Consider the following 227651-nt stretch of genomic DNA (forward strand, 5'->3'; position numbering starts at 1 on the left):
TGGCCTCGGCCAGGTTGGTGTCGGGGAAGTCGGCGATGTCCTCGGCGAGGATCACATCGACGATGCCGGCCTCGTTGCGCTTGATGTTCAGCGCGGCGTCCAGGCTGGCGCGGTAACCGGTGACGACGACCTCGTCGACCTGGGTTCCGGGCTCGGCATCCTGGGCGGCAACCCCGCCGACGCCCAGACACAGCGCGATCGCCATGCCCGACCCACCGGCAAATAGATAACGACGAAGGGACTCACCCCGTTTTTGAGTGTGCATCATATGCCTCCTCCCAAGGACATACAGGACGCCGGAGGTGCCCCCCGGTCTATCTTTTATTGAGGCTCAATCCTGAACCTTGTTTTGACACCGGTGTCATGTCTAGATGCAGACGTGAATGACACCGGTATCAATGGCGAGCGTAACCCGATGATGATCGACATGGCAAGCCCCCTGTGGTGGTGGAAACCCGGAGCACGACGCGCGCGCCTGCCGGGCCTTGTGGCCGCCGGCCTGATCGCGGTTGCGGGCCTGGCAAGCCCGGTGGATCGGGCGATTGCCCAGGAAACCGCCGGCCAGACGCTCGCCTTTCGGGGAGCCGAAGGCGCCGGCCGGTTTGCCATCGGAGGACGCGGCGGGCGTGTGCTGCGGGTCACACATACCGGCGATTCGGGGCCGGGCAGCCTGCGCGAGGCGATCGAGGCTCGCGGCCCCCGGACCATCATCTTTGACACAGGCGGCGTGATCCGGCTGGAGACCCCGCTGGTCATCCGGCGGGGTCAGGTGACCCTGGCGGGGCAGACCGCGCCGGGCGGCGGAATCACCCTGATCGGCCAGCCGCTGGTGATCTCGGCGGACGATGTGATCGTGCGTCACATCCGTTCGCGACTGGGCGCCGAAGCGCTGGTCGAGGCCGATGCGGTCTCGGTCGAGCGCGGGCGTCGGATCATCCTCGACCATGTGTCGGCGTCATGGTCGGTGGACGAAACCCTGTCGGTCGCCAGCCGGTACAGTCCGGCCGAGCGAGGGGTCTATGACGTGACCGTCCAGAACTCGCTGATCGCGGAATCGCTGAATGCCTCGGCTCACGCCAAGGGCGAGCACGGCTATGGCTCGCTGGTGCGGGGCGGCTATGGCGCGCGCATCAGCTTCATCGACAATGTCTGGGCCAGCCACCGCGCCCGCATGCCCCGCCCCGGGAACTACAATCCGCCGTCGGTCGATCCGGAGGGGCCGTACATCGAGTTCCGCGGCAATGTCTTCTACAACTGGGGCGGATCGCACGCAGGCTACAATGCCGATACCGAAAGCCTGTCGACCTATGCCTTCGTCGGCAACGCCTATCTTCCCGGGCCGGACTCGGAGGGGCGCTGGGCCTTTGAGGACTCCGATCCGCTGGCGGTCGCGTGGTTCGAGGCCAACCGGATGGCGGGTGTGTTGCCCGAAGATCCGTGGAGTCTGGTGCGAAACGACGGAGGGCCGGGCACACGCCTGACGGTTCGACCGGACTGGGCCGGGGCGCCGCCTCTCGACCCCGACGCCCATGTGACGACGGTGCTGGCCACGGCAGGCGCCGACCTGCCCCGCGATGCGGTCGATGCGCGCGTCATCGCCGGGGTCGCGAACGGCAGTGGCCGGATCATCGACAGTCCGGCGGAGGTCGGCGGCCTGCATGACATTGATGCGGGAACGCCCTGGATCGATACGGATGGCGACGGCCTGCCCGACGACTGGGAGCGGGCGCACGGCTCGGACCCGCAGGACGGCGCAGACGGCGCGACCGACCCGGACGGGGACGGCTTCACCCTGCTGGAAGACTGGCTGAACGCCCTGGCGGAGGCGCGCTAGCGCGCCATCCAGCCGCCGTCGACCGTCAGGATGGTGCCGTGCACATAGGCGGCGGCGTCCGAGGCGAGGAAGACGGCCGCGCCCGCCAGATCGGACGGATCGCCCCAGCGGCCGGCGGGGATGCGGGCGAGGATGTCACGGTTGCGGCCCTCGTCCGCGCGCAGGGCCTCGGTGTTGTTGGTGGCGAAATAGCCCGGCGCGATGCCGTTGACGTTGATGCCCTGCGACGCCCACTCGCAGGCCAGCAGGCGGGTCAGGCCGGCCAAGCCACTCTTGGACGCGGTGTAGGAGGGCACGCGGATGCCGCCCTGGAAGCTGAGCATCGAGCAGATGTTGAGGATCTTGCCGCCCCGATTGCCGGCGACCCAGGTGCGGGCCACGGCCTGGCTGAGGAAGAAGGCGGTCTTGAGATTGGTGTCCATGACGGCGTCCCAGTCCTCTTCCGAGAAGTCGAGGCTGTCGGCGCGACGGATGATGCCCGCATTGTTGACCAGGATGTCGATGTCGCCGACGGCGGCGCGCGCCTGCTCGACCACCTCATTGATGGGGCCGGTCGTCGACAGGTCAGCGGGGATGGCATGCAGGGCCCGGCCGAGGGCGCCGACCTTTTCCGCCGTCCCGGTCGGGGCCGAACGCCCGACCGCCACAATGTCGGCGCCCGCCGCAGCGAGGCCGAGGGCGATGGCCTGACCCAGTCCCGTATTGGCGCCGGTGACAAGGGCGGTGCGGCCCGAGAGATCGAAGGAAGGGGTCATGTCAGCGAGCCTTGTATCTGGCGTTCAGGTACGGATTTGGGCGTCCGGGGCGTTGTCTGCACTGGTAACCGGTGTCATACTTCAATGTAAACCGTGGGATGGCGATGACGGCTCTGGTTGTCGCCGCGATCGGGGTCCGGGGCTCAGATGCCCTGCCTCCGCATCGGCCCTGACACATCCCGCGATCGCCCTCTCTCCCCGACGCTGACCCGCAAGGAATGCCATGAAAATCGCCCTCATCATCGAGAACAGCCAGGCCGCCAAGAGCGAGATCGTCCACTCGGCCCTGACCGCCGTGGCCGAGCCTCTGGGCCATGAGGTGTTCCACTATGGAATGTACGGCGCCGAGGACAAGGCGTCGCTGACCTATGTGATGAACGGCCTGCTGACCGGGATCCTGCTGAACTCGGGCGCGGCGGATTTCGTGGTCACGGGCTGCGGCACGGGCATGGGCTCAATGCTGGCCTGCAACGCCATGCCGGGCGTGTTCTGTGGACTGGTGATCGACCCGACCGACGCCTTCCTGTTCGGCCAGATCAATGATGGCAATGCCATCTCCATGCCCTATGCCAAGGGCTTTGGCTGGGCCGCCGAGCTGAACCTGCAGGACTGTTATCGCAAGCTGTTCGAGGGCGAGCGCGGGCTGGGCTATCCGAAGGAGCGGGCCCAGATCATGGCCACCAACCGCGGCATCCTGAAGGAGCTGAAGGCGGCCACCTGCAAGGACATGCTGACCGCGCTGAAGGCCGTCGACCAGGACCTGCTGAAGGCCGCCGTGGCCGGCGAGCGCTTCCAGGAATACTTCTTCGCCAACGCCACCGACGAAGGCATCCGCGACTACATCCGCAGCGTGATCGAGGGCTAGGCCCCTCAGGCCTCGGCCGTCGCCTCGCCCTTTGCCGGAGCCGGCAGGCGGTGGGCGCGACGGCGGGCGCGCCAGTAGCTGATGGGCATCACCAGGGTGCGCAGGGCCGAGAACATGAAGGCCAGCCCATAGATGCGGATGCCGACGAGGAAGGCATCGCCGCTGGGCGTAGCCGGGGTCAGCGGTTCGGCCAGGATGGCATCGGTCACCGGCTTGAGATTGTCCGGGCCGAGGAAGAACAGGAAATAGCCGATCGAGCCGGCGATGCCTTCGCGCAGGAAGATGTTGATGGCCTGGAGCGCGCCCAGCGGGCCGACCAGGGTCTCCTGCACGGCGACCGGGGCGAAGGCATAGCTGGTGCCCAGCAGGCCAAAGATGATCAGGAACATGACCAGCCGCGCCGCATAGGCGCCGGACAACAGGGCGACGGTCTGGCCGGGGCGCAGGCGCTGGATCAGGGAGGCGCGCTTGAGGTCCTCGTCATCGAAGGCGGGGATCAGGTCCGGGAAGGTGGTCGACAGGATCGACAGGAATTTCCCGATCAGGTCGGCCAGCACAATGGCCAGCACCAGCAGGAACAGCAGCGAGGCCGCGGAAGGCTCGCGGACCAGCAGATTGACGGTGCTGGAGACGCCCAGGGCGGCGACAATGGCCAGCAGCACGATCGACACGACCGAGCCCTCGATCGTCCGGCGGACAAGCTTGAGCAGTCCCAGCATGGTGGTCCCCTCCCCCTCTGGTTCAGCGAACCCTAGCACACGACCTGTGGCCGGACGGCCTCACCGGCGGGAGGGAAGCCGCCAGGTCAGGGCGCGACCGGCAGGTGTTCGGCGAGGAAGGTCTCCATCGCCTGCATGACGGCGACCTCCTCGCGGCGCTCCCAGTCGGCGTGACCGGCCTCCTCGAGGACCAGCAGTTCGACATCCGCGCCGGCGCGGCGAAGGGCGCGCTCCATGTCGCGCGACTGGGACACCGGCACGACGTCGTCGCGCTCACCGTGGATCAGCAGGACCGGCGTGGTCCAGCCCTCGACCAGACGCGCCGGCGACACGGCCTCGAGCGCCGCGCGGTCCTCACGCGGGTCACCGATGGACCGCACCCAGTATTCGTAGCGATCCGTGTCGTCCCCGGCCTCCCGGCGCTCCCAGTTCATCATGTCGACCAGATCCGACGGCCCCGCGATCGCGATGGCGCAGCGGTAAAGGTCGGGCCGGGTGGCAGGTCCCATCAGGGCGGCATATCCGCCATAGCTGGCCCCGACGATGCAGATGCGGTCCGGGTCGGCGAGGCCCTGATCGATAAGGTGCTGGACCGCGGCGGTGACATCGTCCTGCATCAGCCCGCCCCATTGCCGATAGCCGGCCTCGGCGAAATTGCGCCCCTGGCCGCTGGAGCCGCGGAAATTCGGCTGCAGCACCTGATAGCCCCGACTGGCAAAGAACTGCGCCCAGGTATCCCACTTGAGATGGTCGCTGGTCTCCGGCCCGCCATGGGGCATGACGATCAGCGGCGGCCGATCGCCGTCGTTGGTGCCCGGCGGCTGGGTCAGATAGGCCGTCAGGGCCAGCCCGTCGGTCGCGGCATAGTCGATCCGGCGCATCTGGCCGAGGCGGGCCTCGGGCAGGCCGGGGAACAGCGACCCGACCAGCTCCATCTTCAGGGCATTGAGATCAAAGAGATAATACTGACCGGCGTTTGAGGGAGAGCTGGCCCAGATCAGCCATTTGTCGCCCGCCTCGGACTGGGACACGACCGACGCACTGAAGCCCGCCCCGAAGAAGCGGCGGATGCCCGCCATGACCCGCTCCTGCTCCGGGTCGATGAAGTCGCACCGGTAGACATCGGCCCAGTAGCACCCCGCCGCCAGACCCGAGCCGTCCCCCTTCAGCACGATATCGGCCACGTCATAGGTGCCGTGCCGCCAGATGGCCGGGCCCATGGATCGAGTCGCAAAGTCGAAGACATGGACGCCATAGGTATCTTCGGCCGCGCCCTCCTCCGGCCGGACGGCGACATAGATCTGGGAGGGCTGATCCGTCGGGCCCAGGAATCTGAAACGCGGAAAGTCCCGGATGTCGTCGCGGTGCAGGCGGAAGGTCTCGGTCCAGCCGCCGTCGGCGTCACGCGCCTGCATGACCAGAACCCGCCCCCGGATGCCCCGGTACACAAGCCGCCCGACCACATCGCCCTGCTCGTCCGTCAGATAGCTGAGCACGCGCGGATCGCCTTCCACGACCAGGTCCGACTCGCCCGACCGGACATCGACCCGCGCGACGTTCAGGTCGCCCGAGGCATCCATATGGGTGATCAGGATGTGGTCCGGCTGGTCAGGCAGGATGTCGAGCAGGTCGCCCGGCCGGCCCGCACGGGCCAGCGGTCCCTCGAGGCGCCGGATGTCGCCCCCGTCGCGCGGAATGGCGAGCAGGGAGCGGCCATAGTTGGCGGTGCGGATCGCGCCATCGGCCTCGCCCCTGTAGCGGGTCACCTCCAGCCGGGTCACGCCCATGATCAGAAGGTCGTCGCCCTTCCATTCCACCCATTCGATGTAGACGCCGCCAAATCGCTCGCGGGCCTGGGACCCGAACAGGGCACTGGTTTCACCAGTGACCAGATCACGGACCGCCAGGTTGGCCGTGCTGTCATCCTGGGCGACATAGGCGAGGTAGCGACCCGACGGAGAGAGGCTGACATGGGCCAGGGCAGGCCGGCGCGCGAACTCCTCGACAGGCAGGACCTGAGCGGTCGCGGGAACGGCACCCGCCAGCACAGACAGCGCGGCAAACATGCCCCCCAGGACCGTGGCGATACGCGTCAGCAGATGTTTCATGACTTGCTCCCCCGCCCCTCCCATGCACCCGGGGCGCGCGGAGACTAACAACCGACGACCGGGAGTGGAACCTCTCAGCCGCCGGACAGGGGAGCGGTCGAGTCGCGGACGACCAGCGAGGGGCGGACCTCGGGCTGGGTCAGGGTGGCGGCGTCGAGGCCGCGGATCGAGGCGGTCAGCTTCTCGGCCGCCATGCGGCCCATGTCGCGGATCGGCAGGCGCACAGTCGTCAGGTTCGGCCAGACTCGCGAGGCCATGGGCAGGTCGTCGAACCCGCAGATCGACAGGTCGAACGGCACATCAAGGCCCGCGTCGCGCGCAGCCTTCATGACGCCGATCGCCATTTCGTCATTGCCCGCGAAGATGGCGGTCGGACGATCCGCCATGGCCAGCAGGTCGCGCGCGGCCTCGACCCCCGACTCGAAGGTATAGGCGCCGACGCGGGCATAGGCGGGATCCAGCGTCAGGCCGTGCTCGGCCAGCCCCTCGGCAAAGCCGCGGCCGCGCTCGTGCGACGAGCGGAAGCTGTCGGGGCCGGAGATGAAGGCGATGCGCCGGTGGCCGAGCGCCGCCAGATGGTGGGCCGCCTCGGCCGCACCCGTGCTGTCATTGGTCACGACCATGTGCCGGGGCTCGTCCAGCGACACCGAGGCGATGCGTACATAGGGGCACTCGGCCTCCTTGAGGATGGCGACGACCCGCTCGTCCTCGGAGACCGACGGCGGCATGACCACGCCGAACAGCTTTTGCCGGACGATGAAGCCCCGCACATCGGACAGGAAGGTCTCGCTGGCCCGGTTGCAGGGGTGGACCACCAGCTCGAGCCCCGAGCCGCGCACGGCGTCCAGCACGCCCTGCTGCATGTTGACGACATAGTTGGGGCTGGGGTTGTCGTAGATCATGCCGACCAGGAACGACCGGCGGAAGGCCAGCCCCCGGGCCTGGGGGTCGGGCGCGAAGCCCGACTCGGCGATGACCTTCTGGACCTTTTCGCGCGTCTCGGCCCGCAGCAGGGGCGAGTTGTTGATGACGCGCGAGACGGTCTTCTTCGATACCCCGGCCAGACGTGCCACGTCATTGATGGTCACGGGCTTGCCGCCGGGCCGCTTGCTATCCGTCACGGGTGGGATCCTGCCTGGGTGTTCGCTCCGTGATAGGCCAATTCGGCGCGGCCTGCATACCGGTGTTCAGGACACGGCTGTCGGGCGGGCTCAGGTGCCGCGGCGACGGGCCGGCCGGTCCAGCACATCGTCACGCTTGGGCGTCATGTCGTGCAGGTTCCAGTCGTCCGGATTGAACGGCTTGCGGGTCGGCTCGGTGACCTCGGGATAGCCGCCGACCTCGCTTTCGTTGTCGATGATCTCGCCCCGGCCCTCGGCCACCTCGGCGATCAGCAGGACGTCGCGCATGTCGCGGTCCCAGGGCCGGGCGCCGGCGGTCGACAGGACGGCGCGCTGGACGTCGACGGCGGGCATGGGATCGAGGCCGTCCCACCAGACGGGCGGACGCGAGACCTCGATGATGCGGGCGGGCGAGGTGGTGTAGCGACCGAACATGCGCAGCGGCTCGCCGACCTGGTCCACGGCGATGTTGTCGCGGCCGTAGTATTCGAGATCACCCGCACCGCCGATCATCAGGAAGGCCAGATGGTCGGTCGGTGTGGACGGACCGGCGCGCAGGACGTTGCCGATGGCGGTCATCTTGCCGACCTCGAACGGCACATCCCCCCACTCCTCGGGCGCGAGGTTGTAGTGGATGGCGCGCTGGCCCGGGTCGTAGATCAGATTGTTGAGGATGATGCCGTGGACGCCGCCCTTGAACAGCGGGCTGCGCTCATAGTTGTGGGCGTAGAGGTTGCCGACGATCAGCAGGCCGGTGACATTGTCGTGGATCAGCGAACCCTTGGAGTGCTCGCCCTTGGAGTGGCTGGCATAGGCCAGGCTCTCGCCCACGATATTGTTCGAGAAGGTGATGTTGTGGCTGGTGCCCGCACGCCATTCCTCAGGCGTCGAGCCGGTGAAGCGCGGGCCCGAGGCCGAGAGGTTCTCGTCGGTCGCCCAGGTCAGGCTGCAATGGTCGATGATGACGTTGTACGCGCCGACCGTGGAGATGCCGTCCTCGTCCCAGCCGCTCATCCAGCCCTGACCGGCCGAGCCGGGGCGGATGCGGAGATGCTGCACGATGACATCATGGGCGCTGATGTCGATGCCGCCGCGGATCAGGGTGATGCCCGGCGAGGGGGCCGTCTGGCCGGCGATGGTGATGAAGGGATTGCGAAGACGCAGGGTCTGCATCTCCAGGTCAATCACGCCGCCGACCTCGAAGACGACGATGCGCGGGCCCTCGGCCTCGATGGCCGCCCGGAGCGAGCCCGGACCCTCCTTGTTGAGGTTGGTCACGCGGATGATCTGGCCACCCCGTCCGCCGGGCGTGACGGAAGCCCAGCCGAGGGCGCCCGGGAAGGCCGGACCGGCATCCTGGGCCCGCGCCGGGGCCGGGCCGGACAGGCCGATTGTCACGACGGCGAGCAGGCCGAGGCAGGCGGTGATCAGAGACTGGCGACGGTTCATCGGCTTCCTTCCCGGTTCGGGAGTCATCTTTGCACGAACCCCCGGTCCGTCGTGACGCCCTTTGTCCCGATTCAAATTGACACCGGTTTCCTTCCTGCGCAATGTCAAAAGAAAACGGGAGGTCGCGTGCGCGTGTACCTATATAATTCAGTGACTTGCCTGCGTCTCTCGCCCGAGTCGACGTCATGACGGCCTCTGCCATGCCGGTGGCGCCGCCGCTGTCGGAACAGGGACGGATGATCGCGCGGGCCTTTGTCGAGGCGCGCCGTTCGGGCCGCGCCCTGCCGACCTATCCGGGCGAGCAGCCCGAGGGTCTGGACGCCGCCTACGCCATTCAGGATGCAGCCATCGCGCTGGTCCCCGACGCGATCGCCGGCTGGAAGCTGGGCCGCATCCCCCCGCCGCTGGATGCCCGGTTTGGCGCCGGGCGACTGGCCGGACCGATCTTTGCCGCCAATGTTCAGGCCGCCGGGGGCGTGGTCGAATTCCCGCTCATCGAGGGCGGCTTTGGCGCGGTCGAGGCCGAATACCTTCTCCTTATGGCCGAGACGCCGACCCTGCGCGACGGCTGGACTCCGGCCGAGGCCACCCGGCTGGTCAGCCAGGTGCGCGTCGGCGTCGAGATCGCCGGCAGCCCGTTTCCCGGCATCAATGACCATGGCCCGGCGGTCACGGCCTCGGACTTCGGCAACAATGCCGGGCTGATCCTGGGCGCCGAAGTCGACCGCGACTGGGCGGGGCAGCCCGATGCGCTGGCCGATCTGGTCTGCGAGATGCGGATCGACGGACAGACGGTCGGCACCGGCGGCACGACCAGTATTCCCGGCGGGCCGTTCGACTCCCTGGCCTTTCTGCTGAATGCGCTACACCGTCGGGGCCTCAGGCCAGAGGCGGGGCAGTGGATTTCGACCGGAGCGGCGACCGGGGTCCACCGGATCGTCGCCGGACAGTCGGCCGAGGCCGATTTCGGACCGCATGGCATCATCGCCTGTCGCGCGGTCCGCGCCGAAGGAGGTGCCGGATGATCCCCACACGCAGACGACTTCTGACGGGCGGACTGGCAGGCGCAGGGGCTGCAGCCCTGGCTGGCTGCGGGGGACGCGCCACAACCGGCGGCACCCGGCTTCTGCACGCGGCCGATGTGCATCCGGCCGACTATCCGACCGTCACCGCGGTCAAGTGGATGGGCGAGGAGCTGGGGCGCCTGACCGATGGACGGCTGGGAATCCGGAGCTTCCCGTCCGGGCAGCTGGGCAATGAGGACGATTCGATCGGCCTCGCCCGCTATCAGGCGATCGATATTTGCCGGGTGGCGGCGGCGGCGCTGAACAACGCCTTTCCCGAGACCAGCCTGCTGTGCCTGCCCTATGTGTTTCGCTCGGTCGAGCACATGAGGACCGTGGTCGATGGCGAGATCGGTACCCGCCTGCTGAATGTGTTCGAGGATCGCGGGCTGGTGGGCCTGGCCTATTACGACGCGGCGCCACGCAGCCTGTACAATGTGCGTCGTCCCGTATTCGAGCCGGACGACCTGAAGGGCCTGAAGATCCGGGCGCCGCAGTCCGACATCTTCCTCGACACGGTCCGCGCCATGGGCGCCAATCCGACGCCGCTGACGTTCGGGGCGGTCTTCTCGTCGCTGCAGACCCATCTGATCGACGGCGCCGAGAACAACTGGCCCAGCTATCAGTCCAGCCGCCAGTATGAGGTGGCGCGGTACTGGAGCGATACGAAGCACCTGTATTCGCCGGACGCCCTGCTGATCTCCAAGGCGTCGATGGACGCGCTCACGCCGGGGGACCGGGATCTGGTGCGCGATGTGGCCCGCCGGTCGGTTCCGCTGATGCGGGTCGAGTGGGACCGTCGCGAGGCCGAGGCGCGCGCCGCGGTCATTGAGGCCGGGACCCAGGTCAATGCCGTCGATACCGAGGCCTTTGCCCGCGCCGTTGAGCCCGTGAACGCGAAATACACCCGCGGCGCCGGTCTGGCGTCGCTCTACGAACAGATCACAGCGGCCGGCTGAACGGCCCCACATCCAACGGCTCCGGGGAGGAACCGATGACATCATCCGACGCGCCCCGAAAGGGCCTGCTGGACCATCTGTCCCGCATCGTGCTGGGACTGGCGGGGGCCGCCCTGCTGGCCATGGCGCTGATCCAGGCGTGGCAGGTCTTTGCCCGCTATGTGCTGAACGACTCCCCGGGCTGGACCGAGCCTGTGGCGCTGATCCTGATGAGTGTGGCGGTCATGTTCGGCGCCGCCGTGGGCGTGCGCTTCGAGACCCACTTCGCCTTCCAGACCCTGGCCCACGCCATGCCGGGACCGATCCGCGCGGGCCTCGCGACCCTGTCGCGTCTGATCGCGGCGGCGACCGGCCTGGGGCTGGCGACCATGGGCGGCTATCTGATGCTGGATGACTGGACCGTGCCGCTGGCCGGTGCCCCGCTGCCCTCGGGCCTGAAATTCCTGGGTCTGGCGCTGGGCGGCGTGCTGATCCTGATCTTTGCGCTGGAGCGCCTGTTCACCGGCGCCCCCAAGCCGGTCCGGGAGGACTGAACATGGAATTCATCATCCTGTTCGGGGTTCTGGCCCTGTTGCTGGTTCTGGGTGTCCCCGTCGCCTTCTGTCTGATGGGGGCAACGCTTGCGACCGTGCTCTATCTGGCGCTGCCGCCGATCGTGGTGTTCCAGCAGATGGGGTCGGACATGGCCTCGGTGGCCCTGCTGGCCATTCCGCTGTTCATCTTCACCGGCGAGCTGATGATGAAGGGGGGATTGTCCGACCGGATGATCGCGCTGGCCTCGTCGCTGGTCGGCCATGTGCGCGGCGGTCTGGGTCAGGTGACGGTGGTCGGCTCGACCCTGTTCGGCGGCGTGTCCGGCTCGGCCATCGCCGACGTCTCGGCCATCGGCGGTACCATGATCCCGCAGATGCAGAAGCGCGGCTATGAAAGCGACTATGCGGTCAATGTCACCATTTCGGCGGCGCTGGTCGCCCTGCTGGTCCCGCCCTCGCACAACATGATCCTGTATTCGGCCTCGGCCGGGGGCGGCGTGTCGATCTCGGACCTGTTCGCCGGCGGCATCGTTCCGGCCCTGATGCTGGCCGTCGCCCTGATGGTCACCGCCTACTGGGTCGCGCGCCGGCGGGGCTATGCGGCCGAGACCTTCCCGGGCTTCGGCACGGTGCTGACGCGGCTGATCGCGGCCATCCCGGGCCTGCTGCTGGTCGTCATCATCTTCGGCGGCATCCGGGCCGGCATCTTTACCGCCGTGGAGTCTGCCTCGATCGCCGTGGTCTACGCCATCGTCGTCACCGGTCTGGTCTATCGCCACATGCGCTGGGCGGCCTTCAAGCAGGCCTGCATCGGGGCGGCCCGAACTTCGGGCGCGGTGCTGTTCATCATCGGCTGTGCGGGGGCGTTCGGCTGGCTGATGGCCTTCCTGCAGGTGCCCAGCACCATGATCGAGGTGCTGAACGGCCTGACCGACAATCCGGTCATCATCATGCTGATGATCATCGGCTGCCTGCTGTTCCTGGGCACCTTCATGGACATGGCGCCGCTGATCATCATCGTCACGCCGATCTTCCTGCCGGTGGCCAAGGCGTTCGGGGTCGACCCCGTCCAGTTTGGCGTGATCCTGCTGCTGAGCTGCGGCATCGGCCTGATCACGCCGCCGGTCGGATCGGTGCTGTTCGTGGGCAGCGCCATCGCGAGGATTCCGATGACGCAATCGCTGCGGTCGATCTGGCCCTTCTACTTCGCCTGTGTGATTGTGCTGATGCTGGTGACCTTCATCCCGGCACTGTCACTGTGGCTGCCTTCGCTCATGAAATGACCTTGTTGCCCCATCTGAAGTCGCGGGACGGTGTCCGCTGGGACGCCGTGGCCCTGGGTGAGGTCATGCTTCGACTGGATCCCGGCGAGGGGCGTATCCGCACCGCCCGCCAGTTCCAGGTGTGGGAAGGCGGCGGCGAGTACAATGTGGCGCGCGGACTGGCGCGGACCTTCGGCCAGCGGACAGCGGTGGTGACCGCCCTGCCCCGCACCGATTTGGGGGCACTGGTCCATGAGCTGATCCAGACGGGTGGCGTGTCGGACTCGCACATCGTCTGGCGCGCGGGCGATCCGGTCGGACGCGAGAACCGGGTGGGGCTGAACTTCACCGAGCGGGGCTTTGGCCCCCGGGGCGCGCTGGGCGTGTCGGACCGGGCGCATTCGGCGACCTCGACGCTTGCGGCCGAAGATGTCGACTGGGACCATCTGTTCGGGACCGAGGGCGTGCGCTGGTTCCACACGGGCGGGATCTTCTCGGCCCTGTCCGCGACGACCGCCGAGACGGCGCTGGCGGCGGTCACGGCCGCGCGGCGCCACGGCACCGTGGTCAGCTATGACCTCAACTATCGCGCCAGCCTGTGGGCGGCCCATCCGGACCCGGACGCGGCCCGGCGCACCAACCGCGCCATTGCCGAACAGGTCGATGTGCTGATCGGCGACGAGTACAGCCTGGCCTCATGCCTCGGCATCGAGACGCCCGAGACCCGCAGCGACGCCTGTGATCCGCGTCCCATGGCGGCGGCGGCGGAACGGCTGGCCAAGGACCTGCCGAACCTGCGCCTGCTGGCCGGGCCGATGCGTGACCCGGTCACCGCCTCGATGAACCGCTGGGGCGCGGCGGCCTGGGCCGACGGCAAGCTGGTCACGCTGGACCCCGTGCCGGTCGACATTCTGGACCGGGTGGGCGGCGGGGATGGCTTCGTCTCGGGTCTGGCCTTTGGCCTGATGGACGGGCGCCCGTTGGAAGAGGCCCTGGCGCTGGGCCACGCCCACGGGGCGCTGGCCATGACCACCCCCGGCGACAACGCCATGACCTCGCTCGAGGAAGTCGAGGCCCTCGCCCGGGGCGGCAGCGCCGCCGCCCGCCGCTGATCACACCAGGATTTTCCGGCGACGCTGGAAACCGGCAGCCGCATGCTGTTGGATGCCCCCTCAGTGAGAGGTGATGCATGCACGAACCGGCGATCTATCCCGTCCCCGAGGAATGGGCCCGCACGGCCCATGTGAACCGGGCGCGCTACGAGAATGCGTGCAAGGCGGCGGAAACGGACCCGGACGGATTCTGGCGCGGGGTGGCCGGGCGGCTGGAATGGATGTCCTTCCCGAACCGGATCAAGGACGTCAGCTTCAACAAGGACGACTTCCATATCCGCTGGTTCGAGGACGGCGTCCTGAACGTCTCGGTCAACTGTATCGACCGGCACCTGCCCGAGCGGCGCGACGATGTCGCCATCCTCTGGGAAGGCGATGACCCGGCCGAGAGCGCGGCTATCACCTATGGCGAACTGCACAGCGCGGTCTGTCGTATGCGTAGAAAAAGTTGATCTTTTTCAGTGGGCTAGAGAACTCCGAACTTGAGGCGACTAATCCGCCGCTTTCATTGGCTCTCCCGGCATTGAGAAAGATACTGAGCGTTTTCATACTGGTAGGCAATCCGTGTGGATGCCGCAGTGGAGAATCTGCGCTCTCCGGTTTGGCGCGGGCATTTCCCTGCAAACAGGGAATCAAACAGGGAATTTCTCGGGGCACTCCGCCGCTGTCGCTCGAGCGGCTGGCTCACAACACTATAATTCTTGGGCTTTTCACGTGCAGCGCCCACCCGCCAGCGTCGCTAGCAGGGAATTTTTTCGAGCTTAACAGGGAATATTTTCGTCAGAGCAGGGAAACGTCGGTGCGTTTAGGGCGATCAAAGCCCAGCAGTCGCCGCTGGGCTTTCCAGGACAACGGCAAGGGACAGGCCTTCTGAAGACTGGTCACGGTGAGACCGACTGGCTGACGCCCCTCGACCAGTGCCTGTTTGAGATCCGGTGCAAGGAAACCGACCTCGATAACGTTCGAGACATGCTGAAGACTGAGCCCTTCGCGCGTCGCGATCGCTTCCATCGATTTCACGCGGCCGGTGGCCAGGTCCTGCATCCATCCGTGGGCGGTGCCCAAAAGTCTGATGATCGCTTGGTCCGGCGCGCGAGGGCCTGTCTCTACGAGCAGGGTCGAGAACCCTCGGTTGCCCTTGAGACGGACCGCCAGATTCAATTCGGTGTCTTTGTCCAACAGCCCGCAGGTGCCTTCAGCCCGAATCTGGATCGTCATGGCTGTGGGACTGATACGGATCCACTCGATCAGCTGCTCGATCGCCTCCCGGGCGGCCGCCGTCCGCCCTCCCTGGGCGTACGCAAGTCTCTCTATGAGTTCCGGGTTCTCGCTTCCACCCTTGGATTTCTGAACGGCAGTCAGGAACCGCACGACGGCCCCGACCACCGCCTTATTGACCTGTACTTCTGATAGTCTCCGCTCGCCCCCAGAGGTTTCGGAAAAGCAGTAGAAGCCCCCTTCCCTTGGCCGAAAACGTTGGGGTGCAGTGGTCATGGGAACACCATTTGGGGCCTGGATGAGGCCCTTCAGCAGGATTGGCGGCAGAGGCGGATGGTTCTTACGGAAGCGCTCTTCCAGTCTCTTCTTGATCGCCTGGGCCTCATCGAAGGTCTTCCTGTCGATGATGGCCTTGTGACGCCCTGGATAGAACGTCCCATTGTGCCGAATGAACCCCACATAGATGGGCTGGGTCAGAAGGACGCGAAGATCGCTGTGCGTGAAGGGACGGTCCGGTTGGGGATTGTCAGAACCCAAAGTCCGATTCCGCTTCATCACGCCCAGGCGTTTGCACTCATTGGCGAGAGGGACAATGTCGCGGATTTCGAGGAAGCGAGCGAAGAGGTAGCGCACCACTTCAGCTTCCTCCGGTACGACGATCAGTTTTCGAGCCTCGGTTCGATACCCGAACGGAACGAAGCCGCCGGTCCACATGCCTTTGGCCGCAGAGGCGGCCAGCTTGTCGCGGATCCGCTCTGCGGTGATCTCCCGTTCGAACTGAGCGAAGGAAAGGAGCACGTTCAGCATCAGCCGGCCCATGCTGTCGGCCGTGTTGAACGACTGTGTGACCGACACGAACGACACGCCGGCCTTGTCGAACAGCTCCGCCAGCTTGGAGAAGTCGAAGAGCGAACGGGTCAGCCGGTCAATCTTGTAGATGACGACCAGGTCCACCTTGCCTGCCGCGATGTCAGCGAGGAGCCGAGACAGGCCCGGACGTTCTGTGTCACCGCCTGAGAACCCATTGTCATCGTAGCGATCCGAGAGCACCGTCCAACCCTCATGCCGGTGGCTCAGCACATAGGCCTCACAGGCCTCGCGCTGTGCATCCAGGGTGGTGAACTCCTTCACCTCCGCCTCAGCTACCGAGCGTCGGGTGTAGATAGCGCACCTCATCTTGGAAGAGGCTTCCGTCGGCGCCGCAACTGTGGTGCGGAGAAGAACACCAAACCGTTCCAGCGGGTGCCAGTGATCTCCCGGGCAATGGCAGACAGGGACCGATAGTGCGTGCCCTTGTGAAGGAGGCCTTGCGCCGTCTCGACCACGACATGCTCCTCTCCTTTCCAGGTCCGGCGATAGACCACGGCTCCTCCTTGGGGGTCGCTCAACGCCGCACCCTCGCCAGAGGGAACAGGACTCTCGGTCTCTTCAGACTGGAACTTATAGGCGATGAGGCGTCGGAGCTTCGTGATGAGGAGCCGTGGAGGCTCCGATCGCCACCGCCGGCGCCAGAAGTACCTCAATGCCTCACGTTCTGCGGATTCCAGCGACTTGATGAACTTCTCGACATCGGGATCCTGAGACCATTGCGCCTCCAAGTCAGCTGGCTTGAGTGTCGCGGCAGGCACGTCTGGAACCCGAAGCTTGGCGCCCATGTCAGAGCCCCCTCGGGTACGGCGGCTCCTCCTCCCGGGTATCCGCTCTTCGGAGGCAGACCGCCATGGCAGCTGAGATCGCGGCCAGGTCCCTGCCAGCTGCCATCAGTCCCACGACAGTGCTCCAGGACGGTTCAGCTTCCACCCTGGCCGTCAGAGCGATGGCGTCTTCGACGATCACATCCGCGACGCGACATAGGTCCAACAGGGGCGAGCGAAGGTCTGGCATGGATGGGTCCCGTTCGATTGACGGGACGGACTGACGCTCGAACGCGGACGAAAGTCCACTCAAGTCTGGATGTCCAGGAAGGGGTTGGCCTCAGCCTGCGCAAAGGCTCAGCATGCGCTCTGAATTGTGCGTTATTCCCAGGGGTAGGCTGGCATGGGGCGCACTCTTGCTGTTGGATGCCGCGGCGTTGAGAGGTGATGCATGCACGAACCGGCGATCTATCCCGTCCCCGAGGAATGGGGCCGCACGGCCCATGTGAACCGGGCGCGCTATGAGAATGCGTGCAAGGCGGCGGAAACGGACCCGGAGGGATTCTGGCGCGGGGTGGCCGGGCGGCTGGAATGGATGTCCTTCCCGAACCGGATCAAGGACGTCAGCTTCAACAAGGACGACTTCCATATCCGCTGGTTCGAGGACGGCGTTCTGAACGTCTCGGTCAACTGTATCGACCGGCACCTGCCCGAGCGGCGCGACGACGTCGCCATCATCTGGGAAGGCGATGACCCGGCCGAGAGCGCCGCGATCACCTATGGCGAACTTCACGCCGCGGTCTGTCGGATGGCCAATGTGCTGAAGACCCATGGGGTGAAGCGCGGCGACCGGGTAACGCTGTACATGCCGATGATCCCCGAGGCCGCTTATGCCATGCTGGCCTGTACGCGGATCGGGGCGATCCATTCCGTCGTGTTCGGCGGCTTTTCGCCCGACAGCCTGGCCGGGCGGATCGAGGACTGCGGTTCGGACTTCGTCATCACCGCCGACGAAGGTCTGCGCGGCGGCAAGACCATTCCGCTGAAGGCCAATGTCGATGCGGCGCTGGAAAAGGTCAGCGTGCGCCATGTGCTGGTCGTGCGGCGCACGGGGGCGGACATCGACTGGGTCGACGGCCGCGACATCGACTATGGCCCCGAGGCTGCGGCCGCCGGCACCGAATGCATGCCCGAGCCCATGGGCGCCGAGGACCCATTGTTCATCCTCTATACCTCGGGCTCGACCGGCAAGCCGAAGGGGGTGCTGCACACCACCGGCGGCTATCTGCTGTGGGCGGCCTGGACCCACGAGCTGACCTTCGACTACCGCCCCGGGCAGGTGTTCTGGTGCACGGCCGATGTGGGCTGGGTCACGGGACACAGCTATCTGGTCTATGGGCCGCTGGCCAATGCGGCGACCACGGTGATGTTCGAGGGGGTGCCCAACTATCCGGACGCCAGCCGCTTCTGGCAGGTGGTCGACAAGCACCGGGTCGAGATCTTCTACACGGCACCGACGGCGCTGCGCGCCCTGATGCGCGAGGGCGACGGGCCGGTGAAGGCGACGTCGCGCGCGTCGCTGAGACTGCTGGGCACAGTGGGCGAGCCGATCAATCCCGAGGCCTGGCGCTGGTATCATGAGGTGGTCGGCGACGGCCGCTGCCCGATCGTCGACACCTGGTGGCAGACCGAGACCGGGGGGCATCTGATCACCCCCCTGCCCGGCGCGACGGACCTGAAGCCCGGGTCGGCGACCCTGCCCCTGCCCGGCATATCGTTGCAGGTGGTGGACGCCGAGGGCCATGAGCTGACGGGCGCAACCGAGGGCAATCTGTGCATCACCGACAGCTGGCCGGGCCAGATGCGCGGAGTATACGGCGACCATCAGCGGTTCTTTGACACCTATTTCGCGACCTATCCCGGGCGCTATTTCACCGGGGATGGATGTCGCCGGGACGAGGACGGCTATTACTGGATTACCGGCCGGGTCGACGACGTACTGAACGTCTCGGGTCACCGGATGGGGACCGCCGAGATCGAGAGCGCGCTGGTGCTGCATCCGGCCGTGGCCGAGGCCGCCGTGGTCGGCTATCCCCATGACATCAAGGGCCAGGGCATCTGGGCCTATGTGACGCTGACGGCGGGCGTGGAGCCGACCGAGGCGCTGAGGGCCGAGCTGGTGAAGCACGTCCGGGCCGAGATCGGGCCGATCGCCGCGCCCGATGTCATCCAGTGGGCCCCGGGCCTGCCCAAGACGCGCTCGGGCAAGATCATGCGGCGCATCCTGCGCAAGATCGCCGAGAATGAGTTGGGTTCGCTGGGCGACACCTCGACCCTGGCCGATCCCGGCGTGGTCGACGATCTGGTCAAGGGTCGGCACGCGTGACGTCAGGCCGGAACTATCCCGTCATCCTGTGCGGAGGCGCGGGGACGCGGCTGTGGCCCGCGTCGCGGCCGGACCGTCCCAAGCCGTTCCTGGACCTGACGGGGTCGCTGTCCCTTTTCCAGCTGGCGGTGCGGCGGGTGCTGCCTCTGATCGAGGAGGACGGTCGGCTGCTGGTCGTCGGCGGCGAGGCCCATGCGCACTTGATCACCGAACAGCTGTCGGCGCTGGGCGCCGAGGCCACCGTCCTGCTGGAGCCGGAAGGCCGGGATTCGGGCCCTGCCGTCGCCGCGGCCGCCGCCTGGGTCGAGGCGAACGACCCGAACGGGCGGGTGATGATCCTGGCCTCGGACCACCACATTCCCGACGAGGCCGGATACCGTCAGGCGCTGCTGACGGCGGCCGACGCCGCAGACGACGGGCGCGTCGTGACACTCGGGGTCGCCCCGACCCAGCCATCCTCGGCCTATGGCTATATTCGCGCGGAGGGCCCGGGCCTGTCGCCCGTCGCGCGCTTCATCGAGAAGCCGGACACCATGCAGGCGCAACAGCTGATCATGGAGGGCTGCCTGTGGAACAGCGGCGCCTTCATCGCCACGGCGCGGACGCTGAAGGCCGAGGTTTTGGACCACGCCCCGGATATCTGGCGCGCGGTGGAGGGGGCGGTGCCGGCCGAGGGCGGTCGGCTGGGCGACGGCTTCCTGTCGGCGCCGAGGCTGTCATTCGACTACGCCGTGATGGAGAAGACGGCGCGGGCTTCGGTCCTGCCGCTGTCGCTGGCCTGGTCTGATCTGGGCGCCTGGGATGCGGTGGCTGCGGTCAGCCAGGGCGAGGGCACGCCCCATCTGGCCCATGACAGCGCGGGATGCTGGGTGCGGGCACCGGACGGGGTGACGGTCGCGACGCTGGGCGTCTCGGGACTGGCGGTCATCGTCGAGCCGGATGCGGTACTGGTCTGCGACCTGTCTCGGGCTCAGGACGTAAAAAGGTTGCTGGCGCATGAGTGAAAATTCGATGCGAGTGCCTGAGATGGCAGGGCCCTCGCCAATCCTCTGGCTTATCGCGGTCCGTGCGCTTGCGCTGGTCGCGACGGCCTTCACCCTGTGGCTCGCGTTCAAGGTGCCAGGCGAAGAGGGGCGGCTTATCCCATGGGACAAGGCGGGGCATTTTCTGAGCTTCTATGTCCTGACCCTGCTGTTCTGTCTCTCCCTGCCGCGCACCCCGAAGGGGATTCTTATCCTTCTGATGCTCGCGGCAGGCGGTGCAATCGAAGTAGTACAGGGCATAGTGGGACGGGATGCCGACTGGAAAGACTGGGTCGCGGATGGGACCGGCATCGCTTTCGCGGTCCTGCCCGGGTGGTTCGAACTATTACGGCGAAGACTAATTGGTCCAGAACCGCCGTCTGGGTTGGGCGAAGAGGAATTCGCAGGAGACCAGCATGAAGCACGAACAGACGGCTGACCTGCCCTATCTGCGCAAGGTGGTCGGGGCCTCCATGGCCGGGACTGTGGTCGAGTGGTACGAATTCTTCCTCTATGCGACCGTCGCTACCCTGGTGTTCGGCGAGCTGTTCTTTCCCCAGACCGGCAATGAGCTGGACGGCATCATTGCCGCCTTTGCCACCTACGCCGTGGGCTTCATCGCCAGGCCGCTGGGAGGGGTGGTGTTCGGGCACATCGGGGACCGGATCGGGCGCAAGTCGCTATTGCAGTTCAGCCTGGTCCTGATCGGGGTTTCGACCTTCCTGATGGGCTGCCTGCCCGGTTTCGCCAGCATCGGCTACTGGGCGCCGGCCCTGTTGGTGCTGTTGCGCTTCATTCAGGGGTTTGCCCTCGGCGGGGAATGGGGCGGGGCCGTGCTGCTGGTGACCGAGCACAGCCCGAACCGCTCGCGCGCCTTCTGGGGCAGCTTTCCGCAGGCCGCGGTGCCGATCGGCAATCTGCTGGCCACAGTCGTGATCCTGGCGCTGTCGGCGACCCTCAGTGAAGAGGCCTTTACCGCCTGGGGCTGGCGGGTCGGCTTCTGGCTGTCGGTCGTGATCATCGCCATCGGCTACTACATCCGCACCCAGGTGTCGGACTCGCCGATCTTCAAGGCGGCGCAGGAGAAGGTCGAGGCCGAGCCCGAGACCCGCCATGGCCTGACCGAAGTGTTCCGAAACAACCCGCGCGGCCTGCTGACCGCCATGGGCCTGCGGTTCGGCGAGAACATCCTGTATTATATGGTGGTCACCTTCTCGATCACCTATCTGCACCACCGCGAGGTCAACACCACGCGGATCCTGGCCCTGCTGTTCCTAGCCCACATCGCCCATGTGGTGGTGATTCCGATCATCGGGCGGCTGGCCGATCGGCTGGGGCGCAAGCCGGTCTATGTCGCCGGCGCTGGGCTGGCGCTGCTGTGGCCGTTTATCGCCTTTCCGCTATTCGACACCGGCCAGACCGCGACCATCCTGCAGGCCATCGTGCTGGGCCTGATCGTCCACGGCATGATGTATGCCGCCCAGCCCGCCATCATGACCGAGATGTTCCCCACGCGGATGCGCTATTCCGGAGTGTCGCTGGGCTATCAGGTGACAGCCATCTTTGCGGGCTCCTGGGCGCCGATGGTCGGCACCTTCCTACTGCGCGAGACCGACAGCTGGGTGCCGATCGCCTGGTACATCGTGGGCGCCGCCGCGGTCAGCCTGCTCGCCGCCCTGATGATGCGCGAGACAAAGGGGGCGTCGCTGGCCGGGATCGACAGGGAGGATGCGCAGCGGTCGGCGGGCGCGAAGGCGGGCTAGGTGGTCGCGCTGGGCGTGGACGCTGACTCCGAAATCGCCGCACGAACAGCCTCACGCGCTTGCTCGACCGGTAGCCAGCCGCTGTCCTGCCAATGATCACGATCAACCTGAAGCGGATCAAAGAGGCTGGTTATCATTCCCTCCTTGCCCACGGCCCTAGCCGAAATTTCTAGCAGTGCACGCGGGACCGGCCATAGGCGAACACGCCGGTTCATCGCTTCACCCATGACAGTTATAAGGCCAGCCGTATCGAAATCTCCCGGGTCAGCCGGAATAAGACACCTGACCGGGACCCGGGCCACGATCACGTGCCTGAGGGCCGAAATTAGACTATCGATCGAGCAGAAACTCCGCTCTGCCTTGGCCTTGCCGAAAGGCAAGGGCAAGCCGGAGCAGACAAGTTTCGCCAGTAGCGGGAAATTTCCCTTGCACCCTGGACCATAGATCATTGGTGGCCGCAGGATTGTAACCTCCAGGGCCGAGCGCTTTGTAACATCCTTCAGGTATCTCTCTGCCGCCAGCTTCGACCGTCCGTAGGCCGAAACAGGATTGCAAGGTGATTCAGGAGACACAGGCGACGCCGACGTCTGCCCGTGCACCGCGATCGAGCTGACAAAGATGAACCGCTTGACCCGCGCCGCCATGGCCAGTTCGACAACCTCTGCGACCAGAGTTGCATTGGCTTGATGCATCTCGGCCTCGGTCGCCTTGCGATGCGCTATCGCCGAAAGGTGTACGAGGCAGTCAAGTCCCGAAAACTGGGTTGGATCCTTGGTCAGCACTTCGACCGGCGCACCGCCGACGACACCCGAACGCCGTCCGAATAGCCGTGGGGCGAAGCCCTCCGTCTGAAGGGAACTGGCAAGACGACTTCCGATATAGCCCGTTGCCCCGATGATGCCGACGCGTTCAAGGGCGGATGGCATCACCTTGCCCCTTTCCGGCTACTGTCATGAAAATCAGGGCGAAATAATCCCGAATGTTGGGGTTTCGGACCCAAATGGCATCCCCCTTGGCCAGATCGAGGGGGGTGGACATGTCGATACCATTGACCTGGGCGGGACCTGTCACTCCGGGGCGTATGTCAAACGCGTGCACCTTGCGTCGGGCTTCGATAAGTTCGACCTGGCTGGGCAGGCATGGACGAGGCCCAACCAGACTCATATCGCCCCAAAGGACATTCCATAGCTGAGGAAGCTCATCGAGCTTCAATCGTCTGAGTAACCGACCGAGCGCCGTGACATAGGTTGACGAGACTTCATGTGTTCCTGCCGTCGGAGCATTCTCGGCCATGGTGCGAAGCTTGTAGCAGACGAAGATTTTTTCGTGACGCCCTACCCGGTGCTGGCGGAAAATGGCCGGCCCCTTGGAATCCACACGAACCGCAATCGCGACAACGGCCAAAAGGGGCAATGTCAGAAGCCCCCCGAAAAATGCAGCCAGGACATCCAATACCCGAAGAATGGCCATCTGTGTAGCAGCCCATTCTGAGAGCTGAGTGTCGTCGTTCATTTCGGTTGGCTCCTCCATCAAAGATTGTACCTTTGGCGGAACCAGCCGACGAAGGCCGGGACGCCGACTCTGATCGGGGTTTCGGGCTTGTAGCCGGTCAGGCGCTCCAGTAGGTCGGGCGAGGCAGTGGTGTCGGGCACATCGCCGTCCTGCATGGGCAGGAACTGCTTGTCGGCCTGTTTACCCAGCGCCTTCTCGAGCTCGGCGATATAATCCATCAGCGGACTGGGCTTGCCCCCGCCGATGTTCACCAGCCGGAAGGGGGCCGCGTGGGACAGGGTGTCGCCCTCGACCGGCGGGGCCGTGCCCGGGACCACGTGGACCAGACGCACGATCGACTCGACTAGGTCGTCGACGAAGGTGAAGTCCCGTGACATCTGGCCCTCGCCGTAGACCTCGATAGGTTTGCCCTCGAGCATCAGCTTGGCGAATTTGAACAGGGCCATGTCGGGACGGCCCCAGGGGCCATAGACGGTGAAGAAGCGGAAGAAGGTCGTCGGCGTGCCGAACAGGTGCGCATAGGAGTGCCCCATCAGCTCCGTCGCGCCCTTGGTCGCCGCGTAGAGGGTCATGGGGTGCACTGCCTTGTCCGTCTCGCGGAACGGCATTTCGGTATTGGCGCCATAGGCCGAACTGGTCGAGGCGGCCAGCAGGTGCTTGACCGGATTGTGGCGCGCGCACTCCAGCACATTGAAGGTGCCGACCAGGTTCGAGGCCACATAAACCTCGGGGTGGTCGATGCTGTAGCGGACGCCGGCCTGGGCGGCCAGGTGGACCACCACCTCGGGCTTCGCCTTCGCCCAGACCGCATTCAGGGCCTCAGCATCCTCCAGAGCGACCCGCTCGACGCGGAAGCCCTCATAGCCCTCAAGAATGGCGTTGCGACCGTCCTTAAGGGTGACGTCGTAGTAGTCCGAGAAGTTGTCGACGCCGACGACCTCATGGCCGTCCTCCAGCAGGCGACGGGCCAGATGGAAGCCGATGAAGCCGGCCGTGCCCGTGATCAGGAACCTCATCAAAACAAGCTCGCTTAACGCTGAAAGAAACGGCGAGTGACGTCGGCTATGCGTTCAAGATCGGCGTCGGTCATATTCGAGCCGGAAGGAAAACACAGGCCCGTCCCAAACAGACGGCTCGAAACGGGCGTCTCCTCCGGATCATGTTGGTACAGCCTGTGACCGGTAAACACGGGCTGCTGATGCATGGGTTTCCACAAATGTCTGGCCTCAATCAAGTGGTCGGCGAACCACTTGATCAAGTCATCGACGCTTGCCCCCTTGTCGCTCGAGGCAACCGTTGCGCAACTGAGCCAGCGGTTGGAAAAACTCCATTCCGGTTCCGGCATCCATTCGATGGACTGAATGTCAGCCAGGGCACCGCGATAATAGTCATTGATCGCCCGACGACGAGCGATGCGATCCGACAGGACCTTCAGCTGACCCCGGCCCACTCCAGCCAGGATGTTGCTCATGCGGTAATTGTAACCGATTTCAACGTGTTGATAGTAGGGAACGGGCTCGCGAGCTTGCGAAGCAAGCATTCGCGCCTTGCGAATGAGCTCCGGGTCTCTTCCCACCAGCATACCACCGCCAGAGGTCGTGATGATTTTGTTGCCATTGAACGAAAAGGCGCCGAACGCGCCAAAAGTGCCGCTGGCCTTACCTTTGTAGGTGGCGCCCAGGGACTCGGCGGCATCCTCCAGAACCGGAACGCCGTATTCATCGGCCAGCGCCAGCAAAGGATCCATATCCGCACTCTGGCCATAGAGATTGACGATGATGATCGCCTTCGGAAGTGCACCCTCTGCTGCCGCTCCCTCGAGTGCGCGTTTGAGAGCGACAGGCGACATGTTCCAGCTGTCAGGCTCGCTGTCGATGAAGACCGGACGCGCGCCCTGATAAACGATCGGGCTTACGCTTGCGATGAAGGTGAAGTCAGACACAAAGACGGTATCGTCCCGCTCCACGCCCAACAATCGCAGACCAAGGTGGATGGCTGCTGTTCCTGACACCACCGCGCAAGCCTCTGGAACACCAACCAGGTCTGCGATTGCCTTCTCGAACGCATCGACATTGGGGCCGAGGGGAGCAATCCAATTCGTGCTGAAAGCCTCTAGGACGAACTCCATTTCCTCACTGCCGAGATGCGGCGTCGACAACAGGATGCGCTGGTCAAGCTCTCGACGCACGGCGACCTCTATGAGGCGTCCGCTGCCATCGACGACCGGCAGATGATCGATCTTGTACTGGTTCATGAGAGTCAGCATCTCGCTGAGCGTCATGGTCTCGGTTGCCGTGACCGACCGAATATCGGGCAAGGTATCGAGGCCCGCGTCAAACACCTGTCCCGCGATCATCAGGCGTCTCAGGTCGCCATCCGTTACGGTACGCAGAAACTGGCCATCGTCACCGATCAGGGCAACCATGCCGATGGCGGATCGATCGATCGCCCGCAGGGCATCGCCAATGGTATCCTTGCGGGTAACGGTGATGGGTTGGTGGGGCATTTCGACCTTTCGTCGCCGAATAGAGATCGGATCGTCGTACCAGCGCCGATCCTTACCGCGTTCATCCTTAGTAACTGAATTGCTTCTTTGTGGCTCTCGCCCCCAGGGACAGCTGAGTCAGGCAACCTGCAATCTGGTCTGCACAACCGCCCTGGTCGTAGAGGTTCTCGAACGGTCCGGTAAAAGCCAGAGCCGAGTCAATGGCTGCCCGGATTGCGTCCGGAGTGATCTCACAGTCGAAAACACTGGCGTTTCTTTCTCGCATCGCCTGACGGTCGCCAATGTTCACGGTCGGTGTCGCCAGAGACGCCGCCTCAATTATCCCCGACGACGAATTGCCAATCAGAAGGTCACTGCAAGCAAGAAGCGACAAATAGTCCCTGCGGGACAGGTGGGTGACCCAATGAAACCGCATTGGGTGGGCCGCATCTGGCTGGGCGTAACGCTTGCGGGCAGCCGCGTAGCAGTCACGGATAGACGCCGAGCCGGCATCAGAGTTCGGCGCAAACACGACGGCTCGCCCCGGAACCCGCGCTATCTGATCGATCAGGACTTCGGCCTGGGTTTCTGCTTGATCCAGATCCTGAACGACCGGGTGGAACAGCACCGATAGCAGTGGCCCCGCGCCGTCCAGTTTCAAGCGGTCGATCACAGAGCGATCAGGCGTGAAGGTGCGCAAGGCATCAAGCCCCGGCGCCCCCAGAAGAAATATGTTCTGCGGTCGCTCTCCCATGCGTATCAACCGGTCCCGGGCACCCGGAGTCGCGGGAATATGAAACTGGCTCAGACCGGTAATAGCCTGCCGCATAGGGTCATCGACCGTCCCCGAGCGTTCACCCCCGTGGAAATGCACGCACGGAATGCCCAGGAACAACGCCGCCCATGCGCCCGCCAGCATTTCGCCCCGGTCGCCCAGCAGCAACAGAAGGTCGGGTGACAGCTTGCGCAAGGACTCTGCGATGCTCTCCATCTGCCGGGCAACGCCAACGGCCATTTCGATACCGTCTTCACCCGTCATCGGCACCGAGGGAAGCAGCAGATGGGCAAAGCCGCTGTCGATGATTTCGCGCGCGGTGTAGCCGTGTTCGTCGGCAAGGTGCTGGCCGGTCACGAGCACCGTCAAATCCAGACCCGGGTCCGCATCGATGGCCCGCAGAACCTCTGTCATGAGGCCAAAGTCAGCCCGCGTTCCACTGAGGTAGGCGATCTTTCGCATAGTCGCCTACAGGTCCCCGGGTACGAATTCGCCCCGGGCAGGAATGTCCCGCGTCAGGGTGCGACCGACAAGGTGATCGTAGGCACTCGGAGCCAGTGACCCACTGGGGCGCAGGATCGCAATATCGGAGGCCGTCACAACTGTCCCCGCCGCCAGATCCCGACTGGCAAACAGGCCACGCCGGACAAGGTCAACCGCCTCCATTTCGCAGGGTTGCGGTGCCTTGACCCCATCCCCAAGCATCTTCTCGGCCCGGCGAATGTCCGTGATCATCGCGGCCAGTTCATCGGGCTCCAGCGAGGCGGCATGATCCGGCCCGGGCAAGGTGCGATCCGTCGTATAGTGTTTCTCATAGACGGTAGCCCCCAGAGCCACTGCCATCGGAGCCGCCATAACGGTCTCGGCATGATCCGAATAGCCGACCGGACAGGCGAAGGTCTCGGCCAGGGTCCGAATAGCCAGAAGATTCAGCTGGTCCATCGGCGTGGGATAGGCGCTGGTACAGTGCAGGATCGACAACCAATCGGCCAGGGGGGCAGTGAAGCCTTTGTCGGTACGCACCGCTGACAAGGCCTCGACCGCCTCACGGACTTCCTCCAGCGTCGCCATCCCGGTCGAAAGAATCAGCGGTAAGCCGTAGGCCGCAAGCTGACGCAGGAAGGGAATGTTGGTGACCTCGCCCGACGGGATCTTGATCCGCGAGATGCCGCACTGGATCAGGAAGTCAGCACTTTCGGGATCAAACGCCGTTGACATGAACTCGATTCCGCGACGGCCGGCGTGAGCGATGAGCCGGTGATGGGCGTCTTCGTCCAGCTCCAGCCGCTCAAGCAGACGGTACTGGTCCGTCTCTTCGGTTGTGAGGGCCTGATAGGCCACCGTGCGAGCCTTGGGAGTCACCGTGGCCGAAGCTTTGAAAGTCTGGAATTTGACGGCATCAGCTCCGGCATCCGCAGCGATATCGATCAACCGCTCGGCCAGGTCGATGTCGCCATTGTGGTTCACCCCCGCCTCAGCAATGAAAAAGACTGTCATCAATCGTCCCCTTGACTGGCGAGGCGGCGCGCCGGAGCGCCGACGTATGTGCCCGCCGTCCGAAGGTCGCGCCCGGCAAAGGCCAAAGCCCCCAAGGTGACGTCATCAGACAGTTCTATGCCTTGACGCACAACAGCATTGGACCCGATCCAGCAACGGGCCCCAATGCGTGCGCCACCCGCAACGACACTGCCAGGGCTCAAGTGGGCATAGTCGCCGACAATGACGTCATGCTCGACCACCGCGGACGTGTTCACGATACACCCGGTGCCGACGCGCGCCCGTGCGTTGACAACTGCACCAGCCAGAATGACGGTGCCCTCGCCAATGTCCGCCTCACGGCTGACTGTTGCTGCCGGATGTATGATGGTGGCCCCCCGGTATCCGCGCTGGCTGAGTTCACGCATGCGACGCTGGCGCACCGCATTGTTCCCGATCGCGACACACACCATCCACTCATCCGCCGGGCAGTCCGCAGTATCGCCCGGGTCCCCGACCTCGATCGGCAAGCCCAGCATGGTGTCACGCTCAGCGACAGCATCGAATATCCGGAGATGGCCCCCCGGCCACGCCACCCTGGCGGCATCGGCGACAACCGCCCCATGCCCCCCGGCCCCGATTATTGCGATGCGAGGATCGCTAGAAAACATTCCGGGACCTTTTCGACGAATATCGTGTATCACCTCACCCTTACGAGAAACGGCCCGTGACTGCCAAGTCGTTCATCGCTGCGGAAGGGGACTTTGAACCTTTGAAAACACTGGCGATCATACCCGCTCGTGGGGGATCAAAGCGTATACCCGGCAAGAACATCCGAGCCCTTCACGGGCGTCCCCTATTGGCCTGGACCGCTGACTTCGCACTCGAACTCGATCAGTTCAGCCGCGTCGTCGTGTCAACGGACGCGCCGGAGATACTTGAAGCAGGACGAAAGCTTGGTCTTTCGGACAACGGGCTGCGTCCAGACGCGCTTTCGCACGACACGGCAACGTCCATCGATGTCGTTCTGCACGAACTGGCCGAGGCCGAGGCCAGGGGGGAGCGGTATGACTGTGCCGCATTGTTGCAGCCGACGTCACCATTCCGGCGAAAGGAACGGTGGCTTGAAGCGTTCAGCTATATCACTGAGGGCAGTGCCGCTTCGGTCGTTTCGGTCGCGCACGCCCCCATGCCCCCGGAACATTGCTTTCGCCGAACAGTCGATGGCACGATGTCGGCCCTTTTTCCCGGCGGCCTCACACAACGAACGCAGGACTTGGAACCGGCCTATTGCGTGAACGGCGCACTCTACCTGGCAACTGTGACGGCGCTTCGATCAACGCGCAGCTTCTTTTCCGACCCCCTCAAGTCGGTTATCTGCACCGATCCCAGAGAAAACATCGATCTGGATACGGAACACGACTGGACGCAGGCCGAGACCTTGTTGGCCGCCGATGCGTGATGCCCGCGTCAACGTTGCCTCCGTACCTCTCGTGGTGCCGTTCGGAGTGTTAGATAGTCAGGAAGAGTGGCTGAGGGACTCCGAAGGCATGGTCACGAGCACCCCGGTATTCGCCGCCACAGGAATAGTCAGACGATGATCAAGCGGCGTCGCGCGCATACGGCTGGCCGTCCCTCGCGTCTGGAATCGACCCTGTTTTCGCTATCGAAAATTGTCGGCCTGGTCGTACGCCCGCTCGTACTTCTTTACTTCCTCAGAACTGGCAGCACGAGCCTGGCGCATGACTTTAGTCTCTTGCTGACCGCTACGGCATCCAGTTTTATCATTCTCAACAATCAAAACTTCCGACACGCGTATCAGTATTTTCTTGAACGTGGATCAGAAAATGGCGTTCGCGGCCTAGGAGGTCGCAGCATATTTTCCACTTATGTTTCTGGAACATTCACACATATTCTATGCTTCATTGCCGTTGCGGCAGCAGTTTTGTGGGTTTGGATTGGCCGCCTAGATCTATTTCTAATCGCTCTAGTACTAATAGTGATCGAGAAATATTTTGATGATGATCAACGTGTGCTTGTTTACAAGCGGAGGTACTATCAGTGGATTTTGAATTTTTCCCTTCGGGTCATCGTGCCTTCGCTTGCGTTGATCCTTGCCTATACGCTTTTCCGGGTCGAAAGCGCGAGCATATACGTCGCCGTCGCATTGCTGAGCGCTGGTTTCTATGTTGGCGTATTTCAGAGACAATTTGCCCGACTGAGCATCAAAAGCATTGCACACGATGTTCGTAAAGGCTGGCCTGAATTTTTCCGGAGCTATTTTATCCAATACCGGGAAGAATTATTTATCGCACAGATCTGGGCGTTTCTGACAGCCAACGTGATTATCGTCGACAGATTCTTTATAAATGCGACAAATCCACTGATGTTTTCAGAGTATATTTTCGCCATCAACGTTGCCAACACTGTGCAGGCGTTCCACAATCTGGGCTATGTGTCCTTCCGTCGGCCCGAACTGCTGAAGTCGTCAACGTCGGTCATCAAGGCCGAGTTTGCGCCTCTCAACTGGCTATTGCCACTCGCGCTGACCTCATTCGTGCTGGTGGGATGTCTGGCGGCGGATGCACTGGGATATCCGCTGTCGCAGCTCGACGCATCACTGCTGGTGGCCATCAGTCTGTTGTATTTTCTTCATGCCGTATCGCTTGTGGCCAAGGAGATGGCGTTTTGGCGGTTGAAGAGAAGTGTCCTCCTGGCACAGGAGTGCGTGGTTTTTCTCTTTCCAATCTCGGTCTACCTGCTCGGGTATACGGATCCGCTGATCATTGTGCTGGCGACCTGCGCGGGGGTCTTCATCCGCCTGGTCCTTCTCATTTTGCTGGCCCACCTTGCAAGCAAGCCAGGTAGCTCTCTGCGTATTTCACCCGTGGCGACGGCCCCATCCCGACCTTCGGGTCGCGAACGACAAAGTGCCAAGGCGCAGCGACCATAGCCCCTGGCAGGAGCGCATGGTAAGCTGACATCATGACCACGGACATCGTACGTTTCCTTGACGCTCCGGCTTGCGCGACACTCCGCGCGACTGTTGACCGCACGCTTGCAGCAAACGCAGTCAGCCTTTGGCGCGATGAGTGCGATTCCGATGTCCGCATCTATAACGCCGAACGGAAGGTTCCTGAGTTCCGCCCCCTGTTTGAGTCTATGTTGGCGCATTACACAGCCAAGCGCGGGACGGCTCCGAACCATGCCTTCCTGATGGTCAACCGGGTCACGCCCAAGCCAGGCAACCAGGGTTCTGGCAATGGCTGGCACCGGGATACCTGGATAAGCCAGCACAAGGTGTTTGTGTTTCTGTCAGATGTCGGTGAGGCCAACGGCCCCTTCGAGTACATACCCGGCTCCAACAGTCCGGTGGCCAAGGTGAGGGATGTGGTCCGCTACCGGCGTAGCTTGCGCGTTCCAGAGGACCATGTGCGTGGCCCCGGCACATTGCTGACGGTTACAGCGGGCGAAGGCGTGTTCTTTGACACGACAACCCTGCACAGAGGCAGCCCGATACGTGAAGGCGAGCGCTATGCAGCCACACTCTATGCCTTCGACGCACGCGGGAAGAAGCTGCAACGAAGTCGGGAACGCTTCGACGCCATGTAGCAGACTGATTCAGGCAGGTGGGGCCATCAGTACTTCGATTGCCTGTTTGGCGTCCCAACGCATGGCCTCGGGCGTGGAAGTCTGAGTGGCGTCAAAGCGTGCAAACCGCTGTCGCCACTGGGCATCGAAAAAATCGCCGAACCTGTCGAGTTCGGACAGGTCCCGATGGGTCCAGTCAGGCAGCACGCCCGCGGCCAGAAATCCGTAGGCGTCATACCCCAGGGTGTCCAAGCCGTCTCTGTAAAGCGTGGGGACACCGAAGTGCAGCAACTCCATGCCAATGCCACTGTTTGGAATGACCGCGAGATCGATGGCACTGGCAAATGCCTCGGCGCTCTGACCTGGCGTACCGGCTATGATGCGAGGCGGGTCGAGCAAGCCGTCTACCGACTGGTGACTGGCCGGATGACGGCGAAGCACAATGCCCTCGACGCCAGCGACCTTTTTCATCTGGTTGACCAACTTGGCCAAGGCCGCAGCATCCCACGATAGGGGCAGGCTAATTCCCACGGTTTTGATGGGTGCGCCCGGATCAATCGGCCGACCGCTTTCCCGATAGGGCGACAGCACGACCATCTTGTTTTTTGGGTACTCCAGCGCGGGATGGTTGTGCGCGGCCTGGCGGTAGATGTCACACGAGACGGCATCATACAAAAGCGCCAGATCTACGGGCAGCGGTAGAAACTCGGGCGCCACCGGCGCGTGCTGGCGGTATACCGTCCCGATGCCGTGGTGCCTCGCGGCAAAAATGACCGCCGTCGGAATCGGGGAATGGTCATTGGCAACAACGACCAGCCGGCAGGGCGCGTTGTCAAACTCCAGATCGTAGAAGGCAATCGCAGCGGTGCCCAACAGCAGTTGCAGGGACAAGAACGGGCCACGTCCGCGCGCTCGGGGCACGAGAGCACTTGCACGCCATATCCCTTTTAACGCGCCAGCTCGTCGAAATCGATGGCCTGGACTGGTGCGCCTTGCAGTTGCCCCGATACGACGATCCTCGCGGTGGGAAAGCAATGAGCGGACCTCCTCCAGCGCTCGCTTGTTGTTTTGGGTCTCACCGGAGAAGAAGACGTCTACATCCGATACTGGGCGCAGCCCCGGTAGGAACAGGTAAATCGCAACACCGGCCAGAAAAGCGGTCGTGCGATACCGAGTGAGAACATGAGCTACAGCATAGACAAACCAGTGAAGAACACGCCCCCGCGACAGGTCCCTGTGGAAGGCATCGTATTGGGCGCGACCAAAGAACCTGGCCAGTCTTTCGAAATAGGACTTGATCCACTCTGGCGCCGCGGTCGAGTTCGGTAGCGTGTTCTTTTGAGGCATCGTTTACGCCGAGTCACTTGCAAGTAGAAATCAACAGGGCGCAGTCAGCCACACCATGCTATTCACTGCCCCTCTCAGAGCCCCCTCCGTTCCCTCGAACGGCCACGATAATCTTCGATGAGAGCCTTAATCGCCCCCATCATGCCACGGGCCTGCGCCTGGCGATCAAACTTGGCGGCAAAAGCACCGCGCGACGCCGCCCGCATATCCTCCAGAGCTTGAGGGGTGTCGCTAAGGTGCGTCAATTTTTGAGCCAGCTCATCACCCGATGCATAGCTGAAGCCGGCCTTGGTTTCCTGCAGGATGTCGACCAGGCACCCCCGATCGAGCGAAGTGGCCACGGCAAGACCACCGCTCATGTACTCCGTCGATTTGTTAGGCAGGTTTTCGATGTAATTCCTGATGGGCAGATAGGGAGCCAAGCCAATGTGCGAGCGCTCCATAGCGGTCTGCAATTCCTTCGCAGGGGCCCAGCCCAGGTAGTGACTGTTGGGGCAAGCCGCGCAGTGCTCGGAAATCTGCTGTTCCAGCGCCCCGTGGCCAAAGAAGTAGAACCGGTGCCGCGAGCTGGAAGCCTCGAGTTGACGAGCGGCTTCGAAAATCGGCTTGAAGTCAAAGCTCTTCGATAGCGTCCCGAAGAATACGACGTTGATGTCTTCGGACAGGAACAGGCCTTTGGCGTCCCATTTACCGTGGGCCTCGGACAGCTCTGCCTGCGTTAACGCAACGGGTTCGTAGGCAATAGGAAAGGTCCGATCGTGCTCGCTGCGGATCCTTCCGGCACCTCTGCACCCCCATTCCACAAATCCATCAGTATTACCCCAAATCGCACTTGCCCCCGCGAGAGCCCGATTGACCCGTCGCCGCATACCCGATGCGGCGAGATCGGCCGCCGGTCGGAAGAGGGGCGGAGCCATGTCGACAAAAACGTCCGGATGCAAATCGCGGACGTCGATGATGACCGGAATGGCATGCTCGGCACCAAACCTGACGGACTCCAGCGCCAGGTCGACCGACGGCATGGACGCGATAATCACATCGGGTCGCTTTGATCGCTCCCGCGCAACCCTGGCGAAGTCCCTGGCGACCTTGGCGTCGCTCCGCAGTCGCTTCAGCGACTTGGAACTGGAGTACCCCTGATTTTCCAGGTACTGAACCCGATACCCCTTCCTAACAGTTAGCCGACTGGTCCCATGCCCCCGGACTGAGCTGCCATAATGATCAAAATCGCTGGTCCACCACTCAACTTCCCACCCTGCCTCAGCGAAGGCAGCCGCCATCAATCCCGTTCGCATGGGGCGCCGCCTCCCCCCATCATCGTGAGGGGTCGGCTCGGCACGCTGGGTCAGCCAGATTGAAACACTCCTGTCCATTCAGATCGCCACCGGTCGCGGTCGGACCGACCTTTCAGGAACTGATTGCCGTCGACGGAGCATAGAGATCACATAGCTGGCTCCCAGATACAGGGAAAGAAGCCGCGTGAACCCGTTGCTCAAAGGATTAACGGCATCCAGAAGGGCGTCGACGGACGTGCTCAGGAGGATAACCGATAGGCCGATGAACAGCCAGTTTTCCATCGTCACCCCCATGATCTTCCAGAACAAAGATATGATGAACCGCAATATGAACACGTAATAAAATATCGCCAGTCCGGCGCCCGGGAAGAAAAATAGCGATCCCAGCATAGACGGCGACGCGCCCACACGGTCCTTGTAGAAGTCAGCCAGAACGAAAAAATTCATGCGGGCAATCGACCCCATCTCCGGACGTTCCACGGACAGTCCAAACAACGAGCCTATCCGGAACCACATAACCGAAGTCACCTCGCGAATGGCTTCGCCCGCCAAGCCAAAGTTGAAGAAGTTCTCACTGACGTGCGTTGATAAGCTATACATATGAAAACTGTAACGCTGAAGAAAGGCCTGGAAAAAGGCGTCTCCATCGCTCATAATTTGTAGCGTTTCTTCAACACCGATCTTGTTTGATTTTCCGACGAAAAATATCAGGGCCACCAACAATGGTGCCGCTATGAGACTTAACTTCCCACTGAGCGAACCCGTAAATTTCATGCTGCGTCTGAAACTATAGGTCGCGCCGACGTAGGCGCAGAGCGCAATGATGATGTCAAAAGAACTCTGTACATTTACTCCAAAAGCTAGCGCTATAATAAGCAATACGAAGGCTCGAAATTTCACTTCAAAGCCTTCCTTTATCATTCTGTAATGAACAATTATCGATGTACCCATAACCGTCTTGCCAAGGACAAGTAGATATCCAAGAATTCCAACTTCAGACAGGGCGTCGCCAGTCTGCCTAAAACCGGACCCCAGCGTCAATGAAGACCACGCGCTGATCGCGAGGAACGACATTGCGAGGATCAATGTCGGACGCGGCGCAAATAGTAGGCCAGTAACCCCAACGGGGACGAGCCTAAGCTTGGCTCGTGGCGCCAACTGCGCAATCCAAAATATCAACCCAGATAAGAAAACATAAAGAATACCCCATGTATATTCAGGCCGAGGCCGAAAAACGTACTCGAGCGGATTTCCGAATAACTGGAAAAGCACGTAAGGTACGAAATAAAAAAGACAGCAGTAGGTCACGAACAACCTGAGTTCGAAGCGTCTCTGAAGCGAGGGCGGACGCAATAACAGTGCAGGACGTAAGTGGGACTGGTCCGCCGCATAAATGCTTGCACTGGTCGCCGCTGCCGATAACTCGCGCTTGGACCTGCTCATGGCCTCACCGCGCTCCTTCCTGCGATGGCTACTTTGGGGAGTGGCATAGCGTTCTCGGACGCCCCCGACAATGCCCCCTCAAGGACGATCATAGCCAAAGGTTCCAGCAAGCTCGCGCCGACCAAGGATAGATGATCGTCATCAAAATAGTAGGATCTGCCTGGAGTTCCTACAGGACATACGGATTCTAAACAGATGAAATCAGACACGTCGTAGTAAGAGATGTTGCGGTGCCTACGTTGCGACCTCGCGATTATAACATCAGCCGACTGTGTTTGTTGTAAATAATCAGTCCTTGAAATCGAACGATCAAGAATCGCATCTCGACCGTCACGGACCGCTGAGTAATAGATCGACTCCGGGGACTGGCGCTGCCGCGGCACCTGGCGTATAATATGCAACTCAATCCCACGGTCTAAGGCGTATTCAGCCGTCAGGTCGAGCGCATTTTCAAAGATGCGGCGATTGGCTTGCAGCGAGACAGCTGGCGAACCGTCGGCCTGCGAAAGAAGTTGTAACTTGCTCAGAGGCGCTGACGCCAGCTCGCCATCGCCGAGGTAAAGGTCCCAACGACCGACCAGAATGATTGTTTTTATCCCCAAGCGTTCTGCATCCGCATAAGCCCGCTTTACCAACGCTTGGCAGTTCCGGATTGTCTGGTCTCGACGGTCTGGGCGCAACCCCAGCAGAGGCGGGCATCCGGAGTATCCGACGAACAGACCGGATCGACCGAGCTTGCTCGCTGCATCGTCGAAGGCTGGCTTGAGGGATAGACCATGGCTATCGCCAATCAGCAGAAAGTCGGGCGGCGCGTTGGAGCCCCCCACGGGACAAAGATAGGCGTCGAGCTCTTCCGAGTTGGCTATGTCGAAGCAATTGTCATCCGGCTTGAGGCGGGCGAAACTCTCGTACACTGTAGGAGGTACACTGAACGGCAGGCGCACCCCCCCCAGGGACACGAGAGCCCCGTACGCGACCATTGCAATTCCCCCCACGGCCGCGAACGCATAAACCACGTTGCGGCTATATCCCCCGGCAGCAGCCGTCTTCCGGAAAGGGGCTTCGACATACCTCCAGCTAAGCCAGGCTAGCGGGACGCTCAGTATGACAGCCCCCATCATGCCAGCCGCAGTAACGTCCGGCCCACTGTGGATACGATAAAGCGCCAGCAGTGGCTGGTGCCATAGGTAAAGCGAGTAGCTGATGAGACCAACGGCCACCAAGGGGCTTGTTGCCAATAACTTTCCTGGATAGCGATCGCTACTTGCACACATAATGACGGCCGCCGCCCCCAGCACAGGCATGAGAGCATACATCGACGGGAACGGAGTAGCCTCAGAAAATAGGTAGACGGAAATCCCTATGGCGGCCAGTCCCAGCCAAGCGACAACATCACGAAGGCGTGGCGAGATTTGAGGAGCGCCTAATAAAGCTGCTATCGAGCCCGCCATAAGCTCCCATACACGGCTGGGAAGCAGGTAAAAATTGGCCGTGGGGGCCGACACAGACATTACTTGACTGAGTAGTAGACTGGCGAAAGATACTAGGGCCATAGCCATGACGAGGAAACCAGTGCGTCGGTTCGATTTCCACAAAATAAACAGCAAAAACGGAAAGACGATATAGAACTGCTCTTCTACTGCAAGACTCCATGTGTGCAGAAGAGGCTTTTCCTCTGCTGAGGCTTCAAAATAACCACTTTCAAGCCAAAAGAGAACATTAGACGCGAACAAAGAGAGGCCAACGAGGCTCTGGCCGTAGTCAACGAACTGATCGGGTGTCATGAGCGCGTAAGCACCTACCGACGTCGTGATCGCTACAGCGAATAGCGCCGGCAGAATTCGCCGAGCCCTGCGCTCATAGAAGTTTGCGATCGAGAAGCGTTTTTCGCGCAGGTCGTTCAGGAGGATACCAGTTATCAAATAACCGGAGATCACAAAGAATATGTCGACCCCAACATAGCCGCCACCAAAGCCCGCGACTTGTGCATGAAACAATAGCACCGGCAGTACAGCGACTGCGCGAAGGCCGTCGATATCGCGGCGGTGCTTCATGCCCGCCCGACCTGTACGTCACATGTTGGACCGCCCGGCGCAAGCTGGGCCATCGGCGCGCCCGTCATTACAAACGCCCGTCTGCCGCACCGACCGGCAGCGTCCATTTGACGTCGTATACGGCGCTACGACCAGCCTTGCCCAAGGCAGCAATCCCCGACTGGCCCATTTCCATAAACTGGCTATGCGCAACGGCGATGATAATGGTGTCGTAGACCCCTGCTTCCAAAGTCTCGACAGGGGCCTGGCCGTAGATGTCGGCAACTTCATCTGCCGATGCCCAGGGATCATGGATATCCACGGCGATGTTCAAATCGCTCAGCCCCTCGACAACGTCGATCACGCGCGAATTGCGAAGATCAGGGCAGTTTTCTTTGAACGTTAGCCCCAACACCAAAGCTCGAGCCCCAACCGGATTGATCCTCTTTCGAATCATGAGCTTGAGGACTTCATCAGCCACGTGGCGACCCATGCCATCATTGATGCGGCGGCCCGATAGGATGACTTGCGGATTGTAGCCGGCGGCTTCAGCCTTGTGGGTCAAATAATAGGGATCGACGCCAATGCAGTGCCCCCCCACCAAACCCGGACGGAACGGGAGAAAATTCCACTTTGTGCCCGCAGCTTCGAGCACCGCCTGGGTATCGATACCGAGGCGGTTGAAGATGATGGCCAACTCGTTGACCAGGGCGATATTCAGATCGCGCTGGGTATTCTCAATGACCTTCGCGGCCTCGGCGACCTTGATCGAAGAGGCCTTGTGCGTACCCGCCGTGACTACCGCGCGGTAAAGGCTGTCTACGAAGTCGGCGACCTCAGGCGTCGACCCGGACGTGACCTTCATGATGGTGGCCAGGCGATGTTGGCGATCACCGGGGTTGGCCCGCTCGGGGCTGTAGCCGGCGAAGAAATCCACGTTGAACGTGAGGCCCGAGATCCGCTCAAGCACCGGCACGCAGTCTTCCTCAGTCGCGCCCGGATAGACGGTCGATTCATAGATGACCACGTCGCCGCGCTTCAGGACCTTGCCGATCATCTCGCTGGCGCGAAGCAGCGCGGTCAGATCCGGTCGCTTGCTGTCGTCAATCGGCGTGGGCACGGTGACCACATAGACATTGCAGTCTGCCAGGCTGGCGGCGCCGCTTGAGAAGGACAGCTGGGTGGCCGCCTCCAATTCGTGGGGGTCAACCTCCAGTGTGCGATCCTGACCGCCCTGGAGTTCCTCAACGCGGCCTCTGCTGATGTCAAAGCCAACGGTCGGCCATCGACACCCAAATGCCACAGCAAGCGGCAGGCCAACATAGCCTAGCCCAAGCACGCCAATCCTAACCGACTCCAAGTTCATCACGAACTGCTCGCTTCTCTAGATATCGTGATGAGGCGAGGCTACGGCCTCATCCCGGCGAATGGTTCTGATGGTCTCCGCCACCAGCATCGTAACCTCGTGGCCGCACCCGCCTAGGGCCGCGGAGACCAGTGTTTGCAGACGTGCCGTATCGAGGCGACCGGCCCCCGCCCGCCCCATGACCTCAAGTATGCCATCGACGCAGGGACAAGGGTCTTCGCCCTCGTCAGAGAGGATTTCGGCGATCTTCTCGCCTTGCTTCAGGCCCGTGTACTCGATCTTGATGTCGACGTCCGGCACTTTACCGCTGAGCTCGATCATCTGGCGGGCTAGGTCGGCGATGCGGACGGGTTCGCCCATCTCCAGCAGAAATTTCGACGGTCCCTCATCGGGGCGAGCAGCCTTTACGGCCGTGCTGTGCAGAACTAGCTGGACGGCCTCGGGGATAGTCATGAAATAGCGGTTCACGTCGGGATGGGTCACAGTGACCGGTCCGCCCCGGGCGATCTGGTCGCGGAAGATCGGCACCACCGACCCTGCCGAGCCCAGCACATTGCCAAAGCGCACGGCCGACAGGCGCGTGTCGCTGTCGGGCACCAGCTCCAGCAAGGTCTCGGCGATCCGCTTGGTCGCGCCCATGACATTAGACGGGTCAACGGCCTTGTCGGTCGAGATCAGGACGAACTGCGCCGCCTTGGCCCCAGTCGCGGCGCGGATCACATTCCAGGTGCCCTGAACATTGGTCAGCACACCCTCGGCCGGGTTGTTCTCGACCAGGGCGACGTGTTTCAGGGCAGCGGCATGGAAGACGATGTCGGGGCATTCCTGATCGAATATCTCACGGATGCGGGCTTCGTCGCGCACATTGGCCAAGACAGCCCGGCGAGTCATGGCGGTTTTCACGCCACCCAGTTCCCGATCAATCTCGAACAACTGGAACTCGGAGTGATCCAGCAGGGTCAGGTGACCGCAGCCGAACTGAACCATCTGGCGCGCGATCTCCGATCCGATACTGCCGCCTGCCCCCGTCACCAGGATACGCTTGCCCCGGATCAGGTCCTCGACCGGGCCCGTCGGTAGGGAGATCGGCTGTCGGGGAAGAAACTCCTCGAGCGGGATTTCGGTAAGCAGGTCGGCTCGAGGACCCGGCGCGCCGACCTCGGTCAGGACGTGGGGCCGCAGGAGGGTATGACCGGCCTTTTTGAGCTCGCCGACGCGCTGGGGCGTCAAGCCAAAGCTGAGGACGGGGTCCTGCAGGAACAGAATGCCGGGCACCGGCTCGTCACGGCGGCGGAGGGAAACCTGCTGGTCCCGCCATGCATCGAGCGACAACATCGCCGGGACGCCCTGGAGCCTCATGCCGACTTCCGCGACGTCAGGGGTTACGATCCCCACGGGCTGATAAGGCTGGTCTGCATCGGCCTGCAAAAGGCGGATCTGGCGGTCGGCATCGGCCAGTGAGCCCACCAGTATGAGCGGCGTCCGGTTGGGCGATACCTTGCGCCACCAGGTGGGCAGAAGGTGATGGACGAGCTCGGACTCCTGCGGCAGACGCCAGAGCAGGCGAACGCCGACGAGGAACAGAACACTCAGGACGGCCGCGAGCGGAATGACCGAGCGGGGCAGTTGCACTCCCCGGTCGACCACGAAGATGACGAGCAGAAAGAAGGCCACCGTCAGGACGACGTTCCGGCCAAGGGCCACAACGTCCCGGACCGAGGCAAACCGCCAAGCGGTCCGCTCGGTCTGAAAGACGGCCTCAACGACCGCGCCAATCAGGGCGTAGAGCGCCGCCCAGCCGATGACGCGGATCGCGTCACCGCCCTCGAACCACCATTCGATGGGAACGGCTCGTCGCAGTTCATAGGCCATCAGGAAGGCGACAAACAGCGCCCCGATGTGGATCAGGTATTTTGCCGCCCAGGCCGTTGTCAGAGATGCGCGCATGCCAGCCTCATACGCCAACCCACTCAGGTTTATGTGACAAATTAACCTACCGAACCTGATTTGTTTGCGCCTCGAAAAAATGCGCCGCCTGCTGGCGGTGTGTTTTCGGGGCGGTGCTCGCGGTCCTGCTGCCCCAGCTTGTCCGACGGGTCCAGAAAAAAATCCGGGGTTTCAGCGGCGATGGTGGCGCAATCGGGGATTGGCGGCTATCAGATGCCGGTCGCATTCTGACACCCGTTCGGCATGCGGTCCGACCACCGGAAAGTTGTTCGCCATGCGCCTTGTTCTGCTGCTGATCTCGATCCTCGCCCTCGGCGCCTGCACCAGCTCCGGGGGACCGAAGGAAGGGTCGATCCCGACCGAGGCGCTCCTCGCGACCTCGGCCGCCGGCGCGACCACCTCGGGCGAATATCGCATCGGGGCGACCGACCTGCTCCGCATCAATGTCTTCCGTGTGCCCGACCTCTCCTTCGAGGAAATCCGGGTGGATGCATCCGGCGTGATCCAGATGCCGTTGATCGGCACCGTCCAAGCCGAGGGTTTGACGCCCGATGAACTCAGCGCATCCCTCGCCACTCGGCTGGGCGCGCAATATCTGCGCAATCCGCAGATCACAGTAACGGTCCTGGAAGCGGCGAGTCAGAAAATCACCGTAGACGGCGCAGTGACCCAGCCAGGCGTCTACGAAATGCAGGGCCGCACGACCCTGCTGCAGGCGGTAGCCATGGCGCGCGGGCCGGTCGCCGGCGCGGACCTAAAGAGTGTCGTGATTTTCCGAACGATCGACGGCCAGCGCCAGTTTGCCGTTTTCGACCTTGCGGCCATCCGTGCCGGCGAAGCACCGGATCCGGTTGTGCTGGGCGACGACGTGATCGTGGTCGATACCTCTTTCCTTAGTGACGTGATCCAACAGGTCGTCCGGGCCGCTCCTTCCCTCTACCTTTTCCGGACCATTTGACGGGATACGGAGGGGCCCATGGGCCTGCCTTCAGTTCAAAAGAGGGCTTGCTGCGCTGCGGTGATCGCTCTCATTGCGAGCGCCTTGAGCGCGTGTGGAACCGACGCCCCCCTCCCGGCCTCTGCCTACGGGGACGTCGTGCTCGACTCACCTTCCGCGCGACTCGCCGCAATGAACACCCTTGATGCGCGGGTGAATTCCGTCGGGTTCAGACTTTCGGCTGCCAACGCCGAGCTTTGTCCGAATACAGGCCCGATCACCGGGATGCTTCTCCATTCTGAGACCCAGTACGCAGATTATCTCAGGCCCTCGGCTCGAGCGGACTGGAATCTCGATGGAAATCTCCCGGGTGTGGCAGCCATTGCACCAGGTAGTCCCGCCGAAGCTGCCGGCCTTAAGGTCGGCGACATTCTGCTGTCCGTTGACGGCGAAAACTTTGCCGCTGGGAACAGCACTGATGCCTCCTTTGAGGGCTTAGCGGCAAACCTTGATCTCCTGGAGGCGGCGCTCTCGGATGGCTCAGCCTCGCTCCTCGTAAGACGGGGCGACGGGGTCGAAACTGTCCGCCTCCAAGCTGTGACGGGCTGTGCCTACCCCTTCCAGCTCGATCCTTCGGACGACTTCTACGCGCGAGCTGACGGAAAGCGCGTCTTCATAAGCTCTGCCATGGCGGCTCTAAGCCCCCTCGACGACGACCTCGCAGTCGTCCTCGGTCACGAGCTCGCCCACAATGTCCTAGACCACCGCGCCTTCTTCGATGAAGTGGGCGTGGCGCGCGACCTACTCGGCAACTGGGGCGTCGCCCCATGGGAGCTTGTAAAGGCCGAGCGGGATGCGGACCGGGTGGGACTCTATCTCCTTGCCCGAGCGGGTTACGATCCCCGGCGAGCTGCGCCGTTTTGGCGAATGCTGTCTGCGCGCCTACCTCACTTGAGGATGGCGCAGTGGGGACACCCCTCGGCTGGCGAGCGGATCTCAGCTGTTGAGCTGATCGCTGACGTGATCGTCGAGCAACAGGCTTCGGGCCGCCCTTTAATCCCCTAAAGCGGCTTACACCCCACAAGGCCGAGCCGCTGCTGGCTGACGCAAATACATCTTCGGCGTCAGTTGGTTGAATTCCAGTCTCGCCCCCCGTGTCGCGATACGGTATCAGCCCTTCAGAAGCGTCGGCGGGGCGGACGCGAAAAGTTTTCAGGATGTGATTATGGCCGAAGGTCGCGGATCGAGCGGGATGATGCAGCCGGACCCGTCTCTGCAAAACCAAGGGTACGATGGCCCGGATGGGTTTGGTGAGCCCGCCGAGCGGGAGGTCGAGCTGGACCTGGCCAAGTACTGGGCGATGCTGATGAAGCATCGCCTGCTGATCGCCGGCGCCGTCCTCGCTGCCCTGGTGATCGGGGTGGTGGTCACTTTGCTTACGCCCCCCACTTATACGGCCGAGGCCACGGTCCAGATCGACCGCGAAACGGCCCGGGTTCTCGACTCAGAAGAAGCCGCCCCCGTCGACCTGCGCTACTCAGTTGAGTTCTTTCAGACGCAGTATGGCCTGATCCGCAGCCGGTCCCTGGCCGAGCGCGTGATCGACAGCATGGGCCTCGCTAACTCCGACGACTTTATCGAACAGATGGGCGGCGAGTTTGAGGCTCGCGAGGGTGAGACCGCAGCCCAGCAAATGGCCCGTCGGCGCGAGATGGTGATCAATCTTATCGCCCGAGGGCTCGACGTCTCTTCCCAGCGCGACTCCCGCCTCGTCGAAATCACCTTCAGCAGCCCCAGCGCCGCCCTGTCGGCTCGCATGGCCAATGCGATCGCCGAGAATTACATCCAGTCCAATCTCGACCGAAAGTTTGACGCCTCCCTGTACGTGCGGGACTTTCTGGAAGACCGGATTGCCGAAACGAAGGCAAAGCTTGAGGAAACGGAGCGCCAGCTGGTCCAGTACGCTGAAGATCAGCAGATCATTCGCCTGGAAGACCCAAGCAACGCCGGCACGGGAGCGCAACGTTCGCTCGCGGCCAATAGTCTTTCCGCTCTCAACGAGGCCCTGTCTCAGGCCCGCGTCGAGCGGATCACGGCAGAGGAACGATGGCGCCAGGCACGCGGTGCGGCTTTGATGTCGATCCCGGAGGTTATAGCGAGCCCTGCCATCCAGGCGATGGTGGCGCAGCGCGTCCAGGTTGAGGCTGAATATCAGCAGAAATCCAGTGTGCTGCAGCCTGACTATCCTGAGATGGTGGAGCTGCAGAACCGCATCGATGAATTGAACGAGCAGATTCGCAGTCTCGCCGTATCCATTCGAGATGGAATCAGAGCCCAGTATGAGATCGCGCTCAACCAGGAGCGCGCCTTGCAAGGCCGGGTCAACGGGCTGAGCAGTGATGTGCTCGACCTCAGTGATCGCAGCGTGCAGTACAACATCTTGCTGCGCGAGCTGGATACGAGCCGCCAGCTCTACGACGGCCTTCTGCAGCGGTATAAGGAGGTTGGCGTCACCGGTGGGGTGACTGCCAACAACGTATCGCTGATCGACCGGGCGATTGCACCGAAGTCGCCGTCCAGCCCGAAGCTGCCCCTTAACCTGGCGCTCTCATTCGTGCTGGGCCTCGGGCTCGGAGTGGTTGCCGCTTTCCTGATTGAGGCTCTCGACGACTCGGTCACTACCCCTATGGACGTCGAGGAGAAGCTCGGTCTGGCCGGACTTGGCGCCATTCCGCTGCTCGACAAGGACAAGGATGCAGCGACAGCCCTCAGGGATGTCCGTTCCCCGTTCTCGGAGGCGTATTATTCGCTGCGGACGGCCCTGCAATTTACGACCTCTCACGGGGCGCCGCGGTCTCTTCTGCTGACCAGCGCGCGTCCTGGTGAGGGCAAGTCGACCACCGCCTTTGCCACGGCACTGAACCTCTCGCGGATTGGCAAGCGCGTACTGCTGGTCGATGGAGATCTGCGCAATCCCTCAATGCACCGCGTGCTCGAAATCGAGAACAGCCAGGGCATGAGCAATTTCCTCTCGGGGTCTGCCGAAATTGCGGGCGTGGTCCGCAAGACACCTTATGCCACGCTCGATTTTATTCCCTGCGGTCCCTTGCCGCCCAACCCGGCGGAGCTCTGGGCCGGCGATCGGGTTCAGGCCCTGCTCGATCAGGCCCTCGCAAGCTACGATCACGTAATCATCGACGGTCCGCCGGTGCTGGGCTTTGCGGATGCACCCATCCTTTCTTCGCAGGTGGAAGGCACCCTCTTTGTTCTTGAGTCGCGCAACACCGGTCGCAGGCAGGCCATTGGCGCCTTGCGCCGCCTGGCTATGGGCCGCGGTCGCGTGCTGGGCGCGGTACTGACCAAGTTCCAGGCCAGCAAGACACGCCACGATGGCTATGACTACAGCTACGACTATGATTATGGGGCGAGGTCAGCGTCCGAGGTCCCCGGACCGAAGGCGTGATGGCGGACGTTGACGACAAGACCGTTCGAACGAAGGCCTCTTCCGGTCCGGGCTGGATCGGAGGCGGCCTCGCAGTTGGCCTGATCTGGTTGGGGTGGCAAATCGCCCTTGTGCCAATGTCCGACCGTGCGCCCAGCGAGCACGCCGTCCGCCTTAACCCCGGGTCGGCTGCAGTGCTTGCGCGGGCCGCAGAGTCTGAATGGCAGGCTGGCCGGATGGACAATGCCGATGCCTTGGCGCGAATGGCGCTGGAACGAGCGCCCTTCACTCTGTCAGCCTTGAGGGTTGTTGGGCTGGTCGAAGGCGAGACGGGCGATCGGGCGCTCGCGGACGAGATCCTGACCCTGGCCGGCAACTGGAGCCTGCGCGACGACAGCTCCCATGGGTGGCTGATCGAGAACCGGCTGCGGCGGGGGGACTATGGCTCAGCTTTCGCCCATGCCGATACCCTGGCTCGCCGGCGAGCAACCTTGCAGCCGCAGATATTCGACCTCTTTGCGACTGCCGTGGAGTCCGACCCACGAGCCTTCCCTTTCCTGGCAGGAGAGCTGGCCGATGATCCGCCGTGGCGGACTGGCTTTTTGCGAAGCCTCTACCGTCGGGAGGGCGGTGTTAGCCTGGCAGCCCAAATTGCAATCTTGATGAAAGATAGCTCCGGGCGCTTCTCAGACGCGGAGCTGCAACAACTCTATCTTGCCCTCTACAGCGGCGGGCAGATCGACGCGCTTCGACAGGTCCGGGACGCGGTAGGTCGGCCCATGCCGCGCAGTGGCCTTGTCGACGGCAGCTTCCGGGAATCCGAGTCGATCCTGCCTTTCGGGTGGAAGCTGGGCGTAGGCGCCGGCTATTCGGTGGCCGCCTTGCCCGACGCTGGCCCCACCTCACAGGGTGCGGAAGAAGGCCCTTCGGGCGCCTTGCGCATTGCGCATAACGGGCAGAGCCGCGATGTGCTGGCAGAGCAGGCCTTGCTTCTCTCTCCCGGCCGCTATCGCCTTAAGGGGCTGTGGCGCTGGGAGCTGGGTCAAAGCGAAATGGTTTTCGCCTGGCAGGTGATCTGTGGGGCCTCCGGACCAGCTGTCGAGGACGTCCGCTTCCGTGCGCCGTCGCAATCAGCCCCAGGGGACGAAGCTTCCTGGCAATCCTTCGATCAGGAGTTCACAGTGCCGGAGACATCGTGTGCGAGCCAAACTATCCGGCTTGTCGGCGAGAACCCGGGGCGCAGGACAAACCTTATTATCTGGTTTGCGCAGCTAGAGATTGCGCCTCTGCCGTAACGGTGCCGATCCGCCACAGGGCTGTGAAGACTCATGATTATCCGCGCCATTGGGGATTTTTCGCTTGCCTCGTGCAACCGGGACGGTCTACAGACATTCTCACAGGAGCGGGGAAACCCGCGTAATGATTTTGTTCAAAGGGGATTTGCATGCGTAAGACCATCGCTGCTGCCTCGGTGGGCCTGCTGCTAATCGCAGGCCAAGCCGTTGCCGCCGGAAACAACAGCGCTGTTGAGCGCGTCGGCGACCGCGTTGGTGCGCGCGCTGAAGCCTCGAGCGAGTTCGCGGGTATTCCGCTGCCCGTCCTGCTGATCGGCACCGCGGTGCTCGTGGGCGTGATCTCGGTGGCTACCGACGACGACGCTCCGACCAGCCCGTAAGAGATTCAGGGCCGCTCAGTTTCGCGTGCGTTGGTGAGCGGTTTAGACCTCAAAAGAATAAGCCAGTGGGATGCCTTGGTCATAGCGACCGGTGTTCTGCTGGCTTTTTCTTTGTTTTTTGGGGGCGCCAGTCGCGAACATGTGGTGCCTCTGGCCGCCATCGAACTGGCATCTCTCCCGGCTCTCGGACTCGGCCTCTACCGGATGGGCAAGACTGGTGTCTGGAGACGCCATCGCCTCCTCCTCTCGATTGCTGGGCTGGCGGCTGTTCTTCCGCTTTTTCAGCTGATCCCCCTTCCCTTTGATATCTGGGCCAGCCTGCCCGGTCGGGACGAAGCGATTGTCGCCCTTGACCTGACAGGCGTTTCGCCCAGCTGGCTGCCTCTGTCGCTTACGCCCGACCTTACATGGCAGGCCTTTCTGGCAATCCTGCCCCCGGTCGCTCTGCTTGTGGCCTCACTGAGCGTGCCCCCTTCGATGCAAGCCCGGCTTATCTGGGCCGTTCTGGCGTTCGTGATCGTTTCCATCCTGCTCGGCGCTCTTCAGATCACGCTCAACAGCCGCGCTGTATATCCTTGGGAGACGACCAATTTCGGGGCGCTGGTGGGGTTTTTCGCCAATCGGAACCATATGGCGACGCTTTGCCTGGTCGCCATTCCTTTTGCCGCCGCGCTTGCCGGCCGGGGGCTCAACAGTCGAGATCCGAAGGCCGCGCTCCGGGTCTGGAGCGGAGGGTTGGTCATTGCGCTGATCCTTGTGTCCCTTGGGGCCATTCAGTCGCGGTTCGGGGTCCTCGCAGCCATCCCTGCCCTCATGGGAGGGCTCTTGATCGGCTGGATTTCATCCGGTCGCACCCGCCCCGGACCTCGGCTTCTGATGCTTTTTCTGGGCGGCGCCGTCGGCGTCGCGGTCGTCGGCTTTTTCGCGCTCGACCCGGTCCTCGACCGGTTCGCCGGCGACTCTGAGTTTGCCGGCCGATTTGATCGATGGCCCGTGGTTGCCCAGGCTGCGGACGACTTTCTGCCTCTGGGATCAGGTATCGGGTCGTTTGATGCTGTCTATCGCTCCTATGAGCCGGTGGAGACCCTGCAAGCCGCCTTTTTTAACCAGGCCCACAATGATTACCTCCAGCTTTGGCTGACCACCGGCTGGCTCGGCATTGGCCTGGTCATAGCCACCTTCGTCTGGTGGGGCCGCAGGGCGTGGGACGCCTGGCGGGCGGGGCCAAGTCTTCAGCGTGATCTACAGCGGGCTGCATCGGTTGCACTGCTGCTCATCGCCGCGCATTCGGCGGCCGACTATCCTCTACGCACCGAAACCATGGCCGTCATCTTCGCCTTGTGCTGCGCAATTCTCGATGGCGCAGCTCGTGCCGGCGCCGACCGGCCATCACGGCGACGGCGCGTAACGGAAACTGTCGCCTAATCAGGGCAGGCCGACGAGGAATCGGCTTTTGGTGGTCCGCAGCACATCTTTCCTGGTTGTCCCGCTTCTGGAGCAGGTGCCGCCTGGACACAATTCAGACCGAAAGCCCCCCTCGTGCCGCAGTTCGTCCGAGACAAGCTGCGCGCAGATTTTAAAGGCCAAACTTCGGGACTTGGAAGCGGTGGGCCGGATTCCTGGCCGCAGCACCGAGCCCGCGTCGATCAAGCCAACGCTTCAGCGGGTCAGCCAGGCGACGATCTGGTCTGCGGCCTCATCCGGTGTGCTCACGGTCGTGTCGATGCGGAGGTCCGGGGCCTCGGGCGCCTCGTACGGACTGTCGATGCCGGTGAAGTTCCGGAGCTGGCCCGCGCGGGCCTTGGCGTAGAGGCCTTTCACGTCGCGCGCCTCGGCGACCTCGAGGGGTGTGTCGACGAACACCTCAAGGAATTCGCCGTCGGCCATCATGGCGCGCACCATGGCGCGCTCGGCCCGGAAGGGGGAGATGAAGGCGGTCAGGACGATCAGGCCGGCATCGGTCATCAGGCGGGCGACCTCGCCCACCCGGCGGATGTTCTCGATGCGATCGGTCTCGGTAAAGCCGAGGTCCTTATTGAGGCCGTGCCGCACATTGTCGCCGTCCAGCAGGAAGGTGTGCAGGCCCAGGCTGAAGAGCTTCTTCTCGACCAGATTGGCGATGGTGGACTTGCCCGAGCCGGACAGACCGGTGAACCAGACGACGCGCGGCCGCTGGCCCTTCTGGACCGCGCGCATGTCCCGCGAGATGTCGAGCGCTTGCCAGTGAACATTCTGGGCCCGGCGCAGGGAGAAGTGCAGCATGCCGCCCGCGACCGTGGCGTGGGTCAGCTTGTCGATCAGGATGAAGCCACCCAGCGTGCGGCTGTCGGCATAGGGTTCGAAGACGATCGGCCGGTCGGTCGTGATCTCGGCCACGCCGATGGCATTCAGCTCCAGCGTGCGGGCCGCCAGATGGTCGAGCGTATTGACGTTGATCTCATACTTGGGCGGCTGGACGGTCACCGAAACCGTGCGCGTGCCCAGCTTCAGCCAGTAAGCCCGGCCGGGGAGCAGCGGCTCCTCGCCCATCCAGACCAGGGTGGCCTCGAACTGGTCGGCGACCTGGGGCGGGTGGGCCGCCGCCGCGATCACATCGCCGCGCGAGCAGTCGATCTCGTCCGCGAGGCACAGGGTGACGGACTGGCCGGCCGCCGCCTGCTCCAGATCGCCGTCGAGGGTCACGATGCGGCTGAGGGTCGAAGTCTTGCCGGACGGCAGGATGCGCACCGGATCGCCGGGGCGCACCACGCCCGAGGCGATCTGGCCCGCAAAACCGCGGAAGTCGAGGTTCGGGCGGTTGACCCACTGGACCGGCATGCGGAACGGCCGCGCCTGATCCGTGTCGGCACCAATGGGCACGCGCTCGAGGTGATCGATAAGGACCGGCCCCGTGAACCAGGGCGTGTTCGGCGAGGGGGCGGTGATGTTGTCGCCCCGGAATCCCGAGATCGGAATGGCCGTGACCTCGCCGATGCCGATGCGGTCGGCGAAGTCCCGATACTCGGCCACGATGCTGCTGAAGACAGTCCGGTCGTAGTCGACCAGATCCATCTTGTTGACCGCCAGCACGATGTTCCGGATGCCCAGCAGGTGCGCCAGATAGCTGTGCCGGCGGGTCTGGGTCAGCACACCCTTCCGCGCATCAATGAGGATGACGGCGAGGTCGGCGGTCGAGGCCCCCGTGACCATATTGCGGGTGTATTGTTCGTGGCCCGGCGTGTCGGCGACGATGAATTTGCGCCTTTCAGTCGCGAAGAAGCGATAGGCGACGTCGATGGTGATGCCCTGCTCGCGCTCGGCGGCGAGACCGTCGACCAGAAGGGCGAAATCCAGTGCTTCGCCCTGGGTGCCCACGCGGCGCGAGTCCGCCTCCAGCGCAGCCAGCTGGTCCTCGAAGATCATCTTCGAGTCGTAGAGCAGGCGACCGATCAGGGTGGACTTGCCGTCGTCGACGCTGCCGCAGGTGATGAAGCGCAGCATGGATTTGTGCCGGTGCTGCTCGAGCCAGGTTTCGATGTCCTGATCGATCAGGGCATCGGGCTGGTAGCCGGGGCCGGAAGAGGTCGGGCCGGGCATCAGAAATAGCCCTCCTGCTTCTTCTTCTCCATGGACCCGTCGCCGGCGTCCTTGTCGATGATCCGCCCCTGCCGCTCGCTGGTGGTGGTCAGCAACATCTCGCGGATGACCTCGGTCAGGGTCGCCGCCTCGCTCTCGACTGCGCCGGTGAGGGGATAGCAGCCGAGCGTCCGGAAGCGGATGGAGCGTTCGACCGGAGCCTCGCCGGGGGCCAGCGGAAAGCGGTCGTCGTCGACCATCAGGATCAGACCGTCGCGGATCACCGTGGGCCGGGGCGCGCTGAAGTACAGCGGCACCACCGGGATGGCGTTCAGCTGGATGTATTGCCAGATGTCGAGCTCGGTCCAGTTGGACAGGGGGAAGACTCGCAGGCTCTCGCCCCTCGCCTTCTGCGCATTGTAGAGCGACCACAGTTCCGGGCGCTGGCGCCTGGGGTCCCAGCCATGGCTGGCGGTGCGGAACGAGAAAATGCGCTCCTTGGCGCGGCTCTTTTCCTCATCGCGACGGGCGCCGCCGAAGGCGACGTCGAAGCCGTGCAGGTCGAGCGCCTGCTTCAGGCCCTCGGTCTTCCACATATCCGTATGCAGGGAGCCGTGATCGAACGGATTGATGCCCCGCGCCTCGGCCTCGGGGTTGCGGTGCACGATCAGCTGTATGCCGCTCTCGTCGGCCATGCGGTCGCGCAGGGCATACATGTCGCGGAACTTCCAGGTCGTGTCGACGTGCAGCAGGGGAAAGGGCGGCGGCGAGGGATAGAAGGCCTTGCGCGCCAGATGGAGCATGACGGCCGAGTCCTTGCCCACCGAATAGAGCATGACGGGCTTGCGCGCCTCGGCCACGACCTCGCGCAGGATGTGCAGGCTCTCGGCCTCCAGCCTCTCGAGGTGGGTCAGGGTCACAGTCAAATCTAGCCGCCGAAGATGGCGCCGAACTCGGCATTGGCGCGGTCGTAGTCGGGCGGACGGCCGATATCCAGCCAGTAGCCCTCGGCCCGATGCGGACGCACGGCCATGTCGGCCTCGATCAGGGTCTGGATCAGGGTCGGCATGTCATAGGCCTGGCCGGCGGGGATCCGCTCCAGCGCCGGGCGCGACAGCACATAGACCCCCGCATTGATGTTGAAGACCTGGCTGGGCTTTTCCTCGATGCCGCTGATGCGACCGTCGGCGGCGCGAATGACGCCGAAGGGCACCTGCATCTCATAGTCGCGGACCACCACGGTGGCGGCGGCGCCGTCGCGGATGTGGGCCTCCATCACCTGACCATAGTCCACGCGGGTCAGGACATCGCCGTTGGTAACCAGCACCGGCCCCTCGACCTCGGGCGGCAGGAGGGACAGGGCTCCGCAGGTACCCAGCGGCCGGTCCTCGCGCAGATAGCCGATGTCGAGCCCGCGATCCGACCCGTCACCGAAGTGGGCCTCGATCTGGTCGGCCATATAGTTCACCGACAGGAAGATCCGCCGGAACCCCTGAACCGCGAGGCCCGAGATGATGGTCTCGAGTATCGGCCGCGGCCCGACATTGAGCATGGGCTTGGGCGTGGTGCGGGTCAGCTCGGCCAGACGCTCGCCCCGGCCGCCCGCCATGATGACCACCGGCTGGGGCCGCTCCGGCACATCCAGCAGGTCGCCGACCGTCGACAGACCCGTCACCCGCCCATCTGCATCCACGCGGGGCAGCTGGCGCAGTTTGCGGGCCCGCAGCATGGTCAGGGCCGCGCCCTCGTCCAGACCGTCCGGGGCCACCACCGGCGTGGTGTGCACGAACGGTCGGCAGGCCTGCTCCAGAGCGGCACCATTGATCAGGGCCCGGCGCACATCGCCGTCCGACAGGGTACCGATCAGCACCCCGCCCTCATCCACGACCAGGGCGATGCCGACACCCGCCGCATCGATGGCCTTCAGCACCTGCCGCAACGGGGCGTGCGGGCCGACCAGGGTGCGTTGCCAGTGCTTCATGGCTCGATCGCCTCATCCGGCTGGTGGTCGCGGTTGGCGGGCTGGCCGTAGAGGGCAAAGGCCTGATGGGGCTCAAGGCCATCCGCCGGGCGCTTTGCCGTCAGCATGTCGGGCGTCAGCACCTCGCCAGCACGGATCGGTCGGGCGGCCACGACCGAGCGGCGCGCGACGATCCGGTTGGCCATCTCCTCGGGCGCCGGACCCTTTTCGGCACGGCCCAGCGCCTGTTCGACCTCGCGGATGGCCCGCACCATGGCAGCCAGTTCGTCCGGCTCCAGTGAGGCCGCGTGGTCGGGGCCCTGACGGTCGCGGCTGAGGGTGAAATGCTTCTCGATCATGACCGCCCCCCGCGCCACGGCGGCGACCGGGACGGTGATGCCCAGCGTATGGTCGGAATAGCCGACCGGCAGGCCGAATACCTCGGCCAGCGTATCCATGGCCTTCAGGTTGATGGCCGACAGGGGCGCCGGGTATTGGGTCGTGCAGTGGAGCAGCACCACTTTGCCATGAAGCGCCGCCCGCGCAGCGTCGGTATCGAAGGCGGCGAGCGCCGTGTCGAGATCCGGCGGCAGGTCGCTCCGCATCCGGCCCCAGGCGATCAGGGCCAGCGCCTGACGCACCTCATCCAGTGTTGCCATGCCGGTCGAGACCGCCAGCGGCGGGCCCACGCGGGCGGCAGCGATCAGCATCTCGCCCCAGGTCAGGTCGCCGGACGGAATCTTGATCCACGGCATGCCCAGTCCCGCGACCAGCGCCAGACTGTCCATGTCGAAAGCCGTCGACATGAAGGCGATACCGCGCGCCCGGCAACGCTCGACCAGAGCCGGGTGATCCTCAGGCTTCAGTTCCAGCCGCCGCACCATGTCCAGCTGCGTGCCGCCCTCGCCCGTATTGGTCACCTGATACTCGGCCTTGAGCGCGCGGGCGGTCAGGGCGGCTTCGGCGCGGAAGGTCTGGAATTTGACAGCGTCGGCCCCGGCTTCGGCGGCCACATCGATCATGGCGAGCGCATCCGCCAGCGAGCCGTCGTGGTTCACCCCCGCCTCGGCGATGATGAAGACCCGGTCAGCCACCAGGGACCTCAATGTCGATGAACCGCTTGTGCATCAGGGCTTCGCGCTCGGGCAGGGACGTCAGGACCGACAGGATGCGCGGGACAGTCTTTCCATCTCCATAAGGATTGAGCGCGCCGGACAGGTCAGCGGAGACAGCCTTCTCAAGCGCCGCGCGGATGGCCCCAGCCTCGCCGGGGCAGTGGAAGACGGTGTCCCCGGCCAGCCGCCCCTGCTGTCGCACACCGACGTCGACGGTCGGAATGCCGAGCGAGGGGGCCTCGGTCAGACCGCTGGAGGAATTGCCCACCACCACGCGACAGCGCGCCATCAGGGGCAGATAGGCGGCGCCGAGGGCGGCATGGACCGAGAGATTGGCCCGCCCTTTCGCCCAGGCGTCGAGCCGCCCGTTCAGCGCCTCATGGCCGGGGTCGGCGTTGGGCCGGGTGACCCAGAGCCGGGTCGAGGCCGGCTGCGCTTCCAGAGCCGCGAGCAGGGCCTCGAACTCGGCCAGCCCGCCATCCTCGAGCAAAGTGACCGGGTGGAAACAGACCAGCAAATTATCCGCAGCCAACGGAGAGCCCAGCAGGCGTTCCAGTTCCGCATCGGGAACGGATGCCGCGGCGGTCAAACTGTCCAGCGAGGGATTGCCGACCGTATGGATGCGCCAGTCTTCCTCGCCCAGCTGGCGCAGGCGGCGCGCGGCCCCGGCATGGGTGACCAGATGTACCTGAGCCAGTTTGCTGACCGCATGGCGGATGCCCTCGTCGATGGCGCCTTCGGTGACGTCGCCGCCGCCCAGATGGATCAGCGGCAAGCGTAGCAGCGTGGTGGCCTGGGCCACCGCCAGGATCTCGTAGCGGTCGCCGACGATCAGCACGGCATCAGGCTGCAGCCGCTCCAGCGCCTCGACCACGCCGGTCAGGACGGCGGCGGCCCCCCGGGCAGCAGCGGCGGCACCGTCGCCCTCAAGCGGCATCGGCACCAGGGCATCGGCCTCGATCAGGCCGTCGGCGTCCGAGCCGAATCGCGGGTCGGCATGGGTGCCGGTGAGGAGCAGCTGTCCCCGCGTGCGCGGATCGGCACGCAGGGCGTCGACGATGGGGCGGATCAGGCCATAGTCGGCCCGGCCGCTGCTCACCACACAGATGGTCACGCGTTCCGCCATGCGCCTGCTACAGTCTGCCTTGCCAGAGTCGGTCAGGGTGTCAGGGTAGCAGTCTTGTCCGATTCCCGGAGGGGAGCGCCATCCGATGAAGATTGCCATCTGCGGAACCGGCGGATTCAGCCGCGAAGTCGCGCCGTTGGCTTGGGAAATGGCCCGCGCCGCCGGTGCCCGCAGCCCCGATGCCGTCTGTTTCGTGCCCAAGGACGGCGAGGCGTACGAGCCGTCGGTCAACGGGCATCCCGTGATCCCGCTGGCCGATCTGCCCGAGGACTACGGCATCGTCGTCGCCATCGCCGAGGCGGCTATCCGGCGCCGGGTCGATGCGGAGATGCGGGCGCTGGGCCGGCCACTGGTGTCGCTGGTTGCCCCCACCGCCCTCAGGCGCGGGCCGTGCGAGATCGGCGAAGGGGCTCTGCTGTGCGACCACTCGATTCTGACCGCCGATGTGCGGATCGGCCGGCAGTTTCACGCCAACATCTATGCCTACGTCGCCCATGACTGTGTGATCGGCGACTTCGTGACGCTGGCGCCGCGCGTGTGCATCAACGGCAATACGGTGATCGAGGACGACGTCTATGTCGGGACGGGCGCGATCCTGCGGCAGGGTACGCCCGACAAGCCGCTTCGTATCGGCAAGGGGGCGGTGATCGGCATGGGGGCTGTGGTGACGAAGGACGTCGCGCCGGGCGAGACGGTTGTCGGCAATCCGGCGCGGCCGCTGGAGCGGCGCTAACCGCCTAGATGGCGTAGGTGCCGGGGCGGTAGCGGGCGAGGTTCGCGGGCTCGCGGAACCAGGCGATGGTGTCGTCCAGCCCGCGCGCAAAGCCATCCAGTCCGGCATGGGCCGGGCGCCAGCCCGTCAGGGCCTGAACCCGCGTGGTATCGGCAAACAGGCGTTCGACCTCGCTGGCGTCGGGACGCAGGCGCTCAGCCTCGCTGACGATCTCGATATCGACCCCCATCCGCTCGGCGATCAGGCGGGCCGTGTCGCCGATCGAGACCTCGAACCCGCTGCCCAGATTGGTGACCCCGCCGATGGCCGCGTCGCACTCGGCCACGGCAATAATGCCGGCCACGGTGTCGGACACATGGCTGAAGTCGCGCGTGGGGCTGAGCGCGCCCAGCTTCACCTGACGGGCACCGGCCGCCAGCTGGGTGATGACGGTCGGGATGACGGCACGGGCCGACTGGCGCGGGCCATAGGTGTTGAAGGGGCGCACGAGCGACACGGGCGTCCCGAAGGCGGCATGGAAGCTCAGCGCGATCTGGTCCGCGCCGATCTTGGACGCCGAATAGGGGGACTGGCCCTGCAGCGGATGGTCCTCGGTCATCGGCACGAAGCGGGCCGTGCCATAGACCTCGCTGGTCGAGGTGGGGACCACGCGCTCGATGCCCAGATCGCGGGCCGCCTGCACGATGTTCAGCGTGCCGGTGACATTGGTGTCCACATAGGCGCCGGGCGAATGATAGCTGTAGGGAATGGCGATCAGGGCGGCCAGATGCAGCACCACATCGCAGCCGGTCATGGCGGTCTTCACGCCGTAAGGATCGCGGACGTCGCCGGCGAACACGTCCAGAGCGTCCTGTATGTCGTCGGGTGACTGATCCAGCCAGCCCCGGTGCCCGAAGCTGTTGTACTGGACGAAGGCGCGCACGGTGTGACCGTCGCGAACCAGCCGCTCGACCAGATGCGAGCCGATGAAGCCGTCGGCGCCCGTCACCAGAATGCGTTTTCCGCTGAGGTTCATGAGCCGCTCGACCCCTGCTGTCCGGCCGCTGATTCGGCGCCCGGGTCCCAGCATGGCGCAAAGGGGACGGGATCAGAAGGCCTGCTCCCCGAGGTTGCATGGCCCTTTGTCACCCGCTTATATGCCCGCCACTTCAATGGTCTGGTCGTAGTACATGTGTCCCGTCTGCACCCGCCCCCGGGGGCTTCCCGTGCCTCCCGGATCTCGCGGATGAGCGTCGGCGATGCCTATCTGGCCTGGCTGAGGGACGATGCCCTGCCGCTGTGGAGCGAGCGAGGCGTGGATCGCCGGCAAGGCGGCTTCTTCGAAAAGTTGCAGGCGGGCGGCTCGCCCGATCCCCTGCCCCGGCGCGCCCGGGTGCTGGGGCGCCAGATCTATGTGTTTTCGCGCGCACCGCTGGTGGGCTGGGACGGTCCGGCGGCGGAGCTGGTGAATCACGGCCTGACCGCCCTGCCCGCCTTTCGGCGCGAGGATGGCTTGTTCCACTATCGGCTGGATGCGGCGGGTCAGCCGATGGACAGCCGACCCGACCTTTACGACCAGGCCTTCATCCTGTTCGGACTGGCCCACGCCCTTCCGCTGGCAACCGACCGGGCCGGAGTGATCGAGGTCGCCAACACCCTGCGTCAGGCGCTGGATGATCTCCGGGCCCATCCGCAAGGCGGTTACGATGAGGACCGGCCGGGCAGCGTTCCCCTGAAGGCCAATCCCCACATGCATTTGCTTGAGGCGGCCCTCGCCTGGGCGGCCGTCCTGCCCAAGAATGAGGCCGCGCCCTGGACCCGGATGGCCGAAGGTCTGGTGACGCTCGCGCTCGACCGGTTTGTCGATCCCGAGACCGGAGCGGTGCGCGAATATTATGATGCCGACTGGCGGGCCCTGCCGCCCGGCGACGAACCCCAGATCGAACCGGGCCACCAGTTCGAATGGGGCTGGCTGCTGACCCGCTGGGGGGTGGCCCAGGGCGATGCGCGGGCGCTGGACGCCGGACGGCGACTGGTCGATCTGGGCGAGGCGCACGGCATTGATGCGGCCCGTGGCGTGGCCTTCGGCGGCCTGACCCCCGCCCTCTCGCCCTGCGATCCCGTGGCGCGCCTGTGGCCCCAGACCGAGCGGATCAAGGCCTGGGTCCAGCGGCGGGACAGGGCGACCACGGAGTCCGAACGGTCCAACGCCGAACAGAGGCTGGAGGCCGCCCTTGCGGGTCTGATCCCCTATCTGCGCGTGGATCGTCCCGGCCTGTTCCACGACCGGATGAAGGCCGACGGCAGTTTTGTCGACGAGCCGGCCCCGGCCAGCAGCCTGTACCACCTGATGACGGCGGCCGAGGAACTGGCGGGCACGCGACCGGCAGATCAGCCCGCGACGGCGTGATGCTCGATCCCGGCCAGTGAGCCGGGCGGATTCACGGCGACCAGATCCTTCAGGAAGCCGTTCGGACTGAGCGTTCTGGCGTCGGGCACGTCCAGCCCCACCACCTCGGCGAGGTCGGCCACAAACGTGATGCAGTTCCGCTGGCGCAGATTGTAGGTGCCGCCCTCGGCGCTGGCCCAATAGTCGAAGCGGCTCCGCAACGTCTCATAGGTCTCATCGCTGATGACGACGCTGAGATAGGCGATCCCGTCCGCGATGTAGGCCGGCTCCGGGCGTTTCAGTATCCCCCGGTCGCTGAAGAACAGGAGCTGGGGCCCCGGCGATCGGGCCGTGAAGCCCACCGCATAGTCGACCGGCAGGCCGTTGCTCTCCAGCGTGCCATGAAGATGCACAAAGGCATGGGGAAACAGCAGCCAGCCGTTCTGCACCCGGTTTCCCTCATGCCCATAGAAGGTGACCGTCACGGCCGCATGGGCCGGCAGGGCGGGGACCAGCCCGGCAAGTACGAGCGCCAGTATAAGGGATCGAAAGCGGGTCGGCAGGGATGTCATCCTCCGACCCTGCCTGTTTGCGCGAGCTTCGAAAAGGCCCCCTGCTCTCACCGATTGCCCGGCCCGGGAAATCGGTCGATGGTCAGTTTTCCCCTTCAGGAGACCGGGAATGGAATGGTGGCGCGGCGCGGTCCTGTATCAGGTCTATCCGCGCAGCTTTCAGGACAGTGACGGCGACGGGGTCGGGGACCTGCAGGGTCTGATCCGGCGGCTGGATCACATCGCCGGGCTGGGCGTCGACGGCCTCTGGCTTTCGCCGGTGTTTGCCTCGCCGATGAAGGACTTCGGCTATGACGTCTCGGACTATTGCGCCATCGATCCGCTGTTCGGGACCATGGACGACTTCGACACCCTGGTCACCGAAGTCCACGCGCGCGGGCTGAAGCTGATCATCGATCAGGTCTATGCCCATACCTCGGACGCCCATGACTGGTTCCGCGCCAGCCGTCAGGACCGCGTCAATGACCGGGCCGACTGGTACGTCTGGGCCGATGCGAAGGCCGACGGGTCGCCGCCCAACAATTGGCAGTCAGTATTCGGGGGCCCTGCCTGGACCTGGGATGCGCGGCGCGGCCAGTATTACATGCACAATTTCCTGGGCAGCCAGCCGCAGCTGAATGTGCGCAACCCCGTCGTCCAGGATGCCCTGCTGGACGTCACGCGGTTCTGGCTGGATCGGGGGGTCGACGGCTTCCGCCTCGACGCGATCAACTTTGCCATCCACGACGCGGCCCTGACCGACAACCCGGCCGATCCCCGGCCCGGTCCACGCACCCGTCCGTTCGACTTCCAGCTCCACCTGTACAATCAGTCCCAGCCCGAGATTCCGGCCTTCCTCGAGCGCCTGCGGGATCTGGGGGAAAGCTACGGCGATCGGTTCTTCGTCGCCGAGGTCGTGGGCGATGCCGCCGAGGCGGAAATGCATGCCTTCACCCGGGGCGGCGACCGGCTGCACAGCGCCTATGGCTTCAACTATCTCTATGCCCGCGCCCTGACGGCCGAGCGGGTCGCCGAGACTACAGAGCGCTGGCCGGGTGCGGACGGCGAGGGCTGGCCCGCCTGGACCTTTTCCAACCACGACACGCCGCGGGTCGCCAGCCGCTGGGCCGGTACGCACGACACCGGCACGACGGCCCGGCTGGCCATGCTGCTGCTGATGACCCTGCGCGGGAATGTCTTCCTGTACCAGGGCGAGGAGCTGGGCCTGCCGCAGGCCGGGGTGCCGTTCGAACGGCTGGTGGACCCGGAGGCCATCGCCAACTGGCCTATGACGCTGGGCCGGGACGGCGCGCGCACCCCCATGCCATGGACCTCCGACGGTCCATGGGGCGGCTTTTCCGAGGTCGAGCCCTGGCTGCCCATGGATCCGCGCCACCTGGAACTGGCGGTCTCGACGCAAACCGGAGATGAGCACGCCATGCTGGCCCTGACCCGGCGTTTGATCGCACTGAGGAAGACAAGCCCGGCACTGGCCACCGGGCGGATGACCCTCGTTGAGGTCGACGGGCCGCGCCTCGTCTTCCGGCGGGAGGCGGACGGGCAGGCCCTGCTGTGCGTGTTCAATCTGGGCGATTCGCCGATCCAAATTTCCGTCCCCGACGGGGCAAGTCTGGTCGCCGGGGTGAATGGCGGCGAGGACGCTGCGGGGCAGTTGCCGGCCTGGTCGGGCCAGATCGTCGGCCTGTCGTCCTGACTGCGCATGAATGTCGGCACCGTGTCACATCCAGCCGCTAGAGGCCGGACATGCGCCGCGCCGTGCCGTTTTCCGCAGTCCTGCCATTTCGCACCCTGAGCCCGCGAAGGGGGGCCGAGATCGCCCTTGCGGTAGGGCTCGGTGTCGTGGTCGTGGCCGGTATCGTCGGCATGAGCCGCGGCGGCCACCCCGCTCAGGCCTCGGCCAGCGCCGCGCGGCCCCTGAGCGACCCTGCGGTCTTCGCCCGCTTCGATCCCTTCTTCCGGCAGGGAGACGCACCCGCGCTGCTGGACCTGACGGCTGAAGGCTGGCTGCTGTTCGGCACACGGACGGGGGCGCAGGGCACGGCCATCCTGCAGGGCCCGGACGGCACCCAGGCCGCCTATGGCATCGGCGACACAGTCGCGCCCGATCTGGTGCTCGCCTCGGTGGCACCCGACCATGTCCTGCTGAGCCGGGGCGGCCGCACCCTCCGCCTGGAGTTCAGTGACATCTCCATCCCCGCCCCCCCTCCTCCCCCGGAGGGCGTCACGTCCAATCTCTCGGGGGACGCCGCCATGGCCGCGGCCGAAATGGGTCTGACACCGCCCCCCGCGGACGCCTATGTCGCCGGTCTGCGCCCCCTGTCCCGGGACGGTCAGATCGAAGGCTATGTCTGGCGGCGCGGCGCGCAAATCCCGGCGCTGTCGGCGGCAGGGCTGCGCGAGGGCGATGTGGTGACGGCCGTGAACGGCGAGGCGCTCAGCCGGGATGAGCGGGTCCAGGAACTGGGCCAGACCCTGGGCACCGGCAGCCCCGTGACGCTCACCGTCCGGCGCGGAGACCAGACCCTGAATGTGACAATCAATCCGCCTTCGGAATAGATGACGCAAATTCTATACTTAAAGTATAATTGCTGTTTAGCACCATATTGATCTGATAACTGACTATCCGTCACATCGCATAACATTTGCGTCATGTTAATATTGCAATGACCGCCTAGAGGACTGGACCCGGGGTTGCCGGGTGCGTCACACGGGGTGCGGGTAACCCAGACATTCATTCCGAGGGGTTCCCCAATGCGTCTTTCCAAGATTCTGCTCGCCAGCGCGACTGCCCTGGCCCTGGCCTCGTGCGGTTCGGCCGAAGTGGCCTCGCCCGGCGAAGGTGACTTCGGCGGTGGCACCGGTGGCGGCACCGGCGGTGGCGGCACCGGCGGTGGTACCGGCGGCGCGGCTGCGGACTGCCCGACCGGCTTCGCCAATGTCGGCACCATCACGACCGGGGCGGGCGCGACCCTGCGCAACTGCCAGCTGCCGGCCCTGATCGTCGGCAATCTGGTCGTCGCCCAGCGCGCGGGTACCATCTATTCGGTCTCGGGCCGCACCGACGTCGGTCAGGACCGCGGCGCCGATCCGGCTGCTCCGATCGCCGGCGCCCAGCAGGGCATCCTGACCGTCGAGCCGGGCGTGACCATCTTCGGTTCGGGCGGCCTGGACTACATCGTCGTCAACCGCGGCTCGCAGATCTTCGCCGAAGGCACCTCGACCAGCCCGGTCGTCTTCACCAGCCGTCAGTCGGTTGAAGGCACCACCGGTGTCGACTCGATCGGCCAATGGGGTGGCCTGGTCATTCTCGGCCGCGCCCCGACCGCCGTCTGCCCGGCCGGCGTGACCCCGCCGAACGTGGGCTGCGTCGCCCAGGTCGAGGGCACCAACGCCTTCTACGGCGGCAACACCGGCGCCGATAACTCGGGCCGCCTGCGTTACTTCCGCCTGATGCACTCGGGCTTCCAGATCCTGCCCGGCAACGAGCTGAACGGCATCACCCTGGCCGGCGTCGGCTCGGGCACCACCCTGGAGTACATCCAGGTGCACAACAGCTCGGACGACGGCATCGAGCTGTTCGGCGGCACGGCCAATCTGAAATACGTCGTGCTGACCGGTAACGACGACGACTCGCTGGACACCGACACCGGCTGGCGCGGCGCCGTGCAGTTCGCCATCGTCCGTCAGGCTCCGACCCGTGGCGACCGCGGCTTCGAGTTCAGCTCGGCCGGTAACCAGGCCCTGTTCACCCGTCCGGTCATCTCGAACGCCACCATCATCGGCCGCACCGACGGCGCCGGCGGCGACGGCATCGTCCTGAACACCGGCCACGCCCTGCAGCTGTACAACTCGGTCGTGTCCAAGCCCTCGGGCACCTGCTTCGACCTGGACGACGCGGCCACCGTGACCAACGGGCCGACCTTCAACTCGGTCTATCTGTCGTGCGGCACCACCTTCCGCGCCGACGGCAACCAGGACGCGGCGACGTCGGGCATCTTCGGCACCGGCTCGAACAACAGCGCCGGCGGCACCACGCTGAACGGTGTGGTCAACGGCGCCAACGAGACCGCCGTCACCCCGACGCCGGTCAACGGCGTGAACGGCTTCCTGTCGAACACGACCTACATCGGCGCCGTCCGTGACTCGAGCGACACCTGGTACGCCGGCTGGACCTGCGGCATCGCCGCCGGCTCGACCTGCTGAGACCTGCGCCTGTCGGGGCGGCGGTTCTGACGCCGCCGCCCCGATTCGTCGTTTCCCGATATTTCCCATTCGAGGCGCTGATCATGAAGACGCTTTCCCTGACACTGAGCGGCCTGCTGCTCGCCAGCACGGCGCTGATCGCGCCCGGCGTGGCCCTGGCCCAGCAGCAGGACCCGGTTCCGGCCCAGTCCGACGCCCAGGACCCGCAATCCGAGGCCCAGGTCGACGAGATCGTCGTCCTCGGCCGCTATATCCCCGAGCCCCTGCGCGAGACCTCGGAGGTCGCCTCCTTCGTCACGCGCGAGGACCTGCAGCGTACCGGCGATGACGATGCCGCCGCAGCCCTGACCCGCGTCACCGGCCTGTCGGTCGTCGAAGGCCGCTTCGTCTATGTGCGCGGTCTGGGCGAGCGCTATTCCTCGGCCCTGCTGAACGGCTCGCCCCTGCCCAGTCCCGAGCCCCTGCAACGCGTGGTGCCGCTGGACCTGTTCCCCTCGTCCGTGCTGGACGGGGTGACGGTCCAGAAGACCTATTCGGCCAACTATCCGGGCGAGTTCGGTGGCGGCGTCATCGACCTGCAGACCATCACCGCCCCGCGCGAGCCCTTCCTGACCATCTCGGCCAGCATCGGCGGCAATCTGGAGACCACGGGCCGCGAGGGCTATATCTACTACGGCTCGCGCACCGACTTCACCGGCTTTGACGACGGCACGCGCGATGTGCCCGGGCTGCTGCGGGACGCGATCGCGACCGGCAACCGGGTCGCCACCGGCGCCAACTTCACCTCGGCCGAGATCCAGGCCATCGGGCGCGACTTCGTCAACGCCCCGCTGAACCTGCTTCAGACCCAGGACTACATCCAGCCGAACTTCGGCCTCGACATCGCGGGCGGTCGCTCGTGGGACGTGGGCGCGGGGCTGGAGCTGGGTCTGGTGTTTGTGGCCGGCTATGACAACAACTGGCGCACCCGGACCGGCATCCAGCAGGAAGGCCGCCTGGACGTCGATCAGCTGGTCGTCCAGACCAACTATGACTACGTCTCGACCGAGAACGACATCGGTCTGAACTTCCTCGGCGGTCTGAGCCTCGGCAACGAGAACAACCAGCTGAAGTGGACCAATCTGTACGTTCGCAATGTCACCAAGGAAGCCCGCACTCGCGAGGGCGTGGACTTTGCGGCGCCGGGCACCGGTGAGGTGCGCGACGACTATACCGAATGGTTCGAGCGCAGCCTGTTCACCAGCCAGCTGGCCGGCACGCATTGGCTGATGAATGGCGATCTGGAGCTGAGCTGGCGCGGGGCCTATGCCCGCACCGACCGCGACGCCCCGTATGAGAAGGTGATCCGCTATCGCCTGGACCCGGACGGCGTCTATCGCCACGACACCGAGGCCCAGCGCAACTCGACCAGCTTCTCGGAGCTCGAGGACGAGATCGTCAGCGGCGGTGCCGACTTCGCCTGGACCACAGCCCTGTCGTCGGTCCGCGACATGACCGTGCGTGGCGGCGTGGCCTACACCGACAACACCCGCAACGCCGAGCGTCGCGACTTCCGCTTCTATGCGCCCAACGGCCTGCCGCTGGACGTTCAGGACAGCCGCGTCGACTATCTGTTCTCGGACTTCAACCTCGGCCCGGCCCTGCTCGAGCTGCAGGAAATCACGCCCTCGGGCGGCGCGGCCGCCTATGAGGCCGGTCTGGAGACCCAGGCCGCCTATCTGCAGGTCGAGGCCGAGATCGTGCCGCTGGTCAGCGTTTCGGCCGGCGTCCGCTATGAGGACGCGACCCAGTTCGTGACCCCGATCGACCTGTTCGGTGGCGCCCTGGTGTTCCAGCCGACCGAACTGCAGAACAGCTACTGGCTGCCGTCGGCGACCCTGACCTGGAACTTCGCCGAGGACATGCAGCTGCGTCTGGGCGCGTCGAAGACCATCGGCCGTCCCCAGTTCCGCGAGCTGGCCCCGCAGCAGTATCTGGATCCCGACAACGACCGCCTGTTCTTCGGTAACCCCTATCTGGTGGATACCGAGCTGGTGAACCTGGACGCCCGCGTCGAGTGGTATTTCGCCCGCGGCCAGTATGTGACCGGCGGTGTCTTCTACAAGGACATCGAGAACCCGATCGAATCGACGATCAACGACATCGGCAGCGTCATCCAGCAGACCTATCTGAATGCGCCGAACGCCACGCTGATGGGCTTCGAGGTCGATGCCAAGAAGTACTGGGAGATGCCGGACTACAGCTGGTCCTTCATCGCCAACAAGCGCTGGCTGGTGCAGGCCAACTACACCTTCACCGACTCCGAGGTGAATGTAGACGCGGGCGACACCGTGCGCGTGCTGTCGGCCGGCGGGGCCGAGCGTCCGGCGTCGGACTACATCATCGACGGCAGCCGCATGCAGGGTCAGTCGGAACACCTGGCCAACCTGCAACTGGGCTGGGAAGACGACATGGCCCGCTCGCAGGCGACCATTCTGGTGACCTGGGTGTCCGAGCGCAGCTCGGCCCGCGGCCGCCCGGGCGAGCCCGACCTGATCCAGGAGCCGGGCGTGATGCTCGACTTCGTCTATCGCAAGGACTTCGAATGGGGCGGCCGCGACATGGGCCTCGCCATCGAGCTGCGGAACCTGCTGGACGAGGAATATCTGGAGTACCAGGAGCTGGGCAACCGCATCACCGCCAATGGCTATGACCTGGGCCAGAGCGGCTCGATCAGCCTGACGACCCGCTTCTGATCCTTCAGAAGTCTTCCTCCCCACGACTGCAAGGGCCGGCTCGCAAGCGCCGGCCCTTTTTCTTTGGGCGCTCCGACGGACGAGCTACGCATGCCCGGCTTGTGAAAGGCGCCGCACCCCAAGGGGTTACCGACGCCCGGCGATGACCTGCGCGCCCTGATCCAGAGACGCACCAAGATGTGCAGCCCTTTCAGCCACCGGAGGAAGCGAACCCTTTTCAGACCATTCAGACGGTTCAGACGGTCTTTTTCAGACGGCGGGCGGGTCTGAACATCGGCCTCACAAGCCAGACGAGGCCCCGGTTTCAGAAGATTCAGACCCTTCAGACGGTCTTTCTCAAGGCCGCGTGCGCACACCCTCGCGCCTGCCCTGCGCACAAGAGAAAGGGCGGCGCCCGATGGACGCCGCCCCCTGTCAGTCGTGTCGTGTGGGGTGAGCCCTACTCGACGGGATCGCCGTTGATGTCGACCACGCGGACCTCGCCCAGACCCAGCTCGCGGATCTTGGGTTCGATCGCCTCGCGGTCACCGACGACCACCCAGACGGTCGGACCGTCGCCCAGCACGTCCCGGGCCGCGGCCGAGACCGAGACGGGGGTGGTGGCGGCCAATCCGGCGGCGCTGCGGTCGTAGTAGTCATCCGGCAGGCCATAGACGACCATCTGCACCAGATCACCGGCCACCGAGCCATTGGTTTCCCAATCGCCGGCCATGCCCTGGATCAGGTTGGCCTTATGCGCCGCCAGTTCCTGTTCGGCGACCGGACGACCGTCGACGATGTCGGTCAGCTCGCGGTCGATCTCGACCAGGCTGTCGGCCGTGCGGTCGGCCTGCACACCCGTCGAGACGAGGAACAGACGCTCACCCGGCGTGCGGCGGATGCCCGAACCGGCGCCGTAGGACCAACCCTTGTCCTCGCGCAGGTTCATGTTGATCCGGCTGGTGAAGGCCCCGCCCAGCGCCGTGTTCATGGCGGTGATCGCGGGTTCGGTCTCGGGGTTCAGCGGATCGATCAGGCGACCGGCCATGATGATCGACTGGGGACCGGGCCGGTTGACGATCAGCACCTGCGGCTGGCTGTAGCTGGGCGGCGTGCCGACGCCCGCACGTTCGGGCAGCGGCGTCGAGGGCGCATCCCAGTCCGCGAAGGCGCGCTCCAGCTCGGGCACCAGTTCCGCCATGGTCGTGTCGCCGACGACCACCAGGGTGGCGTTGTCGGGACGGAACCAGGTGTCGTGGAAGGCCCGGGCGTCCGCCGGGGTCAGCGACTGGACCGTCGCCTCGGTGCCCGAGGTTGCGCGGCCATAGGGGCTGTTGTCGCCATAGAGGGCGTCGGCCAGAACCCGGTTGGCGATGGCACCCGGATTACGGTTCGACTGCTGGATGCCCGAGATCTGCTGGGTCCGGGCCCGCTGGAAGTCTTCCTCACGGAAAGCGGGGTTCATGACCACATCGGCGAACAGGGCCAGCGACGGCCGCAGGCGCGACTCGATGGCGGTCATGCTGACCACCGTATAGTCGACGGCCGAGTTGGCCCCGAGGGTGGCGCCCAGCAGCTGCTGGCGGTCGCTGATCTCGAGGGCATCGAGGGTCTCGGTGCCGTTGGTCATGACCGCAGGCGTCAGGACGGCCAGGCCGTTCTTGTCCGCCGTTTCGGCGGCAGCACCGGCGTTGACGATGAGGTTCATGCTGACGGTCGGCACGCCCGAACGGGGGGCCAGAACGACCTGCAGACCGTTGGACAGCGTCGCCCGCTCGAAGTCGGGGAAGCTGGCCATCGGCATTTCGCCAGCCTGCGGCATCTGCGAGCGATCAGCCCCCGTGGCCGCAGCCTGATAGTCCGGGAACGGCAGGACCTCGAGGCTGTAGGACCCGTCCGACAGCCATTCACGACCCGCAGCGACCAGATCGGCCGGACGGGCATCGAGGATGCGCTGGTAGCTGACGCGCCAGGCGGCGGGGTTGTCGTGGAAGACCTCGCCTTCGGCCAGCAGGTCGGACTTGCCGCCGAAGCCGCCGATCCGCTCCAGACCGCGCACATAGGCCGAACCGGTCGAGGTCCGGGCGCGCTCCAGCTCGATCGGGGTCGGGCCGTCCGCCAGCAGGCGGGCGAGTTCCTCGTCGATGATGGCCTCGATCTCGGCCAGGTCCTGGCCCGGCTTGGCCGTCGCGATGATCATGAACTGGCTGCCGATCTCGCCGTCCGAGACAAAGGCGCCGACATTGGTGGCGATCTGGTCATCGAACACCAGACGCTTGTACAGGCGAGAATTGCGGCCCGAGGTGAGCACCTGGGCCAGCAGGCCGAGGTGGTCGGTGTCGGCCTCGCCGGCCGGCGGCACGTTCCAGACCTTGTACAGGCGCGGCTCGCCCACGCGGTCATACATGACCTCGCGCTGCTCGCCTTCCATGCGCGAGATCATGCGAGCGGGCTGGGTGACCGGCGGTCCGGGCGGGATGTCGCCGAAGTAGTGCTGGACCTTGGCCAGCGCCTCTTCCGGCGTGATGTCGCCGGCCAGCACGATCACGGCATTGGCCGGGCCATAGTAGCTGCGGAACCAGTCCTGAACGTCGCTCAGTTCGGCGGCGTCGAGGTCGGCCATCTCGCCGATGACGGTGTGGCCGTAAGGGTGGTCGTCCGGATAGGTGGCGAAGGTGATGGCGTTCCAGGCGCGGCCATAGGGCTGGTTCTCGCCCTGGCGCTTCTCGTTCTGGACGACGCCGCGCTGCTCATCGAGGCGGGCCTGGTCGACCGCGCCCAGCAGGTGGCCCATGCGGTCGCTTTCCAGCCACAGCATGGCGTCGAGGCCGCTGGTCGGGACGTTCTGGAAGTAGTTGGTGCGGTCGTTGTTGGTCGTGCCGTTCTGGTCAGTGGCGCCCAGCAGTTCGGTCGCCTTGAAGAAGTCCGAGTTGAAGTTCTCCGACCCGTTGAACATCAGGTGCTCGAACAGGTGGGCGAAGCCCGAACGGCCTTCCGGCTCGTTCTTGGAGCCAACATGGTACCAGATGTTGACCGCGACGATCGGGGCCTTGTGGTCCTCGTGCACGATCAGGGTCAGGCCGTTGTCCAGCACATAGCGGGTGAAGGGGATGTCCACGTCGGGAAGCGGCGGCAGGGCCGAGTCCTGGATCAGGGCATCGGCATCCGACGCCGTGGCCGGCACCGCGGCCAGCGGATCGGGACGGAGATCGGTCGACTGGGCCTGGGCGGCAGTCGCCAGGATGGCGGGCAGGCAGGCGCCCGCAATCAGATAGCTGCGAAGCGTGGACGGTCTCATGGATACACCCCTGTTTCCGGCTCCTCGACCGGAGCCTTCCCGAAAGTCCTAAACCGGGACCGACGCCGCGCAAAGGGCGCGAACATTGCGAATCCGTAAGGTTTGGAGAGGGGTTACGCAGCTGCGAAGCCAAAGGGCGGGAATGTGCGCGCAACCGGGACGCGCCCGTCACGCCCCGCACGATCCCGTCGATATTGCACCGCACACGCAGGAATTGCCTATCGCAGCGCAATAGGTTCCTATGCGGTTCCGGGGGGTCGGGTTCAGCCGGAGTCGGCCTCGCCGCCTCCTCCCCTGAGCCGCCCCGGATCCCTGACATGCCCCCTTCCCCGCTTATGGCCCATCAGGCCGCCCTTGAGATCGATCCCGCCGCAACCGGCTGGATCCTGACGTCGACGGCCCTGGTGCTGCTGATGACCTTGCCGGGGCTGGCGCTGTTCTACGGCGGCATGGTGCGCCGCAAGAACCTGCTGGCGACCATCGCCCAGTCGACCGCCGCGCTGGCGATCGTGACCGTGCTGTGGTTCGTGGCCGGCTACAGCTTGTCCTTCGGCCAGGGCCCTGCCGCCGTGAACAGTCTGGTGGGCGGGCTGGATGCGGCTTTCCTGCGGGGGGTCGGCATCGACACCGCCCACAGCCTGTCACCGGGCCTGCCGGAGTTCCTCTGGATCGCCTATCAACTGACGTTTGCCATCATCACGCCGGCGCTGATCGCGGGAGCCTTTGCCGAGCGAATGAAGTTCTCGGCGTCGCTGCTGTTCTTCGGCCTCTGGCACCTGATTGTCTATGCGCCGATCTGCCATCAGGTCTGGGGCGGCGGCTATCTGGGCAGCATGGGCGTGCTGGACTTCGCTGGCGGTGCCGTGGTGCACGTCAACGCTGGCGTCGCGGGGCTGGTCTGCGCCCTGGTGCTGGGGCCGCGCCACGGCTTTGGCCGTGACAATATGGCGCCTCACAACCTGTCGCTCACGGCCATCGGCACGGGCCTGCTGTTCGTCGGCTGGCTGGGCTTCAATGCCGGTTCGGCCTGGGCTGCGGACGGCATTGCCGCCGTTGCGGCTCTCAACACCATTCTGGCGGCGGCGACGGCGGCGCTTGGGTGGATGATCGTCGAGTGGATCGACCACAAGAAGCCAACCCTTCTGGGCCTGCTGTCCGGGATCGTCGGCGGTCTGGTGGGGGTGACGCCGGCCGCCGGTCTGGTCGATCCGATGGGCGCGTTCCTGATCGGCGCGATCTCGGGCCCGGCCTGCTACTTCGGCGCGGTCTGGCTGAAGCGCGCCCTGAAGTACGACGACAGCCTGGACGCCTTCGGCGTGCATGGCATGGGCGGCATCGTCGGGGCCCTGCTGACGGGGGTATTTGCCTCGGCGGCCATCAATCCGGCGGCGGACGGCGCCTCGATCCTCAATCAGGCCCTGGGTCTGGTCGCGGTGATCGCCTGGAGCGCGGTCGGCACCTTTGCCGTGCTGATGATCTGCCGCTTCACGACCGGGCTGAAGGTCACCCGTGAACAGGAGATCGAGGGCCTCGACGTCACCCAGCACGGCGAGGGCCTGCACTGATCGCCGAACACTACATCATGGCGGCAGGTTCGAGCCGGTAGGTGACGCCGCCGGTCTCGGCCTCCATCCGGTTCAGGCCGGTGCGCCGGAAACGGAGCACCGGTTCACCCCCCGCATCGGTCAGGGCGACCAGACCGTCAACGATACGCCATCCCGCGACCCGCGCGATGGCCGTCTTCTCGCAGCCTTCCAGATAGACGCCGAAGCCGTCGCCCTGCGGCGTTCTCTGGAGCGCAACGCGGCATTCCGTGTCGTCCGGGCGGTCCGAGGCATGAAGCGCCCAGAGGCCGCTGACCTCCTCGGGGCCGACCGGAAGGGCATCCTGCGAAGCATGTGTCATTCCGGCATCTCCTTTGGGAGTCGACGCCTGGGGTTCAGCCGCCGTGCAGGCTCCGGCCCCCAGGGCCAGGGCGACCAGTCCGAAAAGACCGGGATGGAGTCCGTTCATGGCGGAAAACTCCCTGTGGCGACGGCCGCTTGCCGTCAGGGGCCTATCTCGATCACCAATCGGTGGCTAGACTAAGACATCCCCCGGTCGAACGTCGGCCGAACCCCTGAGTTGCGCGTGTTCAACGACCTGATCCCCGGCAAACCCGGCACCGAGCCTCTCGCCGAGGCGCTCAAGGCGTGCCGCCCGCACTTCGTGTGGGCCGGGGTGTTCAGCGCGCTTGTGAACCTGCTGTACCTGACGCCCACCCTGTACATGATGCAGGTCTATGACCGGGTCGTGCCGACCGGCGGCGTGCCGACCCTGCTGCTGGTCAGCGCCATCGCCGTGTTTGCGCTGGCGACGCTGGCCCTGCTGGACTGGCTGCGGACGCGGCTGCTGGTGCGGGCGGGGCTGAGGCTGGACCGTCTGCTGGTGTCCCGCCTTCTGGGCCGGGTCGTCGACCTGCAGGCCCAGTCCCCCGGAAGTCAGGTCCTGCGCGAGTTCGATCATGTGCGCAGTGCGGTGTCCGGTCAGGGCGCGCTGGCCCTGTTCGATGCCCCGTGGACCCCGATCTACATCGGCTGCTGTTTCCTGCTGCACCCGGCGCTGGGCGCCCTGACGCTGGTAGGCGCTATCGTGCTGTTCGTGCTGGCGATGCTGAATGAGCGTGACAGCCGCCCCCGCCTGAACGACGCCATGAAGGAAGGGCAGGCCGCCTATGCCGCCCAGGAAAGCATGGCAGCCCAGAGCGAGGTCGTGCGCGCCCTGGGCATGCGCCAGGCCGGAATCGCCCTGCAAGTCCGGCAGCGTCAGATCGCCACCCAGCGGCAGGCCGAGGCCCAGTTCACCGGCGGCCGCTATACCGGCATCATCAAATTTCTTCGGCTGATGCTGCAGTCCGCCGCCTTGGGTCTGGCGGCCTATCTGACCGTCAACGGCCAGATTTCAGCCGGATCGATCATCGCGGCTTCTGTGCTGCTGACCCGGGCCGTGCAGCCCATCGAACAGATGGTCGGCGCCTGGCCGACCCTGATGCAGGCGAAGGCGTCGTGGAAATCCCTGCTGCAGGTGTTTGCCTCGACCGCGCGCGTGGACCGCGAGCTGACCACCCTGCCCGCCCCGGAAGGGCGACTGGCGCTGGAACAGGTCACGGTGCGTTTGCCGGGCACCCAGGTTCCGCAGCTGAAGGGTGTCAGTTTGAGCCTCGAACCCGGTCAGGTGCTGGGCGTGATCGGCCCGAGCGGATCGGGCAAGACGACGCTCGCGCGCGTGGTGGCCGGCGCGATCACGCCGACCGCCGGCTCGGTCCGGCTGGACGGTGCCGACTATGACGCCCGCGAAGGCGACCGGCTGGCCGAACACATCGGCTATCTGCCCCAGGTGCCGGGCCTGTTCGCGGGAACGGTGAAGGACAATATCTCGCGCTTCCAGTCTGCCCTGGGTGCCACCGCCGAGGAGGTCGACCGGCTGGCGGTCGCCGCAGCCAAGGCCGCAGGCGTGCATGAGATGATCCTGCGCCTGCCCGAGGGCTATGACACCCGCCTCGGCCCAAATGGTTCGGGTCTGTCGGTCGGCCAGTCGCAACGGGTCGCGCTGGCCCGGGCGCTTTATCGCGATCCGGTCGTGCTGGTTCTGGACGAGCCCAATGCCAACCTGGATCAGGAGGGTGAGGCGGCCCTGCTTCAGGCCATCCGTGGCGCCGCCGCCCGGGGGGCCGCGGTTCTGATGATCGCGCACCGGGCCGGTGTTCTGGGCGGTGCGGATCGCCTGCTGATGCTGCGAGAGGGCACAGTGCAGATCGAGGGGCCGCGCGACGAGGTCATGATGCGGCTGAACCCCGGGCGCTCCAAGCCCACGGTCGTCCCGCCGCCGGGAGCGCAGTCGGCATGAGCGATATGAGCTTTCCCGATCTGGATCGCCCGCGCCCGGCGCTAGAGCCTGCGCCGGTCGAGGCTCCGCTACCCGGACCGGAGGATTCGCCGCGGGGTGAGCTGATCGTCGGTGGCGCGGTAATCGCCCTGTTCTTCGTCATCTTCCTGGGCTGGGCGGCCTTTGCCCCGCTGGACGCCGGGGCCTTTGCCAGCGGCCAGGTATCCGTGTCCGGCAACCGCCAGGCCGTGCAGCACCGCGATGGCGGCGTTGTCAGTGCACTCCACGTCGCCGAGGGCGATACGGTCGAGGCTGGACAGATTCTGGTCGAGGTCGCGGGTGGCGAACTGGCGGCGACCGAACGTGGCCTGGCGGGTCAGGTGGTGGCGCTGCTGGCCCAGCGAGCCCGGCTGGCGGCCGAGCGGGACGGTCTCGGCAGCATCCCGGTGCCGCCCGAGTTCGGCGCCATGCCCCCCCAGGATCAGGCCCTGGCCAACGAAGCCATGGCCCTGCAACGCCAGCAATTTAATGCCCGCCGTACGGGCCGCTCGACCCAGCGCGGTGTGCTGGGCCAACGGGTCAACCAGCTCCAGCAGCAGGTCTCCGGCTATCAGCGGCAACTGGAAGCCAATGCCGAACAGCGGCGTCTGATCGAGGACGAACTGGCCGACGTTCGGCGACTGGCCGAGCAGGGCTATGCCCCCATCAGCCGGGTGCGCGCACTGGAGCGGCAGGCGGCGGCCCTCGACGGCGAGGCCGGATCCCTGCGGGCCGAGATCGCGCGCGCCAATGAGGCCATGGGCGAGGCGCGGCTTCAGATGTCTGGCGTCGGCACTGACATGGACGAGGACGTGACCGAACAACTCCGCGCGGTGGAGGTGCAGCTGAACGAACTCCAGCCGCGCCTGTCAGAGGTGCGCGCCCAGATCGAGCGCAATCGGGTGCGGGCGCCGGTCTCGGGCCAGGTCGTCGGCCTGACGGTCTTCACGCCCGGCGGCGTGATCCAGGCCGGACAGACGCTGATGGAGATCGTGCCGTCAAACGCCTCACAGATCATCGTGGCCCGGGTGCAGCCGAACGACGTGGACAATCTGCGCGTGGGCCTGCTGACCGAGGTGAAGTTCCCGGGCCTGCGCTCGTCCAACCCGCCGATCCTGAAGGGCCGGGTCGAACGGATTTCGGCCGACAGCTTCACCGAAGAGGGCTCGAACGCCCGCTACTTCCGGGCCGAGATCGTCGTGCCGCCGGAAGAGCTGGCCAAGCTGGGACGCGGCGCCAATTCCATCCGGACGGGCTCCCCGGTCGAGGTGGTGATCGTGCTGCGGCGCCGGACCCTGCTGCAGTACATGATCGAGCCGCTCGCCCGCGGCCTCTGGCGCACCGGCAGCGAGGTTTAGCGCCTTCAGTCCCGGTCCGGGGCGCCCAACGGGAAATAGTGCCGATACGGGCGAGCCTCATCGACCGCACGGGCGAAGGAGGGGCGGCTGAGCAGGCGAGCCCGATAGGCCTTGAGATGCCCCAGCGCTTCGGGAATGGGGTGGGTCCAGTCGGCGTAGAAGAGGGATGGCGCAGCGGCACAGTCGGCCATGCTGAAGCTGTCCCCCACCGCCCATGTCCGGCCCGCCATGCGTTGGTCCAGCCAGGTGTAGCTGGTCTCCAGCATCCTCCGCGCCTCCTCCACGCCGTAAGGATCGCGATCTTCCGCCGGGCGAATGGCGTCGAAGACGAACTTGCCCTGGGGCGTCATGACATAGTTGTCGAAGAACCGGTCCAGCATCCAGACCTCGAGCGCGAGATCGGGGTCGTCGGGGATCAGTTTCACCAGACCCGGGTGATGGCGCTGGAGGTATTCGATGATGATCGTGGCTTCGAGCACCACACGACCGCCTTCCCGCAGGATCGGAAAGCGCTTCATTGGCCAGAGGGCGGCCAGTTCTTCGGCCACCTTCGAATCTTCGACCATCCGCAGGGTGAAGGGGGTGTCGTTCTCATAGAAGGCAATCAGAGCCTTCTGGCAGTAGGACGAAAACGGGTGGGCAAAGAGCTCGAGCGTCATGAGAAGGCCCTCGGTTCGCGGCCCTCGATCACGGCGACGAGGTTGTCGACATGCCAGGCGGTGCCGTGCTCACGGCCCTGGACCGCCTCGATGCCGCCAGAGAAATAGGCCCCCTGTTCGGTATGCAGCAGGCGGGTGGTTGCGCCCTCAGGCCGGAGCTCAATGGTCTGGAGCGAGACCGAGAGTTTATCGGCGTTATGGAACAGGTCGTAGACGAGGATGATCCGCTCGTTCGGGACAATGTCGTGATAGACGGCCTGAAAGTCACTGGTCAGACCGCTGGGCCAGCGTGCGTGAAAACGCTCCCGGCCACCGACGCGGAATTCAAAATCCCGGTGCAGGGTTTCGATGTCGGTCGGCGCCTTGAACCAGGCCATCTTGGCCTCCAGAGTCGCATAGGCCGCGAACACCCGTTCGGGCGGAGCATTCAGCACGCGCTCGATGGTGAAGGTCGCATGGGTCAGGCTCATGGGGTTTCCCCTGAAGACGATTGGGCGAGATAGGCGTCCAGCTGGTCGTATCGCTGTTCCCAGAAGCGCTTGTGTTCGGCGATCCAGGCCTCGACGCGCGTCATGGCTTCGACCTCGAGCGTGCAGGTGCGCACGCGTCCCACTTTTTCGCTTTTCACAAGGCCGGCGTCCTGAAGGACTTTCAGGTGCTGGACCACGGCGGACAGGGTCATGGGCAAAGGGGCGGCCAGTTCGCTGACCGAGGCCGGACCGCGCGCGAGGCGTTCGACCATGGCCCGCCGACCGGGATCGGACAGGGCCTGGAAAGCCAGGTCGAGAGGTTGCGTTTGATACTGTAGTATTGACTTAAGTATTGTGCCGCGCCCGGCGGCTGTCAAGCGCGCGGCTTTGACAGGGGGAACCTCAGGTCTTCGGTCAGGTCCGGGCTTGTGCCTTCACCCGCTGGCGGAAGCGGTGCAGCAGGGGTTCGGTGTAGCCGTTCGGCTGCTCCACGCCCTCGAACACCAGCGCGCGCGCCGCCTGGAAGGCGAGGCTGTCGTCGAAGGCGGGCGCCATGGGGCGGTAGAGGGGATCGCCCGCATTCTGGGCATCGACCTTGGCCGCCATGCGTCTCAGGGCGGAGTCGACCTGATCCGCGGTGCAGACGCCGTGCAGCAGCCAGTTGGCCATATGCTGCGAACTGATCCGGAGAGTCGCGCGGTCCTCCATAAGGCCGACGTCGTGGATGTCTGGCACCTTGGAACAGCCCACGCCTTGATCGATCCACCGCACCACATAGCCGAGGATGCCCTGGGCGTTGTTGTCCAGCTCCTGTTCGATCTCCTCGGCGCTCCAGTTGCGGCCTTCCGCCAGCGGCGGGGTCAGCAGGTCCTCAAGCGGGCGTGGCCCGGCGGCGCCCATCGCTTCGCGCACCGCAAAGACGTCGGTCTGGTGATAGTGCAGCGCATGGAGGGTGGCGGCCGTCGGTGAGGGCACCCAGGCGGTGTTGGCGCCCGTCTTCGGATGGCCGGCCTTTTCGTCCAGCATCTGCGCCATGCGGTCCGGCGCGGCCCACATTCCCTTGCCGATCTGGGCGCGGCCCGACAGGCCGCACTGCAGGCCGATCGCCACATTGCGCTGCTCATAGGCGGCGATCCAGGTGCTGGTCTTGATCTCGCCCTTTCGGACAACGGGACCGGCCTGCATCAGGGTGTGGATCTCGTCGCCCGTGCGGTCGAGGAAGCCCGTGTTGATGAAGACGATCCGATCCTTCACCGCATGGATACAGGCAGCCAGGTTGGCGGAGGTGCGGCGCTCCTCGTCCATGACCCCGACCTTGATCGTATGGCGCTCCAGCCCCAGCAGGTCCTCGACCGCGTCGAACAGGCGGTTGGTGAAGGCGCACTCGTCCGGACCGTGCATCTTGGGTTTGACGATGTAGATCGAGCCCTCGCGGCTGTTCCGGTGTGCCCCGAGCCCGTGCAGATCGTAGAGGCCGATCAGGCTGGTCAGGATGGCATCGAGGATGCCTTCCGGTGCTTCCGATCCATCAGGCATCAGCACCGCCGGGGTGGTCATCAGGTGGCCGACGTTACGCACGAACAGCAAGGCGCGCCCGGGAAGGCCCAGTTCTGCGCCCTCGGTCGTGACATAGGTGAGGTCGGGTGCAAGGCGACGGGTCAGGCTCTTGCCGCCCTTGTCGAAAGTCTCGGCCAGATCGCCCTTCATCAGGCCCAGCCAGTTGCGGTACGCCGCGACCTTGTCCTCGGCGTCCACGCAGGCGACCGAGTCTTCCAGATCGACGATGGTCGTCAGCGCCGATTCCAGCACTACATCGGCGATGCTCGCCGGATCGGTGCGACCAATCGGGTGGTCGGGGTCGAACACGACCTCGATGTGCAGGCCATTGTGGCGGAACAGGCGGCCTCGTTTGGTCTGGCCCAGATATTGGCTGCTGTCGCGGAGGGCGATGCCCTGATGCGGGTCCTTGAGGTCGGCCCAGGATCCCTCAGCCAGCGGCACAGCCTCGTCGAGGAAGGCCTTGGCGCGCGCCACGACCCGGGCGCCTCGCGCGGCGTCATAGCCCCCTGCGGGCGGCAGGTCGCCCAGCGCGTCGGTGCCGTAGAAGGCATCGTACAGACTGCCCCAGCGGGCGTTGGCGGCGTTCAGGACAAAGCGGGCGTTCAGCACCGGCACGACCAGCTGCGGACCGGCCAGGGTGGCGATCTCCGCATCGACATTCTGCGTGCCGACGGTGAAAGGTGCGGGCGCCTTTGCCAGCCAGCCGATCTGCTTCAGGAAGTCGCGCTGGGCGGCCACGTCGTACGGCTGGCCCTTGCGGTCCCGGTGCCAGGTATCGATGCGAGCCTGCAGATCATCGCGCACAGCCAACAGGCGCCGGTTCTCGGGCTCGGCCCAATCGAGCAGCGCCCGCACGCCCGACCAGAATTCCCCCCCGTCGATCCCCAGCCCCGGCAGAACCTCGTCCTCGACAAAGGCGGCAAGAATGGGGGCAACGGTCAGATCGGCACGGACGGGCATGGGCAGTCAGTCTCCTGTTCCGGGGAGCTGTAACATTCCGTGATGACCCGGCGTAAGTCGAGGCCCGATTTTGCAGCGCAGCGGATCAGGACCGGGTCCGGGCGTCGAAGTCGGCCCGGGCTGCCTCGATTTTCTCCAGATTGGCCTCGGCCCAGCCCCAGACACCGCAGAAGGCCTCGGCCAGCGTCCGGCCCATGTCCGTCAGGGCATAGTCGACGCGCGGCGGGATGACGGGGTGGACCGTCCGCGTGACCAGACCGTCGCGCTCCATCTGCCGCAGGGTCTGGGTCAGCATCTTCTGGCTGATATCGCCCACGTGCCGGCCGACCTGGGTGAAGCGGGTGGGGCCGTGCTCTTCCAGGACCTCGAGGATCAGCAGGGTCCACTTGTCTGCCACGCGACCGATCACCTCCTTCACCAAGGCCTCGACGCGCGGGTCGGCGGGCATGTCGGTGACCGGATCCTTGATGCGGGCGGGCGGAAGCGCCGTCACAGCCTTCACTCTCCTTCAGGTAAGTACAAATCTTTTCGGTGCCTTCTTACCACAAGTGCGCGGCATGCCCAGTTTGGGGCTCGCGAAAAGGAGACCCGCATGCAAATACCCAACGACACCATTCTCATCACCGGCGGCAGCGCCGGCATCGGCCGCGCCCTCGCCGAGGCCATGCACCGTGACGGAGCGAAGGTCATCATCACCGGTCGCCGCGAGGATGCCCTGCGCTCGGTCGCCGAGGCCAACCCGGGTATGGACTGGGCCGTGCTGGACATGACCGACGCCGACACCATCGCCGCCTTTGCCGCACAGGTCACCCGCGACCACCCGGCCCTCAATGCCGTCATCCACAACGCCGGCATCATGGAGGTCGAGGACCTGACGGCCGACGCCTGGGACCTCGACCGCGTCGACCGCACCCTGGATACCAATCTGCTCGGTCCGATCCGGCTGACCGCCGGCCTGATCGGCCACCTGAAACAGCAGCCGCGGGCCAGCCTCATGACCGTGTCGTCAGGACTGGCCTTTGTGCCGTTGGCTGCAACACCGATCTATTCGGCGACCAAGGCGGCCATCCACTCCTGGACCCAGTCCCTGCGCAGCCAGCTGAAGGACACCCCCATCGAAGTGCTGGAACTGGCCCCGCCGGGCGTCGCCACCGACCTGATGCCGGGCCATGCCGAGAACCCCGCGTCGATGCCGCTCGATGACTATATCGCTGAGGTCATGGACCTGATCCGCTCAGGCAATACCCCGGCCGGCGAGATTCTGGTCGAGCGTGTCAAACCTCTCCGCTTTGCCGAACGGGATGGCTATCAGGCGGTTTACGCGCATCTGAACGGCGGCTGATCGCAGCAAAGAGTGAGGGCCGGCCTTGACTTGGCCGCAATGGAGGCCCACTTGCGCTGCATCGCACAATCGCGATGCCCGGTGCGCTCCAGCGCGTGTGGGTCCCTGATACCGGGACCTGACTGTAGAAGCGACCGGCCCTCACATCTCATTCGCTGCCCGGACACGCGGGGTGGCGCCCGTTCAAGCCGGTTCCTGAAGACAGGGGCCGGACAGGCGGTGCGCCCGTGGGTCGTGCCGCATGCGAAAGATCATCCGGCATGAGCCACACCACTTTTGACTCCATGGGCCTTAACCCGGCCCTCCTTCAGGCGCTTGCGTCCGAGGGTTACACCACCCCCACCCCGATCCAGGCCCAGTCCATCCCCGATGTGATGACCGGCCGTGACCTGCTGGGCATCGCCCAGACCGGCACCGGCAAGACGGCGGCCTTTGCCCTGCCGATCCTGCACCGTCTGGCGGCCAACCGCGTCGCCCCCCTGCCCCGCACCACCCGGTGTCTGGTGCTGTCGCCGACGCGCGAACTGGCCACCCAGATCGCCGAAAGCTTCAAGGCCTATGGCAAGCATCTGGGCTTCCGCGTGGCCGTGATCTTCGGCGGCGTGAAATACGGCGCCCAGGAGCGTGCCCTGCAACAGGGACTGGACGTTCTGGTCGCCGCCCCCGGGCGTTTGCTGGACCACATCCAGCAAAAGAACCTGGACCTGAGCGCCACCGAAATCTTCGTGCTGGACGAGGCCGACCAGATGCTGGACCTCGGCTTCATCAAGCCGATCCGCCAGATCGTCAGCCGCATTCCGGCCAAGCGCCAGAACCTGTTCTTCTCGGCCACCATGCCGTCGGAGATCGGCAAGCTGGCCGGCGAACTGCTCAAGGATCCCAAGCGGGTCCAGGTGACGCCCCAGGCCACCACCGTGCAGCGCATCAAACAGTCGGTCGTCTGGATCGAACAGGGCCGCAAGCGCGCCCTGCTGACCGAAATGTTCAGCGATCCCGGCTATACCCGCTGCCTGGTGTTCACCAAGACCAAGCACGGGGCGGACAAGGTCGCCGCCTATCTGGAAGCGGGCGGCGTCGAGGCCGGTGCCATCCACGGCAACAAGAGCCAGCCCCAGCGCGAGCGCACCCTTGAGGCCTTCAAGAAGGGCAAGCTGCGAGTTCTGGTCGCCACTGACATCGCCGCGCGCGGCATCGACGTCGACGGCGTCTCGCACGTCGTGAACTTCGAACTGCCCTTCGTGCCCGAAGCCTATGTGCACCGCATCGGCCGGACGGCGCGGGCCGGCGCGGATGGCACGGCCATCAGCTTCGTCGCCGGTGACGAGATGAAGCTGCTGAAGGACATCGAAAAGGTCACCCGCCAGAAGATCCCGGCGATCGACCGTCGCAACGACAAGGCGCTGGGCGCCCTGGATGCCGCCATCAGTGCCGCCGGTGTCGCCAAGAAGCCGACCCTGCCCGATCGGGAGGATCGCCCGGGACGCGACGGAGACGGCGAAGGCCGTCGTCGCAACCGGCGCGGACCGCGCGGCAACGCCCCGCGTGGAAACGGGCCGAAGGGCGAAGGTCAGCGTGGACCCCGCCCCGAGCGGTCGTCCTACAACCCCATGGCCACGGAACAGGGTGGCGCAGGCTCGCCGCCTCCTGTGGCCAAGCTAAAGCGCCGGCGCCGTCCGGGCCGCAAGCCCGCGACTGCTACCAGCTAGGCCTCGACATACCCCCTTCGGCAACGGAGGGGGTATTGTTCACGTGAACCTGTTTGCATTTTAAACCTGTCTATGGCATCCAGCCGACTTCACTGGAGGCCGCCCTATGTCCCTGACCCCTTCCCCGCCCACTGACCAGCGCCTGCACGGACTGGATGCCCTGCGCGGAATCGCGCTGCTGCTCGGCGTGGTGCTTCACGCCAGCCTGTCCTTCTTCCCGGAGCAGACCTGGATCGTTCACGACTCCAGCACGTCCATCGGGGCGGCCTGGCTGTTCTATGCGATCCACCTGTTCCGCATGACGGCCTTCTTCCTGATCGCCGGCCTGTTCGCCCATATGATGCTGGGCAGGCGGGGCTGGATCGGGTTTGCAAAGGACCGGCTGATCCGCATCGCAGGCCCTCTCGCGGTCTTCTGGCTCCCGGTCATGGCGGGGATCATCACCGCCCTGGTCTGGAATGCCTATGCCACCGGGCTCATCACCCCGGGTGCCGAACCGGCACCCAACCCCACCTATGACTGGACCAACTTCCCCCTGACCCATCTGTGGTTCCTGTGGATTCTGCTGATCTTCTACGTCGCCATGTTGGTGCTGAGGGCGCCGTTCGCCCTGCTGGACCGGAACGGCGGCTGGGGACGGACGATGGACCGCCTGACGGGTGTGCTGATCGGGCCCTGGACACCGGTCGTCCTGGCCCTGCCATTGGCCTGGGCCCTCTGGAGCGACCCGACCTGGATTGCCTTCTTCGCCGTGCCCACGCCGGACGCGGGCCTGATCCCCAATACCGCCGCGCTGGTCGGCTTTGGTACCGCCTTTGGACTGGGCTTCCTGCTGGATCGTCGCCGCGACCTGCTGCAGCGGATCGCCGGCTGGTCGCCGGTTTTCCTCGGCCTCGCGGTCGGGGCCGGGATCACCGGCTATATGCTGGCCGGAGGGCCCGTGCTTGTACCGATGGTGGAGCAGACGAGTGACAAGGCGGTGCTTGCCCTCGTCATGGCAATCGCGGTGCATGCCTCTGCGTTTGCCGCCATGGGCCTGTGCCTGAAATTCCTGTCGTCGGCCGCGACGTGGCGCCGTTACCTGTCTGACTCGTCTTACTGGGTCTACATCCTTCACCTGCCCCTGGTCATGCTGGCCCAGGTCTGGATTCAGGACTGGACGGCCCCGTGGTGGATCAAGCTGGGCGGCGTCTCTCTGGGCGTGCTGGCTATTTGCCTGGTCGCCTATGAGCTGCTGGTCCGCCACACCTTCATGAGCCGCTGGCTGAACGGGCGTCGCATTCCCAGGAAACGTCCCACCGATGCCGTCCCTGTTCCCGCCGAATAGCTTGCCAAGCCCTGTCCGGTCGTTCACCTCAGGACACCGGCTCCGGAGACCCACATGACCGATCATCCCCGCAGCACACCGGAAGCGGATCTGGCCTTCCTGCGCTCCGTCATCGAGGGCGGCATGAGCGGCCGGGGCATGCTGACCATGGGCGTCGCCTACATGGCGGGCGGCATCCTCTATGGCCTGCAGTGCCTGTTCCACATCGCCCAGATGAAGGGCTGGGTGGTCCTGGCGCCCCTGCCGACCCTGCTGGTGCTGATCGGCTTCACCGCGGCCTTCTGCGTCGTGCTGGCCTGGGCCGTGCGCGAGGATCGAAAGCTCAAGGTGTCACAGGGCCCGCTCGCCACACGCACCATGAACGCCGCCTTCAGCGCCACGGGCATGGTCAATCTGGCGGTCATCCTGATCTTCGGTGTGGGCTCCGCGCGGGATCAGGACTTTGCCACCTGGCTCTACTACCCGGCCATTGTGTTCGCCGCCCAGGCCGCGGCCTGGTACGTCGCCTGGAGCCTGAAGCGACGCGCCTGGATGCTGGCCACCGCGGCCGGCGGGTGGGTGACAGCCGTGGGCCTCGGCCTGCTGGTCCGCCATGCGGACATCTACCTCTATGTCTGCACCGCAGCCCTGTTCCTGCTGTTCGCCCTGCCCGGCTGGATCATGGTGCGTGGCGCGATGCAGGTGCGGACCGCGACCTGATCCATGGCACTGGGCGACCTCGGACGGATCGATGAGGTGATTCACGGCCGCATGCGGCTGGGGATCATGGTCTATCTGGCCGATGTCGAGAGCGCCGAGTTCACCGAACTGAAGACCGTGCTGGAGGCCACCCAGGGCAATCTGTCGGTGCACCTGAAGAAGCTGGCCGAGGCGGACTACGTGGCGATCACCAAACGGTTCAAGGATAACAAGCCGCTGACCGAGGTGACGATCACCGAGACCGGGCGTCGCGCCTTTGCGGCCTATCTGGATGCGCTGAGCGGACTGATCGGAGGACGCGACTGATGGCGCCCGTGGTTGTCGATCCGGATCGCGTCCATGCCTTCGAGGACGCCGGGGCGTTCAACGCATGGCTGGACCGGCACCACGCCCGGGAGCCCGAGGTCTGGATCCGGATATTCAAGGTGCGCTCGGGATACGCCAGCGTGACCTGGGCCGAGGCGGTGCCGGTGGCCCTGGCCTGGGGCTGGATCGACGGCATCCGGAAAAGCCTCGACGACGCCAGCTTTCTGCAGCGCTTCACGCCGCGCGGCCCGAAAAGCGTGTGGAGCGAGATCAATGTCGCCCACGCCGAGCGGCTGATTGCCGAGGGCGCCATGCAGCCGCCGGGGCTGAGGCAGGTCGAGGCGGCCCGGGCGGACGGGCGCTGGGCGAAGGCCTATCGCGTCAGGGGCGCCGAAGTGCCGGAGGATCTGATGGCTGCCATACAGGCGAATCCGACGGCGCTGGCGATGTTCGGGACTCTCACCGCCAATAATCGCTTTGCCCTGATACACCGAACGGAGTCGTTGAAGACCGAGGCGGGGCGGAAGAACCGGATCGCGCAATTCGTCGACATGCTCGCACGCGGCGAGACGATCTATCCGCAGGGGCGAAAGACATGATCAAACGCCCCCGCGTCATGGGCATCGTCAATGTGACGCCGGACAGCTTTTCCGACGGCGGGCGACTGTCGACGCTCGAGGCTGCGGTCGCCCACGGCCTCAGGCTGGTCGAACAGGGCGCGGACATTCTGGACATCGGCGGCGAAAGCACGCGGCCGGGCGCCGAGCCCGTCAGCGAAGGCGACGAGCTGGCGCGCGTCCTCCCCGTCATCGAGGCGCTCCGCCGGCAATGGGACGGGCCGATCAGCATCGACACCCTCAAGCCCGCCGTGGCTCGCACGGCGGTGAAGGCCGGCGCCACGATGTGGAACGACGTCACTGCCCTTACGGGCGCGCCCGACAGCGCCGCAGTGGCGGTCGAGCTGGGGTGCGAGGTGGTGCTGATGCACATGCAGGGCGAGCCTCGCACCATGCAGGTCGAGCCCCGCTATGACGATGTGGTGGCCGAGGTGCGCGACCGGCTGGTGGAGCGTGCCGAAGTGGCCATCGCCGCCGGGGTCGCCCGCGAACGGATCTGGCTGGATCCGGGCATCGGCTTCGGCAAGACGCTGGATCATAATCTGGCGCTCACACGACATCTGGACGTACTGGCGAATGCCGGCTTTCCGGTCCTGTTCGGGGCCAGCCGGAAGCGGATGATCCAGGCGGTCGATCCCTCGGCCAACGACCCCTTGGACCGGCTGGGCGGTTCGCTGGCCCTGGCGCTGGAGGCCGCACGGCGCGGCGCCGGCATCATCCGCGTCCATGATGTGCGCGAGACGGTTCAGGCCCTAGCTGTCCAGGCGGCGATCAGCGGTCCCTGACTTCCCGGTCGACCGGCTCGGGGCTGGGTCGAAGCAGATCCTCGGCGGCGTCGTTGGCCGAGGCCTTGGGGGCGGGCTCCCTGGGCTCGGGCTGAGGTGGGGTGCGACCCTTGGGCGCCCTGCCCAGCACCTCGAGCGCATCGTCACCTTCCCGGCCGAAAATGCTGCGGATCCGCAAGTCGGTCTGCGGGAAGGGAATCTCGATCCCGGCCTCGTCCAGCGCCTCGGCGATGGCCCAGGTGTAGGCGGCATGCATGGCCGCCGGGCGCTTGACCGCCTCCTGGGTGGGCCAGACCAGCAGTTCGAAGTCGAGACCGGACTCGCCGAAGCCGACCAGCCAGACCTGGCATTTGCGGGCCTCTGTCTCGGGCAGGGTAAAGGGGATGGCGCGCGCCGCCTTCAGCACCACATCGCGGACCTCGCCCCGGTTGGCGCCATAGGCCACCGAAAACGGCACGTGGATGCGTCGGGTATCGCCCTTCAGCGTCCAGTTGGTGACCTTGCCCTCGATCAGGTTCGAGTTGGGCACGATGATGTTGATGTTGTCATTGGTGCGGATGCGGGTGGCGCGCGGACCGATCTCGACGATGGCCCCGCGGGCGTCATCCAGCTCGACGTAGTCGCCCACCGACACCATGCGGTCGAAGATCAGGAACAGGCCGGAGACGAACTCCTTGACCACGCCCTGAAGACCCAGACCCACACCGATGCCGATAGCGCCGGCGAACACGGCCAGCGACGACAGGTTCAACCCGGCCGCGGACAGCCCCATGATCACCCCGGCGACCAGGATTCCGTAGCCGACCAGCTTCTCAAGCAGGTACAGCGCCTGGGTCGTACGGGACGCCTTCTGCCGCAGCCGTCGTATGCCGCGGGTCGCCCCCCAGGACAGCACCACGGCAATGCCGATCACGATGGCCCCGCTGATCAGGCCCCCCAGTGTCAGGGATATGCCGCCCAGCCGCAGGACTGCAGCCTCCTGCAGGGTTTCGATTTCCTGGAACATGGAAGGCTAATGCCCAGCTTGGCCGTGACGTTCCCGTCATGCTTGGCGAAACGCCCGCCCCGCCCCTATATCGTCGGATCGGCCCATCCGGGGCGCGACAAGGGGCCGATAGCATGACCACCACCCGGGGACGCCGTTTCCTTCCCTCCCTCAGCCTTCAGGTGCTGGCCGCGCTGGCACTGGGGCTCATCGTCGGCGCGATCGCCCAGACCCGGGGTCTGCCGGGCGGCGCCGAGACGGCCGGCTTCATCGGCTCGCTGGGTCAGCTGTGGCTGAATGCGCTCAAGATGACCATTGTGCCGCTGGTCTTCTCCCTGCTTGTGACGGGGATCGCCTCGATTGCCGGAGCTGCGCATGGCCCCGGACGGGCGGGGATGCTGGCCGGGCGGGCGCTGCTGGTGTTCGGTATCCTGATCGTGGTGGCTACCGTCTATGCCATTGCGGCCTCGTACGGTCTTCACGCCCTGTGGCCCATCGACCCCGAGGGCGGCGCGCGCCTGATCGCGGGCGCCCCGGCCACGCCCGAGGGCGTCGGCCCCGGCGCACCGTTCGGAGAGTTTCTGAAGACCCTCGCCCCGGCCAACCCGATCCGCGCCGCAGCCGAGGACGCTATTCTGGGCCTCGTGGTGTTTGCCGTCTTCTTCGGCTTTGCCGCCACCCGCCTGCCGGACCGCTTGCGACTGCCGCTGGTGACCTTCTTCGAAGCGGTGTCCGAGACGATGATCGTGATCGTCCGCTGGGTGCTGCTGGCCGCGCCGATCGGCGTGTTTGCGCTGGCGCTGGGGGTGGGTCTGACCGCCGGCGTGGGCGCGGCGGGGACGCTTGCCCACTACATCGCCCTGGTCTCGCTGGCGACTATCGGCATCACCCTGCTCTGCTATCCGCTGGCCATGGTCTTCGCCAAGGTCAGCCTGGCGGGGTTCGCCCGCGCCGTGGCCCCGGCCCAGGTGGTGGCGTTTTCCACCCAGTCCTCGCTGGCAAGCCTGCCCGTCATGGTCGAGCGCGCGGTCGATGCGCTGGGCGTATCCCGCCCCACGGCGGGTCTGGTGCTTCCGCTGGCGGTCGCGGTCTTCCGCATCACCAGCCCGGTCGCCAATCTGGGCGTCGTCATCTATTGCGCCCACCTGTTCGGCATTGAGCCCAGCATGGGTCAGCTGTTTGCCGCGGGGCTGACCGCTGTCCTCGTCAGCGTCGGCTCGGTCGGCCTGCCGGGTCAGATCAGCTTCTTCGTCTCGATCGCGCCCATCTGTATCGCCATGGGCGTGCCGCTGCAGATCCTGCCGCTGCTGCTGGCGGTCGAGGTGATCCCCGACATCTTCCGCACGGTCGGCAATGTCACCGCCGACATGGCGGTCGCCCGCATCGTCGAGGATGACGAGGGCGCGCTGCCCGAGGCGGGCTGACGACGCCCGTCAGTTGCCCGGCCGGCGCCCGGCCTCGAGGATCGGCATGCCGGCCTCGGTCGGGAGATAGATGATCTGGCGGTCGCCCTGCCCGGCCGTTTCCTGCAGCATGTTGATGTAGGCCCAGCGCAGATAGTTGTCCGGCCCGCCGAGGCTCTCGGCCATGATGCGGTTGGCCTCGTTCGTGCCCTTTGCGCGGGCCACCTCGGCCTGGGCCGTCAGTTCGGCCGCGTCCAGCAGGGCCTGGGCTTCCAGCACGCGGATCTGCCGGTTCTGAAGGGCTTCCTGATAGGCCGCCTTGCCCGCCATGCGCTTGGCGTAGACGTTGTAGGCAGGCATCCCGATCAGGAACGCCCCCGCAACCAGCGCAATGAGCGCCGCGATCGTGATGGTGAAGCCCGTACCGCGCATGACATACCTCTCTCAATGGAGGTCAGAGGCTGGGCGGCTGAGGCGATCAGGTCAAGGCGCAGGCGTCAGTTCGGCACCAGTTCGATGATATCGAGATTGGACTCGTACTGGGGCCAGGGGATCACCAGCCGCCAGCGGCGCGACCCGATCCGCTCCAGAACCGCCACCATGTCGCGGTCCGGGTTCTGGCCATAGGAGTTGGCGGCCGGCTCGGAGCCCAGCGACACCGAGCCCAGCATCACCATCTCGCGGTTCGACTCGGGGAACAGCAGACCCGACGGACGCTGCGACCCGGTCAGCTTCGAGAATTTCAGGCCGGCGGAAGTGCGCTCGATCCGGCAGTCGAACCAGCCGTAGACGACATAGCCCAGACCGCTCTCTCCTCCCTGTGAGCCCAGTTTGACGGTGCGACAGCGATAATCGCCCTCGGGCGGTGTCACGCCGCCCACAGCGGCATCCGGGTCGATCAGGGCGCCCAGTGAGCCGAAATCGCCCGAGCCTTCCTGCCGGCGCGCCTGTTCCAGCGCGAGACGCCAGGCGGCGTCGACGCGGCCGTACCGGTCCCGGTCATAGGAGGTGATGATGCTGCGCCAGTCGCGCAGGACCGGTCCCGAACCGTCCGGCGGCGGAGGCGGCGGCGGAGGTCCACCCGCGCCCGGCCCGTAGCCGCCTCCGGCAGAGGCACAGGCCGAGAGCGTCAGGGTCGCAAGGGCGGTCAGGCCCAGCGTGCGGGCAAGTCGAGACATCGACATGGCGGCTCCTTTGTCAGGCCGACAGTGGGCCCGCCCGGAGCGCAGAGGTCAAGGGTTTGGCCGGGCGGACTATTCGCCGCTGTCGGCGGTCTCGGCCTGCACCTTGCGGCGCGGGGCACGACGACGGGGAGCGGGTGCTTCTGCGTCGCCTGCGGCCTCGGCGGCTTCGACGGCGCGCGGGGTCGGGCGGGTCAGGAAGCCCGGCAGGGCATCGGCGGTCGAGCTTTCAACGGCCGGAGCCTCTTCACGCGGGCGACGCGGGCGGCGGGCCGGACGTTCCGGCGCTTCACCGGCATCCGCCACCGACTCCGGCGTGTTTTCCGACGACGAGGTGTCCGCGTCGGACGAAGAGCCTTCGCTCTCGCCATCCGAGCCACCACGGCGGCTGCGTTGTTCGTCCTTGCGGCGCTCCCAGCGTTCGCGACGCGATTCGCGGCGGTTTCCGCTGTCACCGTCTCCGCGAGCCTCGGAATCCTGACTGCCGTCGCGGTCACCGGAGGGTTGGCCCTCGCGGCCCTGCTGCGGGTTCTGACCGCCTTGGGCGTTGTGCTGACCGTTATTATTCTGGCCGTTGCTCTGTTGCCCGTTTTGCTGGCCGTTCTGTTGCGCCTGCTGGGCGGCAAGGAAGGCGGCGGCCTGGGCGCCACTCTCGTCCTCGAAGTCGATGTCGAAACCCTGGTTGGACAGTTCGCGCTGGGCGATCTCGGACACGGGGCGTTGCGGCTGGAGCGCCCTCAGCACCCGGAAATAGTGCTCGGCGTGCTGCATGTAGTTTTCGGCCAGAACGCGGTCACCGGCGGAGGAGGCGTCGCGCGCCAGCTGCATGTAGCGCTCGTACACCGTCTGGGCGTTGCCCCGGACCTTGATGTTCTCGGGCCCTTGCGAGTCCCAGGACCGGTTGGGGTTGGCGCTGTTCGCCGAATTCCCACCGGGCTTCCTGTTGCGACCGCGCTGGCGCTTCATGCCCTTGAAATCTCTCATAGACTCTACCGTTCCGGGAGGTTGGCCGACTACAGGTTTCAGGCCGTGTTGTGTTTCGTCTGTCCGTGGCTCGGGACGTGCCCGCCATCAATGTCATCGGAAGCCGTTGTCTCCCCGCGGTCCACCCGGGCCCGGAAGGGGATCGGGTCGTCACGCATCCCGCTCGCCTGTCAGTTGGCCCGCGAGGGCGCACGGAGATGCGATTGGTGGGAGACAGCCAAGACTTAGCGCGCCTCGCCCTGCATTCCAAGGGGTCTTTTTGTGACGCCCGTCGGGGTTCAGGACAGCAGGGACCGGTCCGGGGCCTGGGTTCGCGGGTCCGGGCCGTTGGTGACCACGCGGTTTCGGTTGCCGAGATCGAGCACGACCTTCACATCCTCAAAGCCCGCCTCGTCGAACAGCGCCTTGACCGGCTCGCCCTGATCCCAGCCGATCTCGACGGCGAAGATGCCGCCGGGCTTCAGCACACGGCGGATTTCGGGCGCCAGTTGCCGATAGGCTTCCAGCCCGTCCGGACCGCCATCGAGCGCCAGATGCGGATCATGATCGCGCACCTCGGGATCCAGACCGGCGATGTCGGCAGTGGGAATGTAGGGGGGATTCGATACGACCAGATCGAAACTCTGGTCCTCGAAGCCCGTGGCCCACTCGGTGCGCAGGAAGGCAGCGCGCCCCTCGAGGCCGAGGTTCGCGGCGTTGTCCCGGGCCACGGCCAGGGCTTCGGTCGAGATGTCGGTGCCCACGCCGGTGGCGCCCGCCCGCTCGGCCAGCACCGCCAGCAGGATAGCTCCCGACCCGGTGCCCAGATCGGCGACCTGGAAAGCCTGGTGCGGACCGAAGGCGGCCAGCGCGACATCCAGCAGGGTCTCGGTGTCCGGGCGGGGGCTGAGCACGTCCGGGGTGACGCTCAGCATGATCTTCCAGAAGCCCTTGCGGCCGAGAATCCGCGACACCGGCTCGCGCTTCAGTCGCCGGTCGATCATGGCGTCATAGGCGGCGGCCTGATCCGGCGTGACCGTCCGGTACGGGTCCGTCAGGATGTCGAGCCGGCTGACGCCGCACGCGGCCTCCAGCAACAGACGGGAATCGATCGACGGGCTGTCGATGTGACCGGCCTTGAGACGGGCCTGGGCGGCCTTCCAGGTTTTCAGGAGCGTGGAGGTGTCGGACATGGGGTGTGATTGGGGGGCGGCGCGGCGAAATTCAAGCGGAACGGCGCGACAGGCTTGGCCGTTTGCACGGAATGTCCCGACTTCCCCGGAAATCCGAAGGCCCGTCCCTGCCCCTCGCGGGGCTGGCGGCGGCGCTGTTCGGGGGACTGGCGGCCGGGGCGGGCGCGGCCCACCTGCTGCACCGGAAGGGCCACAAGGTCGGGCTGGACATCCGCCGCTACCGGCCCGAACCGGCCGAGCCCGAGCCGCCCTCTCCGGAAGACTATGAGGCCCGTGAGCCCGGACGCGGACGCATCGCGCAGCGGCCCCACCAGATTCCGCGCAAGGGCTGGACCGACATCCTGTGGCGTACAGGGGCCAGCTATTTCGGCGACCGGGTGGGATTCGTGTCGGGCGGCGTGACCTTCTTCGTCCTGCTGTCGCTGTTCCCGACCCTGGCCATGATCGTCACCGTCTACGGACTGTTCGCCAATCCGGAAGACGTCTGGAGCCGGCTGCAATTCCTGTATTCGGTGCTGCCGTCCAATGTTGCGGGCTTCATTGGCGGGGAGATGCAGCGTCTGGCCGAGGATTCCCGCCCCCGCCTGACCCTGACGCTGTTCGGCACCCTGGCCCTGTCGTTGTGGGTCGCGAACAACGGCATCAAGACCCTCTTCTATGGCCTTAACATCGCCTATCACGAGGTCGAGCGCCGCAACCTGATCAAATACAATCTGCTGTGCATGGGCTTCACCATCGCCGGCCTCAGTACCGTGCTGCTGACCGCAGCCCTGGTGGTCGGGGTGCCCATCGTTCTGGGCCCGCTCGGCCTGATGAATGACCTGCAGTATCTGGCGCCGCTCCGCTGGGTGGTGCTGTACGCCCTCTATATCGGCGCCCTGACCGTCATCTATCGCCATGGCCCCTGCCGGGCGCGGGCGCGCTGGCGCTGGCTGACCCCCGGGGCCTTTGTCGCGGCGACGCTCAGCCTCGGCCTGTCCGCCGTGTTCAGCTGGTATCTGCAGACCTTTGTGCGCACCGACAGCTATGGCCCGCTGGCGGCCATGATGGGTTTCCTGCTGTGGACCTGGCTGACGGTGCAGATCATCCTGATGGGCGCCGAGCTGAATGCCGAGATCGAGCACCAGACGGCGGTCGACACCACGGTCGGCGCGCCCGAGCCCATCGGTGAGCGGGGGGCTGTGGTGGCTGACAGTGTGGGGGCCAAGCGCGGCAGTCCGGCGGCCCTCGCCTTCACCCTGAAGCACACCGAGGCCATTTCCGACCGCCTGCTTCGTCGCCGGAACCGCAAACGGCCCCGAAAGCGCTGAGGCGTCAGGCCGAGCGGGCACGAATGGGGGCGGCCCCGTCGGACAGGGACTCGTTCAGATAGACCTCGGCCTCCTGCGCCGGCAGGGCCTGGGCATAGCCGAAGCCCTGTCCGTAGTGGCAGTTGTCCTGTAACAGCAGGGCGGCCAGTTCGGCATTCTCGACCCCTTCAGCCACCACCTCGAGCGACAGGTCGCGACCCAGGTTGACGACCGACCGGACGATCTTGGCCGAGCCCTCGTCGCGATCCATGGTCAACACGAAATAGCGGTCGATCTTGAGCGTATCGAACGGCAGGCGGGCCAGATAGCTGAGCGACGAGAACCCGGTACCAAAGTCGTCGAGCGCCAAGGACGCCCCGACCTCCTTCAGCTTGGACAGGATGACCGCCGCGCTGGCGGTATCGCGCATGATGTCGCCCTCGGTGACCTCAAGCTTCAGCGCCCCGCGCGGCAGGCCGGTCTCCTCGATGATCCGGGCGACGTCCTCGACCAGATTGGGGCGTTCGATCTCGCCGACCGACAGGTTCACGCTGCAGAACAGCTTGCCGGCCAGCGGATGCCGCTTCAGCCATTCGGCCAGCTGGCGGGCGGCCTGGGTCATCATCAGCAGACCCAGCTCGTTCATCAGCCCCATTTCATCGGTGAGCGTCAGGAACTCATCCGGCGGCACCAGTCCGCGCTTGGGGTGGCGCCAGCGGCACAGGGCCTCGAACCCGGCGACGGCGCCGGTCTTGAGATTGACGATGGGCTGGTAGAAGGGCTCGATCTCGCCGCGCACGAAGGCATTGCGCAGGTCCGACTCCAGCGCCAGACGCGACAGGCTGTCGGACTCCAGCGCCCGGCCATAGGCTGCCGCCCCGCCCCGCCCCGCCGACTTGGCCTGTTCGACCGCCAGCTCGACCCGGCGCAGCAGTTCCCCGGCGTCGGAGGCATCCGGCCCGCCCTCGGCGGTCACGGCGCCGATGGAAACAGTCGGATAGATGTCAAAGCCCGCGACACGCAGCGGCTGCTCCAGCGCCTCGCGCAGGCGTCCCGGCACATGGCGCTCGCCCCGACGGACCAGAACCGCGAACTCGTCCTCGCCGATCCGCGCCGGCAGGTCCTCGGCCGAGAAGGCGGCCGCCAGTCGCGATCCCAGCGCCGACAGCACCCGGTCGGCCCGGTCGTGGCCCAGCGCCTCGTTCAGGCGGCGCAGGCGGTCAACGTCGGCGACGACCAGCTCATAGTCCCCGGCCACGGTCAGGGCCTCACCCACGCGGGCAATGAAGGAGCGGCGGTCGAGAAGGCCGGTCAGCGGATCACGCTCGGCCCCGGCGAAGGTGGTTTCGAGCGCGACAACGCCGGCGGCCCTCAGGCCGTCTTCCAGCCACACCCCGCGCCACAGGCAGGTCGGATGATCGCGCATGCGAAGCCGGACGGCGATCTCGGTGCCCTCGGCCTGGGGCTTCAGCAGGGCCTCGGCCAGCGCCCGGTCCTGCGGCATGGCAACGGCGGCAAAGGCGGCGCCCGAACATTCCGGGGCAAGCGGCCCCAGACCCAGCGGCCGGCTAGCGCCCGTGACGCGCAGACTGTCCTCGGACGGAGTCCAGACCCAGAGCGCCGAGTCAGCCGCCGCCAGCGCCTCGATGGCCATCGAGGCATCCCAGGCCAGAACTGACTGCCGTGTGCTCACGCGCCCGATGTGTCCCCATCCGGCGCGGTGGTGGCGCCATCCCCGTGTCGATCATCGACACGTCCGAACAGAAGATGATCTGCCCAAGCGCCGTTAATTTTGAGATAAGCCCGGGCTCTTCCCTCGTGCTCGAAGCCTGATTTTTCCAGCACTTTCCGTGAGGCGATGTTCCACGGAACACAGGCGGCCTCGACCCGGTGGAGCCGCAGATCGTCAAAGGCAAAGGCAACGGCGGCGCGCACAGCGGCGGTGCAATAGCCCCGTCCGGCGAAGGCCTCACCGATCCAGTAGCCGAGCGTGGCCGTCTCGGTCACACCCCGGCGAATGTTGGACAGGGTGACCGCCCCTACCAGCTGCCCCTCCGCCGCCTCGAAGACAAAGAACGGCCAGGCGTGGCCCTGCTCCCGCTCCCGGCCGTACAGGGCCAGACGGCGCCGGAAGGCGGCCCGGGTCAGGTCGTCCTCGGGCCAGGTCGGCTCGAACGGCACCAGATACTCGCGCGACGCCGCCCTGAGCGTCGACCAGGCCTCATAGTCCCCCGGCCTTGGCAGGCGGAGCACGACCCCCTCCGCCTGAACGGTGGGGCCGGACGACTCGCTGATCCAGTCGAGGAGGGCCATGGAACAGACCTAGCCTGTGATGGCGCGCTCGAACAGCAGGCCTGCCGACAGCCCGGCCCTCGGACCCAGTACGGCGGTGGCCGTGCGCCGGGGCTCCAGACACGCGGCGAGGGCGGCCCGCACGGCGGCGGCATCCTGGGCGCTCACCTCCTCGACCATGGCGTCGCTGTCGAGCGTATGGCCGAGCACGCAAATCTGGCCGGCCCAGCGCCCGGCACGGGCCGCCGGGCTTTCGTCGGACATCCGTATGCTGGCGACAGCGACGGCGCGGGCCCGGTTCAGCTCCGTCTCCGTCGGTCCATCGGTTGCCAGCGCCAGCAGGGTCTCGCCGCAGACCTGGGCCAGCTCGCCGGCGCGATCGGCGGCCGCCCCCGCATAGATGCCCAGCACACCACAGTCGGCATAACCCTCGTGCCAGGCGTCGACGGCATAGGCCAGGCCCCGTTCCTCGCGCGCGGTCTGGAACAGGCGCGAGGCCATCCCGCCCCCCAGGATCTCGACCCCCAGCCGCAGAGCCGGTCGACGCGAATCCGCATTGCCGAGCGAGGGGAGCAGGAAGACCAGATTCGACTGCTCGATCCGGCGGGCCAGCCGGGCCTCTCCCCCCTCGAAGCGGGCCGGGGGCATCGGCGTCTCCGACAGCGGCACGCCCTCGCCGAAGGCCCGCTCGACCAGGGCCAGCAGCCGGTCCTCCTCGACCGCCCCCGACACCGACACGACGATGCGATCCGGCCGATACTGCTCGCGGCGGAAGCGTTTCAGCCGTTCCCGGTCGATGGGAGCCAGGGTCTCGACCTGCCCGAGGATGGGCCGTCCCAGCGACTGGTCGGCAAAGGCCCGGGCCTGGGCCATTTCGAACACATGGTCGTCGGGCGTGTCGAAGGCCTCGGCGATTTCCTGGGCGACCACGTCCTTTTCGCGCTCGATCTCGCCGGGCTCGAAGACCGGGTGGAATATCAGATCGGCGATGACCTGCAGGGCGGTTTCGAGGCCATCCGCCATGGCACGGACTTCGAACACGGTGCGCTCATAGCCGGTCGAGGCATTGATCGAGCCGCCACCGCCCTCGATGCGCTCGACGATCTCGCGCGCCGACATCTCGCCTGCCCCCTTGAACACCATATGCTCAAGGAAGTGGGACCAGCCGGACTGCTCCGGGGCTTCGTGACGCGCGCCTGCGGCAACGGCCACACAGACCGCCACGGTCTGGAGCCCGGGAATGGGGTCACAGACGACGCGGACGCCGTTGGAGAGGGTGTGAAGGCGAAGGGTCAGGACGTCAGCTTCCGGCGGAGAAGGACGAGATAGAAAGCCACCAGCGCGATTGCCAGTCCGAACCAGGTCATCGCATAGCCCAGATGGTTGTTCGAGAAGGCAGCGGGCGGCGGCGCGGGCTGAAGTGCCTCGAAGCCGTCGACCGCCCGGGTCTCGGCGTAGAGGGTCAGGTCGCGGTGATTGGCCGGCACGTCCAGCGCTGCCCCGATCGCCTCATTGTCACGCGCATAGAACCGACCGTCTTCCGGAGGCAGGGCCATGGGACCCGGGGCATGGGCCTCTCGCGCCATCGCAGTGACGGTCAGGGGGCCGTCCAGCGTCGGTCGCGCGCTGATGGTCTCCGCGACAAAGCCGAGATCGACGATGTAGCCGGCGCAGGCCGCAATCAGCCTGACCCCGGGCGTGCCGTCATGGATGGATTGCAGCTCGACCGACCGGCGGCCGGCCGTCGCCGGACAGGACAGGGTCACGCGCTCGAACGGCACCGGGGCGCCCTGTGCGAGCGGGCGAGGGTCGGCGGAGGCCGCGGCCTCGGCGCGGGCGATCAGGTCCTCTTTCCACTGCAGACGTTGCACCTGCCAGACCCCGAGGCTGAGCAGCAGGATCAGCGCGAGGCCAGTGGCAATCGTCAGGCCCCAGGGGATGCGACGCATGACGTGTTCAGACATGGGTCTCCTCCGCTGTCTGCGCGTGGCGCATCTGGAGCGCGATCATCAAGCCCTTGCCCGGGCGCATCAGGCCAAAGGACAGGGCCAGCACCAGCGGCACGGCCAGACCCAGCAGCACCCAGACGGGCGGCTGAAAGGCGATCTGGATCGCCAGCGCCAGGAAGGTCGAGATGCCGCCCGAAATCTGCATGATGAAGACGGCGGCGCCGTCGCCCGTGTTCAGCCGGGTGAAGTCCGTGCCGCAGACGGCGCACCGCTCGACCACCTTCAGAAATCCGGCGAACAGCTTGCCCTGCCCGCAACGAGGGCAGCGACAAAGCAAACCGGCGCGGATCGAATCGACCCGCGCCGGCAAGGAAGGATCCGGCTGACGCCGCTCCGTCACCCGAAGATGACGTAGACGAAGGCGAACAGGAACAGCCAGACGACGTCGACGAAGTGCCAGTACCAGGCCGCGGCCTCGAAGCCGAAATGCTTCTGGGGCGACATCTGGCCGGCCATAAGGCGCAGCAGGCAGACGGTCAGGAACAGGGTGCCGATCAGCACGTGGAAGCCGTGGAAGCCGGTCGCCATGAAGAAGATCGACCCGTACAGGCCCGAGTTGGCGGCCGCCTCGTTGAAGAACAGATTCTCGTGGATGATGTGCTGGTACTCATAGGCCTGCACACCGGTGAACAGCACGCCGAGCAGCACGGTGATCAGCAAGCCCAGCTTGGCGCCCTTGCGGTCGCCGACCTGCAGGGCATGGTGCGCCCAGGTAACCGTCGTGCCGCTGAGCAGCAGGATGACGGTGTTCAGCAGCGGCAGTTGCCAGGCGTCGAGGGTCTCGATGCCCTTGGGCGGCCAAAGGCTCGTGCCGTCGGGGTTGGTCCAGGCCGCGGCCGTGTCGGTCCAGAAGCTGATCGCCGGGATGTGGGCGCGCGCCTCGTTGAACACGGACATTTCGAAGAACATCCAGAAGAAGGCGGCGAAGAACATCACTTCCGAGGCGATGAACAGCACCATGCCGTAGCGCAGACCGATCGACACGACCGGGGTATGGTCGCCTTGGCGGCTTTCCTTGATCACATCGCTCCACCAGCCGAACATGGAATAGAGCACGCCCGCCAGACCGGCGAAGAACAGCCACATGGTGCCGGCCTCGAGGCCGAACAGGCCCTTCATCCAGGCCACGGCGCCGACCATCATGACGGTCACGGCGATCGACGAGACCAGCGGCCAGGGGCTGGGATTGACCAGATGATAGTCGTGATGAGGAGCGGCGTGCGCGTCAGCCATTCTGGGGTCTCTTGCTCTCGGATAGACTCGTGACTGGCCCTATAGCGGTCACGATCCCGTCACGCCAGACTCTGACGCAACAGATGAGGGATCAAATCCCTTGGTCGGGTAGAAGGTGTAGCTGAGGGTGATCTGGGTCACGCCCCGGCCCTCGGGATCGGTGGCCAGCTCCGGGGCCACGAAATACTGGACGGGGAAGCGCATGGTCTCCCCCGCCGGGATGACCTGGCCATCAAAGCAGAAGCACTGCAGCTTCTGGAAATAGGCGCCGGCTCGCTCGGGCACGACGTTATAGGCGGCCGTCGCCCCGATCGGCTGGTCCGAAGTGTTGGTCACCTCGAAATAGGCCATGCCGGTCTCGCCGATGCGCACGCGCTGCTGCAGCTGTTCGGCTTTGAAGGTCATGGGCAGGTTACGGACATTGGTGTCGAACCGAACCAGCACCGTCTCGTCGAGAATCACATCGGGGGCGGCCTCGGCCTTGCGGACTGTGCCGTCGAAGCCCGTCACCTGGCAAAACAGCTGGTAGAGGGGCACCGCCGCAAAGGCAGCGCCGGTCATCAGCATGACCACGCCGCCACAGATCAGGGCAATCAGGTTCGAGCGGTTCATGACCGGTCCATCGGCAGCGCCGCCGGGGCTTCGGCGACGGCGGCCGTCTCCAGCGCCTTGCGGGCCTCGATGTTCTGCTTCAGCCGCAGGAAGGTGGTCAGGAAGACCAGCACGATAAAGGCCACCAGTCCCAGCGCAATCCAGAGATTGCGGCGCTTGCGAGCGGTGAGTTCTTCGTCGGTCAGGCGCATGAGGGGCATACCAGCGGGGATGCGGGCAGATTCTCGACCAGCAGGGCCAGGAACAGCAGCATCAGATACAGGATCGAATAGGCGAACAAGTTTCGCGCCGGTTTGGCGTCAATCCGCACGTCGTACAATGCGGCCTCTCGTCCCACGGTCGGGCCTCCGTGGACGCGGTCGGCCTCGGGCTGGTCCCCGGCGCGGCTGCGCCACAGGCGAAAGGCCAGCAGCAGGAACAGAAGCCCGCCCACGACCGACACACCCAGATAGAGCGGCCCGCCCAGATCGGTCAGGCCCGGCACGATGGCGACCGGCACCAGAACCAGGCTGTAGATCAGGATCTGCAGGCGGGTGGAGCGCGCGCCCTTGACCACGGGCATCATCGGAATGCCGGCCCGCGCATAGTCCCCGGCCGAATAGAGCGCCAGCGCCCAGGAATGCGGCGGGGTCCACAGGAAGATGATCAGGAACAGCAGCCAGGCCTGCCAGGGCGCGTCTCCCGTCACGGCCGCCCAGCCGATCACCGGCGGAAAGGCGCCCGCAGCCCCGCCGATGACGATGTTCTGCGGCGTCCGCCGCTTGAGCATCAGGGTGTAGAAGCCCGCGTAATAGACGATGGTCAGGCCCAGCAGACCCGCTGCGACCCAGTTGGTGTTCATGCCCAGCAGCATGACCGAGAACAGCGACAGGATGACCCCGAAGGCGAGGGCGTCGTTCTTGTTGACCCGGCCCGCGGCGACGGGGCGGCCCCGGGTGCGCTTCATCAGGGCGTCGGTCTCACCCTCCAGACCCATGTTGAGGGCGCCGGCGGCCCCTGCCCCCACGGCAATGCACAGCACGGCGATGGCGGCGACCAGCGGGTTGATCGATCCCGGTGCGACCAGCAGGCCCGTGACCGCGGTGAAGATCACCAGCGACATCACGCGCGGCTTCAGCAGCTGGAAATAGTCTCCCGGCTGGGCAGTCGACAATTTGGGCCGGGCGTCGCTCATGGGGATAAGACCAGGGGTCCTTGAAAGACCGGGACCGCCCCCTCGCAAGGAAGGGACGGCCCCGGGACGTCGACTTCAGATCGTCAGGGCCGATGCCCGGTCGATCAGTGGTGATCCTCGTCCTTGACCACCGGCAGTTCGTTGAACTGGTGATGCGGCGGGGGCGACGAGAGGGTCCATTCGAGGGTCGTGGCGCCTTCACCCCAGGGGTTGGCGACGCCCGGACGGCGACGGATGGCGGCTTCGATCAGCATGATCAGGAAGACCACCACGCCCACGACCGTGATGACATAGCCCCACGACGAGACCTGGTTCCACAGGGTGTAGGCGTCCGCATAGTCGATGTAGCGGCGCGGCATGCCCTGCAGGCCGAGGAAGTGCTGCGGGAAGAAGATCACGTTCACGCCGACGAACATGATCCAGAAGTGCGCGGCGCCGAGGAACTCGTTGTACTTCACGCCGAACATCTTCTCGAACCAGTAGTAGAAGCCCGCGAAGATGGCGAACACGGCGCCCAGAGACAGCACATAGTGGAAGTGCGCCACGACGTAGTAGGTGTCGTGCAGGCTGTAATCGATGCCCGCATTGGCCAGCACCACGCCGGTCACGCCGCCGACGGTGAACAGGAAGATGAAGCCAATGGCCCACAGCATGGGCGTCTTGAAGTCCAGCGAACCGCCCCACATGGTCGCGATCCAGCTGAAGATCTTCACCCCTGTCGGCACGGCGATGACCATGGTGGCCGCCACGAAATAGGCGCGCAGGTTCACGGTCATGCCGACGGTGTACATGTGGTGCGCCCACACGACGAAGCCGATGAAGCCGATCGCCACCATGGCGTAGGCCATGGCCAGATAGCCGAACACGGGCTTCTTCGAGAAGGTCGAGACGATGTGGCTGATGATGCCGAAGCCCGGCAGGATCAGGATGTACACCTCGGGGTGACCGAAGAACCAGAACAGGTGCTGGAACATCACCGGATCACCACCGCCGGCAGGATCGAAGAAGCTGGTGCCGAAGTTGCGGTCGGTCAGCAGCATGGTGATGGCTCCGGCCAGAACCGGCAGCGACAGCAGCAGCAGGAAGGCGGTGATCAGCACCGACCAGGCGAACAGCGGCATCCGGTGCAGGGTCATGCCCGGGGCGCGCATGTTGAAGATGGTGGTGATGAAGTTGATGGCGCCGAGGATCGAGCTGGCACCCGCGACGTGCAGCGAGAAGATCGCCAGATCCATGGCCGGGCCGGTGTGGCCGGCGGTCGAGAGCGGCGGATAGATGGTCCAGCCCCCGCCGAAGCCCGTACCCGGGCCGCCATCGACGAACATCGACAGGCACAGCAGCACCCAGGCCGCGACCAGCAGCCAGAACGAGATGTTGTTCATGCGCGGGAAGGCCATGTCGGGCGCGCCGATCATGATCGGCACGAACCAGTTGCCGAAGCCGCCGATCATGGCGGGCATGACCATGAAGAAGATCATGATCAGGGCGTGGGCCGTGACGGTGACGTTATAGCCGTGCTTGGACGCTTCGATCAGGCCCAGCTGATCGACCAGACCGCCCGGCACGAACACCTGCATGCCCGGCTCGGCCAGTTCCCAGCGGATCAGGCCCGACAGGGCGCCGCCGACGATGCCCGCCATGATGGCGAACAGCAGATACAGGGTGCCGATGTCCTTGTGGTTGGTCGACAGGAACCAGCGGGTGAAGAACCCGGGCTTGTGGTCGTGATCGGCGTGGGCGGCGTGTGCGGTGGCCATGGTCGTTTCGGGCTCTCGCGTAACTTATTGAGCGGCGGCGGGGGTGGCCGCCGTATCTTCGGTGGAGGGGGCCTCGGCGGCGGGCACCTCGGCAGCCGGCGCCTCTTCGGCAGCGGCGGCTTCAGCGGCGGCCGCAGCCTCCGCATCGGCAGCAGCCGTCATGGATCCGCCCTTCGAGGCGACCCAGGCGGCGAACTCGGCCTCGGTCACCACGCGGATCTCGATCGGCATGAAGGCGTGATCGACACCGCACAGTTCCGAGCACTGGCCGTAATAGACACCGGTGCGCTCGGCGCGGAACCAGGTCTCATTGGTGCGGCCGGGCACGGCGTCGGTCTTCAGACCAAAGGCCGGCAGGGCGACCGAGTGGATCACGTCCGAGGCCGTGACCAGCAGACGCACGGTCTTGCCGACCGGCACCACCATCGGCTCATCGGCCGCCAGACGGTAGGGCACGTTGCGGGCGAGGGCGTCCTCTTCCGGCAGCATGTTGGAGATATATTCCGACACGGCCTGATCCGGATATTCATAGGCCCAGTTCCACTGGTTGCCGGTCACCTTCACGGTCAGGTCGGGATCGGGCATGTCCTCGTAGTCGTAAAGCAGTCGGAACGAGAACAGGGCGATCACCAGCAGGATCACGACCGGAAGGACCGTCCAGATCACCTCGACCAGGGTGTTGTGGCTCCAGCGAGCCGGCACCGGGTTGGACTTCTTGTTGTAGCGAACCACAACCCAGATCAGCAGGCCCAGCACCAGCAGCACGATGGCGGTGATTACCGGCAGCAGGATCACATTGTGGAACCAGATGGCGTCATGCTTCAGCGGCGACGCTGCGGGCTGCAGGTCGATGCCGCCGGGCGTGGGCTGACCCAGCAGGTCCTGGGCAAGGGCGGGCATGGCCGAAGCCCCCACCATGATCGTGGCGCCGATCGAAGCGGTCACTGCCGCCGTGGCTGCCTTAAGGGCGCGAATGCCCGATGCCATCGCAGACGTCCTCATCTCAAACTTTCCTACGAGCGATCTGCGAACGGATCGCAGACGCACCCGGCCCCTCGGGCGTAGTGTGATGGGCGGTCCTTATCCCCCTGTTTCGCGATTGCCAAGCGACGGAGACGTATCAAAGCCGCTCCATGACGCCGCACCCGGAAATTAAATCGTCTTCATGTTTTGCAAGCTACCTTGCACTGACCAATAGCTTGCGATAGCCAATGGGTCATCAAAGGAGGCCCATTTGCCCGAGCCGATTGAAATCCAGCTGAAGAAGGGAGTGCTGGGACTGTGCGTCCTGGCGCTGCTCGCGCGGGAAGACAGCTATGCCTATGAGATCGCCAGCCGCCTGTCGGACGCGATCGACATGGGGGAAGGCACCATCTACCCGCTGATGCGCCGCATGCAGAGCGACGGGTGGGTCGAGACCTATCTGGTCGAATCGCCCGCCGGCCCGTCCCGCAAATACTATCGCCTGACCGAGGCGGGGCATCAGGCCCTGCAGGGTCAGGGCCGCGAGTGGCGCCGGTTCGCCGACGCGGTCGACAGCCTGGTCGCCGGCGACGCGACCACCGCACCCGAAACACCCGACACCCAAAAGGGGGGAGACGCCTGATGACCCGCGCCGAATTCATGTCCCGGCTCAAGACCGGTCTGGTCGGCATGCCGACCAGCGCCGCCGCGGACATTCTCAATGACTACGAATCGCATTTCGAGGACGGACTGGCCGAGGGGCGCAGCGAAGCCGAGGTGGCCGAGGCGCTCGGCAACCCGGACCGGCTGGCGCGCGAACTGAAGGCCGAGGCGGGTATTCGCCGCTGGCATCAGGAGCAGAACCCCTCCTCCGCCACGGCCGCGATCCTCGCCGTGCTGGGGCTGGGCGCGCTCGACATCCTGTTCCTGCTGCCGCTTCTGATGAGCGTGATCGGCGTGATCCTTGGCGGCTACGCGGCGGCACTCGGCTTCTTTGCCGCAGGCCTGGGGATCATGGTGGCAGGCCCCTTTGCGTCCCCGCCGGGTGGTGCCTTCGCGGCCATTCTCGCCGGCCTGGGCTTCATGGCCGCCTCGGTGACGATCGCCGCCATCCTGACCGTCTTCTCGATCTGGCTGGTCAACGGCGTCGTCTGGTTCGCCCGTCTCCACTATCGCCTGCTCAAGCCCGCGCTTGAGCCCCAGGCTTCCTGAACCCCTGTCCCGGAGAATCATCATGATCCGCAACTTTCTGATCATCGCCGTGGCAGCCCTGGTCCTGTCCGTCGTCTGTCTGGCCGGGGCGTTCGCCCTCGGCGGGCGTGAACTGGCCGCCAATGGTTGGACGTGGACGATCGTCGATGACGACGGCGACCGTGTCCGCTTCGAGCGGGTTTCCGGCTCCGATGCCCCCGACGCGGGGCCCGAGGTCACCCGTACGCTCAACTGGGATGGCGGCGATGCCCTGACGCTCGCCTTCAGCGGCAACGTCCGCTACGTCCAGGGCGACAAGGCCGAGGTCACGATCACCGGTCCGGAGTCCGTCGTCGAGCGGGTGCGTATCGAGGGCGGTCGTATCGACCTGACGGACGGCGACGAGGATGTCTACATCAGCTGGCGCGGCGGCCGCATTCGGGGATGGGATGCCCTCGACCGGCTTCAGGTGACCGTCACGGCGCCGTCGGTGACGCGGTTCACCCTGGAGGGGTCCGGGGACCTCGATATCCGCGACTACGACCAGCCGCGCATCGACCTGGATCTCTCCGGCTCGGGCGAGATCACCGCGCAGGGCCGCACTGACGCGGTCGAGCTCGACATCAACGGCTCCGGCGATGTGGAACTGGATCGACTGGATACGCGGGATGCCAATGTGAGCATCTCGGGCTCGGGCGATGCCACGGTGGCGCCGACCGGCCGCGCGACCATCGCTATCTCGGGCTCGGGCGACGTCACCCTGACCCGCCGCCCGGAGAGCGTGGACAGCCGCATCTCGGGGTCGGGCGACGTGCATCAGCCCTGACCCTCAGACGACCGGCGACTCAGGCGGCGCGAACCGGGACATCGGTTCCGCCGCCTGAACGTCTTCCGCCTACTGGACGGGCGCAGTCTCCGGCGCAGGGGCTTGACCATCCGTCGTCAGCGAGCCCGGCTGGGGCTGGCTGGCTTCGGCGGCAGCGCGATTGGCGGTCGCCTCCAGCTGCGCGTCGCTCACGGCGGATTCCGGCATCTCGGTGGTGACCTCCGCCTCGGCGACCGAGGTGTCGGCTTCGGCCGTACGCTCATTGTCGCCGCAGGCCGAAAGGGCGAGGGCAGCGGCAGCCATGGTCGCGGACGTCAGCAGGATCTTTTTCATGGTGTATCTCCTCCGCAGCCGCAGGGCGGGACATCCGCATGCGGCCGGTGTCGCCACTTCAACCGCTGCGCCTGACCAAGGTTCCGCCACATTTCGATAACGGCGCGCAGGCCTCGGCGCCTGTCACGCGAGACCCGTGACTTCGCCGCCTCCACCTCCTATTTCGGAGATATGACCCAGTCCCCCTCCCCCGCCTCGACGCCCTCCCTGCTGGAGGCCGCCGATCTGTCACCCGAGTCGGCGCGCGCCATTCTGGCCGAGGCCATGACCGGGGCCGATGACGGGGAGCTGTTCCTCGAGAAGGCCGAGAGCGAATCGCTGGTGTTCGATGACGGCCGGCTGAAGGCGGCCGCTTATGACGCCCATGAGGGCTTCGGCCTCCGGGTCGTGTCCGACGAGACCGCCGGCTATGCCCATTCCAGCGTGGTCGACGCTGCGTCGATCCGGCGCTCGGCAGAGACGGCCGCCCTCGCGACGGGCGGGCGGAACGGCACGCCCGCCGAGCCTCCGCGCGCGACCAACCAGCAGCTCTATGCCCCCGTCGACCCCCTCGCCTCCCCGGCCTTCTCCGACAAGATCGCCCTGCTGTCCGAGATCGACGCCTGGGCGCGGGCGCGCGATCCCCGCGTGGTTCAGGTCTCGGTCTCGCTGGCCGGCGAGCATCGCGACATCGAGATCCTGCGCGCCGACGGGCGCGGCGTTCGAGACATCCGCCCGCTGGTCCGGCTGAATGTGTCGGTGACCGTCGAACAGAACGGTCGGCGCGAGAGTGCCTCGGCGGGCGCCGGGGGCCGCGCGGGCTTCGAAGCCTGGATCGCACCTGACCGCTGGCAGGCCCAGGTCGACGAGGCCCTGCGTCAGGCGCTGGTCAATCTCGAGGCCGTCGATTGCCCGGCCGGCGAGATGGATGTGGTGTTGGGCGCGGGTTGGCCCGGCGTGCTGCTGCACGAGGCGGTCGGCCACGGCTTCGAGGGCGACTTTCACCGCAAGGGCAGCTCGGTCTTCTCCGGCATGATGGGCAAGCGGGTGGCCGCCCCCGGCGTGACCGTCGTCGACGATGGCTCGATCGCGGGTCGGCGGGGATCGCTGACCGTCGATGACGAGGGCACGCCGACCTCGCGCTCCGTGCTGATCGAGGACGGCATCATGGTCGGCCTGATGCACGACCGGCTGAGCGCGCGGAAGCTCGGCGCCCGGGCCACGGGCAATGCCCGCCGCCAGTCCTTTGCCCACCCGCCGATGCCGCGCATGACCAACACCTTCATGGAGGGCGACAAGGACAGCCGGGCCGACATGATCGCCTCGACCAAGCGTGGGCTGTACGCCGCCAACTTCGGCGGGGGCCAGGTCGATATCACGAACGGCAAATTCGTCTTCCAGTGCACCGAGGCCTATCTGATCGAGGACGGCAAGATCACGGCACCCGTCCGGGGCGCGACCCTGATCGGGGACGGCGCCACGGCCCTGACCAACATCACCATGATCGGCGACGACTTCGCGTTCGACCCCGGCGTGGGGGTGTGCGGCAAGGGCGGACAGGGCGTGCCGGTCGGCATCGGCCAGCCCAGCCTGAAGATCGGCGGCCTGACGGTCGGCGGGACGGCGCTCTAGTCGCCCCGCTGATCGTCCCGCCAGTCGGGGCCGACAATGTCGAAGCCCCGGCGTTCCAGATCGTCCAGCACGCCGCCCGTCTCGGCCAGCACGCGCAACGGCGCGACCGCCAGCGTCACGCCGGGCTCACGGAGCGCCCCCTCGACGGCGCTGATCCACTGGCCGCGCAGAAGGGTCCCTAGGGCGGGGTCGCCCCACGGCCAGCATTGCGACAGGGCCCCCTCGATCGGCGACTCCATGACGGCCGGCACATCAAAGCGCGTCCAGGCCAGGCCGCGCGCCTGGACCGCGTCCGGACCGGCCTCCACAGCGGCGATCGAGGCTTCCATGCACGGCACCCAGGTTTCCGGCGGACGCGTCAGCAGATCGTCGATCAGGGCATCGCCGCGCACACTGCCGATGGAGGTGACCGGCACCCGGGCCCGGCGCGCGGCCCGACGGACGACCTCGCCGACTTCCTGATTGCCGCGATCCCGCAGCCCCAGCTTATCGGACAGCAGCTCGCTGGAAACGATCAGGAAGCTGTCCTGCGACCAGTCCTCGCCATAGCGCAGTTCCAGCGCATCCAGCCGCCCCTGCCATTCGGCCGACAGATAGTCGGCGCTGGTCCGCCCCTCCGGCATGCGGGTCAGGGTGCGCGACCGCCAGATGAGGCGGAAGATGTCGGCCGGTGAGACATTCGCTTTCTGGGGAAAGTAGACCCTCTGTGCACGGCGCGTGGCCTGCTCGAGGGCATCCGGGCGCCACTCGACGCCGGCGGGCACGGCTTGGATGGCCCCGACCAGCAGGACGGTCGAATCGCCCCGTGTGATCTCCCACATGGGCGCGCCGGACCGCCGGGCCATGACCACGATCTCGTCGACGGAGGTTTCGGCCTCCTGGGCCTGCACCGGAGCACCGCTTCCCAGCGCCACCAGGGTCGCTGCCAGCAGGCCCGCAACGCCGCGCGCCACGCCCCTGCCCCACACATTACCGCCAAGTAATATCATGTATATCTCGTCATGAAGATCATTTAACCTACCTATCGAACTTGTAACTGGTTCGCGTCAACTTGAAAGACCACACCTCTCGTCATCGACGAGGGGAATATTCATGACGCGTAACAAACTTCTGATCACGACCGCCGCTGCCGCCATCACCCTGGCGCTACCCCCCCAGGCCCTGGCCCAGGAGGCACGCGGCGACGGCACGGCCAGCCCCGGCGCGAGCGCCAACAACAGGGATCAGGGCATCCTGGTCTTCACACCCGACTTCTTCGCCGACCAGAACCCGAACACGGCCCTCGACATGGTTCAGCGGGTGCCCGGCTTCTCGGTCAGCAACGGCGACGGCGGTCGCGGCTTTGAGGGGGCCGTCGGCAACATCCTGATCAACGGTGCGCGACCGGCGTCCAAGAACGACAGCGGATCGTCGGTTCTGTCACGCACCCTCGTCTCGCAGGTCGAACGTATCGAGCTGATCCGCGGCGGCGCGCCCGGCATCGACATGCAGGGCTATTCGGTGGTCGTGAATGTGATCCTGAAGAGCGAAAGCAGCCGCCAGACGGTCGTCACCGGCAATGCCACCCTGTTCGACGGGGGCACGGACATCTTCGGGGGCTCATACCAGTTCACCGCCCGCGACGGGGAACGATCCTGGGGCTTCACCCTGTCGGACGGCATGGGCATGAGCGACTCCAACGGCGCAGGACCCTCGATCCGGCGCGCGGCAGACGGCACGATCCTGCGGGAGGAGGCCTTCGAGAACGACGGCTACGGCGGGGGCCAGGGACTGCGCGGCAACTATGCGGCCCCGGCCTTTGGCGGCAAGATCGACCTGACGGCCCGCTACGGCACCAACGACTGGCACAGCTATGACCAGTTCACCGGGACCGGCACCTTCCGCCAGAGCCGCTATGACGAGGACGGCACTTCGGGCGAGTTCGGCGTCGTCTACACCCGAACGCTGGGCGATCGACTGTCGATGGAGACGCGCTTCATCCACGAGTTCTCTGACTTTGACTCGGTCTCGACCTACAACGCCGATCTGGGCGGAGGTCCCGAGCCGGAGCAGCTGTTCGAATCGGTCGGCGAGGCCTCCGAGACGATCGCCCGCGGACTGCTGCGCTTCGAGCGCTCCGAGGCCCTGACCTTCGAGGGCGGTGGCGAGGTCGCCTACAATCGTCTGGACACCGAACAGGCCTTCTCGATCGGCGGGACCCCTGTGGTGCTGCCCTCGGCCACGGTGCTCGTCGAGGAGACCCGGGCCGAGGTGTTCGGCAAGAGCAGCTGGCGCATCTCGCCCACCCTGTCGCTGGAAAGCGGCCTGCGTCTGGAGCATTCGACCATCAGCCAGTCGGGCGATACCGACACCGAAAAGTCCTTCTTCTTCGCCAAGCCCCGCGTGCAGGTCAGCTGGACGCCGATGGCCAACACCCAGGTCCGGGCCCGTTTCGAGCGCGAGGTCGGCCAGCTGTCCTTCGGCGACTTTGCCGCCAGTGCCCAGCTGGACGACCAGAATGTGCTGGGCGGCAATGCCGACCTGGAACCCGAGGACCGCTGGATCAGCGAGCTGACCTTCGAGCGCCGCTTCTGGGGTGACGGCATCGTCAGCATCGGCCTGCGCCATGACGAAATCGGCAACGTGATCGACCTGATCCCCCTGCAGGGCGGCCTGTCCGCCGTCGGCAACATCGGCGACGGAACGCTGGACCAGCTGTCGCTGAACATCACAGTGCCCACCGACAAGCTGGGCATTTCCGGCGGCCAGTTCGGCTTCCGCAACGACTGGAACAAGACCGAGGTCACCGACCCCACGACCGGCGAGGCGCGCGCCATCTCCGGTGTGCGGGCCCGGCAGCCCGTGGTGTCCTTCAGCCAGGACATCACCAGCTGGAAGGTCAACTGGAGCGTCGCCTGGATCCCGGTGCTGGGCCAGACCACCTATGACCCCGATCAGACGGTCGGCTGGAAGGGCGGCGACTATTTCGAACTGGCGGCCGAGTACAAGCCGACGCCCAGCCTGTCGGTCCGCGCCCAGCTGAACCTGTGGGACAATTTTGACGTCGAACGGACGGTCTATTCCGATCGCACCTCGCCCCGGCCCATCGCCTTCATCGAGCGGCGCGAGATCGATCCGCGGACCTTTGTCTCGCTGCGCGTCCGCAAGACGTTCTGATCCCCGAACGCGGCCACCTTTCCCGCTTGTAACTGGCGATTGACGGTTCAGGCGGTATGGGTGGCCGCAAAATCGGGAGGCGACATGACTTCGAGCACCTGGCTCACCGGCGCGGCAACGGGCGCCCTGCTGCTGGCACTGGCCAGTCCGGCCCTGGCGCAGGACGCGGGCATGGCCGGCGTGGCCGAGGCGCGGTCGGATGCCACCCGCCCGGGGGTGCTGATCTACGACCCCGTGTTCTTCGCCGATATCCAGCCGCGCACCGCGCTGGACATGGTCGAGCGCCTGCCCGCCTTCGGCATCAGCAATGGCAGTTCGAACACGCGCGGACTGGCCGGCACCTCGGGCAATGTGCTGATCAACGGACGGCATCCGTCGAACAAGAGCGAGGGCGTCGACACCCTGCTGGAGCGGATCCCCGCCGAGAGCGTCGACTATATCGAGGTCATCACCGGCGGCGCCCCCGGCATCGACATGCAGGGCCGGGCGGTCGTCGCCAATGTGGTGCTGAAGGCCACGGTGACGGTCGAGCGGGCCATTGGTCTGGACACCTACATCTATGACGACGGCTATCTGGGTCCGATCCTGAGCGCGCAGTACTCCCGGCGGGCCGGCGACAATCTGATCGAGGGCGCGATCAGCGCCACGACCGACCGGACATCCGGCACCAGCCAGGGACGGCGCCAGCGGTTCAGCCCCTCCGGCGTACTGATCCAGGATGCCGAGGTCGACTCCTGGGACCGGTACCGCAACATCCGGGCCTCGGGCGCGATCCAGAGGCCCCAGGCGGGCGGCCTGTTGCGCGTCAACGCCCTGGTGTCGCTGTACGACAGCGACCGGGAGCAGGACGTCTTCATCCTGTCGGGCGCGGGCGACGACGACGTCAGCCAGGAGTCGAACGAGAGCGTCTCGGGCGAGCTGGGCGCGCGCTGGACGCGGGCGCTGGGCGACGTCTCCGAGCTGGAGCTGACAGCGCTGCAGCGGCTGGAGCAGTCCGAATACCAGTCGGGCTTCATCCGCACGGGCCGCACCGGGGTGTTCAGTGGCGACACGACCGAGGGCGAGAGCATCGGCCGGGTCGTGGTCCGCCACCGCCGCAACGACCGCTGGTCGTGGGAAGGCGGCGGCGAGGTGGCCTACAACTTCCTCGATACCGACAGTGCCTATGAGGAGAACGGCGTGCCGGTGGCCCTGCCGGGGGCCTCGGTGCTGGTCGAGGAACTGCGCGGCGAGGTGTTCGGCCAGACGACCTGGCGGCCCGATCCCCGGCTGACGGTCGAGGGGGGCCTGCGGGTCGAGGCGTCGGAGATCCGGCAGTCGGGCGATACCGATACGTCCAAGACGCTGGTCTATCCCAAGCCGAGGGTTCTGGTGACCTGGACGCCGGCCCCCAACCACCAGTTCCGCTTCCGCATCGAGCGGGAAGTCGGCCAGCTGGACTTTGACGACTTTGCCGCCTCGGCCGAGGTGGACCTGGGCCAGGTGGAGGCAGGCAACGCTGATCTGGAGCCGGAAAAGACGACCTACTACGAGGCGATCTACGAGCGGCGCTTCTGGGAGGAGGGCTCGGTCACGGCGCGGCTGACCCATGCGGTGGTCGAGGACTACATCGACATCATCCCGCTGGTCGGGGGGTTCGAGGCGCTGGGCAATATCGGCACCGGCACCCAGACCGAGTTCGAGGTCCGCACGACCCTGCCGCTGGACCGGCTGGGTGTGCCCGGAGGCCGGCTGATCGCGCGGGTGGCCCACCGCGAGACCGGGATCGAGGATCCGCTGACCGGCGAGACCCACCGCTTTTCCGGCGATGACGGCTTTGGCTGCGGGGTGACCTTCACCCAGGACCTGGACGGCGGGCGCTGGTCGTGGGGCGGCAACCACGGCTGCGACATGGACGCCGGCACCAGCTATCGCATCCGCGAGGTGCGCTTCACCGACAACGAGCCCCAGTTCAACCTGTTCGTCCAGTGGAAGCCGACCCCCGACCTGACGCTGCGGGTCGATGCGGCCAATCTGACCGACATGGAGCAGTGGCGGCAGCGCGACATCTATTCCGGGCCGCGCAACACGGCGCCGCTGTCGTATCGCGAGACCTACAGCCAGACGCGCGGGTCGTGGCTGTTCCTGCAGATCCGCAAGACCCTGTAAGCCCGCAAAAAAAGGGGCGGAGCCGACCGGCCCCGCCCCCTCTTTTCATCAATGCCGGTCGTCAGACCTGTTCGGGCTTGCCGACGTTGGCATCCTGCTGGCCACGATCGGTCAGATCGGGACCGGGGTGGTTGCTGTCGATATTGGCCCCGTGCGACCAGCCCTTGATCACGAAGCTGATCACGATGAAGGCCACGCCGATGCCGACACCCCACCAGCCCAGCTTGGAGAAGCCGTCCAGCGAGGTGGCGAGCGCGCCCGCGGGGTCCAGAACCTGGCCGCCGACGGTCTCGGTGCCCATCAGCCCGGCGATCTGGCCGCCGACGAACTGGGCAATCGAGCTGGCCAGGAACCACACCGCCATCATGAAGCTGACCACGGAGGCCAGCGACAGCTTGGTGATCTCGGACAGGCCGACCGGGGACAGGAACAGCTCACCCGTGGTGTGCAGCATGTAGAGCAGCGCCAGGATGATCAGCGGCATCTGGAAGGCGCTGCTGACCATGCCGGAACCGGCGGCCCACACGACGACCAGGAAGCCGAGGCCCACCTGGACGAGACCCAGACCGAACTTCATGGTCGGGTTGGGGTCGAGGTTCTTGCTGGCCAGGAAGGCCCACATCGCCGCGAAGATCGGGGCGAAGATCAAGATGAAGCCGGCGTTGAACGACTGGACCTGGGCAGCCGTGATGGTGGCATCGATCCAGAAGCCCGTGGGCGTGATGCCCGCGGCGGCCAGCTGGTCCGGCGTACCGATGGTGATGCCGAGGAACTGCATGGCGACCGGGGTGATGGTCAGGTCGACGTTCCGGTCAGCGAACAGGTTCAGCGAGGTGCCGGCCTGTTCGAACAGGGTGAAGAACACCACCGCGCCGAAGATCAGCACGAGCGCCAGCATCATGCGCTGACGCTGGACCCAGGTTTTGCAGACAAAGGCAATGATCCAGATGATCGCCACCAGCGACAGCAGGGTCGAGATGCTGAGCACCGTACCGACCAGGGCGTTCCGCTGGACCATGAACCACACGATGGCGACGCCGAGGAAGCCGCAGATGTAGATCAGCCACTCGCGGTTGATCGGTCCCAGAACCGGGCGCTTGATGAGGGCCGGATTCGGCGGCTCACCATTGCCCTGCAGCAGGGGCTTGCCCAGCACGAAGACGATCAGGCCGGCCAGCATGCCGACCCCGGCGAGGCCGAAGCCCGCCCACCAGCCGACGGTCTGTCCGAGCAGGCCGCAGAGGACCGCGGCCCAGAAGGCACCGAGGTTGATGCCGTAGTAGTAGAGGGTGAAGCCGGAATCCCGCCGGGGATCGCCCTGCGGATATAGCTGGCCCACGATGGTCGAGATGTTCGGCTTGAGGAAGCCGACGCCCATGATGATCAGCGACAGGGCGAGGAAGAAGACGTTCTTCCCGATCGGATCCTGGTCGGCCTTCATCTCATAGCTGCCGGGCTCAAGCACAGCCGGCAGGCTGGAGCCGGCCGGAAGCTCGGCGAGGGCCAGCCCTCCGCCTTCGGCCGGACCGAAGGCATAGCGCTGTCCGTCGACCATGATGCCGACCTCGCGGGTGGCGCCACGGCCTTCACCGACGACCTGATATTCGGCGCCGGCATAGGTGAGGGTTTCGGTCGCGGCGCGGCCTTCGTAGCCCATCAGGCCGTGACCGGCGACCAGCAGGATGGCACCGAAGACGATGGCCTTGCGGGTGCCGATGTAGCGGTCCGCCAGAATGCCGCCGACCAGCGGCAGCAGATAGACCAGCGAGGTGTAGGAGCCGTAGGTGGCGCCCGCCGTCGCATCGTCGAACAGGAAATGCTGGGTCAGGTAGAAGATCAGGATGCCGCGCATCCCGTAGTAGGAGAAACGCTCCCACATCTCGGCGAAGAACAGGATGATCAGACCCTTGGGGTGATGCCGCAGGATCTGGGTCATCACCGGCACGGCCGTCAGCAGGGTAATGACCAGCCCCGCCATGATTACGATGTTGAGACTCATGCCTTGTCTCCCCGTGTGCGTCGGGCCTGAAGCCCGGCCGAAACGCCAAGGGCGTTCCCTCCATCCGTTCTACTCAACGGCTTACTCCCAATCTTCCGCGCCCCACCTGACGCGCCTGGTCGCAGTTCGACCACGATACGGAAAACCGGACAAGGCCTAAGGTTACTGAACGATGACAAGGCAGGGGGCGGCGGGGTAGATGATGATGGTGCGCCCCCCCATTCTGACGGCGGCGCTGCCCCCTCCACCACCTTCGGCGGTCCCCCTCCCCCGATGGGGGAGGAGACGCGCGCAAGTGCCTCTCGCCCGGTGGGCAGAGGGTATGGAGAGGCGGGCGGCGCATGGGCCGGGGGCCCGGAACCGTATGCGCCCTGCTTTCGCGTTACGGGCGCTGTGTGAATTTTCGGCCCCAAGCCTGGCGCCGCCCCGGTCGGTTCACGCGAGCGGTCTGAAGCTCCGGTCTCTTCCGCCGGGACCGGGGGCGCCGACGAACTTGCGCACCCCGGCTCGTTTGACCCGGTTCGACCTCTTTCAGACATCTCGGCCCGCGACGGGCGAGGCGTCCAGAAACACCCCGGACCCCGGCGTTTACACCAGGCAATCCCGCTCGACCGGCCCCCGCCGCCGCTTCAGTGCCTGGGTCCCGAGGCGCCTCTCCTGCGGCGGAGACGGGGAGAGGTTGGCACGGCCCCGGGGTGAGGTGAGGAAGTCGGGTCGGGAAACGGTGGGGGTGTTGATAGGGTGGGGGAATTTCGGGGGCGGCTGTGATGGCTGGAGGCATCGGGTCAGCGGTCCTTCTCCCCTCGGGGGAGAAGGTGGGCCGCGAGAGCGGCTCGGATGAGGGGGCGGTTGAGAGCAAGCGCGCACGCTTGCGGGTCGTGTCAGGCGTCCCCCTCATCCGTCAGGCTCCGCCTGACACCTTCTCCCCCGGTGGGGAGAAGGGTCGGATGGGCGAGCCCCTTGGATCGGGTCGCCCTACCGCAGCTCCACGCGGCGGGTGCCGGGGGGGATGGAGAGCGGGCCGCCGGACCAGTCGACGGGGCGGCCGTCGATGCGGGCGGATCGAACCGGACTGCCTTCCGGCCAGGCGAGGACGAAGCCGCCGGGCGGCGTGGCGGTGGTGTCGAGGTCGAGCACATAGCCCCCGCCCGCCTGCCGCAGGTGCCAGCTGACGGGCCCCCAGGGGGTGCGCAGATTGCGGATGCCGACCCCCTCTTCCGTATTGATCCAGTCCAGCGGAATGCCGGCGGCCAGCACCAGGGCGTGGTCGCGGTCGCGCTCGTGGACGAACAGGTCCAGGGCCGAACGGATGTAGTCGGAGCTGATCCAGGCGTGGGGCATGTCGCCGATGAAGCGCGGCTCGCGCGCATCCCGGCCGACCACCTCCGCCCAGCCGTTCCAGGCCTCGGGGCGCAGGTCGCCGAAGAAATAGTCGAGGGCGGAGATGGCGCGGTCGCGCTGGCCCAGCCGCACGAAGGCGCCGACCGAGCGCAGTTCATAAGGGGTGTAGTCGGGCCAGTCGGGCCGGGGCTCCCAGTCCTCGGCCATCAGGGGAGTCCAGTCGCCGGTACGGCGGGCCTCGAAATTCAGCCAGTAGAGGTCGAAAGTCCGGCGCAGCAGGTCCCGGGGCAGGACGTCGATCAGGCCGCCGGGCGACAGGCCAATGGTGGTCGAGGTGGCGTCGAAATCGCCCCGGTCGGCCGCGCCCGCGATCCAGTCGATGTCGTGGAAGGCGGCGGTGGCGACGATGGCATTGGCGATGTCGGTGCTGAACTGGTCGCGACCGGCGGCGAACCGGGCCTCGGCCGCGTCCTCGCCTAGCACATCGGCGATGAAGACGGCGTCGCGGTAGCCGACCAGACCCCAGAAGTCGTCCCAGTAAGAGTACGCCGGCTTATCCGAATAGCCTTCGTGGCTGATGGTCGGGGGCAGGAGGCCGAAGAGGTGGCGGGTGTCTGCGGTCTGGAATTCGGCCGTGCGGGTCTCGGCACGGAGGTCATCCATATAGTCGATGGCGCCCTCGACCTGGGGCCAGACGTCGCGCAGCAGGGCGCGGTCGCCGGTGTAGCGATAGACCTCGGCGGCGAGGAAGACGAACTCGCCGTGGCTGTCGTTCTCAGGGACCGGGTCGGCACCTCGGGCGTCGACGCAGCACGGCACCTTGCCGTTGTCGAACACATAGGGGGCGAACCAGCGCAGATAGTCGGCCGAGATGTCGGCATGGCCGAGGCGGTTCAGCCCCTCGGCGATCATGGCGCCGTCGCGGATCCACGAGCGGTTGTAGGAGCGGGTGCCGGGCTGGAGGATCGGCCCCTGACGCGACATCAGGATGTGGGCCAGCGAGGATTTGAGCACATCCTCGATCTGCTGGGCCTGGGGGGGCAGGATCAGGTCGACGCGGTCGATCTTCGCGCGCCAGTCAGCGGCGACGCGGTCCTCGACGGCGTCCAGAGCGGCCTCGACCGAGCCGGTGACCGGCAGGGGATCGGGGACACCGGCCATGGGCAGCATCCAGCCGAACTGACGGGTTTCGCCGGGCTGGAGGGTCACCTGATAGAACAGGGCGCCGGCCATCAGGCCGTCATCGGACTCGACCAGACGCTCGTCGACGGGCTGACGGCGGTCGGGCTGGGTCAGCAGGCTGTGCGGATCCGCACCCGACGCGAAGAGGGAGGCGGCGACCGCATCAGGCATGACCAGCGGCCGCACGCGGGTGTCGTCGTTCAGCACCAGCTCGCCGCCCGTCCAGTCGATCTGGACGATGGGGCCGACTCCGCCGGGGACGGCCAGGAACTGCTTCGGTCCATTGACCTGATAGGGGCGCGCCATCAGGGCCAGGGTGACGGTGCGGGCGCGGTCCGAGGTGTTGGTCAGATGGTAGCGGCCGAACAGGCGGGAGGCCTCGGGCGTGCCGTCGGCGAAGGCCTCGATCTTGAGCGTCAGGCCATCGGCCTGCCACTGAACCCAGGGCATGGGCAGGTCGTCGTCGCGCAGCCCCTGGGTGATGTTGACGTCGGCCCAGGTGGTCAGGCGGCCGTCTTCCAGCAGGAAGGGTTCGATCGAGGGGCCTCCCCGGCGCAGCTCGATCGCGCCGTCCTCGCCCATCAGGCCGCTTTCACCGCCGCCGTCGACCCCGACCAGGGTCCAGTACGGCTGTTCGCCATGGAAGCCGCGGGGGTAGAGGCCGCGCCGCGATTCCGAGGCCACGGCGGTGATGAAGGCGGTCTGGTCGGCGCCGAAGGCGAGCGGCTCGATCTCGACCTCGGCGAGCCCATAGAGGGGCATGCCGTCGAGCAGCTGCAGCTGGATGTAACGGGCCGAGGTCTCGGGCAGGCGCAGCCAGTCAGTGCCGCCGTCGCCGTAGTCGACCTGGGTCAGGAAGGTCCAGTCGCGACCGTCGTTGGAGATGTCGACGCGGTAGCGGTCGGCCCAGCCGTCCTCCTGCCAGCGCAGGGTCAGGCCGCCGAACTCGCGCTCATAGCCGAGGTCGAGGGTCAGGTTCTGGAAACCGCCGTCGGCGGTGCGCCAGACGGTGGAGGGATCGCCGTCGACGGCGTTGGCGGCGGCAAAGCCCTCGGCCTCGGACGTGGCCGACGCCAGCGGGCGCGGCGGCACGGCGGGCTCGGGCGGAAGTTCGCGCAGGGTCAGCTGGTCGATCTCGATATGGCCGGACCCGCCCTCGGCGGCGACCACCACAAACTCCATCCGCTCGGCCTGACGCAGGACCGGATCCTCGCCCGGGCCCCAGGCCTTGGTCACCTGACGGCGCTTGATGGTGAACAGGGTCCAGTCGTCGGGGAAGTCATAGCGTGTGGTCTGGCGCCACCAGACGTTCTCGTTTTCCGCGTCGGTGAACTTGACCTCGAAGGTGTTGAGCGGGCCGACGCCGCGCACCCAGAAGCTGATCTCGTAGTTTTCGGGCAGGGCGAAATCGATCTCGCGCGCGGCAAAGGCATAGCCGGCGCGGCCGTTGAAATCGAAGTCGAGGCGCAGCGCCTGACCCTTGCGGCCCGGCACGGTGCGGATCGCGGAGGAGACGTCGGTCGAGGCGTCCGCTTCCCAGGCGCCGGTGGTCTCGAAGGCGTCGAGCACGCGGGCGTCCTGCGCCACCGCGGGGGCGGTCAGGGTGAAGCAGGCGGCAAGGCCCAGCAGGGTGTTCCGGATCATGGACATGGGCACTCCTGTTGTCTCAGCCCTTGACGCTGCCGGCCAGCATTCCCCGGATGTAGTAGCGCTGGAGCGCGAGGAAGAGGATCAGCACGGGGGCGACGGTGATGACCGAACCGGCCATCATCATTTCGATGTCCTGCACATGCTCACGCGACATGGCGGCCAGCGCGACGGGCAGGGTGTAGTTGGACTGGTCGGTCAGGATGATCAGCGGCCAGAGGAAGTCGTTCCAGCTGCCGAGGAAGACGAACAGGCCCAGCGTGACGATGATCGGCTGCATGGTCGGCAGGACCACGCGGCGGAAGATCTGGCCCTCGGTCGCGCCGTCGACGCGGGCGGCCTCGAGCATTTCGTCGGGGATCGACAGGGCGTACTGGCGCACGAGGAACAGGCCGAAGATGGAGGCCAGCCAGGGCACGAGCGCACCGGCATAGGTGTTCACCAGCCCCATCCCCTTGAGCATCAGGAACAGCGGCAGGGTGCCGATCTGGGCCGGGATGACCAGCGCGCCGATCAGCAGCTGGAACAGGCGGTCGCGGCCGGCGAACTTCAGCTTGGCGAAGGCGTAGCCGGCGGGGACGGTGAAGCCGAGCGCGAGGACGGTGGCGAGGGTCGCCAGCGCGAAGCTGTTCCACAGATAACGGCCCATGCCCTGGGTCACGAACAGGGTGCGGTAGTGTTCGAGCGTCCAACTCTTGGGCAGGAGCGGCGGCGGGAAGTTGGCGGCCTCGCCCGTCTGCATGAAGCTGACCGAGACCATCCAGGCCAGCGGGAACAACACCATCAGAGCAATGAAGGCGACCGCGAGGTTCAGGGCGATGACGCGGGGCTTGAACTTCATTCCGTGGCCCCCAGACGCTTCGACACCCACAGCTGGATCAGGGTGATGGCGAAGATGCAGAGGAACAGGATGAAGGCGACGGCCGAGGCGGAGCCGAGGTTCCACCATTTGAAGCCTTCCTCGTACATGAAATAGAGGACGGTCACGGTCGACTGGGCGGGCCCGCCCTGCGTCATCACATAGGGCTCGGCGAACAGCTGGAAGAAGGCGGCGACCGAGATGATGCTGACCAGCAGCAGGGTCGGGCCGATGGCCGGCAGGGTGACGTGCCGGAACTGTTTCCACGGGCCGGCGCCGTCGATACGGGCGGCCTCATAGAGTTCGTCCGGGACGGTCTGGAGCACGGCCAGGAAGATCAGCATGTTGTAGCCGAAGGTCTTCCACACCACGAACATCAGGATGGCCGGGATGGAGGTCGAGGGCTGGCCCAGCCAGTCGACGGCGGGCAGGCCGACCGAGGTCAGGCCCCAGTTGATCACGCCATAGCGGGTGTGCAGCAGATAGTTCCAGAGCACCGCCGTGGCGACCAGGGTGGTGACATAGGGGGCAAAGAACATCACCCGCCAGATCGGGCGCCAAAGCACCATGCGGGCGTTCAGGATGACGGCGGCCGCCAGCGACACGGCCAGCGTCAGCGGCACCCCCAGCACGCTGAACCAGACGGTGTTCTTCATGGCGCCCCAGAACAGGGGGTTGCCCAGCAGGTTCTGGTAGTTGTCGAGCCCGACGAAGCGCAGATTGCCCAGATCGGCCAGGGCATAGATGTCGAAGTCGGTCAGGCTGAGCAGCAGGGCCGAGACCATCGGGATGACGAAGAACAGGCCGATGGCGATCAGAGACGGGGCGACAAAACCCCATGCCGCGCGGGTGCGACGGCGCTGGTCCGAACGGCGGGGCGCACGGGCGGCCTCACGCGAGGCGGCGGGCGCGGTGACGGTCTGCATGGTCATGAGACCCCTCCCCGGTCCAGCATCCAGCGGCGCTTCTCGAGCAGGCGGTCGGCGCGGCGGTCGATCTCGGCGGCGGCGGTCTGGGGCGTGAACTCCCCGCGCACCATGCGTTCGGCGACGATCTGCATCTCGGTCACGATCCGCTCCCACTCGGGGGCCTTGGGCACGGCCTCGGCGCGCGCCAGCTGGGCCTTGAAGGGCTGGATCATCGGATCCGAGGCCAGTTTCGGCGCGTCCCAGGCACTCTGCCGCGCGGGCAGGCTGCCTGTAATCTGATTGAACCTGACCTGGGTGTCGGGCTCCAGCAGATAGCGCACCCAGGCCCAGGCGGCGTCCGGATTGCGGCTGGAGCGGAAGACGGCCAGCGACGATCCGCCCGGTGCCGAGGCCCCCGGACCGTCCGGCCCCGGAATGCCGGCCGTCGCCCACTGGGTTTCGGGCGGCAGACGCCGGCGGAAGTCGCCGATCGACCACGGCCCCGAGAAATAGAAGCTGAAATAGCCGCGCTGGAATTCGGTCCAGACGTTCGAGATCTGGGTCGCGGACACCAGCGGGGCGAGGCCTTCGTCGAACAGGCTCTTGTAGAATGCCAGGGCCGCGATGAAGCCGGGGCTGGAGAAGTTTCCGCGGGTCGCCTGGTCGCGCAGCAGGGGCTCATCCGCCTGCAGCCCGAAGGTCAGCAACTGCTCGAACTCATTGACCGGAAGCAGGATGGCGTAGTTGCCCTCGCCCGCCACACGCTTGATGCCGTGCATGGCGCGCTTCCATTCGGCCCAGGTGTCGGGCACGGCGTCATAGCCCGCCTGTCCCAGCAGGTCGGTCCTGCAGAACAGCAGCCGGGTGTCGACATACCAGGGCGTGGCCATGGCCTGACCGTCGATGCGGTTGGTCTCGAGGACGGCCTGAAACTGGTCGTCCAGCAGGTCGGAGGCGAAATCCGGCGTGGGCGACAGGGCCCCGATGGCCGCCATTTCCGACACCCAGGTGTTGCCGATCTGGCTGATGTCCGGAAGCGAGTCGCCCGCATAGGCGGTCAACAGCTTCTGGTGCGCGGCGGTCCAGGGCACGGCCTGGACCTCGACCGAAATGCCCGGATTGCGCCGCTCGAACTCGGGCACCAGCTGGGGCACCGCTGTGCCCTCGGCGCCCATGGCCCAGAAGGTCAGGTGAACGCGACCGTCATTGCGCCCGCTGCAGGCACCGGTTGCCAGTGCCGCGGTCGATCCGGCCAGCCAGCCCAGTGCCGTCCTGCGGTCGGGCCGGAAAGGCGTCATGCGGTGCGGTCCAGCCAGCCGCCCTGGAAGCCGGCGCGCTGCAGGCCCCGGATCAGGTTCGGCTCACCGTGCATGTGGTTCCAGACCAGCTGGGTGCGATGGTTCTCGATCATGATGACGATCGGTCCCTGGTCGATGCCCAGATAGTCGCCATCGACCCAGCCCACATTCGGGACGATCTTGCCGTGCAGCAGCTCGCCGTCGCGCGTGGTCAGGGTCGGGTTGAAGGAGTCGAGGAAGCCCCACTGCGTATAGAGGGCCTCGCCATAGCGGGCCTTCATCGCCTTGAGGCAGGTCGTTACGGCATCCGGCGCGAAGGGCATGGAGGCCATGGCCGCCGTGGGGGCGATGGTGCCGTCGTCCCGGTCGCCCGGACCGCGCGCCGAATAGCTGAAGAACTCGCGCTCGCGGCCGTCGATGGTCTGTTTGAAATCGCCCGGTCCGTCGCAGGCGGTCAGGCCCCACACCTCGTCGTCATAGCCGACCCAGCCCATGGGGTTGGTGCGGGCGTAGAACTGCTGCCCCTCGGCGGCACGGACGCTGTTCTGGAAATAGTCGAAATCGCCGATCTCGGCCGACTTGTCGCGCATCCAGGCGTCTCGGATGCCGCGGAAGTCAATGAACATGTGGCTGTACTGGTGCCCGAACATGGGCGGGAAGTGCAGGTGGGCGGGGCCGTAGTCCTCGGTCCAGCTGCGGTCGTAGACCGAGCACCATTCCTCCCAGACCTCGGGGCCGACCGGGTGGGTCTGGCTGCCCAGCGCCATCAACAGGACGATCATGCCCTCGTTGTAGACATGCCAGTCGGCCTCGATGAAGCCGGTCTCGGGGTGCCAGCCCATGCTGATGCGGCGGGGGCGGACCTCGACCCAGTCCCATTCGACGCGGTCGTAAATGGCCTGGGCCTTCTCGCGGATTTCGGTCTCGCCCGCGTCCGACCCGTCGAAATAGCGGGCCGCGAACAGCATGCCGCCCAGCAGCAGGGCGGTGTCGACGGTCGACAGCTCGGTTGTGCCGAAGCGGTGGCCGGTCTCCATGTCGAGGAAGTGGTAGAAGAAGCCCTTGTAGCCGGTCACGCCGGTCGCTGCGGGCCCCTGGGGGGCGTCATGGAAGAAGCGGAGGGTCGTAAGCGTGATGTCGCGGGCTTCCTCGCGCGTCATCCAGCCGCGCTCGACGCCGACCGGCCAGCAGGTCAGGGCAAAGCCGACGGCCGCAACCGACGAAAATGAAGGGGTGGGCCAGCGATCCGGCGTCAGGCCGGTGCGCGGATCGGTGACGTGGCGGAACCAGTCGAAGGTGCGCTTTTGCAGCTCCTCGACATCGGCATCCAGGGTGACCGGCGTGGCGACCGTTTCGCCCTGACCGCGTCCACAGGCGGCAAGGCCCACAAGACCCGCACCCGCCACCGAAGCCAGAAGAAACCGTCTGCGATCCATGATCACACCTTACGCGACTGTCGGGTCAAACCCGAAAACACAAAAAAGAGGGGCCGCCTCCACGCATGTGAAGGCGGCCCCAGGCTCAGGAGATCAGAACTTGTAGCGAGCGCCGAACTGGAAGGTCCGGGTCGGGAACAGGACCCGCGAGGGCTGTCCGAAGTTCGGATTGGGGCTGGCCGCCGAACCGGTGCCGCCATCGAAGCCCGCATAGTTGTCGAAGTTGAAGACGTTGATGGCGTCCACATACACCGACAGTTCCGAGCCGTTCGGCAGGCCGAAGTCCTTGGCCAGGCGCAGGTCCAGGTTCCGGTAGGCGAAGGCGTTCGGAATGATGAAGCTGTATTTCTCCGGACGTCCCGCATACGGGCGGTAGTAGAAGCGCGAACCCGTGCCGTCGAACACGTCGAACGGCGTGCCCGAGCCCAGCGTCAGGATGCCCGACAGCTGGAAGTCCCACGGCAGGTCGACGATGCCGTTGGCGACGATGCGGTGTTCCTCGTCGTTGGCCGAAGGCCGGGTCGGCGAGGTCTCGACGCTGAAGCAGTCGAAGCAGAAGGCATCGTTGCCGCCGTTCTGGGTCGCTTCGGACCAGGTGTAGGCGACGTTCATGCCCCAGCCGGATTCCCGCGTGTAGGGCTTGTCCAGCTTGACGTAGAGGGCGGTGAACTCGCGTTCCTTGTTGTGGTCCGACACCAGATAGGTGCGGTACGGGTTGGACCCGCTCGGCGAGCAGAAGCCACCGTTGTCGCCGAAGCCGCCGCCATCGTTGCCGACCGTGGGTTCGCGGCAGCGGTTCAGATACTGCCAGGTGAACTCGTTTTCGGTCTTGCCGTAGGCCAGGGTGAACTCGGTCTGCCAGTCACCGAAGCGCTGACGGACACCCAGGTTGAACTGGTCCGTACGCGGCGGCTCCCAGTCATTGGCGAGCAGGAAGGCCTCACCGCGACCCGCGATGGTGGCGAACACCGGATCGAGGCCGGCGGCCGTGCGGTAGGACTCCTGCCACAGGATCGGATCACCGGCCGAGCCCGAAGCCACACCCAGCGGACCACCGGTCGTGCTGAAGAAGGCGTTCTGGCGGATGTCGTTCGGCTTGACGACCTCGTCGTACGAGAAGTTGAAGTTGATCCGGTCATAGTAGCGACCGGCGCCGCCGAAGATCACGGTCGAGCGATCGCCGAACACATCGTAGGAGAAGCCGATCCGCGGCTGGAAGGCGCCCATGAAGGGATCGCGGTTGTCACCGGTCGAGATGTAGTCATCGCGGTTGAACCAGCTGGGCACATAGCCCGCCGCCTTGCCGCCGTCGGTGGAGGCGATCCACTGGTCCAGGCCGGCAATCACACTGGCCGGGGTGACATAGTCCTTGTTGCCGGCGTTCGACTCATAGTCCCAGCGGATGCCGAGGTTGATTTCCAGCTGGTCAGTGATCCGCCAGTCGTCCTGGACGTACAGGCCGATGACCGTGTTATCGAGGTCGACGTTCGGGAACGAACGACCCAGTTCGACGCGGTACGGGACCGTGGTCGAGCCGCTGAGCTCGGGACGGCCGTCGACATCGTAGTAGAACTGCGGGTTACGGCCGAACTGCTTCAGGACCTCGTAGTTCTGCATCGAGATCTTGCCGCCCACCTTGACCGTGTGGAAGCCGTTCAGCTCCAGCTGGTCGAAGGTCAGGTCGTTGCGAACGGTGAAGGCCCGGTCGTGAATGTCCTGGGTGCTGTCACGGCCGCCCAGGTTGATGATCGTGGCCCCGCCGAAATAGTCGGGCTGGAAGCCGGGGGCGGGGCTGGTGTCGTTCTCGAACAGGCGGTAGGTGGCGCCGGCGTCCGAGAAGTTCAGGGCACCCGGGTTGTAGTTGTAGTCGCGGAAGTCGATCGCGAACTCGTTCAGGAAGCCCGAGCCCTGCCACTGCCAGCGCAGGTTGCTGGTGATGGTCTGCTGGGCGAGGTTGGTGGCGCGCTCGTAGGAGTTGGCACCGCCGAAGTCACGGATGTCGAACTCGTCCCGATAGGTGACGCTCCAGTCCACCAGATGGCCTTCGGCCGGCTGCCAACTGAGCTTGCCGAAGAACAGGTCTTCCTCGAACGGCGCGGCGAAGGTGCCGACATACTGACCGAACTGGGTCTGAAAGCGCGGGTCCTGGCGGCCGAGGTTGACCACAGCGGCGCGGTTTTCTTCCTTGCGCTCATAGGTGCCGAAGAAGTGCAGGCGGTCGCGGATGATCGGGCCACCGAAGGCCACGCCCCACTGCTCGACGCTGAGGTCGGCCTTGTCGTCGCCGCGGCGCTGGGCGAACACGTCCTGCTCGATCAGGCTTTCGTCGCGGTACGAGCCGAAGATCTCGCCCTCGAACTCATTGGTGCCCGAACGGGTCACGGCCGTGATGATGGCCGAGGACGCCTGTTCGTATTCCGCCTTGAAGTTCTGGCTGACGACGCGGAATTCCTGGATGCCGGCCTGCGGGAACGGGTTACCGCGGCTGTCGTCCTGACCGATGATGCCACCGGCGATGACGTTCGATTTCAGGCTGGCGCCGTCGATGAAGGCGTTGACCGACTCGGCGCGCTGACCGCCGGCGGTGATGGTCTGCTCCTGCTCGTTGACCGATACCCGCACACCCGGAGCGAGGGCGGCGAAGTTCAGGAAGTTGCGGTTGATCTGCGGCAGGGTCTCGATCTGCTGGGTCGTGACGTTGGTCGCGATTTCCGGCGTGCGGACCTCGGGCAGGCGACGGCCGACGACCACGATGTCGTCGACGCTGGTGCCGGCCGCCGTGACGGTGCCGCCGACGTCCAGATCCAGATCGCCGACCTGGCCGACGCCGATGGTGACCACGTCGCTGGCGGTCTCGCCCTCGGCGGTGGTGACGGTGATCTCATAGGTGCCGGGGCGCAGGCCCGACAGCACATAGCCGCCTTCGGCATTGGCGGTGGTCCGGGTGGTGAAGCCCGAGGCCACATCGCGGGCAACGACCGTGGCGCCGGCCTCGCTGGCCCCGCTGTCGGTCACTTCACCGCGGATCGTGGACGTGGCCACCTGGGCCGACGCCGTTCCGGCCATGCCCAGAGACACGGCCATGGCGAGGACGGAGGCCGCCCCCAGATATCGAATGTTCATTTTAGCCATCCTGGTTTTCCCCCTGAGCGGAAGCGGTCACGCCCGACGGCCGCCCGTCCGTCGCGCGCGTGGTTGAGGCCGTCGCCCGGGTGGACGAACGGATTACGAGCTCAGGCCGCACGACCTCGCAGGTCGTGTCCGGATCGGACACGCGACCGGCGTGGGCAGCCTGGATCTGCGAGACCAGCCGCTGCAGGGCGCGGCGACCGGTCTCGGCGATACGAATGCGAAGGGTGGTCAGGCCGGGCCTGACGAGGGCGGCGATCGGCACATCGTCGAAGCCGACGACGGCGACGTCCTCGGGACAGCGGACGCCCGCCTCCTGGAAGGCCAGCAGGGCACCGATGGCCATCATGTCATTGCCGCAGAACACGCCGTCGAAGCGGCGATCGGCCTTCATCAGCGCCTGGGCTGATTCATGGCCCGAGCCTTGGTTGAAGTCGCCCTCGACCACATGCGGCTCCAGCCCCGCCTCGGCCATGGCCTCGAGATAGCCGGCCAGACGGGCCTCGGCCTCGAGGTTGCCGGCCGGACCGGCGATGTGGGCGATGTCGCGGCAGCCGCCGTCCAGCAGGTGCTGGACCGCCGCGCGGGCACCACCGTGGTTGTCGACGACGATCGAGGGGCGGGTCGCATCGGCCGCGCCGCCGTTCATCAGCACCACGGGCAGGCGGCCGGTCATGGCCGTGGCCAGATTGGCCGAGTCGATCTGGGGCGACAGGACCACCAGGCCGTCGACGCGCCCGCGCATCGAGCGGATGGCGGTGGCCGCCCCGTCGGCGTCGTCATGCGAGCCCGAGACGATCAGGTGATAGCCATGCTCGCGCGCGGCCAGATCCATGCCCCGGATCAGCTCGGAGAAGAATTCGCCGTACAGGTCCGGCAGGATGATGCCGAGGGTGTTGGTCTTGCTGGTCGACAGGCTACGGGCGCCGCTGTGGGGCACATATTGCAGGGCCTCGGCCGACATCAGGATTCGCTTGCGGGTCTGTTCCGTGACCGTGTCCGAGCCGTTCAGGGCGCGCGAGACGGAGGCGACGGACACCTGGGCGTGACGGGCGACATCGCGAATTGTAGCCGGTTTCATTTTCCGGCCTCGCGGGTCAGCGATGGACATCGATTGAACGTCACGGTTTCAGGGCTCCCTGGACGATCCAGCCGTGCCGACCCCTTGCCGAGGTTCGTCGGTCAAATCGTGTAATCGGTTACATGGCACAGCAAACATAAGCCGCGCAAGTGCCCCTTTTTTGCCACAGCGCCGGGGCGGCGGTCAGGGAAGCGGGCGCACCCGGGCGTAGAAGGCCTCGATCAGGTCCAGCCGGTCGGCATGGGGCACCGGGCGGGCCACGGGTCCGTCATTGGTGAACTCGAGCAGGTGATCGGATTCGGCGCGGTAGTCGGGCCAGGCCGGCGCGCCCGCGCCGTTCGGGTCCCCCGCCCCGGCAAACCGGGTCCAGTAGCCGGCCATGGCGTCGGAGGCATCGTAGTCCCGCTGGCCCAGGAGGCGGCCCACGGTGGACAGGGTCTGGAAGACGTAGGGGCGCTCGGATGCGTGGGTCGCGCCGCCGCTGGGCTCGGGATTGGAATCGGGCACGACATCGAACCGGTAGAGGTAGGTCGGATGGCCCGCAGCGGCATGGAGGCGGGCCAGCTGGCGCACCGGCTCGTTGAAAATCAGGTCGCTGACGACGTGGGCGTCATAGCCGTCCGGACCGTCGTAGGCGGCCAGCAGGGCGTCGTGCTCGGCATCGGTCAGGGCATCGTCGGTGCGACCATAGGCCCCGGCGTCGGCCGGCCGGATCCACCAGAATTCGGCGCTGTTGGTGCCCATGATGAGCGGGACCGGTGCCTGTCGGCCCGCGGTGAAGGCCTGGATGACATCCTCGGTCAGGACGATGCCGTCGACGATCAGATTGTCGGAATAGAAGGCGGGCATGGGCGTGAGGAAGGCCTCGGCCGGGAGGGCCCGGAGCTGGTCGGCGGTCACCGGGCCCTGAAGACCGGCGCTGCGCGCGAAGGTCTGACCGAGTGACTGGGCCGACGGACGGCCCGGGCGGTCGAGGTCCAGCAGGGCCGACCGCTGGCGGCCCAGACCCGACTGGACCACCGCCTTGTGGAACAGGCCGCGTGCCGAAGGGGCGATCATCAGCTGGGTGACCGCCGCCCCGCCCGCCGACTCGCCGAAGATCGTCACATTGGCGGGGTCACCGCCCAGGGCCGCGATATTGTCGCGCACCCATTCCAGGGCCGCGATCTGGTCCATGACGCCATAGTTGCCGGCGGGCTCGTCGGCCGCACGGCCCTCGGCCAGCGCCGGATGGTCGAAGAATCCCAGTCGCCCCAGCCGGTAGTTGATCGTGACGACCACGACGCCACGCTGCGCCAGCGCCGTGCCGTCATAGAGGGCGACCGTGCCCGAGCCGTTGTTGTAGCCGCCGCCGTGGATCCAGACCATGACCGGCAGCGGGCCGGTGCGCTCGACCGGGCTCCAGACATTCAGTGTCAGGCAGTCCTCGCTCATCGGCAGGGGGCCGACGCCGGGGTCGCCATTGGACGGCGGCTGGATGCAGATGGCGCCGTAGTCGGAAGCCTCGCGCACGCCGTCCCACGACGCCGGGGCAGCGGGAGGACGCCAGCGCCTGTCGCCGACCGGGGGCGCCGCGTAGGGCAGGCCCTTGAAGGCCACGACCTGATCCTCGACCACGCCGCGGACCTGGCCCTGCTCCAGCTGAACGGTACCGGTGGGATCGGGCATGGGGGTGAACACCATGGCGAGAGACATCAGGGCGGAGATCAACATGGGCTCACCATGGCGGGGCGCGCGGGATGCCGCAAATTCGTCCCTTCACAGACGTCGGGAACCGGTGTCTTTATGGTGCGTTTCGACGGCTCGTCGAGGGGGGAGCCGGAATTTGAGGCATCTGGATTTAGGGGAAGGGATGGCACGGGACATGGCCCGGGCCTTTGACGCCTCGCCCAACCCCTACACCATGCTGACGACCGACTTCCGCTACGCCGGTATGAACCAGGCGTACCTCGACGCCGTGGGGCGCAGTCGTTCGGAGCTGATCGGCAATAATCTTTTCGAGATTTTCGATGCCGGCGGCCAGTCGGAGCAGGCGCGCGAGAATGTTCGCCAGCTGAAAAACTCGTTCGAGCGGGTGCTTCAGACCGGCGAGCCCGACCACCTGGCGCTGATCCACTATCCCATCGAGGTCAGGGGGCCGGACGGAGAGCCGCGCATCGAGGACCGCTACTGGAGCGCCACCCACACCCCCATCCGCGACGGGGCGGGCGAGATCGTCTACATCCTTCAGCACACGACCGACATCACGGAACTGCAGAACCTGCGCAAGCGCGTGTCCGGGGCCAAGGACTCGGTTGCCGTCGCCGATCTGCTGAGCAGCAATGTGCTGGCCCGTGCCGAACATCTGCAGAGCGACAACCTGCGTCTGCAGTCCGAGCGCAACCGCCTGCTCGACATCTTCATGCAGGCGCCCGGCTTCATCGCCGTGCTGACCGGGCCGGATTTCGTCTTCCAGATGCACAATGAGGCCTATGCCGCCCTGGTGGGGCGTCGCGACCTGACCGGCCGGCCGCTGGTCGAGGCGTTGCCGGAAGTGCCGGCCCAGGGCTTTCTCGACCTGCTGAAGCAGGTGCGCGAGACGGGCACGGCCTTTGAGGGCCGGGCCATGCCGGTGCAGTTGAGCAGCGGCCCGGGGGGATCCCTCCGGACCCACTATCTCGACTTTGTCTATCAGCCCCTGAAGGACAGCGACGGCGAGGTGGCCGGTGTGTTCGTGCAGGGCCACGACGTCACCGATGTCGTTCTGGCGGGGGAACGCCAGAAGCTGATGATCGACGAGCTGAACCACCGGGTGAAGAACACCCTGGCCACGGTCCAGTCGATCGCCATGCAGACCGCGCGCTCCCACGGCGAGCCGCGCGCCTTCGCCGAAGGGTTCCAGGCCCGTCTGATGGCGCTTTCGCATACCCACAATCTGCTGACCCGCAGTCACTGGGAGGGGGCGGACCTGGCCGAGGTGCTGAGGCACGAGACCGAGGCTCACGGGCTGACCCGGATCCTGCCCAACGGTCCGTCCGTGGCCCTTGAGCCGGCCCAGGCCCTGTCGCTGGGCATGATCTTCCACGAGCTGGCCACCAATGCGGCCAAGCATGGCGCCCTGACGTCGGGCGACGGGCGGGTGCTGGTCGACTGGGCCCTGGAAAACGACGAAGTGAAACTGGTCTGGCAGGAGCTGGACGGCCCCCGGGTCACGACCCCCGAACATCGCGGCTTCGGCAGCCGGCTGATCGAGCGCAATGTGCGTCATGATCTGGCGGGACAATGCAGCCTGGACTATTCCGATGGCGGACTGGTCTTCCGTCTCACCTTTCCGCTGGAGCGCCGCGCGTCATGAGTATCCCCGGTCTGGCAGGACGCAGGATCCTGATCGTCGAGGACGAGTCGCTGGTCGCCATGTTGCTGGAGACCATGCTGGAAGACATGGGCTGCGTCCTGTTCGGCACGGCCTCGCGCGTACCGGAAGCGGTCGAGATGCTGTCAGGCGATGACCTGCCCGACGCTGCCCTGCTGGACGTCAATGTCGCTGGCCAGACGGTCTATCCCGTCGCCGAGATCCTCAAGGCGAAGGGCATTCCGATGGTCTTTTCCACCGGCTATGGCCAGGGCGGGCTGTCGGACGGATGGGAGACCCATCCCAATCTGCAAAAGCCCTATACCGAGCCGATGATCCAGCAGGCCCTGATGCAGGCGCTGGGCGTCACGACCGCCTGATATCCCGGATGACCGCGCGGGCCGCGTTGTGGCCGGGCGCCCCGGTCACGCCGCCGCCGGGGTGCGCCCCCGAGCCGCACAGATAGAGGCCCGGCACCGGCATCCGATAGTCGGCATGGCCGAGCACAGGCCGGGCGCTGAACAGCTGATCGAGGCTGAGCCGGCCGTGGAAGATGTCGCCGCCGATCAGGCCGAAGCGCCGCTCCAGATCGCGCGGGCCCAGGGCCAATCGTCCGACCACAGACTGACGGAAGCCGGGGGCATGGGCGTCCACCGTATCGATCATCAGGTCGGCGACGGTATCCCGATGGTCGTCCGCCAGATCCGGGGCGACATGCTGGCAGAACAGGCTGGCGACGTGGTGGCCCTCGGGCGCCAGACTGTCGTCGAGGGTCGAGGGGATCAGCATTTCGACGATGGGCTGCCGGGACCAGCCGTGCTGGCGGGCATCCAGCCAGGCGCGGTCCATATAGGCGAGGCTGGGAGCGATGATGATGCCCGCCGTCAGGTGATCGCCGGGCTCTGGCCGGGCCGTGAAGCGGGGCAGGCGATCCAGCGCCAGGTTAATCCGGAAGGTGCCCGAGCCCGAGACGTGGCGGTCCATCCGCTCCCGGAAATCCGCCGGCACGACGGCGGGATCCACCAGCCGGTCGAACAGCAGCCGGGGATGGAGATTGGACACCACGGTCCGGGCGCGTACGACCTCTCCCGCTTCGGTGACCGCACCGGCGGCACGGCCCTTCTCGATCAGGACCTCGGCCACCGGGGCATCGAGGGTGATGTCGACCCCGGCCTCGGCGCAGGCGGCGGCCATGGCCCGGGTAATCGCCCCCATGCCGCCGAGCGCATGGCCCCAGGCGCCGCGCTTGCCGTTCACCTCGCCGAAGACGTGGTGCAGCAGCACATAGGCCGAACCCGGGGTCCAGGGGCTGCCGTAGGCGCCGACGACGCTGTCGAAGCCGAACAGGGCCTTGATCGGGTCGCTCTCGAACCAGCCGTCCAGCCATTCCCCGGCCGAGCGGGTGAACAGGTCGATCAGGTCACGCTGGGTGGTCTGGTCCAGCTGTTTGACGCGCAGGCCCAGCGCCCCGGCCGCCAGCGCCGGGCCGAGGCTGGCCAGATCCAGACCGGGGGTGAGGTTGGGCGGGGCCTTCAGGATCTGGTCGCGCAGCACATCGGCCACGGCGTCCAGACGGCGCCCATAGTCATCGAGGCGGGCCGCGTCGCGGGGTGAAAAGCGGGCCACCTCGCGCGCCGTCAGACCGCCCTCGCCCGCCGACAGGCTGTCGCCGTCCGGCAGGGGCAGGAAGTTCGACATGCGCCGCTCGACGACGCGGAGGCCGTGGCGCGGCAGCTGCATGTCGGCGATGACCCTGGGATTGAGCAGGCTGACGGTGTAGCTGGCGGTCGAGTTGCGATAGCCGGGGTGGAATTCCTCGGTGACCGCCGCCCCGCCGACGACCGAGCGCCGCTCCAGCACGCGGACCTTCAGCCCGGAACGGGCCATGTAGAAGGCGCACACCAGCCCGTTGTGGCCGCCGCCCAGCACCACTGCATCCCATGTGTCGCGCGCCATGCCGCCTCCGTCCGCTGACGTCCTGACCTAGGGCGAAACGGCGGCGGACAGAAGGGCCTCAGCCGGTCAGGGTCGTGAGCAGGACGACAGCCTGCAGCAGGATAAGGCCGGCGAGCAGGCCGATGAGCACGCCCTCATGGCGCCGCGGCGGGGCTGAGGCCGGAAGATCGGACGGGTCGGACGGCTGGCACACGGGGCTCTCCTGAAGGGAAACCCTAGCGCGATTCAACCCAGCCTATCAATCTTGCGTTGCAGGTTTGCCGCCGAGGTAGCGGCAATGGAGCAGGGGCTTGCCCAGCCAGTAGGACAGCTCGCCGGGGCCGTTGATGTCCCAGACCGCCAGATCGGCGGCCTTGCCGGCTTCGAGGGTGCCGACCCGATCGGCGATGCCGAGCGCGCGGGCGGCGTGACGGGTGGTGCCGGCGAGGGCCTCCTCGGGCGTCAGGCGGAACTTCATGCAGGCCAGTGCCATGCCGAGCGTCAGCGACGCCATCGGCGAGGTGCCGGGATTGCAGTCGGTGGCGACGGCCATGGCCACGCCTGCGTCGCGGAAGGCCTGGACCGGCGGCAACTGCGTCTCGTCCAGCATGACGAAGGCGCCGGGCAGCAGGACGGCCACCACGCCGGCCTCGGCCATGGCCTGAACGCCCTCGTCCGAGATGTATTCGACATGGTCGGCCGACAGGGCGCGGTGGCGGGCGGCGAGCGCGGCCCCTCCCCCGTCGCCCAGCTGGTCGGCGTGCAGCTTGACCGGCAGGCCGAGGGCGCGCGCCTTGTCGAACAGGCGGGAGACCTCCTCGCCGGTGAAGGCGATGGGTTCGAGGTAGGCGTCGACGGCATCGACCAGACCCTCGGCATGGGCTGCGGGCAGGACCTGATCGATCATCAGATCGACATAGGCCGCGCGGCGGTCGGCATACTCCGGTGGAATGGCGTGCAGGCCGAGGAAGGTGGTGCGGACGCGGGCCTTGCCTGCCTGCTCCAGACCCCGGGCGACGCGCAGCATGCGCAGTTCGCTGTCGGCATCGAGCCCATAGCCGGACTTGATCTCGACGGTGGTGACGCCACTGGCGGTCAGGGCCTTCAGCCGGTCGAGGGCGTGGGAGGTCAGGGTGGGCTCGCTGGCCTCCCGGGTAGCGCGGACGGTCGAGGCGATGCCGCCGCCTTCGCGCGCGATCTGCGCATAGGGCACGCCCGTCAGGCGCCGCTCGTACTCGGCCGAGCGGTCGCCGGCAAAGACCAGATGGGTGTGACAGTCGATCAGGCCCGGCGTGACCCAGCGCCCGTCCAGCCGGTCGGTGTGCGCGGCCTCATGCTCCGGCAGGTCGCCGCGGGAGCCGATCCAGACGATCTGGCCGTCGCGGATCAGGATGGCGCCGTCGTCGAGGGCGCCATAGGGCTCGCCACCCGGGACCATGGTGGCGAGACGGCAGTCGGTGATCAGCCGGTCGACCTTCATCGGCCCTCGAACCCGGCCAGCAGTTCGCAGAACCAGCGGCCTACGGTAAGAGAGCCCAGATCCCCGACCTCGAGCGAGGGGTCGTATTCGGTGAGGTCCACGGCCCGGACCTTTGGATGTGACCCGATCAGGAGGGTGGCCTCGAAGAAGGCGTGGACGCCTACCCCGCCGGGGCGCGCCCCGGGGCTGGCGGGCCACTGGCTGCGGTCGATGACGTCGATGTCGACATCGACATAGATGCGGTCCGCGCGGGCGGCGAGGCGCTCCAGTTCCTCGGCGACAACGGCGGCAAAACCCTTGCGCTGGCATTCCCCGGCGGTGCGCACCGAAATGCCGGCGGCCATCGCCTTGTCATGGGCCCTTTTTGTATTGGCGAAGGGGGCGAGGCCGACCTGGCTGATGAGGCTGCCGTCCATGCCGTCGTCGAGCAGGGCCTGAACCGGATTGCCGTTGGTCAGCCCCTGATCGGTATCGCGCAGGTCGAAATGGGCATCGAGGGTCAGGAGCGCCGTGCCAGGAAGGCCCAGCCCCTGCACGCCCGGCCGGGTGACGGCATTGTTGCCGCCGACGATCACGGTCAGCCGCCGATGCGCCTGGGCCTGCACTGCGTCGCGCAAGGGCGCAAAGGCCGCGTCCGGGGCCAGGGCCTTGAGCGCCACATCGCCCGCGTCGTGGACACGGGTTTCGAGGACCTGGCCCGTCTCGACATCATAGGTCGAGAAGCGCGGCAGGACGGCGCGGAAGGCGCGCGGGCCGAGGTCACACCGGCCCGGCGTCAGCGAGCGCTCGTTGAGGGGCGCGCCGATCAGGGCGACCGCCGCGTCAGGGTGATCGCCGATCAGGTCGGCAACCGACCGCCAGCCCAAAGCCTCTGAGTCTTCCATCGTCATGGACGGGACCGTAGAGACGGGACCATGACGACTCAACCGATCTCGAACACCCGCACGATCCGCAGTCCGCGCGGCCCCGAACGCACCGCCCGGACCTGGGCCGCGGAAGCCGCCCTGCGCATGCTGATGAACAATCTGGACCCCGAGGTCGCCGAACGGCCGGAGGACCTGGTCGTCTATGGCGGGATCGGCAAGGCCGCGCGCGACTGGCCGTCGTTCGACCGGATCGTCGCCGAACTGAAGACGCTGGCCGAGGACGAGACCCTGCTGGTCCAGTCGGGCAAGCCGGTCGGGGTGTTCCGCACCCATGCCGATGCGCCGCGCGTGCTGATCGCCAACTCGAACCTCGTGCCAAAATGGGCGACCTGGGAGCATTTCAACGAACTGGATCGCAAGGGGCTGGCCATGTACGGCCAGATGACCGCCGGCTCGTGGATCTACATCGGCACCCAGGGCATCGTGCAGGGGACGTATGAGACCTTCATGGAGGCCGGGCGCCAGCACCATGGCGGCGACTGGTCCGGCAAGTGGATCCTGACCGCCGGGCTGGGGGGCATGGGCGGGGCCCAGCCGCTGGCCGCGACCATGGCGGGCGCCTCCTGCATCGCCATCGAGTGCCAGCGCAGCCGGATCGAGTTCCGCCTGCGCACCCGCTACCTCGACGTCATGGCCGAGACGCTGGATGAGGCGCTGGCCCTGCTGGAGCAGTCGCTGAAGGACGGCAAGCCGACCTCAATCGGCCTGCTGGGCAATGCCGCCGACCTGCTGCCCGAGATGGTGCGTCGCGGGGTGCGCCCCGATCTGGTGACGGACCAGACCAGCGCCCACGACCCGGTCAACGGCTATCTGCCCTCGGGCTGGACGGTCAGCGACTGGGAGACGAAGCGGGTCAGCGATCCGGCGGCGGTCGAGAGGGCGGCCCGGGCCTCCATGGCCACCCATGTGAAGGCCATGCTGGACTTCCACTGCATGGGCGTGCCGACCACCGACTATGGCAACAACATCCGCCAGGTGGCTTTTGACGAAGGGGTCGAGGACGCCTTTGCCTTCCCCGGTTTTGTGCCGGCCTATATCCGCCCGCTGTTCTGTCGCGGCATCGGCCCGTTCCGCTGGGCCGCCCTGTCGGGGGACCCCGAGGATATCCGCAAGACGGACGCGGCGATGAAGCGGCTGTTCCCGGACAATGCGGGCCTGCACCGCTGGCTGGACATGGCAGGCGAGCGCATCGCCTTCCAGGGCCTGCCGGCGCGCATCTGCTGGATCGGGCTGGGCGACCGGCACCGGGCCGGCCTGATGTTCAACGAGATGGTGGCCTCGGGCGAGCTGAGCGCGCCCATTGTGATCGGCCGGGACCATCTGGACTCGGGTTCGGTCGCCAGCCCCAACCGCGAGACCGAGGCCATGAAGGACGGCTCGGACGCCGTCTCCGACTGGCCCCTGCTGAACGCCCTGCTGAACACGGCCTCGGGCGCCAGCTGGGTGTCGCTGCACCACGGCGGCGGGGTCGGCATGGGCTATTCCCAGCACTCGGGCGTGGTGATCGTCGCCGACGGCACGCCCGACGCCGCCCGACGCCTTGAACGGGTGCTGTGGAACGACCCCGCCACCGGCGTCATGCGCCACGCCGATGCGGGCTATGACATGGCGAAGGACGCGGCCCGCGAGCACGGCCTGAACCTGCCGGGCCTCACGTGACGCAGGTCCAGCTATCCCTCGATACAGACGATGCGATCATCGTGTTCGAAATCCTGAATCGCCTCGGCGAAAAGCCGGGGCATCCGCTGATCGTCTCGGAACCTGAGCAGGCAAGCGTGGACGCCCTGGTCTGCGCTCTGGAGTCGGTTCTGGCCGCCCCGTTTGGGGCTGACTACGCTGCGCGCGTCGATCGAATCCTGTCGAACAGGCAAGGGCCATCTGAGCCGGAAGAAACCCAATGACCACTCTCACCCTCGGAAACGCCCCTCTCACCCTCGCGCAACTGCGCGCCGTGCTGGATGGACCCGTCACCCTGTCGCTGACCGACGCCGCATGGATTGCGGTCGACCGGGGTGCCGCCACAGTGGCCGCCATCGTGGCCGAGGGACGCACGGTCTATGGCGTGAACACCGGCTTCGGCCTTCTGGCCAACACCTCGATCAAGTCGGAGGACCTGGAGACGCTGCAGCGCAATCTGGTGCTGAGCCACGCCTGTGGTGTGGGCCCCGATCTGGAAGACCGGGTCGTGCGGCTGATGATGGTGCTGAAGGTCGCCAGCCTGTCGCGCGGGGCCTCGGGCATCCGGCGCGAGACGCTGGAGATGCTGATCGCGCTCTTGGCCGCCGATGTGCTGCCGTGCGTGCCGTCCAAGGGATCGGTCGGGGCGTCCGGCGATCTGGCGCCGCTGGCCCATATGAGCTGCCTGCTGCTCGGCGTCGGCGAGGCCCGGGTGAAGGGCGAGCGGATGGCCGCCACCGAGGCCTTGGCCACGGCGGGTCTCGCGCCCCTGACGCTGGGGCCCAAGGAAGGTCTGGCGCTGCTGAACGGGACCCAGTGTTCGACGGCGCTGGCGCTGACCGGCCTGTTCGCGACCGAGGATGCCTTTGCCGCCGCCCTGGTGGCCGGGGCCATGTCGGTCGACGCCCTGAAGGGATCGGATGCGCCGTTCGATGCTCGCATCCACGCCCTGCGCGGCCAGCCGGGGCAGATCGCGGTGGCCGAGACCCTGCGCGACCTGATGTCGGGATCGGCGATCCGGGACAGCCACCGGACCGATTGCTCCAAGGTGCAGGACCCCTATTCGCTGCGCTGCCAGCCGCAGGTCATGGGCGCGATCCTGGACCTGATGCGGTCCTCGGCCGCGACGCTGGAGTGCGAGGCCAATGCGGTGACCGACAATCCGCTGGTGTTCGTCGAGGACGGCGACGTGATCTCGGGCGGAAACTTCCACGCCGAGCCGGTGGCCTTTGCCGCCGACCAGCTGGCCATGGCCCTGTGCGAGATCGGAAATCTGTCGGAGCGGCGGACCTCGATCCTGGTCGACCCCAAGATGAGTGGCCTGCCCGCCTTTCTGGTACGCGAGTCGGGCCTGAACTCGGGCTTCATGATCGCCCAGGTGACGGCGGCGGCGCTGGTCGCCGAGAACCGCATGGTGGCCCATCCGGCCAGCGTGGACACGGTGCCAACCAGCGCCAATCAGGAGGACCATGTGTCGATGGCGACGCATGGGGCCCGGCGGCTGCTGGACATGGCACAGAACACGGCGACCGTGGTCGGGATCGAGCTGCTGGCCGGGGCGCAGGGGCTGGACTTCCACCGCCCGCTCACGTCCTCGCCCGCGCTGGAACGCGCGTGGGCCCTCGTGCGCGAGGCGGCGCCGGAATATGCGTCCGACCACTATTTCGCGCCGGACATCGCGCGGGCGACCGACGGGGTGACCGCCGGCCGCTATCGCGACTTCGTGCCGGGCCTGCTGCCTTCGGCCTAGGCTGCGGCGGCGCGCAGGCAGGCGGCCCGCAGTTCGACGGGGGGAAGCTGCGCGACCAGGTCGGGATCCATGAGGATTTCGGCCGCCAGGTCCGCGACCTCGTTCGAGACGTCCTCGGCCGACTTGCCGCGGGCGGCACCGGACGCCTCGGCATTCGTCAGCAGGGTGTAGTTCTCCTCGAGCACCCGCTGGAGCTCGCCATCGTTCATCTCGCTCTCCATGAGTTCGAGCATGCCGAGCGTACCGAAGGCCGCGCAGGTGACGTCGAAGTCGTAGCGCCCCTCCGGATCTGTCGGGCGCGTGAGGTTTTCGTAGGCGGCTCCCGACGACCCGCCAGAGGCGGGGCCTTCCGTCACGATCAGGCGATAGGCGCCGGTTTCGCCGGCCTCATAGCTGTTGGCGAGGATGAAGTAGTCGCCGCCCGTGGAGGTGAAAGTCAGGCGTGAATTGACGTTGTCTTCGCTGATGTCGTCATTGGTCTGTTCGACCGGCGGCTGGCAGGCCCGGCCCGGCCCCATGCCGATGAAGGTGTCGAAGTCGCTGGACGTCAGATCAATGGTGTAGGATTGCCCCGCACGGGTCGACAGGATGTAGCAGTCATAGCTGCTGCCATCGACCTCCATGACCGGATCGCTGGCGCTGAGCGTGCCCCTGACGGGCTCGCCGACGCGGATCGCGCTCTGGGCCGAGGCCGCGCCCGCAAGCGCAGAGGCGGCCAGCAGGCTGGCCAGGCCGGTTGAAATCAGGGTTCCGATACGCATGAGGGTCGCTCCCGCCCGGGCGCCCGATGCGCCCTTCCTGAAGCGACCCTAGCCAAAGTCAGCGTGACTGTAACTGACGAGCCCTGACGGTGTCAGCGATAGCGGGTGACCGGGTTGAAGCCGTAGGCGCGATCACAGGCGGCTACGGTTTCGAGATAGCTTGCGACGTTCTGCGGCTTGTCATCAATGAAGCCGTTAAGGGCCTCCAGAGCCAGGGCGCTCGACATGAAGTCGGCCGAGCCGGCCTCACCGGTGCTCAGACGTCCGGAGACCTGACGATCGCGGGCCGCATAGTCGATCGAGGCGACATTGCCGTAGCGGCCGACATACTGCTTCAGCTCACCCATCGCCCGATAGGCGCCGGCACAGACATAGGTTTCCGTGCCCCATTCGCTGGTGACCTGCGGCAGGGCATCCATTGAGCCCAGGCGCTCCTCGACCTCCGGCAGGCCGGCCGTGACCTTGATCCAGTAGTTGCCGCCCTCGCCCGCGTTGAAGGCATTGGCGCGGATCAGCAGACGCGGCACATCAAAGGTGCCGCTGATCTGGGCGTTGGTGTTGTTGCCGCTGTCGTCGTCGGCGGCGATGGCGGTCATGCTGTCGCCGCAGTCACTTCCCGTACCGACGACGAGGAAGGTGTCGAAGAAGCCGCTCATCAGATCGATGGTGATCGGCTGGCCGCGCGCCTCGACAACCCAGCATTGGTAGTAGCTGCCGTCCGCGAGTTTGGGCGACTGCGCGTTCAGGGTGGCCCCGGATTGTTCGCCGACGGCGATACGGGTCTGGGCGGCGGCGGGCTGGGCCACAGCGGCGAGTGCAAGGGCGGCAGCGGACGTGGCGATCAAACGGGCAAGCATGGAAGTCCCTCCAGTGGTGGAGGGAAAGTAGCGGAGGGAGGTCACCGCCGGGCCTGACGGAGTCTGACAGGACGCCGTTCTGCGACGTCCCGGTACGCGGCCTCACGGATTGTAGAGGGTTTGTCGGGAGGATGGCGGCAGGGAGGACCCCACCGCCGCATGCCCATTCGTGCCTTCACGCCGGACGACGCCGAAGCCCTGGCGGCCCTGCACCGCTCGGTCGGCTGGCCGGAGCGGTCGGCGGCCGGGTGGCGGTGGCTGGCGCGGGACCCCGCGCGGGTCCGGCTGGACGCGCCGCTGGGCTGGCTGGCCGAGGACGAGGCGGGACGGCCCGTGGCCTGTCTCGGCAACTTCATCCAGACCTTCCGGCACGGGGAGCGAACGCTTCATGCCGCGACCGGCCATTCGATCATCGTCAGCCCCGAGGGCCGGGGCATGGCGCCGCAGCTGATCCGGACGCTGATGGGTCAGACGGGCATGGTCGGCTTTTACACCTTCAACGCCAATGCGCGGGCGGCGCCGCTGTACAAGCGACACCGGCTGGTGCCCTGGCCCGCGACAACCCATGACCTGAAGCTGGCCTGGCCGCTGAAACGCTGGCCCCGCGCGGTGAGCCGTCTCCTGCGCGAATTGGATCACCGCAAGCCCGCCCTGCTGGCTGAGGTGCTGAAGCGGATTCCGGAACCGCTGACGCCGAGGCCCCGCCCGGTCCGGCAGGCGGATATGCCGGACGGGGTCGCCCTGATGCCGGCGGACCTGCCCGGGAACTGGGACGCCTATTGGCAGGCGCTGGTCGATGAAGGCGGGCTGGTGGCGGACCGGTCGGCAGAGGTGATGCACCATCGGCTCGGCGATCCGGACCGGGTGCGCCCGCCGGTCCTGCTGGCGGTCAGGGAGGGGGGTGCCCTCGTCGGCCATGCGTGGGCTGAGCTGGCCAAGCCCAGTGTGATCGACCCGCCGGTGCTCGAGATCGTGGATCTGGTGGCGCTGGAGCGCGCGCCGGAGGCCATCGACCGGCTGATGACCGGCCTGATGGTGGCGGCGCGACGGCTCGATGCCGCCAAGCTGCGCCTGCATCTGGTCAGCCCGCGCTCGCGGGTCCGGCTGGGGCCGTGGGCCGAGCGGGCCCGGCGCGAGGGCGGCTGGGGCCACGCCCATGCCCGGTTCGAGGCCGGCGCGCCGGACCCCGGCCTGTGGCAGCCCACGCCCTATGACGGGGACTATGGCTTCTGTCTGAGGCCGGCGCCCTAGGCCTTAGACTTCAGAAGGTCGCGGATCTCGGTCAGCAGGGCCTCGCTGGGCGTCGGGGCGGGCGGGGCGGCCGGCTGGGGATCCTCGGCCTGTTTGCGGCGCATGTTGTTGATGCCCTTGACCAGCAGGAAGACGACGAAGGCGACGATCAGGAACTGGACGAGGGTGTTGGCGAAGGCGCCGTACTGGATGGCGACCTGTTCGACGGCCTCGGTCGAGGGGTCTTCGGGACGCAGCACCCATTGCAGTTCGGAGAAGTCGACGCCACCGGTCAGCAGGCCGATCGGCGGCATGATGATCTGGTCGACCAGGCTTTTGACGATGCCGTTGAAGGCCGCGCCGATGATGACGCCGACGGCCAGATCGACGACATTGCCGCGCACGGCAAACTCGCGGAATTCCTGAAACAGACCCATGGGTGCCCTCCGTTTGGGATCGCGACCGGGCGCTCAGGCCGCCTGCAGATCCAGATGGTAGAAGTGGTTGAAGTCGCTGGGCGTATAGCCCCCGAACGGCTCACCCTTGAGGAATCCGCGGGCGGCGTAAAGGTTCAGGGCGGCCTCGAAGGCGGGGCCCGAGCCGGTCTCGAGGCTGATCCGGCGACAGCCGGCCGCGCGGGCCTCGGCGATCAGATGCTCCAGCAGGGTGCGGCCCACGCCCCGGCCCAGATGGTCGGGATGGGTGCGCATGGACTTGATCTCGCCCACGCCGTCGGGGTGCAGGCGCAGGGCGCCCATGCCGAGCAGGGCCTCGCCGTCCCATAGCGTGTACAGGGTGACGCCGGGCGCCTGCAGACCGGTCAGATCGAGGGCGTGAACGCCACAGGCAGGCGTGTAGCGGTGCATGCCCTCAAGGTGCAGGGCCAGCAGGGCCAGCAGCCGGGCATCCTCGAAATCGGCCGGAACGATCCGCCAGTCGGGCGCCATGGCCGGCTCAGTCGGAGGCGTTCAGCCGCTCGCGCAATTCCTTGCCGCTCTTGAAGAAGGGCACGGCCTTGGCGGGCACGTCGACGGTTTCGCCGGTGCGCGGATTGCGGCCCTGGCGCGCGGGACGATGGCGCACGGAAAAGGCGCCGAAGCCGCGGATTTCCACCCGCCCGCCGTCGGACAGGGTCTCGACCATCTGGCCGAGGATGACATTGACCAGGCGCTCGACCTCAGCCTGGGTGAGGTGCGGATTCTCGGCCGCCAGCTTGTCGATCAGTTCGGACTTGATCATCTCAGCCCCTTCCCGTGCGACGGAGGCGTACACCGGTGCGCCCCATGTCGCGCCTGCCTTACCGGCCCCCCGGCGACGGCGTCCACCCTAGACCTCGCGCGGTGAGGGAATAAAGGGGAAAGACGGACATTAAGCATCATTAACAGCCATAATGTACGCTTCCGGACACAAATTGCGGTCGCGAACCGCAAAAAAGGGCGGCCGGATCGCTCCGACCGCCCCGATTTGCATCGAAATCGACGCTTTTACTCCTTGGCGGCGCCCTTTTCGCGCAGGGCCGCACCCAGGATGTCACCGAGCGAAGCGCCCGAGTCCGAGGACCCGAACTGTTCGATGGCTTCCTGTTCGTCCTTCATCTCGAGCGCCTTGACCGAGACGGAGACGCGACGCGAGGCCTTGTCGATGCCGGTGATCATGGCGTCGACGCGATCGCCGACGGCAAAGCGCTCGGGGCGCTGTTCGGCGCGGTCGCGCGACAGGTCCGACTTGCGGATGAAGGCGGTGACCGGAGCTTCATCCTCGCCGAACTTGACCTCGATGCCGCCGGTCTCGATGGCGGTCACGGTGACGGTGATCTGCTGACCCTTCCGGAAGGTGTCGCCGTCGCCGATCGGATCGCCGCCCAGCTGCTTGATGCCGAGCGAGACACGTTCCTTCTCGACGTCGACGTCCAGCACCTTGGCCTTGACCATCTCGCCCTTGCGGTAGCGCTGGATGGCTTCCTCGCCCGAGACGTTCCAGTCGAGGTCCGACAGGTGGACCATGCCGTCGATGTCGTTGTCCAGGCCGATGAACAGACCGAATTCGGTGGCGTTCTTGACCTCGCCCTCGACGGTCGAGCCGATCGGATGGTTGGCGACGAAGGCATCCCACGGATTGTCCTGGGCCTGCTTCAGACCCAGCGAGATGCGGCGCTTGGCCGAGTCGACGTCCAGCACGACCACATCCACTTCCTGCGAGGTGGAGACGATCTTGCCCGGGTGGACGTTCTTCTTGGTCCAGCTCATTTCCGAGACGTGGACCAGGCCTTCGACACCGGCTTCCAACTCCACGAAGGCGCCGTAGTCGGTGATGTTGGTGATGCGACCGGTCATCTTGGCGCCGACCGGATACTTGGCTTCCACGCCGTCCCACGGGTCAGCCTGGAGCTGCTTCATGCCCAGGCTGATGCGCTGGGTGTCCGGGTTGATCTTGACGATCTGCACCTTGACGGTGTCGCCGACGGCCAGCACCTGCGACGGGTGCGAGACGCGCTTCCACGACATGTCGGTGACGTGCAGCAGGCCGTCGATGCCGCCCAGATCCACGAACGCACCGTAGTCGGTGATGTTCTTGACGACGCCTTCGCGGACTTCACCCTCGGCCAGCTGGCCGACCAGTTCGGTGCGCTGCTCGGCGCGGGCTTCTTCCAGGATGGCACGACGCGAGACGACGATGTTGCCGCGCGGACGGTCCATCTTGAGGATGGCGAAGGGCTGTTCCTTACCCATCAGCGGGCCGACGTCGCGGACCGGACGGATGTCGACCTGCGAGCCCGGCAGGAAGGCCGAGGCACCGCCCAGATCGACGGTGAAGCCACCCTTCACGCGGCCGACGATGGCGCCCATGACGGGCTGCTCTTCGGCGAAGACGGCTTCCAGACGGGTCCAGGCTTCCTCGCGGCGGGCCTTGTCGCGGCTGATGACGGCCTCACCCAAGGCGTTCTCGACGCGCTCGAGGTAGACTTCGACGTCATCGCCGACCTTCGGGATCGAGGCGCCTTCGCCCTGACCGAATTCACGGGCCGAGATCCGGCCTTCGGTCTTCAGACCGACGTCGATGATGATGATGTCCTTTTCCACGCCGACGACGCGGCCGTGGACGACCTGGCCTTCGCCAAGGTCACGACCCTGCAGGGTCTCGTCGAGAAGAGCGGCGAAATCGTCGCGGGTAGGGGTGAGGGTGTCGGTCATGAAACTCTGGGGTTGGAGAAAGGAATAGGCCGCGCGGCTCCGGACGGAGTCCTCGCGGACGTCGGTTCAGTTTGGGTAGAAGGTCGATCCGGGGCGGCGACAGGGCTGCCCGAACGCCCGCGGTGGCCGAGGATCATCGCGTTGGATTTGCCCGCCGGTCAGCGCGCTCGCGATGTCTCGACGATACGGCGGGCCGCATCGAAGGCGGCCTCTATATCCATATCGGTCGTATCCAGCAAGGCCGCGTCGGCCGCCTGGACCATGGGGGCGGCCCCGCGACCGGCGTCACGGGCATCGCGACGGACGATATCAGCCAGCATGTCCTCGAACGACAGGGTCTCGCCCCGGGCGGTCAGTTGCAGCCAGCGACGGCGGGCGCGGACCTCGGGACTGGCGGTGACGAACAGTTTGACCGGGGCGTCGGGCACGATGACCGTGCCGATGTCGCGCCCGTCCAGCACGGCGCCGCCCGGCTGGCGCGCGAAACGGGTCTGGAGGTCCAGCAGGGCCGCGCGCACCCCGGTGTGGCCGGCGACACGGCTGGCGGCCTCGCCCGCCCCGCGATCGGTCAGGCGGGTGGTGTCGAACAGGTCCTCCGGCTCGAGCGCGCGGGCGACCTGTTCGGCGAGGTCTGCATCACCGAGATCCCCGCCGCGGTCCAGCACACCCAGTCCCACCGCGCGATACAGCAGGCCGGTATCCAGATGCGGCAGGCCATAGTGCTGCGCCAGCCGCTGGGCGATGGTGCCCTTGCCCGATGCGGCCGGGCCGTCGACGGCGATGATGAGGGGGGCGGTCATCCCGCCTCGATATCGGCGCCCAGCCCCTGCATCAACTGGACGAAGGCCGGAAAGCTGGTGGCGATCATTTCGGGGTCGCGGACGCTGACCGGCGCACGGGCGGCGAGGCCCAGCACCAGATGGCTCATGGCGATGCGGTGATCGTGGGCGGTCTCGACGGTCGCCCCACCGGCTACGGGACCGCCGGTGACGATCAGGCCCTCGGGCTCCTCCTCGACCGCGACCCCGCAGGCGGCAAGGCCGCGCGCCATCAGGGCGATACGGTCGCTCTCCTTGACCCGCATCTCGCCGATGCCCCGCATGACCGTCCGGCCCGAGGCAAAGGCGGCCGTGGCGGCCAGGATCGGATATTCGTCGATCATCGAGGCCGCGCGGGCCTCGGGCACGACCACCCCCTTCAGCGCCGAATGGCGGGCCGTGATGTCGCCGACGATCTCGCCCCCGCTCTCGCGCCGGTTCGAGACGGTCAGGTCCGCGCCCATTTCGCGCCAGGTGTCGAACAGGCCGGTCCGCAGCGGGTTGAGCATGACGTTTTCGACCGTCACCTCCGAGCCCGGCACGATCAGGCCGGCCGCCAGCGGGAAGGCCGCGGATGAGGGATCGCCCGGGACGGCGACGGCGGTGCCGGTGAGCCCCTGCCCGCCCCCGAGACGGATACGCCAGCCGGCCCCCTGCTCCGTGACCTGAACCTCGGCCCCGAACGCGTGGAGCATGCGTTCGGTGTGGTCGCGGCTTCGCTCGGGCTCGATGACTTCGGTGAGGCCGCTGGCGTTCAACCCCGCCAGCAGCAGGGCGGACTTGACCTGGGCCGAGGCGACCGACTGGGTGAAGGACAGCCCGCGCAGGTCGCCGCCGGTCAGGCGGAGCGGCAGACGATCCTCCTCGCCCGACCACTCGAACCGCGCGCCCATTTCGCCGAGCGGGGCGGTGACCCGCTTCATCGGGCGTTTGCGCAGACTGACGTCGCCATCAAAGGTCACGGCGATCGGATAGCCTGCGGCCGTTCCTATCAGCAGGCGCACCCCGGTGCCGGCATTGCCGCAGTCGATGATGCCCTCCGGCTGACGAAAGCCGCCATGGCCGGTGACGCGCCAGCGGCCGGGTGCGAGACGCTCCACCTCGGCCCCGAAGGCCGCGACGGCCCGGGCGGTGGCGAGGATGTCCTCGCCCTCGAGCAGGCCCTCTATTTCGGTCACGCCCTGCGCCATCCCGCCCAGGATCAGGGCGCGGTGGGAGACGGATTTGTCACCGGGAGCGGTCACGGTTCCGGCCAGGCGCGAGGCCGGACGGGCGGTCAGGAAGGCGGCGGCGGCCACGGACGGCCTTTCGATCGTGCGGGAAAACAGGGCCAGAGGCGAAGATCGCTTTTGACAGCGGGCCATTCGGGTGGCAAGGGAGCCGCCCGAAATCCACCCGTCGCGAAGGTCACGATCCGTGAGCAAAGCTGAACTTGGCGCCAAGCAGGTCTGCCCGAACTGCCAGGCCAAATTCTACGACCTGAACCGCCGCCCGGCGCACTGCCCCAAGTGCGACACCGAGTTCGACCCCGAAGAAGCGCTGCGCCTGCGCAACCGTCGCGGTCGGCCCGCTGACGTGCCCGAGCCCGAAGAGGCCGAGGACGATACGGACGACACCGAGGACAAGGTCAAGGACAAGAAGGCCTCCGATGACGACGAGGAAGAGGACGATACGCCTCCCACGCCGGAAATCGACCAGGAAGGCCATGAGCGCATCCTGACGCCGGACGATGACGACGACGATGACGACTCGTCCAAGGACGACACCGGCATGAACGATGACGACGACGTCCTGGACGATGACGACGACGATGACTCGGCCGCCTTCATCGACGATGACGAGGACGACGACGACGATTTCGACGCCGATATCGTCAAGCCGTCGAAGGACGACGACTGACCCCGAAGGTCGTCTTTCACAGGGTGAAAATAATTGGCGGAATCGGGCTTGATCGGGATCGAGCCCTGACATAGGTTCCGCCGCCTCGCTGGCCCCCTGACCGGGACCGGCGGACCAGACCGGAGGCCCCGCACGGGGACAAAGGTTCGGGGCTATAGCTCAGTTGGTAGAGCGCTTGAATGGCATTCAAGAGGTCAGCGGTTCGACTCCGCTTAGCTCCACCATAAACCCCTCGCCGGACCACGGCGGGGGGTTTTCCAATTGGGCCGGGCGCTAGTCCTCCAGCACGGGATCCGGCAGGGAGAGGAAGGCGGCCCGGAGCGCCACGCCCCATTCCTCGGCGATCGTCCGCATATAGGGGTCGTCGCGTTCCATGCGCCGCTCGTGGGTCGGCTGCCAGGTGTCGGTGGTGTAGGTCTGGTAGTCGATGGGCAGGCCGACGGACAGATTGGCCTTGAGCGTCGAGTCGAACGACACGACCAGCAGCTTGATCGCCTGTTCGAAGCTCATGTCCGGATCGTAGCCCCGCACCAGGATGGGGCGGCCGTATTTGGTCTCGCCGATCTGGAAATAGGGGTTGTCGTCGGTGGCCTCGATGAAATTGCCCTGCGGATAGATGAGAAACAGCCGCGGCGGCGTGCCCTTGATCTGACCGCCCAGGATCAGGGTGGCGCCGAACATGGCCTCGGCCGACTGGCCGCTCTGGGCATTGGTCTGGATGGTCTCGCGCAGGGCCTCGCCGACCAGACGGGCGGCCTGAAACATGGTGGGGGTCTCGAGCAGGGACGGATTGCGCTCGGCCGGGACCTTGGTGCGTTCGTCGAGGATGCTGACCACCGACTGGGTCGTCGCCAGATTGCCGGCGGTCATCAGGGTGATCATGCGCTCGCCCGGCTTGTGCCAGGTGAACATCTTGCGGACCGTGGCCACATTGTCGACGCCGGCATTGGTGCGGGTGTCCGACATGAACACCAGTCCCCGGTTCAGGCGCATGCCCACGCAATAGGTCATTCGATCGTCATTGCCCCCGGCATGGCCTGGCTATTGCTGAACCTGCAGCTGGACCACCATCGACTCATTGCGGCCCCCGTAGACGATACCCGAGATCGGCGCCGCTTCACCATAATCGAGGCCGGTGGCGACCCGGACGTAGCGGGGATCGGGCGATACGCCGTTCGAGACGTCGAACCCGACCCAGCCCAGGCCGTCGACGTGAACCTCGGCCCAGGCGTGGCCGGCGTCCTGATCGACCCGGTCGTCCATCATCAGGTAGCCGCTGACGTAGCGAGCCGGATAGCCCATCAGCCGCGCCGCCGCGATCAGGATGTGGGCGTGGTCCTGACAGACCCCCTGCCCCGCCTCGATGGCCTGTTCCGCCGTGGTGGCAAAGTCAGTCGTGCCCGTGCTGTAGGAGACCGAGTCCAGGATCAGGGCCGACAGGGCGTGCAGGCGCGACGGATCGTCATCGAAGTCCTTGCCCAGATCGCGCACCAGCTGGCGCACGCGAGGGCCGGCGCGCGTCTGGGGCGTGGACCGGCGGAAATACCACAGCGGGGCATAGCCGCCGTGCTGGCCGATGATGCCCGCCGTGTCCGAGGTGTCGACCTCGCCCTCGCAGACGATGGTCACCGTGCGGGTGCCGGGCGCGATGGACAGCAGTTCGACCAGATTGTTGTGCTGGTCCGTATAGGACAGCTCCTTGGTGCCGCCCTCGACCCCGGTGTCCCAGGAGACGACGGTCTGGCCGCCGGAATTCTTGGGCGTCAGGCGGATCTTCTGCAGGCCACGGCTGACGGCCTGGTCGTAGGTGTATTCGGTGCTGTGCCGGACCTTCACGCGCATGGGATCATCCGTAGAACCTGTAGTCCCGCTCGATCTGCTGGCCGAGGGCGTTGTTGCGGCCGATGAAGTCGCTGAGCACCCCGTGCAGGCCGGACTCGAAGATCGACTCGATGGAGTGATCGGCCAGCCGCTTCACATGGGCGCGGGCCAGGTCGTGGCTGGGCATTTCGTTGCCGTAGGCCTGGGCGAGGAAGCCGAGGTGCTCCGAGATCTGTCCGGCGCAGAAGGCCAGCGAGCGGGGCATGCGCTTGTCGAGGATGATCAGGTCGGCGATCTGGCGCGGGTTGGCAGTGCCGTCGCTGAGCCAGCGATAGGCGCGCTGGGCCGACACCGAGCGCAGGATGGTCTCCCACTGCACATTGTCGAGCGAGGAGCCGACATAGGAGACCGACGGCAGCAGCACATAGTATTTGACGTCGAGGATGCGGGCGGTGTTGTCGGCCCGCTCGATGAAGATGCCCAGATGGGCAAAGTTGTAGACGTCGTTCTGCATCATGGTGCCGGTCAGGGCACCGCGGACCAGGGCGTTCTGGCGACGGATGGTGGCCAGGATGTCGGGCAGGCCGTTCTCGGAGACTGGCCGTTTCAGCAGGTCGCGGATGGTCATCCAGCCTTCGTTGGTGGCCTCCCACACCTCGCGCGTCAGGGCCGTGCGGACCATGCGGGCATTGGTGCGGGCATTGCCGATGACCGACATGACGCTGGAGGGATTGTCCCGGTCGCGCAGCAGATAGTCGATCACATTGGCCGCGTTGAAGGCGTCGTAGCGCTCAAGAAACCCCTGACGCACCCCGGCGGTATTGATGATCGAGGCCCATTCCGCCTCGGCGGCTGCGGACCGGGTCAGGGCGATGCGAAAGCCCGCATCGACCAGACGCGCGGTATTCTCGCTGCGCTCTAGGAAGCGGAACATCCAGAACAGGCCGGCGGCGGTCTTGCCTAGCATGGGCGGGAGTCCTCCGCCGAAAGGGTGCCCTCTGCCATCCTCATTCCTCGAGCACCCAGGTGTCCTTGGTGCCGCCGCCCTGGCTGGAATTGACCACGAGGGAGCCGGCCTTCATCGCCACGCGGGTCAGGCCGCCCGGGGTGATCTCGATCTTGCCCGGGGAGACCAGCACGAAGGGCCGGAGGTCGACGTGGCGGGGCGCCAGGCCGGCCTTGGTCAAGACCGGGACGGTCGACAGCGCCAGGGTGGGCTGGGCGATATAGTTGCCGGGACGGGACTTCAGCTTGTCGGCAAAGGCCGAGATCTCGCGCTTGCTGGCTGCCGGCCCCACCAGCATGCCGTAGCCGCCCGAGCCGTGCACTTCCTTGACCACCAGCTCGTCCAGATGTTCGAGCACATAGGCCAGGGCGTCGGGCTCGGCACATCGCCAGGTCGGCACATTCTTCAGAATGGCGCTCTCGCCCGTGTAGAACTGGATGATGTCCGGCATGTAGCTGTAGATCGCCTTGTCGTCGGCGATGCCGGTGCCGGGCGCATTGGCGACGGTGATCCCGCCCGCGCGATAGACGTCCATCAGCCCCGGCACACCCAGCTGGGAGTCCGGATTGAAGCTCATCGGATCGAGGAAGTCGTCGTCGACCCGGCGGTAGAGGACGTCGATCGGGGTGTAGCCGCGAGTCGTGCGCATGGCGATGCGGCCATCGACCAGCTGCAGGTCCTGGCCCTCGACCAGTTCGACGCCCATCTGGTCGGCGAGGAAGGCGTGCTCGAAATAGGCCGAGTTGTGGATGCCGGGGGTCAGCACGGCCACGACCGGCGAGCCGGAGCATCCCGGCGGCGCGCAGGCCGCCAGCGACCGGCGGAGCAGCTTGGGATAATTGCTGACCTCGCGCACCGCGACCCGCGAGAACAGCTCGGGGAACATCCGCAGCATCGTCTCGCGGTTTTCCAGCATGTAGGAGACGCCGGACGGGGTGCGGGCATTGTCCTCGAGCACGAAGAACTCGTCCTCGCCCGTCCGCACGATGTCGATGCCGACGATGTGGGTGTAGATGCCGCCCGGCGGCTCGACGCCGATCATCTGGGGCAGGAAGGCGGCGTTGGCGGCGATCACATCGACCGGGATGCGGCCCGAGCGCAGGATTTCCTGGCGGTGATACATGTCGTGCAGGAAGGCATTGATGGCGCGCACCCGCTGTTCGATGCCGCGGGTCAGCCGGCTCCATTCGCGGCCCGAGATGATGCGCGGCACGATGTCGAACGGGATCAGCCGCTCCTCGGCTTCCTGCTGGCCATAGACGTTGAAGGTGATCCCGGTGCGGCGGAAGAAGACCTCGGCATCGCGGGACTTCTTGCGCAGGCTCTGGGCGCCCTGACGTTGAAACCAGTCAGCATAGCCGCTGTACGGGGACCTACAGGCCTCGCCGGAGCCGTGCATCTCGTCGAAGACGTCGGGTCTGTTCGCCATTGCAACATGTGTCGCACAGGCACGGGGGCGCTTCAATGACCCCGGGGCGTCCGACCGCATTGCCCGGCGCGGGCGCATCGTCTATCCCCCGACGCACGTGGCCCGAAGGTGCGGGCCTTTCAGGGAGCATGGCTGATGATGCCGTCCGGTTCGGGTCTGGTCACTGTGTTCGGAGGCTCCGGCTTTGTCGGGACCCAGGTCGTTCGGTCGCTGGCGCGGCGGGGCCTGAGAATCCGGGTGGCGGTGCGCAACCCCAATCTGGCCCATGACCTGAAGCCGCTGGGCGATGTCGGCCAGGTGATGCCCATCTATGGCGACATCACCGACCCCGCGACCGTGAAGAGCGCCGTGGCCGGCGCCGACATCGTCATCAATCTGGTCGGTATCCTGTACGAGCGTCCGGGATCGAAGGCCTTTGAGCACATCCATGTCGACGGGGCGCGTACCGTGGCCGAGGCTGCCCGCGAGGCCGGGGCCCGCCACTTCGTGCAGATGTCGGCCATCGGCGCCGATGCCGAGAGCGGATCGGCCTATGCGCGCTCCAAGGCCCGGGGCGAGGCGGCTGTGAAGGACGCCTTCCCCGGCGCGTCCATTGTGCGCCCGTCGATCGTGTTCGGTCCGGGCGACGGCTTCTTCAACCGGTTCGCCGCCCTGTCGGGCCTGACGCCGGCCCTGCCGCTGATCGGGGGCGGGCAGTCGCGCTTCCAGCCGGTGTTCGTGGGCGACGTGGCCGAGGCCGTGGCGCGTGTGGCAACCGAGGGGGCCTGGGCCGGCCAGACGGTCGAGCTGGGCGGTCCGGCGATCGTGACCTTTGAAGAAGTGCTGAAGATGATCGCCCACGAGACGGGCCGCCATCGCATGCTGCTGCCCCTGCCCTTCCCGGTGGCGCGGGCCATCGGCTCCCTGGCGCAGCTGACGACGCTGGTGGGCCTGCCGCCGGTACTGACCCGCGATCAGGTGGTGATGATGCAGACCGACAATGTCGTGTCTGACGGCGCCCCCGGCCTGACGGATCTGGGCATCGAGCCGATCGGCATGGCGGCCGTGGTGCCCGGCTATCTGTGGCGCTATCGCCGGGGCGGCCAGTTCGCCGAACAGCCGATGGCCGAAGCCTTCTAGAAGCCCAGACCCAGCAGGATCATCCCGGCCACGCCGACCCCGATCCGCCACCAGGCGAAGGGCGCAAAGCCGTGCCGGGAGACGAAGTCGAGCAACAGCTTGACCACCGCCAGCGCGGTGAGGAAGGCCGTGATGAAGCCGATGGCGATCAGACCGGCGTCGCTGAAGTCGAGGCGCTCCCAGTTCTGCAACAGGTCATAGGCGACCGCCGCCCCCATGGTCGGCAGGGCGAGGAAGAAGCTGAACTCGGCCGCCGAACGCTTGTCCGTGCCCAGCAGCAGGCCGCCGGCGATGGTGGCGCCTGACCGCGACGCACCCGGGATCATGGCCAGGCACTGGAACAGGCCGATCAAAAGATAGACGCGCAGGGGATACTGCTCGGCCTGCAGATAGACGGGCACCTTCTTCATCCGGTCGAGCAGCAGCAGCAGGACCCCGCCAACGATCAGGGCCACGCAGATCACCATGGGCGTCTCGAACAGCACCAGCTTGATGAAGTCATAGGCAAAGACGCCGATGACCACGGCCGGGGCAAAGGCGACCAGCAGGCCGATCAGGAAGCGGCGGGCCTCGACCTCGAACGGCCAGCGCGTCGCCAGCGTCCACAGACGTTTGAAATAGACGCTGATGATGGCCAGCAGGGCGCCCAGCTGGATAACGATCTCGAACGTCTTGCCGGTGCTTTCGAAGCCGAGGAAATGGCCCAGCAAAAGCAGGTGACCGGTCGAGGAGACGGGGATGAACTCGGTCAGGCCCTCGATCAGGCCCAGGATGATCGCCAGCAGCCAGTCGGCCATGAGGTCCCCTTGTTCGCATGCACGGCCGGCGGGCGCGGATCAGTTGGCCCCCGGCGTCGGCCCCACATAGCGTAGTCGGGTGCGAATAGGCGAGCCACCAATCGCCTGATCCAGCGCATGACCGATCAGGCCCACGACGCGGGCCAGCAACAGCAGGTCGACGGCCCCGTCCCGCGGCAGGTCCAGACGCCGGGCCAGGAGGGCCAGCGCCAGCGGCAGGCCGGGGACCAGACCCGTTTGCGCCTCGCCCTCGCGCCAAATGGCCTCCAGATCGGCGGGCAGACGCTCGGCCTCGATCAGGGCGCGGGCGCGGGCTTCGTCCGTATCCGGAGAGGCGGGGTCGATGAAGCCGGGCAGGTCGCCGCTGGCCGCGAAGGTGGCGGCAATTGTGCCGGCCGGATCCCGACGCGCCTGGATCACCCAGGTGGAAGCGGACTGGGTGCGGCCCATGACGGGCGATCCCATCAGGGCGGTCAGGCCGGCCAGGGCCGCCCCGGCCAGCGGTGCACCCGCCTGGGCCGTCGCGCGCGCGGCCAGCATGGGCGGGCGGGCCAGATCATCCGCACACAGAACCAGAGCCCGCCGCACCAGATCGGCGTCGCGCTCGATCATCTTCCAGCCGCGCGCCAGACGCTGGTGGAACAGCAGGCGGGGGCCGGACCCCGCCGCGGCATCGATGACCTCATTGAGAACTTCTGCCGCCTCGGCGCGGAGACTGGCCGCATCGCGCCCGGTCATGGCCGGGTCCTCGGCCGCGCGCCGGGCCAGACAGGCGAGGGTGCGCAGCCGGATCGAGGCGCCGGTGACGGCATCGACGCGCGGTCTTAACCCCATCAGCGGCTGGGGCGAGCGCAGACCCCACAGGCGTCGGGCGACATCCTCGAGCGTGGCCTGGGCCGACAGCTGGGCGACGTCGAGCCCGGAATAGCAGAGGCGGCCGTCAATGCGGGTGGACAGGGTGGAGAAGATCTCGGCCTCGCCGCGACCGGCCGCCCCCCGGGTCAGGGCCGTCGGGGTGGTGTCGCGGTCGCCGGCGCCGAGGCGGGCGATGTCGCTTTCGGCATAGAGGCTGCGGCGGGGATCGGCGGGGTCCGGGCGGGCCGCGATCCGGCCCCGGCTGACATAGGCATAGAGCGTCTGGGTCTTGACCCCCAGACGCCGCAGCGCCTCGGCGCGCCCGATCCAGCCGTGTTCTGCGTCCATGCCCGCCCCGTGCAGAAACCCTGAGTTGTTCAATCAAGCGCCGATATGGGACGATTTCATGACACGCCGGTCGGTGGACCGATCCGGGGGCCATTGGCAAGGGCGCCGGGATCAGCGACAAGCCCGGCATGACCCCGCCCCCTCCCCCGTCCGTTTCCGGTCCGGCCACGACGCCGGCTGCGCGCTGGGCCGTCTGGGGGCTGATCATGGGCATAGTCGCGCTCAAAGTGTTTGCCGCGCGGGCCTCGGGCTCGGTGGGGGCGCTGACCGCCCTGACCGACAGCCTGATCGATCTGATGGCGCTGGCCCTGATCGCGGGGGCCGGGCGCTCGCGGACGCTGGAGGGCGAGGCCGGGCTGCGCCGCATCAAGGGCAGCATGGCGGTGGCGGCCGGTGTCTTCATGGGCCTGATCTGCCTGTGGCGGATCGGCCATCCGCAGGCCCTGTCCGGCGGCCTGTGGGCGCCGACGGCGGCGCTGGGGGTGCTGGGCCTGACCCTGGTGCTGGCCCGCCTGCGGGCGCGGGAGGTGGCCGACGGCGCGCCGGAGACGCGCGGCGCCGCCCGGGACCAGTCGATCGCCGAAACGGCCGCCGCGGGCGTGCTTCTGCTGGGGCTGGTCGCCGGAGTGCTGCTGGGGGTGCCCGCCCTCGATGCCGCGGCGGGACTGATTCTGGCGATCTGGATGGGCTGGGGCGGATGGGCCCTGATCCGCACCGCCTCGGGCCACGAGGCCGGGGTTGGGCCGGCGCTGACGCCCGGCATGCCTCCGGCACGGCGGGGTCCCTGGGGCTGAGCCGCTTGCGGTAAACGCACGCTTAACGACCGCTGGGGCATGGAGGCCCTATGGCCGAGTCCATCCTGTATCATTTCGCCTTCGATCCGGGATCGCGGTGCGCGCGTCTGGCCCTGGGCGAGGCGAAGATCGCCGTGCGCGAGACCCCGGTGAAGCCGTGGGAGGACGACTGTCCGGTGCACGGGCTCAATCCCTCGGGCATGCCGCCGGTGCTGAAGGTCGATGATCTGGTGCTGTGCGAGAGCGCGGCCATCCTCGGCTGGGTCGACGACCAGACCGAAGGCAAGCTGCTGTTCACGCGCGATGCGGCCGAGCGGGCCGAGACGCGCCGCCTGACCGGCTGGTTCGAACGAAAATTCACCGACGAGGTCCAGGCCATCCTGCTGCACGAGCGGATGGAAAAGCCGCTGCTGCGGCTGGGCCCGCCCGAAGCGCGGGCGCTGCGGGCCGGGCGGGAAACGCTGAAAGCCCATCTGGTCGAGCTGGAGGCCCTGTGTCAGGCGCGCGACTGGCTGGCGGGGCGCCGACTGGGCCAGGCCGATCTGGTCGCCGCGGCGCACCTGTCGGTGCTGGACTATTTCGGCGAGATCGCCTGGGCCAGCTGGCCGGGGCTGAAGGACTGGTACATGCGGATGAAGTGCCGGCCGTGCTTCCGGCCGCTGCTGTCCGATCGCCTGCCGGGACAGCCGCCGGTCGCCCACTACGACGACCTCGACTTCTAGAGCCATTCACGGCAAGGCGGGGCCATGGCCGCCCGTTCCGACACCCTGGTCGAGGAGATCCGCGCCCGCGCCTCGGCGCTGGGGTTCGATGCCTGCCGGCTGGCCCCGGCGGACGCGCCGTGGGAGGCCGGAGACCGGCTGGCCCGCTTCGTCGAGGCCGGGCGCCACGGCGAGATGGGCTGGATGGAGACGACGCTGGAGCGCCGCCGGCACCCCACCGGCATGTGGGACCAGGCGCGGACCGCCATCGTGCTGGGCCTGAACTATGGGCCCGACCATGACCCCCTGATCGAGATGGAGGACGGGTCGCGGGGCTATATCTCGGTCTATGCGCGCGGTGACGACTATCACGAGCTGATCAAGGGGCGACTGAAGACCCTGGCCGGCTATGTGGCGGCGCAGACCGGCGAGGACGTGAAGGTGTTCGTGGACACCGCCCCCCTGATGGAAAAGCCGCTGGCCCAGCGCGCGGGTCTGGGCTGGCAGGGCAAGCACACCAATCTGCTGTCGCGCGAGCACGGCAACTGGCTGTTCCTGGGGGTGATCTTGTCGGCCGCCGAACTGCCGGTCGATGAGGCCGAGGGCGAGCACTGTGGCAGCTGCACCGCGTGTCTGGATGCCTGCCCGACCCGCGCCTTTCCCGCGCCGTTCCAGCTGGATGCGCGGCGGTGCCTGTCCTATCTGACCATCGAGTTCGCCGGGCCCTGGCCGGAGGAATTCCGGGAGGCGACCGGCAGCCGCATCTATGGCTGCGACGACTGTCTGGCCGTGTGTCCGTGGAACAAGTTCGCCCGGGCCTCGAACGAGGGACGGCTGGCGGCGCGGGACGAGGCGGTCGCGCCGCCGCTGGCCGAGCTGGCCGCACTGGACGACGCCACGTTCCGCGCGCGCTTTCGCAAGAGCCCGGTCAAGCGGATCGGCCGCGACCGGTTCGTCCGCAATGTGCTGTACGCCATCGGCAACAGCGGCGATCCGGAGCTGCTGTCCGTGGCCCGCGACCTTGCCTCGGACCCGGACCCGGTGGTCGCAGACGCCGCCCGCTGGGCTGTGCAGCGCCTGTCGCCAGACGCGCCCTGATCAGCCGTTGGCTTCGCCCACACCGCGGTGACCACCGGGCGCCGGGGCGACGGCCAGCATCTTGAGCCGGAAGACCAGCACCGAGTTCGGCGGGATGCCGGGGCGACCTTCCTCGCCATAGCCCAGCTCGGGCGGGACATAGAGCATCCACTCGTCGCCCGGACGCATCATCTGCAGGGCCTCGATCCAGCCGGGGACCAGATTCTGGGGCGACATGACGACCGGCATGCCGCGCTCGAAGGAGCTGTCGAACACGTCGCCATTGGTCAGGCTGCCCTCATATTCGAGGCGAATAAGATCGTTGGAATCGGGCTGGACGCCGTCGGCCGGACCGGACTGGAGCACCTTGTACTGGAGGCCGCTTTCGGTCGTTTTCACGCCCTTGGCCCGCGCGTTCGATTTCAGGAAATAGGCGGCGGCCTCGGCCCGCGCCTCGGCATCCGCCGAAGCGTCGGCATTCCCGTTGCCGCACGCGGCGACCGCCAGAAGGGCGGCGGCCAGCGCCCCGGCCCTAACCCATGCGAAGTTCATAACCCTTGTCCTTCAAAGCGCTGGCGATGTCATCGGCATGCGCCGAGTCGCGGGTTTCCACCATGATGTCGAACTCGGCCCCCTTGGCCGGCACGTCGAGCGCCAGACGGTTGTGGACCACGTCGATGATATTGCCGCCCAGACCCCCGATCACGGCCGCCATGGCCGACAGCATGCCGGGGCGGTCGTCGCCGAGGATGCGATAGACGATCAGGCGCCGCTCACGCACCATTTCGCGGTTCAGGACCACGGCCAGCATCCGCGCGTCGATATTGCCGCCGCACAGGACCAGACCGACCTTGCGGCCCTTGAAGCGCTCCGGATTGGCCAGCAGGGCGGCGAGGCCCCCCGCGCCCGCGCCCTCGGCCACCGTCTTTTCCAGCGTGGCATAGAAGGCGACGGCCTTTTCGAACTCGGCCTCCTGACAGACGAAGACCTCCTTCACCCGCGGGTCGGCCAGGGCGAAGGGAATGTCGCCGACGGCCTTGATGGCGATGCCCTCGGCAATGGTGGCCCCGCCGCACTTCGGGGTCTCGCCGCGCCGGCGGGCGGTGAAGGACGGATACATGGCCGCCTCGACGCCATGGACCTGAAGCTCGGGCCGGATCGCCTCGGCCGCGATCGAACAGCCGGCGATCAGGCCACCGCCGCCGATCGGGATGATCATCTCCTCGAGGTCCGGCGCGTCCTCGAGGAACTCCATGGCGCAGACGCCCTGTCCGGCCACAATGCCCTCATCGTCAAAGGCCGAGATGAAGACGAAGCCTTCGTCGTCGCGCAGCCGGTGGGCCTCGGCGGTCGAGCCGGTGAAGTCGGCGCCCTCAATGACCACCCGGGCCCCGTGGCGCCGGGTGCCGTCGATCTTCACGAAGGGGGTGCCCTCGGGCATGACGATGGTCACGGGGATGCCCAGTCGGCCCCCGTGGTAGGCCAGCGCCTGGGCATGGTTGCCAGCCGAGGCGGCGACGACGCCGCGTTTCCGCTCATCCGCATCCAGCAGCATCAGCCGGTTGAGCGCCCCGCGCTCCTTGAAGCTGCCGGTAAAGTGCAGATTGTCGAACTTGACCCAGACCTCGGCCCCGGTCAGCTCGGACAGGCGCCGGGAGTGCCGCGTGGGGGTGTGGTCGACCTGGCCGCGGATCCGGTCACGGGCGGCCTCGATATCCTGAAAGGTGACGGTCATCCCTGGTTTGCCCCTGACGCTCCGGCCGCGTGGGTCGCGGTCTTGTGTCGCCGCTTTTGGACCAGACCCCGGGCGCCCGCAACCTTGACCTTGAGGCGTGCGTTAGGCGTCATGGCAGTGACGCCGATCCGGTCGTATGATCGATCGCCCGAGCCTGGAAGGAAGACTTGAGAATGCCCCTGTCGATGCGCCCCACCGCCCTCGCCCTGTCCGTTGCTGCCCTCGCCGCCACGGCGGCCTGCGCGCCCACCATGGGGCCGACGTCCGGCCCGGTAACCGAATCGACTGCCTTTAACGCCGCCGACTTCGCCTGGTCGGCCGGGAACGGCACCGCCGGCGTCGATGGCCGCATCACCTATGCCCAGAACGGCACCCGCTATACCTGCACCGGCTCGGTCGCCCTGACGCCGGTCACCCCCTACACCCGCGCCCGCTTCCGCAATCTGTACGGCTCGATCGATCGCGCGGCCCTGCCCGAGTCGGTGGTGCGGGCCCGCACGGTGGCCGACCCGAATGCCGACTACCGGTCCTATGTCCGGTCCTCGACCTGCAGCGACAACCGCTTCCAGTTCAACGCCCTGCCCGCCGGGGAGTGGTTCATCATCGCCCCGGTCAGCGCCGGCGGCGAGGAGCGCGTGGTCATGATGCAGCGTGTCCGCACCCGTGCCGGCGCGCGCGTGGACGTCACCCTCTAGCGAATGGAGCCCGCCATGGCCGGCCTGTCGAAATTCCCGGGAATGCTGGTCGCCGCGGGCGCTCTCGTCGCCCTGTCGGCCCCGGCCGCCATGGCCCAGAGCAGCTATTACGACGGCTATGGCTACCAGACGCCGTACGGCTATCAGGACAGCTTTGGGCGGGACCGCTATGACCGCGATTCGTCCTATCGCTATGAGCGGCGCTACCGCTCGGACACGACCCGGTACAGCTCGGACTGGAGCGTAGCGGCCCAGCGCGACCGGCCGGGCGACTATCGATGCGATGCCTTCTGGGACGCCAACCGCAGCGACTGCGACGCGCGCTGGCGCGACCAGCGGGGGCGCAGCTCGTATGGCAGCTATGACCGGCGCGATCATCGCCGGTACGACGACGGCTATGGATACGGCTACGGCTACAATTACGGCTATGGCTACGGCTATGCGGGGCCGCAGCCCTATTACGGGTCGGAGCACCGGTCGTACCGGAGCCGCTACGACTCCCGCGACACCACCACCTATTACGGCGCCTATGGCCGGCCCGACGTGGTCTATGGCGGGGGTGGATCGGCCTATGGCCAGGGCCGCGACCCGCGCCGGATCGACTGGTGCAGCCGAAACTACCGGTCCTATGATCCGCGCAGCGGCTACTACCGCGCCTACTCGGGGCGCCTGGTCTACTGCGGCTGATCCCGAGATAAACCGCCGTTCGCCATCCTTTGGCCCCAGCCGACGGGTCTGTGGGCGCCAGTGCCCGTTCGGGTACTTGGTTCGGTCAGGGGAGCGCGTTTATGTCCCGACACAATATCACCGGTTCGGAAGCCTTTGACCGGCGCCCGTTCGTGCTCATCCGCTCGGTGCCGAGCGGTGGCCTGCGGCGCAGGCGCGCGCGCATGGCCCTGGCCTTTGTGCTGGGCATCATCGTGGCCCTGGCCGCCGTGACCGTCGCCCTGCTGATGGTCTTCATGCCCCCGCCGCTGGTCTGAGTCGGGATCTGGCCGGCCCTCAGGCCAGCCAGACCATCCGGCGTGTTTCCACCGGGCCGCCCCGCGCGCGGCTGAGGCCGGGACGAACCTCGCCCGTATACAGAAAACCCGCCTTTTCCAGCACCCGGCCCGAGGCCGGATTATCGACGAAGTGGCCGGCGACCAGCGCCCGCTTGCGCCAGCGGCTGCGCGCCCAGCTGAGCGCGCCCTGCAAGGCCTCGGTGGCATAGCCCCGCCCCCAGAAAGGCCGACCGATCCAGTAGCCCGTCTCGGGCACCGGATCCGCGTCATCGAACAGGCCGATCACACCCACCGGTCCGTGGTCCTCATGCTCGATCAGGAAGGTGCTGCCCGTGCGCGGGTCCTGGGCGGCGACGCTCGCCACGAACGCCTCGGCGTCCCGGGCCGTATAGGGCGTGGGCATGCGCAGGGTCATGCGCGCGATGTCGGGGTCGTTGGCCAGGGCGACGAGGCGCGAGATGTCCTCGGGACGGGGCGCTCTCAGCGCCAGACGCCGCGTTTCTATGATGGGCTGGGGTTCGATTCCGCACATGGCGAGGCCTCGGTCTTTCTGCCACCCCCTTGAGAGGGCTCGGGCGGCACGAGGCGGGGAACGAAAACGGGGAGCCTGGTGATCCAGACTCCCCGCGGAATATTTCCCTTGGTCCGGATCGGCTGCTGGAGGAGCAACACGATCCGGGGTCGGGCGTCGTGTTACTCGGCGGCGGCGGCGACTGCCTGGTCGTCGTTGGCCGCAAGGACGGACACGTAACAACGGCCGCCGGCCTTGGTGGTGAACTTCACCGCGCCCTGGGTAAGGGCGAAGAGGGTGTGGTCACGGCCCATGCCCACGTTGTCGCCCGGGTGCCACTTGGTCCCGCGCTGACGAATGATGATGTTGCCGGCCAGCACGCGCTCGCCGCCAAATTTCTTCACGCCGAGGCGTTTGGACTCGGAGTCGCGACCGTTACGCGACGAACCACCGGACTTTTTGTGAGCCATGAGACTGCTCCGTACTTCCTGTTTGCCCTAACGCTTGCGCCGCGGGCGCTCGCTGCTTGAGGGCTTATAACTTCACCTTAGCACACCGACGAACGGTGCGCCTGAAACCTTATTCCTTGTCGGCCTTGGGCGCGGCCTTCTTGGCGGGGGCCTTCTTTGCCGGAGCCTTGGCCTTGGGAGCCTCGTCCGTCGTGGCCTCAGTCTTGGGGGCGGCGGCCTTCTTGGCCGGAGCCTTCTTCGCCGGGGCGGCCTTGGCCTTGGGAGCCTCGTCCTGGGCCGGAGCCGCATCGCGCGAGGCCAGGCCCCGGGCGCGCAGGTTCATTTCAGCCTTGGTCATCAGCGAGGTTTCGCCGTCCCACTTGGCCTTCTCGCCGGCGCCTTCGATGCCGGTGATGCGCAGGACCGATTCCATCTGGCGGTGACCGCGGGTGCGGCGGTAGCCCTGACGACGGATCTTCTTGAAGATCTTGACCTTCTCGCCCTTGCGGGTCTCGATCAGGGTCGCGGCGACGGTCGCACCGTCGATCAGCGGGGCCCCGACGGTCACGCCCTTGTCACCGCCCAGCATCAGCACTTCGCCGAAGCTGATGTCCGAACCGGCGTCGCCGTCCAGCTTTTCGACGACCAGCACGTCGCCCGGTTGGACCCGGTATTGTTTTCCGCCGGTCTTGATTACCGCGTACATATCGAAAGCCTCAAAGCCTGAACGCATAAAGATAAGCGCCCGCGAGGGACCCCCGCAGGCGAAGAGCGGCGACATATACGGAAGGCCGGGCGCGAGTCAACGGACATATGCGTTTTCCGGACCCTCTGCGCCCGCGCCGGGACAGAATCGATACAACCCCTCTCGACCGTTATAAAGTAACAGGCTATGGACGGATCGATGGCGCCGTCCGACCTTCAAACCTCCCTGCTTGTCTCGCTGCTGGTCGGCGGGTTTGTGACGGCATTCCTGCATGCCGCCCTACCCACCCACTGGCTGCCGTTCGTGCTGGTCGGCCGGGCGCAGCGGTGGAACCTCGGCACCACCCTGGCGTCGGTGACGGCGGCAGGGCTGGCCCATATCGCGGTGACCGCGGTCGTCGGCGGCCTGATCGTGATGGCCGGGCTGGCGTTGGACCAGTGGGTGACCGGCCTGCTGCCCTGGCTGTCCGCCGGACTGCTGTTCGTGCTGGGCCTGTTCTATCTGGCGCGCGCCACGGTGCGAAAACCCCTGCCCGCCCAGGGGCCGGAACTGGAGACCCCCGAGCAGACGGTGTCGCAGGCGGCGGCCTTCTGGGGACTGGTGGCGGTGATGGCCGCCTCGCCCGGTGAGGTCCTGCTGCCGCTCTATCTGTCGTCGGCCGAGGAAGGTTTGATGGTGCTGGGCCTGCTAACCTTGGTGCTGGCGGTTGGGACGGTTCTGGGCATGGCGGTATTCACCACGCTGGCCCGCGCAGGAGCCTCGATCCTGCGGCTGGAGCGCTGGGCCCGCTATGAAGGCGCGATCCTGGGCTTGGCCCTGATCGGTCTGGGGCTTCTCGTCGTCCTGCACCAGCACTAGGGTCCTACCATGGCCCACGACGCGCACGATTCCACCGAAAAGCCCCAGCACGCGCACGGCCACAATCACGGGCACGGGCACAGCCATGGGCATGGGCATGGACACAGCCATGGCCACGACCACGGCCCGGTCGACACCGGTGACTGGCGCTATGCCGTGGGTCTGGGCGTCAATCTGCTGTTCGTCATCATCGAATTCGGCGCGGGCGCCTTTGCCGGCTCGACCGCCCTCATGGCCGACGCGGGGCACAACCTGTCCGATGTGCTGGGCCTCGCGATGGCAGGCGGCGCGGCCTGGCTGTCGCGGAGAAGTGCGCGCGGCTCGCTGACCTATGGCTATCGCAAGGGGACGGTGCTGGCCGCCCTGGCCAATGCCCTGCTGCTGATCCTGGCCTGCGGCTGGATCGGCTGGGAGGCGGTGCAGAGGTTCGTGGAACCCCAGCCCGTCGCCTCGGGGATCATCATGGCGGTGGCGGGCATCGGCTTCGTCATCAATCTGGGCACGGCGCTGCTGTTCCTGAAGGACCAGCACAAGGACCTGAATGTGCGCGGGGCCTATCTGCACATGATGGCCGATGCGGCGGTGTCGATCGGGGTGGTGCTGGCCGGCGGTCTGATCTGGATGACGGGCTGGTCGGTCGTCGATCCGATCTTCAGCCTGGTGATCGTGGCCGTGATCCTGTGGTCGACCTGGGGACTGCTGAAGGACTCCGTCAATCTGGCGCTGGACGGGGCGCCCGCCGGGATCGTGGTCGACCGGGTGCGCGAAGGCCTGCTGGCCGTGCCCGGAGTGACGGCCGTGCACGACCTGCACATCTGGGGCATGTCGACCACCGACGCCGCCCTGACCGCCCATCTGGTGCACGAGCGGGCGGACGCCGCGGTCCTGCTGGCCGAGGTACAGGCGCTGGCCCGCCACACCTTCAACATCGACCACGTGACCATCCAGCTGGAGAGCGAGCCCCTGCACGACTGTCCGCAGTGCTGAGGGCCTTTTCTTTCCGGGCCGGACGCTCCATCTAGCGCGCATGACCGACAAGACACCCGTGACCGTGCTGACCGGCTACCTCGGCGCCGGCAAGACCACGCTTCTGAACCGCATCCTGACCGGGGACCATGGCAAGCGCTATGCCGTGATCGTCAACGAGTTCGGCGAGATCGGCATCGACAACGACCTGGTCGTCGGCGCCGACGAGGACGTGTTCGAGATGAACAACGGTTGCGTCTGCTGCACGGTGCGCGGCGACCTGATCCGCGTGGTGCAGGGGCTGATGAAGCGCCAGCGCCCCGGCAAGCCGGCGTTCGACGCCATCATCGTCGAGACCACGGGCCTGGCCGATCCCGGCCCGGTGGCCCAGACCTTCTTCGTCGACGACGATGTGCGCGAGAAGACGGTGCTGGACAGCGTGACCGCCCTGGTCGACGCCAAGCACGTCATGGCCCGCCTCGACGACTCGAAGGAGGCGCGCGAGCAGGTGGCCTTCGCCGACCAGATCATCCTGAACAAGACCGATCTGGTGAACGCCGACGAGCTGGCCACCGTCGAGGCCCGGCTGCGGGGCCTGAACCCGCTGGCGCCGATCATCCGGGCCGAGCGCGCCGATGTGCCGCTGGACAAAATCCTCAACCGGCATGGCTTTGATCTGGGCCGGATCAATGAGGTGCGACCCGACTTCCTCAATCCGCCGCACGGGGCCGAGGGCCATGTGCACGACGCGGACTGCGGCCACGATCACGGCCACGACCCTCACGATCATGACCACGCCCATGACCACGACCACGACCACGACCATGGCCCCCGGGGCCATGCGCACGAGGACGACATCAAGGGCATCGCCCTGTCGCTGGACCGTCCGGTGAACGGTCAGCTCTTCACCCAGTGGCTGGACCAGTTGCTGGCGACCCAGGGCCAGAACATCCTGCGGGCCAAGGGCATCATCGATGTGGCGGGCGAGGACAAACGGCTGGTGTTTCAGGCCGTGCACATGATCCTGGAGGGCGACCTGCAGAAGCCCTGGGGCGAGGCCGAGCGCCGCTGGAGCCGCGCGGTCTTCATCGGACGCGATCTGGACGAGGCCGCCCTGCGCAAGGGCTTTGAGGCCTGCGCGGCGTGATGGAACACGTCGACCCCGCCCGCGACGCTATCGCCGCTTTCCGCGACCTGCCGGACGACCGGCCGGTGATGATGATCAATCTGGTGCGCTTCCGCCCGCAGGCCCTCTATCCGGCCGCCCATGCCATGACCGGCAAGACGATCACCGGCGCCGACGCCTACAAGCTCTACCGGCGCGAGGCGGCTGCGCCCTTTTCCCGGGCCGGCGGCGAGCAGATCTGGACGGGTGTGCCGGAACTGACCCTGATCGGCCCGCGCGACGAGGCCTGGGACATCGCCTTCATCGCCCGCTATCCGACGGGCGCCGCCTTCCTCGAAATGCTGCGCGATCCCGAATACCGCGAGGCCGTCGTCCACCGGCAGGCCGCCGTCAGCAATTCGCGCCTGATCCGCTGCGGCGAGGTGGAGGCGTGACGCAGCTCTCGTTTGACGCTCAGCCCACTGCGGCCCTGTTCGACGCCTCGGGCGCCGTGTTTGCCCTGGGGGACGGTTCGATCCGGTTCGAGGACGGGACGGTGGTCGAGGCACACGACGGCGCCGTTCTGTGCGCCGTGCGGCATCCGTCCGGCCAGGGAGTCATCACCGGAGGCGACGACGGCAAACTGGTCTGGTCGCGCGCGGACGAGGTGGTGCCGCTGGCCGATGCGAAGGGCCGCTGGATCGACGCGGTCGCGGCATCCCCCGAAAGCGGTCTGCTGGCCTGGTCCTCGGGCAAGGTGGCGACCGTGCTCGATCCGTCGGACGCGGCGTTCAAACGCGCCTTCACCCATGAGCGGACCGTGTCGGGGCTGGCGTTCGATCCCAAGGGCCGGCGACTGGTCGCCTCGACCTATGGCGGGGTGGCCCTGTGGTATGCGCGGATCGCCGAGCAGCAGCCCGCCCCGATGAAATGGGCCGGGTCGCATACGGGGGTGGCGGTGTCGCCCGACGGCGCCTTTGTCATCACCACCATGCAGGACAACCAGCTGCACGGCTGGCGGCTGAAGGACCAGCGGAACCTGCGCATGGGCGGCTATCCGGCCAAGATCCGGTCGATGGCCTTCCTGTCGAGCGGCAAGCTGCTGGCCACGGCCGGGGCGGCGGGCGTGGTGCTGTGGCCGTTCGTCGGGTCGGACGGCCCAATGGGCAAGGAAGCCTCCGAGATCGGCTTTGAGGAAGGCGCCGTGGTCGTCCATGTGGCGGCGGCCGTGAAGCAGGGGCGGGTGGCCGCCGGTCTGGCCGACGGGCGCGTCTGGTGGGCCGATCCTGCGGGCCAGGGCCTCGCCTTCGTCAAGGCCGAGCGCGGGGCGCCGATCTGTGCCCTGGCGATGAGCGACGACGGCAAACGCCTGGCCTGGGGTGACGAGGACGGTCAGGCCGGGATCGCCGAACTGTAGCCCTCGCCCGCTTGCCTTGAGCCAGCGGCGCTGTTCATGATGCGGCATGGCCCAAGCCCCGCACATGCCGGAATTCCCTTCGGACAAGCCGAAGCGGCGGATCGGCTGTCTGGGTGTGACGCTGGTCGCGCTGGGCCTGGCCATCGTCCTGCCGGTCGGGTCGGTTCTGACCCATGCGGTGGTGCCGCCGCTGACGACCCTGCTGATGGTCGAGCGCGGCTTCGCCGGATCGCCGGCGGACTATCGCTGGCGCGGTCTGGACGACATCTCGCCGCGTCTGGTTGAGGCGGTGATCGCCTCGGAGGATGCGCGCTTCTGCAGTCACGACGGCTTCGACTTCGAGGCCATCGACGAGGCGATCAAGGCCAATGAGCGGGCGAAACGACGGGGCAGCGGCAAGGTGCGCGGCGCCTCGACCCTCAGCCAGCAGACGGCCAAGAACGTCTTTCTGTGGCCCGGGCGTGGGTGGGTCCGGAAGGGGCTGGAGGCCGGCTATACGGTGCTGATCGAGACCTTCTGGTCCAAGCGCCGCATCGTCGAGGTCTATCTCAACGTGGCCGAGTGGGCGCCGGGCGTCTATGGCGCCGAGGCGGCGGCCCAGCACTGGTTCGGCAAGTCGGCCAGGGACCTGTCGGCCCGCGAGGCCGCGCGTCTGGCAGCGGTGCTGCCCAGCCCGCGCCGCTACAATGCCTCCAGCCCCGGCCCCTATGTCCGCGGTCGCGCCCGGCGGGTTCAGGCGGCCATGGGCACGGTGCGCAATGACGGGCTGGCGGCCTGCGTGCTGGACTGAGGCGGACTTGACGCGCGCGGCGGGGAAGCGTCGGATGCGCGACAGTTAACAAGCCGGTTTGTGCAAGGCGGAGGACCCCATGAAACGCACCCTGACGATGACCGTAGCCCTGTGTGCCCTGGCGGCAGGCGCTGCAGGCTGTGCCGGCATGCCGGGCTTTATGACCGAACACGACGGCGGCACTCAACAGGTCGCCAATTCGCCGGCCCGGACCAGCGCGTCCACCCCCGCCCTGACCGAAGCCAATCTGATGGGTCAGGCGCCGACCGCCGCCGAGGCCGCCGCCTTCGTCGCTGATGCCGAAAAGCAACTGGCCGAGGCGAGTGAATATGCAGGCCGCGTGGCCTGGGTGCGGGCGACCAACATCACCCACGACACCATGTTGCTCGAGGCGCAGGCCAACGCCCAGTACACCGAGCTGTCGGTCAAGCTGGCCAATGAGGCGGCGCGTTTCAACGACGTCGAGGTGCCCTTCGACGTCCGCCGCAAGCTGAACATCCTGACCCAGGGCATCGTCCTGCCGGCGCCGAACAAGCCGGGGGCCGCGACCGAGCTGGCCGATATCACGACCCGGCTCGACTCGACCTATGCGACCGGCAAGTTCGAATATCAGGGCCGGATGATCACCCTGGACGAGGCCAGCCAGCTTCTGGCCGAAAGCCGCGATCCGGCCGAGACCAAGGCGCTGTACGAAGGCTGGCGGACCATTTCGCCGGTGATGGCCGACGACTACACCCGCATGGTCAACATCGCCAACGAAGGGGCCCGCGAGCTGGGCTTTGACGACGTCGGGGCCATGTGGCGCTCGGGCTATGACATGGAACCGGACGCCTTCGCCGCCGAGACCGACCGGCTGTGGGATCAGGTGAAGCCCTTCTACGAGAACCTGCACTGCTATGTGCGCTCGCGTCTGAACGAGCGCTATGGCGATCTGGTGCAGCCCGATAGCGGCCCGATCCGCGCGGACCTGCTGGGCAATATGTGGTCGCAGCAGTGGGGCAATATCTATGACGTCGTGGCGCCGAAGACCGGCGGCACCTCCAGCTATGACATGACCGAACTGCTGGTCGATGCGGGCTATGACGCCGAGAAGATGGTGCGCACGGGCGAGGGCTTCTACACCTCGCTGGGCATGGCCCCGCTGCCGGAGACCTTCTGGGAACGCAGCCAGATCACCCGCCCGCGCGACCGCGAGGTCGTCTGCCACGCCTCGGCCTGGGACATCGACAACCTTGAGGATGTGCGCATCAAGATGTGCACCCAGGTCAATGCCGAGGACTTCTACACCGTGCACCACGAACTGGGGCACAACTTCTATCAGCGCGCCTATAAGGATCAGCCGTTCCTGTTCAAGAACGGCGCGAACGACGGTTTCCACGAGGCGATCGGCGACTTCATCGGCCTGTCGGCCCTGACGCCGACCTATCTGAACCAGATCGGTCTGCTGGACGAGGTTCCGGGCACGGACGAGGACATCCCCTTCCTGCTCAAGATGGCGCTGGACAAGATCGCCTTCCTGCCATTCGGGCTGATGGTCGATCGCTGGCGCTGGGACGTGTTCTCGGGCGAGACCTCGCCTGCCGAATACAATGACGCCTGGTCGGCCAATATGCTGAAATACCAGGGCCTGGTGCCGCCGGGCGACCGTCCGGCCGACGCCTTCGACCCGGGCGCCAAATACCATATCCCGGGAAATACGCCGTACACGCGGTACTTCCTGGCGCACATCTACCAGTTCCAGTTCCACCGGGCGGCTTGCGAGCAGATCGGCTGGACCGGACCGCTGCACCGCTGTTCGATCTACGGCAATGAGGCCGTCGGCCAGCGCTTCAACGCCATGATGGAAATGGGCCAGTCGCGGCCCTGGCCCGAGGCCATGTACGCCTTCACCGGTGAGCGTATGGGGGATGCCTCGGCCATCGCCGACTATTTCGCGCCGCTGGATGCCTGGCTGACCGAACAGAACAAGGGCAAGGACTGCGGCTGGTAAGCGCCACCGTTAACCGTTCATCTTGGTCGTTCCCTTAACCCCGCCTGCGGCATGATCGCCGCAGGTGTGGGCCCGTGCCCGCACAGAATGTGGAAACGGTCGGGACGACAGGCATGCGCAAGTGGGCTGAAAGGCTGAAGGGCTTCTTCGGGGATCGCCGCGGGAATGTGGCGTTGATCTTCGGGCTGAGCCTGCCGGTCATGGTGCTGATGACGGTCGGCGGGGTGGACATCCACCGGGCTTCGACCGTGCGGGTGAACCTGCAGGACGCGCTGGACGCCTCGGCGCTGGCCGCCGCCCGTTCGCCGTATACCCAGCCGGCCGACATCCAGCGCGTGGGCATGAACGCCCTGCGCGCCAATCTGTCCAACTATCCGAACGTCGTCCTGCGCGAGGACAAGACCACCTTTGTGCTGAACGAGGACCAGGTGGTGGTCGCCCAGGGCTCGGTCGATGTGAAGACGCTGGTCGCCAATGTCTTCCTGCCGCCCTACGGGCAGTTCATGGACGACTTCCTGCCGGTCGGCGCCCATTCCGAGGTCAACCGCTCGTCCAAGAACCTCGAAGTGTCGCTGGTGCTGGACCTGACCGGCTCGATGAGCGGCAGCCGGGTCCAGGATCTGAAGGTGGCGGCCAAGGAGCTGGTCACCATGGTCGTCCAGGACATGCAGGAGCCCTATTATTCCAAGGTTGCGCTGGTCCCCTATTCGATGGGTGTGAATCTGGGCGATATCCATAATTCGGTGACCGGATCGCCGACCTCCTACCTCGGTATCAGCAATGTCGAATGGCAGGTGGGTCAGCCGAGCTACATCGAGAACATCACGCGCTCGAGCACGGGTGAGGTGACGACCACCTCGGGCCATGGCCTGTCGACGGGGGACTATGTCTGGATCGACGACGTCGACGGCATGTACCAGATCAACGACAAGCCCTATCGCGTCGTCCGCACGGGCAGCGATACCTTCACCCTGCAGTACTGGAACGGCAACGGCTGGAGCACGCTGCGGACCCGTTCGTCGGATGGCTACAGCCGCTACAGCCGCAATGGCCGCGTCCGCAAATGCCTGCAGTGGGACTGCTCGGTCGTGATCTCGACCACGGGCAACCACGGCTTCAGCGACGGCGACACCGTCTATATCGACAATGTCGGCGGCGCGACCCAGATCAACAACGCCGGCTACGAAGTCCAGGTCGTGAACCCGGCCAAATACGCCATCGGCGTTCCGGGCCCGCAGGTCGGCAGCTTCACCCACGGCGGCCGGTCCTGGTGCGGACAGTACGGCTGTGAGTGGCGCGTGTTCCGTAACCCCTATGGCAGCCTGAAGTGGTTCCGCAGCTCGAACTGCGTGGCCGAACGCACGGGCACCAACCGGTATACGGACGTGTCGCCGAACGGATCGAACCGGATCCAGTTCAACTACTCCGGCACCTCCGGCAATGCCTGCCCGACCTCGCCGATCATCCCGCTGTCCAGCGACCGCGCGGGCCTGAAGTCGGCCATCGACAACTTCACCACCGACGGATCGACGGCCGCCCAGATCGGTACGGCCTGGGGCTGGTACACGGTGTCGCCGAACTTCAACTCGCTGTGGCCGAACAGTGCGGCGGGCGCATATCGCGACCCGGACCTGCTGAAGGCCGTGGTGATCATGACCGACGGCGAGTTCAACACCCCCTATTGCTCGGGCGTGATCGCCCAGAACGCGGGCTCGGGTTCGGGCTCCTTGTCTGACAAGATCGCCTGTGACGCCACCAACGGCGATCCGTTCGACCAGACCGTGGCCCTGTGTGAGGCGATGAAGGCCCAGGGCGTGATCGTCTACACAGTCGGCTTCCAGCTGGATTCACGCGGCCGCGGCGCCCAGGTGCTGAACGCCTGCGCCAGTTCGGGGGCGGCCTTCCTGCCCGCCAGCGGTGCGGACCTGTCGGAAGCCTTCAAGGCCATCGGCCGCGACATCACCCGGCTGAGGATCTCGAAATAGGCCAGGGCGGCCGCGTCGCTTCCCGCGACGCGGCGGCTCGCTGCCTGAGCGCAGATTGGGGCGCTAACGCTCGCGACGCGGTCGCTCGCTGCTTGAGCGCGGGTCAGATCAGCCGGATTTCCTTGAGGCGTTCCGTCAGGAAGTCCTCGGCCATGATCGACTTGCCCGCATAGCGGTCCGGATTGTCGGGCGTGACCGTTGACGGCAGGGTCTCGATGACGAAATCCGGATTGAAGTGCAGGAAGAACGGCATCGAATAGCGGGCATAGCGGCTGCGCTCGGGTGACGGATTGATCACCCGGTGGCTTGTCGACGGCAGGACGTGATTGGTCAGCCGCTGCAGCATGTCACCGATGTTGACCACCAGCGCTCCCGGCGGCGGCGCGACGTCCAGCCAGCTGCCATCCTTCTCCTTCAGCTGCAGGCCGGCTTCTTCGGCGCCCAGCAGCAGGGTGATGACATTGATGTCCTCGTGGGCCCCGGCGCGGACACCGGCGGGTTCACCCTCGACCGGCGGATAGTGCAGCAGGCGCAGGATGCTGTTGCCCATCTCGACCTTGTCCTCGAAATAGCCGTCCGCAAGGCCCAGGTGGCGTGCGATGGCGCGCAGGATACGGGCGCCCAGGGCGTCCATGGCCTCGAACAGGCCATAGACATGCCGGCGGAAGCCCTCGACCTCGGTCGGCCACATGTTGTCGCGCATGAAGGTGCGGTAGGGATGGCCTTCCGGAAGCTCCCGGCCGACGTGCCAGAACTCCTTGAGGTCAACGGCCGCCGCCCCCTTGGCCGCCTCGACCCCGAACGGCGTCAGGCCGCGCGCGCCGCCCGTGCCGGGCACGTGATAGGCCCGCTTCACATCCTCGGGCAGGGCAAAGAAGGTCTTGGCGTCATTGAGAGCCCCGTCGATCACCGCCGGCTCCAGCCCGTGGTCGGCGATCACGGCAAAGCCGTAGCGCTCGAACGATCCGCCCAGCGCATCGGCGAAGGCCTGGAAGTCCTGGTCGTACAGGGTCATCGAGACGGGGGTGATGCCCCGATCGGAAAGGGTCGAGGCGGAGGAGGTCTGAGCGGTCACGGCAGGGATCCGTAGGCGAGGAAGGGTCTGGACAGGCTGATACGCCCGGAGCCCCCCGGATGGCAAACGACCGACTGTCGCGCTTATGGCCTTTGCGTTCATCCATGGTACAGGCCGGAACCTTCACCGTAAGCCTCGCGTTAACCGGGCCTAACGCCCAAGGAACAGGACGAGACACATGCGCAACAAGATTCTCATGACCGGCGCCGCCATCGGCATTCTGCTGGGGGGTGCGGCCTGCACGACCATGGACCCCTACAGCTCGACCCCGCGTCGCAACAACACCGGCACTGGCGCCATCGCCGGCGCGCTGGGCGGTGCCGTGCTCGGCTATCTGACCAACACCTCGGACGGCGAACAGGGCCGCAAGAACGCCCTGATCGGCGCGGGCGTCGGCGCCTTGGCCGGTGCGGCCGTCGGCCAGTACATGGACCGCCAGCAGCGCGCCATGGAAGAGCAGCTGTCCGGCACGGGCGTGGGCGTTGTCCGTCAGGGCGACAACCTGGTCCTGCGCATGCCGTCGGACGTGACCTTCGCCACCAACCAGTCGAACATCGAGCCGCAGTTCGATGCCGTGCTGCAGGACGTGGCCGCTGTGCTGCAACAGTACGACCGCAGCACCGTCGACATCATCGGCCACACCGACTCGACCGGTGGCGATGCCATCAACCAGCCGCTGTCGGAGCGTCGCGCCCTGTCGGTCGCCAACGCCCTGATCCGCAACGGCGTGATGCCCGAGCGCCTGTACATCGAAGGCCGCAGCTCCAGCCAGCCGGTGGCGTCGAATGACACCGCCCAGGGCCGCGCCCAGAACCGTCGCGTCGAAATCCTGATCCGTCCGTTCCGCGGCTGATCGGTCGACCCGACCTGACACAAGAAGGCGGATCCCTTCGCGGGGTCCGCCTTTTTTGACGACTCCCGTTCGGCAAGGCTTGCCCTGCCCCCGCCCGCCGTGCTTTGGCTGGTCACAGGGTTAACCGGGGGACGCCGTGGGGCCGGACAATCGGGAATGGATGGAAGGGGCCAGGCTGGTCTCGATCGGCGTGGTCAGCGCCGTCGTCTCGGCCGGACTGATCATCAGCCTGGGCCGCGCTGTCCTGACCGACAAGGCTGATCCGCCCGTCGCACGGGCCGAAATCCTGATCCCCGCCTCGACCCGCTAGGGATCAGGCGCGGCCGATCGAAGTGTAGCGGAAGCCCCGGGCCCGCATGTCTTCCGGACGATAGATGTTGCGGAGGTCGACGATGACCGGCTGCTTCACCAGCGATTTCAGACGGTCCAGATCCAGCGCCCGGAACGGGTCCCATTCCGTCACGATGACCACGACATCGGCGCCCTCGACAGCGTCATAGGGGCCCTCGCGGAAATCGACACCCTGCAGCAGGGCCCTGGCCTCATGCATGCCCTCGGGGTCGAAGGCCCGCACCGTGGCACCCGCAGCGACCAGCGCCGGCACCAGATCGAGCGAGGGCGAGTCGCGCATGTCATCGGTATTCGGCTTGAACGTCAGGCCCAGAACCGCGACCGTCTTGCCCGACAGGTCGCCGTCCAGCGCCTTCTCGACGCGACCGGCCATGGCCTTCTTGCGCGCGTCATTGACCTCGACCGTGGTCTCGACCAGTCGCACCGGGCTGCCGGCGTCGACGGCCGTGCGGACCAGCGCCAGGGTATCCTTGGGGAAGCACGAGCCGCCATAGCCCGGACCGGCATGCAGGAATTTCGGTCCGATGCGGTTGTCCAGACCGATGCCGCGGGCGACCTGTTGCACATCGGCGCCGACGGCCTCGCACAGATCGGCCATCTCGTTGATGAAGGTGATCTTCATCGCGAGGAAGGCGTTGGCCGCGTATTTGATCAGCTCGGACGTGCGGCGTCCCACGAACAGCAGCGGCGATTCATTGAGGTTCAGCGGGCGATAGAGCTCGCTCATCACGGCGCGGGCCTGTTCGTTCTCGGTGCCGACGACGACGCGGTCCGGGCGTTTGAAGTCGCCGATGGCGGCGCCCTCGCGCAGGAACTCGGGATTGGAGACGACGGCGAACTCGGCGTCGGGGCGACGTTCGCGGATGATCCGCTCGATCTCATCACCGGTGCCGACCGGCACGGTCGACTTGGTGACGACCACCGTAAAGCCGTCGATCAGGTCGGCGATCTCCTCGGCCGCCGAATAGACATAGGACAGGTCCGCGTGGCCGTCGCCCCGGCGCGAGGGCGTGCCCACGGCGATGAAGACCGCGTCCGCCTCGCGGATGGCCTTCGCGCCGTCGACGGCGAAGAACAGGCGGCCTTCCTCGACATTCTTGGCGACCAGGGTGTCGAGACCGGGCTCATAGATGGGCATGACGCCCTGCTCCAGCCGCTCGATCTTGGAGGCGTCCTTGTCGACGCAGGTCACCACATGGCCGAAGTCCGCAAAGCAGGCCCCCGAGACCAGGCCTACATAGCCGGTTCCGATCATCGCCACGCGCATGAGGTGCCCCTTTTCGCTGTCCGGAGATTTACGGTCGCTCGCATAGCCCGCCTGTCCCGCAAAGAACAGGGGGTTGGCTCATGCCGGAGGCAGCGGGGGCACCGGTGGGTCACCCCCGCGCTTCAGGGGATCAGGCGGCGGCCTTTTGCGGGGCGAACTTGCCGTAGAAGGTCTCACCCTTCGCCGCCATGTCTCGCAGCAGCTGCGGCGGGCTGAACCGGTCGCCGTACTTCGCGGCATAGGCGTCGGCCTGTTCCACGAAAGCCTTCAGCCCGTACTGGTCGATGTAGGTGATCGGACCGCCGGTCCAGGGCGCGAAGCCCCAGGCCAGGATGGCGCCGACATCGGCCTCGCGCGGGTCGTCGATGACGCCCTCTTCCCAGCAGCGGGCGACCTCGACCGCCTGACGGAACAGCAGACGGCGACGCTGGTCCTCGACATCGGCCATCGACAGCTCGTCGACCTTGACCGGCGCCAGGTCGGCCAGACCCGACCAGATGACCTTGGGCTTCTGGTCATAGTCATAGAAACCCTTGCCGTTCTTGCGGCCGTAGCGGCCCAGATCCTCGACCATCTTGCGGACGATCTCGGAGCCCGGCAGCGGCTGATAGGCGGCGCCCAGGTCCTCGGCGGTCTGTTTGGCGATCTTGACCGACAGGTCGAGCGCCACGTCGTCGTGCATTTCCAGCGGGCCGCGCGGCATGCCGGTCGAGCGGCCGATGTTGTCGATCAGCACGGGCGAGATGCCCTCTTCCAGCATGGCCATGCCCTCGGCCACATAGGTGCCGAAGCAGCGCGATGTGTAGAAGCCGCGCCCGTCGTTGACGACGATCGGGGTCTTCTTGATCTTCATGACGTAGTCGAGCGATTTGGCGATGGCCGCCTTGCCCGTCTTTTCGCCGAGGATGATCTCGACCAGCATCATCTTGTCGACCGGCGAGAAGAAGTGGATGCCGATGAAGTCCTCGGGGCGCACCGACGCCTCGGCCAGGCCGGTGATCGGCAGGGTCGAGGTGTTGGAGCCGAAGATGGCACCCGGCTCCAGCTGGGCCTCGGCGCGCTTCGTCACATCCGCCTTGATCTCGCGGTTCTCGAACACGGCCTCGATGACCAGGTCCGAGCCCTTGATCAGGTCATAGTCGGTCGTGGCGGTAACCGAGGCCAGCAGGGCGTCATACTTGTCCTGGGTCAGCTGGCCGCGCGACAGGCGCTTCTTCAGCAGCTCCTCGACATGGGCCTTGCCCTTGTCGGCGCTTTCCTGATCGCGGTCGATCAGGATGGTCTCGATGCCGGCCATGGCGTTCACATAGGCGATGCCCGCGCCCATCATGCCGGCGCCCAGCACCGTGACCTTCTTCGGGTCGGACTTGGGCACATCGGCGGGACGGAGCGCGCCCTTGTCCAGCTCCTGCTTCGACAGGAACAGGCTGCGGATCATGCCCTGGGCCTGGGGCGTCATCAGGGTCTTGATGAAATAGCGGGTCTCGACGCGCAGGGCGGCATCCATGGGCAGCTGCACGCCCTCATAGACCGCCTTCATCAGGTTCATGGCCGCGGGATAGTTGCCGTAGGTCTGCTTGCGCAGCATGGCATTGCCGACCAGGAAGTTCTGGATGCCGGCCGGGTGATAGGGGCCGCCGCCCGGCAGTTTGAAGCCCTTGTCGTCCCACGGCTGGGCGGCCTTGCCGCCGCCCTTGACCCAGGCCTTCGCGGCCTCGACCTCGGTGCCGGCCGGGACGACCTCGTGCACGATGCCGGCGCCCCTGGCGTCGTTCGGACGGAAGGACTTGCCCTCGGTCATGGCCATCATGGCGGCCTGCACGCCGATCAGGCGCGTCAGGCGCTGGGTGCCGCCACCGCCGGGGAACAGACCGACCTTGATCTCGGGCAGGCCCAGCTGGATCTTCGGGCTGTCGCCGACCACGCGGTAGTGACAGGCCAGGGTCAGTTCCAGACCGCCGCCCAGCGCCAGGCCGTTGATGGCCGCCGCCACCGGCTTGCCGCAGGTTTCCAGTGCGCGCAGGGCGCCGTTCAGGCGCCAGCCGGCGTCAAAGGCCGCCTGCAGATCGGATCCGCCCAGCATGCCCGCAGCCATGTCGCCGAGGTCGGCGCCGGCGCAGAAGCCCGAGCTCTTGCCCGAGGTCAGGACCGCACCCTTGATGGCGTCGTCGGTCTTCACCTGCTCGACCCATTCGGGGATTTCCTGCATGACCTTGCCGGTCAGGGTGTTCATCGACCGCCCGGGCACGTCGAAGGTGATCAGGGCGATGCCGTCGGAGTCGACGTCGATCTTGAAGTTTTCCATGGTCAATTTCTCCCGGATCAGACGCGTTCGATGACGGTGGCGGTGCCCATGCCGCCGCCGATGCAGAGGGTGGCAAGCGCCGTGGTCTTGTCCGAGCGTTCCAGCTCGTCCAGCACGGTGCCGAGGATCATGGCCCCGGTGGCGCCCAGCGGGTGGCCCATGGCGATGGCGCCGCCGCAGACGTTGATCTTGTCATGCGGGATGTTGAGCGCCTGCATGTAGCGCAGCACGACGGCGGCAAAGGCCTCGTTCAGCTCGAAGAGATCGATGTCGGTCGGCTCCATGCCCAGCTTGCCCAGCAGCTTGTTGGTCACGAACTCGGGGCCGGTCAGCATGATGGAGGGCTCGGACCCGATCGAGGCAGCGCCCTTGATGCGTGCCCGCGGCTCGAGGCCCAGGGCACGACCGGCGGCGAGCGTGCCGATCAGCACACCCGCCGAGCCGTCGACGATGCCGGAGGAGTTGCCCGGCGTGTGCACGTGATTGACGCGGGCGACCTCGGGGTAGCGCTGGTTGATCACGGCGTCGAACGCCATCTCGCCCATCATGGCGAAGGACGGGTTGAGGCCGCCCAGGGTCTGCATATCGGTGTTGGGGCGGATGGTCTCGTCGTGATCGAGGATGGTCAGGCCCAGCTGGTCCTTCACCGGCACGACCGACTTCGAGAACCGGCCCTCGGCCCAGGATTGGGCGGCGCGCTTGTGGCTCTCGACCGCATAGGCATCGACGTCGGCGCGCGAGAAGCCCCACTTGGAGGCGATCATGTCGGCCGAGACGCCCTGGGGCACGAAATAGGTCTTGAAGGCGCTGGTCGGGTCAACCGGCCAGGCGCCGCCGTCCGAGCCCATGGGCACGCGGCTCATGGCCTCGATGCCGCCGCCCACGGCGAACTCGGCCTCGCCCGACTTGACCTTGGCGGCCGCGATATTGACGGCTTCCAGTCCCGAGGCACAGAAGCGGTTGACCTGCACGCCCGCCGTGGTCTCGGCCCAGCCGGCGTTCATGACGGCGGTGCGGGCGATATCGGCGCCCTGTTCGCCCACCGGCGAGACGCAGCCGAGGATGACGTCATCGACCTTCGACGTGTCGAGGCCGTTCCGGTCGCGCAGGGCTTCCAGCACCTGGGTCGCCAGGCTGAGGGCGGTGATCTCGTGAAGGGAGCCGTCCTTCTTCCCCTTGCCGCGCGGGGTGCGGACGGCATCAAAGATATAGGCCTCGGTCATGGGCGGTCCTCTTTTGCTGGCCCTGCCGCTCGGCCCCCAAGGCGTCTGTTGGCGCCTCGCAGGGTGAGGGCAAGTTCGGAATCGAAACGTGGGGGTCAGAAACCCTACGTTTACGTCAACGTCAAGTATGAAAGCGGGTGACCGGCCTCAAGCCCTAGGGCGTGAACAGGCGCACCAGCTTGCCATTGTCTTCGTCGGTGATGGCCCAGACCGCGCCGTCGGGCCCCACGGCCACGTCGCGGATGCGGTCACCCAGATCGGTCAGCAGGCGCTCCTCTCCGACGACCCGATCACCCTCGATGACCAGCCGGGCGATGTGGCGCTCCTTCAGACCGGCCACCAGCAGATTGCCCTGCCAGCCCGGGAACATGGCCCCGTCATAGAAGGTCATGCCGCCGGGCGCGATCACGGGATCCCAGTAATAGACCGGCTGTTCGGTGCCTTCCTTTTGGGTGATGCCCTCATTGATCTCGCCGCCGCGGTACTCGATGCCATAGGCCACCTCGGGCCAGCCATAGTTGAGGCCCGCGCGGTCCAGATTGATCTCGTCCCCGCCGCGGGTGCCGTGCTCGACGGTCCAGACCTGGCCATCGGGGGCCACGGCGATCCCCTGCACATTGCGATGGCCGAGCGACCAGATTTCCGGCAGGGCGCCCTCGCGGCCGACGAAGGGGTTGTCTTCGGGCACTGAGCCATCGGCATTGATGCGGATGGTCTTGCCCATGTGCGAGCCCAGATCCTGGGCCTGGGGCCGCATGCGTGCGTCGGACCGCTCGCCCAGGGTGATGAACAGGGTCCCGTCGAGGGCAAAGGCGAGGGATGAGCCGAAATGCTTGTCGCCGTCATAGGTGGGCAAGGCGCGGAAGATCACCTCGACGTTGTCGACCCGGGTGCCGTCGTCCGACAGCACGCCCCGCGCGACAGAGGTGGCATTGCCGCCCTCGCGCGGCTCGGCATAGCTCCAGTAGATACGTCGGTCCGAGGAAAAGTCCGGACCCAGGATGACGTCCAGCAGCCCCCCCTGTCCGCGGGCATCTACCGCGGGCAGGCCGGCGATCGGCTCGCCCACCTGTCCGTCGGCCGTGATGATGCGCAGCCGGCCGGGCCGTTCCGTCACCAGCCAGTTGCCGTCGGGCAGCAGGGCCAGCCCCCAGGGGTGGCTGAGCCCCTCGGCCACCACTGTGTGGCTGAGGGTGGCTTCGGTCGTTACGCCGGGCGCGCGCGTCTGGCCTTCGAAGGCCGGGGTCTGGTTGGGCGCATTGGGGGGTCGGGTCTCGACCGGGTCGCCGGGCCCGGACTGGGCCGCACCGGCGCTGCCCGTCATATTGCAGGCGGCCAGCAGGGTCGCGAGGGAGGCGGCAAGGACCAGCCGTCCCCGGGGCGTGCGGCGGGACAGGGGGCGGGCGTCAAAAAAGGGCATGGGGAATCCCGGCAAGCTAAGGAGAGCGCCCATCCTATACGCTTCTCGACGTTCTGCCGTTCCGGAAACGCAGCAGGGAGAAGACGGGACGCTTGAATCGCCGTGCGCGGCCCTATATAGCGACGCGTCTCGCGCGGGCCCCCGATCCGGCCCCTGCGACCCGGTGACCCGGGGCTGGATAGCTCAGCTGGTTAGAGCGGTGGATTCATAACCCACAGGTCGGCGGTTCAAGTCCGCCTCCAGCCACCACCTTCTTTCGTTCAATCGATCACGTGGATCTCGCACCCTGCGGGCGGCAGGCCGTCGGTCGTCAAGCAACCCGGCATCGGCCCACGCTCCTGCCCCCCGTCTTCGGGATTGTCAGAAACCAACGTTTGGCCCTATGGAAATTTCTGGCGATCAGGTCGCCTTTCATGGGGGAACGAGATGCGCGGATGGGCAGTGGGGATCATGGGCCTTGGCAGCATGATGATGGCCGGATGCGAGACCTTCGACGACTACATGATCGCCAGTGAGACGGGGCTGATGCTGGAAGGCGCCATCGTCCGTGTCGACACGATGGAGACGTTCACGGGCGATCGGTACGACCAGTTCCGGGTGTGGAACGGGGGGTCCAGAGCCATCTGCGCACAGGTCGTGTTCAACGGGTCCAACAATTATGCGGGCGGCGGCTATTCCATGGGGAGCGTCTACAGCGTCGCTCCCGGCACCACCGTAGATATCGGCTACGTTCAGTATCCCGCAAATTACGGCTACCAGAGCCGCCTCTGGACGCCGCAGTCAAACGGGGCGTGCGGCTCCTATGAAGGGGCAGCCCAGCGGAAGGCAGCCGGGGGCTGATCGCAGTCCTTCACTTGCCGGCGGCACCCCGCCCTTTCACGCGCAGATCAAGCGGCGAAGGCAGGCGCCGCGCAGTACGTCCGACGACGGCGTCCTAGAGGCCGCGGCAGGTCTGGCGGACGCGCAGGGCCATCTGACGATCGCCCTCGTCGAGCGCCATGGCGCGGGCTTCACGGCAGCGGCCGAGATCGACCAGCGCGCCGACCCGGTAGGCCAGATCGACCCGCTCGGCCCCGTGTTGCTGGACCAGCACCTGTTCGTTCAGGGCCGAGTCCCGGCGGGCGCTCTCGCTTTCGTAGAGAAACAGATACTGGCTCTGCGTCATGCGACCGACGGGCGCAAATGTGCGGCCCGAGTTCGGTCCCCAGACCTGCGTCGACCGGCCATTGCCGGTGCCGCCCGTACCCCCGCCGGTGCTCTGGGCCGCAGCCCCATCGGCCAGCGCCAGGGCGGCCACACCGGCAAACACCGCCACGAGATATCGAACCTGCATACGACTCCCTCCAGTTGTCCGCCCATGAGAATACCCGAACGGCGTTATTTGCAACCTCTGCCGTAGGGGTGGCGTTTCCTGCGCATCATTCAGCAGGAAGGGACCTGACCATGATCAAACGCACGCTGACGATCGTTGCCGCCACCTCGGCGCTTGCCCTGGGCATGGCCGCCTGTACCGAGGCCGAGCAGGAACAGACCGAGGCCAATGCCGAACAGGCGGGCGAGGCGATCGGTGACGCCGCCGCGGAAGCGGGCGAGGTGATCGAGTCTGGTGCCATGGCCGCGGCCAACGCCGTCGAGGAAGGTGCGGGCAATCTGTCCGACGAACTCGAGGAAAATCAGGCCGAGGCTGCTGCCCAGGGCCGCGAGGGTGCGGTCAATCCGGCGACCGGCGAACGCGTCGAATAGACCTCAGGATTCCGCCAGGAGGGCGTCGACCAAGGCCCGCGCCTCGGCGCTGGCCCAGTCGGCCTCCCCGGCAAAGGTCGCGCGGATACGCCCCTGACGGTCCAGCAGGATGGTCTGGGGCATCTTGCCCGACTCCGGAAACAGGAACGGCAGGCGGAAGGTCTTTTCGGAGTAGAAGGGAAGCGGCTCGTGCACGTCGATGAAGCTCTTCGCATCGGCGATGGCGCCGTCCTCCGAGTCCACATTCACCGGCAGGACGAGCAGATCGGTGCCTTCGTAGGCTGCGGCGAGCGTCGCCAGCGTCGGCATTTCGGTACGACAGGGCGCGCACCACATGGCCCACAGATTCACCACCACGACCTTGCCGCGGAAGTCGGCGAAGGTGACCGCCTTGCCGTCGCGGTCCACGAACGCCTGATCCGGTGCCGACACCAGATCGACCGGGGCGGACAGCCGGGTGAGCGATCCCTTGGCATAGGCCGACAGGGCGCTTTGCGGGGCTTCGGCGCCGTTGGCCGCGGCATCGCCTTTGGACCCGGGCATGATATGCGGATATAGCAGCACGCCACCGGCAATCAGGGCGACCAGAACCGCCGCGCCGATGGCCAGAGCCGTCTTTACCGAACCCTTGATATCCGAGCCCAACGCCATGTCCCGGCCCACACCTCCTGACGCTCCTGCATCCGATGGCGGAGCGACTTCGGACAAGACCCTATGGGGTGGACGCTTTTCCGCCAAGCCTGATGCGGTGATGCAGGCCATCAATGTGTCGATCGGCGTGGACCAGCGCCTGTGGCCGCAGGATCTGGCGGGCTCGCGCGCCCATTGTCGCATGCTGGCTGCGACCGGGATTCTGCGGGCCGAGGATGCCGAGGCCATTCTGGGCGGGCTGGACACGATCGAGGCCGAGATCCGCGACGGGCGCTTCCCCTTCCGCGAGGCCCACGAGGACATTCACATGAATGTCGAGGCGCGGCTGGCCGAGCTGATCGGCGAGCCGTCGGGCCGGCTGCATACCGCGCGCAGCCGCAACGACCAGGTGGCGACCGACTTCCGCCTGTGGGTGCGCGACGCCTGCGACCGCACGGTTGCGCAACTGCAGGCGCTGCAGGGCGCCCTGCTGGGCAAGGCCGAGGCCCATGCGGCGGACCTGATGCCCGGCTTCACCCATCTTCAGCCGGCCCAGCCGGTGACCTTCGGCCACCATCTGATGGCCTATGTCGAGATGTTCGGCCGCGACGCCGGGCGTTTTTCCGACGCGCGCGACCGGATGAACGAATGCCCGCTGGGGGCGGCGGCGCTGGCGGGTTCCCCCTTCCCCATCGATCGCCGGATGACGGCCTCGGCCCTGGGCTTCGAGCGACCGATGGCCAATTCGCTGGATGCCGTCTCGGATCGCGACTTTGCGCTGGAGAGCCTGGCCGCGGCCAGCATCACGGCCGGGCACCTGTCACGGCTGGCGGAAGAGATCGTCATCTGGATGACGCCCCAGTTCGGCTTCGTCACCCTGCCGGACCATCTGACCACCGGCTCGTCGATCATGCCGCAGAAGCGCAACCCGGACGCCGCCGAACTGGTGCGCGCCAAGACGGGCCGGATCATGGGCTCGCTGGTCGCCCTGTCGACGGTCATGAAGGGACTGCCGCTGGCCTATTCCAAGGACATGCAGGAGGACAAGCCGCCGGTGTTCGAGGCCTTTGACGCCCTGGATCTGGCGCTGACCGCCATGACCGCCATGGTCGCGGCCCTGCAGCCGGACACCGGGCGGATGCGGGCGGCGGCGGGCTCGGGCTTCTCGACCGCCACGGATCTGGCCGACTGGCTGGTGCGGGAGCTGGATCTGCCATTCCGGCGGGCGCACCATGTGACGGGCGCGGCGGTCAAACGGGCAGAGGCACTGGGCGTGGACCTGGCGCAACTGCCGCTTGACGAACTTACGGCAATCGAGCCCGGAATCACCTCCGAGGTTTACAAGGTGCTGTCGCCTGAGGCTTCCTGTGACAGTCGTCAGAGCTTTGGCGGCACGGCGCCGGAACAGGTCCGCGCGCGCATCGCCGAATGGAAGACACGCCTGTCATGACCCTTTCGAAACGCATTGCCGCCGTGGGCCTTTCCGGACTGATGCTGGCGGGCGTGGCCGCCTGTGGCCGCATGGCCGACCTGGAGGCTCCGCCCGAGCGCCGGACCGAGCGCAGCATGCGCAGTGCCCAGGCCCCGGATCTGGAGGAACCGGCGACGGTCAACCGGTCCTCGACCCAGCAGCCGATCGACGGCGGCCCCAGCAATCCCTATTCGGGCGGCGGCAGCCCGCTTTCCTGACGACCGGAAGGTCGCCCTCCTCCCCGAGACGACGTGGACCATTTCCAGCACATCGACGGCGCCCTCCATGCCGAGGGCGTGCCGCTGGCCGACATTGCCGACACCGTCGGCACGCCGGCCTATGTCTATTCCACCGCCACCCTGACGCGGCACTACCGGGTGCTGGCCGAGGCGCTTGAGGCCCAGGCGCCGCTGGCCGGGCGGGCGCTGATCGCCTTTGCCGTCAAGGCCAACAGCAATCTGTCGGTGCTCGCCACCCTCGGGCGACTGGGGGCCGGGGCCGACACTGTGTCCGAAGGGGAAATCCGCCGGGCGCTGGCGGCCGGCATCCCGGCCGACCGCATCATCTTCTCCGGCGTCGGCAAGACCGATGCGGAGCTGACCTTTGCCCTCCAGACCGGCGTGCGCCAGATCAATGTCGAGTCCGGCCCCGAGCTGGACCGCCTTGAGCGTCTGGCCGAAGCCACCGGCCTCCGTCCCGACATCGCCATTCGCGTGAACCCGGGCGTCGGGGCCGGAGGACACGCCAAGATCACCACCGGTGGCGGGGGCGACAAGTTCGGCGTGCCGGTCGAGGAGGCGCTGGACCTCTATGCCTGTGCCGCACGCACCGGCCATGTGCGTCCGGTGGGGCTGGCCTGTCATATCGGCAGCCAGATCCTGGACCTTGGCCCGCTCAGGGACGCCCTCGCCGTGCTGGCCGACATGACCCGCCGGCTGCGGGCCGATGGTCATACGGTGCGGGTGCTGGACCTCGGCGGCGGTCTGGGCGTGCCCTATGAGCCGGGCCTGACCCCACCCGATCCGGCGACCTATGCGGCCATGGTCGGCGAGGCCATGGCGGGGCTGGACGTGGACACCCTGTTCGAGCCGGGGCGGCTGCTGGTCGCCAATGCCGGCGTGCTGTTGGCGCGCGTCATCCACGTGAATGTCCGGCCCGACGGGCGGCGCTTTCTGGTGCTGGATGCGGCGATGAACGATCTGATGCGCCCGGCCCTCTACGACGCCTTCCACCCGCTGGTGCCGGTCAGCGACGCGGCCGGGGTCGAAGGCCCTTATGACGTCGTGGGACCCGTGTGCGAGACCGGGGACACCTTCGCCCGCGCGCGCACCCTGCCGGAGCTGTCGGCAGGGGATCTGGTCGTGTTCAAGGGCGCCGGGGCCTATGGCGCGTCGATGGCCAGCGAATACAACAGCCGGCCGCTGGTGCCCGAGGTGCTGGTGAACGGCGACCGCTTCGCCGTGGTCCGGCCCCGTCCCGACTATGACACCCTGTTGGGACGCGAATCCCGGGCGCCCTGGCTGACCGACTGACGGCTCAGTCCAGCGCGCAGATGTCCGGCAGGCCGCGCCAGGCCCCGCCGTGATCCAGACCATAACCGACAAGGAAGCGGTTCGGGGCGTCCCAGCCGACAAAGTCGGGCTCGGGCGCGCGCGGCAGGGGCCAGGGCTTGCGCGCAAACACACTGGTCAGGACCTCGGCGGCGCCGGCCTCGCGCACCAGCCGGACCGACTCGGCCAGCGACAGGCCGGTATCGAAAACGTCATCGAGGATCAGCACCTTGCGGCCCTCAACCGACCGTTGCAGGGGCGCCCGGACCTCGATCCGGCCCTTGCTCTCGGTGCCGTCGCCATAGGAGGCCAGCCACAGGGCATCGAAGCGAAGGTGACGCCCCTGACGGGCCAGCGCCCGGGTCAGGTCAGCCGCGAACCATAGGCCGCCGGTCAGCAGCACCACGGCGACGGTCTCGTCATCGACGTGCGGGGCGATGCGGGCAGCCAATTCCTCGACCACGGCGGCCACTCCGGCCTGGTCGAGCAGGACGGACGGGGCGGGGCGGTCGGTGACAGGATCGGCCATGACGGGCCGATAGCGCCTAATGGGCCGGGCTGTCGAGCGGTACGGCGGCGGCAGGCGCCAGTTCGGCCGGTGTGTCGGACGACAGGGCCCGGACGGGGCGCAGGCCGGGAGGGTCGGCCGGGACTGCGGCATGGCTCATGCTGGCAGGTTCAGTCGCGGCGTGATCCTCGGCCGGGGCGTGGGTGTCATGCTCTTCGGCCGGCGGGTGTGCGGCCGGCGCCTTGCGGGCCGGGCGCTCGACCGGGATCTGCGGCGGGGCGTCGAGTACGAAATCGACCCCGACGCCGGTGGCACGCCCGCCCGGGTCGGACAGGACGATGGCAAAGCCCGAGACCTTGCCCGGCAGAACCGGCGCGGCATCGGGGTGGACGATGGCATGGGCGATCTCGGCGCCGTGGTCGTCCAGCAGGGCGACACGCACGGGCGGTGCCACGATCTCGCGGTCGCGGATATTGCGGAGCGCACCCGAGACCACGACCTTGTCGGGCGTTTCGGGCAGGGCGCGGGCGCCGACGGCCTCGAACTCCAGGCCGGTGACGTTCACGGGCATGCCGACTGCGGCATAGGCGACCGCCGTGCGCGGCAGCATGTCGACCACCTCGACCCGGAACAGCCACGCCCCGGCCAGCAGGCCGAGGAAGATGCTGGCGACACCAGCCCAGGCGGCGCCATGCAGGGCCGCGCGCCGGGTGCGACGGGCGGTCTCGGCCCGGGCACGATAGGCCTTGGGCAGTTCGGGGGCCGGGGTCTCGGCGAGGCTTTCCGGGGCGGACGCGGTGACGGGCTCGGCTGCGACGGCGACCGGTGTCGTCGGAACGGCCTCGGCCTTCAGTTCCAGCGGCTCCTCGGCCGTGGCGTGCCAGCTGTGGGCACAGGACTGGCAGCGCACGGTCCGACCGCGCGGCCCAAAGGCGTCATCGGGAACGAAATAGCTGGTGGCGCAGGCGGGGCAGGTCAGTATCATGGGCGACGACGCAGGACGCGCATGCCCCTGCCCTCCCGGAACGAACCCTCGTCCCGCCGGCCCTTCAGGTTTCCCAGTCCCGTTTTCGATGTGACCCGCACGATCGCCGCCTCTGACCTGTCCGGCCGGACCGCTGCCCCCGCCCGGTCCGACCAATGGCCGGTGCGCCTGAAGGGGGTGACGTTCGGCCATGCCGGACACCCCGACCTCTTGCGGGGTATCGATCTCACTGTGACGGGGGGCTCTTTCAACTTCCTTACCGGGCGGTCCGGTGCGGGCAAGACCTTGCTGTTGATGGTGGTCGCCGGACTGGTCCGGCCCGATGCCGGACAGGTGCAGCTGTTCGGCAGCGATCCCGAACGATTGCCGCGGAGTGAGGCCCGGGCCCTGCGCCGCCGGATCGGGCTGATTGCGCAGGATGATCCGCTGGTCGGCCATCTCAGCGTGGCCGACAATCTGGCCGTCACCCTGAGGGTCACGGGCCAGTCGCCGGACGGACGCGAGGCGGACCTTGAGGCCATGCTGGCGTTCGTGGGACTGACGAGCGAGGCCGGCCGCCGGGCGGACACCCTGTCGCGCGCCGAGCGGCGTCTGGTGGCGCTGGCCCGGGCCATGATGACGGGGCCGGACCTGATCCTGGCCGACGAGCCGCTGGCCGGGCTGGATGCCGCGTCGGCGAAGCGCATGCTGGGCCTGCTGCGGACCCTGAACCGACAGGGGACCACCGTCATCCTGACCCGCGACGGGGACGGCCCGGGCAGCGAGGCGCGCAAGGGGGATCGCCGCCTGCATCTCGAGGCCGGGCGTCTGACCGGCGGCGAGGGCGCATCATGAAGCGGCCGGCCCTGTTGAGCGGACCGGACCTGTGGCCGGACGGGGGCACCACCCGCCGGCTGGGTCTGGCGGTGCTGACCGTGCTCGGCCTGCTGAGCGCGCTGCTGATCCTGGCCCATGTCGGGGCCAGCCGGGCGGCAGGCGACTGGGCCAGCGCGGTGACTCACGAGGCCACGGCCCTGATCCGTCCGCGCGCCGACGAGACCGGCGCGACCGCGGCGGCGCGGGGTGCCGAAGCCCTCTCGGGCGTGCGGGGCGTGGAGGAAGCCGTGGCCCTTGACCGGTCCGAGGCCGAGGCCCTGCTGAGGCCCTGGCTGGGCGAAGCCGATCTGGCGACCCTGCCCCTGCCGCAACTGGTACGGCTGCGCCTCGACCCGCGCGAACCCGCCAGCGCCATCAGCCTGAACCGGGCGCTGGCCGAGGCCGGCGTGGACGGCACCGTCGACGACCACAGTCTGTGGCGGAACAGCTTCACGGCCGCGGCCCGGACCCTGCGCATCCTGACGGCGCTGGCCGGCGGAATCGCCGTCCTGCTGACGGCCACGGCAGGCGTGCTGATCGCCCGGCAGGCGGTGGAGAGCCGGGCAGAGACCTTGCGGGCCCTGCGTCTGGCGGGGGCCGATGACGCCGCCCTGACCACCCTTACCCAGTGGCATCTGGGGCGGGATGCCGCGCTGGCGGGCGCCGCCGCGACCCTGATGGCCCTGCTGGCCGGACTGGCGCTGGCCCTGTTTCCGCCCGGCGGGACGATCGGGCAGGTGTTCCCCCTGCTGATCGAGGATCTGGCGCTGGTCCTGCCCCTGCCCGTGGCCATGGCGACACTGGCCGTCGTGGCGGGGCGACTGTCGGTCCGGCTCTGGCTTGGCAGGGCGCGGGGCGGTCGCTAGTTAAGCATTATGCGGTATCTGGCCCTCCTCGCCATTCTCGCGCTTGTGTGGCTGGTCGGCCTGTTTGCCTTTGCCGACCGGGTGCGGAGCTATACCCCGACCCGGGACCCGGCGCCCGCCGACGCCATCGTCGCCCTGACCGGGCCGTCGTCGGAGCGGGTCGATGCCGCTATCCGCTTGCTGGAGAACGGCAAGGGCGACCGGCTGCTGATCTCGGGCGTCAACCGGCAGGTGCAGAAGTCCGAGCTGAAGGCGGTGACGCCCGGCTCGACCCGGCTGTTCGCCTGCTGCGTCGATCTGGGGTTCGAGGCCGAGAACACCATGGGCAACGGCCAGGAGATCGGCCGCTGGGCGCGGTCGCACGGCTATGACAGCCTGATCGTGGTCACCTCGGACTATCACATGCCGCGCAGCCTGATGGAGATCCGCAGCGCCCTGCCGGGAGTCGAGCTGACCCCCTATGCCGTCAAGACGCCGGAGCTGGACGACCGGGGCTGGTGGCGGGCGGCGGTGACGGCCCGGCGCATGACGCTGGAATACATGAAGTATCTGACGGTCATGGTACGCGAGGGCGTGCGCCGCATCAGCGGTGACCGCTCGGCCGATGCCGTGCAGGGCGTGGCCGAGGAAGCCGCGAAGAAGGCCCGCTAGGTGACCACCGTCCGCTCCCTGCTGTTCGTCGCCTGGCTGTACCTGTCGATGGCGATCTTCGCCCTCCTGCTGTCGCCGGTGCTGCTGTTCGGCTCGGTGGCGTCGATGGGGGTGATCAAGGGCTGGGCGCGGTTCGTGCTGTTCGGCCTGCGCGTCCTGTGCGGAGTCAGGGTCGAGGTGCGGGGCCTGGAGCACCGGCCCGAGGGTCCCGCCCTGATCGCGGGCAAGCATCAGGGCATGCTGGACGTGATCGCCCCCTTCACCTTCCTGTCCAACCCCTGCTTCGTCATGAAGAAGGAACTGATGGTCCTGCCCTTCTTCGGCTGGTTCGCGGCCCGGACGAACATGATCGCGGTGGACCGCTCGGCCCATGCCGCGGCGCTGAAGGGCATGGTCCGGCAGGCCCGCGAGCGCCGCGACGAAGGCCGGCAGGTGCTGATCTTCCCCGAAGGCACCCGCACCGCGCCCGGCGCCGCGCCGGACTACAAGCCCGGGATCGCCGCCCTGTACCGCGACCTGGACACCGCTTGCGTGCCCATGGCGACCAATGCGGGCCAGCACTGGCCGGCGCATGGCTTTCGCCGGACGCCCGGCACCGTGGTCTATGAATTCCTGCCCCCCATTCCGCCCGGGCTGAAGCGGGCCGAGTTCATGGCGCGGCTCGAGACCGAGCTGGAAGCCGCCTCCACCGCCCTGCTCGACTGAACCCTCGGGGCTGCGGGTTGTTGTCCCCCCGGGCGATGCCGCCTGCGGGAGAGCGCGATGAACTGGATGGAGATGCTGTTTCAGGGCTGGAGCGGACTGGCCCGAACGGCCGTGGTGGCGGTGCTGGCCTATGTCGGGCTGGTGCTGTTCCTCCGGATTTCGGGCAAGCGGACCCTGTCCAAGCTGAACGCCTTTGACCTGGTGGTCACGGTGGCGCTGGGGTCGATCCTGGCCACGACCCTGCTGAACAAGGACGTGGCCCTCGCCGAGGGGCTGGTGGCGCTGGCCAGCCTGATCGTCCTGCAGTTCATCGTGACCTGGTCGTCGGTGCGCTTCCGTTGGCTGCGCGAGGGGGTGCGGTCCGAGCCCACGGTGCTGGTCCGCGACGGACAGCCGCTGGAGGCCGTGCTGCGGCGCGAGCGCGTCACCGAAGACGAAGCCACCAGCGCCGTTCGCGACGCCGGGGGCCGGACCCTGGCCGAGGCCGAGGTGGTCATCCTGGAAAGCGACGGCTCGCTGACCGCTATTCTGGCGCGGGGCTAGCGCGAGGCGTCGCCCCCCTCGCTCTCGGCCCGCCGCCACGGCCAGCGGCCCCCGATCTCCATCTCCAGCGAGACGCTGACGAAGGTGCGGATGCCGACGATCAGAGCCAGCAGACCCACGCTCTCGAACGACAGGGGGGCGGTGATGGTGGCGATGATGTCGGCGCCGACCAGCAACTCCAGCCCCAGCAGGATGCCGCGGCCCAGATTGGCCCGCAGCCGGTCATAGGCGTCGCGCCCTTCGTGCCGGCGCCAGAGGTCCCGGGCGAACAGAACGAGGGCGACCAGCACCCCGAGCAGGATGGCGAGCACGCCGGCCATCTCGAGCAGGCGCGCCGCCGCGCCGATCCAGGGCAGTTGGGGCAGGTCCATGCAAAGCCAAATGGCCGGAGCGCCCGTCGGTTCAGTCGCGCGCCTCCCTCGGCTTGAGTTCGGCGATCAGGGTGCCGCCGGGCGGGGGGACCAGCAGGTCGGCGGCCGGGCGGCGGTCGAACAGCCAGTCGGCCAGCGCCCCGGCCGGCAGGGGCAGCACGCCGCGCGTGTGATAGGGGGCGACGTCCGGCCCCGGCTCGGCCGTGAGCAGGGCGAAGGCATCGGGCTGACCCTCCGCGCCCGCCCGCCAGACCGCCGCCAGCATCAGGGGCTGGCCGTCGGCCGCCGACAGCCGCCAGCGCGTCTTGGGATAGCGGTCACCGGTGAATTCGTAGAAGCCCGAGGCCGGCACCAGACACCGGCCGCCGCGCGGCCCGTTGCCGAGGGTCCGGCCTTCGGAGCGATAGTTGATGACCGGCCCGCCCTTGCGCCCCGCAGGTGGTGGAAAGCCGAAGCGCAGCTCGGCCAGCCCGGTCGTCGCGCCCCCCTCGCCGGCCCGGATGACCGGGGCGAGGTTGGTGGGGCGGACCTCGTCGCGCGGCTCGAGGTTGGGCAGGCCGCCCGGCAGGTCCAGCGGGGCCTCGGCGCCCCTCAGAAGGGTGACCAGTTCGGTGATGCTAAACCGGGCTTCGTAGGAGGCGCACATGGCCTAGCCCCCCGCCCGCTTCGCCACGACCACCGCCCGGTCCAGCGCCTGCAGGAAGTTGGAGCGGTCGCGCGCCGAGAACGGCGGCGGGCCCGAGGTCTCGACCCCCATGCCGCGCAGGTGCTCGCCGATCGAGCGTCCGGCCAGGGCCGAGCCGATCGAGTCGGGGGTGAAGGCCGTGCCGTTGGGCCGGAGCGCCTGGGCCCCGGCCTTGAGACAGCGGTCGGCCAGCGGAATGTCGGACGTCACCACAATGTCGCCCGGCCCCGCCCGCCCGGCGATCCAGTCATCGGCGACATCGGGCCCGGCATCGACCACCACCTGTTCGATAAAGGGCGCGCGGCGCAGGTTGATCCAGCCGTTCGAAACGACAAAGGCCTTGAACCCCACCCGCTCGGCCACGCGGAAACACTCCTCCTTAACGGGGCAGGCGTCGGCGTCGATGAAGAGGCTGTGCATGGGGAAAAGACCGTCTGAATAGTCTGAATCGTCTGAAACGGGGTCGGCAGGGGCGGGGATTCAGACGGTGAAAAAACCGTCTGAATAGTCTGAATGGTCTCGATGGGTCCGGGTGGGTGGAACGAGGTCCGGCAGCCTAACACGGCCGGGAGGTGTGCTGATAAGATTGACATAACGTCGGTGGCCGGGATCGGATAGTCTCGAACTGACGCCGGAGCACGGAGCGCGGAATGAGCGACCAACAGGAAACCGGAGAGCCCGTCGCCAAGGCCGACAGGCCAAAGGATCCGAAGCCGGCGCAGGAGGCCGGAGGCAAGGACTCCGGGGGGCAGGACGCCAAAGCGGATGCGGAACTGGCGCTCAAGCGTTTCGACATACTGTCCCGGTATCTGGCCTATGAAGGCACGGTGTACTGGGCCCGGTCGACGTTCTTTCTCGGGGTGAACGCAGGTCTGTTCGGACTGCTGGCCACGCTGCTCAAGGACAGTCTTGGCACGTTCCATGTGGTTGCTACGGCGGTGAGCCTGCTGGGAATGCTGCTGTCCGTGCTGTGGTTACTTGCCCTTTTGGCGGGCGAACACTGGACCTCCCGGTGGGAGGCGCTTTGCGTAGAATATGAGCCCGGAGCGTTCGGCGAGACGGAGGTCTTCCGGAATGGCAGATCGACGATCGGCAAACTGGCCAAGGGCACAGCGATGGCGACGGTCGGGATTTTCATCACCGCATGGGTGATCTCGCTGGGCTATCAGACGCTCCTCCATGTCTGCGGACCGACGATACAGGGCGGATGACTGCGGTATTGCACGGATGACTGCCGGACGGCTGACACCGCGCGGCCGGGCGTTGCGCCAGCGCGGCGGCATGGCGGAGGCGCGGATCTGGGCACGGCTGCGGGGCGGGGCCATTGATGGATGGAAGGTCCGGCGCCAGCATCCGGTCGGGCCATATGTGGTCGACTTTGCCTGCATCCCCCTGCGGCTGATCATCGAGATCGACGGCGGGGTGCACGGGCGTGATGACGTCGTGCTGAACGACCACATCCGCCAGCAGGCCATCGAGGCGCTGGGCTGGACCGTCGCGCGGTTCACCAACGATCAGGCGCTGGCCGCACCGGAGCGTATCGACGCGGCGATCCGGGAACAGGCAAAGGCGCTGGGGCTGTAAACTCCTGATCCTTCTCCCGTTGGGAGAAGGTGGCCGCGAAGCGGTCGGATGAGGGTCGGCGGTGGCCTTCGGCGTGAGCCGTCGTAGCGCCGGTGCCACGGCTCACGCCGACTTCCACCCTCGCCCCTCACCCTTTCGCGCAAGACCGCCCGCTTCGCGCGCGGGCGCTCAAGCCCTCTCCCATCGGGAGAGGGTCACGCTTTGCTTGACCGCCCCCTGCCCTGTCGGGAACATGGCCTATGCCCAGACCCGTTGTGCTTGTTCCCCATGATCCCGCGTGGGCCGCGCAGGCGGAGGCGCTGATCGCGGAGATCCACGCGGCGGGGGCGGAGGTGTTCCGGGCGGTGCATCACATGGGCTCGACGGCCATTCCCGGGATTCCGGCCAAGCCGGTGATCGACCTGCTGGCCGAGGTCGAGGCGCTGGAGGCGGTCGAGGGCGCGCAGGCGTCGCTTGTGGCCCTGGGCTGGCGCTGGTGGGGCGAGAACGGGCTTGTGGGGCGGCGCTATTTCACCCGCGACGATCCGGAGACCGGCACCCGCGCCGCGCACCTGCATGTCTATGCGTCGGGAGACCCAGCCATCGCCTGGCACCTGGCCTTCCGCGACCGCCTGCGCGCCGAGCCGGCCACGGCCGAGGCCTATGCGAAGGAGAAGGCCCGCTGCGCCGCCCTCCACCCCGACGACAGCGCCGCCTACACCGCCTGCAAACAGGCCTGGACGGATGCCGTGGCGGCGGAGGCGGTGGGGGGGGGCCGTCCACTACTCCGCCAGATCAAGTAGCTCAGTTAATCCGTCCGGCTCACGCGCCTCGACGTCCTCTAGGATGTAGTCTCTCTTGCCGGGCCGACCTGCGCGAAAGACCTGCAAGCTCCGTATCGTTGCGTAGACAGGTCGCATTACAAAGCGGTCGTGGAACTGCGGATCTGCAATGTACCGGAATTGAACATCCGTGGAGGTATCTCCCAACAGCGTTTCATCAGAGAAAACGGGTTTGAACTCGAACTTTCCAGACTCTGGAAGTAAGCCCAAGATCGTTCCCGGCAGACGATCAACTTGTTCGTCGATCCGCGCCTCATCTAAGCGTTCGAAAAGCGTTCGGACCATATCTTCTGGCAACAGCACGGTTCTGTCATCCGACATAATCTTGGCGGTCGCATGGGAGGAAACAAGCGCCTTCGCGAGCTTGTGTGCCGATTGAACCACGCGCGGGCTAAGGCCTTCGAGGACGTCCACGTCGCGGTCAGGTCCAGCAATCGTCTCGATCATGACCACAGCATCTTCGACTACGGATTTGAGGGCGCTGTCGACAATTTCTTGTTGCTGACCTTCAGGTTCTTCGAGGATGAAACCAACCGACCCCCGAGCCATCTCCCTAACATACAGCCGCGACTGATCGAGAAGGGGCGCCCTTCCAAGGCCGCGCACATGGCGGCCCGCGGACTGGGCGTACATAACCCCCACGAGGTTTTGGAATCCGTCCAGCATCTTTGCGGCGAAGTCAGCTCGAATTTCGGTCGTTCCAACGACCGGATCACCTTCGAAGAGCAGAGCGACACTAGCCCGAGTACTTCGTTCCTCCTCGACTTCGTTCAGCTTGGCTTCGAGGGTAGCGAGGCGTGATCTCCATACTGCGGCTCCAAGGTCGGACGAACTCTGATCGTTCAGTCGACTCAGCACTGATTGCCGCTCCCGAAGCAGGTCCGCTTTGATCAGAGCCTTAGCCATTGGCTTGCTCCATTTCGTCCAAGCGAGCCATTGCGGCGGTATCTGCTAGGAGATCAAAGGGGATGGAAATGGCGCCCTTCCACACATCCGTCTGTTTTTGATGTGAAAACAGCAGAGTGAAGTGCGAGAAAATGTGGAAAAACTCACTCAAGCTCATACCGGGCGGGTTCACAGCCAGATAGGCATCTACGCTGTAATTTTGCTTGGCTGCGTGGCCCAACATTTCGTTAACCAAGAAGGGAATCCCTTCATTCTGGTAGGCGTTGATGTCATTGGAATAGTGCGCCGGCATTGCCAAATAGGATAACACATCTACGTCGCCGGGCGGACGATTTCGCAGGGCCTCGCAGTCCTCCACGAAGCTGCCGTCGATCAATTGATAGCCTTCGGCAAATCCTCCAGCCGCAAGCGCTGCCCTATATCCGATCAGGCCACGCAAAATCCGGCGCCGCTCCGGAGAGAAGCCGAAACGCTCGACCAACTCGACGATTGTGGACTCGTACGGCGAGCGGTCACCGTGACCAGCCGCAGTAAGGTAGGGCGGGATAATTCCCGCGCTATTGAATGCAGGTATCAAGCGTCCCTCCCCGGCCGCTGCCCCGGTGTTAGGCTACAGTGACGCTAAGACCGCCCGCATACAACCATTTAGTGCACCCCCGCCCTGCCTCCCGGACAGCGCCTCCGCAGCCCGGGATGACAATTGGCTCGCCGTCCTAATGCACCCGCGCCTTTCCGATCTCCAGCCCGTCGGAGCCCGCTGACACGGCAATCACGCTGCCGTCCTCGATCTCGCCGGCCAGCAGTTTGCGGGCGATGGGGTCGACCAGGTCCTTCTGGATGACACGCTTCAACGGGCGGGCGCCGTAGACGGGGTCGTAGCCCTTGTCGGCGAGCCAGGCGGCGGCGGTGTCGTCGAGGGCGAGGGTGAGCCTGCGGTCGGCCAGCAGTTTTTCGAAGCGCTGCAGCTGGATGCGGACGATGCCGCCCATCTGTTCGCGGCCGAGGCGCTGGAACAGGACGATCTCGTCGATGCGGTTCAGGAACTCGGGACGGAAGTGGGCGCGGACGGCCTCCATGACCACGGGGCGCACGGCCTCGACATCCTCGCCCTCGGGCTGATCGGCGAGCGCGGCCGAGCCGAGGTTGGAGGTGAGGATGATCAGGGTGTTCTTGAAGTCGACGACTCTGCCTTGCCCATCCGTCAACCGGCCGTCGTCGAGCACCTGGAGCAGGACGTTGAAGACGTCGGGGTGGGCCTTTTCCACCTCGTCGAACAGCACGACCTGATAGGGGCGCCTGCGGACCGCCTCGGTCAGGGCACCGCCCTCGTCATAGCCGACATAGCCGGGAGGGGCGCCGATCAGGCGGCTGACCGAGTGTTTCTCCATATATTCCGACATGTCGATGCGGGTGATGGCGGCCTCATCATCGAACAGGAATTCGGCGAGCGCCTTGGTCAGCTCGGTCTTGCCGACGCCGGTGGGCCCGAGGAACAGGAAGGAGCCGAGCGGGCGGTTGGGGTCGTTGAGGCCGGCGCGGGCGCGGCGCACCGCATCGGAGACGGCGATGAGGGCGTCTTCCTGACCGACCACGCGGGCGCGCAGGGCGTCTTCCATGGAGAGCAGCTTTTCGCGCTCGCCCTCCAGCATCTTTTCGACGGGCACGCCGGTCCATCGGCTGACGACGGCGGCGATCTGTTCGGCGTCGACGACCTCGGGGGTCAGCGGGCCGGCCTTGTCGGCCTCATTGGCCTCGGCCTCTTCCAGCTGGCGCTCGATCTGGGGGATCTGGCCATAGGCGATCTCGGAGGCGCGGCCGAGGTCGCCGTTCCGCTGGGCGGTGACCAGTTCGGCGCGCAGGCGGTCCAGCGTCTCGCGCAGCTGGGCGGACTGGCCGACCTTTTCCTTTTCGGCCTTCCAGCGATTGGTGAGGTCATCGGACTCGGCCTGGAGTCCGTCGATTTCAGACTCCAGTTTCTCCAGCCGGGTGCGGGAGCCGGTGTCGGTTTCCTTCTTGAGGGCCTCGCGCTCGATCTTGAGCTGGACCAGGCGGCGGTCGATCTCGTCCAGCGCCTCGGGCTTGGAGTCGACGGCCATGCGGACGCGCGACGCGGCCTCGTCGACCAGGTCGATGGCCTTGTCCGGCAGGAAGCGGTCGGTGATGTAGCGGTTCGACAGGGTGGCGGCCGCGACGATGGCGCTGTCGGAAATGCGCACGCCGTGGTGGACCTCATACTTCTCCTTGAGGCCGCGCAGGATGGAGACGGTGTCCTCGACCGTCGGCTCCTCGACGAAGACGGGCTGGAAGCGGCGGGCGAGGGCCGCGTCCTTCTCCACGTGCTTGCGGTACTCATCGAGGGTGGTGGCGCCGACGCAGTGCAGCTCGCCGCGCGCAAGCGCGGGCTTGAGCAGGTTGGAGGCGTCCATGGCGCCGTCGCCCTTACCCGCGCCGACCAGGGTGTGCATTTCGTCGATGAAGAGGACGATCTGGCCCTCGGCGGCCGAGACCTCGTTCAGGACAGCCTTGAGGCGTTCCTCGAACTCGCCGCGGTATTTGGCGCCGGCGATGAGGCTGCCCATGTCGAGCGCCAGGACCTTCTTGTCCTTGAGCGATTCCGGCACGTCGCCGTTGACGATGCGCAGGGCCAGACCCTCGACGATGGCGGTCTTGCCGACGCCGGGCTCGCCGATCAGGACGGGGTTGTTCTTGGTGCGGCGGGCGAGGACCTGGATGGTGCGGCGGATCTCCTCGTCGCGACCGATGACCGGGTCGACCTTGCCGTCGCGGGCGGCCTGGGTCAGGTCGCGGGCATAGCGTTTCAGGGCGTCATAGGCGTCTTCGGCGGAGGCTGAGTCGGCCGTCTGGCCCTTGCGCAGTTCGGTGATGGCGGCCTCGAGCTTGTCCGGGGTGACGCCGACCGAGCCGAGCACGGTCGCGGCCACGCCGCCGTCCTTGGCGATGGCGCTGAGCAGACGTTCCGTGGTGACGAATTGGTCGCCGGCCTTTTTGGCGGAGGCCTCGGCCGTGGCAAAGACGCGGGCGGTGTCGCCGTCCAGATACAGCTGGCCCGAGCCGCCCGAGACCTGGGCGCGCTTCGACAGGGCGGTTTCCACGGCGCGCTCGGCCTTGGCCGCATCGCCGCCGGCGGCCGTGATCAGATTGCGGGCGAGGCCGTCGCGCTCCTCCAGCAGCACCTTGAGCAGGTGTTCGGGCGCGAACTGCTGATGCCGGCGGGCCAGCGCCAAAGACTGGGCGGCCTGGACGGCGGATTTGGCGCGGTCGGAATAGAGGTCGAGATTCATCTGTGGTCATCCCCTGGATCAGGCAGATCCGGCCCGGTGCCCTCGATGCAAGCGACACGCCAGCCGGCTGGACCGGACATGGGTGTGGCCGATCCGCAACGCAAGAGGAGGATGGCAGGCGCCGACAGGCAAGCTATGCAGGAGGTCGGAGCCGCCCGCCATGCCCCTGTTGTCCCTGTTCGAGCCCGCTGTGATCCTGCCGTTTCTGGTGGCGGTGGCGCTGGTCGAGCTGACGCCCGGGCCGAACATGGGCTGGCTGGCGCTGATCGCGGCGGGACGGGGCCGGACGGCGGCGCTGGCGGCGGTGGCCGGGGTGACGCTGGGGCTGGCGGCGTGGATGCTGGCGGCGGTGGCCGGGGTCAGCGCGCTGGTGATCCGGTGGCCGTGGCTGTTCCAGATCATCCGCTGGGCCGGGGTGCTGTATCTCGTCTGGCTGGCGTGGGAGGCGTGGCGCGGAGCCGGCAGCGGTCCGGCAGACGGGGGCGAGGGCTCGCGCCGGACCCTGTTTCTGAAGGGCCTGCTGGCCAATCTGCTCAATCCCAAGGCGGCAGTCTTCTATACCGCCCTGCTGCCGACCTTCATGCGGCCCGGGGCCGGGTCGACGGTGGCGCAGGCGCTGACGCTGGGCGGGCTGCATCTGGCGGTGGCGACCACCATCCACGCGCTGATCGTGCTGACGGCAGCGGGCGCCGGGGGACCGGTCCTGCGGCGGCTGGAAGGGCGGACCGCGCGGGCGGTGATGGGCGGCGGCATCCTGCTGGTCGCGCTGTGGATGGCGTGGGAGACGCGCTAGGGCCGGGGGTCGAGCAGCAGGCCTGACACGGTGGCGGCCAGCAGCCGGTCGGCCAGCGGCAGGCGGGCCAGCTTGCCCAGCACATGGTCGCGCACCCAGGGCAGCAGCCGGCCGTCAGCCTGATAGAAGGGGGTAAAGCCGAGGCTGAGCGCCTGATAGAGCCGGATGTGCCAGCGGCGGGTGGCGGCATAGGCGGCCAGCGCCCCATCCAGATCGACATGGACGGCCAGCGCCTGCGACAGGGCGAAGGCATCCAGCAGGCCCATATTGACCCCCTGCCCCAGTTGCGGACTGGTCGAATGGGCGGCGTCGCCGATCGCCGCCAGCCGGTCGGCGACCGGGCGAGCGAGCGTATGGTGGCCATAGCGGGCGAGGGTCAGCTGGTCCGGGGCGGTCAGGCTGTCGAGCACGGGCGCGACCTCGGGCCAGAGGGTCCGCACCTCGGCCTTCCAGACCTCGAGCCCGGCCGCGCGCCAGTCTCCATAAGAGGCCGTCTTGAGGCTCCAGAAGAAGGTGGCGAGCGGCTGCGCCGCCTCCGGGCGGCGACCGACGGGCAGGACGCCGATCATCTTTGCCGCGCCGCGATAGACCTGTTCCAGCGCATGCGGATCGAAGGGCGCGCCCGGCCAGGGGACGGTGGCCCACAGGGCGCCATAAGACAGCTCGTGCCGTCGGGCACCCAGCGATGCGGCGATGGCGGAGCGGGCGCCGGAGGCATCGATGACCAGATCGAAGGCCGGGCCGGTGCGGCCTGCGGCATCGGTCAGACGGCCTGCGTTCGCCCCAAGGATTTCCCGGCCCGTCTCGACCGTCACGCCGGCGTCGAGCGCCGCGCGATGGAGGACATCGAACAGGGTCGCGCGGTGGACGCCCAGCGCCCGGCGGGGGCGCGACAGGGCCGCATAGCCGACGTCGAGGACGATCCGCCCGCGCCGGGCCTCTCGCCCGAACAGGCGGTCGATGGGCTGGGCCAGGGCCTCGACCTCACCCGTCAGCCCCATGGCGTCCAGCACCGCCAAACCCGTCGGCTGCAGCATGAAGCCCGCGCCCACGGGGGCCGCCTGATCGAAGCGCTCCTGGACGACGACCTGGTGCCCCGCGCGCGCCAGCAGCGTCGCCGCCGCCAGCCCCGCCGGCCCGGCCCCCACCACGGCGATGTCGAGTGTGCGTGTCATCGGCCCCTCCCCGTCCCGCCTTGCCACAAAGACAGGGGGTTGAGGAACCGGATGCCAACGGTCACGCTGGTCCCCCATGCTCAAATCAAGAATGAACCCGCGCGTCTTCTGGGGCGCCAGCCTGATCATCGGCATATTGCTGGTCGCGGCGCTGATCGCGCCCGGCGCCTCGGACTATGCGTTCAGCCACGCCCAGGCCTGGGTGATCGACACCTTCGGCTGGTTCTATGTGGCCTCTGTGGCAGGGTTCGTGCTGGTGGTTCTGGTGCTGGCCATGGGGCCGACGGGCCGGCTCAAGCTGGGGCCAGACGATGCCGAGCCCGACTTCCCCTATCTGTCCTGGCTGGCCATGTTGTTTGCAGCCGGGATGGGCATCGGCCTGATGTATTTCGCCGTGGCCGAGCCGGTGCAGCACTATGCCGCCCCGCCGGACGCCGCGCCCGGGACCTTTGCCGCCGCCCGCGAGGGGATGGTCATAACCTTCATCCACTGGGGGGTGCATGCCTGGGCCATCTATGCCGTCGTGGGGCTGAGCCTGGCCTATTTCGCCCACCGCAAGGGCCTGCCCCTGACGTTGCGATCGGGGCTGCATCCGCTGCTGGGGCGGCGGATCAACGGGCCGATCGGCGATGCGGTGGACATCTTTGCCATCTGCGGGACCCTGTTCGGGATCGCCACCTCGCTGGGGCTGGGCGTGGCCCAGATCAACAGCGGGCTGAACTATCTGACCGGCCTGCCGTCCAGCCCGTGGGTACAGGTGGGGCTGATCGCTTTGGTCATGGGGGCCGCGACCGTATCGGTGCTGACCGGTCTGGACCGGGGGGTGCGGCGGCTGTCAGAGCTCAATCTGGTGATCGCCGTCGGGCTGATGCTGTTCGTGCTGATCGCGGGGCCGACCGGGTTTCTGCTGAAGGCACTGGTGCAGAATTTCGGCCTGTATCTGGACCACTTCTTCGAGCGGACCTTCAACCTCTATGCCTATGAGCCGCGCGGCTGGATGGCCAGCTGGACGCTGTTCTACTGGGCCTGGTGGATCGCGTGGTCGCCGTTCGTCGGCATGTTCATCGCCCGCATCTCGCGCGGGCGGACGGTGCGCGAGTTCGCCGCCGGGGTGCTGCTGGTGCCGACGGGCTTCACCTTTTTGTGGATGACGGTGTTCGGCAATACGGCCATCGCCATCGACATGGGCACGGCGGCGGGCGCGATCACTCAGGCGGTGCAGACGGACCTGTCGACGGCGCTTTTCCGGTTCTTCGAATATCTGCCGGGAACGGCGATCACCTCGACACTGGCGGTGCTGCTGGTGGCGGTCTTCTTTGTCACCAGTGCGGACTCGGGCTCGCTGGTGATCGACACGATCGCCTCGGGCGGGGCGGATGAGACCCCGCGCTGGCAGAGGGTCTACTGGTGCTCGCTGGAAGGTCTGGCGGCCGCGCTGTTGCTGCTGGCCGGAGGTCTGGGCGCCTTGCAGGCGGCGACCCTGGTGGCGGCCCTCCCGTTTGCGGTGATCATGATCCTGTTGTGTGTGGGGCTGTCACGACAGATGTTCGCCGACGCTGCGGGGCGCGAGATCGAGACCGAGACGCCGCCCCTGGGCGAACAGGTCAAACGCATCCTGTCGCCGGCGCGCCGCAAGGACATCGACCGACAGATCGAACGGCACGGCCTGCCGGCCATGGAGGCGGTGGCCGCCGCCCTGACCGCAGAGGGGGTCGAAACCGCCGAAGTCGTGCTGTCCGACACCGGGGCCGATCTGGTCGTGCACCATCCGGGCTGGACGGATTTCCGCTGGTCCCTGATGGCCACATCGCGCGCCCTGCCCGCCTTTTCCGCGCTGAACGCGCCCGAAGGTCGGCGGGCCAGCGAATGGCGCCTGACCGGGCGCGGGCAGGACGGTCGCCGACATGACCTGACCGGCTTTACCCGCACCCAGATCGAGGCCGCCATCCTGGAGCAGCTGGAGCGGTGGCGGCGGGGCTAGCGAAGGCGGCCGCAGGGGGCTAGCGTTCGGGCGGTTGTCCAAGGAGTGCCCCATGAGCCTGTCCCTGTCGCGCCGGTCGGCGCTGTTTGCCGGTGCGGGAGCTGCGGCCCTGCCGACGAAGGCCTGGGCGCAGGAGGCGGCCCGGGACCATTCGGAGCTGGCGGCGGCGGTGGATGCCTATGTGATCCGCTGCATGGCGGCCTTTCCCGATCAGCCGGCGCTGGGGATTGCACTGGTCAAGGACGGCGAGGCGGCATTGACGCGCGGCTATGGCGTCAAGGCCGTGGACCGGCCGGGACGGGCAGACGAACACACCCTGTTCGCCATTGCGTCGAACACCAAGAACGTCACCGCCGCCGCCCTCGCAATCATGGTCGACGAGGGCAAGGTGAAGTGGGACGAGCCGGTGCGGACCTATCTGCCCGGCTTCACCCTGTCGGACCCGTTCATCGGCGAGCGGATTACCGTGCGCGATACGCTGAGCCATCGGGCGGGCTTCGGGCTGGGGGCCGGGGACCTGCTGTTCTGGCCGAACAGCGACCGGACGCGCGCCGAGGTGATGGCGGCCATCCCGCATGTGCCGATCGAAGACCAGTTCCGGGCGCGGTACCACTACTGCAACCTGATGTTCGTGGTGGCGGGCGAGGTGCTGGCTGCGGCCTCGGGCATGGCGTGGGAGGACTTTGTCCAGACGCGCATTCTGGACCGGGTCGGCATGAGCGACACCGCCGTGATGGCGACCCGCGCGGATCCGGCGAAGTCGGCCCTGCCCCATGCGCGGGTGGGACCGCCGCTGCGCTATCAGGGCGAGATGACCCGCATCGCCGACAGTATCGCCGAGGTGTGGAACTGGGATTCCGCTGCGGCCGCGGGTGGCCTGTGCGCCAGTCCGCATGACTGGGCCAAGTGGATCGCGGTGCGACTGGCCGACGGCAAGCTGGCTGACGGGTCGCAGCTGTTTTCCGAAGCCTCGGCGCGGGAGATGTATCGACCGAACATCATCAGTTCGTCCTCGCCCGGGCCGACGGCCGAGCTGCCGGGGCGGTCGATCGCCTCGACCTATGCCATGGGGCTGGCGGTGCAGGACTATCGCGGCGAGCGGCTGATCAGCCACGGCGGCGGCTCGCCCGGCGGGATTTCGGCGACGGTGCTGCTGCCCGGCCGGAACGCGGGCTTTGCCATCTTCTCGAACGCCGAGGAGAGCTATCTGCTCAGAGCGCTGCGGAGCGGCATCGCCGACATCGTCATGGACAAGACCGGCTTCGACTGGATCGCCGACAGCAAACGCTATGAGGCCGAGTCGACCCAGCGGTCGCTGGCCGCCGCCGTCGAAATCGACGCGAAACAGGCGGCGGGCGCGGCCCCCTCCCTGCCGCTGTCGGCCTATGCGGGGACCTGGCGCGACCCCTGGTACGGGGACATCGTCATCGAGCGCCGCGATGTCCAGCTGTGGCTGCGCTTCACCCATAATCCCGCGCTGCAGGGCCCGCTGGAGCCCTACGACGGGGAGACCTTCCGCACCCGCTTCCCGGACAAGCGCGAGGAGGACGCCTTCGTCACCTTCGAACTGGAGAACGGCCAGCCGGTGCGGGCGACGGTCAAGGGCGTCAGCCCCGACATCGACTTCAGCTATGACTATCAGGACCTGAGGCTGACCAAGGTCTGAGTCCGAAAACCGCGAGACACCGGCGGGGCGTGCAGGCATGGTTCGCGCCATGGAGAGCCCGCCCCCCCTGTCGGCTGAAGCCTGTTACCGCGCCGTCGTCGCGCGCGACGCGCGGTTCGACGGGCGCTTCCACACTTGTGTGAAGACGACGGGCATCTATTGCCGTCCGGTGTGCCCGGCGCGGACGCCGCTGTTTGCCAATGTGGAGTTTGTCGCGAGCGCCGCGGAGGCCGAGGCCCGGGGGTATCGCCCCTGCCTGCGCTGTCGGCCCGAAACGGCGCCGGATTATTCCGCCTGGCGTGGAGAGGTCGCGACCGGGGGCGCGTGGCGGGGGACAGCCAATACCGTCAGCCGGGCGCTGCAGATGATCGACGAAGGCGCGCTGGATGAGGGCGGGCTGGACCGTCTGTGCGACCGGCTGGGGGTCGGCGAGCGGCACCTGAGACGGTTGTTCCAAGCGCATCTGGGCGCCTCGCCGGTGGCGGTGGCCCAGACGCGGCGGGTGCGGCTGGCCAAGGCCGTGCTGCATCAGACGCGCCTGCCGATGGCCGAGGTGGCGATGGCCTCGGGGTTCGGCAGTGTGCGGCGCTTCAACGAGACCTTTCAGGCGCTTTACGACCGGCCGCCCTCGGCGCTGCGGCGGGGCGCTGGTGAAGAGGCCGGCGCCGGCGTCGAGCTGTCGCTGAGCTGGCGGCCGCCCTATGAGCTCGACGCCCTGATGGCGGCGCTGGCCGCGCGGGGCGATGCGGTGGTGGGCGGCGTCTGGTCGCGCGTCCTGGACCGCGAAAGGGACGGTACGACCGGACGGGTCGAGGCGAGAGCGGGCCGTGGGAATGCCCTGCAGGTCCGGGTCGAGGCCGACCGGCTTGAGGCCCTGCCCCGGGTGCTGGCGCGGGTGCGGCGGGTGTTCGATCTGGGGCATGACCCCGACGCCCTGATGCGCGATCTGGGTGAGGATCCGGTGCTGGGGCCCCGGGTGGCCGCGCGGCCCGGCCTGCGCCTGCCGGGATCGTGGGTGCTGGACGATGGGGCCGTGGCGCCCGCCGACCGCTGGCTCGATCCGGACACCGAGGCGCTGGCTGAAAACTGGCGTCCCTGGCGGGCCTATGCGGCGCTGTATCTGACGATGGACGAGGAGACCGATCATGCGAAATGCGCGTGAGCTGTGGCTTGACCGGGTGGAGTCGCCGCTCGGCCCTCTGCTGGTCGTGACGGATGCGAAGGGCGTGGTCCATGCGCTGGACTTTGCCGACTATGAGCCACGCATGCGGCGACTGATGCGGCTGCGACACGGGGCCGTGGACCTGTCGGAAGGTGGCGAAACCGGGCCGGTTCGGGCGGCGCTCGAGGCCTATTTCGCTGGAGACGCCGCAGCGCTGGACCGGCTGCCGATTGAGACAGGCGGCACCGAGTTCCAGAGGTCGGTGTGGCAGGCCCTGCGCGACATTCCGCATGGCCAGACCCGCACCTATGGCCAGCTGGCCGAGGCCATCGGGCGCCCCACCGCCGTGAGGGCCGTAGGGCTGGCGAACGGCGCCAATGCCATCGCCGTGATCGTGCCCTGCCACCGGGTGATCGGCCGCGACGGCACCCTGACCGGCTATGCTGGCGGGCTGGAGCGGAAGCAGTGGCTGCTGGAGCTGGAGCGCGACGGACGCTGACGGTTTCACTTGCGTTCGGTGGCCGAAGGACTATGTTCATGCCGACTTATGCTGAAAGTGAGCATAAGGAGGGCGGTCGGGGCGATCCCGCCGTCCTGTTTCGGGCCTCATATTTGCTCAGATTGAGCAAAAGGAGAGAGAGATGGCCGACGGCGCCTTTGGACTGTCCCCGGAAACCGAGCGGGCGACGGCCGCGATCTGGCCCAAGGTGCGCGATCATGTGACGCCGCTGGAATGGCCGGCGCAGGCGGAGCTGATCGTCGAGATCAACCGGCTGAAGGTCGAGCGCGATGCCGTCATCCTGGCCCACAACTATATGACGCCCGACATCTTCCACGGCGTCGGGGACTATGTCGGCGACAGTCTGGGGCTGGCCAAGGAGGCCGCGAAGTCGAAGGCGAAGGTGATCGTCCAGGCCGGCGTGCACTTCATGGCCGAGACCTCCAAGATCCTGAGCCCGGACAAGACCGTGCTGATCCCGGACCTCAGGGCCGGATGCTCGCTGGCGGCCTCGATCACCGGGGCGGACGTGCGCCTGATCAAGGCGCGCTATCCGGGCCTGCCGGTCGTCACCTATGTGAACACGACGGCCGATGTGAAGGCCGAGACCGACATCTGCTGCACAAGCGCCAATGCGGTGCAGGTGGTCGAGTGGGCGGCCAAGGAATGGGGTGTGGACCGGGTGATCCTGATCCCCGACGAATTCCTGGCGCGGAACGTCGCGGCCCAGACGAACGTGGGCATCATCGCCTGGAAAGGCCGCTGCGAGGTGCACGAGCGCTTCACCGCCGACGACATCGCAGAGATGCGGGCGGCGTATCCGGGCGCGGAAATCCTGGCGCACCCGGAATGCCCGGAGGAGGTGCTGGCCGCCTCAGACTTTGCCGGCTCGACCGCCGCCATGAGCGACTATGTCACCCAACGGAAGCCGAAGCAGGTGGTGATGATCACCGAGTGCTCCATGGCCTCGAACGTGGCGGCGGACTCTCCGGACACCCGCTTCATCGGGCCGTGCAACCTGTGCCCGCACATGAAGCGGATCACGCTGGAGAACATCCGCGACTGTCTGGTGAACATGCAGTTCGAGGTGACGGTGCCTGAGGCGCTGATCGAGCCCGCCCGCCGTGCGGTCCAGCGGATGGTCGACCTGCCCCCGCCCGAGAAGCCCGCGCGCTATGATCTGGTGCGGGCCCGCCACCACGTCGATGTGGAGTTGATCTGATGTACTATGTGGCCCCGACCCGGGTGGTGGCGAAGATCGAGCCGCGTACCCTGAAACTGTTGGCATTGGTCGCATTGTGGCTGGGTGTCACCCGGCCCACGTTGAGGCCATGAGCCAGACACCTCCCTCTTCCCGTCCGCCCTATGCCGGCCCGTGGGGGTCGCTGCCCGAGCGACCCGCCGGGCGTGCGGAGACGCGCCCGACGCCTGCGCCCGAGGACAAGGGCCAGGGCGTGGTGTGGGGACTTCTGTCGACCCTGCTGCTGGGCGGATTCATCTGGTACCTGAGCCAGAGCTGGGTGATCGCGGTCGCCGCGATCGTCGGCCTGTTCGTGCACGAATACGGCCATGTGCTGGCCATGAACCGGCTGGGCATGGGCCCGGCGAAGATCTTCATCATCCCCTTCCTGGGCGGGCTGGCACGCGGCCAGCGCATGCCGAAGAGCGAGTGGGACGGAGTGCTGGTCTCGCTGGCCGGTCCGGCCTTTGGCCTGCTGGCGGCCATCCCGTTCCTCGCCCTCTATTTCTGGACGGGACAGGGGATGTGGCTGAACGGCGTGTTCGCCATTGGCCTGATCAATCTGGTCAATCTGGCCCCGGCGCCGCCGCTGGACGGCTCCAAGGCGCTGGGCCCGGTGCTGGCCCGCATCCACCCGATGGTCGAATATGGCGCGATGATCGCCGTCGGGGCGCTGGTGGTCTGGTGGGGCATCTCGAACGGCAGCTTCATCTTTGCAGCCTTCCTCGCCATTGCCCTGATCGGCCATCTGAAGCGCGGCCAGTGGCGGCCCGAGGGACGGCAGCTGAGCTGGCCCGAGGCGGCCATGAGTGTCGGCCTGTTTGCGGCCACCACGGTCGCCTGTGTGGCGGTCACGACCTCGGCCTTCCTGATCCCGACGGGTGGCGACATTCAGGGTGCCTTTGACATGATCTCGCGCTTTGCGGGCTTCGGTCGATGAAGACCCTGCGTCATGACGGGCCACTGATCATCGGCGGCGGACTGGCGGGTCTGTCGGCAGCGCTGGAGGCGGCGCCGGCCAGGGTGATCGTGGCCACGCCCGCGCCCCTGCTGGAAGCCTGCGCCTCGGCCTGGGCCCAGGGCGGAATGGCGGCGGCCCTGGCGGCGGACGACAGCGCCGACCTGCACGCCGACGACACGGTGGAGGCGGGCGCCGGGCTGGTGGAGGCCGGGCGCGCACGGGCCCTGACCGAAGACGCCCGGGCGACGATCCAGTGGCTGGACCAGCTGGGCGCGCCCTTCGACCGGAGCACGGACGGCACCTATCATCTCAGCCGCGAGGCCGCGCACTCTCGCGCCCGGGTGGCCCGGGTGGGGGGCGACGGCGCCGGCCGGGCGATCCTGTCGGCGCTGGTGACGGCGGTGCGCGCCAGCGCTCACGTCACCGTCTGGGACGATGCCCGGCTGACCGGTCTGGTGCAGGACGAGACCGGGCGAATCCGGGGCGCCATCCTGCAGCGCGGTAGTCGCAAGGTGCGGGTTCTGGCCCCGGCCGTGATCCTGGCGACGGGCGGGATCGGTGGACTTTATGCCCGCACCACCACCCCCGGTGCGCTCCAGGGCGAAGGCATGGCGCTGGCCTGGATGGCCGGGGCTGAAATCCTTGATCCCGAATTCGTGCAGTTCCACCCCACGGCCATCCGCCTGACGGTGGCCGGGCCGGACAGCCCGCTGATCTCCCCCCTGCCGCTGGCAACCGAAGCGCTGAGAGGGGAAGGCGCGCGCCTGGTCGACCGGACGGGGGCCTATCTGCTGGGCGATGACGACAGCGCCGACCTCGCCCCCCGGGACCAGGTGGCGCGCGCCGTGTTTGCCGCCGAGATGGACGGCCGGGGTGCCTTCCTCGACGCCACCCGGGCCATCGGCGAGGCCTTTCCGACGGACTTCCCGGCCGTCTTTGCCGCCTGCATGCGTATGGGGCTGGACCCGCGACAGGCGCCCATCCCCGTAGTGGCGGCGGCCCACTATCACATGGGGGGCATTGCCGCCGATGCCGACGGACGGACCACGCTGGCCGGCCTGTATGCCGTGGGTGAGTGCGCGGCGACCGGGGTGCACGGGGCGAACCGGCTGGCCTCCAACTCCCTGCTCGAGGCGGCGGCGTTCGGACGGCGCGCCGGACGGGCAGCCCGACGGGAAGCGGCCGGTGACAGCCGCGCCCTGACGACCCTCGCGGGTGAGCCGCTGCCGGAGACGGCACTGGACACCTTGCGTGCCCTGATGGACCGGCACGTCGGCGTGGTCCGTGACCGGGACGGCTTGCAGGCCGCGCAGGTCGCGCTGGACGATCTGGCCGCGCGCTATCCGGACGCCCTGCCCCTGATCGCCGCGCGGCGGGTCGTGGACGCGGCTCTGGCGCGCGAGGAGAGCCGTGGCGGCCATTATCGCAGCGACCACCCCGGGACCTTCGCCGAAGCGCACCACACCCGGATGGTCCGGGACATCGCCCGCCCGGTCCTGCCCGTGCTCGCCGCTGAATAGAGGACAAACCCGGAATGCGCCCTGCCTTGCCCGACATCCTGATCCAGCCGGTCGTGACCGCCGCCCTGGCCGAGGACCTTGGGCGTGCGGGAGACGTCACGGCCGCCGCCTGCATCCCCGAGGATGCGCGGCTGAAGGCGGCTTTCGCGGCGCGCGCGGACGGCGTCATGGCTGGCGGTGCCTGTGTGCGGCTCGCTATCGCCGCGCTGGATCCGGAGGCAGAGATTTCGGTCCGGGTTCCGGAGGGTGAGGCCTTCTCGGCCGGCGAAACCCTGATTTCAGTCGAAGGACAGGCCCGGGCGGTGCTGGCCGCCGAGCGCACGGCGCTGAACCTGCTGGGGCGGCTGTGCGGGATCGCCAGCCAGACCCGGGCCTTTGTGCAGGCCGTCGAGGGGACCGGCGCCCGGATCGCGGACACCCGCAAGACCACGCCCGGCCTGCGCGCCCTGGAAAAGCATGCGGTGGCCTGTGGCGGCGGATTGAACCACCGCTTCGGTCTGGATGACGCCATCCTGATCAAGGACAACCATGTGGCGGTGTGCGGCGGGGTGGGAGAGGCCGTGCGCCGGGCCCGGGCCCATGCCGGACACCTGATGAAGGTCGAGGTCGAGGTCGACGGTCTGGATCAGCTGGACGCGGCCCTGGCCGAAGGGCCGGACGTGATCATGCTGGACAACTTCAGCCTGACCGACCTGAGCGAGGCGGTGGCCCGCGCCGGGCAGCGGGTGACTCTGGAGGCCTCGGGCGGGGTGACGCTCGAGACCGTCCGCTCGATCGCGGAGACCGGGGTCAACGTCATCTCGGTCGGGGCGCTGACGCACTCCGTGCCCAATCTGGACATCGGACTGGACGCCGTCTGAGGCCCGATCAGCTCTCGGTCGACACCGCAGTTGCAGCGGCCGGGACACTGTCACGGGGCGCCGGCGCCGCCGGGCGACGCGCAGGCGTCTCGGCCGAAACCGGCGTGGTGCCGGCCGGAGCGGCCGGACGGATCGCCGCCTGCCCTTGCGGACGGGGGGCCGTCTGGGCCGGAGCCGCCGTCGCCGGAGCCGCCTGGGCGCGGACGTCATCCTCGGTGCGACCTTCCTGAGCCAGCAGCAGGCTGTAGGCCACAGCCTGACCGACCTGACGGACGGGTTCGCTCGGGTCCATGCCCGCCTGGATCAGGCGCGGCTCGTCCGAGCCGGTGGACGGCGCGGGATCATAGGCGAAGGCGCGGCTGGAGCCGCTGCGGCCGCCGAAACGGTAGAAGACGTGGTCCCCGACCTGGCTGACGCGGATCAGCGAGGACCGCCAGCGCGGGCTGACGCCCGTGGTGTGGAAGTGGGTGGCATTGCCGACCGGCGCATAGACCGAGCCCGACAGGGCCTCGGTCGCGACCTGGCGGGCGCGGTTCCAGGCACCCCGGTTCACGCCCCGGCGCATGGAGCCGTCGCAGGTGAAGCTGAACTGGCAGCCGGTGCGGCGACCGGCGCCCTGGAAGACGACGGCGCAGATGGTCTTGGGGAAGGCCGGGTGACGGGCGCGGTTGATGACGACCTGGGCGACCGCCTTCATGCCGTCACGACCTTCGCCGCGGGCTTCGTAATAGACCGCCTGGGTCAGGCATTCGAGATCGCGGCTGGCGTCCAGCGCATTGCCGAGGCGGAAGGGCGAGGCCGCCGGATGGGCCGGGCCGGTCGAGGCGAGGCGCAGACCGGGCATACCCGCGGGCGCGGCCGGGCGCAGCTGTTCCAGACGGGCGGTCAGCAGTTCAGCCTGACGGTCGCGACGGCTGGGACCGGCAACAGTATAGGGATCGTGGCGACGGGCGATGGCGAGCGCGCTGGCGTCCAGACCACCGGCCGCGGCCACCATGGCCTCTTCCGTGAAGCCGGCCGACGCGGCGCCGTCCAGACGCACGGCCTGGGCACGCAGGGTCGTGGCCTTGGCCATTGTACCCCCGAGATAGGCAACACCGATCGTGAGACCGAACAGGCCTCCAACCAGGGCCGCCGCGACACCGGGCGTCACGCGTGAGCGCGCAGAATTGGTGTCGGCAGTCCGGGGCGACAGGGGCGATGACAAAGGCTCAATCCAGGTCCGCAGGGCGCGATGCCGCCCCTTAGGTAGTCTGTCAGTCTGCGGGGATTCAGGCGAAACCGCGCACACGACGAGGCCGACGCACCGGCAGTCCGCCGATCGTCGGGGACGCGCCTTTAACATAGGCACTGTGGCGCAAATAGGGTTGATTCGCAAGAATCGGGGATGGTGCAGCAATTTTGCCCCACTCCCTGCCATGCCAGTAGATGATCTGTGCTGTCCCTGAGTTATTCTTGACAGATCAGGCCGCGACAACTGGACGAGGTGACATAAACTGAGTTCAGAGGCGCCCCCGGCGCACACAGTGTGTGCACGGAACCATGTTCACAGTATTCCAGCCGACCTGAACCTCCGGAAACACTTCTCGGGGCGCGCGGAGCGGAACCGCGAGGCTTACAGCCACGTTTTCCGGTCGATGATTCCTCCCCGGACGGGTGCCCGTCCCCCAAGAAAGGTTTGACCCATGACCCGCAAGACCCTGATGGCCGCCGCCCTGATCACCACCTTTGGCCTCGTCGTGACCGCCTGCGGCAGCACGATCGAACAGAAGGCCGCCACCGGCGCCGTGGCGGGCGCCGTTGTCGCCGGCCCGGTGGGTGCGGCCGTCGGCGGTGCCGCCGGCACGGCCATGGGCCAGGCCGCCAAGGACGACTGATACCGCCCGGGCAATGAAGACACAGCCCGGCAATACAGCGTCGCCGTATGCCCCGGTGACTTGATCCCCCGGCCTTCGGGCCGTAAAGCCCCCCGGTCAGCGCGCCTCAGCCGCTGACCGGGTCCGGCTGCAAGAGCCGGATCGCCGCCCCCGCTGACCAACCCCTCCAGCTGACCGAGACTTGATGAGAGATCTGAAGCAGACCGGCTTTGCCGATCGCCTGGCCACACAGGCCGAAGCCAAAAAAGCCCTTCTGGCCCGGTTCAAGCCCAAGCCGTCGATTCCCGATCCCGACTTCGACAAGCGCGCGGAACGTGCTGCTGCGGAGAAGGAAGCAGCACGGCTGGAGAAGCTGCGCCTGAAAGAAGAGAAGGACGCCGAGAAGCGCGCCGCCCAGGAAGCCGCTCGCCGCGAGGCCGAAGCCAAGAAGGCCGCCGCCGAACAGGCCAAGTTCCAGACCGCCGAGCAGATCGCGGAAGAGCGCCGCAACGAGCGCCGCGAACGCAAGGCCGCGATCAAGGCCGAGCAACGCGCCCGTCGCGCCGAAAAGAAGATGCGCCGCTGATCGTCTGACCGCGGTCAGACCTTGAGCACCGCCTTCAGGGCATCGGCGGCAAACGGCTTGCGGATCAGCGCCCAGGGCGCGTCGCGCAGGGCCTCGTCGACATCGTCGCCCGCATAGCCCGTGGCCAGTACGATCCGCATCTCGGGATAGAGGTCCGCCGCCCGTTGCGCGAGATCCAGTCCGGACATGCCGCCCGGCATGACGATGTCGGTCAGCAGCAGGTCAAACGTGCCGGTCCTGAGCCGCTTGAGGGCTGAAGCGCCGTCGGCGGCCGTGGTGACCTTGAGGCCGAGCGTCTCGAGGATCGCCACCGCAATGGCCTGAACCTCGGGATCATCCTCGACCAGCAGGACCGAGCGCCGCTCGACCGGGTCTTCGGCCCCTGTCGCGGCAGCCACCGGCTGGCTGGTTTCGTCGGCCGTGGCGACCGGCAGATACATGTCCATCCGGGTTCCGGTGCCGTCCGCCGACGTGACGTGGATGGCGCCCCCGCTCTGCTTCAGGAAGCCATAGACCTGGGACAGACCGAGGCCGGTGCCCTTGCCGACGGCCTTGGTGGTGTAGAAGGGCTCAAAGATCCGGTCGCGCAGATCGTCGGGAATGCCGGGGCCGTCGTCCACCACGCTGATGCGCACATAGTCGCCGGGCTCCAGATCCGCGACATCGCCGGCCCGCACCTTCATCTGGCGGGTCTCGACCTCGACCTTGCCCGTGCCGCCCACCGCGTCGCGCGCATTGACCAGCAGGTTCAGCAGGGCGGCCTCGAACTGGGCGGTGTCGACCCGGATGCGGGCGCCGCCGCGGCGGAGTTTCGAGCTGTAGGTCATGCCCCCGCCCAGCGCCCCGCGGATCAGGGGTTCGCCCTCGCGGATCAGGGCGTTCACATCGACGGTTTCCGGCCGGAGCGCCTGACGCCGCGAGAAGGCCAGAAGCTGGTGCGTCAGCCGCTCGCCGCGCCGGGCCGCGCTGAGGGCCGCCTCGGTCAGCTTCAGGCGCCGGGCCTCGTCCACCTTGTTGTTCAGCAGCATGTCGAGGCCGCCGATGACGACCGTCAGCAGGTTGTTGAAGTCATGGGCCACGCCCCCGGTCAGCCGTCCGACCGCCTCCATCCGCTGGGCATGCATGAGGTCGGCCTCGGCCTGGGCCTTGTCCATCAGGGCCTTGCCGACCCGCTCCTCGAGCAGCTCATTGATGCGCTTGAGGTCGACCTCGGCCTGTTTGGCGTCGGTGACGTCAAAGGCCACCCCGACGAAGCCCTGGACCTTGGCCTGGGCGTCGAGGCGCGGCCGGGAGAAGGACCTGAGCCAGCGCCATTCTCCGTCCGCGCGGCGGTATCGCGCCTCCAGGCTGAAGGGTTGGCCGGTGGCCTCTCCGGCGATCGACTCGGCGACGACGCGGTCATGATCGTCCGGGTGAATGAAGGCACGCCAGTCGGTCTGCAGGGTGGTCGCATGATCCGCGCCCATGAACCGGCGATAGGCCTCGTTGACGAACTCGCGGGTGCGGTCGGCGGCCGTCACCCAGATCAGGACGGGCGCGTCATTGGCCATGTCGCGGAAGCGCTCCTCGCTCTCGCGGAGCGCGCTTTCCACCTGCCGGACCTCGGACAGATCGATGTTGGCGCCGACCATGCCGAGAAAGACGCCCCGGGCGTCGAACCGCGGACGGGCGTGGGTCTCGAGGATGCGCCACTCCCCGTCGGAACGCAGGTACCGGGCTTCTATCTGCAGGGGGGTGCGGGATTTCAGCGCCGCCAGGCTGGCGTTCCAGACCCGCTCGCGATCCTCGGGATGAATGGCGTCCAGCCAAGGCGTCGGATCCCCGAGGTCGGTCGGTCGATCGCCCCAGAAGCGGCGATACTCGGCATTCAGATAGACCCGTCCCTCGACGTCGGCGGTCCAGAGCATGACCGGGGCCACATCGGCGATGTCCCGGAAGCGCGCCTCATATTCGTCCACGCGAACCGCGGTTGCGCGCAGGTCCGCGACCGTCTCGTCCAGACGCCGCATGGCGCGTCTGAGGGCGGACGCGACCCAGGTGACGAACAGGCCGACCAAGATGAAATTCGCGGTGGCCACACGGCCGAGGTTGCTGGAGATGCCGACTCCCGCCGTGTCGGGCCCGGCCACCCACCAGCCCCCCAGCAGGCAGACCATCACCGCCACGCCGCCGGCAATCCGGCCGCCCGCCAGCGCAGCCAGCACCACCGCCGGCAACAGGATCATGAAGCCCGTGACGCCCTCGTAGAAGGTCGACAGGGCCAAGCGTACGGCGAGGCCCGCCGCGGCGGCCAGCAGGCCGATGACGATGGACTGGACGATGCCGGGCGGTGGCGTGCGGGCCAGACGGGCCAGCATGGCGTCGGCACTGAGGCGGGCGCGGCCGGGGTCGGTCGAGTCCTGGTCCCCGCTGCGATTCATGCGTCTGGCCCCCGCCGCATCACCCGAATTTCACTGAGGTTTGAACGCAAGCGTGGCTGTCGCGTTCCGGAGCGCACAGGGCGGACCGCGAGCGACTGTGGATGGTTGTTCCATGCCGTGTCCGTGCCCATCTGCAATCCCTGATCCGCATCCGCAACCCGAGGAGTTGTCATGACCACCGCGACCATCCAGACCGGCCTGAAGAAGGCGGACCGCAGCCAGGTGTCCGAAGCCCTGACCAAGGTGCTGGCCGACAGCTTCGCTGTCTATCTGAAAACCCACGGCTATCACTGGAATGTGCGGGGCCCGGAGTTTTTCACCCTGCACAACCTCCTGGAGCAACAGTACACGGAAATCTGGGGCGCGCTCGACGATATCGCCGAACGGATCCGCGCGCTCGGCATCCTGGCGCCGCAGGGCTATGCCACCTTCGGCAATCTAACGGCCATCAAGGACGGCGATCCCGAGCAGGAGGCCGAGGCCATGCTCAAGGAGCTGATGCGCGACCACGAGACGCTGATCGCGACGACGCGCGATACCCTGTCGTTGGCCGATGAGGCGGGTGACGAGGCGACGGCCGACCTGATGACCCAGCGTCTGGCGGCCCACGAGAAATTCGCCTGGATGCTGCGCTCTACCCTGGGCGGTCGCTGACCCGGTCGGAGGCAGGCGGTCGCCGGACCGCCTGCCCGCGCCTGAAAAAGGCCCGACTGGCGGGATATCGTCGTGCTTCAGAGCGATGAAAGTCCCATATTCCCTGTGATGAAACAGCTTGCGACACTGCTGGCGTGGGTGAAGGCCCGGTTCCCGGACGGCCGTCTGTCGGGGCTGAGCCTTGTCGCCCTCATGGCCCTGTCCGGAGTGGCTATGACGGCCAGCTCTGCGGCCCGGCCCGAGCTGGATGGCACCGGGCGCGCCGTTCTCAGCGCTACCGGCGGCGATCTGGGCTCCGACGATCTCGATGCCATGGCCGCGCGAACCACCCCTGAGCAGCTGGGGCTGGTCGCTACGCCGACCCTGGTCGTGGGCGAGACCGGGCTGGAGGCGCAGCGTCTGAACGCGGCCCGCCCGGTGGCCGCCGGGCTGCTGCGGCCCGCGCGCCCCTTCAGCCTCGGCCGGATCGCCACGGCGGATCGCAACCGGGCCCTGCGCTGTCTGACGCAGGCCGTCTATTATGAAGCCGCGCTGGAGCCGCGCGCCGGTCAGGAGGCGGTCGCCCAGGTGGTGTTGAACCGGGTTCGCGACCCGAACTTCCCCAATACGGTCTGCGGCGTGGTGTTCGAGGGGGCCGAGCGGGTGACGGGCTGCCAGTTCAGCTTCACCTGCGATGGCGCGCTGGGGCAGGCCCCGGTCGGATGGGCCTGGAAGCGGGCTGAGGACGTGGCCCGTCGGGCGCTGGACGGTCATGTCTCCGAGCGCGTGGGCACCGCCACCCACTATCACGCCGACTATGTCTTCCCCTGGTGGGCGCCCAGCCTGGGCAAGATCGACCAGATCGGGGCGCATATCTTCTATCGCTGGAAGGGCTATCCCGGCGAGACGGCCGCCTTTTCGCAGTCCTATGCCGGGCGCGAGCCGGTGATTGACGAGGCGCGCTTCTCGCAGCCGCGCATCCTGATGGCCGATGCCACGGAGGAAGAAGCCCTGACCGCTCCCGACGGGACGGTGGTGGGCGCGCCGCCGCGTACGGTCGAGATCAACGGCCAGACCCGTGTGGTCGGCGCGGCCAGTCTGGGAGGCCGGCGTCAGCCGACGCCCGAAGAGATCGCCGAGATCAATCGCAATCTGGCGGATTTCGAGGAACAGGGCCCTGCGCCCACACGTGTGGCGCCCACGCCCGTCCCCGGCGTGGTCGGGCTGGAGGTCGAGGAAGTGGGCCGCCCTTCGCGCCAGTCGGCAGGCCGATAGTTCCTTATTGAAACCCGCGGGCCGCCCCTGCATTGATAGGGTCTTGTGGCACTTCTGCCTTTTCCGGAACCGGGATGTCCGACACCACCTCTGCCCCCTCGGGCTGGACCGAAGCCGAACGTCTGGCCGCCCTGCGCGACTACGACATTCTGGACACGGAGCCGGAGCGCGCGTTCGACGACATCGTCGATCTGATCGCCACCCTGTTCGACGCCCCGATTGCCGTGGTCAATCTGATTGACGAAGGGCGGCAGTGGTTCAAGGCCGAGAAGGGCCTCGGCGTGCGCGAGACGCCGCTGGAGAGCAGCTTCTGCGCCCATGCGATCCTCGAGGCTGACCGTATGGTCGTGCCGGACGCCACCCAGGATACCCGCTTCACCTGCAACCCCCTGGTCACCGATGCGCCCGGCCTGCGCTTCTATGCCGGTCAGCTGTTGAAGTCGGCGGAGGGCCTGCCGCTCGGCACCCTGTGCGTTCTGGACACCAGGGCCCGGCCGGAAGGCCCGACCGAACTGCAGCTCAAGGCCCTCGAGGTGCTGGCGGATCAGGTGATGACCCAGCTGAACCTGCGCCGCGCGCTGAAGCACCAGCAGAGGTCGGAAGCCGAGTTTCGCGCCATCGCCGACTCCATGCCCCAGATGGTGTGGTCGACCCTGCCGGACGGCCACCACGACTATTACAATGCGCGCTGGTACGAGTTCACGGGCGTGCCGCCCGGCTCGACCGACGGCGAAGGCTGGAACGACATGTTCCACCCGGAGGACCAGGAGCGGGCGTGGGAGCGGTGGCGTCATTCGCTGGCGACCGGCGACCCCTATGAGATCGAATACCGGCTGCGCCGCCATGACGGGGTCTATTGCTGGACGCTGGGCCGGGCCATGCCGGTGCGCGACGCCGAGGGCCGGATCGTGCGCTGGTTCGGGACCTGCACCGATATCGACGACCTCAAGCGCATGGATCAGGCCAAGGAGCTGCTGAGCCAGGAGCTGAGCCACCGGATCAAGAACATCTTTGCCGTGGTCTCGGCGCTGGTGGCCCTGTCGGCGCGCCAGCATCCGGAGGCGCGGCCGTTCGCCCAGTCGCTGCGCACCCGCATCAATGCCCTGGCCCGGGCCCATGAATTCGTGCGGCCCCACAGCGACGTCTCGCGCCCCACCATGGGCGACATGACGCTGCACGGTTTCCTCGCGGCGCTGTTCACCCCCTACACCGACGAGCAGGGCCAGCCCCGGGTGCGGATCACCGGCGATGACGCCGCCTTTGACGACCAGGCCGCCACCTCGGTCGCCCTGCTGTTCCACGAACTGGCCACCAATGCCGCCAAATACGGCGCCCTGTCGGTCGAGGGGGGCTATGTGGACGTGGAAACGGACCACAGTCAGGCGGGTCTGTATCGCCTGGCGTGGCGGGAGCGTCAGGGACCCGCGATCGATGGCGTGCCGCAGAAGTCCGGTTTTGGGTCTTCGCTGGCCACGCTTTCCGTTGAAGGGCAGCTCGCGGGGAAATTAACACGCAACTGGAACCCGGACGGCCTGGAAGTGTTGGTCGAGCTGCCCGCGACCGCCCTGTCGCGCCGTAACGCTGCACGCGTGGTTACAAAGGCGTAACCACGCAACCGGCATATCCCTTGCACGTTCGTTTTGAAGACTCTCCCGTTCACAGTTTTTGACACTCCTGCCTGCCATGCCCGCCCGTATCCTCATCGTTGAAGACGAAGCCCTCGTGGCCATGGAACTTCGCTTCGTGCTGGAGGACCTGGGCCACGAAGTCGTGGGTACGGCCGCAGACTCGCAAACGGCCCTGAACCTCGCCAAGGAAACGGACGTCGATCTGGCGCTCGTGGACATTCACCTGTCGGACGGCCCCACGGGCGTGTCGATCGGCCGCGAGCTGGCGACCGATCACAAGGTCGCCGTGCTGTTCATGACGGCCAACCCGGGCATGGTGCGCGACGGCGTGGCCGGCACTATCGGCGTGCTGTCAAAGCCCACCGACGAGCATATCGTGCAGAATGCCGTGTCCTATGCGCTGGGCGTGAAGAATGGGGCGCCGACCAATATGGCGCCGCCCCAGCTTCAGCTGTTCAACCAGGCCGGCGCCTAGCTCCGCCCTACCAGACGCCGATCTTTTCCGCTTCGGCGTGGGAGATCGGGTTGCCCGCCCGGGCATGGTCGACCTCGGCCAGATAGCGGGCGGCTTCCAGCGCGGCCATACAGCCCATTCCGGCGGCCGTAACGGCCTGGCGGTAGACGTCGTCCGTGACGTCGCCCGCCGCATAGACCCCCTCGATCGAGGTCGAGGTCGTGCCCGGCTTGACCACCAGATAGCCGCCGGATTTGGTCTCGAGCTGGCCGGCGAAGACCTCGGACGACGGCGCGTGACCGATGGCGATGAACACGCCGTCGGCCGGGACATCGCGCGTCCCGGTGCCCTCGGTCTCGCGAAGGCGCACCCCGGTGACATTCGAGGCCATGCCGTCCGTCTGGCCGAGGATTTCATCGACCACGTGATTCCACACCACCTCGATCTTCGGATGGGCGAACAGGCGTTCCTGCAGGATCTTCTCGGCGCGGAACTCGTCGCGGCGATGGACGACGGTGACCTTGGACGCAAAGTTCGTCAGGAACAGCGCCTCCTCGACGGCGGTGTTGCCGCCCCCGACCACCACGACCTCCTTGCCACGATAGAAGAAGCCGTCGCAGGTGGCGCAGGCGGACACGCCGAACCCCTGATACTTCGCCTCGCTCTCAAGGCCCAGCCACTTGGCCTGGGCGCCGGTCGAGATGATCACCGTCTCGGCCAGCAGTTCGGTGCCGGAATCGAGCGTCAGCCGGAACGGGCGCTGCGACAGGTCGGCTTTCGTCACGATGTCGTGGATGACCTCGGTACCGACGTGCTCGGCCTGGGCCTGCATCTGCTCCATCAGCCAGGGACCCTGGATGACCTCGGCAAACCCCGGATAGTTCTCGACATCGGTGGTGATGGTCAGCTGGCCGCCGGGCTGGATGCCGGCGATCACCACCGGCTCAAGCGAGGCGCGGGCGGCATAGATGGCGGCGGTCCAGCCGGCGGGGCCGGACCCGATGATGGCGACACGAACGGTGCGGGGGGCGGAAGAGGAGCTGCTCATGCGGCCTATTTAGGGGCTGATTCCCGATCGTGCGATGGCTAGTCTGCCCGGGAACGGCGAAGGAGTTGGGGATGAGTGACAACAAGAACGCGGCCTTCCTGCCCCTCGGCATGGGCGTCGGGATTGCGATCGGCGTCGCGCTGGGCACGGCGCTGGACAATCTGGCGCTGGGACTGGGGCTGGGTGTGGCCATCGGCGCCGGTATCGGCGTCAGCGGTATGGCAGCAGGCAAGTCGAAGAAGAAGGATGGCGACGGGTCGGCGGGCGTCGTGGCCAGCGACACCAGTGACCGGTCCTCGAAGGATTTCGACGCGGGTGACGGCGGCGGCGGCGGAGGCGATTGACGTTCGCCCTCGACCGATGAAGAAGACCGTATGAGCGATCTGGGTCAGAGCGCGCGCGAGACGCGCACCTTCGTCCGCCGGTTCCTGGCCATTGCCCGCCGCAATGTCGACCACGAGGCCGTCGCCGAGAACGTCTATGAGAACGGCGGGCTGAGCGGCCGCTATCTGATCATGACCGGGATCTCGGCGGCCATCGCCATCCTCGGCCTGATGTTGTCATCGCCGGCCGTGGTGATCGGCGCCATGTTGATGTCGCCCATGATGGGGCCGATCGTGGCGCTGGGCTTTTCGCTGGCCCTGCTGGACTTCAGCGAGCTGAACCGGGCGCTCCGGGCGCTGGCCCTCGGCTTTGGACTGGCGCTGATCGTGGCCGTGGTGCTGACGCTGCTGTCGCCGCTGAAGGAGCCGACGACCGAGATCTTGGCGCGGACCCGACCCAATTTCTTCGACCTGCTGATCGCCGTCTTCTCCGGCATTGCGGGCGCCTATGCGGTGATCAAGCAGAGAGGCGAGACCATCATCGGGGTGGCCATCGCCACGGCCCTGATGCCGCCCGTCGCGACCGTGGGCTTTGGCCTTGGCACCGGCGACATGGGGATCGCCGGTGGGGCCTTCTTCCTGTTCATGACCAACCTTGTGGCCATTGCTCTGGCGGCGACGCTGACAGCCGGCTTCTACGGCTTCCGTCCCCGGCTGATGGAGCGACCGGTGAAGTGGCGGGGTGTGGCCGTGGTGCTGGTGTTCGCCGTGCTGTCGGCGCCGCTGGCGCTGTCGCTGCGCGCCATCGGCCTCGAAAGCCGGGCGACGGCCGAAACCCGGCTGGCGGTGGATGCCATCTTCTCAGGGTCGGAGTCGCGCATCACCCTGCTGGACGTCCGCAGCCAGTCGGGCGAGGTCAGCGTCTCGGCCCTGGTGAGCACGCGATCGCTGGTCGCCGATGCCGAAAGCCGCCTGCAACAGCGACTCACCGCGGCCCTGCATGTGCCGGTGGTGGCCAATCTGGACCAGATCGTCGTGGCCGACCCCGAGGCGGCCTCGCGCGCGGTGCAGGCAAGTCCGGTCTCGGCGCCCGATCCCGTTGCCGCACTGCGCGGACGCCTGATCGAGGCGGTGCCCTTTGCCACGGACGCCATCATGCTGAATGCCGAGGGATCGCGGGCGGTGATCCTGCTGCGGCCCGAGGCGGGTCTGGACCTGCAGAGTGCCTATGCGCTGGAGACCGCCCTCACCCGCCGGTTCGAAGGCCTGACCGTGCTGGTCACGCCGCCGGTCCAGGTGTTCGACACCGTCGACCTGGGCGATCCGCAGGCGCGGGCGCGGGCGGTATGGGCCCTGTCCCGCTGGCGGGCGACCCCGGCCGTGCGCGCCTGTCGTCCGGAACAGCCGCCGGAACCCGAATCCCCTCCGGCTGAGGGCGAGAACGCACCGGCACGGCTGGATTTTGGACAGACCTTCATCGCCGAGCTGACCGCCGCCGGCGTGTCGACGCGGACGGAGGGGGCACCGGCCTGCCAGCGCGGCGACATCAATGTGGCGCGACTGTCGCTGAACTAGGCGGCGCGCCAGCGGTCGTAGCGACGAAGCAGTTCGCGCGCGGCACGGTCTGTCTCGGCGAGAGGCTCGATCGGCTCGCTTCCAGCCTCAAGCGTGCCGTCGAAGGGTCGTGCGAGGCCCCGGGCGATCAGGGCCTGGCGCAGGCGGTCGAACTTGGGCTGGGCCTTGCGCGCCACCATGGGCAGCAGGTGCACCGGCTTGCCCGTCGAGGCCGCCTCGGTCGCCATATTGGCGCTGTCCTCGGTCACCAGCACCTGATCGGCGGCATCGAGGAAGGCGAAATAGGGATTGTCGCCCCGGCCATCCCAGATCCAGCCCGGCACATCGGCCAGACCGTCGCGCAGGGCGGCCTCGGCCTCGGGCGGGGTGCGGCGGGACAGGGTCACCATGACCGAGCCGCCTGCGACCTGAACCGCCTGCCGGATATCGTGCGCCAGCCGGGCGGCGTGGTCCGCGGGCAGGTCGTGGCTGGCCGACCGGCCGCCGATGAGCACCGCCACACGCGGACGAGGGAGGGCATCGAGGACGTCAAAGGCCGAAGCCGCCCCGGCGATGCGCGCGGGCGTGATGCGATGGGGCGAGCCGAGGATGGAGATCACATTGGGGCCGCTCAGGCCATCGTGCTCGGGGGCGACCACCAGATCGAAAGCGTCGGTCCGCCAACGGGGGTCCTGCGTCTGGACGACGAAGGGCCGGCCGGGTCCGGCGGAGGCGGCCGTGGCTGACAGGGGCAGGGAGGCCCGGCCGGTCGCGATCCAGATGTCGGGCCAGGGCGCGCCATCGGACGGCAGGACCGCATCCGACGCCGGATCGCGCATCCACGGCTGTTTCAGGACCGAGGGCCAACGGTCGAACAGGGGCCGCCAGCCGATCCGGCAGACGTCGATGTCAGAGGGACGAAGGCGCTGGACGGCCTCGGCCAGACCCAGCGCCTGATTCTGGATGCCGGCCCGGCCGTCGGAGACGACCCGGATCCGGAGGGGAGACGCGCTGTCGCGTGTCAGATCCACTCGACCTTGAGGACTTCATAGGCCTTCACGCCGCCGGGCGTGTTGACCTCGACGACGTCGCCGACCTCCTTGGAGATCAGGGCGCGCGAGAGCGGCGAGGTGATCGAGATCCGGCCCTGCTTCACATCGGCTTCGTGCTCGCCGACGATCTGGTAGCGAGCCTCCTCGTCCGTGTCCTCGTCAACCACGGTGACGGTGGCGCCGAACTTGACCTGGGTCCCCGACAGCTTCGACACGTCGATGACCTGGGCCCGCGACATGCGGTCCTCGATCTCGGCGATCTGGCCCTCGATCCAGCCCTGCCGTTCCTTGGCGGCGTGATACTCGGCGTTTTCGGACAGGTCGCCGTGTTCACGGGCCTCCGAAATGGCCGCGATCACCGCGGGACGTTCCACGGACTTCAATTGCTTGAGCTGATCGTCCAGGGCGCGATAGCCCGGGGCCGTCATCGGCACTTTTTCCATAGGGTGGTGAGTTTCTTGTTTCGCCCGACTGAGGAGGGGATGGTCAACCTTGGCAGAAGGTCGCGGGGCGCACGCGACCGGGGCAAAGAGGATAGGTCAGGCTTTTGCCAAACTCAAGCGGTGGGCCGAACGGTGGTGCGGCGCACCTTGCGCATCAGACTGCGCGTCAGCCAGGCCAGGGTCCCGAGGGCGAGGACCATGAAGAGCACCGACACAATCGCCAGCTTCGCGAACATCAGCGCGAGGCTGAAGGCGACGACCACGAGGGCCAGGGCGAGGATGTACAGGGCTGCGATCTTCATGCCCGGTTAACGCGGCATGCGCCTGCCGGTTTCCCGGAGGGCGGGTCGATCAACGCGATTGTGAAGGATTGGGCGCGCCTGTGTCCCAGGCAGCACGCACCAGGGTGCCGAACACCGCGCGGCGGGTGTCCCACGGGTCGAGGTCGCCATTGGCACGCGCGTCCCGCAGCCGATGGACAGCCGCGTCGGCGGTCTGCCGTGCGAGGGCGAGGGCCGCGTCGCTCTGGCCGCTGTCCAGCCAGGACGCTGCCAGCCGCTGATCCCGCATCAGCCGCCGGGGATGGCCATCGGGCAGATGGTCCGTGGCAAGGTCGCGCGCCCGGGCAAAGGCCTGAATGGCCGCCTGCGGATGGCCCAGCGCCCGCTGGTTGTCGCCCAGGGCGAACCAGGCGGAGCTTTCCGCTTCCCACCCGGCCCCGCCCCCGGTGAGCAGCGCCAAAGCCTCGCGGTGCAGGGGCTCCGCCTCTTGGTGGCGGCCCAGACGGTCGAGGGCAGAGGCCTGCATCGACAGGCTGGACGCCGCCGAAAGCGATTGCCCGCCCTGTCGCTTCATCTCCACGGCCGCTGCCAGAATGGCCTCGGCCTCGCCGGCGCGATCGAGCGCCATCAGGGCCAATGCCAGCCGATGCCCATAAACCGCGCGAAGGGCCAGATCAGGCTCGCCCATGAACAGTTGCCGCAGCAGGGGCTCGGCCAGATCGGGACGCCCGGCGGCCATGCGGGCACTGGCGAGACGGTAGAGGGCCGTCGTCGAGCGACGGTCGGCCGCCCCGTGCAGGGTCACATTGCCCTCGACGGCCTGACGAAGGATGGGCAGGGCCGCCCGGTCGTCGCCTGTCAGGTCGAGCCCCGTGCCGTACAGGCCCAGCGCCTCAAGGGTCTGGTCATGTCGGTCGCCATAGAGGGCACGGGAGGCTGCAAGGGCGTCGGCGGCGACCGCGAGCCCTTCTTCAAAGCGGGACTGTCGATAAAGGACGTCCGCCATCTGGGTCAGCCCCCGGAGACGCAGTTCTGACGACAGGTCCGGCTGTCCCAGAAGGGTGGTCAGGAGGGCTTCCGCCGCGGTGTTGCGATCCAGCTCGGCCAGCAGGCCGGCACGGTAGAGGTCGGTGGCCTGGCTGAAGGCGGTCGTGTCCCAGCCCAGCGCGGTCCAGCGCGAGGCGACATGATCCAGCCGGGCCAGCGCCTCGTCCGGCCGGCCCAGCTCCCCGAGCGCAAAGGCGGAGTTTGCCATCAGGTGCAGGGTGACCGGGTGGTCCTCACCCAGCTCTGCGCGGGCCCGGGCCAGAGCGGGCCCGGCCAGTGCGAGGGCCGCTTCAGGACCCTCTTCGACGCGGACCGACTCGACCAGACGGGCCTCGGCCTCAAGCGCCGCGCGGGCCTCGGCCACGTCCGGCCCGGCGATCTGGGCCAGACCGGTCTCGGGCAGGCCGCACAGGCCGGCGAGCAGGCTGAGCAGGAACCAGACTTTCATCAGACCTCCAGTCTGGCAGACCGGATGGCTCCGGCCTACTGACGGCATCCGACGCGATCAGGCGTAGCTGTAGGGCCCGCCGCGCTCCAGCGCCCGCTGATAGGCCGGGCGCGCGTGAATGGTTTCCAGGAAGGCCTTCAGCTTCGGCCGGCGGTCAAAGCCGGGAATGCGGGTGGCGCCCGCCTCGATCGGAAAGCTCATCATGATGTCGGCGGCCGAGAAGGCCCCGCCCGCGAACCAGGGATGAGCCGTCAGTTCCGCTTCCCAGAAGTCGATATGGGTCTGGAGCTGGGGATCGATGAAGCCGGACTGGGCCTTGGCGGCGATGGATTTGACCAGCGGTCGCACGAGACCGGGCGCCCGTTTCGGCAGCTGGCCGAACACCAGCTTGAGCAGCAGGGGCGGCATGGCCGAGCCCTCGGCATAGTGCAGCCAGTAGCGATAGCGGCGGCCCGCCTCGGTGCCGGACGGCGGGGCCAGACGCCCCTTGCCGTGGGTCTCGATCAGATAGTCGATGATGGCGCCGGTCTCGGCCACGCGCACGTCACCGTCATCGATCACCGGCGACTTGCCGAGCGGATGGATGGCCTTCAGCTCGGGCGGGGCCAGCATGGTTTTCGCGTCGCGCTCATAGCGTTTCACCTCATAGGGCAGGCCCAGTTCCTCGAGCAGCCACAGGACCCGCTGGGACCGGCTGTCGTTCAGGTGGTGCACAGTGATCATGGGGACATCCGACGCGCTGGAGGGGTGATGTCCGGATCAAAGCCCGCCTTGCAAGGCCATGTCCAGCCCGACCACGGCGGTAACGGCCACGCTGGCGACTGCCCAGGCCAGAAGATTGGCCTTCCACCCGATCCGGAGGTGGCGGGCACCCCAGATCGTCATCCCGACCAGTACAGCGACCACAAGGGCATGGCCCGACCACCGTCCCCACCCCATCGCCAGGGTGATGGCGGCCTCGTCGTTCGGCTGCATCATCGTCATGACCGCGGCCATGAAGCGCATGAAGGCCGCCGAGAACAGGACCGCGTAGGCCGCGAGACTGCCGCGTGTCAGGACCAGCGCCAGCCCCAGCAGGGCCTGAAGCAGCGTCACGACCACGCCGCCGGCGCGGACGGCGATCATGTGTTCGACAGGAATCGACGGGTCGCGCACGCCCGCGCTGTTCAGGCTGAAATAGGCCTCGTAGCCCAGGGCGCGGCCTGCAGCCCAATGGCCGGCCTCGTGCACCACGAACGTCAGGACCATCAGCCCGAAGAGCTGGGCGTAGAATCCCGCTCCAATCCGCTGTCGTCTCACCATGACGTCCCTCCCCGACCCATCAGGCCAGCCGGGGAGGCCGTTGTCCCGTTAAACTTCTGTCAGGCGTAAGCCTGCAGCGGGCGGACGTCCAGATCGTCGTTGCGGATGGCCGCGATCGCCTGGACGGCCGCAAGGGCGCCGGCGGTCGTGGTGTAATAGGGGATTTTCATCATCAGGGCCGTGCGGCGGAGGCTGAAGCTGTCCTGCAGGGACTGCTTGCCCTCGGTGGTGTTGAAGACCAGCTGGACCTCGCCGTTCTTCATGGCGTCGACCACGTTCGGACGGCCTTCCAGCACCTTCTTCACATGGCCCACGGGCAGGCCTTGCTGGACCAGCCAGGCATGGGTGCCGCCGGTGGCGATGACGTCAAAGCCCTGTTTCAGCAGCAGGGTCACCGGCTCGACGATGAAGGGCTTGTCGGAATCCTTGACCGAGACGAAGGCACAGCCCTTGACCGGCAGGGTGGTGCCGCCGCCGATCTGGCTCTTGGCAAAGGCGCGGGCAAAGGCCTCGGCCATGTCGGGTTCGCCCTCGCGCTTCCAGTCGAGGCCCATGACCTCGCCGGTCGAGCGCATCTCGGGCCCGAGGACCGTGTCGACGCCGGCGAAGCGGGCGAAGGGGAAGACCGCTTCCTTGACCGCGATATGGTCATAGGGGCGGTGCTCCAGCCCGAAGGAGGCCAGCGGCTCCCCGGCCATCACCTTGGCCGCGATGGCCGCGATCGGCTGGCCGATGGTCTTGGCGACGAACGGGGCCGTGCGGCTGGCGCGCGGATTGACCTCCAGCACGAAGATGCGCGGATTGTCCGAGTGCGGCTCCTCGATTGCGAACTGGACGTTCATCAGACCGCGCACCTTGAGCGCGCGGGCCATGGCCTCGGTCTGACGCATCAGCTCGGCCACCACTTCCTTCGACAGGGAATAGGGGGGCATGGAGCAGGCGCTGTCGCCCGAGTGAACTCCGGCTTCCTCGATATGCTCCAGCACGCCGGCCACGAAGACGGTTTCGTCATCGCACAGGGCGTCCACATCGACCTCGGTTGCGCGATTCAGATAGTGGTCGATCAGGACCGGATCGTCGCCCGAGACCTTCATCGCCTCGTGGACATAGCGGTCCAGCTGTTCGCGGTCGTGGACGATCATCATGCCGCGGCCGCCCAGCACATAGGAGGGGCGGAGCACGACCGGATAGCCGACCTGTTCGGCCTTGGCGGCGGCCTCCTCGGCCGAGCGGGCCAGGGCGTTGGGCGGCTGCATCAGGCCGATATCGTTCAGCATCTGCTGGAAGCGCTCACGGTCTTCGGCCAGGTCGATGGAGTCGACCGAGGTGCCGAGGATGGGCACGCCGTCTTCCTGCAGGGCATGGGCCAGCTTGAGCGGGGTCTGGCCGCCGAACTGGACGACCACGCCCGCCAGTTCGCCCTTCGACCGCTCGACGTCGATGAGCTCCAGCACGTCCTCGGCCGTCAGCGGCTCGAAATAGAGGCGGTCGGAAGTGTCATAGTCGGTCGAGACCGTCTCGGGGTTGCAGTTGACCATGATCGACTCGACGTCGATCTCGGCAAAGGCAAAGGCCGCGTGACAGCAGCAATAGTCGAACTCGATCCCCTGGCCGATCCGGTTGGGACCGCCGCCCAGGATGATCGCCTTCCTGCGGTCCGAGGGGCGCGACTCACACTCGGGCACCTGGCCGAACGCGCCGGTCTCATAGGTCGAATACATATAGGCGGTGGCCGAGGCGAACTCGGCGGCGCAGGTGTCGATGCGCTTGAACACCGGGCGGACGTCCAGCCCGCGACGGGCCTTGCGGACGGCGGCCTCGGTGGTACCGGTCAGGGCGGCAATGCGGGCATCGGAGAAGCCCTTGGCCTTCAACTGCCGGAAGGCGCGCGCCTCGCTCGGCAGGCCGCGGACCCGCAGATGGCCTTCCTCGCGCACGATGTCGGCGATCTGGCGCAGGAACCACGGCTCGTACGAACAGGCGGCCTGGACTTCCTCGACCGTCAGGCCGTGGCGGAAGGCCTGGGCGATGACGCGGATGCGGTCCGGCGTAGGCGTGCCCAGCGCGCGGACCACGGCAGCCCGGATGGCGCTGTCGTCGTCGGTGTCGGTGGTGCCGTCGATCTCGATCTCGTCGAAGCCCGACAGGCCGGTTTCCAGCCCGCGCAGGGCCTTCTGCATCGATTCCTGGAAGGTCCGGCCGATGGCCATGACCTCGCCCACCGACTTCATCGAGGTGGACAGCAGGGGCTCTGAGCCGGGGTATTTCTCGAAGGCGAAACGGGGGATCTTGGTGACCACATAGTCGATCGAGGGCTCGAACGAGGCCGGGGTCACGCCGGTGATGTCATTGGTCAGTTCGTCGAGGGTGTAGCCGACCGCCAGACGGGCCGCGACCTTGGCGATCGGAAAGCCGGTGGCCTTGGACGCCAGCGCCGAGGAGCGCGACACGCGCGGGTTCATCTCGATCACCACCATGCGGCCGTCGTCGGGATTGATGGCCCACTGGACGTTCGAACCCCCGGTCTCGACCCCGATCTCGCGCAGGACGTTGATCGAGCCCGTGCGCATCCGCTGATATTCCTTGTCGGTCAGGGTGAGCGCGGGGGCGACGGTGATGGAATCGCCCGTGTGGACGCCCATCGGATCGACGTTCTCGATCGAGCAGATGATGATGCAGTTGTCCGCCTTGTCGCGGACGACCTCCATCTCATACTCCTTCCAGCCAAGGACGCTTTCCTCGATCAGCACCTCGGTGGTCGGCGACAGGTCGAGGCCGCGCTCGACGATCTCGCGGAATTCCTCGACATTGTAGGCGATCCCGCCGCCGGTTCCGGCCAAGGTGAAGGACGGGCGCACGATGGCGGGCAGGCCGACGAAGGCGAGGGCGTCCTCGGCCTCGTCGATGTGATGGATGGCGCGCGAGCGGGGGCTTTCCAGACCCAGCTTGTCCATGGCGTCGCGGAATTTCTGGCGATCCTCGGCCTTGTCGATCACCTCGGCGCGGGCCCCGATCATCTCGACGCCCAGACGGGCCAGCGCGCCCGACCGCTCGAGGGCAAGGGCCGTGTTCAGCGCCGTCTGGCCGCCCATGGTCGG

210 protein-coding genes and 2 tRNA genes (2 of these 212 only partly in view) are annotated in these 227651 nt (G+C 67.0%); 101 read left to right on the plus strand and 111 right to left on the minus strand.

Translation table 11 applies throughout. The features are described from left to right. Positions 1 to 205 carry the start of a TonB-dependent receptor gene (locus tag LC068_RS04925; protein ID WP_226635008.1) on the minus strand. 2696 nt of this gene lie to the left of the window's left edge, so 205 of the gene's 2901 nt are visible here — the first part of the coding sequence; it begins with the start codon at positions 203 to 205; the stop codon falls past the left edge of the window. 174 nt (positions 206 to 379) lie between these two features. Here LC068_RS04925 and LC068_RS04930 point away from each other — a divergent pair, with 174 nt between their 5' ends. Beyond that, the gene (locus LC068_RS04930) at positions 380 to 1834 is read left to right on the plus strand and encodes a thrombospondin type 3 repeat-containing protein (protein ID WP_226635009.1); all 1455 of its coding nucleotides are present in this window, start codon (positions 380 to 382) and stop codon (positions 1832 to 1834) included. Here the strand turns inward: LC068_RS04930 and kduD are convergent. Beyond that, complete coding sequence (kduD, locus tag LC068_RS04935) at positions 1831 to 2589, minus strand: 2-dehydro-3-deoxy-D-gluconate 5-dehydrogenase KduD (RefSeq protein WP_226635010.1); 759 nt, start codon at positions 2587 to 2589, stop codon at positions 1831 to 1833. The two genes, LC068_RS04930 and kduD, sit on opposite strands and share 4 nt — an antisense overlap. Positions 2590 to 2812: 223 nt before the next feature. Here kduD and LC068_RS04940 point away from each other — a divergent pair, with 223 nt between their 5' ends. Further along, a complete protein-coding gene (locus LC068_RS04940; protein ID WP_226635011.1) occupies positions 2813 to 3454 on the plus strand; it encodes an RpiB/LacA/LacB family sugar-phosphate isomerase in 642 nt (213 codons plus the stop codon). Between the two features lie 5 nt (positions 3455 to 3459). Here the strand turns inward: LC068_RS04940 and LC068_RS04945 are convergent, their stop codons facing one another. The 4 genes from LC068_RS04945 to LC068_RS04960 form a co-directional block, all read right to left on the minus strand. Beyond that, positions 3460 to 4173 carry a hypothetical protein gene (locus tag LC068_RS04945; RefSeq protein WP_226635013.1) on the minus strand — a complete coding sequence of 238 codons (714 nt, stop codon included), beginning with the start codon at positions 4171 to 4173 and terminating at the stop codon, positions 3460 to 3462. A gap of 86 nt (positions 4174 to 4259) precedes the next feature. Further along, the gene (locus tag LC068_RS04950) at positions 4260 to 6281 is read right to left on the minus strand and encodes an alpha/beta hydrolase family protein (protein WP_226635015.1); all 2022 of its coding nucleotides are present in this window, start codon (positions 6279 to 6281) and stop codon (positions 4260 to 4262) included. A gap of 74 nt (positions 6282 to 6355) precedes the next feature. Further along, positions 6356 to 7402: a LacI family DNA-binding transcriptional regulator gene (locus tag LC068_RS04955; protein ID WP_226635017.1), complete on the minus strand. Its 1047-nt coding sequence runs from the start codon at positions 7400 to 7402 to the stop codon at positions 6356 to 6358. Between the two features lie 90 nt (positions 7403 to 7492). Next, a complete protein-coding gene (locus tag LC068_RS04960; RefSeq protein ID WP_226635019.1) occupies positions 7493 to 8851 on the minus strand; it encodes a pectate lyase family protein in 1359 nt (452 codons plus the stop codon). Between the two features lie 185 nt (positions 8852 to 9036). Between LC068_RS04960 and LC068_RS04965 the strand changes: the two genes are divergently transcribed. From LC068_RS04965 to LC068_RS04990, 6 genes are all read left to right on the plus strand, one after another. Then, positions 9037 to 9876 carry a 2-keto-4-pentenoate hydratase gene (locus LC068_RS04965; RefSeq protein ID WP_226635021.1) on the plus strand — a complete coding sequence of 280 codons (840 nt, stop codon included), beginning with the start codon at positions 9037 to 9039 and terminating at the stop codon, positions 9874 to 9876. Next, a complete protein-coding gene (locus tag LC068_RS04970) occupies positions 9873 to 10874 on the plus strand; it encodes a TRAP transporter substrate-binding protein (protein ID WP_226635024.1) in 1002 nt (333 codons plus the stop codon). Before LC068_RS04965 ends, LC068_RS04970 begins: the two co-directional genes overlap by 4 nt. A gap of 35 nt (positions 10875 to 10909) precedes the next feature. After that, positions 10910 to 11407, plus strand: a complete 498-nt coding sequence (locus LC068_RS04975; RefSeq protein WP_209116866.1) for a TRAP transporter small permease — start codon at positions 10910 to 10912, stop codon at positions 11405 to 11407. 2 nt (positions 11408 to 11409) lie between these two features. Continuing rightward, the gene (locus tag LC068_RS04980; RefSeq protein ID WP_226635026.1) at positions 11410 to 12690 is read left to right on the plus strand and encodes a TRAP transporter large permease; all 1281 of its coding nucleotides are present in this window, start codon (positions 11410 to 11412) and stop codon (positions 12688 to 12690) included. Between the two features lie 2 nt (positions 12691 to 12692). After that, the gene (locus LC068_RS04985; protein WP_404825185.1) at positions 12693 to 13781 is read left to right on the plus strand and encodes a PfkB family carbohydrate kinase; all 1089 of its coding nucleotides are present in this window, start codon (positions 12693 to 12695) and stop codon (positions 13779 to 13781) included. 77 nt (positions 13782 to 13858) lie between these two features. Next, positions 13859 to 14233 carry an acetyl-coenzyme A synthetase N-terminal domain-containing protein gene (locus LC068_RS04990; protein ID WP_226635030.1) on the plus strand — a complete coding sequence of 125 codons (375 nt, stop codon included), beginning with the start codon at positions 13859 to 13861 and terminating at the stop codon, positions 14231 to 14233. 328 nt (positions 14234 to 14561) lie between these two features. Here LC068_RS04990 and LC068_RS04995 read toward each other — a convergent pair whose 3' ends face one another. Both LC068_RS04995 and LC068_RS05000 read right to left on the minus strand, forming a co-directional pair. After that, on the minus strand, positions 14562 to 16175 hold the full coding sequence (locus LC068_RS04995; RefSeq protein ID WP_226635032.1) for a recombinase family protein: 1614 nt from the start codon (positions 16173 to 16175) through the stop codon (positions 14562 to 14564). Further along, on the minus strand, positions 16172 to 16654 hold the full coding sequence (locus LC068_RS05000; protein WP_226635033.1) for a DUF2924 domain-containing protein: 483 nt from the start codon (positions 16652 to 16654) through the stop codon (positions 16172 to 16174). The genes LC068_RS04995 and LC068_RS05000 overlap by 4 nt, the downstream gene beginning before the upstream one ends. A gap of 430 nt (positions 16655 to 17084) precedes the next feature. Here LC068_RS05000 and acs point away from each other — a divergent pair, with 430 nt between their 5' ends. From acs to LC068_RS05020, 4 genes are read left to right on the plus strand one after another with little or no spacing between them, the layout of a single operon-like run. Continuing rightward, the gene (acs, locus tag LC068_RS05005) at positions 17085 to 19019 is read left to right on the plus strand and encodes an acetate--CoA ligase (protein WP_226635034.1); all 1935 of its coding nucleotides are present in this window, start codon (positions 17085 to 17087) and stop codon (positions 19017 to 19019) included. Further along, positions 19016 to 20023 (plus strand): mannose-1-phosphate guanylyltransferase, encoded by a 1008-nt coding sequence (locus tag LC068_RS05010; protein WP_226635035.1) that lies wholly within the window; start codon positions 19016 to 19018, stop codon positions 20021 to 20023. Before acs ends, LC068_RS05010 begins: the two co-directional genes overlap by 4 nt. Continuing rightward, complete coding sequence (locus LC068_RS05015; RefSeq protein WP_226635036.1) at positions 20016 to 20480, plus strand: VanZ family protein; 465 nt, start codon at positions 20016 to 20018, stop codon at positions 20478 to 20480. The genes LC068_RS05010 and LC068_RS05015 overlap by 8 nt, the downstream gene beginning before the upstream one ends. After that, positions 20458 to 21804, plus strand: a complete 1347-nt coding sequence (locus LC068_RS05020) for an MFS transporter (RefSeq protein ID WP_226635037.1) — start codon at positions 20458 to 20460, stop codon at positions 21802 to 21804. The genes LC068_RS05015 and LC068_RS05020 overlap by 23 nt, the downstream gene beginning before the upstream one ends. On the opposite strand, the gene LC068_RS05025 is transcribed toward LC068_RS05020, so the two are convergent. From LC068_RS05025 to LC068_RS05060, 7 genes are all read right to left on the minus strand, one after another. Continuing rightward, positions 21801 to 22730: an NAD-dependent epimerase/dehydratase family protein gene (locus LC068_RS05025; RefSeq protein ID WP_226635038.1), complete on the minus strand. Its 930-nt coding sequence runs from the start codon at positions 22728 to 22730 to the stop codon at positions 21801 to 21803. The two genes, LC068_RS05020 and LC068_RS05025, sit on opposite strands and share 4 nt — an antisense overlap. Next, complete coding sequence (locus tag LC068_RS05030) at positions 22714 to 23316, minus strand: sugar transferase (protein ID WP_226635040.1); 603 nt, start codon at positions 23314 to 23316, stop codon at positions 22714 to 22716. Before LC068_RS05030 ends, LC068_RS05025 begins: the two co-directional genes overlap by 17 nt. Before the next feature lie 17 nt (positions 23317 to 23333). Then, entirely contained in the window at positions 23334 to 24332 is a 999-nt protein-coding gene (locus LC068_RS05035; protein WP_226635042.1) for an NAD-dependent epimerase/dehydratase family protein, read from the minus strand. 14 nt (positions 24333 to 24346) lie between these two features. Further along, positions 24347 to 25822 carry an aminotransferase class I/II-fold pyridoxal phosphate-dependent enzyme gene (locus LC068_RS05040; RefSeq protein WP_319002473.1) on the minus strand — a complete coding sequence of 492 codons (1476 nt, stop codon included), beginning with the start codon at positions 25820 to 25822 and terminating at the stop codon, positions 24347 to 24349. A 67-nt stretch (positions 25823 to 25889) separates the two neighbouring features. Further along, on the minus strand, positions 25890 to 27038 hold the full coding sequence (neuC, locus tag LC068_RS05050; RefSeq protein WP_226635045.1) for a UDP-N-acetylglucosamine 2-epimerase: 1149 nt from the start codon (positions 27036 to 27038) through the stop codon (positions 25890 to 25892). A 6-nt stretch (positions 27039 to 27044) separates the two neighbouring features. Next, positions 27045 to 28073, minus strand: a complete 1029-nt coding sequence (neuB, locus tag LC068_RS05055; RefSeq protein WP_226635048.1) for an N-acetylneuraminate synthase — start codon at positions 28071 to 28073, stop codon at positions 27045 to 27047. Continuing rightward, the gene (locus tag LC068_RS05060) at positions 28073 to 28723 is read right to left on the minus strand and encodes an acetyltransferase (RefSeq protein ID WP_226635050.1); all 651 of its coding nucleotides are present in this window, start codon (positions 28721 to 28723) and stop codon (positions 28073 to 28075) included. Before LC068_RS05060 ends, neuB (LC068_RS05055) begins: the two co-directional genes overlap by 1 nt. A 56-nt stretch (positions 28724 to 28779) precedes the next feature. On the opposite strand from LC068_RS05060, the gene LC068_RS05065 reads away from it, so the two are divergent. The 3 genes from LC068_RS05065 (at position 28780) to LC068_RS05075 (ending at position 31664) form a co-directional block, all read left to right on the plus strand. Beyond that, entirely contained in the window at positions 28780 to 29514 is a 735-nt protein-coding gene (locus LC068_RS05065) for an acylneuraminate cytidylyltransferase family protein (RefSeq protein ID WP_226635051.1), read from the plus strand. 135 nt (positions 29515 to 29649) lie between these two features. Beyond that, the gene (locus tag LC068_RS05070) at positions 29650 to 31005 is read left to right on the plus strand and encodes a hypothetical protein (RefSeq protein ID WP_226635052.1); all 1356 of its coding nucleotides are present in this window, start codon (positions 29650 to 29652) and stop codon (positions 31003 to 31005) included. Positions 31006 to 31037: 32 nt separating this feature from the next. Beyond that, on the plus strand, positions 31038 to 31664 hold the full coding sequence (locus LC068_RS05075; protein ID WP_226635053.1) for a phytanoyl-CoA dioxygenase family protein: 627 nt from the start codon (positions 31038 to 31040) through the stop codon (positions 31662 to 31664). A gap of 9 nt (positions 31665 to 31673) precedes the next feature. On the opposite strand, the gene LC068_RS05080 is transcribed toward LC068_RS05075, so the two are convergent. The 6 genes from LC068_RS05080 to LC068_RS05105 all read right to left on the minus strand — a co-directional run bounded on the left by LC068_RS05080 (position 31674) and on the right by LC068_RS05105 (position 41074). Further along, positions 31674 to 32534 (minus strand): hypothetical protein, encoded by an 861-nt coding sequence (locus tag LC068_RS05080; protein WP_226635054.1) that lies wholly within the window; start codon positions 32532 to 32534, stop codon positions 31674 to 31676. A gap of 530 nt (positions 32535 to 33064) precedes the next feature. After that, positions 33065 to 34027 carry a glycosyltransferase gene (locus LC068_RS05085; RefSeq protein ID WP_404825186.1) on the minus strand — a complete coding sequence of 321 codons (963 nt, stop codon included), beginning with the start codon at positions 34025 to 34027 and terminating at the stop codon, positions 33065 to 33067. A 336-nt stretch (positions 34028 to 34363) separates the two neighbouring features. After that, positions 34364 to 35728 carry a hypothetical protein gene (locus LC068_RS05090; RefSeq protein ID WP_226635056.1) on the minus strand — a complete coding sequence of 455 codons (1365 nt, stop codon included), beginning with the start codon at positions 35726 to 35728 and terminating at the stop codon, positions 34364 to 34366. Then, entirely contained in the window at positions 35725 to 37782 is a 2058-nt protein-coding gene (locus LC068_RS05095) for an acyltransferase family protein (protein ID WP_226635057.1), read from the minus strand. Before LC068_RS05095 ends, LC068_RS05090 begins: the two co-directional genes overlap by 4 nt. A gap of 67 nt (positions 37783 to 37849) precedes the next feature. Next, positions 37850 to 39127, minus strand: coding sequence for a nucleotide sugar dehydrogenase (locus LC068_RS05100; protein ID WP_264182112.1), 1278 nt, complete (start codon positions 39125 to 39127; stop codon positions 37850 to 37852). 18 nt (positions 39128 to 39145) lie between these two features. Beyond that, positions 39146 to 41074: a nucleoside-diphosphate sugar epimerase/dehydratase gene (locus LC068_RS05105; protein WP_226635061.1), complete on the minus strand. Its 1929-nt coding sequence runs from the start codon at positions 41072 to 41074 to the stop codon at positions 39146 to 39148. A gap of 274 nt (positions 41075 to 41348) precedes the next feature. Between LC068_RS05105 and LC068_RS05110 the strand changes: the two genes are divergently transcribed. The 6 genes from LC068_RS05110 (at position 41349) to LC068_RS05135 (ending at position 48553) form a co-directional block, all read left to right on the plus strand. Then, positions 41349 to 42032 (plus strand): polysaccharide biosynthesis/export family protein, encoded by a 684-nt coding sequence (locus tag LC068_RS05110; protein WP_226635063.1) that lies wholly within the window; start codon positions 41349 to 41351, stop codon positions 42030 to 42032. Between the two features lie 171 nt (positions 42033 to 42203). After that, positions 42204 to 43076: a M48 family metallopeptidase gene (locus LC068_RS05115; protein WP_226635065.1), complete on the plus strand. Its 873-nt coding sequence runs from the start codon at positions 42204 to 42206 to the stop codon at positions 43074 to 43076. A 160-nt stretch (positions 43077 to 43236) separates the two neighbouring features. Next, the gene (locus tag LC068_RS05120; protein ID WP_226635067.1) at positions 43237 to 45474 is read left to right on the plus strand and encodes a GumC family protein; all 2238 of its coding nucleotides are present in this window, start codon (positions 43237 to 43239) and stop codon (positions 45472 to 45474) included. Next, a complete protein-coding gene (locus tag LC068_RS05125; protein WP_226635069.1) occupies positions 45474 to 46748 on the plus strand; it encodes a tetratricopeptide repeat protein in 1275 nt (424 codons plus the stop codon). Before LC068_RS05120 ends, LC068_RS05125 begins: the two co-directional genes overlap by 1 nt. A 149-nt stretch (positions 46749 to 46897) precedes the next feature. Next, on the plus strand, positions 46898 to 47128 hold the full coding sequence (locus LC068_RS05130) for a hypothetical protein (RefSeq protein WP_226635071.1): 231 nt from the start codon (positions 46898 to 46900) through the stop codon (positions 47126 to 47128). Positions 47129 to 47203: 75 nt separating this feature from the next. Then, a complete protein-coding gene (locus tag LC068_RS05135; RefSeq protein WP_226635073.1) occupies positions 47204 to 48553 on the plus strand; it encodes an O-antigen ligase family protein in 1350 nt (449 codons plus the stop codon). 234 nt (positions 48554 to 48787) lie between these two features. Here LC068_RS05135 and cysN read toward each other — a convergent pair whose 3' ends face one another. From cysN to neuC (LC068_RS05160), 5 genes are read right to left on the minus strand one after another with little or no spacing between them, the layout of a single operon-like run. Then, the gene (gene cysN / locus LC068_RS05140; protein WP_226635076.1) at positions 48788 to 50704 is read right to left on the minus strand and encodes a sulfate adenylyltransferase subunit CysN; all 1917 of its coding nucleotides are present in this window, start codon (positions 50702 to 50704) and stop codon (positions 48788 to 48790) included. Continuing rightward, positions 50704 to 51603 carry a sulfate adenylyltransferase subunit CysD gene (cysD, locus tag LC068_RS05145; protein WP_319002475.1) on the minus strand — a complete coding sequence of 300 codons (900 nt, stop codon included), beginning with the start codon at positions 51601 to 51603 and terminating at the stop codon, positions 50704 to 50706. Before cysD ends, cysN begins: the two co-directional genes overlap by 1 nt. Before the next feature lie 8 nt (positions 51604 to 51611). Continuing rightward, positions 51612 to 52664: a nucleotidyltransferase family protein gene (locus tag LC068_RS05150; protein WP_226635080.1), complete on the minus strand. Its 1053-nt coding sequence runs from the start codon at positions 52662 to 52664 to the stop codon at positions 51612 to 51614. Continuing rightward, on the minus strand, positions 52661 to 53737 hold the full coding sequence (gene neuB / locus LC068_RS05155; RefSeq protein WP_226635082.1) for an N-acetylneuraminate synthase: 1077 nt from the start codon (positions 53735 to 53737) through the stop codon (positions 52661 to 52663). Before neuB (LC068_RS05155) ends, LC068_RS05150 begins: the two co-directional genes overlap by 4 nt. Next, entirely contained in the window at positions 53730 to 54884 is a 1155-nt protein-coding gene (gene neuC, locus LC068_RS05160; protein WP_226635084.1) for a UDP-N-acetylglucosamine 2-epimerase, read from the minus strand. Before neuC (LC068_RS05160) ends, neuB (LC068_RS05155) begins: the two co-directional genes overlap by 8 nt. A gap of 85 nt (positions 54885 to 54969) precedes the next feature. Here neuC (LC068_RS05160) and LC068_RS05165 point away from each other — a divergent pair, with 85 nt between their 5' ends. After that, on the plus strand, positions 54970 to 55617 hold the full coding sequence (locus LC068_RS05165; RefSeq protein ID WP_226635086.1) for an acetyltransferase: 648 nt from the start codon (positions 54970 to 54972) through the stop codon (positions 55615 to 55617). Between the two features lie 4 nt (positions 55618 to 55621). On the opposite strand, the gene LC068_RS05170 is transcribed toward LC068_RS05165, so the two are convergent. After that, the gene (locus tag LC068_RS05170; RefSeq protein WP_226635088.1) at positions 55622 to 56632 is read right to left on the minus strand and encodes an NAD-dependent 4,6-dehydratase LegB; all 1011 of its coding nucleotides are present in this window, start codon (positions 56630 to 56632) and stop codon (positions 55622 to 55624) included. A 210-nt stretch (positions 56633 to 56842) separates the two neighbouring features. On the opposite strand from LC068_RS05170, the gene LC068_RS05175 reads away from it, so the two are divergent. Then, positions 56843 to 58006, plus strand: a complete 1164-nt coding sequence (locus tag LC068_RS05175) for an AGE family epimerase/isomerase (RefSeq protein ID WP_226635089.1) — start codon at positions 56843 to 56845, stop codon at positions 58004 to 58006. Here the strand turns inward: LC068_RS05175 and LC068_RS05180 are convergent. After that, on the minus strand, positions 57988 to 58557 hold the full coding sequence (locus LC068_RS05180) for a hypothetical protein (protein ID WP_226635090.1): 570 nt from the start codon (positions 58555 to 58557) through the stop codon (positions 57988 to 57990). The two genes, LC068_RS05175 and LC068_RS05180, sit on opposite strands and share 19 nt — an antisense overlap. A 109-nt stretch (positions 58558 to 58666) precedes the next feature. Between LC068_RS05180 and LC068_RS05185 the strand changes: the two genes are divergently transcribed. The 4 genes from LC068_RS05185 to LC068_RS05200 all read left to right on the plus strand — a co-directional run bounded on the left by LC068_RS05185 (position 58667) and on the right by LC068_RS05200 (position 65495). Then, entirely contained in the window at positions 58667 to 60250 is a 1584-nt protein-coding gene (locus LC068_RS05185) for an alpha-amylase family glycosyl hydrolase (RefSeq protein ID WP_226635091.1), read from the plus strand. A 50-nt stretch (positions 60251 to 60300) separates the two neighbouring features. Beyond that, the gene (locus LC068_RS05190) at positions 60301 to 61113 is read left to right on the plus strand and encodes a type II secretion system protein N (protein WP_226635092.1); all 813 of its coding nucleotides are present in this window, start codon (positions 60301 to 60303) and stop codon (positions 61111 to 61113) included. A 195-nt stretch (positions 61114 to 61308) separates the two neighbouring features. Next, positions 61309 to 62760: a hypothetical protein gene (locus LC068_RS05195; protein ID WP_226635093.1), complete on the plus strand. Its 1452-nt coding sequence runs from the start codon at positions 61309 to 61311 to the stop codon at positions 62758 to 62760. A gap of 83 nt (positions 62761 to 62843) precedes the next feature. Continuing rightward, positions 62844 to 65495, plus strand: a complete 2652-nt coding sequence (locus tag LC068_RS05200; protein WP_226635094.1) for a TonB-dependent receptor domain-containing protein — start codon at positions 62844 to 62846, stop codon at positions 65493 to 65495. Positions 65496 to 65934: 439 nt separating this feature from the next. On the opposite strand, the gene LC068_RS05205 is transcribed toward LC068_RS05200, so the two are convergent. Continuing rightward, on the minus strand, positions 65935 to 68772 hold the full coding sequence (locus LC068_RS05205) for a M16 family metallopeptidase (protein ID WP_226635095.1): 2838 nt from the start codon (positions 68770 to 68772) through the stop codon (positions 65935 to 65937). 317 nt (positions 68773 to 69089) lie between these two features. Between LC068_RS05205 and LC068_RS05210 the strand changes: the two genes are divergently transcribed. Continuing rightward, complete coding sequence (locus LC068_RS05210) at positions 69090 to 70337, plus strand: ammonium transporter (RefSeq protein ID WP_226635096.1); 1248 nt, start codon at positions 69090 to 69092, stop codon at positions 70335 to 70337. Positions 70338 to 70347: 10 nt separating this feature from the next. On the opposite strand, the gene LC068_RS05215 is transcribed toward LC068_RS05210, so the two are convergent. Continuing rightward, on the minus strand, positions 70348 to 70677 hold the full coding sequence (locus LC068_RS05215; RefSeq protein WP_226635097.1) for an AprI/Inh family metalloprotease inhibitor: 330 nt from the start codon (positions 70675 to 70677) through the stop codon (positions 70348 to 70350). 225 nt (positions 70678 to 70902) lie between these two features. Between LC068_RS05215 and LC068_RS05220 the strand changes: the two genes are divergently transcribed. Both LC068_RS05220 and LC068_RS05225 read left to right on the plus strand, forming a co-directional pair. Next, complete coding sequence (locus LC068_RS05220; RefSeq protein ID WP_226635098.1) at positions 70903 to 72657, plus strand: type I secretion system permease/ATPase; 1755 nt, start codon at positions 70903 to 70905, stop codon at positions 72655 to 72657. Beyond that, complete coding sequence (locus tag LC068_RS05225; RefSeq protein WP_226635099.1) at positions 72654 to 74033, plus strand: HlyD family type I secretion periplasmic adaptor subunit; 1380 nt, start codon at positions 72654 to 72656, stop codon at positions 74031 to 74033. The genes LC068_RS05220 and LC068_RS05225 overlap by 4 nt, the downstream gene beginning before the upstream one ends. 5 nt (positions 74034 to 74038) lie before the next feature. On the opposite strand, the gene LC068_RS05230 is transcribed toward LC068_RS05225, so the two are convergent. From LC068_RS05230 to LC068_RS05250, 5 genes are all read right to left on the minus strand, one after another. Further along, positions 74039 to 74692 carry a glutathione S-transferase family protein gene (locus LC068_RS05230; protein WP_226635100.1) on the minus strand — a complete coding sequence of 218 codons (654 nt, stop codon included), beginning with the start codon at positions 74690 to 74692 and terminating at the stop codon, positions 74039 to 74041. Then, positions 74689 to 75162 carry an SRPBCC domain-containing protein gene (locus tag LC068_RS05235; protein WP_226635101.1) on the minus strand — a complete coding sequence of 158 codons (474 nt, stop codon included), beginning with the start codon at positions 75160 to 75162 and terminating at the stop codon, positions 74689 to 74691. The genes LC068_RS05230 and LC068_RS05235 overlap by 4 nt, the downstream gene beginning before the upstream one ends. Beyond that, entirely contained in the window at positions 75159 to 75539 is a 381-nt protein-coding gene (locus LC068_RS05240; RefSeq protein WP_226635103.1) for an ArsR/SmtB family transcription factor, read from the minus strand. Before LC068_RS05240 ends, LC068_RS05235 begins: the two co-directional genes overlap by 4 nt. 37 nt (positions 75540 to 75576) lie before the next feature. Continuing rightward, complete coding sequence (locus LC068_RS05245; protein WP_226635105.1) at positions 75577 to 77682, minus strand: malate synthase G; 2106 nt, start codon at positions 77680 to 77682, stop codon at positions 75577 to 75579. An 85-nt stretch (positions 77683 to 77767) separates the two neighbouring features. Continuing rightward, positions 77768 to 78175: a winged helix-turn-helix transcriptional regulator gene (locus LC068_RS05250; protein WP_226635107.1), complete on the minus strand. Its 408-nt coding sequence runs from the start codon at positions 78173 to 78175 to the stop codon at positions 77768 to 77770. Between the two features lie 99 nt (positions 78176 to 78274). Here LC068_RS05250 and LC068_RS05255 point away from each other — a divergent pair, with 99 nt between their 5' ends. From LC068_RS05255 to folP, 7 genes are all read left to right on the plus strand, one after another. Continuing rightward, a complete protein-coding gene (locus LC068_RS05255; protein ID WP_226635109.1) occupies positions 78275 to 79024 on the plus strand; it encodes an SDR family oxidoreductase in 750 nt (249 codons plus the stop codon). Between the two features lie 260 nt (positions 79025 to 79284). Continuing rightward, on the plus strand, positions 79285 to 80730 hold the full coding sequence (locus tag LC068_RS05260) for a DEAD/DEAH box helicase (protein ID WP_226635111.1): 1446 nt from the start codon (positions 79285 to 79287) through the stop codon (positions 80728 to 80730). A gap of 106 nt (positions 80731 to 80836) precedes the next feature. Continuing rightward, entirely contained in the window at positions 80837 to 82057 is a 1221-nt protein-coding gene (locus LC068_RS05265) for an acyltransferase family protein (protein WP_226635114.1), read from the plus strand. Between the two features lie 54 nt (positions 82058 to 82111). Continuing rightward, positions 82112 to 82756 carry a hypothetical protein gene (locus tag LC068_RS05270; RefSeq protein ID WP_226635116.1) on the plus strand — a complete coding sequence of 215 codons (645 nt, stop codon included), beginning with the start codon at positions 82112 to 82114 and terminating at the stop codon, positions 82754 to 82756. Between the two features lie 3 nt (positions 82757 to 82759). Further along, positions 82760 to 83062, plus strand: a complete 303-nt coding sequence (locus LC068_RS05275) for a winged helix-turn-helix domain-containing protein (protein WP_226635118.1) — start codon at positions 82760 to 82762, stop codon at positions 83060 to 83062. Further along, a complete protein-coding gene (locus LC068_RS05280) occupies positions 83062 to 83661 on the plus strand; it encodes a YdeI/OmpD-associated family protein (protein ID WP_226635119.1) in 600 nt (199 codons plus the stop codon). Before LC068_RS05275 ends, LC068_RS05280 begins: the two co-directional genes overlap by 1 nt. Then, the gene (folP, locus tag LC068_RS05285) at positions 83658 to 84464 is read left to right on the plus strand and encodes a dihydropteroate synthase (RefSeq protein ID WP_226635120.1); all 807 of its coding nucleotides are present in this window, start codon (positions 83658 to 83660) and stop codon (positions 84462 to 84464) included. Before LC068_RS05280 ends, folP begins: the two co-directional genes overlap by 4 nt. Here the strand turns inward: folP and LC068_RS05290 are convergent. Next, a complete protein-coding gene (locus tag LC068_RS05290; protein WP_226635121.1) occupies positions 84451 to 85470 on the minus strand; it encodes a mechanosensitive ion channel family protein in 1020 nt (339 codons plus the stop codon). The two genes, folP and LC068_RS05290, sit on opposite strands and share 14 nt — an antisense overlap. A 113-nt stretch (positions 85471 to 85583) precedes the next feature. Here LC068_RS05290 and LC068_RS05295 point away from each other — a divergent pair, with 113 nt between their 5' ends. After that, positions 85584 to 86873 (plus strand): dicarboxylate/amino acid:cation symporter, encoded by a 1290-nt coding sequence (locus LC068_RS05295; protein WP_226635122.1) that lies wholly within the window; start codon positions 85584 to 85586, stop codon positions 86871 to 86873. A gap of 9 nt (positions 86874 to 86882) precedes the next feature. Here LC068_RS05295 and LC068_RS05300 read toward each other — a convergent pair whose 3' ends face one another. The 4 genes from LC068_RS05300 to prmC form a co-directional block, all read right to left on the minus strand. Beyond that, positions 86883 to 87284 (minus strand): hypothetical protein, encoded by a 402-nt coding sequence (locus LC068_RS05300; RefSeq protein ID WP_209116980.1) that lies wholly within the window; start codon positions 87282 to 87284, stop codon positions 86883 to 86885. 65 nt (positions 87285 to 87349) lie between these two features. Beyond that, positions 87350 to 88036, minus strand: coding sequence for a DUF4893 domain-containing protein (locus tag LC068_RS05305; RefSeq protein WP_226635123.1), 687 nt, complete (start codon positions 88034 to 88036; stop codon positions 87350 to 87352). Positions 88037 to 88105: 69 nt separating this feature from the next. Next, complete coding sequence (locus LC068_RS05310) at positions 88106 to 88999, minus strand: DUF4167 domain-containing protein (protein ID WP_226635124.1); 894 nt, start codon at positions 88997 to 88999, stop codon at positions 88106 to 88108. A gap of 296 nt (positions 89000 to 89295) precedes the next feature. Beyond that, positions 89296 to 90189: a peptide chain release factor N(5)-glutamine methyltransferase gene (gene prmC, locus LC068_RS05315; protein ID WP_226635126.1), complete on the minus strand. Its 894-nt coding sequence runs from the start codon at positions 90187 to 90189 to the stop codon at positions 89296 to 89298. A 71-nt stretch (positions 90190 to 90260) separates the two neighbouring features. Between prmC and LC068_RS05320 the strand changes: the two genes are divergently transcribed. Next, the gene (locus LC068_RS05320; protein ID WP_226635129.1) at positions 90261 to 91499 is read left to right on the plus strand and encodes a YihY/virulence factor BrkB family protein; all 1239 of its coding nucleotides are present in this window, start codon (positions 90261 to 90263) and stop codon (positions 91497 to 91499) included. 4 nt (positions 91500 to 91503) lie between these two features. On the opposite strand, the gene LC068_RS05325 is transcribed toward LC068_RS05320, so the two are convergent. From LC068_RS05325 to coxB, 11 genes are all read right to left on the minus strand, one after another. Continuing rightward, positions 91504 to 93132, minus strand: a complete 1629-nt coding sequence (locus tag LC068_RS05325; RefSeq protein ID WP_209117327.1) for a putative bifunctional diguanylate cyclase/phosphodiesterase — start codon at positions 93130 to 93132, stop codon at positions 91504 to 91506. Positions 93133 to 93167: 35 nt separating this feature from the next. Continuing rightward, positions 93168 to 93791 (minus strand): GNAT family N-acetyltransferase, encoded by a 624-nt coding sequence (locus LC068_RS05330; protein ID WP_226635130.1) that lies wholly within the window; start codon positions 93789 to 93791, stop codon positions 93168 to 93170. Between the two features lie 9 nt (positions 93792 to 93800). Continuing rightward, positions 93801 to 95132, minus strand: a complete 1332-nt coding sequence (locus LC068_RS05335) for a M16 family metallopeptidase (RefSeq protein WP_404825196.1) — start codon at positions 95130 to 95132, stop codon at positions 93801 to 93803. Next, positions 95063 to 95734: an SURF1 family protein gene (locus tag LC068_RS05340; protein ID WP_226635132.1), complete on the minus strand. Its 672-nt coding sequence runs from the start codon at positions 95732 to 95734 to the stop codon at positions 95063 to 95065. Before LC068_RS05340 ends, LC068_RS05335 begins: the two co-directional genes overlap by 70 nt. Then, positions 95727 to 96089 (minus strand): DUF983 domain-containing protein, encoded by a 363-nt coding sequence (locus LC068_RS05345; RefSeq protein WP_226635134.1) that lies wholly within the window; start codon positions 96087 to 96089, stop codon positions 95727 to 95729. Before LC068_RS05345 ends, LC068_RS05340 begins: the two co-directional genes overlap by 8 nt. Positions 96090 to 96115: 26 nt before the next feature. Further along, positions 96116 to 97012 (minus strand): cytochrome c oxidase subunit 3, encoded by an 897-nt coding sequence (locus LC068_RS05350; protein ID WP_226635136.1) that lies wholly within the window; start codon positions 97010 to 97012, stop codon positions 96116 to 96118. Between the two features lie 48 nt (positions 97013 to 97060). Beyond that, positions 97061 to 97624, minus strand: coding sequence for a cytochrome c oxidase assembly protein (locus LC068_RS05355; RefSeq protein ID WP_226635137.1), 564 nt, complete (start codon positions 97622 to 97624; stop codon positions 97061 to 97063). Next, complete coding sequence (locus tag LC068_RS05360) at positions 97621 to 97815, minus strand: hypothetical protein (protein ID WP_226635139.1); 195 nt, start codon at positions 97813 to 97815, stop codon at positions 97621 to 97623. The genes LC068_RS05355 and LC068_RS05360 overlap by 4 nt, the downstream gene beginning before the upstream one ends. After that, positions 97806 to 98798, minus strand: coding sequence for a heme o synthase (gene cyoE / locus LC068_RS05365; RefSeq protein ID WP_226635141.1), 993 nt, complete (start codon positions 98796 to 98798; stop codon positions 97806 to 97808). The genes LC068_RS05360 and cyoE overlap by 10 nt, the downstream gene beginning before the upstream one ends. A 104-nt stretch (positions 98799 to 98902) precedes the next feature. Further along, positions 98903 to 100555 (minus strand): cytochrome c oxidase subunit I, encoded by a 1653-nt coding sequence (ctaD, locus tag LC068_RS05370; RefSeq protein WP_226635143.1) that lies wholly within the window; start codon positions 100553 to 100555, stop codon positions 98903 to 98905. A gap of 24 nt (positions 100556 to 100579) precedes the next feature. Beyond that, complete coding sequence (coxB, locus tag LC068_RS05375; protein ID WP_404825188.1) at positions 100580 to 101542, minus strand: cytochrome c oxidase subunit II; 963 nt, start codon at positions 101540 to 101542, stop codon at positions 100580 to 100582. A gap of 247 nt (positions 101543 to 101789) precedes the next feature. Between coxB and LC068_RS05380 the strand changes: the two genes are divergently transcribed. Genes LC068_RS05380 through LC068_RS05390 form a run of 3 tightly spaced genes read left to right on the plus strand, consistent with a single transcriptional unit; the run spans position 101790 to position 103535 of the window. Continuing rightward, positions 101790 to 102161 (plus strand): PadR family transcriptional regulator, encoded by a 372-nt coding sequence (locus tag LC068_RS05380; RefSeq protein WP_226635147.1) that lies wholly within the window; start codon positions 101790 to 101792, stop codon positions 102159 to 102161. Then, positions 102161 to 102730, plus strand: a complete 570-nt coding sequence (locus LC068_RS05385) for a DUF1700 domain-containing protein (RefSeq protein WP_226635149.1) — start codon at positions 102161 to 102163, stop codon at positions 102728 to 102730. The genes LC068_RS05380 and LC068_RS05385 overlap by 1 nt, the downstream gene beginning before the upstream one ends. Before the next feature lie 22 nt (positions 102731 to 102752). Then, positions 102753 to 103535: a GIN domain-containing protein gene (locus LC068_RS05390; protein WP_226635151.1), complete on the plus strand. Its 783-nt coding sequence runs from the start codon at positions 102753 to 102755 to the stop codon at positions 103533 to 103535. Positions 103536 to 103604: 69 nt separating this feature from the next. Here LC068_RS05390 and LC068_RS05395 read toward each other — a convergent pair whose 3' ends face one another. Continuing rightward, positions 103605 to 103868, minus strand: coding sequence for a hypothetical protein (locus LC068_RS05395; protein WP_226635153.1), 264 nt, complete (start codon positions 103866 to 103868; stop codon positions 103605 to 103607). Positions 103869 to 104039: 171 nt separating this feature from the next. On the opposite strand from LC068_RS05395, the gene tldD reads away from it, so the two are divergent. Further along, positions 104040 to 105479 (plus strand): metalloprotease TldD, encoded by a 1440-nt coding sequence (gene tldD, locus LC068_RS05400; protein ID WP_226635155.1) that lies wholly within the window; start codon positions 104040 to 104042, stop codon positions 105477 to 105479. Here the strand turns inward: tldD and LC068_RS05405 are convergent. Continuing rightward, on the minus strand, positions 105476 to 106432 hold the full coding sequence (locus LC068_RS05405) for a TraB/GumN family protein (protein ID WP_226635157.1): 957 nt from the start codon (positions 106430 to 106432) through the stop codon (positions 105476 to 105478). The two genes, tldD and LC068_RS05405, sit on opposite strands and share 4 nt — an antisense overlap. Before the next feature lie 139 nt (positions 106433 to 106571). Here LC068_RS05405 and LC068_RS05410 point away from each other — a divergent pair, with 139 nt between their 5' ends. Both LC068_RS05410 and LC068_RS05415 read left to right on the plus strand, forming a co-directional pair. Continuing rightward, positions 106572 to 108635, plus strand: coding sequence for a TonB-dependent receptor plug domain-containing protein (locus LC068_RS05410; protein WP_226635159.1), 2064 nt, complete (start codon positions 106572 to 106574; stop codon positions 108633 to 108635). A gap of 84 nt (positions 108636 to 108719) precedes the next feature. Then, complete coding sequence (locus LC068_RS05415; RefSeq protein ID WP_226635162.1) at positions 108720 to 110783, plus strand: TonB-dependent receptor plug domain-containing protein; 2064 nt, start codon at positions 108720 to 108722, stop codon at positions 110781 to 110783. Positions 110784 to 110844: 61 nt separating this feature from the next. On the opposite strand, the gene LC068_RS05420 is transcribed toward LC068_RS05415, so the two are convergent. The 9 genes from LC068_RS05420 to LC068_RS05460 all read right to left on the minus strand — a co-directional run bounded on the left by LC068_RS05420 (position 110845) and on the right by LC068_RS05460 (position 127376). Continuing rightward, a complete protein-coding gene (locus LC068_RS05420) occupies positions 110845 to 112782 on the minus strand; it encodes a peptide MFS transporter (protein WP_226635164.1) in 1938 nt (645 codons plus the stop codon). Between the two features lie 975 nt (positions 112783 to 113757). After that, positions 113758 to 116955 carry a discoidin domain-containing protein gene (locus LC068_RS05425; RefSeq protein WP_226635166.1) on the minus strand — a complete coding sequence of 1066 codons (3198 nt, stop codon included), beginning with the start codon at positions 116953 to 116955 and terminating at the stop codon, positions 113758 to 113760. 16 nt (positions 116956 to 116971) lie between these two features. Then, positions 116972 to 117793, minus strand: coding sequence for a carbohydrate ABC transporter permease (locus tag LC068_RS05430; RefSeq protein WP_226635168.1), 822 nt, complete (start codon positions 117791 to 117793; stop codon positions 116972 to 116974). Further along, positions 117790 to 118743: a carbohydrate ABC transporter permease gene (locus LC068_RS05435; RefSeq protein WP_226635170.1), complete on the minus strand. Its 954-nt coding sequence runs from the start codon at positions 118741 to 118743 to the stop codon at positions 117790 to 117792. The genes LC068_RS05430 and LC068_RS05435 overlap by 4 nt, the downstream gene beginning before the upstream one ends. Continuing rightward, a complete protein-coding gene (locus tag LC068_RS05440) occupies positions 118740 to 120017 on the minus strand; it encodes a sugar ABC transporter substrate-binding protein (protein WP_226635172.1) in 1278 nt (425 codons plus the stop codon). Before LC068_RS05440 ends, LC068_RS05435 begins: the two co-directional genes overlap by 4 nt. Continuing rightward, positions 120014 to 121453 (minus strand): glucoamylase family protein, encoded by a 1440-nt coding sequence (locus LC068_RS05445; RefSeq protein ID WP_226635174.1) that lies wholly within the window; start codon positions 121451 to 121453, stop codon positions 120014 to 120016. The genes LC068_RS05440 and LC068_RS05445 overlap by 4 nt, the downstream gene beginning before the upstream one ends. A 93-nt stretch (positions 121454 to 121546) precedes the next feature. After that, a complete protein-coding gene (locus LC068_RS05450) occupies positions 121547 to 124576 on the minus strand; it encodes a TonB-dependent receptor (RefSeq protein WP_226635176.1) in 3030 nt (1009 codons plus the stop codon). Position 124577: 1 nt separating this feature from the next. After that, complete coding sequence (locus LC068_RS05455; RefSeq protein ID WP_226635178.1) at positions 124578 to 125663, minus strand: LacI family DNA-binding transcriptional regulator; 1086 nt, start codon at positions 125661 to 125663, stop codon at positions 124578 to 124580. A 183-nt stretch (positions 125664 to 125846) separates the two neighbouring features. Next, entirely contained in the window at positions 125847 to 127376 is a 1530-nt protein-coding gene (locus LC068_RS05460; protein WP_226635180.1) for a carboxylesterase/lipase family protein, read from the minus strand. 139 nt (positions 127377 to 127515) lie between these two features. Here LC068_RS05460 and LC068_RS05465 point away from each other — a divergent pair, with 139 nt between their 5' ends. Beyond that, complete coding sequence (locus LC068_RS05465; RefSeq protein ID WP_226635182.1) at positions 127516 to 128997, plus strand: PAS domain-containing protein; 1482 nt, start codon at positions 127516 to 127518, stop codon at positions 128995 to 128997. Next, positions 128994 to 129374, plus strand: coding sequence for a response regulator (locus tag LC068_RS05470; protein ID WP_226635184.1), 381 nt, complete (start codon positions 128994 to 128996; stop codon positions 129372 to 129374). The genes LC068_RS05465 and LC068_RS05470 overlap by 4 nt, the downstream gene beginning before the upstream one ends. Here LC068_RS05470 and LC068_RS05475 read toward each other — a convergent pair. Genes LC068_RS05475 through LC068_RS05485 form a run of 4 tightly spaced genes read right to left on the minus strand, consistent with a single transcriptional unit; the run spans position 129361 to position 133299 of the window. After that, a complete protein-coding gene (locus LC068_RS05475; protein ID WP_226635186.1) occupies positions 129361 to 130950 on the minus strand; it encodes a phytoene desaturase family protein in 1590 nt (529 codons plus the stop codon). The two genes, LC068_RS05470 and LC068_RS05475, sit on opposite strands and share 14 nt — an antisense overlap. Before the next feature lie 58 nt (positions 130951 to 131008). Next, a complete protein-coding gene (locus tag LC068_RS13790) occupies positions 131009 to 131143 on the minus strand; it encodes a hypothetical protein (RefSeq protein ID WP_264182117.1) in 135 nt (44 codons plus the stop codon). A 45-nt stretch (positions 131144 to 131188) separates the two neighbouring features. Next, positions 131189 to 132409, minus strand: a complete 1221-nt coding sequence (gene hutI / locus LC068_RS05480; protein ID WP_226635188.1) for an imidazolonepropionase — start codon at positions 132407 to 132409, stop codon at positions 131189 to 131191. Then, positions 132406 to 133299, minus strand: a complete 894-nt coding sequence (locus LC068_RS05485) for an arginase family protein (protein WP_226635190.1) — start codon at positions 133297 to 133299, stop codon at positions 132406 to 132408. Before LC068_RS05485 ends, hutI begins: the two co-directional genes overlap by 4 nt. A 24-nt stretch (positions 133300 to 133323) precedes the next feature. Between LC068_RS05485 and hutU the strand changes: the two genes are divergently transcribed. Genes hutU through hutH form a run of 3 tightly spaced genes read left to right on the plus strand, consistent with a single transcriptional unit; the run spans position 133324 to position 136762 of the window. Further along, a complete protein-coding gene (gene hutU, locus LC068_RS05490; protein WP_226635192.1) occupies positions 133324 to 134994 on the plus strand; it encodes a urocanate hydratase in 1671 nt (556 codons plus the stop codon). Then, positions 134991 to 135236 carry a hypothetical protein gene (locus LC068_RS05495; RefSeq protein WP_226635194.1) on the plus strand — a complete coding sequence of 82 codons (246 nt, stop codon included), beginning with the start codon at positions 134991 to 134993 and terminating at the stop codon, positions 135234 to 135236. The genes hutU and LC068_RS05495 overlap by 4 nt, the downstream gene beginning before the upstream one ends. Then, on the plus strand, positions 135233 to 136762 hold the full coding sequence (hutH, locus tag LC068_RS05500) for a histidine ammonia-lyase (RefSeq protein WP_226635195.1): 1530 nt from the start codon (positions 135233 to 135235) through the stop codon (positions 136760 to 136762). The genes LC068_RS05495 and hutH overlap by 4 nt, the downstream gene beginning before the upstream one ends. On the opposite strand, the gene LC068_RS05505 is transcribed toward hutH, so the two are convergent. Both LC068_RS05505 and LC068_RS05510 read right to left on the minus strand, forming a co-directional pair. Further along, positions 136759 to 137523, minus strand: coding sequence for a hypothetical protein (locus tag LC068_RS05505; RefSeq protein WP_226635196.1), 765 nt, complete (start codon positions 137521 to 137523; stop codon positions 136759 to 136761). The genes hutH and LC068_RS05505 overlap by 4 nt on opposite strands. 92 nt (positions 137524 to 137615) lie before the next feature. Further along, the gene (locus LC068_RS05510) at positions 137616 to 138380 is read right to left on the minus strand and encodes a hypothetical protein (protein ID WP_226635197.1); all 765 of its coding nucleotides are present in this window, start codon (positions 138378 to 138380) and stop codon (positions 137616 to 137618) included. Between the two features lie 159 nt (positions 138381 to 138539). Here LC068_RS05510 and LC068_RS05515 point away from each other — a divergent pair, with 159 nt between their 5' ends. After that, positions 138540 to 139631: a GNAT family N-acetyltransferase gene (locus LC068_RS05515; protein WP_226635198.1), complete on the plus strand. Its 1092-nt coding sequence runs from the start codon at positions 138540 to 138542 to the stop codon at positions 139629 to 139631. Here LC068_RS05515 and mscL read toward each other — a convergent pair. The 6 genes from mscL to aroA form a co-directional block, all read right to left on the minus strand. Beyond that, positions 139628 to 140047 carry a large-conductance mechanosensitive channel protein MscL gene (gene mscL, locus LC068_RS05520; protein WP_226635199.1) on the minus strand — a complete coding sequence of 140 codons (420 nt, stop codon included), beginning with the start codon at positions 140045 to 140047 and terminating at the stop codon, positions 139628 to 139630. The genes LC068_RS05515 and mscL overlap by 4 nt on opposite strands. Before the next feature lie 33 nt (positions 140048 to 140080). Then, positions 140081 to 140557, minus strand: a complete 477-nt coding sequence (locus LC068_RS05525; RefSeq protein ID WP_226635200.1) for a GNAT family N-acetyltransferase — start codon at positions 140555 to 140557, stop codon at positions 140081 to 140083. A 7-nt stretch (positions 140558 to 140564) separates the two neighbouring features. After that, positions 140565 to 140849 carry an integration host factor subunit beta gene (locus tag LC068_RS05530; protein WP_226635201.1) on the minus strand — a complete coding sequence of 95 codons (285 nt, stop codon included), beginning with the start codon at positions 140847 to 140849 and terminating at the stop codon, positions 140565 to 140567. Positions 140850 to 141094: 245 nt separating this feature from the next. Continuing rightward, the gene (rpsA, locus tag LC068_RS05535; protein WP_209117056.1) at positions 141095 to 142801 is read right to left on the minus strand and encodes a 30S ribosomal protein S1; all 1707 of its coding nucleotides are present in this window, start codon (positions 142799 to 142801) and stop codon (positions 141095 to 141097) included. Positions 142802 to 142959: 158 nt separating this feature from the next. Then, on the minus strand, positions 142960 to 143601 hold the full coding sequence (gene cmk, locus LC068_RS05540; RefSeq protein ID WP_226635202.1) for a (d)CMP kinase: 642 nt from the start codon (positions 143599 to 143601) through the stop codon (positions 142960 to 142962). Continuing rightward, the gene (gene aroA, locus LC068_RS05545; RefSeq protein WP_404825189.1) at positions 143598 to 144917 is read right to left on the minus strand and encodes a 3-phosphoshikimate 1-carboxyvinyltransferase; all 1320 of its coding nucleotides are present in this window, start codon (positions 144915 to 144917) and stop codon (positions 143598 to 143600) included. The genes cmk and aroA overlap by 4 nt, the downstream gene beginning before the upstream one ends. Before the next feature lie 118 nt (positions 144918 to 145035). Here aroA and LC068_RS05550 point away from each other — a divergent pair, with 118 nt between their 5' ends. Together LC068_RS05550 and LC068_RS05555 are read left to right on the plus strand one after the other, a co-directional pair. Then, positions 145036 to 145518, plus strand: a complete 483-nt coding sequence (locus tag LC068_RS05550) for a TIGR02300 family protein (RefSeq protein ID WP_226635203.1) — start codon at positions 145036 to 145038, stop codon at positions 145516 to 145518. 148 nt (positions 145519 to 145666) lie between these two features. After that, positions 145667 to 145742: transfer RNA gene (locus LC068_RS05555), tRNA-Ala, on the plus strand. A gap of 49 nt (positions 145743 to 145791) precedes the next feature. Here the strand turns inward: LC068_RS05555 and LC068_RS05560 are convergent. The 4 genes from LC068_RS05560 to LC068_RS05575 are packed head-to-tail and all read right to left on the minus strand — an operon-like array spanning position 145792 to position 149774. Next, positions 145792 to 146529 (minus strand): proteasome-type protease, encoded by a 738-nt coding sequence (locus tag LC068_RS05560; protein ID WP_226635204.1) that lies wholly within the window; start codon positions 146527 to 146529, stop codon positions 145792 to 145794. 30 nt (positions 146530 to 146559) lie between these two features. Beyond that, entirely contained in the window at positions 146560 to 147360 is an 801-nt protein-coding gene (locus LC068_RS05565) for a transglutaminase family protein (protein ID WP_226635205.1), read from the minus strand. A gap of 4 nt (positions 147361 to 147364) precedes the next feature. Further along, positions 147365 to 148306, minus strand: coding sequence for an alpha-E domain-containing protein (locus tag LC068_RS05570; protein WP_226635206.1), 942 nt, complete (start codon positions 148304 to 148306; stop codon positions 147365 to 147367). A 40-nt stretch (positions 148307 to 148346) separates the two neighbouring features. Next, the gene (locus LC068_RS05575; RefSeq protein ID WP_226635207.1) at positions 148347 to 149774 is read right to left on the minus strand and encodes a circularly permuted type 2 ATP-grasp protein; all 1428 of its coding nucleotides are present in this window, start codon (positions 149772 to 149774) and stop codon (positions 148347 to 148349) included. A gap of 135 nt (positions 149775 to 149909) precedes the next feature. Here LC068_RS05575 and LC068_RS05580 point away from each other — a divergent pair, with 135 nt between their 5' ends. Further along, positions 149910 to 150893 carry a complex I NDUFA9 subunit family protein gene (locus tag LC068_RS05580; RefSeq protein WP_226635208.1) on the plus strand — a complete coding sequence of 328 codons (984 nt, stop codon included), beginning with the start codon at positions 149910 to 149912 and terminating at the stop codon, positions 150891 to 150893. Here LC068_RS05580 and LC068_RS05585 read toward each other — a convergent pair. Together LC068_RS05585 and LC068_RS05590 are read right to left on the minus strand one after the other, a co-directional pair. Further along, complete coding sequence (locus LC068_RS05585; protein WP_226635209.1) at positions 150890 to 151690, minus strand: undecaprenyl-diphosphate phosphatase; 801 nt, start codon at positions 151688 to 151690, stop codon at positions 150890 to 150892. The two genes, LC068_RS05580 and LC068_RS05585, sit on opposite strands and share 4 nt — an antisense overlap. Before the next feature lie 39 nt (positions 151691 to 151729). Beyond that, positions 151730 to 152893 (minus strand): citrate/2-methylcitrate synthase, encoded by a 1164-nt coding sequence (locus LC068_RS05590; protein WP_226635210.1) that lies wholly within the window; start codon positions 152891 to 152893, stop codon positions 151730 to 151732. A gap of 128 nt (positions 152894 to 153021) precedes the next feature. Here LC068_RS05590 and LC068_RS05595 point away from each other — a divergent pair, with 128 nt between their 5' ends. From LC068_RS05595 to queG, 3 genes are read left to right on the plus strand one after another with little or no spacing between them, the layout of a single operon-like run. After that, complete coding sequence (locus LC068_RS05595; protein ID WP_226635211.1) at positions 153022 to 153687, plus strand: cation diffusion facilitator family transporter; 666 nt, start codon at positions 153022 to 153024, stop codon at positions 153685 to 153687. Between the two features lie 50 nt (positions 153688 to 153737). Next, positions 153738 to 154409: an FtsZ-binding protein FzlA gene (gene fzlA / locus LC068_RS05600; protein ID WP_226635213.1), complete on the plus strand. Its 672-nt coding sequence runs from the start codon at positions 153738 to 153740 to the stop codon at positions 154407 to 154409. A gap of 24 nt (positions 154410 to 154433) precedes the next feature. Then, the gene (queG, locus tag LC068_RS05605; protein WP_226635214.1) at positions 154434 to 155486 is read left to right on the plus strand and encodes a tRNA epoxyqueuosine(34) reductase QueG; all 1053 of its coding nucleotides are present in this window, start codon (positions 154434 to 154436) and stop codon (positions 155484 to 155486) included. Here queG and LC068_RS05610 read toward each other — a convergent pair whose 3' ends face one another. After that, positions 155487 to 156017 carry an FKBP-type peptidyl-prolyl cis-trans isomerase gene (locus LC068_RS05610; protein ID WP_226635215.1) on the minus strand — a complete coding sequence of 177 codons (531 nt, stop codon included), beginning with the start codon at positions 156015 to 156017 and terminating at the stop codon, positions 155487 to 155489. Next, positions 155998 to 157200, minus strand: a complete 1203-nt coding sequence (locus LC068_RS05615; protein ID WP_226635216.1) for a threonine ammonia-lyase — start codon at positions 157198 to 157200, stop codon at positions 155998 to 156000. The genes LC068_RS05610 and LC068_RS05615 overlap by 20 nt, the downstream gene beginning before the upstream one ends. Positions 157201 to 157373: 173 nt before the next feature. Between LC068_RS05615 and LC068_RS05620 the strand changes: the two genes are divergently transcribed. The 3 genes from LC068_RS05620 (at position 157374) to LC068_RS05630 (ending at position 158878) form a co-directional block, all read left to right on the plus strand. Next, entirely contained in the window at positions 157374 to 157895 is a 522-nt protein-coding gene (locus LC068_RS05620) for a hypothetical protein (protein WP_226635217.1), read from the plus strand. Between the two features lie 15 nt (positions 157896 to 157910). Next, positions 157911 to 158582, plus strand: coding sequence for a BA14K family protein (locus tag LC068_RS05625; RefSeq protein ID WP_226635218.1), 672 nt, complete (start codon positions 157911 to 157913; stop codon positions 158580 to 158582). Between the two features lie 101 nt (positions 158583 to 158683). After that, complete coding sequence (locus LC068_RS05630; protein ID WP_226635221.1) at positions 158684 to 158878, plus strand: hypothetical protein; 195 nt, start codon at positions 158684 to 158686, stop codon at positions 158876 to 158878. A 19-nt stretch (positions 158879 to 158897) separates the two neighbouring features. Here LC068_RS05630 and LC068_RS05635 read toward each other — a convergent pair whose 3' ends face one another. From LC068_RS05635 to rplU, 3 genes are all read right to left on the minus strand, one after another. Continuing rightward, on the minus strand, positions 158898 to 159431 hold the full coding sequence (locus LC068_RS05635; protein ID WP_226635223.1) for a GNAT family N-acetyltransferase: 534 nt from the start codon (positions 159429 to 159431) through the stop codon (positions 158898 to 158900). Positions 159432 to 159592: 161 nt separating this feature from the next. Then, positions 159593 to 159880 carry a 50S ribosomal protein L27 gene (gene rpmA, locus LC068_RS05640; protein WP_209117087.1) on the minus strand — a complete coding sequence of 96 codons (288 nt, stop codon included), beginning with the start codon at positions 159878 to 159880 and terminating at the stop codon, positions 159593 to 159595. Positions 159881 to 159989: 109 nt separating this feature from the next. After that, the gene (gene rplU, locus LC068_RS05645; RefSeq protein ID WP_226635466.1) at positions 159990 to 160565 is read right to left on the minus strand and encodes a 50S ribosomal protein L21; all 576 of its coding nucleotides are present in this window, start codon (positions 160563 to 160565) and stop codon (positions 159990 to 159992) included. Between the two features lie 198 nt (positions 160566 to 160763). On the opposite strand from rplU, the gene LC068_RS05650 reads away from it, so the two are divergent. From LC068_RS05650 to LC068_RS05685, 8 genes are all read left to right on the plus strand, one after another. Then, entirely contained in the window at positions 160764 to 161423 is a 660-nt protein-coding gene (locus tag LC068_RS05650; RefSeq protein WP_226635225.1) for a hypothetical protein, read from the plus strand. A gap of 9 nt (positions 161424 to 161432) precedes the next feature. Continuing rightward, positions 161433 to 162410 (plus strand): cation diffusion facilitator family transporter, encoded by a 978-nt coding sequence (locus LC068_RS05655; protein WP_226635227.1) that lies wholly within the window; start codon positions 161433 to 161435, stop codon positions 162408 to 162410. 40 nt (positions 162411 to 162450) lie between these two features. Continuing rightward, positions 162451 to 163536 carry a CobW family GTP-binding protein gene (locus LC068_RS05660; protein WP_226635229.1) on the plus strand — a complete coding sequence of 362 codons (1086 nt, stop codon included), beginning with the start codon at positions 162451 to 162453 and terminating at the stop codon, positions 163534 to 163536. Further along, positions 163536 to 163949: a DUF1330 domain-containing protein gene (locus LC068_RS05665; protein ID WP_226635230.1), complete on the plus strand. Its 414-nt coding sequence runs from the start codon at positions 163536 to 163538 to the stop codon at positions 163947 to 163949. Before LC068_RS05660 ends, LC068_RS05665 begins: the two co-directional genes overlap by 1 nt. Next, on the plus strand, positions 163946 to 164911 hold the full coding sequence (locus tag LC068_RS05670; protein WP_226635231.1) for a WD40 repeat domain-containing protein: 966 nt from the start codon (positions 163946 to 163948) through the stop codon (positions 164909 to 164911). Before LC068_RS05665 ends, LC068_RS05670 begins: the two co-directional genes overlap by 4 nt. A 64-nt stretch (positions 164912 to 164975) precedes the next feature. After that, complete coding sequence (gene mtgA / locus LC068_RS05675; RefSeq protein WP_226635468.1) at positions 164976 to 165701, plus strand: monofunctional biosynthetic peptidoglycan transglycosylase; 726 nt, start codon at positions 164976 to 164978, stop codon at positions 165699 to 165701. Positions 165702 to 165780: 79 nt separating this feature from the next. Next, positions 165781 to 167691 carry a M2 family metallopeptidase gene (locus tag LC068_RS05680; RefSeq protein WP_226635232.1) on the plus strand — a complete coding sequence of 637 codons (1911 nt, stop codon included), beginning with the start codon at positions 165781 to 165783 and terminating at the stop codon, positions 167689 to 167691. 113 nt (positions 167692 to 167804) lie between these two features. Further along, entirely contained in the window at positions 167805 to 169676 is a 1872-nt protein-coding gene (locus LC068_RS05685; protein ID WP_226635233.1) for a ubiquitin-activating E1 FCCH domain-containing protein, read from the plus strand. Positions 169677 to 169779: 103 nt separating this feature from the next. Here LC068_RS05685 and LC068_RS05690 read toward each other — a convergent pair whose 3' ends face one another. Continuing rightward, on the minus strand, positions 169780 to 170691 hold the full coding sequence (locus LC068_RS05690; protein WP_226635470.1) for an isopenicillin N synthase family dioxygenase: 912 nt from the start codon (positions 170689 to 170691) through the stop codon (positions 169780 to 169782). A gap of 238 nt (positions 170692 to 170929) precedes the next feature. On the opposite strand from LC068_RS05690, the gene LC068_RS05695 reads away from it, so the two are divergent. Together LC068_RS05695 and LC068_RS05700 are read left to right on the plus strand one after the other, a co-directional pair. Further along, on the plus strand, positions 170930 to 171604 hold the full coding sequence (locus LC068_RS05695; RefSeq protein ID WP_226635234.1) for an OmpA family protein: 675 nt from the start codon (positions 170930 to 170932) through the stop codon (positions 171602 to 171604). 136 nt (positions 171605 to 171740) lie between these two features. Further along, complete coding sequence (locus LC068_RS05700; protein WP_226635235.1) at positions 171741 to 171914, plus strand: hypothetical protein; 174 nt, start codon at positions 171741 to 171743, stop codon at positions 171912 to 171914. 3 nt (positions 171915 to 171917) lie between these two features. Here LC068_RS05700 and LC068_RS05705 read toward each other — a convergent pair whose 3' ends face one another. The 4 genes from LC068_RS05705 to LC068_RS05720 form a co-directional block, all read right to left on the minus strand. Next, positions 171918 to 173222, minus strand: a complete 1305-nt coding sequence (locus tag LC068_RS05705; protein ID WP_226635237.1) for a UDP-glucose dehydrogenase family protein — start codon at positions 173220 to 173222, stop codon at positions 171918 to 171920. A gap of 130 nt (positions 173223 to 173352) precedes the next feature. After that, positions 173353 to 175527, minus strand: a complete 2175-nt coding sequence (locus LC068_RS05710) for a 3-hydroxyacyl-CoA dehydrogenase NAD-binding domain-containing protein (protein WP_226635239.1) — start codon at positions 175525 to 175527, stop codon at positions 173353 to 173355. Positions 175528 to 175544: 17 nt separating this feature from the next. Further along, positions 175545 to 176750 (minus strand): acetyl-CoA C-acetyltransferase, encoded by a 1206-nt coding sequence (locus LC068_RS05715; protein ID WP_226635241.1) that lies wholly within the window; start codon positions 176748 to 176750, stop codon positions 175545 to 175547. A 154-nt stretch (positions 176751 to 176904) separates the two neighbouring features. Beyond that, complete coding sequence (locus LC068_RS05720) at positions 176905 to 178170, minus strand: PQQ-dependent sugar dehydrogenase (protein ID WP_226635243.1); 1266 nt, start codon at positions 178168 to 178170, stop codon at positions 176905 to 176907. 172 nt (positions 178171 to 178342) lie between these two features. Between LC068_RS05720 and LC068_RS05725 the strand changes: the two genes are divergently transcribed. Together LC068_RS05725 and LC068_RS05730 are read left to right on the plus strand one after the other, a co-directional pair. Next, positions 178343 to 178419, plus strand: a tRNA-Met gene (locus tag LC068_RS05725). 177 nt (positions 178420 to 178596) lie between these two features. Beyond that, on the plus strand, positions 178597 to 179010 hold the full coding sequence (locus LC068_RS05730; RefSeq protein ID WP_226635245.1) for a hypothetical protein: 414 nt from the start codon (positions 178597 to 178599) through the stop codon (positions 179008 to 179010). A 94-nt stretch (positions 179011 to 179104) separates the two neighbouring features. Here the strand turns inward: LC068_RS05730 and LC068_RS05735 are convergent, their stop codons facing one another. Continuing rightward, positions 179105 to 179503, minus strand: coding sequence for a hypothetical protein (locus LC068_RS05735; RefSeq protein WP_226635247.1), 399 nt, complete (start codon positions 179501 to 179503; stop codon positions 179105 to 179107). Positions 179504 to 179613: 110 nt separating this feature from the next. Between LC068_RS05735 and LC068_RS05740 the strand changes: the two genes are divergently transcribed. Continuing rightward, entirely contained in the window at positions 179614 to 179913 is a 300-nt protein-coding gene (locus LC068_RS05740; RefSeq protein WP_226635249.1) for a hypothetical protein, read from the plus strand. A gap of 3 nt (positions 179914 to 179916) precedes the next feature. Here LC068_RS05740 and LC068_RS05745 read toward each other — a convergent pair whose 3' ends face one another. Further along, a complete protein-coding gene (locus LC068_RS05745) occupies positions 179917 to 180564 on the minus strand; it encodes a TlpA family protein disulfide reductase (protein WP_226635251.1) in 648 nt (215 codons plus the stop codon). Here LC068_RS05745 and argH point away from each other — a divergent pair. From argH to lysA, 3 genes are read left to right on the plus strand one after another with little or no spacing between them, the layout of a single operon-like run. Further along, positions 180563 to 181993 carry an argininosuccinate lyase gene (gene argH, locus LC068_RS05750; protein WP_226635254.1) on the plus strand — a complete coding sequence of 477 codons (1431 nt, stop codon included), beginning with the start codon at positions 180563 to 180565 and terminating at the stop codon, positions 181991 to 181993. The two genes, LC068_RS05745 and argH, sit on opposite strands and share 2 nt — an antisense overlap. Continuing rightward, positions 181990 to 182232, plus strand: a complete 243-nt coding sequence (locus tag LC068_RS05755; RefSeq protein ID WP_209117132.1) for a hypothetical protein — start codon at positions 181990 to 181992, stop codon at positions 182230 to 182232. Before argH ends, LC068_RS05755 begins: the two co-directional genes overlap by 4 nt. 33 nt (positions 182233 to 182265) lie before the next feature. After that, positions 182266 to 183546, plus strand: a complete 1281-nt coding sequence (gene lysA / locus LC068_RS05760) for a diaminopimelate decarboxylase (protein ID WP_226635257.1) — start codon at positions 182266 to 182268, stop codon at positions 183544 to 183546. Between the two features lie 4 nt (positions 183547 to 183550). Here the strand turns inward: lysA and LC068_RS05765 are convergent, their stop codons facing one another. Then, positions 183551 to 184093 (minus strand): phosphoribosyltransferase, encoded by a 543-nt coding sequence (locus LC068_RS05765; protein ID WP_226635259.1) that lies wholly within the window; start codon positions 184091 to 184093, stop codon positions 183551 to 183553. A 16-nt stretch (positions 184094 to 184109) separates the two neighbouring features. Next, positions 184110 to 185057: an MJ0042-type zinc finger domain-containing protein gene (locus LC068_RS05770; RefSeq protein ID WP_226635261.1), complete on the minus strand. Its 948-nt coding sequence runs from the start codon at positions 185055 to 185057 to the stop codon at positions 184110 to 184112. 90 nt (positions 185058 to 185147) lie between these two features. Between LC068_RS05770 and LC068_RS05775 the strand changes: the two genes are divergently transcribed. From LC068_RS05775 to LC068_RS05795, 5 genes are read left to right on the plus strand one after another with little or no spacing between them, the layout of a single operon-like run. After that, complete coding sequence (locus LC068_RS05775) at positions 185148 to 185891, plus strand: cell division ATP-binding protein FtsE (RefSeq protein WP_226635263.1); 744 nt, start codon at positions 185148 to 185150, stop codon at positions 185889 to 185891. Continuing rightward, positions 185888 to 186778, plus strand: coding sequence for a cell division protein FtsX (locus tag LC068_RS05780; protein WP_226635265.1), 891 nt, complete (start codon positions 185888 to 185890; stop codon positions 186776 to 186778). The genes LC068_RS05775 and LC068_RS05780 overlap by 4 nt, the downstream gene beginning before the upstream one ends. A 9-nt stretch (positions 186779 to 186787) precedes the next feature. Continuing rightward, positions 186788 to 187429 carry a YdcF family protein gene (locus tag LC068_RS05785; RefSeq protein WP_209117144.1) on the plus strand — a complete coding sequence of 214 codons (642 nt, stop codon included), beginning with the start codon at positions 186788 to 186790 and terminating at the stop codon, positions 187427 to 187429. Continuing rightward, complete coding sequence (locus tag LC068_RS05790; protein WP_226635267.1) at positions 187430 to 188134, plus strand: lysophospholipid acyltransferase family protein; 705 nt, start codon at positions 187430 to 187432, stop codon at positions 188132 to 188134. It abuts the gene before it with no gap. Between the two features lie 57 nt (positions 188135 to 188191). Further along, on the plus strand, positions 188192 to 188677 hold the full coding sequence (locus LC068_RS05795; protein WP_226635269.1) for a DUF421 domain-containing protein: 486 nt from the start codon (positions 188192 to 188194) through the stop codon (positions 188675 to 188677). Here the strand turns inward: LC068_RS05795 and LC068_RS05800 are convergent. From LC068_RS05800 to LC068_RS05810, 3 genes are read right to left on the minus strand one after another with little or no spacing between them, the layout of a single operon-like run. Then, on the minus strand, positions 188674 to 189048 hold the full coding sequence (locus LC068_RS05800) for a DUF1622 domain-containing protein (protein WP_226635271.1): 375 nt from the start codon (positions 189046 to 189048) through the stop codon (positions 188674 to 188676). The two genes, LC068_RS05795 and LC068_RS05800, sit on opposite strands and share 4 nt — an antisense overlap. 31 nt (positions 189049 to 189079) lie before the next feature. Then, positions 189080 to 189694: an SOS response-associated peptidase family protein gene (locus LC068_RS05805; protein ID WP_226635273.1), complete on the minus strand. Its 615-nt coding sequence runs from the start codon at positions 189692 to 189694 to the stop codon at positions 189080 to 189082. Between the two features lie 3 nt (positions 189695 to 189697). Then, on the minus strand, positions 189698 to 190153 hold the full coding sequence (locus tag LC068_RS05810) for a YaiI/YqxD family protein (RefSeq protein ID WP_226635275.1): 456 nt from the start codon (positions 190151 to 190153) through the stop codon (positions 189698 to 189700). A 230-nt stretch (positions 190154 to 190383) separates the two neighbouring features. Between LC068_RS05810 and LC068_RS05815 the strand changes: the two genes are divergently transcribed. From LC068_RS05815 to LC068_RS05825, 3 genes are all read left to right on the plus strand, one after another. Continuing rightward, on the plus strand, positions 190384 to 190944 hold the full coding sequence (locus tag LC068_RS05815) for a RipA family octameric membrane protein (RefSeq protein WP_226635277.1): 561 nt from the start codon (positions 190384 to 190386) through the stop codon (positions 190942 to 190944). 16 nt (positions 190945 to 190960) lie between these two features. Next, the gene (locus LC068_RS05820) at positions 190961 to 191317 is read left to right on the plus strand and encodes an endonuclease domain-containing protein (protein WP_226635279.1); all 357 of its coding nucleotides are present in this window, start codon (positions 190961 to 190963) and stop codon (positions 191315 to 191317) included. Positions 191318 to 191556: 239 nt separating this feature from the next. Continuing rightward, a complete protein-coding gene (locus tag LC068_RS05825) occupies positions 191557 to 192099 on the plus strand; it encodes a GrpB family protein (RefSeq protein WP_226635281.1) in 543 nt (180 codons plus the stop codon). Here LC068_RS05825 and LC068_RS05830 read toward each other — a convergent pair. The 3 genes from LC068_RS05830 to clpB all read right to left on the minus strand — a co-directional run bounded on the left by LC068_RS05830 (position 192079) and on the right by clpB (position 196346). Next, the gene (locus LC068_RS05830) at positions 192079 to 193044 is read right to left on the minus strand and encodes a hypothetical protein (protein ID WP_226635283.1); all 966 of its coding nucleotides are present in this window, start codon (positions 193042 to 193044) and stop codon (positions 192079 to 192081) included. The two genes, LC068_RS05825 and LC068_RS05830, sit on opposite strands and share 21 nt — an antisense overlap. Next, positions 193037 to 193621 (minus strand): DUF6932 family protein, encoded by a 585-nt coding sequence (locus LC068_RS05835; protein WP_226635284.1) that lies wholly within the window; start codon positions 193619 to 193621, stop codon positions 193037 to 193039. The genes LC068_RS05830 and LC068_RS05835 overlap by 8 nt, the downstream gene beginning before the upstream one ends. 136 nt (positions 193622 to 193757) lie before the next feature. Beyond that, positions 193758 to 196346 (minus strand): ATP-dependent chaperone ClpB, encoded by a 2589-nt coding sequence (gene clpB, locus LC068_RS05840; RefSeq protein WP_226635285.1) that lies wholly within the window; start codon positions 196344 to 196346, stop codon positions 193758 to 193760. 160 nt (positions 196347 to 196506) lie between these two features. Between clpB and LC068_RS05845 the strand changes: the two genes are divergently transcribed. Next, positions 196507 to 197139, plus strand: a complete 633-nt coding sequence (locus LC068_RS05845; RefSeq protein ID WP_226635286.1) for a LysE family translocator — start codon at positions 196507 to 196509, stop codon at positions 197137 to 197139. On the opposite strand, the gene LC068_RS05850 is transcribed toward LC068_RS05845, so the two are convergent. Then, positions 197136 to 198314, minus strand: coding sequence for an FAD-dependent oxidoreductase (locus LC068_RS05850; RefSeq protein ID WP_226635287.1), 1179 nt, complete (start codon positions 198312 to 198314; stop codon positions 197136 to 197138). The genes LC068_RS05845 and LC068_RS05850 overlap by 4 nt on opposite strands. Before the next feature lie 91 nt (positions 198315 to 198405). On the opposite strand from LC068_RS05850, the gene LC068_RS05855 reads away from it, so the two are divergent. From LC068_RS05855 to nadC, 8 genes are all read left to right on the plus strand, one after another. Then, entirely contained in the window at positions 198406 to 200295 is a 1890-nt protein-coding gene (locus LC068_RS05855; RefSeq protein WP_226635288.1) for a BCCT family transporter, read from the plus strand. 52 nt (positions 200296 to 200347) lie between these two features. After that, positions 200348 to 201961: a serine hydrolase gene (locus LC068_RS05860; protein ID WP_226635291.1), complete on the plus strand. Its 1614-nt coding sequence runs from the start codon at positions 200348 to 200350 to the stop codon at positions 201959 to 201961. 37 nt (positions 201962 to 201998) lie between these two features. Continuing rightward, positions 201999 to 203123 carry a bifunctional transcriptional activator/DNA repair enzyme AdaA gene (locus tag LC068_RS05865; RefSeq protein ID WP_226635293.1) on the plus strand — a complete coding sequence of 375 codons (1125 nt, stop codon included), beginning with the start codon at positions 201999 to 202001 and terminating at the stop codon, positions 203121 to 203123. After that, a complete protein-coding gene (locus LC068_RS05870; RefSeq protein ID WP_226635295.1) occupies positions 203107 to 203622 on the plus strand; it encodes a methylated-DNA--[protein]-cysteine S-methyltransferase in 516 nt (171 codons plus the stop codon). The genes LC068_RS05865 and LC068_RS05870 overlap by 17 nt, the downstream gene beginning before the upstream one ends. Positions 203623 to 203764: 142 nt before the next feature. After that, entirely contained in the window at positions 203765 to 204844 is a 1080-nt protein-coding gene (gene nadA / locus LC068_RS05875; RefSeq protein ID WP_226635297.1) for a quinolinate synthase NadA, read from the plus strand. Positions 204845 to 204953: 109 nt separating this feature from the next. Further along, on the plus strand, positions 204954 to 205802 hold the full coding sequence (locus LC068_RS05880; RefSeq protein WP_226635299.1) for a metalloprotease: 849 nt from the start codon (positions 204954 to 204956) through the stop codon (positions 205800 to 205802). Continuing rightward, positions 205799 to 207343: an L-aspartate oxidase gene (locus LC068_RS05885; RefSeq protein WP_226635302.1), complete on the plus strand. Its 1545-nt coding sequence runs from the start codon at positions 205799 to 205801 to the stop codon at positions 207341 to 207343. The genes LC068_RS05880 and LC068_RS05885 overlap by 4 nt, the downstream gene beginning before the upstream one ends. A gap of 14 nt (positions 207344 to 207357) precedes the next feature. Further along, positions 207358 to 208203 (plus strand): carboxylating nicotinate-nucleotide diphosphorylase, encoded by an 846-nt coding sequence (gene nadC, locus LC068_RS05890; protein ID WP_226635304.1) that lies wholly within the window; start codon positions 207358 to 207360, stop codon positions 208201 to 208203. A gap of 7 nt (positions 208204 to 208210) precedes the next feature. Here nadC and LC068_RS05895 read toward each other — a convergent pair whose 3' ends face one another. Continuing rightward, entirely contained in the window at positions 208211 to 209278 is a 1068-nt protein-coding gene (locus LC068_RS05895; protein WP_226635305.1) for a cell wall hydrolase, read from the minus strand. 610 nt (positions 209279 to 209888) lie between these two features. Here LC068_RS05895 and LC068_RS05900 point away from each other — a divergent pair. Together LC068_RS05900 and LC068_RS05905 are read left to right on the plus strand one after the other, a co-directional pair. Beyond that, positions 209889 to 210080, plus strand: coding sequence for a hypothetical protein (locus tag LC068_RS05900; protein ID WP_226635306.1), 192 nt, complete (start codon positions 209889 to 209891; stop codon positions 210078 to 210080). 184 nt (positions 210081 to 210264) lie between these two features. Then, a complete protein-coding gene (locus tag LC068_RS05905; RefSeq protein ID WP_209117176.1) occupies positions 210265 to 210645 on the plus strand; it encodes a DUF6481 family protein in 381 nt (126 codons plus the stop codon). Between the two features lie 14 nt (positions 210646 to 210659). Here the strand turns inward: LC068_RS05905 and LC068_RS05910 are convergent, their stop codons facing one another. After that, complete coding sequence (locus tag LC068_RS05910) at positions 210660 to 213065, minus strand: PAS domain-containing protein (RefSeq protein WP_226635307.1); 2406 nt, start codon at positions 213063 to 213065, stop codon at positions 210660 to 210662. A gap of 171 nt (positions 213066 to 213236) precedes the next feature. On the opposite strand from LC068_RS05910, the gene LC068_RS05915 reads away from it, so the two are divergent. The 4 genes from LC068_RS05915 (at position 213237) to LC068_RS05930 (ending at position 217076) form a co-directional block, all read left to right on the plus strand. Beyond that, entirely contained in the window at positions 213237 to 213719 is a 483-nt protein-coding gene (locus tag LC068_RS05915) for a Dps family protein (protein ID WP_209117180.1), read from the plus strand. A gap of 108 nt (positions 213720 to 213827) precedes the next feature. Then, positions 213828 to 214973: a cell wall hydrolase gene (locus LC068_RS05920; protein ID WP_226635308.1), complete on the plus strand. Its 1146-nt coding sequence runs from the start codon at positions 213828 to 213830 to the stop codon at positions 214971 to 214973. Between the two features lie 74 nt (positions 214974 to 215047). Beyond that, the gene (locus LC068_RS05925) at positions 215048 to 216580 is read left to right on the plus strand and encodes a PAS domain-containing protein (RefSeq protein ID WP_226635309.1); all 1533 of its coding nucleotides are present in this window, start codon (positions 215048 to 215050) and stop codon (positions 216578 to 216580) included. 76 nt (positions 216581 to 216656) lie between these two features. Further along, a complete protein-coding gene (locus LC068_RS05930) occupies positions 216657 to 217076 on the plus strand; it encodes a response regulator (RefSeq protein ID WP_226635310.1) in 420 nt (139 codons plus the stop codon). A 7-nt stretch (positions 217077 to 217083) separates the two neighbouring features. On the opposite strand, the gene trxB is transcribed toward LC068_RS05930, so the two are convergent. Continuing rightward, positions 217084 to 218103 carry a thioredoxin-disulfide reductase gene (gene trxB, locus LC068_RS05935; RefSeq protein WP_226635311.1) on the minus strand — a complete coding sequence of 340 codons (1020 nt, stop codon included), beginning with the start codon at positions 218101 to 218103 and terminating at the stop codon, positions 217084 to 217086. Positions 218104 to 218174: 71 nt separating this feature from the next. Between trxB and LC068_RS13905 the strand changes: the two genes are divergently transcribed. Together LC068_RS13905 and LC068_RS05945 are read left to right on the plus strand one after the other, a co-directional pair. Beyond that, positions 218175 to 218447: a hypothetical protein gene (locus tag LC068_RS13905; protein WP_404825190.1), complete on the plus strand. Its 273-nt coding sequence runs from the start codon at positions 218175 to 218177 to the stop codon at positions 218445 to 218447. 30 nt (positions 218448 to 218477) lie between these two features. After that, entirely contained in the window at positions 218478 to 220001 is a 1524-nt protein-coding gene (locus tag LC068_RS05945; protein WP_226635314.1) for a TIGR00341 family protein, read from the plus strand. Here the strand turns inward: LC068_RS05945 and LC068_RS05950 are convergent. The 7 genes from LC068_RS05950 to carB all read right to left on the minus strand — a co-directional run. Continuing rightward, positions 219998 to 221011, minus strand: a complete 1014-nt coding sequence (locus tag LC068_RS05950; RefSeq protein ID WP_226635317.1) for a mitochondrial fission ELM1 family protein — start codon at positions 221009 to 221011, stop codon at positions 219998 to 220000. The two genes, LC068_RS05945 and LC068_RS05950, sit on opposite strands and share 4 nt — an antisense overlap. Beyond that, positions 221002 to 221475 carry a transcription elongation factor GreA gene (gene greA / locus LC068_RS05955; protein WP_209117192.1) on the minus strand — a complete coding sequence of 158 codons (474 nt, stop codon included), beginning with the start codon at positions 221473 to 221475 and terminating at the stop codon, positions 221002 to 221004. The genes LC068_RS05950 and greA overlap by 10 nt, the downstream gene beginning before the upstream one ends. Before the next feature lie 113 nt (positions 221476 to 221588). Further along, positions 221589 to 221777 carry a hypothetical protein gene (locus LC068_RS05960; RefSeq protein ID WP_226635320.1) on the minus strand — a complete coding sequence of 63 codons (189 nt, stop codon included), beginning with the start codon at positions 221775 to 221777 and terminating at the stop codon, positions 221589 to 221591. A gap of 49 nt (positions 221778 to 221826) precedes the next feature. Beyond that, positions 221827 to 223251, minus strand: a complete 1425-nt coding sequence (locus LC068_RS05965; RefSeq protein WP_226635323.1) for a tetratricopeptide repeat protein — start codon at positions 223249 to 223251, stop codon at positions 221827 to 221829. Between the two features lie 57 nt (positions 223252 to 223308). Continuing rightward, positions 223309 to 223974 (minus strand): glutathione S-transferase family protein, encoded by a 666-nt coding sequence (locus tag LC068_RS05970; RefSeq protein ID WP_226635328.1) that lies wholly within the window; start codon positions 223972 to 223974, stop codon positions 223309 to 223311. A gap of 36 nt (positions 223975 to 224010) precedes the next feature. Then, complete coding sequence (locus tag LC068_RS05975) at positions 224011 to 224553, minus strand: hypothetical protein (RefSeq protein ID WP_226635329.1); 543 nt, start codon at positions 224551 to 224553, stop codon at positions 224011 to 224013. Positions 224554 to 224612: 59 nt separating this feature from the next. Then, on the minus strand, positions 224613 to 227651 hold the 3' portion of the coding sequence (gene carB, locus LC068_RS05980; RefSeq protein WP_226635332.1) for a carbamoyl-phosphate synthase large subunit. 261 nt of this gene lie beyond the right edge of the window; 3039 of the gene's 3300 nt are visible here — the last part of the coding sequence; its start codon lies off the right edge, out of view; its stop codon occupies positions 224613 to 224615.

It is taken from the genome of Brevundimonas poindexterae, assembly GCF_020524625.1.
Lineage (GTDB): Bacteria > Pseudomonadota > Alphaproteobacteria > Caulobacterales > Caulobacteraceae > Brevundimonas > Brevundimonas poindexterae_A.

Bases quoted from the DNA above. Each gene is read 5' to 3' on its own strand.
- kduD (WP_226635010.1), bottom strand. From the start codon at position 2,589: ATGACCCCTTCCTTCGATCTCTCGGGCCGCACCGCCCTTGTCACCGGC.
- LC068_RS04940 (WP_226635011.1), top strand. From the start codon at position 2,813: ATGAAAATCGCCCTCATCATCGAGAACAGCCAGGCCGCCAAGAGCGAG.
- LC068_RS04945 (WP_226635013.1), bottom strand. From the start codon at position 4,173: ATGCTGGGACTGCTCAAGCTTGTCCGCCGGACGATCGAGGGCTCGGTC.
- LC068_RS04950 (WP_226635015.1), bottom strand. From the start codon at position 6,281: ATGAAACATCTGCTGACGCGTATCGCCACGGTCCTGGGGGGCATGTTT.
- LC068_RS04960 (WP_226635019.1), bottom strand. From the start codon at position 8,851: ATGAACCGTCGCCAGTCTCTGATCACCGCCTGCCTCGGCCTGCTCGCC.
- LC068_RS04965 (WP_226635021.1), top strand. From the start codon at position 9,037: ATGACGGCCTCTGCCATGCCGGTGGCGCCGCCGCTGTCGGAACAGGGA.
- LC068_RS04970 (WP_226635024.1), top strand. From the start codon at position 9,873: ATGATCCCCACACGCAGACGACTTCTGACGGGCGGACTGGCAGGCGCA.
- LC068_RS04975 (WP_209116866.1), top strand. From the start codon at position 10,910: ATGACATCATCCGACGCGCCCCGAAAGGGCCTGCTGGACCATCTGTCC.
- LC068_RS04980 (WP_226635026.1), top strand. From the start codon at position 11,410: ATGGAATTCATCATCCTGTTCGGGGTTCTGGCCCTGTTGCTGGTTCTG.
- LC068_RS04990 (WP_226635030.1), top strand. From the start codon at position 13,859: ATGCACGAACCGGCGATCTATCCCGTCCCCGAGGAATGGGCCCGCACG.
- LC068_RS04995 (WP_226635032.1), bottom strand. From the start codon at position 16,175: ATGAGGTGCGCTATCTACACCCGACGCTCGGTAGCTGAGGCGGAGGTG.
- LC068_RS05000 (WP_226635033.1), bottom strand. From the start codon at position 16,654: ATGGGCGCCAAGCTTCGGGTTCCAGACGTGCCTGCCGCGACACTCAAG.
- acs (WP_226635034.1), top strand. From the start codon at position 17,085: ATGCACGAACCGGCGATCTATCCCGTCCCCGAGGAATGGGGCCGCACG.
- LC068_RS05015 (WP_226635036.1), top strand. From the start codon at position 20,016: ATGAGTGAAAATTCGATGCGAGTGCCTGAGATGGCAGGGCCCTCGCCA.
- LC068_RS05020 (WP_226635037.1), top strand. From the start codon at position 20,458: ATGAAGCACGAACAGACGGCTGACCTGCCCTATCTGCGCAAGGTGGTC.
- LC068_RS05025 (WP_226635038.1), bottom strand. From the start codon at position 22,730: ATGCCATCCGCCCTTGAACGCGTCGGCATCATCGGGGCAACGGGCTAT.
- LC068_RS05030 (WP_226635040.1), bottom strand. From the start codon at position 23,316: ATGAACGACGACACTCAGCTCTCAGAATGGGCTGCTACACAGATGGCC.
- LC068_RS05035 (WP_226635042.1), bottom strand. From the start codon at position 24,332: ATGAGGTTCCTGATCACGGGCACGGCCGGCTTCATCGGCTTCCATCTG.
- LC068_RS05040 (WP_319002473.1), bottom strand. From the start codon at position 25,822: ATGCCCCACCAACCCATCACCGTTACCCGCAAGGATACCATTGGCGAT.
- neuC (WP_226635045.1), bottom strand. From the start codon at position 27,038: ATGCGAAAGATCGCCTACCTCAGTGGAACGCGGGCTGACTTTGGCCTC.
- neuB (WP_226635048.1), bottom strand. From the start codon at position 28,073: ATGACAGTCTTTTTCATTGCTGAGGCGGGGGTGAACCACAATGGCGAC.
- LC068_RS05060 (WP_226635050.1), bottom strand. From the start codon at position 28,723: ATGTTTTCTAGCGATCCTCGCATCGCAATAATCGGGGCCGGGGGGCAT.
- LC068_RS05070 (WP_226635052.1), top strand. From the start codon at position 29,650: ATGATCAAGCGGCGTCGCGCGCATACGGCTGGCCGTCCCTCGCGTCTG.
- LC068_RS05075 (WP_226635053.1), top strand. From the start codon at position 31,038: ATGACCACGGACATCGTACGTTTCCTTGACGCTCCGGCTTGCGCGACA.
- LC068_RS05090 (WP_226635056.1), bottom strand. From the start codon at position 35,728: ATGAGCAGGTCCAAGCGCGAGTTATCGGCAGCGGCGACCAGTGCAAGC.
- LC068_RS05095 (WP_226635057.1), bottom strand. From the start codon at position 37,782: ATGAAGCACCGCCGCGATATCGACGGCCTTCGCGCAGTCGCTGTACTG.
- LC068_RS05100 (WP_264182112.1), bottom strand. From the start codon at position 39,127: ATGAACTTGGAGTCGGTTAGGATTGGCGTGCTTGGGCTAGGCTATGTT.
- LC068_RS05105 (WP_226635061.1), bottom strand. From the start codon at position 41,074: ATGCGCGCATCTCTGACAACGGCCTGGGCGGCAAAATACCTGATCCAC.
- LC068_RS05110 (WP_226635063.1), top strand. From the start codon at position 41,349: ATGCGCCTTGTTCTGCTGCTGATCTCGATCCTCGCCCTCGGCGCCTGC.
- LC068_RS05115 (WP_226635065.1), top strand. From the start codon at position 42,204: ATGAACACCCTTGATGCGCGGGTGAATTCCGTCGGGTTCAGACTTTCG.
- LC068_RS05120 (WP_226635067.1), top strand. From the start codon at position 43,237: ATGGCCGAAGGTCGCGGATCGAGCGGGATGATGCAGCCGGACCCGTCT.
- LC068_RS05125 (WP_226635069.1), top strand. From the start codon at position 45,474: ATGGCGGACGTTGACGACAAGACCGTTCGAACGAAGGCCTCTTCCGGT.
- LC068_RS05130 (WP_226635071.1), top strand. From the start codon at position 46,898: ATGCGTAAGACCATCGCTGCTGCCTCGGTGGGCCTGCTGCTAATCGCA.
- cysN (WP_226635076.1), bottom strand. From the start codon at position 50,704: ATGCCCGGCCCGACCTCTTCCGGCCCCGGCTACCAGCCCGATGCCCTG.
- LC068_RS05150 (WP_226635080.1), bottom strand. From the start codon at position 52,664: ATGAAGCACTGGCAACGCACCCTGGTCGGCCCGCACGCCCCGTTGCGG.
- neuC (WP_226635084.1), bottom strand. From the start codon at position 54,884: ATGGCGGAACGCGTGACCATCTGTGTGGTGAGCAGCGGCCGGGCCGAC.
- LC068_RS05165 (WP_226635086.1), top strand. From the start codon at position 54,970: ATGAAGATTGCCATCTGCGGAACCGGCGGATTCAGCCGCGAAGTCGCG.
- LC068_RS05170 (WP_226635088.1), bottom strand. From the start codon at position 56,632: ATGAACCTCAGCGGAAAACGCATTCTGGTGACGGGCGCCGACGGCTTC.
- LC068_RS05175 (WP_226635089.1), top strand. From the start codon at position 56,843: ATGAGCGTCGGCGATGCCTATCTGGCCTGGCTGAGGGACGATGCCCTG.
- LC068_RS05180 (WP_226635090.1), bottom strand. From the start codon at position 58,557: ATGACATCCCTGCCGACCCGCTTTCGATCCCTTATACTGGCGCTCGTA.
- LC068_RS05185 (WP_226635091.1), top strand. From the start codon at position 58,667: ATGGAATGGTGGCGCGGCGCGGTCCTGTATCAGGTCTATCCGCGCAGC.
- LC068_RS05190 (WP_226635092.1), top strand. From the start codon at position 60,301: ATGCGCCGCGCCGTGCCGTTTTCCGCAGTCCTGCCATTTCGCACCCTG.
- LC068_RS05195 (WP_226635093.1), top strand. From the start codon at position 61,309: ATGCGTCTTTCCAAGATTCTGCTCGCCAGCGCGACTGCCCTGGCCCTG.
- LC068_RS05200 (WP_226635094.1), top strand. From the start codon at position 62,844: ATGAAGACGCTTTCCCTGACACTGAGCGGCCTGCTGCTCGCCAGCACG.
- LC068_RS05205 (WP_226635095.1), bottom strand. From the start codon at position 68,772: ATGAGACCGTCCACGCTTCGCAGCTATCTGATTGCGGGCGCCTGCCTG.
- LC068_RS05210 (WP_226635096.1), top strand. From the start codon at position 69,090: ATGCCCCCTTCCCCGCTTATGGCCCATCAGGCCGCCCTTGAGATCGAT.
- LC068_RS05215 (WP_226635097.1), bottom strand. From the start codon at position 70,677: ATGACACATGCTTCGCAGGATGCCCTTCCGGTCGGCCCCGAGGAGGTC.
- LC068_RS05225 (WP_226635099.1), top strand. From the start codon at position 72,654: ATGAGCGATATGAGCTTTCCCGATCTGGATCGCCCGCGCCCGGCGCTA.
- LC068_RS05230 (WP_226635100.1), bottom strand. From the start codon at position 74,692: ATGACGCTCGAGCTCTTTGCCCACCCGTTTTCGTCCTACTGCCAGAAG.
- LC068_RS05235 (WP_226635101.1), bottom strand. From the start codon at position 75,162: ATGAGCCTGACCCATGCGACCTTCACCATCGAGCGCGTGCTGAATGCT.
- LC068_RS05245 (WP_226635105.1), bottom strand. From the start codon at position 77,682: ATGCCCGTCCGTGCCGATCTGACCGTTGCCCCCATTCTTGCCGCCTTT.
- LC068_RS05255 (WP_226635109.1), top strand. From the start codon at position 78,275: ATGCAAATACCCAACGACACCATTCTCATCACCGGCGGCAGCGCCGGC.
- LC068_RS05260 (WP_226635111.1), top strand. From the start codon at position 79,285: ATGAGCCACACCACTTTTGACTCCATGGGCCTTAACCCGGCCCTCCTT.
- LC068_RS05265 (WP_226635114.1), top strand. From the start codon at position 80,837: ATGTCCCTGACCCCTTCCCCGCCCACTGACCAGCGCCTGCACGGACTG.
- LC068_RS05270 (WP_226635116.1), top strand. From the start codon at position 82,112: ATGACCGATCATCCCCGCAGCACACCGGAAGCGGATCTGGCCTTCCTG.
- LC068_RS05275 (WP_226635118.1), top strand. From the start codon at position 82,760: ATGGCACTGGGCGACCTCGGACGGATCGATGAGGTGATTCACGGCCGC.
- LC068_RS05280 (WP_226635119.1), top strand. From the start codon at position 83,062: ATGGCGCCCGTGGTTGTCGATCCGGATCGCGTCCATGCCTTCGAGGAC.
- folP (WP_226635120.1), top strand. From the start codon at position 83,658: ATGATCAAACGCCCCCGCGTCATGGGCATCGTCAATGTGACGCCGGAC.
- LC068_RS05290 (WP_226635121.1), bottom strand. From the start codon at position 85,470: ATGTTCCAGGAAATCGAAACCCTGCAGGAGGCTGCAGTCCTGCGGCTG.
- LC068_RS05295 (WP_226635122.1), top strand. From the start codon at position 85,584: ATGACCACCACCCGGGGACGCCGTTTCCTTCCCTCCCTCAGCCTTCAG.
- LC068_RS05300 (WP_209116980.1), bottom strand. From the start codon at position 87,284: ATGCGCGGTACGGGCTTCACCATCACGATCGCGGCGCTCATTGCGCTG.
- LC068_RS05305 (WP_226635123.1), bottom strand. From the start codon at position 88,036: ATGTCGATGTCTCGACTTGCCCGCACGCTGGGCCTGACCGCCCTTGCG.
- LC068_RS05310 (WP_226635124.1), bottom strand. From the start codon at position 88,999: ATGAAGCGCCAGCGCGGTCGCAACAGGAAGCCCGGTGGGAATTCGGCG.
- prmC (WP_226635126.1), bottom strand. From the start codon at position 90,189: ATGTCCGACACCTCCACGCTCCTGAAAACCTGGAAGGCCGCCCAGGCC.
- LC068_RS05320 (WP_226635129.1), top strand. From the start codon at position 90,261: ATGTCCCGACTTCCCCGGAAATCCGAAGGCCCGTCCCTGCCCCTCGCG.
- LC068_RS05325 (WP_209117327.1), bottom strand. From the start codon at position 93,132: ATGGCCATCGAGGCGCTGGCGGCGGCTGACTCGGCGCTCTGGGTCTGG.
- LC068_RS05330 (WP_226635130.1), bottom strand. From the start codon at position 93,791: ATGGCCCTCCTCGACTGGATCAGCGAGTCGTCCGGCCCCACCGTTCAG.
- LC068_RS05340 (WP_226635132.1), bottom strand. From the start codon at position 95,734: ATGTCTGAACACGTCATGCGTCGCATCCCCTGGGGCCTGACGATTGCC.
- LC068_RS05350 (WP_226635136.1), bottom strand. From the start codon at position 97,012: ATGGCTGACGCGCACGCCGCTCCTCATCACGACTATCATCTGGTCAAT.
- LC068_RS05355 (WP_226635137.1), bottom strand. From the start codon at position 97,624: ATGAACCGCTCGAACCTGATTGCCCTGATCTGTGGCGGCGTGGTCATG.
- LC068_RS05360 (WP_226635139.1), bottom strand. From the start codon at position 97,815: ATGCGCCTGACCGACGAAGAACTCACCGCTCGCAAGCGCCGCAATCTC.
- cyoE (WP_226635141.1), bottom strand. From the start codon at position 98,798: ATGAGCGACGCCCGGCCCAAATTGTCGACTGCCCAGCCGGGAGACTAT.
- ctaD (WP_226635143.1), bottom strand. From the start codon at position 100,555: ATGGCCACCGCACACGCCGCCCACGCCGATCACGACCACAAGCCCGGG.
- coxB (WP_404825188.1), bottom strand. From the start codon at position 101,542: ATGGCATCGGGCATTCGCGCCCTTAAGGCAGCCACGGCGGCAGTGACC.
- LC068_RS05385 (WP_226635149.1), top strand. From the start codon at position 102,161: ATGACCCGCGCCGAATTCATGTCCCGGCTCAAGACCGGTCTGGTCGGC.
- LC068_RS05390 (WP_226635151.1), top strand. From the start codon at position 102,753: ATGATCCGCAACTTTCTGATCATCGCCGTGGCAGCCCTGGTCCTGTCC.
- LC068_RS05395 (WP_226635153.1), bottom strand. From the start codon at position 103,868: ATGAAAAAGATCCTGCTGACGTCCGCGACCATGGCTGCCGCTGCCCTC.
- tldD (WP_226635155.1), top strand. From the start codon at position 104,040: ATGACCCAGTCCCCCTCCCCCGCCTCGACGCCCTCCCTGCTGGAGGCC.
- LC068_RS05410 (WP_226635159.1), top strand. From the start codon at position 106,572: ATGACGCGTAACAAACTTCTGATCACGACCGCCGCTGCCGCCATCACC.
- LC068_RS05415 (WP_226635162.1), top strand. From the start codon at position 108,720: ATGACTTCGAGCACCTGGCTCACCGGCGCGGCAACGGGCGCCCTGCTG.
- LC068_RS05420 (WP_226635164.1), bottom strand. From the start codon at position 112,782: ATGAGTCTCAACATCGTAATCATGGCGGGGCTGGTCATTACCCTGCTG.
- LC068_RS05425 (WP_226635166.1), bottom strand. From the start codon at position 116,955: ATGTCCATGATCCGGAACACCCTGCTGGGCCTTGCCGCCTGCTTCACC.
- LC068_RS05430 (WP_226635168.1), bottom strand. From the start codon at position 117,793: ATGAAGTTCAAGCCCCGCGTCATCGCCCTGAACCTCGCGGTCGCCTTC.
- LC068_RS05435 (WP_226635170.1), bottom strand. From the start codon at position 118,743: ATGACCATGCAGACCGTCACCGCGCCCGCCGCCTCGCGTGAGGCCGCC.
- LC068_RS05440 (WP_226635172.1), bottom strand. From the start codon at position 120,017: ATGACGCCTTTCCGGCCCGACCGCAGGACGGCACTGGGCTGGCTGGCC.
- LC068_RS05445 (WP_226635174.1), bottom strand. From the start codon at position 121,453: ATGGATCGCAGACGGTTTCTTCTGGCTTCGGTGGCGGGTGCGGGTCTT.
- LC068_RS05450 (WP_226635176.1), bottom strand. From the start codon at position 124,576: ATGAACATTCGATATCTGGGGGCGGCCTCCGTCCTCGCCATGGCCGTG.
- LC068_RS05455 (WP_226635178.1), bottom strand. From the start codon at position 125,663: ATGAAACCGGCTACAATTCGCGATGTCGCCCGTCACGCCCAGGTGTCC.
- LC068_RS05460 (WP_226635180.1), bottom strand. From the start codon at position 127,376: ATGTTGATCTCCGCCCTGATGTCTCTCGCCATGGTGTTCACCCCCATG.
- LC068_RS05465 (WP_226635182.1), top strand. From the start codon at position 127,516: ATGGCACGGGACATGGCCCGGGCCTTTGACGCCTCGCCCAACCCCTAC.
- LC068_RS05470 (WP_226635184.1), top strand. From the start codon at position 128,994: ATGAGTATCCCCGGTCTGGCAGGACGCAGGATCCTGATCGTCGAGGAC.
- LC068_RS05475 (WP_226635186.1), bottom strand. From the start codon at position 130,950: ATGGCGCGCGACACATGGGATGCAGTGGTGCTGGGCGGCGGCCACAAC.
- hutI (WP_226635188.1), bottom strand. From the start codon at position 132,409: ATGAAGGTCGACCGGCTGATCACCGACTGCCGTCTCGCCACCATGGTC.
- LC068_RS05485 (WP_226635190.1), bottom strand. From the start codon at position 133,299: ATGACGATGGAAGACTCAGAGGCTTTGGGCTGGCGGTCGGTTGCCGAC.
- hutU (WP_226635192.1), top strand. From the start codon at position 133,324: ATGACGACTCAACCGATCTCGAACACCCGCACGATCCGCAGTCCGCGC.
- hutH (WP_226635195.1), top strand. From the start codon at position 135,233: ATGACCACTCTCACCCTCGGAAACGCCCCTCTCACCCTCGCGCAACTG.
- LC068_RS05505 (WP_226635196.1), bottom strand. From the start codon at position 137,523: ATGCGTATCGGAACCCTGATTTCAACCGGCCTGGCCAGCCTGCTGGCC.
- LC068_RS05510 (WP_226635197.1), bottom strand. From the start codon at position 138,380: ATGCTTGCCCGTTTGATCGCCACGTCCGCTGCCGCCCTTGCACTCGCC.
- LC068_RS05515 (WP_226635198.1), top strand. From the start codon at position 138,540: ATGCCCATTCGTGCCTTCACGCCGGACGACGCCGAAGCCCTGGCGGCC.
- mscL (WP_226635199.1), bottom strand. From the start codon at position 140,047: ATGGGTCTGTTTCAGGAATTCCGCGAGTTTGCCGTGCGCGGCAATGTC.
- LC068_RS05525 (WP_226635200.1), bottom strand. From the start codon at position 140,557: ATGGCGCCCGACTGGCGGATCGTTCCGGCCGATTTCGAGGATGCCCGG.
- LC068_RS05530 (WP_226635201.1), bottom strand. From the start codon at position 140,849: ATGATCAAGTCCGAACTGATCGACAAGCTGGCGGCCGAGAATCCGCAC.
- rpsA (WP_209117056.1), bottom strand. From the start codon at position 142,801: ATGACCGACACCCTCACCCCTACCCGCGACGATTTCGCCGCTCTTCTC.
- cmk (WP_226635202.1), bottom strand. From the start codon at position 143,601: ATGACCGCCCCCCTCATCATCGCCGTCGACGGCCCGGCCGCATCGGGC.
- LC068_RS05560 (WP_226635204.1), bottom strand. From the start codon at position 146,529: ATGACCTATTGCGTGGGCATGCGCCTGAACCGGGGACTGGTGTTCATG.
- LC068_RS05565 (WP_226635205.1), bottom strand. From the start codon at position 147,360: ATGCGCGTGAAGGTCCGGCACAGCACCGAATACACCTACGACCAGGCC.
- LC068_RS05570 (WP_226635206.1), bottom strand. From the start codon at position 148,306: ATGCTAGGCAAGACCGCCGCCGGCCTGTTCTGGATGTTCCGCTTCCTA.
- LC068_RS05575 (WP_226635207.1), bottom strand. From the start codon at position 149,774: ATGGCGAACAGACCCGACGTCTTCGACGAGATGCACGGCTCCGGCGAG.
- LC068_RS05580 (WP_226635208.1), top strand. From the start codon at position 149,910: ATGATGCCGTCCGGTTCGGGTCTGGTCACTGTGTTCGGAGGCTCCGGC.
- LC068_RS05585 (WP_226635209.1), bottom strand. From the start codon at position 151,690: ATGGCCGACTGGCTGCTGGCGATCATCCTGGGCCTGATCGAGGGCCTG.
- LC068_RS05590 (WP_226635210.1), bottom strand. From the start codon at position 152,893: ATGGACGCAGAACACGGCTGGATCGGGCGCGCCGAGGCGCTGCGGCGT.
- LC068_RS05595 (WP_226635211.1), top strand. From the start codon at position 153,022: ATGACCCCGCCCCCTCCCCCGTCCGTTTCCGGTCCGGCCACGACGCCG.
- fzlA (WP_226635213.1), top strand. From the start codon at position 153,738: ATGGCCGAGTCCATCCTGTATCATTTCGCCTTCGATCCGGGATCGCGG.
- queG (WP_226635214.1), top strand. From the start codon at position 154,434: ATGGCCGCCCGTTCCGACACCCTGGTCGAGGAGATCCGCGCCCGCGCC.
- LC068_RS05610 (WP_226635215.1), bottom strand. From the start codon at position 156,017: ATGAACTTCGCATGGGTTAGGGCCGGGGCGCTGGCCGCCGCCCTTCTG.
- LC068_RS05615 (WP_226635216.1), bottom strand. From the start codon at position 157,200: ATGACCGTCACCTTTCAGGATATCGAGGCCGCCCGTGACCGGATCCGC.
- LC068_RS05620 (WP_226635217.1), top strand. From the start codon at position 157,374: ATGCCCCTGTCGATGCGCCCCACCGCCCTCGCCCTGTCCGTTGCTGCC.
- LC068_RS05625 (WP_226635218.1), top strand. From the start codon at position 157,911: ATGGCCGGCCTGTCGAAATTCCCGGGAATGCTGGTCGCCGCGGGCGCT.
- LC068_RS05630 (WP_226635221.1), top strand. From the start codon at position 158,684: ATGTCCCGACACAATATCACCGGTTCGGAAGCCTTTGACCGGCGCCCG.
- LC068_RS05635 (WP_226635223.1), bottom strand. From the start codon at position 159,431: ATGTGCGGAATCGAACCCCAGCCCATCATAGAAACGCGGCGTCTGGCG.
- rpmA (WP_209117087.1), bottom strand. From the start codon at position 159,880: ATGGCTCACAAAAAGTCCGGTGGTTCGTCGCGTAACGGTCGCGACTCC.
- rplU (WP_226635466.1), bottom strand. From the start codon at position 160,565: ATGTACGCGGTAATCAAGACCGGCGGAAAACAATACCGGGTCCAACCG.
- LC068_RS05650 (WP_226635225.1), top strand. From the start codon at position 160,764: ATGGCGCCGTCCGACCTTCAAACCTCCCTGCTTGTCTCGCTGCTGGTC.
- LC068_RS05655 (WP_226635227.1), top strand. From the start codon at position 161,433: ATGGCCCACGACGCGCACGATTCCACCGAAAAGCCCCAGCACGCGCAC.
- LC068_RS05660 (WP_226635229.1), top strand. From the start codon at position 162,451: ATGACCGACAAGACACCCGTGACCGTGCTGACCGGCTACCTCGGCGCC.
- LC068_RS05665 (WP_226635230.1), top strand. From the start codon at position 163,536: ATGGAACACGTCGACCCCGCCCGCGACGCTATCGCCGCTTTCCGCGAC.
- mtgA (WP_226635468.1), top strand. From the start codon at position 164,976: ATGCCGGAATTCCCTTCGGACAAGCCGAAGCGGCGGATCGGCTGTCTG.
- LC068_RS05680 (WP_226635232.1), top strand. From the start codon at position 165,781: ATGAAACGCACCCTGACGATGACCGTAGCCCTGTGTGCCCTGGCGGCA.
- LC068_RS05685 (WP_226635233.1), top strand. From the start codon at position 167,805: ATGCGCAAGTGGGCTGAAAGGCTGAAGGGCTTCTTCGGGGATCGCCGC.
- LC068_RS05690 (WP_226635470.1), bottom strand. From the start codon at position 170,691: ATGACCCTGTACGACCAGGACTTCCAGGCCTTCGCCGATGCGCTGGGC.
- LC068_RS05695 (WP_226635234.1), top strand. From the start codon at position 170,930: ATGCGCAACAAGATTCTCATGACCGGCGCCGCCATCGGCATTCTGCTG.
- LC068_RS05705 (WP_226635237.1), bottom strand. From the start codon at position 173,222: ATGCGCGTGGCGATGATCGGAACCGGCTATGTAGGCCTGGTCTCGGGG.
- LC068_RS05710 (WP_226635239.1), bottom strand. From the start codon at position 175,527: ATGGAAAACTTCAAGATCGACGTCGACTCCGACGGCATCGCCCTGATC.
- LC068_RS05715 (WP_226635241.1), bottom strand. From the start codon at position 176,750: ATGACCGAGGCCTATATCTTTGATGCCGTCCGCACCCCGCGCGGCAAG.
- LC068_RS05720 (WP_226635243.1), bottom strand. From the start codon at position 178,170: ATGCCCTTTTTTGACGCCCGCCCCCTGTCCCGCCGCACGCCCCGGGGA.
- LC068_RS05730 (WP_226635245.1), top strand. From the start codon at position 178,597: ATGCGCGGATGGGCAGTGGGGATCATGGGCCTTGGCAGCATGATGATG.
- LC068_RS05735 (WP_226635247.1), bottom strand. From the start codon at position 179,503: ATGCAGGTTCGATATCTCGTGGCGGTGTTTGCCGGTGTGGCCGCCCTG.
- LC068_RS05740 (WP_226635249.1), top strand. From the start codon at position 179,614: ATGATCAAACGCACGCTGACGATCGTTGCCGCCACCTCGGCGCTTGCC.
- argH (WP_226635254.1), top strand. From the start codon at position 180,563: ATGTCCCGGCCCACACCTCCTGACGCTCCTGCATCCGATGGCGGAGCG.
- LC068_RS05745 (WP_226635251.1), bottom strand. From the start codon at position 180,564: ATGGCGTTGGGCTCGGATATCAAGGGTTCGGTAAAGACGGCTCTGGCC.
- LC068_RS05755 (WP_209117132.1), top strand. From the start codon at position 181,990: ATGACCCTTTCGAAACGCATTGCCGCCGTGGGCCTTTCCGGACTGATG.
- LC068_RS05765 (WP_226635259.1), bottom strand. From the start codon at position 184,093: ATGGCCGATCCTGTCACCGACCGCCCCGCCCCGTCCGTCCTGCTCGAC.
- LC068_RS05770 (WP_226635261.1), bottom strand. From the start codon at position 185,057: ATGATACTGACCTGCCCCGCCTGCGCCACCAGCTATTTCGTTCCCGAT.
- LC068_RS05780 (WP_226635265.1), top strand. From the start codon at position 185,888: ATGAAGCGGCCGGCCCTGTTGAGCGGACCGGACCTGTGGCCGGACGGG.
- LC068_RS05785 (WP_209117144.1), top strand. From the start codon at position 186,788: ATGCGGTATCTGGCCCTCCTCGCCATTCTCGCGCTTGTGTGGCTGGTC.
- LC068_RS05795 (WP_226635269.1), top strand. From the start codon at position 188,192: ATGAACTGGATGGAGATGCTGTTTCAGGGCTGGAGCGGACTGGCCCGA.
- LC068_RS05800 (WP_226635271.1), bottom strand. From the start codon at position 189,048: ATGGACCTGCCCCAACTGCCCTGGATCGGCGCGGCGGCGCGCCTGCTC.
- LC068_RS05805 (WP_226635273.1), bottom strand. From the start codon at position 189,694: ATGTGCGCCTCCTACGAAGCCCGGTTTAGCATCACCGAACTGGTCACC.
- LC068_RS05810 (WP_226635275.1), bottom strand. From the start codon at position 190,153: ATGCACAGCCTCTTCATCGACGCCGACGCCTGCCCCGTTAAGGAGGAG.
- LC068_RS05815 (WP_226635277.1), top strand. From the start codon at position 190,384: ATGAGCGACCAACAGGAAACCGGAGAGCCCGTCGCCAAGGCCGACAGG.
- LC068_RS05820 (WP_226635279.1), top strand. From the start codon at position 190,961: ATGACTGCCGGACGGCTGACACCGCGCGGCCGGGCGTTGCGCCAGCGC.
- LC068_RS05825 (WP_226635281.1), top strand. From the start codon at position 191,557: ATGCCCAGACCCGTTGTGCTTGTTCCCCATGATCCCGCGTGGGCCGCG.
- LC068_RS05830 (WP_226635283.1), bottom strand. From the start codon at position 193,044: ATGGCTAAGGCTCTGATCAAAGCGGACCTGCTTCGGGAGCGGCAATCA.
- clpB (WP_226635285.1), bottom strand. From the start codon at position 196,346: ATGAATCTCGACCTCTATTCCGACCGCGCCAAATCCGCCGTCCAGGCC.
- LC068_RS05845 (WP_226635286.1), top strand. From the start codon at position 196,507: ATGCCCCTGTTGTCCCTGTTCGAGCCCGCTGTGATCCTGCCGTTTCTG.
- LC068_RS05850 (WP_226635287.1), bottom strand. From the start codon at position 198,314: ATGACACGCACACTCGACATCGCCGTGGTGGGGGCCGGGCCGGCGGGG.
- LC068_RS05855 (WP_226635288.1), top strand. From the start codon at position 198,406: ATGAACCCGCGCGTCTTCTGGGGCGCCAGCCTGATCATCGGCATATTG.
- LC068_RS05860 (WP_226635291.1), top strand. From the start codon at position 200,348: ATGAGCCTGTCCCTGTCGCGCCGGTCGGCGCTGTTTGCCGGTGCGGGA.
- LC068_RS05865 (WP_226635293.1), top strand. From the start codon at position 201,999: ATGGTTCGCGCCATGGAGAGCCCGCCCCCCCTGTCGGCTGAAGCCTGT.
- LC068_RS05870 (WP_226635295.1), top strand. From the start codon at position 203,107: ATGCGAAATGCGCGTGAGCTGTGGCTTGACCGGGTGGAGTCGCCGCTC.
- nadA (WP_226635297.1), top strand. From the start codon at position 203,765: ATGGCCGACGGCGCCTTTGGACTGTCCCCGGAAACCGAGCGGGCGACG.
- LC068_RS05880 (WP_226635299.1), top strand. From the start codon at position 204,954: ATGAGCCAGACACCTCCCTCTTCCCGTCCGCCCTATGCCGGCCCGTGG.
- LC068_RS05885 (WP_226635302.1), top strand. From the start codon at position 205,799: ATGAAGACCCTGCGTCATGACGGGCCACTGATCATCGGCGGCGGACTG.
- nadC (WP_226635304.1), top strand. From the start codon at position 207,358: ATGCGCCCTGCCTTGCCCGACATCCTGATCCAGCCGGTCGTGACCGCC.
- LC068_RS05895 (WP_226635305.1), bottom strand. From the start codon at position 209,278: ATGGCCAAGGCCACGACCCTGCGTGCCCAGGCCGTGCGTCTGGACGGC.
- LC068_RS05900 (WP_226635306.1), top strand. From the start codon at position 209,889: ATGACCCGCAAGACCCTGATGGCCGCCGCCCTGATCACCACCTTTGGC.
- LC068_RS05905 (WP_209117176.1), top strand. From the start codon at position 210,265: ATGAGAGATCTGAAGCAGACCGGCTTTGCCGATCGCCTGGCCACACAG.
- LC068_RS05910 (WP_226635307.1), bottom strand. From the start codon at position 213,065: ATGAATCGCAGCGGGGACCAGGACTCGACCGACCCCGGCCGCGCCCGC.
- LC068_RS05915 (WP_209117180.1), top strand. From the start codon at position 213,237: ATGACCACCGCGACCATCCAGACCGGCCTGAAGAAGGCGGACCGCAGC.
- LC068_RS05920 (WP_226635308.1), top strand. From the start codon at position 213,828: ATGAAACAGCTTGCGACACTGCTGGCGTGGGTGAAGGCCCGGTTCCCG.
- LC068_RS05925 (WP_226635309.1), top strand. From the start codon at position 215,048: ATGTCCGACACCACCTCTGCCCCCTCGGGCTGGACCGAAGCCGAACGT.
- LC068_RS05930 (WP_226635310.1), top strand. From the start codon at position 216,657: ATGCCCGCCCGTATCCTCATCGTTGAAGACGAAGCCCTCGTGGCCATG.
- trxB (WP_226635311.1), bottom strand. From the start codon at position 218,103: ATGAGCAGCTCCTCTTCCGCCCCCCGCACCGTTCGTGTCGCCATCATC.
- LC068_RS13905 (WP_404825190.1), top strand. From the start codon at position 218,175: ATGAGTGACAACAAGAACGCGGCCTTCCTGCCCCTCGGCATGGGCGTC.
- LC068_RS05945 (WP_226635314.1), top strand. From the start codon at position 218,478: ATGAGCGATCTGGGTCAGAGCGCGCGCGAGACGCGCACCTTCGTCCGC.
- greA (WP_209117192.1), bottom strand. From the start codon at position 221,475: ATGGAAAAAGTGCCGATGACGGCCCCGGGCTATCGCGCCCTGGACGAT.
- LC068_RS05960 (WP_226635320.1), bottom strand. From the start codon at position 221,777: ATGAAGATCGCAGCCCTGTACATCCTCGCCCTGGCCCTCGTGGTCGTC.
- LC068_RS05965 (WP_226635323.1), bottom strand. From the start codon at position 223,251: ATGAAAGTCTGGTTCCTGCTCAGCCTGCTCGCCGGCCTGTGCGGCCTG.
- LC068_RS05970 (WP_226635328.1), bottom strand. From the start codon at position 223,974: ATGATCACTGTGCACCACCTGAACGACAGCCGGTCCCAGCGGGTCCTG.
- LC068_RS05975 (WP_226635329.1), bottom strand. From the start codon at position 224,553: ATGGTGAGACGACAGCGGATTGGAGCGGGATTCTACGCCCAGCTCTTC.